This window comes from Porticoccus litoralis (assembly GCF_030676955.1).
In the GTDB taxonomy this organism is placed as follows: Bacteria; Pseudomonadota; Gammaproteobacteria; order Pseudomonadales; family Porticoccaceae; genus Porticoccus; species Porticoccus litoralis.
On sequence record NZ_JAUUUU010000001.1, the window covers coordinates 1 to 230,686 of the forward strand.

Consider the following 230,686-nt stretch of genomic DNA (forward strand, 5'->3'; position numbering starts at 1 on the left):
GGGTTCTACCCCGTTTTTACGGACGGTTTAATAAAGATTGAATCCTTAAATCTTGCTTAGCCACTCGGCGTCGCATCCTCGGATTATGAAACAATTCTATGTAATTAAAAACATCTGCCTTAGCAGCATCTCGAGTTGGATAACGTGTATGATTTAATCGTTCACGTTTGATCATTCCAAAAAAGCCCTCACAAGCCGCATTATCACCACAATGTCCAACTGCGCTCATTGAACTGACTATATTCTTCTCCTTCAAGAATCGTTGATAGACGTAGCTTCTAAACTGACTTCCACGATCTGAATGCAATATGACTTTATCGCTGGACTGTCTCTGCCAATGCGCCATCTCAACAGCCTTGAGTACCATGTGACGGTCCTGCCTATGGTGCATAGACCAACCAACAATTATCTTGTGATATAAATCCATGACGACACATAAGTACAATTTGCCCTCATCCGTTTTCATCTCAGTAATGTCAGTGACCCATTTGGTCTCTGGTTCTAGTGCTGAAAAATCACGGTTAAGATGATTTGCAACTGCAGGGGAGTACATCTGCACCTTGCCACGCATGCTGCGCTTCTTTCTTCTAGGCCAGCCTTGCAGTCCATTTGTGGCCATGATTCTAGCCACTCGATTTAAGCTAACAGACTCTCCATCATCCAATAAATCTTCATGCATTCTAGGCGCACCAATAATGCCTCGACTATCTTCATGAATATCTTCGATCTTGCTTAGTAGGCGCTTATTTTCAAGCTTAGTCTTACACAAGGGTCTTTTAGACCAGTCGTAATATCCACTAGGTGAAACACCTAAACAGCGGCACATAAGCCTGACAGGATATTGTCCGCAGCAACGTCGAATCGCCTGATACTTCAGCTCGATTCCCTGGCAAAGTACGTCGCCGCTTCGCGTAAAAAATCCCGCTCCTTTTTAACGCGAGATAGCTCTCTCTTGAGAGCTGCCATTTCTTGATCTCGAGGACTACCAGTTCCACTGAAAGCTTCTGAACCAGCTTCTTCTATCTGACTACGCCATCTAGAAAGCATGTTTTGGGCTATACCCAGTTCTCTAGCCACCTGAGCGCAAGTGACACCAGGTTGATTTAGCTGCTCGACTGCGCCCCGCTTAAACTCAGGGCTATATTTTCTACGTTTAGACATAACAAACACTCCTTAGCCATGATTATGGCCTTCTTTAAAGTGTCCGTAAATTCGGGGTAGAACCCAACTGTATGAAAAAAGACTAAGGAAATCAAAGATTGATTTCTAACTGTGAAAGTAATGTGTAAGTCATTAATGCAATAGATTCAATGACTTACACTATAAAAACTACTCCCACTCAGTAGCAACGTTGATAATTTCCTGTTTATTATCAATTATTTACTACCTCACAATAGTTAGTGTGTAAGTAATGTGTAACTCCAACACTACTTTGCACGCTTTATTTACGCTTGTGCAACTATTGCAATTCAATAGTTTACGCAATCCCTTGTTGCACATTGTAAGACGAAGAACGTGCTTTAACCAAACACGTTCTTCTGTTCGTTTTGTTCACTTGTTCTTTTGTGTCACTCGTCTGCCAAACTGCGCTTGCTTCTCTATCAGCGCATCTAACTCACCATTCTCTGCAGCTTCACGCAGCTTAGCTAGCACATCAGCAACTTCTGCTTCAGTAGCTAGTTCGATAGCATTCTTGCCTTTAGCAAACTCTAAAGGCTTGCTTCCATAGCGCACTACAAGATTTATCTTTCCATCAACACTAGCAGTCCACCAACGCTTAACTCGCCTAGCAACTTCAACTTTGCGTTGGTTACCATGTTCGTCAGTAACCCACTTGTGTTGCGTAGGTGTGTAGTCTTTATTTGCTGCAAGTTGGATTTGTTCATCTATCTTTGCAATCAGCTTGCGACGACGAACTGCGATAGGGTTGTTGTTTTGAAGTGGATTAAAAGCAACGAAATTCAGTGTATCAAGTACAGTCATATCAGCCTCCTTATTAGCTAAAAGCATTGTGCTTTCAGAGTTCGAAGGCTGTCATCCGAAGATTAGTCGTCTGCGTTCAGAAACTTATCTAGCTTTGAAGCTGTTGGCTTAGATGCTGGCGCTGCGTCTCTACCAATGTTGTGCATTGCACGTTCAATCACAGCTAACTTAACACTCTGCTTGCTTGTAAGTCTGCTGTCATCACTCAGCTTTTCATTGCTGCGCGAGGTAACCAAGCGTGGAAGGGATACAATATCTGCGCTCAAGTCACTACCCACTTCAAAGCTAATATCTCTATCAAACCAAACGCGAAGGCTACTGTCATAGTGCAGAATTTCTTGCAGCATCGCTAACGCATCTTCACAAAGACTTTCACTCTTGTCGTAGAACTTCTTAGCAGTAGAGTGCTTACCTTTACTGCTGTAGCCTTCTGCACGATTGTAGTAGAAGGTAGCTTGTTTCAGCTTCTCTTCGTATCGCTTTAAGTCACTTGGTTTGTCTTTAAGCTCGTTACGCAGTTCAAGCTGTTCTTTCCACTCACACTCTAGTTGTTCGTATTCTTCTTCGCGTAACCACGTTTGAAGCTGACGGTTTTGCACGTTTTCGCCACGTCTAAGTTTGTCAGCTATCCCTTCTAACTTGCTAAGGCGCTTAGTTTCTTCACTTGTAAGCTTACGACGTGGATTAGTTTTTTCAATTCTCTTTTGCAGCAGCTTATGATGGTTACCATTTGGTTTCTTTTGATTGTCTAGCCACTCACTCATCAGTATCAAACAGACTATCGAAATTCAATTTTCGTTCAGCAATGTGTATTTTACCAATCGCCTTTTCCAATAACTCAATTTGCTTATTATTCAAAACAACAGATGAGTTACACTTTGTACATTTACCTCTGTATCTTACCTTTTCTTTTTCAAGGTGCTTGAGCTCAGCATCGAGCACTTCAAACTGTAGACATTCTCTGCAATCAACCAAATCGCAATTAAGTTTTTTCTTGATGGTTTCAAGTTTTTTGCTTTCAGATGCGTTCATCAAACTGCTTCCTTGTATAACTCTCTTTGGAATTCCACAAAAGTGCGCTGAATATCTTGTACGCTTCCCAACTCTTGTTGTGCAGCATGTATGCTTCCGTATTTGGCTGTAAGCACCGTACTCAACTTCCCTACATCCAATTCGTCTACACCAATGTTTACGTAGTTTCGTAAGACGTACTCAACGAACTCTCTTTGCTTCGAATTAAGCAAGTTATAGATATTGTCTTTGTTCGTTTCCACACGTGCTGCACGTGTTACTGGCGATTTTGCATATGCGATATATTCAAGTACATCGAACAAGTCGCTGTCTTTAGCGTTAATTAATTCTTGCAGCTTTTCTAAGTCGTCTTTGTGACATCCAGCATTTTCGAGTTTCTTAAGCAACTCCCTTCGCGTCATTGGATTTGCCCATAGACTGCGAAGCTTTTCTTCACTTCCTAACAGTTCTGGCAACTTAAGTGTATCGAATAGACGCTTAAGGAATTCTTCTGCGCTGATAGGTTTGCCATCAACGTAGAAATACGTGCTACTCATACTTTGTAATTCACGCACTTTTCCGTCACTTAGCTTAATGCGTAGCTTTGGCTTAGAAGGTGTATCTTCGCCATCGTCGCCACCATTACCACCGCTATTCCCTTCTTCGCCTTTGCCACCTTTTGAGCCAGTATTACCGCCTTCTGGTTCTACTGGTTCACCGTCCCATTCAGCATCATTGAACAAGTGATATGCGTTGACAAAGTCTACGATAGTGAAGAAGTGCTTGCCTTCAAACAGACGTGTGCCTCTACCAATAATCTGCTTGAATTCAATCATGCTGTTTACTGGACGTAGCAGAACAATATTGCGTACGTTACGTGCGTCAACGCCAGTGGTTAGCTTTTGGCTTGTGGTAAGTATGGTGGGAATTGATTTATCGTTGTCTTGAAACTGCTTTAGATAGGTATCGCCTAGCGCACCATCATTTGCCGTAACACGTACACAGTAATCTACACTTTTACTGCTTGCTTCTTGATTTACTAAATCGCGTACAAGTCCAGCATGTGCTTGGTTAGCACAGAATACGATTGTTTTTTCAGTTTCATTGATGGCAGCAAGCATGTCTTGCACACGCTTTCTTTCACGTTGTTCAATGACAATACGTTTGTTGAAATCACTCTCTTTGTATACGTGTCCTTCGTCTACTTCACCTTCAATAACTTCATCATCAGATGTGTAAACGTACTCATCAATCGTTGTTTGTATACGCTTTACTTTGAAGGGGGTAAGGAAACCATCTTGTATGCCTTCTTTCAGACTATACGTAAACACTGGTTCACCGAAATAATCGTACGTGTCAGCGTTGTCTGTGCGCTTTGGCGTTGCTGTTAAGCCTAAGTGTACAGCACTGTCGAAGTAATCAAGTATGCCTCGCCAACTACTTTCATCGTTAGCACCACCTCTATGACACTCGTCAATGATTACTAAATCGAAGAAATCTCTTTCGTAGTCGCCAAAGTAAGGCTTTCCTTCTTCGCCACTCATAAAGGTTTGGAAGATTGTAAAGAACACGCTTCCGTTCTTTGGTACTTCGCCGCGTTTAGCGATGTCGTTTGGATTGATGCGAACAAGTGCTGCTGCGTCAAAAGCACCAAAGTCTAAGTATGCTTGATTAGCTAGTATGTTTCTGTCAGCAAGAAAAAGGATACGAGGTTGACGTTTAGCATCCTTCTGCTGTGTCCAACGACTTTTGAATAGCTTCCAAGCTATTTGAAACGCTATAAATGTTTTTCCAGTGCCAGTAGCAAGCGTTAGCAATACTCTCTGCTTATCTTTTGCTACAGCTTCAACAGCACGATTTACAGCTAGTTCTTGATAGTAACGTGCTTGTTTCATTCCGTTCATATCTTCAAACGGAATAGCGTTAAAGCGTTCTAACCACTCATTGCTTTCACCGAAAGTACGTTCCCATAATTGCTGTGGTGTAGGAAACCTTTCAACTTTGCCTTCGGTACTGTCTTTGTGGTTAATCTCGTAGATTTCTTTGCCGTTAGTTGCAAAGCCAGTCTGTAAACGAAGTTTCTGTGCGTATAACTTAGCTTGTGCAACACCTTCGCTTACATCTAGTTCGTTACTCTTAGCTTCTACAACAGCAAGTTTAATATTCTTGTACTCAAGCACGTAGTCAGCCTTCAGCTGTCCAGTACGCATCCCACTGGCACGAATTTCGCCAGCGTTAATGTTGAACTCACGCCTTACACGTACGCCAGTGTCTAAACTAGTTTTCCAACCACTAGCCTCTAACTGCTTGTCGATTAACTCTGCTCGTGTATCAGCTTCGTTCATGCTGCCTCACTTGAATTGAGTTCTTGTGCAAGTATTATTGATTTAAGTGCTATGTAGTTTTCTTTAGCTAAGGCGGTTGTTGCAAACACAGTATCTATTTCTGCAAATGCGTCATTTAACTTTGCGACAATGCATTGTTGTTCTGCGAGTGGAGGAAGCAGTAATTCAACGTTCGCCAGAGTTTTTCCAGATATTTCCTTAAATGTTGTTCCAGTTCCTAAGTCGTTTAATAGCTGTTTAGATGAAAACAGAAAGTAGTACAGATACTCTGTAATTATTTCTGCAGTTGGAACTAACCCTTTGCAACCTTGGTTGAAAGACATATCGATAGTGTTTATGAACACATGTCCTATAGGCGCACGACAAGAAAGAATAACTGAATTTTCTGGGACTAATTTAGCTGACGAATTATTTAATCCATCCTTTGTAATTTGACGTTCCGTTAAATCTACGTACTTGCCATCTATCTTTCCCATATCCTTTGGCGTAAGCCATTGGATATCCCCTTCCCAGTACATTTTGACATTTGACTTGGGAGTGCCGCCATTCACAATCTTACATACATCACCAAGCTTTACTGTTTTGCACAAAGCATCATTGCTTGTAAGCGATGCGGCTAATAACGATGCTTTCAGTTTTTCAGCGTTAGCTTGCTTCGCTTCAACTAGCTTAATAGCACTATCAATCTTAGCAAACGCTGCATCAAGCTTAGCAACGATGCGTTGTTGTTTTGCGAGTGGGGGCAGTGTTACCAAAACCTCGCCAAGATTTTTTCGTGATATTCGCTGTCTAGTTGCCCCAGTAACCTTTTCTTGCACGGCAGAAAAGTATTGAGGGGACTGCATGTAGTAGTTGAGGTAAGTGGGTAAAACACTTTCTTTTGTTCGAATTACAGTACAGTCAACGGCTGTGATAGCTTTCTCTTTTAGCTTAGGTATTACGCACGCTCTGCCAACTGGTTCTGGCAAACGTGACACGAGGATGTCACCCTCTTTTACCTCCGTACAATTCAGTCGCATAAATGTTTTCTCTGAGATGTAACGAGCTTTGTCTTTTCTTTCTGCAAAAGCTCCAGTCTTCACGTTTCCAGTTTGAATTAGTCGTATGCCCTCACTAGATTGATCCTTTGTCTCAATCCAATCACCATCAGTGAACACACTGCAGACATCTCCAAGCTTCACTGTGTTCCACATCACAACAACTCCTTTATTGCTTGCAGTGCGTCTGCAGCTTGTGCATCTAGCAGTTCAATCTCAGCAATGATTTCTTGTGGAGTTCGGTTATCCACTTCTTCAACACGATTAGGATTGTTTACAGTCAAATCCCAAGTATCTTTATTGATGTCGTCTAAGCTTACTAGCCAACTGTTGTCACTTAGCTTTTGTGACTTCGCCATATCAACGAACTCAGCCAAGTCACGTTCGTTTAGTGGATTTGTTTTACCCATGTTTCTACCAACATTCAGTTGGTAGTACCACACGTTTTCTGTTGGCTTACCTTTTTCAAAGAACAGTACAACTGTCTTTACGCCAGTGCCTAAGAACGCACCGCCAGGCAAATCAAGTACAGCAAACAAATTACATTCTTCAAGTAGTTGCTTTCTAAGTGCAACGCTTGCGTTGTCTGTGTTACTTAGAAATGTATTCTTAATGACTACGCCACAACGTCCGCGTGTCTTAAGTATTTTGATAAAGTGCTGTAGGAATAGGTACGCTGTTTCGCTTGTTTTGATTGGAAAGTTTTGTTGTATCTCAGCACGTTCTTTGCCGCCAAAAGGTGGGTTAGCAAGTACTACATCAACCCTATCTTTCTGCTGTATGTCCGCAATGTTTTCAGCAAGCGTATTACTGTGGATGATGTTAGGCGCTTCAACACCATGCAGTATCATGTTCATAATACCGATGACGTAGGCTAGGCTTTTCTTCTCTTTTCCGAAGAACGTATTTGTTTGAAGTGTTTCATATTCAGCAGCACTTAACTCTTTGCTGTTTCGCATCCAATCGTATGCTTCACACAAGAATCCAGCACTACCAACAGCACCATCGTAAACAGTTTCACCAATTTGTGGATTTACTACTTTAACGATGCTTTTGATAAGAGGACGCGGAGTGTAGTACTCGCCTCCGTTACGTCCAGCGTTACCCATGTTCTTAATTTTATCTTCATACAAGCTGCTTAACTCGTGCTTGTCTGCGTTACTTAAGAACTTAAGTTCGTCTACTTTATTGATAACATCACGCAGTGCGTAACCACTTTGCAGCTTGTTACGTAACTCACTGAATATTTCACCAATCTTGTAGTTGATGCTGCGAGGGTTATCCGTAGTTTGTTTGAAGCTAGCAAGATAAGGAAACAGCTTATGATTGACGAAATCGCGCAAGTCATCGCCAGTAAGTGCTGCGTTGTAATCTAGTGTTCCGTCAGAACGACGTGGTGCTGCCCATTCTTGCCAACGAAACTCGCCATCAATTATGCGTGTATATGCCTCGCCATTAAGAATAGCTGCTGTTTCTTTATCCGCTTCAAAGTCGTCTAAGTATTTAAGGAAAAGCACCCAACTTGTCTGTTCAATGTAGTCAAGTTCGCTGCTGCAACCAGCGTCTTTCCAAAGTGTATCGTCAATGTTTCTAAACGCTGCTTCGTACATAGGTGCTTATCCTCGTGCCTATTAAGATTTGGGTTTTCTGCCTTCTGCAAGCGAGCCTTTCAGCATGCCAGCAGTAAAGCCAAACTCTTTGCAAAGACGCTTTACTTCCTTCAGTGCGTTAGCACGTTCGTTCTTCTTAGCTTCAACCATCTGCTGCTGAATTGTTTCCATTTCAGCTTTCAATTCGTCATAAGATTTCATCTCACACCTCCATTAGTTAAGTGTCAGTCTTATCTTATAGATTAGTTCATCAGTTGAAAAGCACGTTTTTTCTACGTCTGCTGTATAGCAATGATTTTAAGGGAAAGTATTTGCACAGCGTCTCACTATGCCAGTCAGTCATAGTGTCAACCACGCAGTCAAATAGCTACAAACCATGCACTTATGACTGGTTTTCTAACGTTTGTCTCTGTCGTCTTGTTGATTTGGTAACGGTGGTTGTGGACGAATAGGTGTGAAGTCTGTTCGTTCTATGTCTTTTGGCGTCGTCTGCTGTGGTGGTTCTTGTTTGATTATCTTTGTCTTTGGAGCAGCGACAGTACGTGTAACAGTCTTTGTTTCTGGTTTTGCCATCTTCTTAGCAAGCGCCACAACACTGCTGCTTGTGCCTAGCATTAACTCAAGTGCTGCCCACTTTGTCTCATCGTCTACACGTTCAATTTCGCTGCGTATAGCGTTCAATGCTTGCTGTATGTCTTGTAATGCACTTTTGTTCATACTGTTATTTAGCAACTAGCAGAATGGGGTAATGTAAAATCACCACCTCACTTCTGTAAGTACTCCACCGCAGAAAACCGCAGCACGAAAATTTATTGCTTAAAACCCAATTTCGGATGACGAGGTTGTTGGATTGAAGCTACAGTGCTATTTGTCAAACCCTCGCCTCGTCTTTCCACCACCCCACAGCATCACTATTAATCTGCTTGTGGCACTGTTCGCTGAGTTCGATAAATCGCTTACCAAGTTGCGTATGGCGTTCTGTCGCCGTCATACAGCGTCCGTAGTGCTGTAATTTGCTTGCGCATATAGCCAATGTACCCACGCTTGGTTTAACACGCTTAAAACGCAGCGTACGCATGTAACACTCGCTTCTGCATAACCAATCTTTACTGAATTCGCTTTCGCTGCTGACAGCACCAATCTGCTGCAATAACTCAAATACTTCGTTTAGAACCGTTTTCTGCATCAATCATTCCTCCGTTGATAAATAACTACATGCACAGCTAGCTACTGTGTATTTACCAATAGAAGATTAAGGATTGGAAAAACGTGCAATATGTAGAAAGACTAAAACTAGAAGGCGCAGAGTGGGTACGTAGTCAGAACTTTTGGCTATTTGGTACTGCTACGTTCAAAGATGGTAGTCGTTTAACAGACAGCGATGCTACGAATGACGCTAAGCACTTCTTCAACATACTTGATAGACAAATTCTTAAACGCAAAGAAACAATGCAAGGCAAACGACTTGATAGACTTGTTTTCTTAGAACATGGACGATTAGGCGCAAATACTCACATTCACTTTTTCATCAAAGGCACACATCTAAGTCAATACAAGGCAATTGCAAAATATGCACCAATAATTTGGCAAGAACGCATTTCAAAGGCACACAACCTACTACTTAAAGACAACATTGGACTTGATGACACTCGTAGCGAATACTGTTGGAAGGAGATTAAATCTTATCAACGTGACGTTCTGCTGACTGAGTGCTGTCACTTATCTAATTCTTAGCAATACTCAAACCTAACAAAGGCGATGCTTATACTTGGTTTGTCTGCTTGGATGTAACTGCTGCACGTTTGGACGAGGTGGCTTGTTATCGTTATGACTAAACAAACAACTCAAACTAATCACACTAGAAACAACACAAATTAAAAGTAAGAAAACAAACATTATCTTACATTTCTACGTAAGTCTTTGATGTATGGAAGGAATTATATGAGCACTTATTGGTTGCTCAAATAGAACCTCAGAAAATACGCTATATGCACGAAAACATTACATTTAGGTGGTGACATATGGCGCAAGCAAAGACACTTAACAAAACAGAATTAAAGCAGCTGCTAGACGTAACAAATTCGTGCAGTCGTTATCCACTGCGTGACAGCACCATGCTGCTGTTTACGCATTTGTGTGGTTTACGTGTTGGAGAAGTTGCTGCACTGCGCTTCGATGATGTATTAGATGCAAACGACACAGTACGAGACGAAATGACACTAGATGCAGCACGTACCAAGTCAAAACGAGCACGTAAGATATTTCTACCAAAGCAAATGCAGCGTCAGCTACAATCCTACGTTAGAAGCGTTGATAAGCGTCCACAGCATGGTTATTTGTTCTCTACGCAAAAGAGTGCGCGATTTAGTGCAAACACTGCCACACAGCATCTACAACGCTTGTATGCACGTGCTGGAATTGCTGGCGCTACGTCACACAGTGGCAGACGTACTTGGTTAACAACGCTTAGTCAGAAAGGTGTGAGTGTATTTGTGCTAGCTGATATGGCTGGACATAGAAGCATTCAAACGACACAGCGTTACGTAACAGTTAATGATGAGATGAAGCGTAACGCTGCTGAGTTAATCTAGCTCAACCTTTTTCAAGTCATCAATGATGCAGTTAATTATCTGATTTCTCACCACAGTATCATCAATTATTTCAACTGAAGGTATTGCAAATGTAACGCCTTCTATGAATGCTTCAATTTCTCTGACGAAGTCTTTGGCATTTTCACTAAATCGCTTGGCATTCGCATAGCGAATATCTTCTTCAATATAGTTAGTAACAATAGATATAGCCATGCGAGATGCTGCTTCATCGTTTCCAGTAGTCATCATAAATTCATCAAACATCATCTCATCCTTTCATCTGTGCGTATGCTTCATTAATGTTTTTTCCTACATCGTTTCTAATTTCTTGTAGCTTGCTTTTCATCTTATACTTTTTCTTTTGGATGTTAATAAGCGCAGCATCATACATGCCATCTAATTCCCTCAAATCGGTATAACCATATTCACCATTTTTCTGACGCAAAAAGGGTAACATTTTCTCACCCTCATCTAGCGATATGGGCTGAAATTCAACTACAAGTACAATCGAATAGTTAACATCTTCATCATGTCTTCTTGTGTAAATATTCATCTTTTCTCCTTTCTAAAGCACTTCAATAGTGCCATCTTCTCTACGTCTGTAGTCAGCTACAGCGTTGGTTAAACGTATTTCGTCATTCAAGTGGTAATACGTCTTTTCAATCTGTGCCACGCTAGTGCCACACATATCTGCTATCTGCCTAAACGTTAATCCACTCATAATACGCTGCGTAATCATAAAGTGACGCAAGCTGTAGGGTACTAAGTCACGCACTTCCCTATCTGCAATATCTGCTAACTCAATCATCTTATGGAAGTGGTATAGCAGCGTTCGCTTGCTTAGTTCGTTTTCGTTATCAACTGTAAAGATTAACTCGTCAGCTGTTTTAGGATTAGATATTTCACGTAAACGTTCAAAGTATTGTCCATTACGACACAAGAAGGTGCGACTTGTACGCACTTTACTTGTCTCTGCGCGAACATGGATACGTGCTAGCTTTTGTTCTTCGCCATTCACTTTGTGACGTTCAATCTGCACATCACTCCAACGTAGCTGTCGCTGCTCACCAACACGCAACCCACTGTTAGCTGCGATAAGAACGTAGTGCTGCACGATTTTTCGCACTCTTAGTTCTACATCATCTAGCTTGTTGTGTTTGGCAGTGTAGGTGCGCATAGCACGATACAGTGCTTCGTATTCATCGTTAGTCAGTGTTGCACGACGAATAGCTTCATTGCCTTTGTCTAAGCGTGGCAGCTTCTTAAAGTCAAAGCCATCTATGTGTGTTTCGCCATTCTTATGTAGCCATTTCATAAGCGCATTAATTGTGCTTTGTTCGTTTTGAACTGTGACTTGTTTGACGTTGCCGTTGGTAGCTTTGTGACGATGGTAGAAGTAGTTTTCGCAGTCAGTGCGTTCTAGTTCTTTCAGCTTAGTGTCTTTGCCAATGAAGCTAAGAAAGTGCTGTAGATGAGTTGCGATTGTTGTGTGTCGTCCTTTGACTATGTGTCCAAGTTCAACATCTCGCTGACGAAAGCTAAGATACTTCTCCACACCTTCTTTTGTGGTTATAGAGAAGTAGGTTTTGCCTTGCTGTAGATTAGCGTAAATCTCTAAGTACGCAGCTTTTCCCTTTTCGATTGCAGTAGCTTCACTGCGTGTACGAAGGCTTTTACGTGCGTACTTGTTTTCTTTTGGCAACCACATACGAAACTGCCAATAGTCACCTCGCTTGTAGATACAAGCCTCGTCAAATATTGGTATTTCGCCTTCAGCAAAGTGCTGTTTCTTCAGTGCCAAATCTTAGTCTCTGAGTTACTACGAGTTTCAGTAGTCACACGTTTGTGCAACATTTTGTGTAACTGTATGAAAAAAGACTAAGGAAATCAACGATTGATTTCTAAGTGTGAAAGTAATGTGTAAGTAATAAAGTTAATTAAATCAAGTACTTACACTTAAATATCTACTCCCACTCAATCGTTGCCGGCGGCTTACTGGAAACATCATAGGCAACCCGGGAGATACCGGAAATCTCATTGATGATGCGATTGGAGACTTTTTCCAGCAGCTCGTAAGGCAGATGAGCCCAGCGGGCGGTCATAAAGTCCACCGTTTCGACAGCTCGCAGCGACACGACATATTCGTAGCGACGGGCATCCCCCACTACGCCGACGGATTTCACCGGCAGAAATACAACGAACGCCTGGCTGGTTTTGTGGTACCAATCGGCTTTGTGAAGTTCCTCGATAAAGATGGCATCAGCCTCGCGCAGCAGATCCGCATAATCCTTTTTAACCTCGCCGAGAATACGCACGCCAAGGCCAGGGCCCGGGAACGGGTGGCGGTAGACCATGTCATAGGGCAGCCCCAGTTCAAGGCCGATTTTGCGCACTTCATCCTTGAACAGCTCGCGCAGCGGTTCCACCAATTCCATTTTCATATCGTCCGGCAGGCCGCCAACGTTATGGTGTGACTTGATCACGTGGGCCTTGCCAGTCTTGGCCGCAGCGGATTCGATCACATCCGGATAGATGGTACCCTGGGCCAGCCACTTGATATCAGAAAGCTTGGCGGATTCCTCGTCAAAGACTTCGATAAAGGTATTGCCGATGATCTTGCGTTTCTTTTCAGGGTCATCCACCCCGGCAAGCTTGCTGAGGAAGCGTTCCTCGGCATCGACGCGAATCAGCTTGACGCCCATATTCTTGGCGAACATTTCCATCACCTGGTCACCTTCGTTCTTGCGCAGCAGTCCATTGTCCACAAATACACAGGTGAGGTGATCACCAATAGCCTTGTGAAGCAGAGCCGCAACCACAGAGGAATCAACGCCGCCGGAAAGGCCTAGCAAGACGGGATCATTCCCCACCTGGCAACGAATGCGGGCGATACTGTCTTCAATAATATGCGCGGGGGTCCAAAGAGCCTCACACTCACAAATGGTCAACACAAAGTGCTCAAAAATACGCATGCCCTGCAGTGTGTGGGTCACCTCGGGGTGGAACTGCACACCGTAGAAATCCCGCTGAGGGCAATACATACCTGCAATCGGACAAGACTCGGTAGAGGCCATCACTTCGAATCTTTCAGGCAAGGTGGTCACCTTGTCCCCGTGACTCATCCAGACATCGAGTAACGGGCCGCCTTCTTGGTCCACGTGATCGACAACATCCCGTAACAGGCGGCTGCTACCGTGCACCTTGACCTGGGCATAACCAAACTCCTGTAGATTGGAGCCCTGCACAGCACCACCCAGCTGTTCCGCCATGGTCTGCATCCCGTAGCAGATGCCCAGAACGGGAATGCCCATTTCAAACACTATCTGAGGAGCTCGCGGCGAAAATCCGGCCGTGACAGACTCGGGGCCCCCGGCAAGAATAATGCCCTTGGGATTGAATTCGCGAATGGCCGTTTCATCCATATCCCATGGATGAATTTCCGAATACACACCAATTTCCCTGACCCTGCGCGCAATCAACTGCGTATATTGGGAGCCAAAATCGAGAATCAGGATCCTGTGTGAATGAATGTCTGTCATAACCCTGCCATTGCCAGTTAAAAGCCAATTTAAAAGGGCTGCACCATGCAGCCCTGTTTGTTCTGTTTAACCCATTCGCACCCGTTAACGGGGGTAATTGGGCGCTTCCTTGGTAATCGCCACATCATGCACGTGGCTTTCTCCCATGCCAGCGGATGTCACCCGGACAAAATTGGGCTTACTACGCAGCGTCTCAATATCGATGCTGCCGGTGTAGCCCATAGCCGAGCGTACACCGCCCATCATCTGATGAATGATGCCAGCAACCGGTCCTTTATAGGGAACACGCCCTTCAATACCCTCGGGCACCAGCTTTTCAACGCCCTGGCTGGCATCCTGGAAGTAACGATCACTGGAACCCACTGTCTGCGCCATAGCTCCCATGGAACCCATACCACGATAGGATTTGTAGGTGCGGCCCTGATACAGCTCAATTTCACCCGGCGCCTCTTCGGTGCCGGCAAACATGGAACCCATCATCACCGAATGTGCTCCTGCCGCGAGCGCCTTGGCCACGTCACCTGAAAAGCGAATGCCGCCATCGGCAATAACGGGAATATTGTGCTTGCTCAGTGCAGCCACCACATTGGCTACCGCAGATATCTGCGGAACACCGATACCAGTGACAATGCGGGTGGTACAGATGGAACCGGGGCCAATGCCTACCTTGATACCATCGGCACCGGCTTCGGCGAGTGCCAGGGCTGCTTCAGCCGTAGCAATATTACCGCCGATCACATCAACGTCGGGGTACATTTCCTTGATGCGGCGTACCCTGCTGATCACGTTGAGAGAGTGACCGTGAGCCGTGTCCACGACTAGCACATCCACGCCTTCGCGAATTAGCGCCTCGACACGGTCATCGGTATCAAGGCTGGTACCCACGGAAGCGCCGACCCGGAGACGACCCTGATCGTCTTTACAAGCACTGGGGTATTTCTCGGCCTTGTCGATATCTTTTACCGTGATCAGGCCACGCAATTCAAAATCGTCATTGACCACCAACACTTTTTCGATACGGTGCTTGTGCAGTAGCGACTTCACTTCATCGGCACTGGCCCCTTCCTTGACCGTTACCAATCGCTCTTTCGGGGTCATGATCGCCGATACTGGCAGATCCAGGCTGGGTTCAAAGCGCACATCTCGCCGGGTGACAATACCCACCAGTTCACCGTTACTGATCACAGGAACGCCAGAAATATTGTTTTCTCTGGTGAGGGCCAGCAACGCGCTGACCGATTCGTCCGCATTGATGGTAATAGGGTCTTTAACGACACCACTCTCGAATTTTTTCACTGCCCTCACTTCCAGGGCCTGTTTTTCAATAGTCATGCTCTTGTGAACAATACCAACACCGCCTTCCTGGGCGAGAGCTATGGCCAGGCGAGCTTCTGTAACTGTGTCCATGGCCGCAGACAACAGTGGGATATTCATTTCGATTCGGCGGGTAAGGCGGGTTTTTAGCGACACATCTTTGGCTGTGATCTCGGAATAACCGGGCACCAACAACACGTCATCAAAGGTGAGTGCTTCTTCTGCGATTCGCAACATCGGGATGGCTTACCTCATTGATAATGGATGATGGAAACCACTGCCAACCTGCTGGCTTGGCATCAAGTGTTCCATAAAAAGTAAGCACGGCATTATAAGCCGTTACCCTTGAAAACACACCTCTTTTCACCGCCGTTAATAGACCTGAAAAAGGTGGATTCACGTTGACTCTAAACGCCACCGGTGGACAATAGCTGCATGGAAACATCAGTTGTGACATACACGGTTTCGCAGCTCAATCGCCGAGTCCGGCAATTACTGGAGACCCAGTTCCCGCTGGTCTGGGTCGAGGGTGAAATCTCCAACCTGGCGCGCCCGGCATCCGGTCATTGGTACTTTACCCTCAAAGATGATCAGGCTCAGGTTCGCTGTGCCATGTTCCGCAACCGCAACAGCCTGACCCGCTTCCGCCCCGAAAATGGGCATCAGGTACTGGCCCGCTGCCGACTCAGTCTTTATGAAGGACGAGGCGAATACCAGCTGATCGTCGAACATCTTGAAGAGGCCGGTCACGGTGCCCTGCAGCGCCAGTATGAAGCGTTGAAACAGCGGCTGGCGGAAGAAGGGTTATTTGACAACAGCCATAAAAAATCCCTGCCCACCCTCCCCAAACGGATCGGGGTAATCACCTCCCCCAGCGGGGCTGCCTTGCACGACATCCTGTCGGTGATGTCTCGACGCTTCCCCGCCATTCCGGTGCGCATATACCCCACCACGGTTCAGGGAGATACAGCCGCTGCAGCCATTGTCGATGCCATTGCCCTCGCCAATGAAGACAACCAGTGTGATGCCCTGATCGTTGGTCGTGGAGGCGGCTCACTGGAAGATCTCTGGCCCTTTAATGAGGAAATTGTCGCAAGAGCCATTTTTGCGAGCCGAATTCCTGTGGTCAGTGCCGTGGGGCATGAAGTGGATTTCAGCATTGCAGATTTTGTTGCCGACTACCGGGCCCCCACGCCTTCTGCAGCCGCTGAAGTGCTAACCCCCGACGGCAGCAAACTATTGAGCAGCTTTGTTGATCGGGAACGACTGTTAAAAGAAAGTGCCTATCGCCGCCTGCGCGCCTTAGAACAACGTATTGATGGGCTGCAGCGACGACTGCGCCATCCTGGCGAGCAGCTAAAACACCAACACCACAGACTGGAGTCTCTCTCCCATCGTCTTGTGAAACAGCTGGCACTTCAGCTCGAACGCCAGAAAACCAGGGTGCAACACCTAGGCGCCCGACTCCAGCAACGCCACCCTGGGGCCGCCCTTAAACAACTGCAACAGCGACACATGCAGTTGTCTGACCGGTTACACCGCATCATGGAAAAACAGCTGGAACTCAAGCGCCAGCAATGGGTCAATGCTTCAACCCTGCTACAGGCTGTCAGTCCCCTGCAAACACTGGACAGAGGGTATGCTATCGTCATAGACGAACAGCAGCATATTCTGCGCCGCGCCTCGGACACCGTCCCAGGAAACACTATTACCGCAAAGCTATCTAACGGATCCCTGCAATGCACTGTCAAAAAAATTATTCCACAAACGCCCTGACAAGTTTTCTTTCTCTCTTTATCGTCCTGTTTTTCTGCGCCAGCAGCCAAGCCGCCGATGTTAACGACAAGGGCTCCAGCGATCCTCTTGCCACCGATACAGTCTGGGACCTGGGAGACTTGTACCCGGACATTGCCAGCTGGGATAAAGACCGAGAAAACATTGCCGCTCGAATCGAAACCCTGACAGAGTGCAAGGGTAAGCTTGGTGACAGTGCTGACAAACTCGCCAGCTGCCTCAACGACATCAGTGAGACCTACAAAGACCTACTACACCTGTATGTGTATTCATTTCTTGCCAGAGACACCGATTTCAGCAATGCCCAGTACCTTGAACGTGCCTCGGTTGCCCAGATGCTCGTTACGCAAATGATCGAAGCCACCAGCTTCGTCAGCCCCGAATTAATCGCCATTGGCGAGGAAAAACTCAGTCGCTTCCAGAAGCAAACCGACAAGCTGGCAGACCACGATTTTTTTATCCGAAAAACCCTGCACATGGCACCCTACACACTCAGTGATGCAGAAGAAAAAATTCTGGCCGCAACCTTCGACACCATGCAGACACCTTCCAGTGTCTACGATGTGTTGACCAATGCTGAAATGCCGATGCCAACGGTGACACTTTCCGATGGCAATGAAGTGGTGCTGACTCCGGCGGGTTACTCACAATACCGGGCGGTGGATAACCGCGATGATCGCAAACTGGTGTTCGATCAATTCTGGGAGACCTACCAGAAGTACCGGCAGACACTGGGATTAACCCTTGAGGGACAAGTTAAAAACGATGTATTGATGGCCCGCCTGAGGGGTTTTGACTCGGCCCTGCAACGCGCACAGGCAGAGGACAATATCCCCCAGACCGTCTACCACGCCCTAGTAGATACGGTGAATGAACACCTCGACAGCCTGCATCGACTGGTGAAATTGCGTCAGCGGGTACTTGGGCTTAAAGAATCCCACTACTACGATATTTATCCCGCGGTAGTTCCTCTGGATCGCACCTACAGCCTGGAAGAAACCAAGGCGTTGACCATCGCAGCCCTGCAACCCCTAGGTGAAGACTACATAAAAACCTTTACAGATGCCGTCAACCAGAACTGGATGCATGTTTATCCCAGCCCTGGCAAACGCAGTGGCGCCTACGTGATGGGAGCCGCCTATGACGCTCACCCCTATATGCTGCTGAACTTTGATGACACCATCGAATCTGTCAGCACCTTTGCCCACGAATGGGGCCATGCCATGCACTCTCTGCTGGCAAATCGCAACCAGCCGTTTACCAAGGCGGATTACGCCACGTTCACCGCAGAAATCGCGTCAACAGCCAACGAAGTCCTGCTGTTTGAATATCTGCGCAACAACGCAAAAACCGACCAGGAGCGCCTTCACTACCTGTTTAAGGAGCTGAATCAATTGCGAGGCACCTTCTTCCGCCAGACTCAATTTGCAGAGTTTGAGCTCGCCATTCATGAACATGTGGAAAACGGCGGCGCACTTTCCGGCGACAAACTGAACACGATGTATGGCGACCTGCTGAAACGTTATTTTGGCCATGACAAAGGCGTCATGATTATTGACGATGCCTATACCGCCGAGTGGGCCTATATTCCGCATTTTTACCGCAACTTTTATGTGTACCAATACGCCACGTCCATTTCCGCCGCCTACTACCTGATGGACCGTGTACTCAATGATGGTGAAGAGGCACAGCAACAATACCTCGATATTCTCCGTGCAGGTGGGTCTGATTACCCTTACGAAATTCTTCTTGCGGCGGGTGTCGATATGGCGTCTAAGGATGTCTACCTCGCAGTTATAGAGCGTATGAACCGCCTCATGGATGAAGCCGAGAGAATCCTCGACAAATAGACCTCGGCTCACACCAACAGAAACTTTTTTCAGACGCGCGTCAACCAATTGACTGGGCGCGCGTTATACAGGTGACGCAATCATCACAGAAGAGGATTTCTTATGCGCAAATACCTGTTATTTACCCTGTGCGCCCTGCTCGCTTCCTATACTGCTCTCGCCGAGTCGCCATCCCAACCGAAGGCCAAAGGCGAACACCACCGGGGCCATTTCATGTTTGATCGTATGGATACGGATAACGATGGCAACATCACTATGGAAGAGCATGAACAGGGGCTGGAACGGATGCTGGCGAAACGTCGCGCCCACTTTGCCACGATGGATAAAGATGGCAATGGCCTGGTAAGCAAAGCGGAAGCCATGGCCGCAAAGGCTGAAATGAAAGAGCGGGTCCAGGAAAAACGCCAGCAAAAAGAGAACTGCCCCAATCAGTAACCCAATGACCAACGGCATACCTTTGCGGTATGTCGTTGTTACTTTTTTTATTGCGCAAACGAAAAAAAGTTACTGACTCAACTCTATTATTTCGTGCCCTAAAATAATTCTTTAACTGTTTTTTGCGCACTATTCTAAGTCAATTCCGAAAACTTTTGACCCCAAAAAAACAATTAAACTTTTAATAATCAAAAGGTTATTGATTTGGCACATTTTGTGCTATTTGGGAATTGACATTGTATTCTGTTGGGCAACGAAGCCCGCACGCCTCCATCCGGCGTGCGGGCTTTTTGTTTTTTTAGTTTGGGGATTTTTTAACTCGAGGACTTGTTATGAAGCAGCAATTTTTAAAATATTCTGCATTGGCTGTTTTGCTGGGCGCGCATCCTTTTGTAGCTGCGACCGCGGATGAAGCGACAAGCTTTACCGAAATGTTTACCAAAGGCGATGCGAAGTTTAGCTTCCGCTATCGCTATGAGTATGTAGATCAAGATAACCCGCAAGAGATTGCCAAGGCATCGACTTTGAAATCCAGGGTCACCCTGTCTACTGCTGCTTATGAAGGTTTTTCCGCTCTTCTCGAGGTGGATGACGTCAGCCAGATTGGCAATGAGCGATATGGCACACCATCCAATGGCAAAGGTGGTCAGTACTCGATTGTCGCTGACCCTGATGGGACCACCATCAACCAGGCTTTGCTGAAATACACCAACAAGTACTTCACCGGCACCGCTGGTCGCCAGCGTATTCTGCACTCCGGACAACGTTTTGTCGGCGGCGTTGGCTGGCGCCAGAATGAGCAGACCTACGACTCATTCCGCGTCGAGCTGCCAATTGGGCCAGTTAACGTAGACTACAGCTATATCTGGGACGTAGACCGCATCTTTGGTCCAGACACCAACGGACACGCCCAACCTCGCCGTTTTGATTCAGACTCACATGCTTTATACGTTTCTTATTCACCCGCAGAAGGGCATAAGCTGGGGGCATACGCCTACCTCCTCGACTTTGATAACGCCCACTCTATGGAAACTATAGATAACGCGCTTTCATCGCAAACCTATGGTGTGGAATATAGCGGTAAATTTGGCCCAATCACGGTTGCCGCTGCGGCAGCATCTCAAACCGACTATGGTGACAACGCGGTTGACTACGACACCGAATACTACATGTTAGAACTCGGCACCACCGTCAAGGGTGTAGGGCTGGGCGTGGGCTACGAAGAGCTGGGCAGTGATGACGGCGTCAAGGGTTTTGTCACCCCGCTTGCCACTCTTCACAAGTTCCAGGGCTGGGCAGATATGTTCCTGGCTACCCCTGCCGGTGGTATTGAAGACATGTACTTCAAGGTTACAGGTAAAGTGGCCGGCGTTGCATTGGCAGCCTTCTATCACGATTTTGAGGCAGATGAGAGCGGCCCCAACGACGACTACGGTGAAGAATTTGATGCCGTGGCCACCTATGCGGTTAACAAAAACCTTTCCGTCCAACTCAAATATGCTAACTACAACGCTGATCAGCTATTTGTTGATACAGAGAAAGTCTGGTTCAGCGTTATGCTGAACTTCTGATCGGCTGTCAGTCTGAGCAGTATGCCGCACTGGAGCATGACCCAGGGTCGGAGTATGATTTACGATCCTGGGTTATCTCTGTGTAGTTATGTTTCCCATGTCAAATTCCTTTTACAGCTGGCGTACCTGATCATGACGACCAGCAAAGACCCCATTCGTATCATGCTGGTGGACGATCATCCCGAACGTTCTGCCAGTGTTGAAGAAAAACTCAAAGCCTCGGGTTTTGAGGTGATCTCACGCTTACCTTCCGCTGCCGGCCTGTTGTTTCAGATTGAACAATTACAGCCTGATCTTGTATTGATTGATCTGCAGTCCCCCGGTCGGGACGTGCTGGAAAGCCTCTCCGTAGTGAACAGTTACAACCCCAAGCCGGTAGTCATGTTTTCCAGTGAAGACGACCCGGATTTTATCGAGGAAGCGGTGGATGCCGGGGTAACCGCCTACATGATGGAAGAGCTCAATCCACAACGGGTCAAACCCGTGATTGACCTGGCCATCGCTCAGTTCAAATCCTATCAGTCCCTGCGCCAAGCCCTGGACGACGCAAGGACCAAGTTGGCAAGCCACTCCGTTATTGAAGAGGCCAAACAACTTCTGATGGCCCAGCACGGCATCAACGAAGACAAAGCCCATAAGACCTTGCGCACCCTGTCGATGGATTCAAATATGAGTCTTCCCGAAGCAGCGCGCTCGGTGATAAAAATTCTCGGGGGAACCCGTGGCAAGGGTAAGGACAATGCAGAAGATTAATCCCAAATCGCTTCCGGTGGCGGAAAAACAGCATCTGAACCTGGGTTATATGCGGCTCAGTGACAGCGCACCGCTGATAGTAGCTCAGGAACTCGGCCTCTTTGCCAAATACGGTCTTGATGTCACCCTGCACCGCGAGGTTTCCTGGGCAAACATCCGTGACAAGCTTATCGCCCGAACTTTTGACGCTGCACAGATGCTGGCGCCAATGCCTTTGGTTATTACTCTGGGCGCCACCGGCATCCGTGCGCCCATTGTAACCGGGCTGGTGCTGTCCCTGAACGGTAATGGCATTACTCTGGCTCCCCCACTCTGGGAGCGCATGAACGAGCTGTCTGACCAACCCCTGCAAACCCGTGATGCACAGGCCACCGCCAGTGCATTTGCCATGGCGCAGCGTGAACGCGGTGAAAAACAGCCACTGACACTGGCCACGGTCCACCTGTTCTCCACCCATACGATCCAGCTGCGCATGTGGCTGAAGGCCGGAGGTCTGGACCCGGATCACGATGTACGCATTATTGTTCTACCGCCAGAACAGATGGTAGATAGCCTTGCACAGGGCGTTATCGATGGTTTCTGTGTCGGCGAACCCTGGAACAGCATTGCCGTCGCCTATGGTGTTGGCGTACTCAGCAGCACCGGCTTTGATGTCTGGAACAATGCACCAGAAAAAGTCCTGGGCGTGCTGGAAGACTGGCACACCCACAATCCCGGCACACACCTCCGACTCCGGCTTGCCCTGATGGAGGCATGTCAATGGCTGGCTGACATGAACAATCGGGAGCCGATTATCGAGCTGCTTTCCCGGCCGGAATATCTGGACCTGCCAGCTCATTACCTGCGCCCATCCCTGACCGGCCATATCCCCCAGGACCGCACAGATACACCACGGCAGCAACAGAACTTTCATGTATTTTCACGCTATAACGCCGGTTTCCCTTGGCGTTCACAGGCCGAGCTGATTCTGCATCAATGCGAGCCCATGTTGGGCAAGATCTTTGATGCCAACCGTATCGCCTCCATCACACAACAGTGCTTCCGTACTGACCTTTACCGCGAATCAGCACGCCTGCTGGATATGCCGGCACCGGATAAAGACTACAAATCTGAAGGCACCCATGATCAACCCTATTTCTTCAGCGAGGGAATCGAGGTTGGCAGCGACCTGATGCTCTCGTCCTGACAATCACCCCTCGCTGTCGCACCACCTTGGTGCGCGACGCGCACATACTATGCACTGCTCCATGGCAATTTTGAGCGAATAACTCTCGACCCGGCCCGAAGCCCTTTATTTTCGGTGCACCGTTAATTGGCATGTTATTTGTATAATTAAAAGACAACAGAGCAACGTCATCGTCGTGTTAGCTGTCAAAGCTGACTTTACGGGTAAAGAAGCCCCCTACACACTGTAGGTGGGCTTTTTTTATGCATCATGGTTAACAAAGAGGAAGCAGTTCTTATGAAAGTCGACAAGGGATACTCTACCGGCCGTAAAAAGCCATCACTTGTGAAACATTTATTGGCGATCTGCGGTATAGCGGCTGCCGCCATGACACATGCCGAGGTTGGCGAACCCGAAAAGGATGAGCTGAGATTCGGGTTTATCAAACTGACCGATATGGCACCCATCGCCGTAGCCTATGAAAAAGGCTACTTTGAAGATGAAGGCCTATACGTCACTGTCGAGGCCCAGGCCAACTGGAAAGTTCTACTGGACGGTGTCATTGACGGCAAGCTCGATGGCGCACACATGCTGGCTGGCCAGCCCCTGGCTGCCACCATTGGTTTCGGTACCGAAGCCCATATCGTGACCCCCTTCAGCATGGACCTGAACGGTAACGGCATCACCGTCTCCAATGAAATCTGGGAAATGATGAAAGAACACATTCCCATGGAAGGTGGAAAACCTGTTCACCCAATCAAGGCCGACTATCTGAAACCCGTCGTCGACAAATTCCGCTCTGAGGGCAAGCCCTTCAAGATGGGTATGGTATTCCCTGTTTCCACACACAACTATGAACTGCGTTACTGGCTGGCAGCAGGCGGTATTCACCCGGGCTACTACGCACCGCACAAGGGTCATACCAGCGGCCTGATCGATGCCGAAGCACAGCTTTCTGTAACGCCCCCACCCCAAATGCCCGCCACACTTGAAGCCGGTACCATCTACGGTTACTGCGTGGGTGAACCCTGGAACCAGCAGGCAGTGTTTAAGGGTATAGGTGTTCCCGTGATTACCGACTACGAAATCTGGAAAAACAACCCGGAAAAAGTATTCGGCATGACCAAGGGGTTCACCGAAAAATACCCGAATACCACCATTCGCGTGGTTAAGGCACTGCTGCGTGCCGCCAAGTGGCTCGATGAGAACAACAACGCCAACCGTCCGGAAGCCGTAAAAATTCTCTCACAGCCTGAATATGTAGGCGGCGACTACGACGTCATCGCCAACAGCATGACCGGCACCTTCGAATACGAAAAAGGTGACAAGCGTGAAGTCCCCGATTTCAACGTGTTCTTCCGTTACTTTGCCACCTACCCCTACTACTCGGATGCCGTCTGGTACCTGACGCAAATGCGTCGCTGGGGTCAGATCTCCGAGAAAAAATCCGATGACTGGTATTTTGAAACGGCGAAAAAAGTCTATCGCCCCGACATTTACGCCACTGCAGCGAAAGAATTGATCGCTGACGGCATCATGGATGCGTCGGACTTCCCCGACTTCACCTCCGAGAGCGGCTTCCGCCCACCACAAACCGAGTTCCTCGATGATGTGACCTACGACGGAAAGCAACCCAATGCTTATCTGGAAAAACTGACCATCGGCTTAAAAGACGAAACCCTGTAATGGCGTAATAGTTGCAGGATATCCATTAAAGCCATACATCCGGCAGGGAAACCTGCCGGATACAACACCCCAGGATTAATGTCATGACTGAAATAGCGGCCATATTCAGAAATGAACAAGGGAGTTTTTCAATCTCTCCAGGCAAACTGCTACTTCTACTTCGCCACATGGGAAAATCCCTCATTCTTCCCTTGGCTGGTATCGTTATCTTTCTCATGCTGTGGCAAGGCGTTGCCAACAGCATCATCACCTCGCTGGGACACTTTCCCGGCCCGGTCCAGGTTTGGGAGCAATCCAAAAACCTCGTGGATGAACACAATCGCGCCCGTCAGAAAGAAGCTGATTTCTACAAACGTCAGGAAGAACGCAATGCCAAAAAGCTGGCAAAAAACCCCGATGCAGAAGTAAAAATCCGTGACTACCCCGGAAAAGCGACCTTCTTCGACCAGATCATCACCAGCCTTTATACCGTCTCGTTCGGCTTTTTTATCGCATCCATCATTGCGATTCCCCTAGGTATCGTTTGCGGTCTCAGCGAAAAGGTCTACCAAGCGGTAAACCCGATTATCCAGACATTCAAACCAGTCTCACCACTGGCCTGGCTGCCATTAGTCACTATGGTGGTATCGGCCCTCTACGTGACAGAAGAGCCCATGTTTGAAAAGGCTTTCCTGACCTCTGCCTTTACCGTAACCCTGTGCTGTCTGTGGCCCACCGTGATCAACACCACCGTTGGTGTTACCAGTATCGACCGCGATCTGGTGAATGTCAGCCGGGTATTACAGTTACCGCCATTGGTGCATGTGCGCACCATTGTGATCCCTTCCGCCATTCCAATGATTTTCACCGGCCTGAGGTTATCCCTGGCCACCGGCTGGATGGTGCTGATTGCCGCCGAAATGCTGGCGCAAAACCCGGGATTGGGAAAATTTATCTGGGATGAATTCCAGAACGGTTCTTCGGAATCACTGGGTCGCATCATGGTGGCCGTACTCACCATCGGCCTTATCGGTTTTATTCTTGACCGCCTGATGCTGGCAATTCAGCGCCGCATTAGCTGGGACAAACAAGCCATTCTTCGTTAACCCCAAGGCATTTCGTCAAGGAGCAGGTAATGAAAAACAGTTATCTTGAAATCAGCCATGTGGGCATTGAATTCCCCACCGATGACAAACCGTTCAGAGCGTTGCAGGGAGTTGATCTCAGCATTGACCAAGGTGAATTTATTTCCCTGATCGGGCACTCCGGCTGTGGCAAATCAACCGTCTTGAACATAGTCGCCGGACTTTACGAAGCAACCGAAGGCGGCGTCATTCTCGAAGGCAAGGAAGTGGACAAACCCGGTCCCGACCGCGCCGTGGTTTTCCAGAACCACGCTTTACTGCCCTGGCTCAGCGTTTACCAGAATGTTGAGCTGGCGGTAAAACGGGTGTTCAGGAAAACCAAAACCAAGGCAGAAATGCACGACTGGATTGAACACAACCTCCAGCTGGTGCACATGGAGCACGCCATGCACAAATTGCCGGGAGAAATCTCCGGTGGCATGAAACAACGTGTCGGTATTGCCCGCTGCCTGGCCATGCAACCCAAGGTTCTTCTTATGGACGAACCCTTTGGCGCGCTGGATGCCCTGACCCGTGCGCACCTGCAGGATTCACTCATGGAAATCCAGTCCCGACTGGGCAACACCGTGATCATGATCACCCACGATGTGGACGAGGCGGTATTGCTCTCTGACCGCATCGTCATGATGACCAACGGCCCCGCCGCCACCATCGGTGAAATTCTCGACGTCAAACTGGCGCGTCCCAGAGATCGCCTGGCACTGGCAGAAGACGCTGAATTTATTCATTACCGGCAACAGGTGCTGCGCTTCCTGTACGAAAAACAGAAAAACCCTGCGGTCAAAACCGAGGAAAAATCTGCAGAGGCGGCACCGGCAACCCCTGAAGCCGCCACCGATGCGCACAATGACAGCGAGAAACCCGAGGCTGCCTGAACATGACACATCGCCTCGCCATCATTGGCACCGGTATGGCCGGTGCCCGGATAGTTGAAGCCCTGATTAACGAAGGTTACCAGGGTGACATCACCATGCTGGGCGAGGAGCGCATTAAACCCTACAACCGTATTCAGTTATCCACTGTGCTCGCCGGAGACAAAGCTATCGATGGCCTGCCCCTGCTGGATGACAACTGGTATCAGTTACACAACATACAGCTGCGCAGCGGTGATCCGGTCATGCGTCTGGACGGCGAAAGCCGGACGATAACCACCGCGTCCGGCTGGCAGCAAACCTTCGACAGCATTGTCATTGCCACCGGCTCACGCCCCTTTATCCCACACATTCCCGGCAACAATCTGCCCGGGGTCATGGCCTTCCGCACCCTGGACGATATCGCCATCATGCAGAGCTTTGCCGAACAGGGGGAGAAGGTTCTGGTGGTCGGGGGCGGCCTGTTGGGCCTTGAAGCAGCCTATGGCCTGAACAAACTCGGACTGGATGTCACGGTGCTACACCACAGCGATACCCTGATGAACCGGCAGCTGGACCAACACTCCGCCAACATGCTTAAAGCAAGTATGGAAGGCAGCGGCGTAAATATTTTGACCAATGCCAGAACGGCAACCGTGACCGGCACCGAGCAGGTCACCGGCATTACTCTGGAAGATGGCCGCCACCTCGAAGCCGAACTGGTGGTGTTTGCCGCCGGGATCACACCCAATGTGGAAGTCTTTCAAAGCAGCGGCATGGCCATAAAACATGGCATTGTTGTTGATGACCAGATGCGCACCAGTCTTCCCAATATCTATGCGCTCGGCGAATGCGCCGAACACAACGGCGTCACCGTCGGCATTGTTGCCCCCATCTGGGACCAGGCCAAGGTCCTCACCGAAACACTGCTCGGCAGGTCCGCCCGATACGAGCCCCGGGAACACTCCACGCAATTGAAGGTGTCGGGAATTGATGTGTTTTCAGCTGGCAACCTCACCGCAGGTGAAGACAGTCGCGATATTGTTATCAATGATCCCAAGGCCGGAATTTATCGGCGTCTGGTCATTCGAGATAACCGGCTGCAGGCCGCCTTGCTGTTTGGCGACAAAAGCCTTTGCAGCGATTACGAAGCCCTTATTTCCTCCCACAAGACACTGGGAGACCACGAACAACAATTAATGTTTACCGCGCCCCCTTGAACAGTCGCGCGAGTATTTACCATAACAACGTTTCACCAGACCGGACTGTGAATGGCCCTGTCTGTAAGACATCGATGGAATGACATGACCGAGCGAACAAACACAAAGGATACAACCTGCCCCTACTGTGGTGTTGGCTGTGGTGTGTCCGCCAAGGTGCGTGATGATCAGATTATCGCCGTGTCCGGCTCAGAAACCCATCCGGCCAACCTTGGTGCTCTCTGTGTCAAAGGCTCTGCCCTGCACGAAACCATGGGCAGCCATGGACGCCTGTTACACCCGAGTATTAACGGACAACAGACAGACTGGGAGACTGCCCTCGATACGGTGGCAGATCGCCTGAGGACCATACGGGAAACCCACGGCCCTGAAGCCATCGCCTTCTACCTGTCCGGGCAACTGCTTACCGAAGACTATTACGTCGCCAACAAACTGGCCAAGGGCTTTATCGGCACCGGACATGTCGATACCAATTCCCGGCTCTGTATGTCGTCGGCAGTGGCCAGCTACAAACGCGCCTTTGGCGGCGATGCCGTACCCTGCAGCTATGAAGACCTGGAAAGCTGCGATCTGCTGGTACTGGTCGGCTCTAATGCCGCCTGGACTCACCCGGTGCTGTATCGTCGCATGGTGGCAGCCAAAAACAACAACCCCGATATGCGGGTGGTGGTGATTGATCCCCGCCGAACCGCCACCTGCGACATTGCAGACGTACACCTCGCCATCACACCTGGTTCTGACAGTTTCCTGTTTATGGGCTTGCTTGCCTGGCTGCACCAGCACAGAGCCACCGACCTCGATTACATAGAAGCCCACACCGAGGGTTTTGCCGAAACACTGGCTATCGCGCAGCAATATTCCATGGATGAAATTGCTTCCCGGGCGGGTCTAGAACAGGACACCCTGACAACGTTCTACCAATGGTTTGCCGATACGGAGAAAACCATCACCTTCTACTCCCAGGGCATCAACCAGTCCTCTTCGGGCACGGATAAGGGCAACGCCATCATCAACTGCCACCTGGCAACCGGTCGAATCGGCAAAGTAGGTGCGGGCCCCTTCTCTATCACCGGACAGCCTAATGCCATGGGCGGTCGCGAAGTGGGTGGCCTAGCCAATCAGCTGGCCGCACATATGGATTACACGCCGGAGGCTTTAGAGACGGTCGCCGCGTTCTGGCAAACCGACAACCTGTGTCAGCAGCCGGGGCTGAAAGCCGTGGATCTGTTTGATGCCGTGGCTGAAGGTAAAATCAAGGCTATCTGGATCATGGGCACCAACCCGGTGGTGAGCCTGCCCAACGCGGACAAGGTCAAGGCGGCACTGCAGGCTTGCGACACGGTGATCGTCTCGGACTGTATTGCCGAAACCGACACCACCGCCACGGCCAACATTCTGCTGCCGGCCACCAGCTGGGGCGAAAAATCCGGCACGGTGACCAACTCGGAACGGCGAATATCACGCCAACGCTCCCTCACAACGCCACCGGGAGAAGCCCGTCACGACTGGTGGATACTCACCCTGGTAGCGCACAAACTCGGCTTTACCCACGCCTTCGCTTATGAATCCCCCCGGGATGTATTTGTCGAGCACGCAGCTCTCAGTGGTTTCCGCAACGGGGGCAAGCGGGCCTTCGATATCAGCGCCTTGAGTACCCTCACCCAGCAACAATACGATGATCTGAAACCCGTGCAATGGCCCGTGAATGCCACCAATCCTGAGGGCACCAAGCGCCTGTTCGGTGATGGTCGCTTCGTCACGTCCAGCGGCAGAGCGCAATTTATCCCGTTGCAGCCACAGGGCCCGCGGCAGGAGCCATCCGCCACCTATCCACTCATTCTCAACACCGGTCGCATTCGCGACCAGTGGCACACCATGACCCGAACCGGACGTTCCCAACGGCTGCTCAATCACATTGATGCGCCGTTTGTACTGATCAACCCCAGCACCGCTGCTGATAACAACCTGGCCGAAGGTGACCTGGCTGAAATTTCCACCCGCTACGGTTGCATACAGGTACAGGTCACCCTGGATGAAGGCTTGGCAGAACGTCAAATCTTCGTGCCCATTCACTGGAACGATCAGTACGCCAGCAGAGCCCGGGTCGACAGCCTGGTGGCACCGCTAACCGACCCGGTATCGGGCCAGCCTGAATTCAAATACAACCCGGCTGCCATTAAAAAAGTGGAAACACCACAGTGGGCTGCGCTGATTTGCGCCGAGCCCCTGGATTGCAGCGATTTCATCTACTGGAGCATGGCCCCCGTGGCCGACGGCCAGGGCTACTGCTACCGAGTCGCCACGGCAGAAAATTTTGACTGGCAGAGCTACCTGAACCGGGTTCAGGAAAGCGACGGATGCGCCCACTACAGCGATCCGGCAATGGGAGATGAACGCTTTATCTGTTACCGGCAATCGCAATTGACCCTGGGTATTTTCACCCACAGGGATCAGAAAGCCTTGCCTTCCCCCGACTGGTTAAAAGACATCATCAACAAACCCATTGAAGGCTCACCCTGGCTACTTTTAGCAGGCCGGGACATGGCCAAGAGTGATAAGGGCAGACTGATCTGCTCCTGTTTCGAAGTGGGTGAAAAACAGATTATTCAAGCCATCGTCGATGGCGCCTGCTCGGTAAAACATCTGGGCGAACAACTGAAATGCGGCACCAACTGCGGCTCCTGTCTACCGGAACTTAACCACTTGGTAAACCAGACCCTGAAAATCGACGCCGCATAACAGTCTTTTGAACGATGCAGAAGCCACACAGATAGTTTTTCAATGGGCTTCGCGACAACAGGGTTAAAGAACAAGAACCTGTGGCACTTGTCGTACCCAAGTGCAACCTGGCCATGGCCGCTTCTCCCTATGGTCAGGTTGCACGAGGGTTTTTTTGTGCATTTCTGAGTCCGCTCACGCAGCCCCGAACAAACAAGTTTACTCGGCATAAGCACAGCCGATGGCATACAAGCGCGCGTATCACTCAGGGGAAAAAGGGTTGGGAATCTGGTGGCTTCCCCTGCCAGCCACACCCCGGCACACGATGTCACTGCTACCGTTGCTCCCTTCCGGGCCTGGCGGGGTTCGCAGCTGATCGTTGCGAGGGGACCAACAGGGGTCACCATAAAGAATGGCTTTAACAGCCGTGCTGGTCTAACCAGCGAGGGTGGGCATTATGGTCGCTTCAATGATGCATTTCAACCGCAATCCGGGCTAGTATCAGGTGCTGTCCTTCCCTAACATAGGGAGCTTCTTTACTAAACTGGCCCGTGCATGATCGCGACTTTTAACGCCACTGTGAAAGCCTCTGTGAAAGCCACTACGAAAGCCACTGGCAAAGCAATTGGGAATGCCGTCACCCTCGCCCTGCTCTGTTGCCTGTTGTTGGCCTGCAGCGGTGGAGAAAGCAATGTCGCCACCGGCAACCGGGAGGGCATCTTACATCTGGGCAACGGCACCGATCCCCAGGAGCTGGACCCCCACATCGTCACCGGCATCCCCGAACACAATATTCTCACTGCCCTGCTGGAAGGGCTGGTCGCTAAAGACCCCGCCACACTGGAACCCATCCCCGCTGTCGCCGAACGTTGGGACGTGAGTGAGGACGGCAAAAACTACCGCTTCCACCTGCGCCACAATGCCCGCTGGTCCAACGGCGACCCGTTGACCGCCAATGACTTTGCCTGGTCCTGGTGGCGAGCCCTGCAACCGGCGCTGGGCAACCAGTACGCCTACATGCTGTTTGCCATTAAGGGCGCCGAGGCCTACTACAAGGGCGAACTGACAGACTTCGACCAGGTGGGCGTGAAAATCATTGATGACTACACCCTGGATGTCACCCTGACCAACCCCACGCCCTATTTCCTGCAACTGCTGGATCACTACAGTTACTACCCGGTACACCGCGCCACCATCGAAAAATTTGGCGCCCCCGACGAGCGCGGCAGCCAGTGGACCCGCCCCGGCAACTTTGTCGGCAACGGCCCCTACAATCTCAGTGAATGGCGGCTATTCAAACGGGTGGTTGTGAGCAAAAACCCCTATTACTGGGATGCCGACACCGTCAGCATCAACGCCATCCACTTTCACCCCACGGAAAACGTCACCACCGAAGAGCGCATGTTCCGCTCCGGGCAGTTGCACCGTACCGGCAGCATCCCCATCGACAAAGTGGCCACCTACCGCAAAAATCACCCGGAACTGCTCTACACCCAGGCCTATCTGGGCAACTATTTCTACCGTTTTAACACCAAGGTGCCACAACTCAGCGACAAGCGTGTGCGCCAGGCCCTGGCCATGACCATCGACCGCGATGCCATCGTTAAACAGGTCACCAAGGGCGATGAGCTGCCCGCCTACACCTTCACCCCGCCGGACACCCTCGGCTATACCGCCCCGGATGCCTTCCGCTACGACCCGGAAAAAGCCCGGGAGCTAATGGCAGAAGCGGGCTATCCCGGTGGTGAGGGCTTCCCCGTTACCGAACTGCTCTACAACACCTCCGAGGGCCATCGCAAAATCGCCGTGGCCATCCAGCAAATGTGGAACAAGGAGCTGGGCATCAAGATCGTGCTCAACAACCAGGACTGGAAGGTTTATCTGAACTCCGTCGACACCGGCGACTACGCCATCGCACGGGCTGGCTGGATTGGCGACTACGTGGACCCCAACACCTTTCTCGATATGTGGCTCACCGATGGCGGCAATAACCGCACCGGCTGGTCCAACCCCCGCTACGACGAGCTGATCATCAAGCTGGCGCCCGAGGCCAGCGACCGCGAAGAACGCTATCGGCTGATGCGAGAAGCGGAAGCCCTGCTGTTAAAGGATATGCCGGTGATCCCCATTTACATCTACACCAGCAAGAGCCTGGTGCACCCCAGTCTCAAGGGCCTCAAACCCAACCTGCTGAATTACACCCTGTACAAACAACTGTCACTGGACGCCAGCGTCCCCGCCGAGGTCATGCACTGATGGGCCGCTTTATTCTCAGCCGTCTGTTACAGGCCATCCCGGTGCTGCTGGTGGTGATTACCGCCACCTTCTTTCTGGTGCGCACCGCCCCCGGTGGTCCGTTCAGCGCCGAAAAAGCTGTACCGCCGGAGGTGGTCAAGGCACTGGAGGCCCGCTACAAGCTGGACCAGCCCATGTGGCAGCAATACCTCAGCTACCTGGACGATCTGGTGCACGGGGAGTTTGGCCCCTCGTTCCGCTATCCCGGCCGCTCCGTCAATGAATTGATTCTCGGCGGCCTGCCCACCACCGCCGAACTGGCTTTCTACGCCATGCTGGTGGCGATCTTCATCGGTGTCTGCGCCGGGGTGATGGCAGCGCTAAAGCCCAACACGCCACAGGACTACGTCCCCATGTCCGCCGCCATGCTCGGTATCTGTATGCCGTCATTCCTGATGGGGCCGTTATTGGTACTGATCTTTGGCATCTGGTTTGAGTGGCTGCCGGTATCCGGCTGGGGCGACCTGCCCGGCGACAAAATTCTGCCCGCCATCACCCTCGGCACTGGCTATGCTGCGTACATTGCTCGCCTAAGTCGCGGCGGCATGCTGGAGGTGATGTCCCAGGACTACATTCGCACTGCCCGCGCCAAGGGCCTGCCGGAATGGGTGGTGGTGCTGAAACACGGCCTGCGCGGTGGACTGATTCCGGTGGTAGCGTTTCTCGGCCCCGCCTTCGCCGGGCTGTTGAGTGGCTCCTTCGTGGTGGAAACCATCTTCCAGATTCCCGGCCTCGGCCGCTTTTACGTACAGGCGGCGTTTAACCGCGACTACACCATGATTCTCGGCACCACGGTGTTCTTTGCCGCGCTGATCGTGCTGTTTAACCTGCTGTCAGACATCATCGCGGTGTGGATCAACCCGAAGTTGCGCCACCAGTTGCGGGAGGGCCGCTAAATGGCACCTCTAAAAATGCACTTTTTCCGCGATTACAGCGTCATCGCCGTGCTCGAAGCCTCATGTATGAGATATACACTTCAGTTCTCCGCGCGGCGCTTCCTTGTACTCACGAAAAAATCACTATTTTTAATGGCACCATGATGAGCGATTCAACGGTGATTACCGATCTGAATGAAGCCGAGGAAGGCACCTCCCTGTGGAAAGACGCCTGGATACGGCTGCGCAAGAATCACCTGGCACTGTTCGGCCTCGGCGTGATGCTGTTTCTCTGCACCATCGCCCTGCTGACCCCCTGGATCGCTCCCTATGGCTACGAAACCCAGAACCTGCAATTGGGCGCCGCGCCGCCTTCCTGGGAGCACTGGCTCGGCACCGACATCTTTGGCCGCGACATGCTCACCCGCATCATGTACGGCAGCCGGGTATCGCTGGCGGTGGGCTTTATCGCCACCGGTGTGGCGCTGCTGATCGGCGTGCTCTACGGCACCGTGGCCGGCTACGCCGGCGGCCGGGTGGACGCGGTGATGATGCGCCTCGTCGACATTCTCTACGCCCTGCCCTTTATGATCTTTATCGTGCTGCTGATGGTGGTGTTCGGCCGCAATATCCTGCTGCTGTTTCTGGCCATCGGCGCGGTGGAATGGCTGACCATGGCGCGCATCGTGCGCGGTCAGGTACAGTCCCTGCGCCGCCAGGAATTTGTCGAGGCGGCCATTTCACTGGGACTGTCCCGCTGGACCATTATCCGCCGCCACCTGATCCCCAACACCTTGGGGCCGGTAATCGTCTACACCACCCTCACCATCCCCAGCGTGATGCTGCTGGAGGCCTTTCTCAGCTTTCTGGGACTCGGCATCCAGCCGCCCCAGAGCTCCTGGGGACTGCTGATTTCCTACGGGGTGGAAACCATGGAGGAATACCCCTGGCTATTGATCTTCCCGGGGCTGGCCCTGTCCATCACATTATTTGCTCTGAATTTCCTCGGGGATGGTTTAAGGGATGCACTGGACCCCAAGGCTTCGAAGGATTGAGCAAATCAAATGGATTATTTATAAAAGCCAACCTCTGATTAGGAAATGGCTTATTCGCAAGATACAGATCTAGTTGCCCAATAAAATGGCCAGAAAGGATGCCAAAATGGAAAAAAATCGGACTTATAGAATCTTACTTGATGGTGAGTGGACTCTTGAAGATTTGACAAATTTTTCAAGAGTTTATTTTCAAAACTATTCGTTTCTCTACTGCCTTGAAACGGAAGCCGTCGGAGTTGCAGCTAGCAGAATAGAGTCTGTATTAAATCAATCCGAGCTAAGGGATGGTTTAAGTTACGTAAATATCTATGACAGATTTAGATCTTCAGTACCTAAGCAAGATCGGCCCGCAATAAAATCAATTCAATATGCTTCTCCAGGTTGGATAGACCTAGCCCTCAACCCTGAAGCTGCAGTCCAGTTCGCCAAGGTTATGGGTACGTTTCTAGCTTCTATAGCCGGCACTGCAGCTACGTATAAAAAATTACATGATATCTACTTAGATCTTGGCAGAAAAAGGAAGAAACAAAGGAATGAACTTCTCAAGCTTGAAGCTGAGGAAGCCATCATTGTGCAAAAGTTAAATAACGAACTAGCGAAGGGGTTAGGTTTTGAATCTCTCCCAGAGCTGGACAAACATACGAGAGACACAGAAGAAACTTCAAAATTACTGCTTGCTCACTATAGAAGAATGAAAAAAACTGCGGAATTCATCAAGAAAGGTAAGGCTAAGTTCCCTGAAAAGTTACACGAAACAACTGACGAGCAAAGTGAAGATGACTCCTAATCATAGTGTCACTTTGAGTATGTGCTAAAACGATCTCAAACTTCCCTTGGAAAACAAAATGCCTCTACTGACCGTCGACAACCTCACCACCCACTTCCATACCCGCGCCGGTGTGGTGAAGGCCGTGGACGGCGTCAGTTTTTCCGTGGATCAGGGGCAGACCCTGGCCATTGTCGGCGAGTCCGGTTCCGGCAAATCAGTGGCCTGTTACAGCCTGCTGAAGCTGATTCCGCAGCCGCCCGGCAAGATTGAGTCCGGCACGGCGCTGTTCGACGGCCGCGATCTGCTGAGCCTCAGCGAGAAGCAGCTGCGCAAGGTGCGCGGCAACGATATCGCCATTATTTTTCAGGACCCGATGACGTCCCTAAACCCTTACCTCACCGTGGGCGAACAGTTAATCGAACCCCTGCTCTACCACCGGGATATGGACCGCAAAAAAGCATTGCAGCGCGCGGTGGAAATACTCGGCGAAGTGGGCATTGTCGAGCCGGAGAAGCGCGTCGACAGTTACCCCCACGAATTTTCCGGCGGCATGCGCCAGCGGGTAATGATCGCCATGGCATTGATCGCCGAGCCGAAGCTGCTGATCTGCGACGAGCCAACCACGGCGCTGGATGTCACCATTCAGGCGCAAATTCTGAAACTGATTCGCGAGTTACAACAGCGCCGCAATATCGCGGTGATTTTCATCACCCACGATCTGGCGGTGGTGGCGGATATCGCCGACAGCGTGGCGGTGATGAAGGCAGGCAGGATTGTCGAACAGGGCTCGGTGGATGCCATCTTCAATCACACCCAACACGATTACACCAAAAAACTGCTGGCCTCCATTCCCAAGGGCGCCAAGCCCATCCCCGCCCGTATTGAAAACCAGCCACTGCTCAGTATTCACGGCCTCACCACCACCTTCCGGGATCACAGCGGCGGTTTCTGGCAAAAACAACCAAAGCTGGTGCGGGCGGTGGATGATGTCTCACTGGACATACAGCACGGGGAAATTCTCGGGCTGGTGGGGGAATCCGGCTCCGGCAAGTCCACTCTGGGCCGCTCCATTCTGGGACTGGTGCCCACCTCCGGTGGCAGCGTGGTGTTTGACAGCGTTGACCTGACAAAATTATCTGCCAAGCAGATGACGCCCATGCGCCGCCGCATGCAGATGATCTTCCAGGACCCCTACGCCTCCCTGAATCCACGTATGACGGTATTTGATACCCTGGCGGAACCGCTGCTCTACCACAAACTTGCCACTCGCAAGACGGTGACCAAGGAAGTGCTGGCACTGATGGACGATGTGGGGCTAGCCCGCGCCGCTATTCGCAAGTATCTCCACGAATTCTCCGGCGGCCAGCGCCAGCGCATTGCCGTGGGCCGCGCCATCGCCACCAAGCCGGAACTGGTGATCGCTGACGAGCCGGTATCAGCCCTGGACGTGACCATTCAGGCGCAGATACTAAAGCTGATTCTGGAGTTGGTGGACAAGCACAACCTGACCATGCTGTTTATTTCCCACGACCTGTCGGTGGTGCGCTATATGTCAGATCGCATCGCCGTAATGCACCACGGCAAGCTGGTGGAAACCGGGGAAACCGAACCCCTGTTCGCCCAACCCCACCACGACTACACCCGCCGCCTGCTCAGTGCGATTCCTCTATTAGATGGACCGACACCGGCACCGGCACCAGCCAACTGAACCCGTCGACATTCAATTCGCCTGTCAGTCGGCCAGGTAGTATTCAACCGTAGAAACCACCCGCACCTTCATACGGTGAGGGTTGTTGGCATCCCGGGGGCTGATACTGAACTGCCCCTGTGAAGCGCGCTTGATCTTACCCAGACGGCTCTCGGAATCCTCGGCAAATTTCTCCGCCACCTCACGGGCCTTGCGGGTCGCTTCCTCAATCATGTCCGGCTTGACCTCGTTGAGGCGGGTAAACAGGTATTGGGGCTGACTCTGGTAACTGTTGCCGGTGAGTACGATGCCCTGTTTGCCCAGTTGCGATAGCGAACCCATCACCCCGCGCACCTCGTCCACCCGCGGAGAATACACGGTGACGGTCTGCTGGGCGGTATAGCGAAACTGGGCGCGCACACCGTTATCGAAATCTCGGGCAGACTTGTCGGTAATGGCGGGCATGGAGGTGGAAATTTCATCGGCACTCAAACCCTGGGCCAGCAGGAACTGGCGTATCTTATCCGTGCCCTGGTCAATGCTGCCGTAGAGTTCTTCCAGGTTATTACTCGCCACCGCGAACTGGATAGGCCAGATCACCACGTCGGCGGGGTATTCCCGTTCCGAGAGGCCCTTCACATTCACCGTGCGCTCATATTCCTTGAAGCGGATGGTGGCATCCGCCAGTTGGTGTCCCAGCAGCGCCAGACCCAGCAGAATTCCCAGACTGAGAATGAGTGAGTTCATGCCGTTCTTACCCGACATCAGCAATCTCCTTTTCGATGTAAACGTGGCAGCAATGTTGAGACAGCAAAACCGCGGATTCGATCAATGACTGTCTTTATCCCGCTCTTTATCGCGAACGACAGCCAGCAACTCGCGCTGGTATCGGGGTCGGTAGACATTGATGAGGTTGCCCCCCAGCATCAACAGGGCTCCCGCCAGCAGCGCCATTTCAAACGGTTCCTGGTAAAACACAATGCCCACCAGACCGATCAACGGCAGGCGCAGAAAATCCAGAGTGACCACAATGCCCGCTTCAGCGCGTTTCATGGCATTGGTAATGCAGAAGTGCGCGCTCAGGGCAGTGACACCGACGATCACCAGCCAGAACCACAGCCGTGGTTCTTCGGGCAACTGCCAGTGGGGCAGCGCCAGCACCAGGCTGACCGGCATCTGCACCAGGCACATATAAAACAACACGGTGAGCGGATCTTCGGTATGAGCCAGGGACTTGGTACCCACGTAGGCACAGGAAAAGCTCAGCGCCGCCGCCAGCACGATAAGTGACGCAGGCTCGAGGATTTCCACGCCGGGCCTGAGAATGACCAGCACACCGGCCACGCCCAGCGCGATTGCCAGGGATTTTCGAATCGTAAGTCGCTCCCCGAGACAGAGCGCGGCAATCAGGGCGACCCAGAACGGCACGGTGAATTCCAGAGCAAACACCTCTGCCAGCGGCAACAGGCCAATGCCCACAAACCAGCCGTACTGACCGCCGAAGTGAAACAGGTTTCGAATAATGTGCATGCCGGGCCGGGAGGTAGCGAACAGCGAGCGACCACCTACCCTGGCAATAAGCGCCGAGATGATCAGCAGGCCAATCACACTGCGAATAAACAGCGTCTGGAAGGTATTGATCTCCCCGGCCAGCTCACGCGCGCCCACCGCCATCAGCGACAAGGACAGCAGCGCGCCGAGCATCCACAGCACTACACCCATGATATCCCCTTAAAAAAGGCCACCGGACCCGACTTATTCTGTTCGTGCCGAGTCTGGCGCCTCGGATGGGACCGTCTCGTCCTGTATATGCTCGTCCGGGTGCATTTCCAGTGCCGTGGGCGTGGTGCGAACCATGGCCACAAACTGGGTCGGATTTTCGGCCTCGTCTACCACTTTTACCGCCAGTTTGCGCCAGGTAAACAGCGCCAACGCCAGCAACATGGTGAAAAAATACAATGGCAGCGCCTGTGGCCCCAGCATCTCCATGAGAAAGCCCGCCAATGCAGGACCAATAGCGGCACCGGTACCATGTATTAATAACAGTGTGCTGCCGCCCGGCAGAATTTCATCCCCTTCCAGGTGATCCACAAGGTGAGCAACCGCCACGGGATAAATGGCAAAGGCCAGTCCGCCAAACAGTAGCCCCGCCACCAGCAGCCAGCCACCGGCAAAGGACATGGCCGCCAACAGCATCGCAGCCACGGCGCCCGCCGCACTGATCGCCAGTAATACCTTGCGCCGATCGTGACTGTCAGAATAACGCCCGAATGGATACTGGAAGACCGCACCACCCAGAATAGCTACCGTGATGAAGGTTGCCACACCCGTACTGTCCAGGCCGACACGACTGGCAAACACGGCACTCAAACCCCAGAACGCTCCCATCGCCAGGCCAGAAAAAATGCCCCCAGCCACCGCGACAGGCGCAAGTTGCCAGAGACGGGAAAGTTTCATGCGCGCAACATTGTTCACCTCTGGCTGCAGCATGCGTGTCCAGGTGACAGACGCCACGCTGGTACTGATAAAAATGGCCGCTAACGCGAACAGAAGGAACGAATCCGCACCGGCCAGCCTCAGAAACTGCTGGGTAGCGGCCAACGCCACCAGATTGACGATCATATACACGGCAAACACCTTGCCCCGCTGGGAAGCAGCGGTCTGGCCATTGAGCCAGCTCTCCACCACTGTGTAGAGAATCACCAGCGTCGTACCAGTTGCCACCCGCAGCAGAAACCACATGACCGGGTGGATGTATACCAGATGCAATAACGCAAAACAGGAGGTAAACGCCGCACAGAATGCAAAGGCGCGAATGTGGCCAATGCGCTTGATCAGGGGCAACGCCAAAAAGGTACCCACGATAAAACCGACAAAATAGCCGGACATGATCAAGCCCATCACGCTATCGCTGTAGCCTTCCAGCCCACCGCGCAACGCCAGCAAGGTATTCAACAGGCCGGTGCCAAGCAGCAGCAGACCAATACCGATTAACAGGGCACAAATAGGAACGATCAATGTCAGCATGAAAAATCCGTTAAAACACTCGAGAAAACACAGGGTATGGATGGCAGGCGTAACTTGCAAATTTCTGTGCGGGATAAATCACCTGTCACAGAAGACTGTTATATTTCCCCTATTGAGTGCTACCGGGATTTCCAGGAGTAAGGCATGACATACCCCCTTCTTAAGGCAGAAGATCTACAACCTCTACTTGAATCCGGGTCCGCGGTCATTTTTGATTGCCGGTTTTCTCTGGCGGATTTTACCCAGGGCAGGAACCAGTACCTGCAGGGCCATATTCCCGGTGCCTACCACCTTGATATGGAATCTGACCTTTCTGGCTCCAAGGGGAGCTACGGGGGTCGTCACCCGCTGCCTAACCCGGTGCTGTTCACTACCCGAATGCGTGAGTGTGGCGTTAATACCGATACCCTGGTGATTGCCTATGACGATAACCGCATGGCGGGAGCATCACGCCTTTGGTGGCTGATGAATTATTTTGGCCACAGCAGTGTTCAGGTGCTTAACGGTGGCATCAAGGCATGGGTTCAGCAAGGCGGAAATCTCAACACCGATATTCCTGAGACACAGCACGGCAATTTTTCCGCTTCGCCCAACCCGGCCATGGTAGCGGAAATGGAAGAGCTGAAACGAAATGGCGACAGGCTGACACTGATAGATGCACGGGAAAAAGCCCGCTACCTGGGCCAGGAAGAACCCATTGATCCGGTCGCCGGACATATTCCCGGGGCAATCAATATGCCGTGGCAGAGTCTCACCAGCGACCAGGGCCGTTTTCTCGCCCCGGAACAGCAACAGCAACAGTGGGCAACCCTCGGCCCGCTTGACAGCCCGGTGGTTTACTGTGGCTCCGGGGTCACCGCCTGTGTGGATTTGTTGTCCCTAACACTGACGGGGGTGCCCGATGCCCGCCTTTACAGCGGCAGCTGGAGCGACTGGTGCAGTTACCCGGATAACCCTGTTGCCACCGGACTGATTGCCTGATGGGAGTCACTTTCCTGGTCTTAGCGATCACGGGCTGTATGGCCTGGTTTATCAGTACCGTGGCCGCCGGTGGTGCTGCTCTACTGATGATTCCGGTGCTTACCTGGCTGGTGGGTCCACAAGTGGTTGCCCCTGCCATCAGTGTCGGCGCCTTTGTCGCCAACCCATCCAGAGTATGGCTGTTTCGCAAGGATGTGAACTGGCAGGTATGTGCCTGGCTGGTGCCAGGCAGTGTCTGCGGTGCCATTCTGGGCGCCTGGGCCTTCAGCCAGTTTCCGGTATTCTGGATTCAGCTGTTGCTGGGCAGCTTTCTGGTTTCCACGGTATTTCAGTTCCGTTTCGGTAAGTCCACCCGCTCTTTTCCCATGCGGCTTCGCTGGTTTTTCCCCCTGGGACTGGTTATTGCTGGATTGTCTGCTCTGGTTGGGGGAACCGGGCCGGTACAAAACCCGTTCATGCTCAATTACGGGCTAGAAAAAGAACAGCTCATCGCCACCAAGGCCATCAATTCGCTGGTGCTACAACTCACCAAACTGCTTGCTTACACCGGTTTCGGGGTGATGAGCCAGGAAATTCTCACACTTGGCCTGTGTCTAGGCCTTGGCGGTGCCGTGGGCGCGTTGCTTGCTCACCGCCACCTGCTGGCGATCAATGTTGCCCGTTTCCGGACCTATACCCTCATCCTGATGCCCCTGTGTGGTGTTCTGATGCTTGTCGAAGCCTTTACCTAGCAGCCTGTTGGCCGCGATTTGTTCCCTCTACTATCCTGAAAAGGAACCCTTGGCGCCCGTGTTCAAGGGCATGATAGAGAGGAGACATGGCCATGAAAAATCAGGAAAAGATTATTGCACTGCTCAACAACATTATGGAGTTCGAACTGGCTGGGGTGGTCCGTTACAACCACTATGCACTGATGGTGTTCGGCTACGGCCGTATTCCCATCGTCAGCTGGCTGCGCTCAGAGGCGAACAACAGTCTGACCCACGCGCAGGAAGCCGGTGAATTGATTACCGCAATGGGCGGGCACCCCTCGCTGGGTATCGGCCCCCTGCTGGAAACCCACAAACACGATATAGGCGATATTTTGCGGGAATCCCTGGATCACGAGGGCAAGGCCAGAAAACTGTATTACGAACTGCTCGATATGGTGAAGGATGACTCCGTACTACTGGAAGAGTATGCCCGCCGCATGATTGCCGCAGAGGAAATGCACGCGGCAGAAGTCGACAAGATGTTGCGCAAACCGGGGGATATTGAACCTTTTAAAAGCTGACGATAGCCAATGGGAATGGCGATTCAGTGGCCAAGTTACAGCTCACAGCTAACCCCGGTGCCGCGCAGACCGCAGTAGCCATTGGGGTTTCTGGCTAGGTATTGCTGGTGGTAATCCTCGGCATAGTAAAACTGATCCAGTAGTTTAACCTCCGTTGTTACAGCATCATATCCTTTATTAATCAGCAGGTTGTCATATTTATCTCTTGTTGATTCTACATTTTCAAGCTGCTCTGTATCGCTACAGTAGATCGCCGAACGGTACTGGGTGCCAACGTCGTTACCCTGGCGCATACCCTGAGTAGGATCGTGGGACTCCCAGAACACTTTCAGCAGAGTATCGAGGCTGACCTGCTGTGGCTGGTAAACCACCAGCACCACTTCGGTGTGGCCAGTAAGCCCTGTGCAGACTTCTTCGTAGGTGGGATTCTTGGTGTAGCCGCCGGCATACCCCGCGGCTGTAACAATCACACCCGACTGGGTCCAGAAACGCCGTTCTGCACCCCAGAAACAACCGAGCCCTAACACGAGCTGTTCGGAATCTTCAGGGAATGGCGGCATCATGCTGTGACCGTTAACCAGGTGACGGCCACTGATCTCGATAGCCTCATCCCGCCCCGGCAGAGCCAGTTCCGGTGTAATCATCTGGGTTTTCTGGGCATAGCCAAACATCGGGACTCTCCTATTCTTGACCGAACATTCTACTTGCCAACTGCAAGTCTCAACCCTACTCTTTGTTGACCACTATTGGGAGGTAATGTTTCGTGATTGATTTATATACAGCCGCCACACCCAACGGCCACAAGGTAAGCATTGCACTGGAGGAGCTCGATCTTCCTTACCAGATGCATCATCTCAGCCTCAGCGATAATGAACAAAAAGAACCCTGGTACGTGAAACTCAATCCCAACGGCAGAATTCCCACCATTGTCGACAGGGCAAATGATGATTTTGTCGTGTTTGAATCCGGCGCTATCCTGATTTACCTGGCGGAAAAAACCGGGCAATTACTCCCAAAAGACCCGAAAGAACGTTCCCGCGCCCTGCAATGGTTGATGTTCCAGATGGGCGGCATCGGACCGATGATGGGGCAAGCCAATGTCTGGTACCGCTACTGGGAAGAAACCTACCAACCGGCCATTGACCGCTACCAAAACGAGGTCAAACGACTTTTCGGCGTGATGAACGGTCATCTGGAAGGCCGTGAATACCTCACTAATGAGTTGAGTATTGCCGATATCGCCAACTGGGCCTGGGTACGTATCCATAACTGGTCCGGGGTGGATATTGAGCCTTTCCCCCATCTGCAGGCCTGGATTGAAAGACTGAACGAGCGACCCGCTTTCCAAAAAGGTATCAACATGCCAGCTGCCGACTATGAGCAGGACAACAAGGCGAAAAACTTTGTGAAAGGCGCGCGCAATATGCTCACCAAGTAGCCAGCGCTATTTTGCCCTACGCAGGGCCCGCAGCTTCTCCTCAAGCAGTATGTCTTGTGGTGTCTCGCCGCCGTAACGCATGGATTCAAACTGTTCGCAGAATGATCTGAGCAACTCAGCCATTTCTGGCCGCAAGGAGGCAGCACGTTGGGTGAAGGCCCTGACACCCTCCCCCGGTTTGCGCTCAATGCCCTGTTTTTCCAGATGTTCACAGAGAAAAATAAACTGGCGGTCGATGGGGTTGGTTGTCGATCTTCTTGATGGAATCCACTGCCACAAAGCAATCAGCAACAGAACTGCTCCGCCAGTTCCAAGCAGCGCAATCGCAATTCGCCACACGGAAATCTTTCCCAGTAACCGCGTCAGCACCGACGACTGCATTTGGTCGTAACCCAACACCCACAGCGCCCAGTGATAGTTGAGTGCTTCCATTTCAAGCCTCAGGCGATTAATCCAGCCGATATGGCGAAACCGCACCAGAGAGGCAGGAGAATCCGCCAGAAAACCCTCCTCACTACCCAATAGGGACTGCACATCCCCCTCAATACGCTCCGGCGCCACGGAAGCTGTGGGATCTATACTGACCCAACCTTCATTCTCCAACCAGACTTCCGTCCAAGCATGTGCATCGTACTGCCTGACCAGCAAATAACCATCCGGATGGCGCTCCCCGCCCTGATACCCCGCCAACACCCTGGCGGGAATACCCGCAGCGCGCATCAGGAACACGAAACTGCCGGCAAAGTGTTCGCAGAAACCCTGTTTTGACTCAAACAGAAATTCGTCCACGCTGTGTTGGCCCAAAAGCGGCGGCTGTAACGTGTAGATAAATTCACTGTTGAAGAGACCCAGCACTCTCTGGATGAAAGCTCTGTCACTGGATGCTTTGTCGCGCCATTCACGAGCCAGATCCAACGTTCTGGGGTTGTATCCTTCGGGCAATTGCAATTCGATAGCACGACGGTCACGGGAAAGCCCTCCAACTTCAATACTGTGATCCAGCCAGCTTTGCACCTGATACTGGCGCTTACTGCTCAATGGCTGGTTTGCCAGCAGGCGGTAATCCCGAGTTAACGCCACCCCACGACTGCGAGGCAACGGCGTATCCAGGGCATATAACCAAAGTTGCTGTGTTGGTTCGATCACCACGGAATAGTTCAGAGGCTGACCTCGACGGTCGATCAATTGATCCCAGCTCTTATCCGACTGGCCATACCACTGCAGTAGTGCGCCATCGTCCATACTGGTGCGGCGAGTACGCTTCCACGTGCGACCACCAAAATCAGATAGCACTAACCCACGCCAGTACAACACCCGCTGTGGAGGAATGGGTCCATCAAAACTGACCCGGAAGGCGAGTTCAGCCGAGCGACCCAATTGGCTGAAATCACCCGGTGACATACTGTCGGTCACACCGGTTTTTGCTTTATGGGTAGGAATCGGCACGGACCAAAGTGCGCCGATTCGCGGCATCAGCAGAAACAACACCACCATCAAGGGCAATGCCTGACACAGGAGGGAAATAGCCACTTTCAACGGGCGCAAAGTGCCTCCAGGCTGATCCCCATGGTGCAGTCCTACCAGTGCCGCCAACACCAGCAGCAGACAGCCCAGAAGATAGCCTGCAGATACCATCGATTGATCAAACAGTGCCGTCAACGCGGCCACAAAAAATGCCAGCAGCACCACGAGATAGGCATCTCTGCGGTGGGACATCTCCAGCAGTTTCAGCATGTAGGCTGTCACCAGCAATGCAAGCATAGGTTCAAGGCCAATGGGCTGGCCGTATTCCAGCAGCAGGCCCCCGACGCAAACGGCCAGCAAGGTCATTTTCAGCCATCGGCCAGGAACCGACCATGCGCCTCGGTAACATTGGATACGCCATACGACGGCTACTACCGAGGCCGCCAACACCCAACGAGGCAGGTGATCGGCGTGCATCATAATTACGGCAACAAATGCCAACAGCAGCCAGAACAGCCCTTGCCGACTGATTTGCCAGACTGGAATCATTGCTGGCGCTCCCGTTGAGGGACATCAAACAGGGCCAACTCGGCCAGCAGGTATTGACGGTGCGACTCACCTAGATCTGGTTCAATCACGATACCCGGCAATCGCAAGCCGTAGGGTTGATCGGTGGTGGCGACGCGTAACAGCATGCCACACAGACGGGAGAGCCGGGCCTCGCGATCAAGGCCGGGGAATTGATCCCAGTCCAGCCACAACTGTTGGTCGAAGTTGTCACCATAGTGCTTGGTATGTAATCCCTGCTCCCGGGCATAGTGTTTCCAGGCCACATGTTTGAGGGAATCACCGGGGCGGTAGGTCTTTAGAGCCAGGAAATCGTCCCCACCTTCAGCACCTTGCATGGCACCATCATCACTGGAGCGCACACCCACCGGCACCTGCTCCGTAAATATTGGTGCCGGATAGACCAGTGCCGATATATTCAGATCAACGTGGCTCCAGGCCCTGAGCAAACCCACCGGATAAACGCTTTCAATCCTCAGGCGCCCTGGGTTGTATAGGCCACGGTGTCCAGCCGGGACGGTTAGCTTGAAACGGCACTGGCTGCTATCTCCCAGGGATACCGTCGTCATCTCACCTTTGGGAAAGCGACACTGGATGGCACCACGGTAGCGATTGCCCCGTTGCCGCAACAATAATTCCAGGGTAATGCCCTGCCCGGCAAAACCCGGTGTCACCTTCAGGCAACTGATGGTAATTTCCGAAAGGTTGGCAAAGCACTGCAGAATGGAGACCACAAATAGAGACACCAGCAAGCAGGTGACTGCAAATACCAGATTATTTTCGTAGTTGGTGGCCGCCAGCCAGCAAAGAATGATGAGTAGGAAGAAGGCGAACCCGGTAGACGAAGGAAAAATAAACAGGCTGCGGCGGTTTAGCGTCACTTCCGGTGCCGCCGGCAAACGCCGTTCAAGCCACCGGGAAAAACGCTGTTGGTAGAGATTACGGATCACTGTTTTCATAACCCTTTTGTCTCTATGGGGTCGTGCCGTAAGTGCGGGACTTACAAAATATCTACCGCGTTAAGCACCCGTTGCACCAGCAGACCACTGTCATGCCCCGAAAATTCACCGGCACCGCGTAAACGGTGCCCAGCAACAGTCGGGAATACTGCCTGCACATCCTCCGGAATCACGTACTGACGTGCCTGAATCAGCGCCCAGGCGCGTGCACATTGCAGTGTTGCCAGGGTTCCCCGCGGGGAAAGCCCGCTCTGAAACACGGCTTCATCACGAGTGTATTGCGCCAACCGCTGAAGATAATCCACCAGACTTTCGGAGGCTTTAACGAGATTGACCTGCTGCTGGATCTTCAGCAGCTGATCGGGATTAAGTAAGGGCTTCATATCCACCAGCCGCAGACGTGGATCTGTCCCGCTCAGCAACAGCCTTTCTGAGGCCGGGTCCGGGTAACCCAGCTCAATACGCATTAAAAATCGGTCCAGTTGCGACTCGGGTAACGGATAGGTACCCGACTGGCTTACCGGGTTCTGGGTAGCGATCACGAAAAAAGGTGTCGGCAACGGCCTGGTCTCGCCTTCGACGGTAACCTGCCCTTCCGCCATAGCCTCAAGTAGCGCGCTCTGGGTTTTAGGCGTGGTGCGATTGATCTCATCCGCCAGCAATAACTGGTTAAACACCGGGCCCGGGTGGAATTCAAACAAGCTGCGCTCGCGATCATAGACCGACACACCGAGAATATCCGCCGGCAACAGATCGCTGGTGAATTGAATGCGGTTGTAGGAGAGGCCAAGAACTCTGGCTAAAGCCTGTGCCAGGGTGGTTTTACCCATTCCCGGCAGGTCTTCGATCAGTAGATGGCCCCGGGCAAACAGGCAGGCCAGAGCCAGTCTGATCTGTTCTTCCTTGCCGATCAGCACGGTACCAATATCCGCGACGAGTCTGTCTACTACCTTTTGCATAGAGGCCTCATCCCCTGTGAAAATCACTGCGGGCCGTTTGTTAGCCTCTCTTGTTCAGAGAGAATCTAGGCCGCGCTTCAAGTCGGCTTTAATATCCTCTATATCCTCGAGACCGACTGCGATACGGATCAGATTTTCAGTAATTCCCGACGCTGCTTTCTGCTCGTCGCTAAGGCGACCGTGGGTGGTCGTCGCAGGGTGAACGATAGTGGTCTTGGCATCACCTAGGTTGGCGGTAAGTGACAGAATTCTTGTGCTGTCGATCACCCGCCAAGCCTGCTCACGACCACCTTTAACTCGAAATGACAGTACACCGCCAAAACTGCGCTGTTGTTCTGTAGCAAGCTCATGACCCGGGTGATCAGGCAGTCCGGCATAAAATACCTTTTCTACTGCCGGCTGTTGTTGTAGCCAGAGCGCCAGAGACATGGCATTCGCTGAATGGGCATCCATACGCAAGCGCAGTGTTTCCAGGCCTTTTAGAAATACCCAGGCATTGAAGGCGCTCATGGTGGGACCAGCGCTACGAATAAATGCCAGCACTTCATTGACCAGTTCACTGCGGCCACACACCACACCACCCAGACAGCGGCCCTGGCCGTCGAGATATTTGGTGGCAGAGTGGACCACCAGGTCGGCACCCAGCGCCAATGGCTGTTGCAACGCCGGGGTACATAAACAGTTATCTACCACCAGCAGCGCACCATGCTCATGAGCCAGCGCCGCCAGCTTTTTGATATCGGCAATTTCACACAGGGGGTTTGACGGGGTTTCCAGAAACAGCAATTTTGTTTCCGGGCGCAATGCCTCTCGCCATTGCTCAAGATCGGTGACAGGGAGAAACGAGCTCTGCACGCCGAATTTACCCAAATACTTTTCCATCAATACCGTTGTGGTACCAAACACATCTCTGGAACACAGTACGTGGTCCCCGGCTTTTAGCAGGGCAATACAGGTACTGAGAATGGCGGCCATACCGGATGATGTAGCCACTGCCTGTTCCGCCCCTTCCAGGGCGGCGATACGAACCTCAAAATTACGCACCGTCGGGTTGGTGTAACGTGAATAGACGTTGCCACTTTGCTCGCCGGAAAACCGAGCCGCCGCCTCGGCTGCATTGGCGAAGACATAACTCGAGGTGAGGAACAGTGGTTCGCCGTGTTCACCTTCGGCTGTGCGCAAATGTCCCGCCCTGATAGCCAGCGTATCCAGCGCTGCACCAAAAAGTGGGTCGTCATCGTATTGTTCTGTCATTGCCGGTACTCTGCCTCACCACCGGGGTTGTGTAACCCAATCACTTCACCATTGCCGGGACTGGTAGAGCGTTTATTATTACTTTTCGCCTGGTCATTACGCTGCGCATCGAGCTTGGTGAGATAGAGGCCATCGACATCGCCTGTCACATAATTACCATCAAATACCGCGCAGTCGAACTTCTCGATGCTGGCGTTACCCTCGGAGGCACTGGCCACAAGATCTTCTAGATCCTGGTAAATCAGGCAATCGGCACCGATCAGCTCAGCAATCTCTTTCTCGGTGCGGTTGTGGGCAATGAGCTCGCCAGCAGACGGCATATCGATGCCGTAAACATTCGGGTAGCGCACCGCTGGAGCGGCAGACGCCATATACACTTTGCTCGCACCAGCGTCTCTGGCCATCTGAATAATTTCCCGGGATGTGGTGCCTCTGACAATGGAATCATCCACCAGCAGCACGTTTTTGCCCTTGAATTCCAACTTCACCGCGTTCAGTTTCTGGCGCACAGATTTCTTGCGTTCTTTCTGGCCAGGCATAATAAAAGTCCGCCCGATATAGCGGTTCTTCATAAAGCCTTCCCGGAATTTGACGTTCAGATGTTCCGCAATCGACTGGGCCGCCACACGACTGGTATCGGGAATGGGGATCACCACATCAATGTCGTGGTCCGGGTAACATCTCAGGATTTTTTCAGCCAGGTGCTCACCCATGCGCAACCGGCATTTGTAAACCGAGATACTATCGATAATTGAATCCGGGCGTGCAAAGTACACATGCTCAAAAATGCACGGGGTCAGGCGGGGGTTTTCCACACACTGATGCAAGTGCAGCTCACCGCTCTCATCCACGTATAACGCCTCTCCCGGAGCAAGATCGCGCTCCACCTGAAAGCCCAGCACATCCAGCGCAACACTTTCAGACGCAACCATGTATTCAGTACCGTTGTCTGTCTGGCGCTTGCCAAAAACCAGCGGGCGAATACCGAAGGGATCACGGAATGCAACTATACCGTAATTGGCAATCATACCCACCACAGCGTAGGCGCCTCGACAGCGGCGATGCACGCGCCTAACGGACTCGAAAATATCGTCCGGGGTCGGCTTAAGTTTGCCCAGCAAATGCAACTCGTGGGCAAACACATTGAGCAGTGCCTCTGAGTCGGAATCCGTATTGATGTGGCGCAAGTCCGACTTGAACAAGTGCTCCAGCAACTCTTCTGTATTGGTCAGGTTGCCGTTGTGGGCCATGCAGATTCCGTAGGGAGAATTCACATAAAAAGGCTGCGCCAAAGCCGGGCCCGAACTCCCTGCCGTCGGGTAACGCACATGCCCGATGCCCATATTGCCTTCCAACTCGGCCATATGGCGCGTGTGAAACACATCCTTAACAAGTCCAACGCCTTTACGCTGGTTAAGGCGTCCACCCACACAAGTCATGATGCCTGCGGCATCCTGTCCACGATGTTGCAACATGGTCAATGCATCATAGAGCTGCAGTTTGACATCACTTCTACCAAAAATTCCGACTACACCACACATGGGTCAGGCAACCTCTATAACCGTCGTTTACCAAGCTGTTTTTATTGCGTTCAGAGCAAATTCTTTAAAAAGTTCAGTACCGCCGCGCCGGTATCCCTGGCCCAGTCTTCAAATTGCATAAAAAACGAAATCATCACGGACTGTTGCCACCACAAATCCTGTTTGACCGGCAACATTTCCGTCAGAATAATCAACACCGCCATGACAATGACGACTCCGCGGGTCACACCAAACAACAATCCCATCAGGCGGTCTGTGCCGCTGAGTCCTGTCGCTTCTACAAGTTTGCCCAGCAGATAATTACAGATACCACCGACAATCAACACGGCAATAAACAGCGTTACCCAGGCAGCCAGCATACGCAAAGATGGCGTGGTAATGAGCTGTTCCATCCAACTGGCGAGTTCATCATGAAAAATCGATGCGATCACCGCCGCCGCTAACCAGATCAGTAGCGACATGGCCTCTTTCACAAATCCGCGCACCAAACTGATGATCGCCGATAAACTCAGGATTGCGATGATGGCCCAGTCAGCCCAATTCATGATCAAACCTCACGAAAACAGCGACAAAGTGTAACAGAGCTCCACTTTGAGGTCAGGGTTCAAAATGCACCAGCAGCGCATTGAGGCTGTATTTTTTATCAATCACAGCCTTTTCCTGCAGGAGTTTTTCTTTCAATACGTTGGGGCCAACAAAAACCCTGTTTAGCTGACTGTCGTTATGACGCTGCTGCTGGACAAACGCGTCATAGCCATCGGCTTGCAACTGCTTGACAAGAGTCTGTGCCCGATCGGAATCACGGAAACTTCCCACTTGTAAAACCCATGATTCGGGCAGACCTTTCTCTGTCAGAGTGGGGGGTGAAATAGTGATGGGCTCGGCCTGTTCGGCACTCTCCACGCCCAGCTGAAAGGCCTCTTCGGGAGCGGGAGCTGGATCAATATCAACCGGGCGCTGGGGTTCTGGAACGGTAACTGGCGCGATCGCCGGCTTGGGTGGAATACGGCTGGTGGTGTCGACTTGGGGCGAATCGGAGAAGTCGAACAGCACGGCAAATAAAATAAGCAGCAATGCCAACAGGACAAAACCACCGACAATTCTCTGTTTTACATTTTCTGTCAGCACAAGCCATTCCTTCTCAGGAAGATTGTATGTGTTCCAGTATCGGGCCCACAGTAAAAAAGGAGCCAAACACCACTACCCTGTCACCTTCTCCAGCGTGCTGCAACGCCTTTTCAAACGCAGACAGCGGCGAAGAACAACAGTATACCTCGCCATTGGCAGCAGCTCCGGCATTGTACAACAATGCTTCTATGTTTCCCTCCGTGGCGGCTCGTAACTGTTCAGGGATGCTGCAGGGAAACCATGCTCTGACCAGTGGAATCATCGGCTGCAGTGTCCCAATAATATCCTTGTCGGCCATCATGCCAACCACAGCGAGCAGGCGCCCCTTCTGGGGCACTAATCGCTCAGCAAGCAACCCGGCAGCCTGAGGGTTGTGTGCCACATCGAGAATAACCGGCACCCCTGCAACACTTGCTTCCTGAAAACGGCCCGGGACCTGCACCAGGGACAAAGGCTGGGTGCTGATATCACTCGCCGGCAATCCGGTAATCATATGGGTGGCCTGCAGGGCACAGGCCACACTGTTGGCGGGCAAGCGATGATCGGGGACCGATTGAAATTGGCCGAGTGAAAAATCGCGGTCATTGACGAGAAGTGTCGCACCAATATCAGCGGCTGTGCGAACGATACCTTCAACCGGAAAGTCATCCCCACACAACAAGGGGCGTCCGGGTCGGGCAATGGCGGCCTTCTCTGCCCCTATCCTATCAAGGTCATCGCCCAGCCAGTCCTGATGGTCGAGAGCAATACTGGTCACAATCGCGATGCCGGCATCAACAATATTGACCGCATCAAGCCTGCCACCCAGCCCCACTTCAAGAATGGCCACATCCAGCTCGGCTTCGGACATCAGTATCAGCGCCGCGAGAGTACCGAATTCAAAGTAGGTTAGGCTTGTGTCACCACGCGCCTCTTCTATACGCTGAAAAGCCTGACAGATTGCCTCATCCGAAGCCTGTTCACCTTGAATGACTATGCGTTCGTTGTAATCAATAAGGTGGGGAGAGGTGTAACAACCCACTCGATAGCCCTGATCCATCAACAGGGCCTGTAACGCAGCGACACAGGAGCCCTTGCCATTGGTACCGGTGATGGTCACGGTGTTTTTTGCAGGGGACAGACACTGTAAATCACGGGCAACTCGCCCGACACGCGACAACCCAAGCTCTATTTCAGTGGGGTGTCGCTGTTGCAGCAAGCCCAGCCATTCACTCAGTGAACGAGGGAGCATCTATGCTGACGGGTTCCGGGGTATTGGTAAATTTGGACAATAACGAGGCGATGGTATCGCGCATTTGCGGACGCGGAATAATCAGGTCGATGGCACCATGCTCCAATAGGAACTCGGCACGCTGAAACCCTTTTGGCAAGCGCTGGCGGATTGTCTGTTCGATAATATTAGGCCCGGCGAAACCGGCACGCGAACCAGGTTCGGCCGCATTAATGTCACCCAGTAAAGCAAGGCTGGCAGACACGCCACCATAAACGGGGTCAGTCATTACCGAGATGTAAGGTGTTCCCTGAGCTTTCAGCTTTTCGATGATGGCACTGGTTTTGGCCATTTGCATCAGAGAAATCAGCGCTTCCTGCATACGTGCACCACCGGTTGCAGAGAAACATACCAGCGGGGCATTTTCCTCCAGGGCAACCTGAGCTGCGCGGGTAAAACGCTCACCCACCACGTACCCCATGGAGCCGCCATGGAAGGCGAATTCAAAGGCCACCGCAACAACCGGCATCCCCTTGAGGGTCCCTTTCATGGCAACCAGCGCGTCGTCTTCACCAGTCGCTTTCTGGGCATCGGCGAGTCGATCCTTATACTTGCGGACATCCTTGAACTTCAGACGATCAATGGGTTTTACCTCTGTTGCCAGCTCCTCGCGACCGTCTTCATCGAGAAAAAAGTCGAGACGGCGGCGGGCACCAATACGCAGATGGTGATCACACTTAGGGCAGACATCGAGGTTTTTTTCCAGCTCAGGGCGATAGAGTGGCGCACTGCACTTTGGACATTTTTTCCACAGCCCTTCAGGAACACTCTGGGTGCGATCTTTCTTCTGGGTTGCAGGTCCTTTCGGACGAATTTTTTCCAACCAGCTCATAGTCAATTCCGTTAGTTATCCAGAGCCTGACGCATCTCTGCAATCAACGCTGATACCCCTTTAGCATAAACTAACGGGTCAACTTCGCCAGACTCAGCAAGTTCAGCCATTCGGTTAACCAGCACACTGCCGACCACAGCTCCATCGGAGAGGTCCGCAACAGCACGTGCCGAAGCGCCGTCTTTGATGCCAAATCCTACACATACCGGCAGCTCAGTCAATGAACGGATATGGTCGACGTGCTCCTGCACCGAAACCACATCCAGATGTCCGGCCCCCGTCACTCCTTTCAGTGACACATAATAGATAAACCCGCCCGCCATCGAGGTCACCATTTTCTGACGTTCGTGACTGCTGGTAGGTGCCAACAAAAAGATATTCTCAATACCGGCTTCACTGAGATGCTGATTGAACTCCTGAGCTTCTTCTGGCGGCAGGTCCACCGTCAGCACCCCGTCCACACCTGCATCAAGTGCAGCAGCGATAAAGGTTTCGTAGCCCATACGCTCAATGGGATTCGCATAGCCCATCAGCAACACCGGGGTTTCTGTGTCAGTTTCGCGGAATTGTTTAACCTGGGCCAGCGCATCACGAAGGCTGCTGCCGTGGGCCAGGGCACGTTCGTGTGCCCTCTGAATTACCGGGCCTTCAGCATTGGGGTCAGAAAACGGCACGCCAAGCTCAATGATGTCCGCCCCGCTCTCCACCAGTGCATGCATTACCGGCAACGTAACTCCTTTTGCCGGATCACCCGAAACCACATAGGGTACCAGTGCCTTGCGGCCCTGTTTTCTAAGACTCTCAAAGCGTTTACTTATTCTGTTCACTCAGTTACTTCCAATAATTCTTGTGATTGCCGCGAGTATCAAACCGTGATGCCATCGATTTCTGCCACGGTGAGGATATCCTTGTCACCGCGACCGGACAGGTTAACCACGATCATCTGGTCAGGATCCATCTGGCGGGCCAGCTTTTCTGCATAGGCCACGGCATGACTGGATTCCAGGGCAGGCATGATGCCCTCCACCTTGGTCAGGCGACGGAACGCATCCATGGCTTCATCGTCATCAATGGCAACGTAATTAACCCGGCCAATATCTTTTAGCCAGGCATGCTCTGGACCCACGCCAGGGTAATCCAACCCGGCGGAGATGGAATGGGTTTCAATAATCTGACCATTCTCATCTTCCATCAGATACGTACGGTTACCGTGTAGTACGCCCGGTATGCCATCATTTAACGGTGCAGCATGCTTACCTGTCGCCACGCCAAAGCCGCCCGCCTCGACGCCGTACATTCTGACCGACTCGTCCTCAAGGAAGGGGTGGAACAGACCAATCGCATTGGAGCCGCCACCAACACAAGCCACCAGGGCATCGGGCAACTTCCCTGCCTGATCCAGCGACTGCTGACGCGCTTCCCGACCGATGACGGACTGGAAGTTACGAACCAGTTCGGGGTATGGATGAGGGCCCGCACAGGTGCCAATAATGTAGAAGGTGTTGTCCACATTGGTTACCCAATCGCGCATGGCCTCGTTCATCGCATCTTTCAGCGTTTTTGAACCGGATGTCACGGGAATAACCGTCGCACCCAGCAGCTTCATACGGTAAACGTTCAGGGACTGGCGGTGAACATCCTCTTCGCCCATAAAAACGTGGCACTCAAGGCCCAGCCGAGCCGCAACAGTTGCCGTGGCAACTCCGTGCTGGCCGGCACCAGTTTCCGCGATCACACGTTTTTTTCCTGTGTGCTTGGCCAACAGCGCCTGACCAATGGTGTTATTTATCTTGTGGGCTCCAGTGTGATTTAGATCTTCTCGCTTCAGGTACAGCTGCGCCCCACCCGTCTCACGGGTCCAGCGTTCAGCGAGATACAGAGGTGAGGGCCTGCCAACATAGTGCGCCAAATCGTAATCAAACTGCGCTTGGAACTCGGGGTCATCCTTGAGGTTGCGATAAATTTTTTCCAGCTCATCCAGAGCATAAATCAGCGTCTCGGAGACAAAACGCCCACCATAGGGGCCAAAGTGCCCCCGGGCGTCTGGCATATGATTAAAATCCACTTTGATTTTCTCGTTCACTGGGCTCTCCCAAACTCACCCGGCATTAGCCCGGGCAATAAACTGTTGAATACGTTGTGAGGATTTCACCCCAGGTGCATCTTCCACACCTCCGCTGACATCCACACCATAAGGGTTAACCTGCGCCACGGCATCAGCAACATTCTCCGGTCCCAGGCCGCCAGCCAGAATCAGTGGAAAGTGCACCGTTTTGGGCAACCTTTGCCATTCAAAACGTTCACCGGTACCGCCATATTTATCTTTGTGCCAGGCATCTACCAGAAAGCCGCACGCACCGGGAAAACTAGCCACGATTGCCGGCAAGTCAATTCCCGGCGCCATGCGGATTGCCTTGATATAAGGCCTGCCAAACTGGCGGCAATAGGCATCATCCTCATCCCCGTGAAACTGCAACAATTGCAGGTCAACAGCACGTATCGCCCTATCAACCTCTTCAGCCGCAGCATTGACAAATAGACCCACCGTCGTCACAAACGGACCCACTGCGCTGGCAATCAACGCCGCTCTTGTATAGTCCACAAAACGGGGGCTTTTTGAATAGAACACCAGGCCAATGGCATCAGCACCGGCCTCTGCAGCTACAATGGCATCCTCATGCCTTGTAATACCGCAGATTTTTACGCGTGTTCGTTTCACAGCAGCTTCCAGTAGCGAGGGTGCGGATTGTAGCAAAAAGGGGTCATTCCGCCTATTGCCTTACCCGCCTATTCTTGATTGATAAACTGAGGCCCAGGCTTAAATACTGGTACGTCAAATTCATCTGGATAGTTCACACCAACCAGATATAAACCATTGGGAGCGGCTGTTGGTGGTGCCTCGGTGCGATCGCAGAGAGCCAATAGCTCTCCAGGCCATGTATATGCGTAATCGCCTCTCCCTACACAAAGTAGTGCCCCAACAATATTTCTGACCATGTGATGTAGAAAAGCGTTTGCCGTAATTTCCAGAATAACCAGGTCACCTTGACGCCAGACCTTTGCGGCGTGGACATTCCGGTTTGGCGTATTGGACTGGCAACCCGCGGCCCTGAATGAGCTGAAGTCTCGCTCACCCAGTAAGAGTTGGGCTGCACGATGCATCTGCACTTCATCGAGTGGTCGCTTTTCCCAAGTCAACCAGTGGTAAAAAAGCGCTGAACGCTGTGGTTGGTTAACAATCAGGTAGCGATAGGTTCTGGCTCTGGCTGCAAAGCGGGCGTGGAACAGTGGAGATCTCTCCTCTGCCCAGTGCAAACGAATACCAAACGGAAGATTGGCATTGACGCCCAACACCCAGTTTCTTGGATTACGATCAGCCCGGGTATCAAAATGAATCACTTGGTTAGTCGCGTGCACACCCGTATCTGTTCGGCCGGCGCAAGCCACAGTGATACGTTCGTTGGCCACCTGGGTCAACGCCGCCTCAACATGAAACTGAACACTGGGACTATGGGTCTGACGTTGCCAGCCACAAAAAGCGCTGCCGTCGTATTCGACGGCAGCAGCGATGCGTTTTACACCTTCTGGAAGTACTTCACCCTCAGGCACCAGGCCGTTGGGCAAATACTCCCAGGGTTTCCCCTGGGTCATAATTGTCAGGTCACTGTTTCAAGCAGATTGCGAGCCTTTTGTATCTGCTCATCAGTACCCTCTGCAATCACTTCATTTAGCAGATCACGAGCGTTTTCAGGGTCACCCATGTCCATATAAGTCTCTGCCAGAACCAGCTTGGTGTCGCACTCATCTTCGTCACCAAACGCTTTGAGCTCATCATCCAGACTCTGGGCGTTCTCCTCATCATCAGCGCCAGATAAAATAGAATCTTCCAGCTCTTCGAGTGTTTGTTCTTCCAGTACATCTGGTGCTACAAAGCTTTCTTCAGCTGCAACCACAGGCGCTTCGGGTTCAGCTTCCACTTCACCCAAATCGACATCAAGCATCTCCTCGTCGATTTCAGTGGACAGTGAATCCAGGTCGACGTCTTCCAGATCAAGGTCGAGATCAAAGTCCGAATCTGCGGTTTCTTCAAGCGCTTCGGGGGCTTCCTCGAGGATCTCTTCACGGCTTTCTTCGAGTGTTTCTGCTCCGAGGTCAAATTCTTCCGGCATCTCCAGTTTAGGTTCTTCTCCCGACGCTACGGCTGGCTCAGCTTCTGCCGCTGGCTCTTCCAGAGCTTCAGGGATGGAATCCGGTGACACATCGCCCAGATCGAAGTCCAGGGATGGCTCTACAAAATCACTCTCTTCTTCCTGAACGGCAGAAAGTTCAGCCACTTCGGGGGATTCGGAAACGTTCTCGGGTTCTTCAAAGCTTGTTTCGGGGATCAACTCAGCCCTTAAAGCTACCGCCTTGGCTTCAGCCTCAGGGTCATTCAGTGCCAGCAACTGCTGGTACTGTTCAGCAAAGGCATCAGGATCATTAGCATTGACGTGGACTTCCAGCAATTTCAAGCGCAAGGCCGTGTCCTGTGGATCCTGCTCAATGGCACCCTTGAGAATATTCTCTGCCTGGGTGTAATTGCCTAGTGACATGTAGATGTCGGCTTCACCTTTGGGATCGACGCCTTCGCCATCCTCCAGCCACAGCTCATCGAGTTCTTCAATGTCTTCCAGATCCTGCAGACCTTCTTCATCAAGGTCTTCAGCTAACTCTGCAATGTACTCTTTATCGCTATCGCTGAGCTGCGTCTCATCATCTATTTCTTCCGCAACCAACGGCTCGTCTTTATTAGCCAGCGTTTGCAGGGATAGCTCGTCAGTAGTTTCGTCGTCCGACTTACGGTTTCTGAACAACATCAACACAGCTAGCAGCAACGCTAATAGAGCAATCGCGGGATAGAGCAGGTAGTCCATCCACGCAGAAATATCGAAGCCTTTATCCTGTTTTGCTGGTTTGCTCTTCTCAGCTTCTGCAGCAACCTCTTCACTGGAAGCAGTATCAGCTTTTGCCGCAACAGCAGATGCAGGTGTTTCTTCTTCGGTAGCTTCAGAAGCGGTGGCCTGCTCGGCTGTGTCACTCTCGGGCTCTATCCCATCAGGCTCAACCAGCGTTGCCACCTGACTTGCCCGCATGGAATCGTCCTGAATTTCCAGCAGGCGCTCATTGGTGGAAAGCTGCTCTTCGAGCATGGCAATGCGTTCTCTCAGCTCCGCATTTTCACGAGTCGCTCTATCAAGCTCTTCACGAGCAACGTCCAGATCAGCTCCTGCACCAACAGAGGTGCCTTCCGAGCCATCCTCCGCATCTTCTCCGGCACTTGCGGCAGATAATGCTTCGTCTGCACCCAAGGCAGCCAGTTTCAGGCGTCCTTCACCGGAGGTTTCGTCTACATCTCTGCTCTGAGTAGAAGGGGTTGCGTCCAGCACCGGTGCCTGTGTAGCTTCAGCTGCAGATTCAACAGTCGCTAGCTCAGTAGCGCTGTCTGCTGCGGATAACGCCTGAATATCACTGCCTTCAGGAAGGCGAAGTACTGCGCCTTTTTTCAGCAGATTGATATTGCCACCGATAAACGCATCGGGATTTGCTTGTTTGATTGCAGCCATGGTTTGCGACATGGTCGCACCCTGAGGCCGGATTTTTGAGGCTATAGCCCATACCGTGTCGCCACTGGCAACCTGGTATTCATCGTCACTAATGGCCAGTGCCGGGGAGGCCGTCGCACTAGCAGGTACCGGGGTACTGGGCCCGGCAGGTGATGTTGCCGTAGGCTGCGCGCCTGAGCTCGCAGCCTCAATCTTTTTTGCTACAGGCTTCTCCGTCGCGTATAGCGGCATATCCAGTAACAGTGTGTACTCTCGCAACAAGCGTCCTGCCGGCCAATCCAGCTCCACCAGGAAGTCCAGATAGGGCTCACGGATAGGCCTTTTTGATGACACCTGAATGACCGGGTTGCCCTTGTCAGAGATATTGACCTCAAAACGCAAATCAGTCAGAAGGAAAAGTCGTTCAACACCGGCAGAGTCAAAGTCCGTCTGTGAGCCGAGACCTGCAAGCATTTCCAGTTCGGTCAACTCACCGATATTGAGAAGCTCAATTTCTGCATCCAGCGGCTCATTGAGGGCGGAGTTAAGGGTAATTTCTCCCAACCCCACTGCGAACGCATGATTGGTGATAACCGCACCGAGAAATCCGGCAGCCAAGGTCAAGTGACGAAACTTCATACGATATTCCCTGTTTTGCTGTGAACTAATGACCTGCAGTCAGCATCATCGCCACACAAAAAACCATTTACATGATCTGAGGTTGTTGCTGCAAGTATTTATGAGTCAACAGAATTGTTCAACCGCTAGTATCGTTAAAAACAAACAAAATGACCGGACCTTCATAAGGATTTATGACCAGTCGCACAAAAATGCCACGACTACGCATAACGTGAAGTGGCATTTTTGATGGAAATCGGGCCCGCTAGCTTTCCAGGAGTATTCTCAGCATCCGCCGCAAAGGTTCCGCCGCACCCCACAGCAGTTGATCACCCACGGTGAAAGCAGACAGATATTGATTTCCCATGTTCATCTTGCGCAAGCGACCTATCGGCACATGCAGATGACCGGTCACTGCCGCGGGGGTCAACTCCTTGAGGGTAACGGCGCGGTCATTGGGAACCACCCTTACCCAGTCGTTGGACTCAGCAAGCATGCACTCGATTTCATCCAGGGGAACATCCTGCGTCAGTTTGACGGTCAACGCCTGGCTGTGACAGCGCATGGCGCCAATGCGCACACAGATACCGTCCACGGGAATCAGCGTATCACCGCTTCGACCAAGGATCTTGTTGGTCTCGGCCTGCCCTTTCCATTCTTCCTTGCTCTGGCCGCTTTCCAGCTGCACATCAATCCAGGGCAAGAGGCTGCCACCCAAGGGCGCGCCAAAGTTCTCGGTGGGGAAACTGTCACCACGCATGGCTGCAACCACCTTGCGATCGATGTCCAGTATCGCAGAGGCGGGGTCGGCCAATTCGGCAGCCACGGATTTTTCAATAGCTCCCATCTGGGCAATCAGTTCGCGCATATTCTGTGCACCCGCACCCGATGCCGCCTGATAGGTCATAGCGGAGGTCCACTCCACCAACCCCTTATTAAAAAGGCCGCCCATGGCCATCAACATCAGGCTGACCGTGCAGTTACCGCCGATATAATTTTTAACCCCGCTGGCTATGCCATCTTTGATGACATTGAGATTCACCGGGTCGAGCACGATCAGAGCATCATCGGCCATACGCAAAGCCGAAGCCGCATCTATCCAGTAGCCATCCCAGCCAGAGTTTCTCAATTCCGGGTAAACCGCCTTGGTGTAGTCGCCACCCTGACAAGTAACAATAATGTCCATTTGAGACAGAGATGCGATATCCCTGGCATCCAGCAACGGCGGAACTTCAACACCCACATCCGGGCCTGGCTGCCCCATCTGCGAGGTAGTGAAAAAGATGGGCTCGATATCTGCAAAGTCCTTTTCCTGCTGCATGCGCTCCATCAAGACAGAGCCAACCATACCGCGCCAACCGACAAAACCTACTTTTTTCATGAAATTTGACCTATTAAAAACCTGTTTAAAGACTATCTTGTATTGCGATCAAAGCGCAGCCAACACGGCATCGCCCATTTCAGAAGTACTGACCTTGCGGGTTCCCTCTGTATGGATATCCGGGGTACGCAGTCCCTGATCCAGCACCCGGCTCACAGCCTCCTCAATGGCAACTGCCGCATCCGGTGCATTCAGGGAATAGCGTAGCATCATCGCCGCTGACAGGATCGTCGCCAGCGGGTTCGCGAGACCCTGGCCGGAAATGTCCGGGGCAGAGCCATGGCAGGGTTCGTAAAGCCCCTTGCCATTCTTGTCCAGCGCCGCTGAAGGCAGCATGCCGATAGACCCAGTGAGCATGGCAGCGGCATCTGACAGGATGTCACCAAACATATTACCGGTGACCATCACATCAAATTGCTTCGGCGCTTTCACAAGCTGCATAGCGGCGTTGTCCACATACATGTGGCTCAGCTCGACCTCGGGGTAATCTTTGGCCACCTCTTCCATGATCTCCCGCCACAATACGGTGGCTTCCAGCACATTGGCCTTGTCAACCGAGCAGACCCGGCGGTCCCGCACCATGGCGGCCTCAAAAGCCACCTTGCCTATGCGACGAATTTCCGATTCGGAATACTTGTAGGTGTTATAGCCCTCGCGCTCACCATTCTCCAGAACGCGAATACCCCGAGGCTCACCAAAATAGATGCCACCGGTCAATTCACGCACGATCAGAATGTCCAGGCCGGCAACAATCTCGGGCTTAAGAGACGATGCCTCAGCCAACTGCGGGTAAAGAATGGCTGGACGCAGGTTGCCGAATAATTCCAACCCGGAGCGCAGCTTCAACAACCCTTTTTCCGGACGAAGGTGGCGTTCCAGGCCGTCCCACTCGGGTCCACCCACGGAACCCATCAGAATCGCATCGCTGCGACGGGCTTTTTCCAGAGTTTCATCGGGACAAGGTTCACCCACAGCATCACAGGCAGCGCCGCCCAGCAGGCCCTCTTCAAAGACCAGCTCCAGACCAAACTGCTCATCCACTTTACGTAGTACCTTGAGCGACTCATCGACAATTTCCGGCCCAATGTGATCGCCTTTAAGTATCAGTACTTGCTTACTCATAATTTTTTATTCCCTACTTAATGGCATGGTAAAGCCAGGGGTTGGCTTTACCGTGACCCGCTTCAAAAGCGCGAATGGCATCAGCTTCCTTAAGGGTCAGGCCGATTTCATCCAGACCTTCCAGCAGGCAGTGCTTGCGGAACGCATCAACTTCAAAGGGGAGTTCTTCTCCATCCGGCTTGACGACCACCTGACGAGGCAGATCGACAGTCAGCTCATAACCCTCAGCAGCCTCTGCCTCTTCAAACAACTTGTCGACTATTTTTTCTTCAAAAACAATAGGAAGCAACCCATTCTTAAAGCAGTTATTAAAGAAAATGTCGGCAAAGCTGGGAGCGATCACGGCGCGGAAGCCGTAGTCATCCAGGGCCCAGGGAGCATGCTCGCGGCTGGAACCACAACCGAAATTTTCCCTCGCCAGCAGCACCGAAGCGCCAGCATAGCGAGGCCAGTTGAGTGGAAAATCCGGGTTCAACGGGCGCGCAGTGCAATCCTGACCGGGGCTACCTTCATCCAGGTAACGCAGCTCATCAAACAGATTCGGGCCGAAACCGCTGCGCTTAATGGACTTAAGGAACTGCTTGGGAATGATCATATCGGTGTCGACATTGGCGCGATCCATGGGCGCCACCAGCCCTTTGTGTACGGTAAATGCTTTCACGGTAATCTCCTCAATCCAGCGCGCGTACGTCGGTAATATGACCGGCAATCGCCGCAGCAGCAGCCATGGCAGGACTCACCAGATGGGTACGACCACCATTGCCCTGACGACCTTCAAAGTTGCGGTTGGAGGTAGAGGCACAATGCTCCCCCGCCCCCAGGCGGTCTGCATTCATTGCCAGACACATAGAACAGCCTGGCTCACGCCAGTCCATTCCAGCCTCAATGAATATCTTGTCCAACCCTTCAGATTCCGCTTGGGCTTTGACCATCTGGGAACCGGGCACCACCAGTACCTGCTTGACTGTACTGGCGACTTTGCGGCCACGAGCCACATCGGCCGCAGCACGCAGGTCCTCAATACGTGAATTGGTGCAGGAGCCGATAAACACTCGATCCACGGGGATATCACTAATGGCGGAACCACCCTGGAGGCCCATGTATTTCAGTGCTCTTTCAATACCCTGCCGCTTCACTGGGTCAGACTCATTCTCGGGACTGGGAATGGTGCCACTAACTGGAGCAACCATTTCCGGGGATGTTCCCCAGCTCACTTGCGGCTCGATGGCACTGCCATCCAGTTCGACAACGGTATCGAATTCCGCATTATCGTCACTGTGCAGGGTTCGCCAGTATGCCGCCGCCTGATCCCACAGTTCTCCTGTCGGTGCAAAACGGCGGCCCTTGAAGTATTCAATGGTTTTCTCATCCACGGCGACCATGCCCACCCGGGCACCGGCCTCAATAGCCATATTGCAAACCGTCATGCGGCCCTCAATGGACATTTCACGGAATACTTGGCCGGCAAACTCGATGGCATAGCCTGTACCACCAGCGGTACCGATTTTGCCGATAATGGCCAGCACCACGTCCTTGGCGGTGACGCCGGGACCCAGGGTTCCATCTACGCGGATCAGCATATTCTTCATCTTCTTGGTCACTAGGCACTGGGTGGCCAGCACGTGCTCCACTTCTGACGTACCAATACCGTGGGCCAGACAGGCAAAGGCGCCGTGGGTGGCGGTATGGGAATCACCGCAGACCACGGTCATACCTGGAAGAGAAGCTCCCAGCTCCGGGCCCATCACGTGAACGATGCCCTGCCCCATTTCATTCATCTTGAATTCACGGATGCCGAAATATTCACAGTTCTCGTCCAACGTTTTCACCTGAATTCGGGAAGTTTCGTCGGGTATAGCATCCACACCGGCAGCACGTTCAACCGGATCAGTGGAAATATTATGGTCCGGGGTCGCCACATTCACATCCAGACGCCAGGGCTTACGTCCAGCGATACGCAGCCCCTCAAAAGCCTGAGGTGAGGTTACTTCGTGCAAAATGTGCCGATCAATGTAGATCAATGCGGAACCATCATCACGCTGCTTCACCAGGTGTGCGTCCCACAGTTTGTCGTAAAGGGTTTTTCCAGCCATTATCAATTCCAGCCATTTCTGATGGTGTTATTTTAATCGGCACATCAAATAACACAAATTCATATTTTTCATCGTTTCGATTCTTATTTGGAATTGATATCCTCCCCCCATGGACACGCAATTATTGGAAGCCTTTATCGCCGTGGCAGATAGCGGTTCTTTTTCGTTGGCCGCTGAACGCATCCATGTCACCCAACCCGCAGTCAGCAAGCGGATTGCACTACTGGAAGACATTCTGGACTGCCGGCTGTTTGATCGTATCGCCCGCACCGTCACCCTGACCGAGGCAGGAGAAGCACTCCTGCCCCGCGCACACCGCATTCTTCAGGAGTTTGCAGATACCCGGCAGGCCATCAGCGACCTGTCAGGCGACATCAGTGGCCACCTACGTTTGGCGATCAGCCACCATATCGGCCTGCACCGGTTGCCCCCAATCCTCAAACAATTTGCACAGCGGCATCCGTCGGTGAAAATTGATGTGGACTTTATGGATTCAGAAAAGGCTTACGAGGGCATCCTGCAGGGGCGTTTTGAAGTAGCCGTTATTACCTTGGCACCGCAACCACACCCAAAAGTTGAAACACAGGTCATCTGGCCGGACCCGCTAGTGTTTATGGTCGCCGATGATCACGCATTGTGTTCTGAACCCCAGCCAACCCTGCAAATACTCTGCGAATTTCCGGCCATTCTTCCCGGGTTGGGCACCTACACCGGACGCATGGCCCGGACCGTGTTTGAGGAGCAGAGGGTTCCACTACCCGCCACCATGGCCACCAATTATCTCGAAACCATCAAGATGATGGTCAGCATCGGTCTCGGCTGGAGCCTACTGCCAGAAAGTATGTTGGATGACGGCTTACAGATTATCTGTATTCCCGATATACATATTGAACGACAGCTGGGCTACATCCATCACCGGGAAAAAAGTCTTTCCAATGCCGCACGCGCGTTTATTCAATTGCTCAACAGCGAAAACCCATAAAAAAACGCCGCAGTTGCGGCGTTTTTTCCCTATAGCATTCGTATTCCAGAAAACCTAGAACGCCTCAATATCCAGCGCCATCACAGACGCCGAACCCGCTTTAATAGTAGCCAGGTAGGCCTGATTGCGGGGCATGATCTGCTCCGCAAAGAACCGTGTCGTGGTAATTTTACTATTGTTAAACACGCCATTACCCTCACCCGAGGCATTCAAGCTCACAGCCACAATAGCGCTCTTTGCCATCAGGGCACCGGCCACGGTAGTTCCCATCAACATCATCAGGTTGTAGGCAGCAGAACCGGGGGCTGCCCAGTCACCTGTCGCCTGTGCAAACAGGGATTCCACTGCCTGCTGGCATGCAGCCAACGAATATTCGAGTGCATCTGCCATCTCCACCAAGCCAGCAGTGCGAGCCTCGGCCACCACCGGCAGCAGAACTTTCATCAACTCACCCGCAGCCACACCCTTGTCGCGGGCAATTTTGCGTCCCACCAAGTCCATGGACTGGATACCATTGGTACCTTCGTAGATAGGCAGAATGCGGGCATCGCGCATATGTTGGGCTGCACCTGTCTCTTCTACAAACCCCATACCCCCGTGCACCTGGACGCCGAGGGATGTCACCTCCATGCCAATCTCCGTGCACCAACCTTTCACCAGGGGCGTGAGTAGATCTACGCGACGCTGATGGTAAGCACTCTCTGCCTCATCTGTTTCTTTGAAGGCATGATCTTCATGAGCCAGTGCACTGTAGGCCAATGCGCGAGCACCTTCTGTCAAGGCACGCATCTGCATGAGCATGCGACGCACGTCCGGATGGTGAATAATGGTTGCTTTCGACACCCCCGGCGCACTGCCCTGAACCCGATCCTTGGCGTAGGCCACGGCCTGCTGGTATGCGCGCTCACTGATGGACACCCCTTGCAAGCCAACTGCCAGGCGGGCTTCGTTCATCATGGCGAACATATACACCAGCCCCTGGTTCTCTTCGCCCACCAGATAGCCAACAGCACCATCGTTATCGCCAAAGGACAGAGAACAGGTAGGACTCGCGTGAATACCCATTTTGTGTTCCAGCCCTACACAATAAACATCATTGCGTTCCCCGCGACTGCCATCCTCATTAATTAGGAATTTCGGCACCACAAACAGGGAAATACCCTTCACCCCTTCCGGAGCATCCGGGGTACGAGCCAGCACCAGATGGATGATGTTATCGGTGTACTCGTGGTCGCCCCAGGTAATAAAGATCTTCTGACCGGAAAGTCGGTAATGATCACCTTCGGGCACCGCCTTGGTACGCACTGCGGCGAGATCGGAGCCCGCTTGAGGCTCTGTGAGGTTCATGGTGCCAGCCCACTCGCCGGATACCAGCTTTGGCAGATACAGCGCTTTCTGTTCATCGCTGCCGTACATATCCAGGGCGGTAACTACCCCCTTGGTGAGCATTGGACAAAGACCAAAGGACATATTGGCCGACTGGCTCATTTCATCCACGGCAACAGATAGCAACATCGGTAAACCCTGACCACCGTATTCCACATCACCCGTCAGGCTTGTCCAGCCTGACTCGGTCAATTGCTGATAAATGCCATCCAGTACCGGCGCGGTAATGACGGTGGTGCCATCCAGATGGGATCCCTGCTGATCAGCGGCTTGATTGGTAGGCGCGACCACTTCACCAAAAAAGCGGGCGGCCTCACTAAGAATGGCATCCACCATATCCGGGGTCGCCTCTTCATAGCCCGGCAATTGAGCGATTTTGTCCATGCCGAGAACCTGGTTTATCAGGAAACTCATCTCATCAACGGGAGCCTTGTATACGGTCATTCTCCACCCCTCTATCGGTGTCATTTAATCTGTTTGTTTTGATATAAAGATAGCGGCTAGCGGAAAGGATTCTATGTCTTTATCGCCAAAAACCCATGACGTTCTGTGACTCACGGGTTTCAGGAAAAATACCGGAAGAGGCTGCGACTACAATGCTGGATCGAGCCGAGTGAGCTGGGAAAAAACCTGGGGTTCGAGCAGATGGCCGGTGTCATCCAGAGGGGGATAGGGCAAATTTCGCTGTCGGCAATATTTGGCGATGATAGGCTGACACCATTCGAAAAGCACCTCGCGGTACTCTTCCTGATCAATGCGACACTGATCGTACAAACCAGCGACCTGTCGTTGCCGCTGGGCCTCAGCCAGAATAATGGCGCAGGCAACCGACACATTGAAGGATTCAGCCATCCCCTTCATTGGAACAATGACACAACCGTCAACCATGGCTGACGCCTCGGCACTGACACCAATCTTTTCCGCACCCAGCAACAAGGCGGTAGGCCGGGTGTAATCCACCTCCCGGTAATCCACGGCACGGTCGTCAAAGTGCGCCGCGAGCACCTGAAACCCCTTGCTCTGGAGCTCGCTGATCGGGTCTTCTATATCTCGGTGGACTTGCGTTTTCACCCACTTATGGGACCCCATCGCGGTACCCGTGTGGGCACGAAATCCGCCTTTATCGTAAACCGCGTGTACGCGGTGAATGCCCACGGCATCACAGGTACGAATAATGGCTGACAGATTTTGGCCCTTGTGGACCTGGTCGGTGATCACCGTCAGGTCGGGTTGACGACGATTGAGGACATCGACAATTTTCTGGTAACGATCGGGAGTCATCGCGCCATTATAGGCCAAAGTGGGTTCGAGACAGCCACCTGCAATGTGTCAACCTATGGAGGCAGGGTCGTTTTAGGAGGGATCAAGAATATCATCCGCCCAACTCAGGGCAGCCATCACAGAAGGAAAGCCTATCGTACTGACCAGCAATAATAATGCATGGTGAATTTCAGCAGGGCTGGCACCGGCCGCCAGGGCTCGACGGGTATGGCTGTGAACCGCCCCCTCGGAGCGAATACTTGCCGCTGCTGCCAACTGGATCAGTTGTGCCGTTTTCTCGCCCAGCGGACCCAGTTCCTTAGCCGTGCTGCCCATAGCTTCAACGGCTTGTGCAAACTCCGGATACTGTTCCGAGAGACTGGCATAACGACCAGGTAGTTTCCTGTTGTCCATTGCGCTCTCCTGCCACAAGGTATTTCTCACTGAGTATAGTGTTTGAAATCACGGACAACACCCTTGCAGCCACCTGAAGAGAAACGCAGAATCTGAGCATCACCGACAATGAAAGCACTGGGGGCAGGATTGGAGTATTTAAGCGGCAAACAGCTTTGGGATAGCGTTATCCACGCCAGTTCATCCGCCTACGCTAGCGGGGCGTTGCATTCCATTCCCACCGACAGCCATATCAAAACAGAGTTGGTTGAGGGCGTGCCGGTTAACTTCCAGATACGCGTGGTGAAAAATCTGGCGAGAAAATCCGCAGAAATGAAACGTCGCGCTAACCAGGCACCACAGGCAAAAGACTTTAATCCGTTTTTACCCTACGACCCACAGTTGTATGTCGGTGAACTTACCGCGCACTACCGCTGCCTGCTTAACAAGTTCAATGTCATGGATCACCACATACTGATGGTGACCACGGAGTTTGTCCCGCAACTCGAACCCTTGAGCCGGGAAGACTTTCTGGCGGCCCAACTGTGCCTTGAAGCTCGGGATGGGCTGGTATTTTATAACGGAGGCACCGAGGCAGGAGCGAGCATTACCCACAAACACCTTCAGATGGTGCCGCTACCACTTTGCCCGGAGTCATTTCCGTTCCAGCCGCTTTTCGATACAACGTCGACAGAGACCGGGAAAGCAGTTCAATCGAAACTGCCCTTTACCCACCTTGTGGCTGCGGCCAGCCAGCATGTCGACATCGAAACACGCGCCACACACAATTGGGCGTGTTACCGGCAAATGGCATCACAGCTGGGCCTGGGTTCGGAGGAAGGCGAATACCCTCTACCCCACAACCTGCTGATGACCCGCCGTCATCTCTGGGTAGTTCCAAGGTGCCGTGAGCGCCACACCGGGCTTGCAGTGAACGCTCTGGGTTACGCCGGCACACTGCTCGTCAAGGATCAACAGCAGCTCGAGACATTGCAGAGCACAGGCTGCCTACCTCTGTTACAGGCTGTAGCTGGACTGCCCAGCCAGAGCGAGTAAACCAACGGGGAACTTTTACCCGTATACCCCCTCTGTTATGATCGCCCACTTGAATTTTAGGGCCTTACCCCAAATAACGAGAATGACAGTAAGTTACATGCCGAAATGCACTACCGGCAGAAGAATAAAAGAACGTCAGGCCATGTTAAAAAAGATTGACTTGCAGTTACGATCTCGTAAGGCTCGCCCTCCTCCCAGAGTCTGAAACGCATCATTTGCACCTCAATAAAAGCGGACAAGAATTAACCCATAGCAGGAGAACATCATGCTGGAAGTCAGCCAGTTAACTCGTTTTTATGATGAGTTCAAAGCCGTTGACAATGTCAGTTTCAACATTGCTCAGGGCGAGATTGTCGGCCTGTTAGGTCACAATGGCGCAGGCAAAACAACCATCATGAAAATGATCAGCGGCTACCTGGAGCCCAATGAAGGTTCCATTAAAATTGACGGGATTGATTTGCAGCTGGAGCTGAAGCGCGCCCAGCGCTGTATTGGTTATCTGCCTGAAAACCTTCCCATCTACCCAGAAATGACGGTTGCCGAATACCTGGACTATGTAGGAGACATCAAAGGACTCGCCAGCCAGGAAAAAATTGACGAAATCAAACGCGTGATTCACGAAACGGACCTGATGGACAAGTTGCTGTCACCCATCTCCACCCTGTCCCGAGGTTATAAACAGCGAGTGGGCGTTGCGCAGGCCATTCTCGGCAAACCCGGACTGCTCATTCTTGACGAGCCCACCAATGGACTCGATCCAACGCAGACCGAACAAATGCGCAAGTTGATTCGCGAGCTATCCAGCAGTGCCACGGTAATTCTATCCACACACATCATGCAGGAAGTGGAAGCCATCTGTGACAGGGCGCTGATTGTGCGCCACGGGCAGCTGGCCGTGGACGCAAGCCTCAACGAATTGCGCAGAAGTAACCACCTGCTGCTCACCACGTCCATGAATGCTGACGAACTGGCACAACAGATTGCCAATACTGCCGGCATTGTCACGATTGATTCGATACAGGCGGAAGAAAACAACCCGTCCATCTGTCGCTACCGCATAACGGTTGCAGAAGATACAGATCACCTGGCGCTCGGCGCGCATATCAATAAAGAACTTATTTCTCAAGGGGCGGAGGTTTACGGTATTGGCGAAGAACGTCGCAATCTGGAAACCCTGTTCCGTGAAGTCAACTCAGCCCCACTGAGTGGTGCCGCAGAGGAGGCCAAAAATGCAGCCTGATAACAAACACATACCACATATTCGCCGCATTGCCGCAAAAGAGGTCTCACTGTTTTTTGCCTCGCCAATTGCCTATCTGTTTTTGGCCACTTTTGCGGGCATCAGCCTGTTTATCTTCTTCTGGGGCGAGTCCTATTTTTCGCGCAACATTGCCGATGTGCGCCCGCTGTTTGAATGGATGCCGGTACTGCTAATCTTCCTCACCAGCACGCTGACCATGAGGCTGTGGAGTGAGGAACGTCGTACTGGGACCCTTGAGCATGTCCTGACACAGCCCCTACCCCTATGGCATTTTGTGATCGGCAAGTTCCTGGGCTGTCTGGTGCTGCTGGCCATTGCTCTGGTGATCACCCTGCCACTGCCTCTAACAGTCTCACAAATTGGCAGACTGGACTGGGGCCCCGTCTGGGCCGGCTACCTGGCCACATTCCTGTTAGGTGCTGCTTATCTGTCCATTGGTCTTTTTGTCTCCGCCCGCAGTGACAATCAGATCATCAGCCTTATCTGTGCCGTGGCACTGTCCGGTATTTTTTATCTGGTGGGCACACCCGCCATCACGGATTTCTTTGGCAATGTGACCGGGGAATGGTTGCGAACCCTGGGCACTGGCTCCCGCTTTGATTCCATTACCCGAGGTGTGGTAGACGTTCGTGATCTGTATTACTACCTGAGCATCATGATCGCTTTCCTGACCCTGAACACTTTTGTTCTGGAAAAGGAACGTTGGGCAACCCGCAAAAATACACCGCGCCATCAGTCCTGGAGGGCCGTTACTGGTCTGCTTTTGGCCAATGCCATCTGTGCCAACCTGTGGCTGGGCCAGGTCACCATGCTGCGTATCGATACCACCGAGGGCAATCAGTACTCTATCTCTGAGGCGACGTTGAATTACCTGGGTCAGTTACAGGAGCCCCTGCTGATACGCGGCTATTTCAGTAGCAAAACCCACCCGCTGCTGGCGCCACTGGTTCCCCAGATGAAAGACATGATTCGCGAATACGAAATTGCCGGGCGCGGAAAAGTCAGGGTTGAATTCATTGACCCGGTCACAGACCCGGAAGTGGAAGAGGAAGCCAACAAGAAATACGGTATTCGCCCCACTCCGTTACAGGTGGCTGACCGTTACCAGACGGCTATTGTTAACTCCTACTTCAGCATCCTGATTAACTATGGGAACGAATTCCAGGCACTGGGTTTCCAGGACCTCATTGAGGTGAAATCACAGGGCGATAACAGCCTAGAAATTCAGTTGCGCAACCCCGAATACGACCTCACAAGAAGCATCAAGAAAGTTCTCAACAGCTACCGCGGGGGCAGCGACATCTTTGAGCTTATCGACGGCCCCATTACCTTCAATGCCTACGTCTCAAAAGATGAGTTACTGCCCGAACAGCTGGTGTCATACCGCCAGGGAGTAGAGGAAGTGATTGACGGCCTCAAACAGGAGGCCGTGGACCGCTTAAGTGTTCATTATTATGATCCCGATGCCAACAAGGGCGCTATCGCTCGCATGATTGGCCAGAAATACGGTTTCCAACCCATGGCCAGCAGCATGTGGTCCGAGGATCATTTCTATTTCTACATGACGCTGGAACAAGGCGACCAGGTTGTACAGGTTCCGATCGAGGATGCCTCCAAAGAAACCTTTGAGCGCAACCTGAAAAGCAGTATCAAACGTTTTGCTTCCGGCATCACCAAAACCATCGCCCTGGTAACACCCAAAGTTGACCCCAAAATGGAACAGTACGGCATCACGGTGCCTCGCTTTACACTGCTTGGAGACACACTGGCAGCCGACATGAACGTGGTCGATGAAGACCTCAGCGACGGCAGTGTTTCCCCCGAGGCCGATATCCTCATCGTGGCGGCTCCCAATAACCTGAAAGACAAGGAGCTGTTTGCCATTGACCAGTTCCTCATGAAAGGCGGCACCGTTATCGCATCAGCCTCGCCGTTCACGACCACGCTGAGTCAGCAGGGACTGGGGCTGGCAAGCCTACAGGGATCATTTCAGGACTGGCTCAGCCATCACGGCCTGACCGTCGACAAGAAACTGGTACTGGATACGCAGAATACCGCGTTCCCCATGCCGGTGGTGCGCAATGTCGGGGGTTATCAAATGCAGGAAATCCGTGTTATCGAATACCCCTATTTTGTGGATGTTCGAGAAAGCGGCCTCAATCAGGATAACCCCATCTCTGCCAATGTTCCCCAGGTCACCATGGCGTGGGCATCTCCCATCCAGCTTGACCCAGAGAAACAGGGTGAACGAAAAATTACCCAGCTCATCAGGAGCTCGGATAACGCCTGGGTATCCGATGACATGGAAATCATGCCAGACATCGATGCCAACGGCATGGCGGCTTTCCCTGCCGCCACGGAGAGTGGATCACAACTGCTAGGAGTCATGAGTGAAGGCCGCTTTACCTCCTACTTCGCCGGCAAGGAATCGCCGCTGCTGTCAGTGAAAAAGGCTGAAACCCCGGAGGCCGGCGATACGGCTGAAGATGCTGACACAGAGAGTGAAGCTACAAGCAATAGTCAGCCGGCGGTCACCAGTGTCATTGAACACTCTCCGCAATCGGCTCGCATCGTGTTGTACAGCTCAAATGATTTTCTGCGCGATCAGACCATGACAATGGCCAACTCTGCTGCGGGCAGTGAGTACCTAAACCCCATGCAGCTAATGGCGAATACGGTGGACTTTGCCCTGGAAGATGCTGGCCTGCTGAGCATTCGTTCCCGTGGCCATTTCAACCGCACACTTCCGCCCATGGAACGCGATAGCCAGGTGTTCTGGGAATATCTCAATTACGCCCTGGCGGTTCTGGCACTGGCAATCATTGCTGGCGTACAGAAAAGACGGAAAAAATCCCGTCATCAACACTACCTGAACGTTTTGGCCAATTAATCCCGGGAGCGACTGATGACTAAGATGAAAACCTGGTTAAGCGCCCTGCTTGTGGCACAACTGGCACTCGCAATTGGCTTTTACTGGAATACCCAACAGGAACTGCAAAAAAGCCTGCCAAAGCCATTGGTAGATATCAGCTGGAAAAAAGTTGACCGCTTTGTAGTTGGCGATGGCAACCAGCAGGTGGCCCTTAGTTACGCCAAAGACAGCTGGCTGCTCAGCGACCTGGGCATGTTGCCAACGGTAGATGGCAACGCCGAGCAACTGCTTGAAAAGCTACAAGCATTGCAAACCAGCTGGCCAGTGGCATCGACCCAGGCAAGCCATGCGCGCTTTGATGTCACCGAAGACAAACTCCAGCGATTTGTCGCTTTTTACCATGGCGATGAGTTGCTGGGTAAACTGATTGTCGGTTCATCCCCCGGGCTGAAAAAACTGCATGTACGTATGGACGGCCAGGATAACGTCTACTCTGTGGACCTGGAACTGGTGGACATGATCACCGCCAGCCAGGCTTGGCTCGACAACTCCCTGCTTAAGCTGGACGAACTGGTGTCCATCCAGGGCGCCGATTACCGATTGCAAAAACAGGGTGAGGATTGGGTACTGCAGGGCCAGAACAATGTACAAGGCCTGGAACTCGACAGCGGCAAGGTGGGCGACATGCTCTACGCTTTGAAAGACCTGAGAGTGCGCAAGCTGGTTACTGATATGCCCGATCTGGCTGGCAGTGGTTACGCTCAGCTGAGTGTAGAGACTGATCAGAGTGAAAAACCGCTCATCTATCAGTTCTACATGACCAAGGAAAACTGCTACGTCACCCGTAACGATTACGACGCCATGTTTACCATCGATTGGGGAGATTATGAAAAGATCGCCGCCATGGATGCAGCAAAGTTAACGGTGCAACCTGCCGCCAACCAAGAAAGCTCGCAAGAAGATAACAGTAACGAGCAAAGCTGATAATAAAGGCCGTTCAGTCATCCTGAACGGCCTTTATACATTCAAGGCAAAAACAGTCGCTGGAAGTTGGCGGTTGTCACCTCTGCAACCTGCTGCCACCCAACACCTTTAATCTCGGCCACGGCCTTAGCCACCTCAACCACGTACTTGGGCTCATTCTGCTTGCCCCGGTAAGGAACCGGCGCCAGCCATGGCGCATCGGTTTCCACCAACATGTTCTCAAGAGGGACTTTTTTCACCACTTCGCGCAATGCTGAGGCGTTGCGAAACGTAATAATTCCAGAGAATGAGATCATAAAGTTCAGGTCCATGGCGGCCTTCGCCATGTCCCAGTTTTCTGTGAAGCAGTGGATAACACCACCCGACGAGGTGCTGGCATAATCACGCAAAATGGCCATGGTCTGCGCTCTGGCCTCACGGGTATGGACGATTACCGGTTTTCTGAGCTGAGCGCCTGCCTGCAGGTGACTGATAAAACTTTGCTCCTGCCACTCCGCATTATCTTTATCGTAATAATTATCGAGCCCGGTTTCACCGATGGCCACAACACCCGGCTGACTGCCCAGCGACAGCAACTCGGTAACCTCTGGCAACGGCGGCGACTCCCTTTGTAAAGGGTGAACTCCAACGGAGACCAGCATATCGTCACGGGTTTGTGCGAGCTCTACCAGGCGAGATGAACTTGGCAAGTCGACACCTACGGAAAGAAATTGTGTTACACCACGCTGCCTGGCGGTATCAAGTAACCGGTCCAGAGAGTTCTGATAATCGGAAAGATCGAGATGATCCAGATGACAATGGGAGTCAACGAGCACAGCAGGACAGCAATTTAAGTCGTATTACATGGTATTGGTGGGTTTACCTGACTCAAGCAGCCCCGCCAGATAGGTCTCGAATTTATCGATAATCGCGCTATGGCGCTCATTCAGTTGGATGCCAACACCTTCCTTACGACTCGCGCCCATACCTTTTGGTGTTATCCAAACCACCCGCCCGGCCAAAGGAATACGTTCCGGCTCATCCATCAGGTCCAGCAGAATAAAAACCTCATCACCCAATGAATAGTTTTTCCGAGTTGAAATAAACAGACCGCCATTTTTGACAAATGGCATATAACACGAGTAAAGAGCATGTTCATCTTTGATGGCTAAATTCAGAATACCATTTCTGACACTGCCGCCAAATGCTTCCATATTCATAACAGACCCGAGCCGAATTTTGCTTAGTGTACTATATGCTGAACCGGGCGTTCCAGTTTGTTAAAAACGTCGCAAGTTCAAAACATGTGGATATTCAACACCATTATCTGGAAAGATGCTGCCAATCGAGCATTAACTCCTCCCAGAGTAGATTGATATTGGGGTTGGCCGTGCTGAAAAGTCGCTTTTTGACCTGTACCAGCTTATCGAGAAAGCGAAAGGACATCACCTGCTCTGACCCCAGCTGACCTGACTTGATGGCCATCGAGACCCGGTTATATAGCCAGTCCACAGCCATCACTGACGGAGTGTTCACGCATTGCTCTGCCGCTGACAGAGGCTTAATAGCTCCGGAGCTAACCTTGTCGAGCAGCTGCTCAAATGCCTGGCGTTGCTGGAGCAGGTCCGACTCCAGAAACCGCAACGCTAAAAGTGGTCGGTCGGCCGCATACTCCATCAACTCAGCAAGCCCTTCTGATTTGGCCGTCACCTGTGCTAACCAGCGGCTTGATTCATCATGGGAAGGCAGGGGAAAAGTCACTTTGCGACAGCGACTTCTCACCGTAGCCGGCAACCGGGACAGTTCATGGCTGACGAGAAGAATATAGGTATCGCGGGCTGGCTCTTCCAGATTCTTGAGCAAGGCATTTGCCGCACTCTGATTCATGGCTTCAGCAGGGTTGATGACCACCACCTTGCGGCCACCCTGCATCGCTGTTTTACCCAGAAACTGACCAAGCTCCCTCACCGGATCAATACGGATGGCCTTGCCAGAGTCCTCAGGCTCTACCCGCAAAAAATCCGGGTGACTCCCCGCCTTGAACAACAGGCATTGTTTGCAATTGCCACAGGCAAATCCCGCCAGGGGGAAATCACAGATCAGTCTCGCCGATAACGCAGTGGCAAACTGCTGTTTGCCCACAAACTCCGGGCCGGCCAGAAGCAGCGCATGTGGTAACCGCTCGCGCTCTGCCAGATCGTCCAGCATCTGCCATTGAGCTTTCTGCCAGGGATAGTGCATTAACGATGGAGTTATCGCGTTGTCAGTCATGAATAGCGTCTACAAATGCTTCCAGTGCTTCCCCAATCGCGCTCTGAACCTGAGACAACGGTTGGGAGGCATCAATAATTCGGTACCGGCGCGGCTCTGCAGCTGCTCTGGCAAGATAGCAATCCCTGACCGCATGAAAAAATGCCAGCTTCTCCTGCTCAAAACGATCTGGCGCTCCCCTCTCACTGGCTCTGGCCATGCCCTGCTCAACGCCGATATCCAGCAACAAGGTCAAATCTGGTCGCAGACTGCCCTGTACCAGGGTTTCCAGCTGCGCAATTTTTTCTACGGCCATTCCACGCCCGCCACCCTGATAGGCGTACGTCGCATCGGTAAAACGGTCGCAAAGTACCCACTTCCCAGCATTCATGGCTGGTCTGATGACCTGGGATAGGTGCTGTGCACGCGCAGCAAACATCAGCAGCAACTCCGTATTTTCATCAACGACTTCTTCCCGAGGATTAACCAGTAAACCACGAATTTCCTCTGCCAGTGGCGTACCACCCGGTTCTCGTGTCGCGACGTAATCGAGGCCCTGCTGTTCCAGCCATTTCCGAATAAACGCAATATTGGTGGTTTTACCGACACCCTCACCACCCTCTACGGTGATAAATTGTGGTTTTAGAGCACGCATACGGAGGCCGCAGTTTCCTTATTTGGGTTGTGAACGATAGTCTGAGCGACGCTGTAACTGGTACTCGCGCACCGCTTCCTGATGTTCCTTGAGGGTAGCAGAAAAATAATGGCTGCCATCACCCTTGGCCACAAAAAACAGGCTATCGCCATCTTCGGGATGCAGGGCCGCGTGAATTGCCCCACGGCCCGGCATGGCAATGGGCGTTGGTGGCAGCCCCTTAATCAGGTAAGTGTTATAGTCGCTGTGCTGACGCAGGTGTTTGCGACGGATATTCCCTTTGTAGGCATCACCCAGTCCGTAAATCACAGTCGGATCTGTTTGCAGGCGCATGCCTTTCTGCAAACGTCGCGTAAATACCCCCGCAATTTGGCCCCGTTCTTCAGGCACACCCGTTTCTTTTTCGATAATGGATGCCATTATCAGCGCTTCATAGGGGGCATCGTAAGGAAGATCAGGCGATCGATTGTTCCACTCCTCTGCCAACACGTCCTGCATACGCCGGTATGCCCGCAGCAGGATATCCCGGTCGGTCTCTCCCTCGCTGTAACTGTAGGTATCCGGAAAGAACCATCCTTCCGGGTGACTGATCTCCAGGCCCAGCTGTTCCAGTATTTGCTGCTGATTACCTGGTGTGAGCACATGATCCAGCTTTTCGATATTGCCCAGCAATGACAGCCAGTCAGAAAACTTTAACCCTTCAGGAAAGGTAAGACTGTACTGTATGACGTCCCCAGCAACCCACTTTGCCAGCAGATCGCGGGGAGTGACTCCGGGCTGTAAGAGGTATTCCCCCGCCTTGATTCCCGTCTGACCACTGAGGCGCCCGTAGAGTGTTAACACCTCGGGCCATTTAAGCAGCCCCTCTTTTTCCATCTGTTTCGCCTGCACCGTCAACGACGTTCCTGCAGGGACTTTGATGGACAACGAGCGGTTGAGCTTGAGTGGGCTTTCCAGATAATCCGTCAGCCACCAGTTGGCTGCTAACAGAATAGCCGCCGAGACACAGAAAAAAACAACGAGGACCTTACTTAAGCGCTGAAACATGCAAAGTTCTCTGATAAAGCACTGGAAACGGCTTTGGTAGCCTTACCCGGCTTCCATTGACCCACATCAGCGATATGCCGTACTGGCCAGATACCGGCTATAGAGTTACAGACAAACAACTCTTCCATACCAGAAAGACTTTCCAGGCTTAACTGTGATTCGCGTACAGGACAATTCATGGCTGGCATCAGCTTATCCATAAGGTACTGACGCATCACCCCTGCCACACCGCAGCTTTTCAGACTTGGGGTTAACCAGCCACCATCACGAAAACAGAACAGGTTGGTCATTGTTCCCTCGATAATATGGCCCTCATTATCCCGCATCAGACCCTCCTGAAACTGATCCTGCCACTCCATGCGGGCCAGCACCTGTTCCAGGCGGTTGAGGTGTTTAATACCTGCTAACCTCGGGAAACTGGCCAGGCGCTGTTCGCAGACCATCGCTGAAATCCCTTCCGTAACCCAATGATTGGGATAGTCGGGCGGAGGCCCCCAGTGCACAATGAAATTTGGTGGGGTTTGGGGATACGTTCGGTAGCCTCTCGCTCCCTCGCCTGCGGTGCATATCACTTTCACCACGCCATGATCTGGGCAGCGACTGAGCAGCATCTCGAGGTAGGACTGGACTATGGTTGAATCAACCGGTATGGAAAGTCGTTCTGCACCACGTTTTAGGCGTTCGAGATGCAATTCTGACATCAGCAGCTTACCGTCACTGAGTCGAATGGTCTCAAAAATGCCATGGCCGTAGGCCAGCCCACGATCCCTTGCCGGAATAACATCCGACCATTGACCGTTAACCAGGCAAAAGCCTTCAACTGCACTCATGGTATGAATCAGTTCGACCAGTCAAAAAATATTAGAAATAAAAAAGCCGCTCGCGATGGAGCGGCTTTTATCAGTCAACAACCCAGCAGCATTAGCCAAGGTTGGCGTTGATGTAATCAATCGCGTTTTGGACTGTGGCAATCTTCTCAGCTTCTTCATCGGGAATTTCAGTATCGAATTCCTCTTCCAAAGCCATGATCAGTTCAACGGTATCCAAAGAGTCCGCGCCCAAATCTTCAACAAAAGAAGACTCCGGCTTAACGTCTTCTTCTTTAACGCCCAGTTGTTCTGCAACCATTTTGGCTACGCGTTCTTCAATGCTGCTCATGATATTTATTCTCTCCTGTATTAAGAAAGTATTCTGTTGCCCGGCCCTTTAAAAACCACCCCACAACAAGAAATCTGTTATTGACGGCATGTCAGGCGCGCATTTTACCTCAAATACTGCACGCTGTAACCGCTTTCAATAAAATCCTGATATTCACTGCAAATACAGTGAATTAGGCCATATACAACCCACCATTGACGTGGATATTCTCGCCGGTGACATAGGCCCCACCCTCTCCCACCAGAAAGTCCACCACGGCCGCAATTTCTTCCGGCTCGCCCAGGCGATTCAGGGGTACCTGGGAGAGGATGGCCTCCCGTTGAGCTTCTGCGAGCTCTTTGGTCATATCCGTGTCAATAAACCCCGGGGATACGGCATTTACAGTAATGTTGCGTGGCCCCAGCTCCTTGGCCAGAGAGCGGGTAAATCCGCCCACACCGGCTTTGGTGGCACAGTAATTGGTTTGACCCACATTGCCCATCGCGCCCACCACAGAGCTGATATTGACTATTCGACCCCAGCGGGCCTTGGTCATACCCCTCAGACAGGCCTTGCTCAAGCGATAGATGGAGTTGAGGTTTGTGTCGATGACATCAAACCACTCATCATCTTTCATGCGCATCAGCAGATTATCCTTGGTGATACCGGCATTGTTCACTAGAATCAACGGCGCACCGTAAGTCTCGGTAATCGTGTTGATCAGGTTATCTACCGACTCCTGACTGGCCACGTCAAGCACCATACCGGCACCTTTAATACCTTTCTCCGCAAAGCGCGCCGAAATCTTTTCTGCGCCCGATTCGGAGGTTGCTGTTCCTATCACAATAGCCCCCTGGGCTCCCAGACTGTCGGAAATTGCTGCCCCGATACCACGACTGGCCCCTGTGACCAACGCAATTTTGTCCTGCAAACTCATCTTCCTCTCCTTTTTCTAAACACCACCGCAGTTAAACTGCGGCCAATGCCTCTTCGAGACAACCACAGTCTTCTGTAGCATAGCTGTTTAATGAACGTTCAATCCTTTTAGCAAGGCCACTGAGAACCTTGCCGGCCCCACATTCCACCAGGGTATCAATACCACTTGCAGTGAGGGTGTTGACACAGTCCACCCAGAGCACTGGGGCGGTAATTTGCTCAATCATCAGCTGCTTAATCTTTTCCGGGTCGCTCTCTGTTTGGGCGTGGACATTGTGTACAACCAGCACCTGCGGAGCAGAAAACTCGGTGGCAAGAATTTCACTGGCCAGACGATCTGCAGCAGGCTTCATCAGATTGGTATGGAAAGGTGCACTAACCGGCAAAGGCATCGCCCTTTTGGCTCCCGCCGATTTACAGCCTTCGATGGCGCGCTCAACAGCCGCAGCATTCCCCGCAATCACGACCTGACCGGGAGAGTTAAAGTTGACTGCAGCAACTTCTTCTCCCTGGCAGGCCTCCTCGCAGACCGCTTTGATCTTGTCATCGTCCAGACCAATGATGGCTGCCATCGCACCTTCACCTGGTGCCACGGCATCCTGCATATAAGCACCACGATTGCGCACCAGACGTACAGCGTCTGGGAAAGCCACTACGCCGGAGCAAACCAGCGCAGACCACTCACCAAGGCTGTGGCCGGCCATCAGGGCGGGCTGGGCTCCCTTCTCCTGTTGCCAGATACGCCATACCGCAACACTGGCGGTCAGCAACAGTGGCTGGGTGCGCTCGGTCAGGGTTATCTCTTCCTGGGTGCCGTTTTGCACCAGGTCCCAGAGATCGTAGCCAAGCACTTCAGATGCTTCGGCAAAGGTTTCACCGACAACGGGGTATTTGTCGGCAAGCTCTGCCAACATGCCCAGTTTTTGGGATCCCTGTCCGGGAAAGACAAATGCGAGATTATTTTTCATCGAATACCTCTGATTGATTACTCTTATCAGCCAACCGACTCTCAATCAGAATCGGCAGGTCTTTTTCAACTTCGACTACAGCCACTTCCACAGCCTTGGCAAAGCCCTCAACAGAAGCCCCGCCATGACTTTTAACCACCACTCCGCGCAAGCCCAACAGACTTGCACCATTATATTGGGCTGGGTCCACCTGATTAATCAGGCGTTTCAGTGCCGGTTTCATCAGCAGAGCCCCCAGTCTAGCCAGCAGGCTCTCAGACAGTGTCTGACGCAACAGACCCTGTATCATTTTCGCCACACCTTCACCGGTTTTTAGTGCCACATTGCCACTGAAGCCGTCACAGACCACGATATCTGCAACACCGGAGAACAAGGCATCACCTTCAACAAAACCGATGTAGTTGATACTGGGGTCCGCCTGCAACAATTCGGCAGCATCGAGTATTTCCTGCCGACCTTTTATGGCTTCAACACCGATGTTCAATAAACCCACCGAGGGAGCGTTTGTTGAAGGCGAGATCGCAGCCAGAGACGACATCAACGCAAATTCGTACAATTGGCGGGAGGTACACTCAAGATTAGCCCCCAGGTCGAGCAAATAGGTATAACCACGGCTGGTCGGCACCCGTGTACAGATTGCTGGACGACTGATGCCAGACAAGGTTCCCAGTTGAAACAGCGAGATTGCCATCAGCGCACCGGTATTTCCGGCGCTCACACAGGCCTGAGCCGTGCCATCTTTGACCAACGCTACCGCTTTCCACATGGAGGATTCGCGTTTATTGCGCAGGGCGCTGCCCGGCTTTTCATCCATGGCAACAGACTGTTCGCAATGGAGCACACTCAGTCGCCCGGCAAAACTTTCTTTGTCGGCGTTTAAAAAGGGCTGGATGTGTTTTTGATCGCCACAGAGAACAACCTTCAGATAAGGGTGCTGGCGAAGTATATCGAGAGATGCGGGGACCGTGATGCGGGGACCGAAATCCCCGCCCATGGCGTCAATGGCGAGACAGCGAGAGTCAGCCAAAAAAATACGTTCAGGTCAGCGGGGATTAGTCTTCGGCAGAAGCTACGACTTTCTTACCGCGGTAGAAACCATCAGCTGAAACGTGGTGACGACGGTGCTTTTCACCACTGACCGGATCAACGGACAAAGTGGGTCCAGTCAACGCATCATGTGAACGACGCATGCCACGCTTGGAACGGGTTTTACGGTTCTGTTGAACGGCCATTTTATACTCCTGATAAAAACTGTCTGTTATCTGTTATCTGTTAATTGTCGGGGCCACTGTTCTTCAGTTGCTCCAGAATACTAAAAGGGTTTTCTTTCTCGGAAGCCCCCGGTTCTTCCATAGCTGAAACATGTGTTTCAGCCTGGCAGGTATCTTGTGGATGGTACGTTACAAAGGGCAATGCCAGTAACAGCTCATCCTCAACCATCGCGGACAAATCCGCAGTCTCTTGCTCTACCACCCACGGGTCCAGATCCTTGGGAAGTGATTTCGCTTCCTCTTCGGACCACACAATACCGAGCCGGAAATCGACAGTAAGAGGAAGCGTCATCGGCTGTAGGCAGCGCTGACAAGCCACTTCTACTGTCGCATCCACATGCCCTGCTACCACTTTTCGTCCCTGCTCAGCCAGCTCAAACACGAGCTCAGCTTGAATGGGAACGTTGATAGCCAGCACGGCATCCCGTAATCTTTCACAATGCGCGGCAGATACCTGCCCCGACAAGACTTCGCCCTGATTGGCCAAGCGTCTGGGATCCAGAATCCTAGGCAATTGACTTCTCTGAGGGGGTGTCGTCATAGGCGCGCCATAATAGTGATATCACTTTGATCTGTCAAAGAAAAATTCCTTCAGATCAGGGGTGTCAGAGATCATTTATAGAACCCGGCAAAAACCTTCAAAAAGCATCCCTAAGGGAATGCCAAAAAAGTTACCACTAGAGACAGGAGCCCCCTTGCAACAACTAATTCTTGCGTCCTCTTCAAGCTACCGTAAAAGCCTGCTTGACCGCCTGTGCCTACCCTATACTGCACATGCTCCGGATATCGACGAACGACGGCTACCCGGAGAAACACCTGACACCATGGTGCGCAGACTGTCGGAGAGCAAGGCGCGCGCTATCAGCACCCTATATCCAGACAACCTGATTATTGGCTCCGACCAAGTTGCCATCATTGATGACTACATACTTACCAAGCCCGGAAACTTCGCCGCTGCTCAACAACAACTGCGGAGACAATCCGGACAAAAGGTACGTTTCCTTACCGGTCTGGCACTGCTTAATAGTGCCAACGGTAGCAGCCAAGTCGACATCATCACCACCGATGTGGTGTTCAGGATGCTTAAAGAGGAAGAAATCTGTGCCTATCTGGAACGTGATGAGCCTTACAGCTGCGCTGGCAGTTTTCGCAGTGAGGGGCTGGGGATCACCCTTTTTGACGCAATCCATAGCAGCGACCCCACCGCTTTAATTGGGCTACCGCTGATTCGGCTCTGCCAGATGCTACGCAACGAAAACTATAAATTACTTTAGATTTATATTTTATAAATTTGTTTTTTATATATATTTACAACATCATCGATTAGCGAAAACTGGTCAATACAGGCCAACGGCTGGTATTTCTGCAACCGATCAGGGTGATGAGCACCGTAGCTCACAGCAATCCGCGGCACACCGGCACTGACAGCCATAGCAAGGTCAAACTCCGTATCACCAACCATGATCGTTTGCTCGGGCGGAGTCTGGAATTCACTCATCAGCTCCAGCAACATCTTTGGGTCGGGCTTGCCGGCAGTTTCGTCAGCACAGCGACTGCCATGAAAAAAGTCATTCAATCCTCTGGCCTTCAACACGCGGTCCAGTCCCCGGCGACTCTTCCCGGTAGCCACAGTGAGTACGTAACCCTGCTCGAGCAATAACTCCAGCGTCTCCATCACCCCATCAAAAAAGGGAGATGGCTCTCTGTCCTGTTCAGCAAAATGGCGAGAATAGCTGTCTCTCATAGTAAGAATATGTTCACGGTCAATCCCTGGAAAAAGCGTTTCCAAAGCATCCACCAGACCGAGGCCGACAATGTCCCGTGCCGCATCATGGTGCGGAGCCGGCAAACCTGTCTCTTCAGCGGCGAGACAGATACAAGTCACAATTCGAGACAGGGAGTCACACAGCGTTCCATCCCAGTCAAATACCAGCAATTTCGCCATGAACTACCTCAACCGCACCAACACATGACTAAGCTCTTCCGGTAGTGGAGCCTCGATACTGAGCTTTTGTCCATCCGGGCCCTTAAACTGCAATTTCACGGCGTGTAAAAACATGCGTTTCAGGCCCGACTGTCGCAGCTGCCGGTTACACTCCTCATCACCATACTTGTCATCCCCGGCCAGCGGACAACCGGCAAATTGGCTGTGAACCCTGATCTGATGGGTTCTACCGGTCTCCAGCGTCGCCTCCATCAGAGTGTGGCGATCAAATCGCTCCAACACCGCAAAGTGCGTTACAGACGCTTTGCCTTCACCATCGACTCTGACGACCCGCTCACCAGATTTAAGCTCATTTTTTCGAAGAGGAACGTCAACGCGCTTCATACCTTTGGGCCAGCGGCCACATACCAGCGCCTGATACACCTTTTTGACACGCCCATCCCGCATTTCATCCTGCAAGTGTCGAAGCGCCGAGCGTTTTTTGGCAACCATCAGACAACCGGAGGTTTCTCTGTCGAGACGATGCACCAATTCCAGAAATGGCTGATCAGGCCGTGCGGCTCGCAATGACTCGATGAGGCCAAGACTGACCCCACTACCACCGTGAACAGCCAGTCCCGCGGGCTTATTAATGACCAGCATGCTGTCATCTTCAAAAAGGATACTGCCCTCCAACAATTGCTGTAACCGAGGGCTTGGCCCGGGTGGAGCCTCGCGTTCTGCAACCCGGATTGGCGGAATTCGTACCTGATCACCCACCTGAAGGCGATAATCCGCCTTGATCCTGGAGCGATTAACTCGCACCTCCCCTTTGCGCAAAATACGGTATACCCTGGATTTCGGAACCCCTTTGAGATAAGTCAGCAAGAAATTGTCGACACGCTGCCCCGCATGATGCTCGGTGATTTCAAGCATTTGTACGGCAACAGGTTTGCTATTAACTTCAGGCATAAGAGGGCGGCATTAACATAAGACCCGCTATTCTATCAGCACAGCTTATTGGGTACACCAACATCGGATAAAACCTGAAAACATACCCAGAATCATAAGATTATGTTCACATTTCATGGACATAAATTGATGACACTACGCATACCTGTTATATTCGCCCTTCGTTAATTTCGGTATCACCGGGCACGCTAGGAAACAAGTGGCCTCACCCGGTTGGGAAAGGTTTTATTACCCCCCGATTTAACGCGGCGAAAGCCCCCTACTTATTAATTGGATTAATTCCGACGGCTGCTGACAGATGATTGCAGCTGTCACTGAGAAACCCGCGCTGATAGCGCAGCAGTAACCGAACAAAGAAACTTGAACGAAAGTTCTGTTCAAATGGTAGCGCAAGACAAGCTGTCGCATCCCAGCCCAACACACAAAAGAGGCACGGATAAGTAGAACGACAGCTCTAGACTTGATTGGATATAGTCTTGCCTTCCCTGGACACTTGGCGACAAAACGATCAGAACCAACCCTTGAAGGCAACCCCGGACAGATTTAGTGACTGATAAAGGCAATACTTTTAGAATCAATAAGTTATACAACTAAATTAATTAGTTATTTAACTAATTTCGATACCTTTTGCCTAGCTTTTGTACGTGTGCTGTTCATGTTTCAGCGGTACTCCTGTTGCTTGTGATGCGCAAGACATTAGGAAAACTGAATGAAACGTATGCTGATAAACGCCTCCCAGCCTGAAGAGCTGAGGGTGGCACTGGTCGACGGACAACGCCTCTACGACCTCGATCTGGAAAACCGCACCAGAGAACAACGCAAGGCCAATATCTACAAAGGTAAAATCACCCGAGTAGAACCCAGCCTCGAAGCCGCTTTTGTCGATTACGGCGCTGAACGCCACGGCTTCCTTCCCCTGAAAGAAATCTCCCGCGAATACTTCACCAAAAAGCCGTCCGACGTAGAAGGCCGCATCAAAATTCAGGATGTGGTCAAGGAAGGCACTGAAGTTGTGGTTCAGGTCGACAAGGAAGAGCGTGGTAACAAAGGGGCCGCCTTAACAACCTTTATCAGCCTGGCCGGTCGATACATGGTGCTAATGCCAAACAACCCCCGTGCTGGCGGTATCTCACGCCGTATTGAGGGTGATGAGCGTTCAGAATTGAAAGCCGCCATGCGAGACCTGAAAACACCACAGGGCATGGGTGTTATTGTACGCACTGCCGGTATCGGTCGCTCTTCTGAAGAACTGCAATGGGATCTCGATTACCTGTTGCAACTGTGGGGAACCATCTATGAAGAAGCCAACAATGCCAAAGCGCCCCATTTTCTGTTTCAGGAAAGCAATGTCATCATTCGCGCGGTTCGGGACTACCTGCGCCAGGATGTCGGCGAGGTCATCGTCGACAACCGCGAAGCCTTCGAGCTTGCATCGGCCTTTATCAAACAGGTGATGCCCAACTTTGAAAGCCGGGTCAAATTTTACGAAGACTCCCTGCCCCTGTTTAACCGCTATCAGATTGAAAACCAAATCGAGACGGCTTTTGAGCGGGAAGTGAAGCTGCCATCTGGCGGTTCCATTGTGATCGATGTAACTGAGGCACTGGTATCCATTGATATCAACTCTTCCAGGGCAACCCGTGGTGGTGATATTGAAGAAACTGCCCTGAGAACCAACCTGGAAGCCGCCGATGAAGTTGCCAGGCAACTACGCCTGAGAGACATGGGCGGACTGGTCGTGATTGATTTTATCGACATGACTTCCACCAAAAATCAGCGGGAAGTGGAAAATCGCATGCGCGATGCCCTGGAACTAGACCGCGCACGGGTTCAGGTAGGTCGTATTTCCCGTTTTGGCCTGCTGGAAATGTCCCGCCAACGCCTTAGGCCCTCTCTGGAAGAAACAACTTCCAAACTCTGCCCCCGGTGTCTTGGTCAGGGTACCATCCGAGGTACACGCTCACTGGCACTATCGATCCTGCGCCTGGTGGAAGAAGAGGCACAAAAGGAATTCAGTGCAGAGATACGTGCCATAACGCCAGTTTCAGTAGCGACGTTTCTGCTTAATGAGAAGCGCAAGGAAATCTTCGAGATTGAAAAACGCCATAGCGCAAAAATTGTAGTACTCCCCAGCGAGCAGCTGGAAACACCCCACTTTGAAGTTCAGCGTATTCGCGAACAGGATGGCGTAACTACTGAGTATAGCTACCGTCTGGCCAGCGCTCACAACGAAGAACTACACAGCCACGAGCAAGAGCTCGTGCAACCTGTCCCACCGGCTCTGCAACCGGCAGTCAAGACGCCAACGCCGTCTCAACCAGCGCCCATGCCAACAGAAAAACCGGTTGCCAAGCGCAAACCACAGAACAAGGAAAAACCGGGACTTCTGAAGCGTCTGATTGCCCTATTGTTTGGCAGTGAAGAGCAAAAAGCTCCAGCGAAGAAGACCGACCAATCCCGCCGTGGTCGTGATGGTGGCCGGGACGATAGAAGACCCCAGGGCCGCAGCCGTCGGCAGGATGACCGCCGCAACGGACGCAGCCGCAATCGCTCTAATGCGAAAGGGGACCAACGTGACAGCCAGCAAAACCGTGAAGAGCAAAAAAATCGCCGCGAGCAACAACCACGGAAACCTCGTCCCGAACAGGAAGCAGTTCCCGAGACTATCGAGACTTCAGCCGCTGAAACTACCACGGACAATCGCCCTCCTCGCCGCGAAGGTGACAAACGCCGCAACCCGCGCCAACGTAGGCCCAGACGGGAAGTGCCTGCTGAACTGCTGAGCGCAGCCGGAATCGATAACCAGGCTACAGAAGCAGATCCAGCGGCCGTTGAGGCAGTTTCGCCCAGGAAGCAGGCTGAAACTGAATCTCCCAAGCCCCAGGAAACCCAGACAGAAGTTTTCACCATTGCCAATGTTGATACTGACGCTGACGTGGTAGAAACGGACAAAGCCAAAGCTACAAAGCCTGCGACATCTGAAGAGTCATCGGCGCAAGAAGCTCTTTCCTCGAAGGTGGAGCCTTCAGCAAATAAGGCACCTTCAGCGAATGTGGAGCTATCAACAGAAAAAGAGCCTTCAAGCATTGCCGAAGAGCCTGTAGTCGTTGCTGAGGACGCGCCCTCAACGGCGGAAGAAACTCCTGAGACAACACCGGTGTCACAGGAATTACAGCCAACGCCTGCAACTGAAGAAGCAACTGCTTCTGAACAACCTTCCACAAGTGCACAGACATCAGCCGAGATAGTCCCAGCCATAGAAGCAGAGGCCATAACGGACGAATCAGAAGTAGAAACCAATACTGTCGACAGCCCTGTATCAGAAGAAGATATCGCCTCCGAACATGCGCTGGAAACAACTGAATCTGCAAATGTTCAATTGGAAACAGAGACGCAAGCAGAAGAAACGCCTATTGTTGATGTAGAGGAAAGGCCCATAGCGGAATCAGTAGCTGCGGTTGGAGTACAAGACAATCTAGCCGAGACTACTGAGCCCTCAGATGAAGCTAAAACCGACACCACTGTGGCGACAAACGAACCTGAGCCCCAACCAGCATCGGGATTGAAACGTGCTGGCAATGACCCAAGAATTCGTCCGCAACCAGTGCAAGCTGTCAAGATTGTCACCGACATCAGCACCAAGCCATCGTCACAGCCTTTGGATACGTCAAAACCGTCCCCAGTTGCGCTACCTGTCAGCCAGCACCCGAGAGCTGCCAACGACCCTAGAGCCAAATCTGCACCGGCTCAATCAAGGGAGCCAGCTGAGACTGATAATACTAATGGGGATGACCTATCCCAAAGCGGCAGCCAGGGCGCCTAACATCAGAAATGTCAGTGGATTCACCCTTGAACAGAGGGTAATCCACTGTATAATCTGCCGCACTTTTCGGGGCGGATCCATTGCGGATAAACCGAACGTGAACTTCGCTATTTCCTGAATACGAAGCCACATTAAAAAAAGTTACAGGAGGGGTGGCTGAGTGGTCGAAAGCACCGGTCTTGAAAACCGGCGTATCGAGAGGTACCCAGGGTTCGAATCCCTGCCCCTCCGCCATATTTTAAAAACCCTTGTCATGCAGGGGTTTTTTTTTGAGTATAAATAACGACAGGCAGTGAAACTGCCGACGATGAAAAAGAGGTTTGAACAATGGATAGACCACATGTAGAACGTGGAGACTGGATCATGCTGAAGGCATGTGAAGAGCAAGAAAGTGTGGAAGCCCGTGTCTACAATGTCCACGAAGACGGCACCCTGTTCGTGGGTTACCACATGGGCAGCTTTAAAACCATGAAGGCCAAGGCTATCTGGGCTGACACCTTTTGGAAAGTGATTGACTAGGCCTTAGCCGCCCGGCAACCCGCCTTCAGGCTGGTGTGCACCCAAACAAAAAAACACCGCGATAAACGCGGTGTTTTTTGTTTGGGTTGAAGCCAAAGCTAATAAGCTGTTTTACAGTGACGATTTCGGGCTTTCGGTATTATCGTTAGGCATCATGACTATCAGGGGACTACCTTCAGTTGCAGCCCAGGAGAAGCCTATATCATTCAGGCGTTGCATTTTATCCTGCGAGAGAAAATTGAAATGCAGGTCAGCACGCTGTTTTACGACCCAGGCACCCAAGTCCAGATCACCATCAACCATATACTTTTCCGGAACCAGGCAATCGCCATTTTCGGCTTTGTAGGCTTCGAGTTGGCCAAAAGCCCTTTCCCACTCATACTCACGAATGTTCCATACAAAGTTGATAGCATCCAGGCGGTGAAACTTATCGCGTGGGTATACACCATCGTAATCACGCTGCGTTGCAACCCAAAGCCATAAAGGGAACTTTTTATCTTTACCTCGATAGCCCTTTGGAACGATGCAATGACCGTGCTCGTCATGAAAATTCTGCAATTCAGAGAACCCAGTTTCCCAACGCAGGTCCTCCATATCCCAGATAAAATGCAGCTTATCCAGACGCTGGAATTGTTCCTCGGAAACTTTCCCTTCTGCATAATCCCGGCGAACTTTTTCCACCCAATGCCAGAGAGAGTGGCCGTTTGAAGTCTTGTAACCATGGGGAACCAGGCAGTTGTTGTGTTCCTCACGGAAAGCCGCCATTTCGGCGAACCATTCTTCCCAAGGCACAGCATTCGTTTCTTCTAATTTGGTATCGTAGTCTTTCAGTTTTACATCATTCATAGCAGTATTTTTATCGCATGGTGAAGAGGAGCAACAGTAATACATAACCACCAGCACACTCAAACGAGAAATGAGCCTATTTACTCAATTTCCTGGATTTGGGACCTTTGTTCGACTCAAATGTAACAAAGGGTACCCAACCCCCCCCCATATGCGGCCGATGCATATCGGCGGCAGTCTTTATAATAAAAGTGCAGTGGCCAGAAACAACATTAACCCCATGCCCAGAATATCGGTAAATGTGGTGAGAAAAATACTGCTGGCCATCGCTGGATCCGCACCAAAGCGCCGTAAAGTAAGGGGCACTAGCACCCCGAAAATACCGCTCCCCGTACAGGCGCCTATCATGGCAATGAGAATGACAAGTGCCAGCATCATCGGCTGTTCTGCACCGCTGACGCCTGCATAAAGCCACATAGCAATAGCTGCCACCACACCGACAAACAGACCATTCATCGCACCTAACACAATTTCCTTGCGCAGCAGCTTGCTTACCGGATAGCCGCCTAACTCTCCTAGGGTAATCCCCCTCAGAGTAATGGCAAGCGCCTGACAACCGGTGTTACCACTCTGCCCGGCTAATACCGGCAGGAACACTGCCAGTGCGACGATACGAGCGATAGTATCCTCAAACATGCCTACCACAAATGCAGCGGCAAATACCGTGATCAGGTTTACTTGAAGCCAGGGATGTCGCATCCGGAAAGCCTCTAGAATATTCGTGGTCACCCGTTCTTCCTTATCCAAGCCCACCATGGATCCCGACTGGGCACTGATCTCTGTCGCTATGTATTCAAACAGTTTCCAGCTGAAAACCAGGCCAATCAGGCGATTATTGTCGCCAACCACCGGGTAGAGCCGATAATGGCGTTTCAAGGCCTCGTTGACAGCCTGCGACATATCCGTATCGGCAGAGAATGCAAAGGGGTTTTCCGTCATGATCTCGCCTAGGGTTTGCGCTGGGCTGGCCAGTAACAGATCACGCATCGCAACCACACCCATCAGGTGAGAACTGTCATCTACCACGTAGATATAGGTGATGCTCGAGACTTCATGAAGATGAACGATGTAGTCTAGTGCGCCGGCCACAGTAGTCGTCTGGGGTAAAACCCCGATCGGGGCTGACATCAGGGTTTCAACCGTGCCTTTGATACCGCTAACGAGTTCAGAGGTTTCTGCAATGCTCTGGGAAGCCGTACCCGGTAAATGAGAAGCAATCAGCAATGCTTTTTCGGATGGAAGTTCTGTTAATACCTGATGGATCGTGTGCTGAGGCTGACCACCGAGTACAGCTGCAGCACTGATAGGCTCCAAGCTGGCCACTTTTGTAAACAATTTTGAATGGGGGCTACTATCCATTGCCTACCACCTTTTAACCTGGTTAATGATTATGCCTTTCAGCTTAGCAGAGCACTCTTGGCTGTGAATGATTCCCAATATCGCTGATTCGGAATCGGGATGATAGTCCTATCACCTGGGGTGACAGGACAATAACCACTTTTTCACCACGAGACTAAGAGGCGGCAATGGCAAAGTCCCCACAGAATACACCCTTATTTTTAGCACCTAATGCTGGTTTCGGCAGGAGATTATCGCGAGACGGAGGGCTTTTAGGGTTTATTGAGTATCAACGCTGTTCGAATCGGGTTTCGCCCAAATCGTGACATTTTCAAAAAATCTTCATTGGCAATTGGCAGGTGCTGATTATCAATGCCACTGGCACTCTGCTCGTCCGGGTTTGGATCGGGGTCATGGACATAGATACAATCTTCATCAAAACCACTCATGGTCACCCAGTGTGGGGCCTTGCGCCCGTCCATGCGGTAGGTGCTGATGAGGATAATTGGGATATTGCCCTTCCTGAATTCATTGATCAGGTCAGTATGGCGGAAATCCCGGTAGCGGATCTTGATGGACTGCTTTTTTGCCTGGGACACAAACTCTTGGTGTACCAGTTCAATCACCCGCTTTTTGTTTTCATCCCGGACACTGTCCACAAACAGTGTGGTATCACGATTGAGCCACACCTTTACACCGTAACCCCGCTGCTTGGCTGCCAGAGCAAGGCCCACCGGATGACAGCCTCCATGCCCGGACGTCATAAATATCGTGGTTGCTTCACGCCAGATCTGTAACTCCTCATGCTGATTCGGGCTATAGGATTTGGACAGGCCTCGCATGGCCATCATCAATGCTGCAGGGCCACAGGTAAAATTGGTTGTCTGGGGTATCCAGGGTATCGCCCGGTTTTCTGCTACGGGCGGCACCGTGCGTATGCACTTCTGCATGCGAAGCGCATCATGGCTGTCCTCGTAATAGTTGCGGTAAATACCAAAGGGCTGATAACCCAGGGAATTATAAAGAGCGATGGCCGCAGCATTGTCGACATTCACTTCCAGTCGCAAAAATACTCTGCCTGCTGCTTTGCTCAGCTTTTCGCCCTCCTCCATCAGTTTTCTGCCAATGCCAAAGCTCCTGAACGACGGGTCAATGGCGATGGAATACAGCCGGGCCAGCGCTGTACCTCGAAAGAAAATGATCAGGCTGTACCCCACCAGCTGGGAATCGGCTTCCGCCACGATGAACGCGCAGTGATCCACCTGAATCCAGTGCCGAAAGCTGCGTCGACTGAGTCGATCGCTGGTAAAGCAGATTTTTTCCAGACGCAACAAGGCAGCCAGATCCGACCCTGCTGCAGGCCGGAACTTTACATCTGAATTCATTTCGCTGCTCCCGAGTTTCCCGAAAGACCCTGAAAGGCCTGCTGTATGACCTGTCGTGCTCTGAAAATCACAGCCTCACGCCAGCCAATATCCTGAGGATTAAAATGAGCCTCCATTCGCGCCCCGGCTTCATCTTTGGACAAGGCATCTGGAACTCCTCCGCGCCAGGCACAAGCCTCATCATGTAACACGGCAAATAGTGAATCTGTGCCCAAGGTGCCAAATTCCAGTGTTACAAAACAGCTCTCGCTCCCCATCACCTTATGCCATCCGTAATCCAACAAACCGAGCTTGGGGACCGAGCAGGATGTTCCCCGATCCGGTAGCCCACAACCCGGACCAAACCATTGCCTGGCGGTGCGAACGGAACCGCTATCCGCGGGATGATCACAGATCACCTCACCGTATCCATAAGGTCCCAGACCCGTATGAACGTCAATGACCGCCAACTGCCTTTCTGACAGTCTGAACCCATTGATCAAACCCTCAATCACTTCGCGACTGAAGCTGGGGCCTGAACCACCATAAAACGGTCCATCGGGGTCGGCGTACTGACCGCCACTATAGGCAATTTCATACTCCCGCTGCCCCACTCTATTACGAAAGCTGTGGATAGCACGTTCCCGTACTGCGCTATCAACAATCCCCAACAAGGGTTGAAGCTCCAGGTACCCAGGGTTCTCGGGTAGAGGTTGGGTGAAATCGATAAAGTTTCTGTTAACGTCAATACCCTGGTCGTCACAGCGGCGGTAATTGGCGTAACCCCAGGGATTAAGTGCATGAATCAGTAGCAGAGCCGTATCGGGGGGCAAATGCAACAGACCGGTATCCAGCTGGCGAAGACAATCCAGCTCCACGGCACTGCCCGCATACCCCTCCACACCATGTGTACCACTGATCAGCACCAGAACTTTGGGAGCAGCGTCAGGGCCAACCCAAGCCGTTTGGCATCGCAGCTCCTGAACATGGTCCAGGGTGAAATCATTCTGGTGGTGAGTGGCGGATAGTCTGTGGAGGGCTTCTTGCCATAAATCACAGGCCTGGCGGTAATCCTTCGGGAAAATATCCTCGGAGAACGCCTGCAACAAACTGATGTACGACATACCAGCACCCTGAACGATATCGCGATCATAGCGGCAAAACGGTTAACCCGTAAGTGGTCAAATGCCTTTAGCACCCAGCGAAGCCGTTGAACCCTGTTCCTCGATTCGGGTCAAACAGACTTACAGATCATCAACATCCATGGTTAGGAATTATGCGCGTTCGTGCCGTACTCATATTAGCTATTATCGTCCACTCTTCTCTGGCCTTTTCAGCCACCGAAAAAGCCATCTTTGCCGGTGGTTGTTTCTGGTGCATGGAGCCGCCTTTTGACAAGCTGGAGGGTGTCATTACCACGGTCTCCGGATATACCGGTGGCAGCAAGGAAAACCCCACCTACCGTGAAGTATCCTCCGGTCAAAGCGGCCATTTTGAAGCAGTAGAAGTCACTTACGATCCAGAAATGATCACTTACCAGCAGTTATTGGTAACCTTCTGGACGAATATTGATCCGCTGAATAGCAAAGGTCAGTTCTGTGACCGCGGCAGCCAGTATTTAAGCGCTATCTTTTATCTCAACGAAGCGCAAGAAAAGGCCGCAAGAGCATCCAAACAGGCACTGACCGATAGCTACCTGTTCAACAAGGACATCGTTACCCGAATACTACCCGTGAAAACGTTTTTCCCTGCGGAAAGTTACCATCAGGATTACTACATGAAGAACCCGCTGAAATACCACTACTACAGGAATGGCTGTGGTCGCGATGTTCGTCTTAAGCAATTATGGAAAGGAGCAACGCTTCCATTTTCATCCAATTAATGACGCTTTGCCTATTTCCCTGAAGACAGGCTTGTATAAAAAACTGGCACCTGCCGAATTAGCCAGGGCTGAAATTCCACACCGGTTTGACGCATATCAACTGTCAATCCGCGAGCTGGGGTTAGTGTTACCCAATCCCCGCAGAAACATCACGGGCAAGGGAACATGTACAGCAATGAAAACTCAACTGGCGCCTTCCACGCTCACTCGCCAATGGAAGCAGAGGTATTTAAGCCATTGCTTACCTGCGCCCAAGGAAAGTTGTTTGATGACCACCCCTTTGCCAGCCCTATTGCCCTGAATCTATTTTTCCCCAATGAGCCCTATCCTGACTATGTCGACTTGCTCACTCGTGAGATTGGTTTTTACGCAAAACATTTCCAGCATCGACGTCTGACAAAAATATGGTTTCGCGGCAAACCGCTGTTGACCATGAAAGCTGGCGAACTAGCCGAACTGGCTTTTTATACTCACCAGCTTTTTTCCAGAGAGCCAGGCGGCTCAGAAGAATATGGGTTTGAGTGCCAGCCAAGCGATATTACTCCGGGCAATCTTGCCTTGATGAAGGGTCTGCGTTTCAACCATCTGACCTTTTCCCTGAATACATCCCTGCCACCCAAAAAGCAGAAAATCTCACAGATTCTGTCACTCATCGATGAATATGATTTCCAGGAGTGTCGTTACCGAATCGATATCGCAAATACTGACCCGGATACTCTCATCTGCTGGCTCGATACGCTGATAACCCATCTTCCACGCATGATTGAAATACAGGGCCTCGATGAGATGGACGGTTCTGTAACACTGGCATCACTTGCAGATCATTTCAGTGTTCAGGGATATCACCTATTGGGGGACCGTTTTTTTGTTCCTGCTGATCACATGCTGTTATCGCTTAAGAAACAATCAGACCTGCAATATACACCTTGGGGTTTATGCCAACGTCAATTGGGCGACTGGCTGGGTGTCGGGGTTGATGCTTTAGGAAAACTGGGTAGTGGTTATTATCAGAACCACTTGTCATCACACCAATACCGCGATGCCATTCGCAACAATCAGCTCCCCATCAGTTTCAGCGCCTCCTACGCTGAAGGCCATGAAAAGACCCTAGCTTGGAAACTGGTTGACCAGCTCCTTTGCTATCACTGTCTGCCCGAACAATCCATCACGGCTACAGCCAGGATTTCTGAAAACATCCACGAGGTAATAGCAAAAGCGGAGAAACTGGCTTGGTTAAACCGGCATAAAAATGCCCTGATACTGGCGGAAAACGGCCTGAACCATCTGACACAATTCTGCCAGGAACTACAGAGCCTCTGAGACAACCCCTCAAACTTTCATCCAGATGACCTATAGGGTAATCAGCTATATAATCCCTGGCTAATACCACACGTGATCATTTCCATGGATGCAAAGTGCCCACACAATAGTGAAGTAAATTGTGGCGATTGCCGCATGAATGCTCTCTGTTTGCCATTAGCCCTTCAAGCAAAGGAAGTAGAGCGCCTCGATGAAATTGTTCAGCGCGGCCGTCCACTTCAACGCGACAATCACATATACAGGGCTGGCGAAGAGTTCCGCTCTGTTTATGCAGTGCGCAGCGGCTCTATCAAAAGCTATACCGTTAGCAATGATGGTGTTGAACAAGTCACCGGCTTCCATCTTCCTGGTGAAATTTTCGGTATGGACGGCATCGGTCAAAATCGCTATACCAACTCTGCCACCGCCATGGAAACATCATCTGTCTGTGAGATTCCCTTTAATCGGCTGCAAGAGTTGAGTATCGCCATTCCTACCCTGCAACGACATTTTTTCCAACTAATGAGCATGGAAATCACCAACGACCAGCACCTGATCACCCTGCTCAGCAAAAACAGCGCCGAAGAGCGTGTGGCAACGCTGTTGATTAGTATTTCCAACCGCAATCTGCGTCGCAAGCTATCCCCTACACGCTTCCGTCTCCCTATGTCGCGAGCGGACATCGGTAACTACCTTGGCCTGACCGTCGAAACGGTTAGCCGGGTGTTTGGCCGTTTCCAGAAACAGGACATGCTACTGGTGGACAAGAAAGAAATTGAAGTACTTGATCTGGAAAAACTGAGGCAGCTTGCCAACTGAATACTTCAACAAAAAAGCCGGGCATCTGCCCGGCTTTTTTTGTCTACAAGACTGACTTAAAATTTGTAACCAACACCAATCATATAAACCCAAGGATCGATATCCACCTCGGTCTTAACTACACCAGCAGCAGTATCGATTTTGGCATCAGTATCGATATCAAGATACCAAACACTGGCGTTAATCAACCAATGTTCATTAATCATATAATCCATACCTGCTTGGAAAGCTAACCCCCAGGAAGCATCCAATTCCATGCTTCCGTGGCCCAAAAGAGTTTCGAGTTCACTATCCACTTCTTCATCAAAGAAATTGGTGTAGTTGATACCGGCACCGATGTAGGGCTGGAATTTAGAATCAGACGCCATCGGGAAGTACTGCAGGGTCAATGTTGGTGGCAGGTGCTTAGTTGAGCCCGCATCCACTTTGCCGGCACCTATGCCTGTGAGGTCAGCTTTGATGTCGTGCTCAAAGGGGGTAGCCGCCAAGAGGCCAAGACCCAAATGATCGGTAAGCATATAAGTGAAGGTAATACCCAGCTGAGTATCATCATCAACTTCAACCTCTGTGCCAGGTAATGTTGCACCGTCAAGCTTGAGAGCATCGCTATCATCATTTGGATCAACGTTAGCTGCACCAGCACGCACAATAAAATCGCCCGGCTCATAAGCCATGGCCGCTGTTGCTCCCATCAACAAAGAGCCCGCCAAAACTGTATTAATGGCCAGTGATAATACTTTTTGCTTTTTCATTTACTTTCTCCCGTGGGGTAACACCTAAAACATGGGAGTAGTAAATCAGCTTGGGTACTTACCGAACTTGATCTGGATTAAGTAAATGAGGCCACCCAATTGAGCTAGATCAATTGACAGTGATTGTCACCAGTTCCGACAACACTGGGGGGTTGTGGGGGATATGGTGATGGTCTCCAAGAAGCAGCTGCAGTGTATGTTTACCCGGAGCCAACTCAATAGTCACCTCGGTCTGCCCACCCCCAAAATGCTTGTGATGATCATCGGCCGGTATCGGGCTATCCATTGCCGGCAGCTCTGCCACATCAATCAATAGGTGGTGGTGACCGGTTTTAGCTTTTTCAACGCCCGCTGGTGCCACACCAATGCCACTGAGACCAAATTGCACGGTAACCGGACTGGTGACCGTTGCCCCGTCGGCTGGTGAAATAATATAAGCCTTGGCAGCCTCAGGCGCGGGAGTTTCACCGGCCATCAGCAGCGGAGATACGGCAATTGCCGCAGTTATCATGAGTGTTTTGACAAATTTCATGGTTTTCCTCAGATTGTTGTATTGATTATTGCTCACTACTTTACACAAGAATTTTCGCCTGATCAGCTTGTCAGGGAAAAGGCATATCAGCCTGACTTGCCACCCCCCAGGCACTGGGGTGAATCAGGCGCCTGGGCACGTGCAGCCCATTCACCAGGTAAGTAAGTATGCAATGCCAGAGCGTGAACCCCCGCGTCCAACTCATCACCCAGCAGGCGATAGACCTGTTGGTGACGCTGCACTTGTCTCTGTCCCTCAAAAGCACTGGTGACAATCACCAGCTTGAAATGGGTTTCGGAATTGGGTGGCACGGAATGCATATGGCTCTCATTGATCACCTCAAGATGATCCGGGCTAAGTGCCCGCTGTATTTTGTCTTCAATCGTTTGCTTAACGCTCATCGTTACCTCTTTTGTACAACCTTAACCGCCTACTAGCGTGATCATAACACCGGCGGCTACTGCAGAGCCGATAACCCCTGCCACATTAGGACCCATGGCATGCATCAGCAGGTAATTGTGCGGATCTGATTGCAATCCCATTTTATTGGAAACCCGCGCAGCCATGGGTACGGCTGACACACCTGCTGAACCGATCAGGGGGTTGATGGGATGTTTGCTCAACAGATTCATCACCTTGGCCATAAGCACACCCGCTGCCGTACCAATGGCAAAAGCAACAATTCCCAACAGCAGAATCCCCAGGGTTTCCGCATTGAGGAATTTTTCAGCACTCATCTTCGAGCCTACCCCCAACCCCAGAAAGATCGTCACCGTGTTGATCAGGGCATTCTGGGCAGTATCACTGAGGCGTGCCACCACACCACACTCCCGCATCAGGTTCCCCAGACAGAACATACCCAACAGCGGCGCGGCGCTGGGTAGCAGCAGGGCTACCAGGATCAGTAGGATCAGCGGAAAAATGATTTTTTCACGCTGGGAAACGGGACGGAGCTGCTCCATGCGGATGGCGCGTTCTTTTTTCGTAGTGAGCAGTTTCATAATGGGCGGTTGAATGATGGGTACCAGCGCCATGTAGGAATAGGCCGCCACAGCGATGGCTCCCAATAAATCTGGCGATAACAGGCTCGTTACGTAAATGGCCGTCGGTCCGTCCGCCCCGCCGATAATGCCGATGGATGCCGCATCCCTCAGGCTAAACTCGAGAACCCCAAAGTGACTGAGGCCGATGGCACCCAATACCGTGGCAAAAATACCAACCTGGGCTGCCGCCCCCAAAAACAACGTTTTTGGGTTAGCCAACATGGGACCGAAGTCCGTCATCGCCCCCACGCCCATGAAAATCAGTAATGGAAAAATACCGGTGGCAATACCCGCTTCGTAGATGTAGTACAACAATCCACCGGGTTGTTGCATATGCCCGAGGGCATCATAAACAGGCGCTGTATCAAAGCCCGCTCCGGGAATATTGACCAGCACTGTACCAAAACCGATTGGCACCAGTAACAGTGGCTCAAACCCCCGCCGAATGGCCAAGTAAAGCAATAACAGCCCCACCAGTATCATGATGCCCTGCCCCGGGGACAGTTGGCCAACCCCAGAATCCAGCCACAAGTTGTTTAATCGTTCCATCTCAATGTTTCCCGGAAACCAGAGGTTGCAACTCAACAACGCTTAACACGCAACACCATTCACGCGAGGGTAACAAGACAGTCACCGACAGCCACGGAGTCACCAGCTTTTACCAACACTTCGGCAACCACGCCATCCCGGGTGGCACTGACCGTAGTCTCCATTTTCATTGCTTCCAGCACCAGTAATGCTTCCCCGCTCGCAACCTGCTGCCCCGGAGAAACCAGTACCCGAATGATGGCACCAGCCAATGGAGCCTTGACCAGATCGGCGGTCTGTCCACCACCAGACATATCGCCAGCATGGCCGACAGGTACAATGCCCGATATATCGCCACCCTCAGCAACAACCACGGTATAACTCACACCTTCCAGAGTGACGGTATAGGTGGCTTCGCCCTCACAGGCTTTTTGCTTTCCGGTAGCTTCGGTCAGCTCTAGTTCAAAGGCTTCGGGATCCCCCCTGTTTTGTAAAAACCGCAGGCCTGCCTGGGGAAACAGGGCATAGATCAGCACATCTTCCACCCGGCGTTCACCCTCAACAATCTCTGTGTTGCTCTCTTCTACTGCAACTAGTAACTCACTGGTCAGATTGTCTAGCTCTGGAGATAGCAGATCTGCCGGGCGGCAGGTGATCGGGTCATCGCCATCCAGAACGCGTGCCTGTAACTCCACATTCACGGCTGCTGGCGTGGCCCCGTATTCACCCCGCAATACACCACAGGTTTCCTTGGATATGGTTTTGTAACGTTCACCACTGAGGACGTTAATCACTGCCTGACTGCCGACAATCTGCGACGTAGGCGTTACCAGTGGGATATATCCCAAGTCCTCCCTGACACGGGGGATTTCCTGTAAAACCTCATCAAATCGATCCTCTGCACCCTGTTCGCGCAGCTGGCTCTCCATATTGGTGAGCATGCCGCCAGGTACCTGGGCCAGCAGGATGCGTGAATCCACCCCACGCAGGGATCCTTCAAAAGACGCATATTTCTTTCGCACCTGCCTGAAATAAGCTGCGATTTCTTCCAGCTCCCGAATATCGATGCCCGTCTGCCTCATGGTGCCGTTAAAAATTTCAACAATAGATTCTGTGGGTGAATGCCCATAGGTCATCGACATCGAGGAAATGGCTGTGTCGACATTATCTACCCCAGCTTCCACGCATTTAACAATGGTCGCCGTGGACAGGCCGGTGGTGGCATGACAGTGCAGGTGGATAGGGATATCGCAACTTTGCTTGAGTCGGGTGACCAACTGAAGCCCCACATAGGGCTTCAACAAGCCGGCCATATCCTTGATACAGATAGAATCTGCACCCATATCTTCAATCGCCCGCCCCATATCGACCCAGTGATCTAGTGTATGCACCGGACTGACCGTGTAGGAAATAGTCCCCTGGGCGTGTTTGCCCTGTTGCTTCACAGCACCGACAGCGGTTGTCAGGTTGCGCAAGTCGTTCATGGCATCAAACACACGGAACACATCTATTCCGTTGAACGCTGCCCTCTCAACAAATTTTTCCACCACATCATCAGCATAATGGCGATAACCGAGAATATTCTGACCACGAAGTAGCATCTGTTGAGGGGTATTGGGCATCGCCCGTTTCAGCTCTCGAAGTCGATCCCAGGGATCTTCCCCCAAGTAGCGTATACAGGCATCAAAGGTAGCCCCACCCCAGGTCTCCAGTGACCAGAAGCCAACTCGATCAAGCTTTTCAGCAATAGGCAGCATATCGTCAATACGCAGACGCGTAGCAAATAACGACTGATGTGCATCCCTTAATACCAGTTCTGTGATGCCCAACGGCTTCGATTGCTCTGACATGAAAACCGGCCCTCAGTAATACTGTTTTTCAGATGTTGACATGGTGTCAGTGTCGACGATGCTGATTAATGGCCTGCTGAATGATGGCCAGCACCCGTTCATCCACTGCGCTGACATTCTGTTGTGTTAAAGCCTGTGGCTCGTCAACGGTTGGAGAAAAGTGTTTGATCAGCGTCGACATTAAGACCGTGACAGCAACCAGCAAGGTCAAAAAAACAATGACTGTTCCCATCCCGTAGAGCAACAGGCTCAACCCTTCTTGCAAAAGTGGCTCATTCATCCATTACCCCTGATCCTGGCGGCAGTTTCCCACAACTGAAATGCCGGGAATGCCAATCAACTGACTATACTGGCGGCGCCCTGTTGCATCAATAATAGCAACTGCACTGGCATTTTACGTTTGGGAGACTACAATCGCGCTTTCCCTTTCGATATCACGTCTGTTCTGCTTATGACTATCAAAGCCCTGCTTGAACAACGGGTCCTGGCTGCTATGTCTGCAGCCGGAATTCCGAGCACCTGCCCCGCTAACATCACTGTCAGCACACGCCCTGAATTCGGTGACTTTCAGGCCAACGGCGCCATGGCGGCGGCCAAGCAGCTTAAATCCAATCCCCGAGAACTGGCCTCACAGATTATTGAACACCTCGACCTGTCAGGGATTGCCGGTAACGTGGAAATCGCGGGCCCGGGATTTATCAACATCCACCTCTCCAATGAATTTGTATCGGCACAGCTTCAACAGCTGCGTAACGATCAATACTTGGGGGTAGAAATTCCACCAGCCCAGACCATTGTCGTCGATTACTCTTCCCCCAACCTCGCCAAGGAAATGCATGTGGGGCACCTGCGTAGCACCATCATCGGTGATGCTGTGGCCCGCACACTGGAGTTTCTTGGCCACCAGGTAATCCGCCAGAACCACATGGGCGATTGGGGTACACAGTTTGGCATGCTGATCGCTGAGCTTGAGGAGCACCTCGGTGAAGGTGAAAGGCCCGAACTGGCACTGGGTGACCTGGAAGTATTTTATCAGCAGGCCAAAAAACACTTTGACGACGACCCGGCCTTCGCGGAAAAAGCTCGTAACTACGTGGTGAAACTACAGTCGGGAGACGAGCACTGCCGTGCGTTATGGCAGCAGTTTATCGATATTTCTGTGGCCCACAGCGAAGCTGTTTACGAGTGCCTGAATGTCACCCTGAAGCATACGGATATTCGCCCGGAAAGCGCCTATAACGACGACCTGGCCAATGTTGTCGCCGATTTGCAGAGACTACAACTGGCGGTAGAAGACCAGGGAGCCCAAGTGGTTTTTCTGGAAGAGCTGGCGGATAAAAAAGGCAACCCCAGCCCAGTGATTATTCAGAAGTCTGGTGGCGGCTACCTCTATGCCACGACGGACCTGGCCGCCCTGCGCTTTCGCAGTCGTCAATTGCACGCCGATCGTATCCTCTACTTTATTGATGCCCGGCAATCCCTGCACATGAAGCAGGTCTTCACACTGGCCAAAAAAGCCGGCTTCGTCGCTGATGAGGTATCGCTGGAACACCACCCTTTTGGCACCATGATGGGCAAGGACGGCAAACCGTTTAAAACCCGCAGCGGCGGCACGGTAAAGCTCACCGACCTGTTACAGGAAGCCGTGGAGCGGGCGTGCAAGCTGGTGAAAGAAAAGAATCCGCAGCTGTCCGACGTGGAAATCGCGCCAATTGGCCGCAAAGTCGGCATCGGTGCAGTGAAATATGCTGATCTCAGCAAAACCCGCACCAATGATTATATTTTTGACTGGGATGCGATGCTGAGCTTTGAGGGCAATACCGCCCCCTACCTGCAGTATGCCTATACCCGAATACGCAGTATTTTCCGTCGTGCCGGACTGGAACAGGCCGCCATCAACAGCCAAATCAGCATCGCGGCACCCCATGAAAAGTTGCTCTCCATGCAGCTGTTGCAGTTTGGCCAGGTGCTCGATCAATTGGCCCGCGAAGCACACCCCCATGTGTTATGTAACTACCTGTATGAACTGGCCAGCCATTTTATGGCGTTCTACGAACACTGCCCGATCCTCAAAGAGGATGTCGCTGAAGCTACCCGTGAAAGCCGTTTGGCTATTGCTCACCTGACCGCTGACATCATGTGCAGAGGACTGGATTTACTGGGCATTGAGGTCATGGAGCAGATGTAGACCTGACCAGGCTGCGGGCAATTGTTCGCCAAAGGGTTTTGACTCTTTCCGGTACATGACTAATCCTGTAGCCATGAACATCAAAACAGGCACATCACTAAAAAAGGTCGGCGCCAAACACCACTACTCAGGAACAGATTTCTGGATCAAGCTGAAGCATGCTGCCAAAGCAGCAGGTAAAGAGCTGGTAGAAAAGAGCCTTTGGCTTTACTACGCTTCACACCGACCTGAGACACCCACCTGGGCGAAAGCCGCTGTTTACAGTGCGCTGGCGTATTTTATTCTTCCCACCGACACTATTCCGGATTTTATCCCAGGCACCGGTTATACCGATGATTTGGCAGCCATTCTGGCAGCCGTCTCAACCATCAGTAACTACATTGATGAGGATGTTAAGGTGCGGGCCAGAGAAAAAGTGAATCACTGGTTTGGTCAAAACGAAGCCAGAAAAGAAGCCAGAAAAGAAGCCAGAAAAGAAGCCAGCCAATAACATCCGGTCACCCCTAGCCCACCAACACATGCTGTTTGATTAAGCGGTCGAACTCTTCGCCACTAAGAATTTTCTGCTCCTCAAGGACTTGTCGAATGGTGAGATTGTTTGCCTGCGCATACTTGGCAATTTCCGCTGCCTTGTCATAACCCAGTGTCGGCGTCAGTGCCGTGACAATCATCAGTGAATATTCGACATTATTAGCCAGCTGTTGCTCATGGCAGGTCAAGCCATCCAGGCAGTGACGAACAAAATGTCCGGAACTGGCCGCCAGCAACTCAATCGCTTGCAGAACATTGTGAATGATCAGCGGCTTGAACACATTCAACTGCAGATGACCTTGGGTACAGGCCAGGTTCACGGCACTGTCGAGGCCCATCACTTGAACGGCGACCATGGTGATTGACTCGATTTGGGTTGGGTTGACCTTACCCGGCATAATCGAACTGCCCGGCTCATTGGCGGGTAGCTGGAGTTCTCCCAGCCCGGCTCTTGGGCCGCTGGCCAACATTCTCAAATTGTTACCAATGACCAGTAATTCAGAGGCAAACAGGCGCAACGCTGAACTTAACGTCAACAGAGGACCGTGACTGGACAGAGCAGCAAATTTGTTGTCCCCCGATGTCACCGTCAGGCCTGAGAGCTGTCTTAACTGCCCTATGACGGCTTCCTGCCAACCCTCTGGGGTGTTCAGTCCGGTACCAACCGCAGTGCCTCCAATCGCCAGCGAATACAACCCATCTCGGGCTCGTTCTAGCTGGGCGATGACTCCCTCAATCTGGGCGACATAACCACCGAACTCCTGTCCCAGTGTCATCGGTGCTGCATCCATCAGGTGTGTGCGACCCACTTTCCAGAGGCCCTCAAACTCGACAGCTTTACCTTGTAAAGCATCCCGTAGGTTCACCAGCGATGGAAGTAGTATTCGCTCCACCGCCCATAGTGCCGACAGGTGCATAGCAGTGGGGAACACGTCGTTCGAAGATTGGGAACAGTTCACATGATCATTGGGGTGCACAGGGCTTTTGCTGCCACGACTTCCCCCTGCCAATTCGTTGGCACGATTGGCAATCACCTCGTTCATGTTCATGTTGCCCTGTGTACCGCTGCCACTCTGCCAGATAGACAGGGGAAACTGCCCATCGTGCTCTCGTGCCAACACTTCATCACAGGCTTTAACGATCAGCGCTTTCTGCTGACCATCCAGTTGGTCAAGCTGTTCATTGGCAATGGCAGCCGCTTTTTTGATAACAGCCAATGCTTCTATGACCAGCCATGGCATGGCACCACCATGGTGAGGAAAGTTTTCCTTGGCACGTTGGGTTTGTGCGCCCCACAAGGCAGCTTCCGGGACCCTGACCGAGCCCAGAGAATCGTTTTCGTCGCGATATTTCATTGTCTGCACCACCTGATTTGTACCCGTTGAAATATTGCGGAGTTGGCAATCGTCGTGTCTGTTAGGAAAATCACAACGATAAAAAAGGGAAGAAGGATGTCTGCCCTCTTCCCTTTTCTGCTCAGCGGTTTTTCAGGTAATTCAACATGGTGTCCGCATCGGAAACCTCAAAGGGATCGGTCTGGCAGTTATCTTCGAAGCCTGGCTCGCAGAACATCTGCTTGATCTCACCGTCTTCCACATACATGGAGTAACGCCAGCTCCGCTGGCCAAAGCCGAGGTTATTTTTATCCACGAGCATGCCCATTTTTCTCGTAAATTCACCATTACCATCGGGCAACAGGAACACATTCTTGGCATTCTGGCTTTTACCCCACTGGAACATCACAAAAGCATCGTTCACTGAGACACAGACCACAGCGTCGACACCCAGCGCTTTAAACTCATCATACAGTTCCTCATATCGAGGCAGGTGTGAGGTAGAACAGGTGGGTGTGAATGCACCGGGCAGAGAAAATACGATGACATTTTTGCCCTTGAAAATATCGTCAGTGTGCAGGTCCTTCCACTCAAAGGGGTTGGGCCCACCCAATGCTTCATTGCGCACACGGGTTTTGAAAACGACGTTTGGAACTCTGCTTTGCATAGTGTTTCTCCGTTTGTGACACCAAGGTCTGTTGATCATCAAGGAACATCATTCGACGTCCTGTTATTTATATCTTAGTAAAAGCAGGTTAATTGCAAAAATTAATTATTGATATTGTCTTAATAGCTTCTGGTTAACTACACAAATTATCGATATCAAGCAAGCAAAGGCCGGTAATACCCTGCTATCACCTCATCAAAGCAACAAAAGATGACGTGCTGCAGCGACGAGCCCTGATCGAGTTGCTTCTGTACTTCAAACACCGCTAAAGGAGCGGCCAACTCCGAGGGATAACCATAGACACCACAACTGATGGCAGGAAAAGCAATACTGGATACTCCGAGTTCATTCGCCAAGACCATAGCCTGGCGATAGCAACTGGCCAACAGGGCTTGTTCTCCGCTACCCCCTCCACGCCAGATAGGTCCTACTGCATGAAATATATATCGGGCAGAAAGATTGAAGGCCGGCGTCACAACAACCTGCCCTGTGGGGCAGCCCCCTAGCTTCCGGCAGGCCTGCTGCAATTGCTCATAACCTGCCGCGCGGTGAATGGCCCCATCTACGCCACCACCGCCGGCGAGTTGCTGATTGGCGGCATTAACCACAACCTCAACCTTGAGACGGGTAATATCGCCAACAACCACCTCCATACCCACGGTTTAAACCTCTACAGCTATCAGAGCTGGGGAGTGCCCCCTTTGATATGGACATCCCGCTGCGGGAACGGAATGGTGATGCCCTCGCGGTCGAAGGCCAGTTTCAGGTCTTCCATGGTCCCAAAATAGACTTCAAAATAATCCTTGGAAACGCACCAGGGGCGCACCAGCAAGTTGATTGAGCTGTCGGCATGGGCGCTGACAAAAACATCCGGGGCAGGTGTTTTCAGCACTTTGGGGTTGGCCTCAAGCACCTGTCTGATCACCTGCTTGGCCTTGAGAATGTCATCCTGGTAACTGATACCAAAGGTCATATCGACCCTGCGTGTCGGTTCACAGAAGATGTTCTTCAGGCAGCCGTTAGAAAGAATCCCGTTGGGAATGACCACCACTTCGTTATCCCGTGTTTTCAAGATCGTGTTAAAGATCTGGATCTCTTCAACCAGTCCCCGGTAACCCTGAGCTTCAATCTCATCCCCGGCTTTGAACGGCTTGAAAAACAGGATCAGCACACCGCCAGCAAAGTTAGCCAGGCTACCCTGCAATGCCAACCCCACTGCCAAACCGGCCGCACCCAGCAAGGCGATCAGCGATGCCGTCTCTACCCCCACCATGGAAGCCACAATGACCAACAGCACCCCTTTCAAAAGAATATTGGTAAAACTGTGAAAAAACGTTCGCAGGGTTTTTTCCGCATCACTTTTCATTAGTGCGCGATCCAGGAAATAGAGAATTCGGCCAATAAGCCACCAGCCAACGCCCAGCACAACCAGGGCCAGTAACAATTTGCCACCGTACGCCACCATCAAAGTGGATAATGTCTCACTGAATGTCTGATTTTTTTCCATTAAAATACCCTCTTACCTATAAGTACGGTGAAACCTGGAGCCAGTCTGGCCGATTATTCCTGTTTATTGAGCATCTGCGACATTTCAAGAAAGCCTTGTTTAACCATATTTTCCGGTGCGGGAGTCAGCATGCTGGTAACAAGAATTGCCGCCAGGGATACAAAAAATGCGGGCACCAGTTCGTAGACCTCAAAAATGCCACCGGATAACTGCTTCCAGACCACCACCGTCACCCCTCCGGAAATAACACCGGCCAGAGCGCCCTGCCAATTCATGCGCGGCCAATACAGGCTCAGCAAGGTCACAGGCCCCAATGTGGCACCGAGCCCTCCCCAGGCATAGGCCACCACATCAAGTACCTTGCTGTCGGGGTCCATTGCTACGCCTGTCGCCACTGTCGCAATCACCGCAACGGCCCAGCGCCCCGCAGTGATGCGGCCCTTTTCGGATAACTGATGACCACTGAGCATGGGATAGAGATCTTCGGCCAGCGCAGAAGAACTCGCCAGCAACTGGGAATCAACGGTACTCATGATCGCGGCCAGAATGGCTGCCAGAAGAAAACCGGCCACCAGAGGATGAAACAGTATCTGGACCATCGCCATAAACACGTGTTCGGCATCTGACAGTGGTGCTGATAACAGCGCCAATCCCGTAATACCAACAGCTATGGACATTGCATACACCAGTAGTGACCAGCTGATACCGATTGCCGAAGCGGTACGTAATTGGACATGCGAGTGGATGGCCTTGAAACGTGCCAGGATGTGCGGTTGACCAAAATAGGCCAGCCCCCACCCCATCAGGCTGATGATGGCCAGCGCATCCAGCGGATTACCCTCACGGTCGGTGGCCATAGACAACAAGGCGGGATTGTTTGCCTCAGTCGTACCCACAAGCTGGCTGTAACCACCCAGATTGGCCATGGCCATCCACGGCACCAGCACCAGGGCTAGTGTCATGAGGATTGCCTGAAATACGTCGGTCCAGGAAACCGCAAGAAACCCCCCGAACAGGGTGTAGAAAATGATAATCACGGCCCCCAGCAATACTGACAGTTGGTATTCGAACCCAAAAACCGCAACAAATAATTTCCCGGCCCCGATTAATCCGGAGCTGACATAGAACAAAAAGAACAGCAGGATGAACAGGCCTGAAGAAAGCTTAAGCCATGGTACCGGGCATTGAAAACGACGGTGCAAATACGCTGGAAGTGTGACGGCATCATCCAGCTGATAACTGTAGACACGCAGGCGCTTGGCAGACAGCAGCCAATTGAGCGCGACACCGATACAGAGGCCGAGAGCAATCCAGCTTGCCTCCATGCCCGCCAAATAAGCATATCCCGGCAACCCGAGCAAAACCCAACCACTCATGTCGGAAGCCCCGGCACTGAGAGCAGCAACACCTGCAGACAATCGGCGCCCACCCAGAAAATAATCCGAAGCGGAACGGGTTTTCGTCCAGGCGAGAATCCCTATACCCAGCACAACCACCAAATAGACACAGAACGTCAGTGCTATCGACAAGCTAAACGTGGCCAACCACCCGCTCCCGGTTTTTCTTATGGATCCATTATTTATCAGTTTGATCGCCACTGCATCACTGAACCCTGTATTCCCAAATAAATTTGGTCAAATAATAGTCAATATTGGAGCAGAAAATAACTTAAGTTAGCTATAATTTATAATTTTAAATTGAGTTATTTAATATAACATGCTAATAATGAACAAAATTATAAGATCATGAAGACAATGTGAACCCGACTGCATCAATAAGAGCACAGGAGCCAAGTCATGATTTTTACTGCTGGGGATTTACGTCATCTCGTTATTCGGGAGACACTGAACTATCTGAACGACTGGTCACAAGCTGCGGAAAATCTACTTTTGGGGACGGCGGCACATGAATCTGGCCTGGGAGGCTGGCACGAAGGGCGTCGAGTGGGCCTCTACCGCATAACGCCAAGCATGCACAGGACGGTCTGGGACAATTACCTGATACAGCATCCCGAACTGGCCAGTGATATCCGCGGCATAGCCGGACAGCACAGTTTTCTCAAGGATCCTCACGGCGAACTGGCCACCAACCTCAAATATGCCACAGCCATAGCCTGGATGATTTATCGGCGGGCTGAACAGGCGTTGCCCGATCCAGCTAATATCGGTGCCCTGGGCACATACTGGCACCGTCACTTTCGCTCTCGACCGGAAGGGTCTGCCAAGGACTTTGTCACCAGTTATCAGTTGCTGATCAGAGATGAAACCCTCGCCGCGGCCTGATAGGCCAAAACACTTATTTCTTTTTAACGTGTTTCATTAAGCGCCGCTTTTTCGCGACCTGACGTGCGGTGAGTTTATTCTTTTTCCCTGCATAGGGATTCTCACTGGAGCGGTACTCAATTCTTACCGGGGTGCCATGCAGATCCAGCGCCTTGCGAAAAAGCTTTTCCAGGTAACGCGTGTAATGACTGGGCACCTCTTCCGTCTGGTTGCCGTGAATAACAATCACCGGAGGGTTTTGCCCCCCTGCGTGGGCATAGCGCAGCTTGATACGACGCCCCCTGACCATAGGTGGCTGATGCTCAGTCACCGCATCCTGCAGGATACGAGTCAGCCGGTTGGTTCCCAGTTTGTCGGTGGCGGCGGCAAAGGCTTTTTCAATGGACTCGTATAGGTGACCTACTCCCGTGCCATGCAGTGCAGAGATGAAGTGTACATCGGCGAAGTCCACAAATCGCAGGCGCCTTTCCAGCTCCGTCTTGATCCAGGCTTTGTTGTCCGCCTCAAGCCCATCCCATTTATTCACTGCCAGCACCAATGCTCGTCCGGACTCAATGGTTGTACCCATCAGGTGTAAATCCTGATCAACCAGGCCTTCCCGAGCATCAATCAGCAATACCACCACATTGGCATCTTCAATGGCCTGCAGGGTTTTTACGATGGAGAATTTTTCCACCGCTAACTTAATGTTCTTGCGACGCCGTATTCCGGCGGTATCGATCAGTGTGTAGTTCTTGCCATCTCGCTCGTAATCAATGTAGACACTGTCTCTGGTCGTTCCCGGCATATCAAAAACAACCACCCGCTCTTCACCCAGTAAACGGTTAACCAGCGTGGACTTACCGACATTTGGCCGTCCAATCACCGCAATTTTAATACCGCGCTCTGCTTCTTCTTCAGACTCCACCAATTCTTCTTCTGGGAAGGGGCTCAGTACCGCTTCCATGAGCTGGCGTACGCCGCGACCATGGGTTGCTGTAGTGGGATAGACTTCGGGAATACCCAGTTCAAAGAACTCGGCCATGGCGACATCGGGATTTATGCCATCAATTTTATTGGCCACCAGATATACCTTTCGGCCGTTACTACGCATCTCTTCCGCCAGACGCCTGTCGACAGGCGTGAGGCCATCCCGGCTGTCGACTACCAGCAGAACCGCATCAGCCTCTTCAATAGCCTGCATCGACTGCATTGCCATAGCTGAATCAATGCCCTCTTCCTCACCGGTAATGCCGCCGGTATCAATCAGCATGTAACGACGACCCTGAAATTCACCCTCGCCGTATTTCCTGTCACGGGTCAGCCCTGGATAGTTTGCCACCAGCGCATCGTGACTTTTGGTCAAGCGATTAAATAAGGTCGATTTGCCGACATTGGGTCGGCCAACTAAAGCGATTACTGGGACCATTTCACCGTACTCAAAAAATCTCCGGGTATCACACCCGATTTCCCAATCTCTGGGGATGTTGTACTGAGTTTTTTCTTTCCCTGTAAATATAAAATGCCGCCCTTCAGGCAAAGGGCGGCATCCACATTCTCTACAGCCATTTACTCAATACTGAAAGCAGACAATTTACCACTGTTATCCAGGATATAGAGTGTTTCGTCATCGACCAGCATGGGTGCTGTGACACCACTCCCCACTTTGGCACGAGCGACAAAATGGCCATCCGTCTGAGACAGCGCATGCAGGAATCCCTCTGCATCACCGACCACCACGTAACCATTGAACACCACCGGACTGCTCAGCTTGCGGTAAGTCAATTGAGCGTTAAGCCACAATTGTTGCCCGCTGCTGGCCCGCATGGCCTCAATGGCATCATTCTTTTGAACCAGGTAAATCTGTTCCAGACCGAAGGCGAGATCGCGCGTGGTTGACGCATCCTGATACCAGATACCCCGGCCTGTGGATCGGGCGATAGCGCCAATGCGACCCTGGTAGCTGGCCACATAGAGTATTTCACCTGACTGCACAGGCTGACCATCGATGTCCACCATACGCTCAAGTTCTGTACGCCCCTGGGGCACCGCGACCCGATTTTCCCAGATCTCCTCACCGGAATTCGGGTTCAGGGCGTGCACTTTGCCGTTGGCAAAGGTGACGATAACTGCGTCGTAGCCAACCTGGGGCGATGTTGTGCCCCGCAGGGTTAGCACTGGAACATCTGCTTCAAAAACCCAGAGTTTTTTGCCATCGTCGGCATCCAAGCCAACCACACGGCCATCCTGCGATTGCACAGCCACGACGATGCCATTGGTACCAGGCGCTGCCAATATTTCGCTGGTCACATAAGTATGCCAACGCTGCTCACCAGTGTTGGCATCCAGGGCGAACACATCACCCAGGGTACTGCCCACGAGGACGAGATCATTGCCCACGCCTACACCACCGCCGAGATCAACATCCAGCTCCACTTTCCAGCGTTTTTCGCCGGAAGCAGCATCAATGGCAGCCACCTCACCCTGACTATCCGCCACGTAGATCATTCCATTCGAAATGGCCGGGCGAATGCCACCATTAACTGAGCGATATTTGCCCACAGCATTAGTGGACCAACGCTTTGTAAACTTGGCTTCCTGCATGAATTCCTGCAGGGCAGCAGGGGCAATCTTTTCGCCGGCATCGTCAACTTTAGGTGTGCCCAGCTTATCCTTGATAGAGGAAATGCTACACCCTGAGATCAATAGGCAAGCTGCCAATAGCCAGGTTAAATGTCTCATCAGGCATCTCCCTCGGAGGCTGGATCAACCGGATCAGTTGTTTCAACCTCGGGTGCCACATGATTGAGCTTCAGCTCTATAATGGTACGTGTCTGGTTGTCATTGAGCACAAGCTTTTGCAGGGCATCACGATAGGCAGTATAGGCAGCCGCTTTATCACCTTTAATTACCTGAAAATCACCAATTGCTTCAGCGTAAGCCGAACCCATGGCCCCGGCATCAACACCTTTCAGCATATCAATGGCTTTGTCCAGATTACCTGATGCGGCTTCCAGTCGGGCCAGGCGCAACTTAATAATCAGTAACAATCCATCATCTGCACCTTTCTCCGCCCACTGCAGCTGGCTTTTGGCAACCTCCAGGTCATCAGCTTCCACAGCCAGGCGCGCCAGCAACATCGCCGCGTAGCGGGCATACTGACTACTGGCATGCTCGCTTTTCAGCTGCTCTGCCAATGCTACCGCCTGCTCCCGCTTCTCAGCTTCAAGTGCCTGTCCGGGCTGTACCTGCGAGACTTCCATCATCTGCTGATAGACAATGGCTGCCGCTTCCGTCTGCGCCTGACGGTGACCTTTCCATAAGTCCCAACCGAAATACCCGCCCACGGCGAGCACAACCACAATCACCGTGGACAGACCGTTCTCTTTCCACCAGCGTTTGAGACTTTCCAGCTGTTCCTCTTCGCTGAGATGTTCTGCCACTGTTAGACCTCACCTTTTTCAAAATCGTATTCATTCAGCATTGCCAGTGTCTCGGTAATGCTCATTGTTTGTTGGGGTTTATCTTCACGCAAAAATTTCACGGACACTTTGCCACTGGCAGCTTCATCTTCGCCGAGAATCAGCGCTATCTGTGCACCACAGCGGTCTGCTTTTTTCATCTGGCTCTTGAAACTGCCACCACCACAGTGGTTTAGAACGCGCAATTGCGGACACTGACTTCGCAAGGTTTCACCCAGCTGCAAAGCCTGAACCTGAACATCACCCGCTGCCAGCAGGTAGACGTCAACTTGCCGGGCGATACTATCCGGTACCACACCAGCGGCGTCAAGCAGCAATACCAAACGCTCAACGCCCATGGCAAAACCGACCGCCGGTGTATGTTTTCCACCCAGCTGCTCTACCAGACCATCATAACGTCCACCTGCACAGACTGTACCCTGAGCTCCCAGCGCATTGGTTACCCATTCGAAGACCGTCTTACCGTAATAGTCCAGTCCTCTGACCAGTCTCGGGTTCACCCGGTAGGGAACACCGGCCCCATCCAGTAGGCACAGCAGCTGCTCAAAATGTTGACGCGATTCGTCCTCGAGAAAATCCGCCAACTGTGGAGCACCATCCAGCAGTTTTTGAGTCTCGGGATTTTTGCTATCGAGGATTCTCATGGGGTTACTATACAAGCGCCTCTGACTGTCTTCATCGAGCAGCTCTTTGCGAGATTCCAGAAACTCTACCAACGCATCCCGATAGCGACCGCGGGATTCCACGGTGCCAAGTGAATTCACTTCCAACGTCACCACCTGATCAATACCGAGCTGCTGCCACAACCGCCAGATCATGACCAATTGCTCGGCGTCGATATCCGGACCTTCCAGCCCGAATACCTCAATACCAATTTGATGGAACTGACGCAGGCGACCTTTTTGCGGGCGCTCATATCGGAACATGGGTCCCTGATACCAAAGTCTTTGTACTTGATTGAAGGTCAGCCCATGCTGTTCACAGGCGCGGACACAACCTGCTGTACCCTCCGGTCGCAGGGTAACGCTGTCGCCGTTGCGGTCGTCAAAGGTATACATTTCTTTTTCAACGATATCGGTTACTTCACCGATAGAGCGTTTGAACAACTCAGTGGGCTCGAGAATGGGAAAACGGATTTCCCGGTAGCCATACCTGGCTAACAATTCCGAAACGGTTTTTTCCAGATACTGCCAAACGGGCGACTCATCGGGCAGAAGATCATTCATCCCCCGGATGGATTGAATTTTTTTCATCAGGACTTCGCTATCAGATTTTCTTGTTGTGCTGCTTTCTGGCTGGCTTTGGTGCGAATCAATTGCTCGAGTTCATCCACCAGGTTTTCCTGCCCCAGCTTCTGGCTGGGCTGACCATCGATATACACCAGATTGTTTGGTGTGCCACCAGTGAGGCCCAGATCCACTTCCTTGGCTTCCCCAGGACCATTGACGATACAGCCAATGACAGCAACATCTATCGGCGTGGTGATATCTTCCAACCTGGTTTCCAGCTCGTTCATGGTTTTAATGACATCAAAATTCTGCCTGGAACAACTGGGACAAGCGATAAAATTGACTCCCTTGCTGCGCAGCTTGAGGCTCTTCAGCATATCCCAGCCGACTTTAACCTCTTCCACGGGATCAGCGGCAAGGGAAACGCGAATTGTGTCCCCAATGCCATCCATCAACAGTAAACCGAGACCGATGGAAGATTTTACCGTACCACCTCGCAAGCCCCCAGCTTCGGTTATCCCCAAGTGCAACGGGTTGTCTATCTGGGTGGCTATTTTGCGGTAGGCTGCGACGGCCATAAAAATATCCGACGCTTTTAAACTCAATTTAAAGTTGTTGAAATTCAGGCTGTCGAGAATCTCCACATGTCGCATGGCGGATTCCACCAGAGCGTCCGGGGTTGGCTCACCGTATTTCTTTTGTAGATCTTTCTCCAGTGACCCGGCATTCACCCCGATACGTATCGGAATATTGAGGTCACGGGCCTTATCAACCACGGCCTGGATACGCTTTTCCCTGCCGATATTTCCCGGGTTGATGCGCAGACAATCAACGCCCAGATCCGCGACCCGCAAAGCAATTCGATAGTCAAAATGAATGTCTGCCACCAGGGGCACTGACACCTGCTGACGAATCAGGCCAAACGCTTCGGCGGCCTCCATACTGGGTACAGAAACGCGCACAATATCCGCACCTGCAGCTTCGAGGCGTAAAATCTGTGCGACGGTCGCGGCCACATCGGTCGTTTCCGTATTGGTCATGCTCTGTATGGAAATGGGCGCATCGCCACCCACAGGAACGTTGCCTACCATGATCTGGCGGGACTGCCTGCGGACTATCGGGGATTCAAAATGCATGGACTGTCTACTACTCCGAGGTCAAATCATCACCGATCTTTAGTGTTGTCGTATTATCGTTGGCAATGGTGGCAACGGTGATCGGCTCACCGGCATACATAATTTCTATACCTGGGGCATAGCCCAATATTACGGTAAACGGCGCCAGGCCATTCACATCCAGTTCGGTACCCGAAGATTTCAAATCGGCAACCAGCATGCCACCTTCGGCATCAAAGACTTCAACCCAGCTTTGCTGAACCACACGGATATAAAGATTGCGAATACCATCATCACCACCCTCCTCTGCCACCGCCCGGACCGTAGGATTCGGCTCCTCATAGGTTTGCACATTGTTACTGCTGAGATTCGGCAACTGCTTCATTTCAAGTTGTGGTTGTATGGTGACAGCAGATTTTTCCACTTGTGGAAGGTTGATGGTTTCATCGGTCTGCATCGCCCACACAAATACAGCGGCAACCACCAACAAAATCAGAATCAACGGTACCACCAAGAAACTCAGACGAAATTTAAACTTCTTTCTCGGGGCAGCCGGAAGTATAAGTGAGGGTGAATGATCCTTGATGCCCCGGGCGGCCAACTGCTGCTCAACGGCTTGTAGCGCCGGTTCTTCCGGTAGTTCAAGCAATGCACAGTAACGACGCACATAACCCCTGACATACACCGGCCCGGGCAGGCGCTCGTAGTCGTCCGTTTCAATGGCGTTCAAAACTCTGGCCGGCAACCCCAACTGGGGTACAAGATCATCAATTCCTAGGCCTTTTTCCTTTCTGGCTCTACGGAGCTGCTCGCCCGGAGACACCTCCATTGCCGGGGCTGTGTCTGTCTGCTTTTTTGCTTCAGTCTTGTTTGTCATTTTGTAGCCAGTTCAGGTATTCCTGGTTTTCCCGAGAATCGGGAAACAGATTTTTCAGTGCCAGTCCCTGACTCGCTTCCGCATCTCGATTTCCAAGTCGATTTTCCAGTTTTACTCCCAACCACAAACCCCTGGGCGTCGGTCTCCGCCGAGCATCATTATATTTTTCCAACAGTTGCTTGGCGCGTTGATAATCCGCGCGCGTATAAGCGATCTCTGCCAACTCCAGATAGGGTTGGGACATCTGCGGCGCCAGCACGACGGCCTTTTGCAGAGCTTCTTCCCCTTCCGTTAGTTTGTTGAGCTTGATTGCCGTGACACCAGCCTTATAGAAAATTTCACCGCGTTTAGGGTAGGCCAGATCTTCAGAGCCTTTAACAAACTGTTGGTATGCTTCCTCATAACGCTCTTGGCGCAGCAGGAACATGCCGTAATTGTTGCGGCTACGGGTAAAGCCTGGGTCGTAACTTAGAGCTTTTTTATAGTGGGATTCCGCCTCAGCCAGCTCCATTTCCTGCTGATACAACAGGGCCCATACGTCATGCACCTCGGGTGAACGACTGTTGATTCGCATCGCTTTCTCAAGATGCTCTCGGGCGCGTTCCCGATCACCCTGGGTCATGTATCCCAGGGCCAGTTGCAAGCGTGTCTCTAAGGCCTTTTCAGTATCGGGGCTCACACTCGGTGCACCGTTCACCGTCGTGGACGATGTGGTGCAGCCCTGTATCATTGCCATCGAAAATACGGCCACGATGACTGTGACTATGGTTCTGAGCTTCATGCGTCCTTCACCCCTGGATTGCATTGTTATCCATTACCCCACAAACCTGACTGGCGACTCCACCACCTGGTTCTGGTAACGCTCGCTGCGACGTGTCTTGTCATTCACTGTACCCGCCAATTGACCACAGGCTGCCGCGATGTCATCACCACGGGTTGTTCTCACGGTGACGATATGCCCTTCCTTGTAGAGGATGTCCCGAAAGCGATTCAGGGCAGTGTTTGTAACTTTTTTGTAATCAGACTGTGCAAACGGGTTGAATGGAATCAGGTTGATCTTACAAGGTAAATCCTTGAGCAGTTTGGCCAACTGTTTTGCGTGCTCATCACGATCATTAACATGGTCAATCAACGTGTACTCCACCGTAATTTTACGGTGGGTATCAGGCATTTTTTCCAGATACCGACGCGCCGAATCCAGCAGCATGGCTATGGGGTATTTGCGATTGATAGGCACCAGCTCGTTGCGCAACTCGTCATTTGGCGCATGCAGCGAAATGGCCAGAGAAACGTCTGAAACCTCACCCAGCCGGTCAATGGCGGGGACAACCCCCGACGTGCTCAAGGTCACCCGGCGCTTGGAAAGACCATAGGCACAGTCGTGGAGCATCAGGGACATGGCGTCCACCACATTATCAAAGTTCAGTAGAGGCTCACCCATGCCCATCATCACTACATTGCTGACTACGCGGTCAGCTCCGACGGTCAGAGAGTCAAAGGATTTTGCTGCAATCCAAACCTGGCCAATGATCTCCGCCGCGGTCAGGTCACGATTAAACCCTTGCTTCCCCGTGGCGCAGAAGCTGCAGTCGAGGGAGCAGCCAACCTGCGAGGAAACACACAATGTGCCGCGATCTTTTTCCGGAATAAATACTGTTTCAATACAGCTACCACCCGCCACACGAATCAGCCATTTCCGTGTTCCATCCGCTGAATCATGCTGGGAGACCACCTCTGGTGCGCGGATTTCAGCCACAATTTTCAAGCGTTCACGAAGGGCCTTTGAAAGATTTGTCATCTGCTCAAAGTCATCAACACCAAGCTGGTGAATCCACTTCAAAACCTGTGTGGCACGAAAAGGTTTTTCGCCCAGAGAGGCAAAAAATTCCACCAGTTTTTCAGCAGAAAGCCCCAGCAGGTTTATTTTCTCCTCCTGGGGCTCTACTGTCTGGTTGATGTCAGTGTTCAATGCTGTCATCAATTATCCTGCCTTTCGGCATAGGGTTGGGCATCAATTATCTGGGACAAATTTCATCTTCTGCAAAGAAGTAAGCCACTTCACGAGCAGCGGAAGTTGTCGAGTCAGAACCATGGACAGCGTTGGCGTCAATGGATTCCGCAAAATCTGCACGAATAGTGCCAGCATCGGCTTCCTTGGGGTTGGTTGCACCCATCAATTCACGATTCAGGGCAACAGCATTTTCACCTTCCAGTACCTGAACGACTACCGGGCCGGATGTCATGAAGCCAACCAGGTCGGCAAAGAAAGGACGTTCTTTGTGTTCAGCATAAAAACCGCCCGCTTTCTCCTTGGAGAGGTGCAGCATTTTTGCTGCGACGATTTTCAAACCCGCATTTTCAAAACGGCTGTAGATTTGGCCGATTACATTCTTTGCCACTGCATCGGGTTTGATAATAGAAAGGGTACGTTCAATAGCCATTAATGGTCTCCAGGGGGGATATTTGTAAAACCTGGCGAGCCCTGCTGCACCCAGCTCGGCCCGCCGCTTCAAAAGGGGGGCATTTTACTCTTCGATACAAGGGGTTACAAGGAATTCTCAAGGCCGTTTCCTGACCACTCATGTTCAGGCAGCTAACAATTTTGTAAAGCGATCACAGGGCACGGGCATACTGAAATGCGAGCCCTGATAGGAATGACAACCCAGCTCACGCAGGATGTCCAAGGCTTCCTGACTTTCCACACCTTCTGCTGTGACCTTTAGCCCATATTGTTTGGAAACTGCCATGATCGCTTCCACGATGCCACGGCTTTCCGAATCGCGATGGATATTGCGGATAAACTCACGATCAATCTTGAGCTGGTCGAAGGGCAGTCGCTTCAGGTAGATCATCGATGAATACCCGATACCAAAATCGTCGATGGAAAACATCGCTCCCAAGGCCTTGATGGCTTCCATTTTTTTAATGGCATCATCGACGTCTTCGATCACCAGGCTTTCAGTCACCTCGAAGTTCAGGAAGCTCGGGTCGATGTTGTAGCTCTTCATACTGTGCTGGACAATATCGAGCAACTGGGGATCACGGAACTGGCGCGGGCTGATATTGATACCAAGACGCATATGATCCTGCCAGATACCCATGTCGATAAAATTACGCAAATATTCACAGGACGTTCGAATCACCCAGCGCCCGACATCGACGATCAGCCCCGATGACTCCAGCACCGGAATAAACTCCGAAGGCATATTGGTCACTTTGTCTGCGTTCATCCAGCGCAGCAATGCCTCACCACCCAACAATTCACCGGTTTCAACAGATATTTGTGGCTGGATGTACAGGACAAACTCATGGTTATCCATGGCTTTTCGTAACCGCGTGTTCATACCAATCTGGCGCTGGGCTTTTTGAGTAATGCTGGGGTCAAAAAACGCAATACTGTTGCGGCCTTTTCGCTTCGCCTCATACATGGCGGTATCCGCATACTGCAACACACGGTCTGCTCTCAGGTCAGCATCGGTCAATAAGGCAATACCAATACTCGCGGTGAGAATAACCTCGTGACCATCGAGAAATATCGGACTGGCTACGGCCTCGCCCAGTTTTTCTGCAATCGCCTGGGCACTCCAGGCTGCTTTCGAGGGGTCGTCCGCCAGTTCGGGAATGAAAAGGACGAACTCATCGCCACTCATCCTGGCAAGCATGTTGTCCCCGGACACCAGGCTGACGAGTGCCTGGCCAATTTTCTTGATGACCTGGTCTCCAACGTTGTGCCCCCAGGAATCATTGATATCCTTGAAGTGGTCGAGATCCAGCATCATGACAGCGGCGCAAACTGGACCGCCTTGATGGATTTCCAGAAAATCTGCCAGCGATTCGGCCAACATTTGGCGATTCGGGAGACTGGTCAAGCCGTCAAAATAGTGCTTTTGCCCATCATCAGCACGTCGCTCGGCGACTCGGCGCTCAGAAACCACTCTGCCACTGTCATCAACAATCAGCTCGGGATTACCCACACTAGTGACAGCCGACTCGTCCATTGGCTCCCAGCTATCTGACAATGCGTCAAGGCCAGATTGACCACTATTTGTAGGTTTGCTGTGATAGCCCTCAGCTCCGGAAGCGGCCGCCTTGTCCTGCTCGCTTTTCAGCATGACGACCATTTCTTTGCCGTCTTCTGTTACGTACACGACTTCAACATGAATGGGGGCTCCCTGACCGGGACAGGTCCAGGATAGCGTTTTCTGTTTGCCCATTTGGGCTTTTTTGAGTTGTAACTTCAGGTCAACCAGTGCAGAAGATTCATCACCGTTGATTTTATCAACGGAGGCACCGATCAGTTGCTTGAGCTCACACTCCAACAACCTCAGGGCATTCTGATTGGCGTCGACACAGACGCCGTAGGCAAAGAAAAGGGTGCCATAGGGTACCGATTCAACCAGTACTTTATAAAGCTCTTCTTTAGAGCTCATCTATACCCCTTAACCAACATCAAATTCTGCGGACCATTCTAATCGAGTTCATCAATCCATGCCATCTGGATCGCCTCTAGCACCTTTTCGCCACAACGCTGAGGATCATCATCAAAATCTTCCAGGGAGAGAACCCAGTTTCTCAAATCCACAAAATTGACATACCGCGGATCAACATCCGGGTGTGATTCCGACAACTCGATTGCCAGATCCATTACATCGGTCCACTTCAGTGTCATGACCAATACTCCGACTAGTGCTTTTCGGACACCATATTGATGGTGTATTTAGGTATTTCGACAATTAAATCCTGATCTTTAACAACCGCCTGGCAACTGAGCCGCGAATCCGGATCCACACCCCAGGCCTTGTCGAGGTAATCCTCTTCCAGCTCGTCCGCTTCCTCAAGGGAATCAAAGCCCTCCCGTACATAGACATGACAGGTTGTACAGGCACAGGACATTTCACAGGCATGTTCTATCTCAATATCATTGCGCAGTGCCGCTTCACAGATGCTTTCGCCAGGCTCGACCTCAATCACCGCCCCTTCCGGGCAGATGGTTTCGTGTGGGAGAAATACAACCTTGGTCATTTCAAAGGCCCTTATCAATCTCGTCGAGGCTGTGACCGGCCAACGCCTTTTTAATACTGGCATCCATGCGACGTGCCGCGAAATCCTCACTGGTTTTCGACACTGTCTCAATATGGCGGGCAATTTCACGGTGGTTGCTGCTCTCCCTGACGTTACGCAAATCGTCCAACGCCACTTCAAGGCAATGGTATTCCTTCTCATTAAGCAGGACTTTGCCATCCTGCGCCAATGCGGCACTGAGGTCTTCGTAGAGACGATCTGCTTCGACCTGCTGCTCTCTCAGGGCCCTCAACTGCATATCATCCCGGGCATGGGTGTAGGACTCCCTCAACATCCGGGTCACTTCTTTGTCATTCAGGCCATAGGAGGGTTTGACCTCAACATGCGCCTCAACACCACTGGTTAATTCCTTGGCGGACACATTCAGTAAGCCATCCGCGTCTACCTGGAATTTGACGCGAATCTTTGCTGCACCGGCCACCATAGGCGGGATGCCTCGCAGTTCAAAACGTGCCAAGGAACGACAATCGCTGACCAGCTCCCGCTCCCCCTGCAGCACGTGGATAGCCATGGCTGTTTGCCCATCCTTAAAGGTGGTGAAATCCTGAGCCTTGGCAACCGGTATGGTGGTATTGCGATGGATGATTTTTTCCATCAGACCACCCATGGTTTCGAGACCCAGCGACAATGGAATTACATCCAGCAACAACATTTCATCGCCGGGCTTATTGCCGACCAGCACATCAGCCTGAAGTGCGGCGCCGATGGCCACCACGCGGTCGGGGTCGATATTGACCAGGGGCTCGCGTTTGAATGTCTCTTCAACCCGCTCGCGAACCCTCAACATACGTGTCGACCCACCGACCATAACGACAGCATCGATTTCATCACTATCAAGCTCTGCATCCCTCAGGCTTCTCCGACAGGCTCGCAATGTTTTATCGATCAGGGGATCAACAAGGGTGTTCAGGGTGTGTCTGTCCAATGAACCTTGCCAGCCAAGCACATCCATCGCCACGCTTTCCTGCTCAGCCAAAGCTTCCTTGGCTTGGCGCGCAGCAGACATCAATTGTCTTTGTTGCTGCGGATCGAGATCGGAACCCAGCCCGGCCTGTTCGCAGCACCATTGGGCGATGGCACGATCAAAGTCATCACCACCGAGGGCTGAATCACCACCAGTGGCCAGAACTTCAAAGACACCGCGAGACAACCTCAGCAGGGAAATATCGAAGGTTCCACCGCCAAGGTCATAAACGGCTATTACCCCCTCCCCTCCCTGGTCGAGTCCGTAGGCAACGGCGGCAGCCGTGGGCTCACTCAACAGGCGCAGCACCTTGACTCCTGCCAGGGTTGCAGCATCTTTCGTGGCCTGACGCTGTGCTTCATCGAAATAAGCGGGAACAGTTATCACCGCACCATCCAGAGGACCATCCAGGGCTGATTCCGCACGCTCTACAAGGGCTCGCAGAATTTCGGCAGAAGCCGCCACAGGGCTAATATCTCCAGCAGATGTTCTAAAGCTGGGCATGCCACTTTCACCTGACACAAACTGATAGGGCAACTGGTCTCCCAGGGTTTTGATATCTGTTGTACCACGACCCATAAAGCGCTTAACGGAAATGAGAGTGTTGAGCGCATCACGACCCGCCCACTCGAGGGCCTCGTAACCAATAGAGATATTCTGGTCCGCCTCGTAATGGACCACTGAAGGCAGCAGGTGGCGGTCTTCGTTGTCAGGCAACGTTTCCGGCGTACCACTGCGAACAGTTGCCACCAGCGAGTTCGTAGTGCCCAGGTCAATGCCCACTGCTCTCCGGCGCTGATGCGGTTCCGGGGACTGACCGGGCTCAGATATCTGTAACAAAACCACTTGATGTAACCGCCTATTCTTCGTCTAGTTCGTGTTCAAGCTCATGAATTTCACTGATGAGCTTGCTGAAAAACTGCATCTTGGCCACCGCTTCAGCAGCATGATCCATATCTGCTGCACCCAGGCACTCGCTGAAGAGTTTCTGCAGTGAGCGATACTCGCCAATGGCATGTTCATTAATCTCCGCAAGCGACGCGTGAGAATCGTTGGCATCCCGAACCTCTGACAAGGCTTCGCGCAGCGTCATTTGCTCCATTAGAAAGTCAGGATCACGGGTGATGGCAGTCTCATTAGCCCCATCCACTCCGTGTAACGACAACAGGTACTGTGCACGCAGCAGTGGTGATTTCAGTTCGTTGTAGGCCTGATTCACAACAGCCGCATACTGCTCCGCCAACCGCTGTTCGCGGGCGGGCTTGCCGGCATATTTGTCTGGGTGAAATTGCCGCTGCATGGTGCGGTAGCGTTCTGAGAGCTGGCTGATGTCGATATCATAACTGACAGGCAGTCCGAAAATTTCGAAAAAATTGTCTGAAATTTCCACGAGAACAGCTCCGACCGAGATATCAAAAAAGGCTCTTATACCCTATCGGGCTCTCTACCACCTAGATGTGGAAACTCTCACCACAACCGCACTCTTCCTTGACATTGGGGTTGTTGAACTGAAAACCTTCATTGAGCCCTTCCTTTACGAAATCCAACTCTGTGCCGTCCAGATAGGCGAGACTTTTAGGATCCACAAACAACTTTGCATCACCACAGTCAAAAACCGTGTCCTCGGGCTGCTGGTCATCGACAAATTCAAGGACATAGGACAACCCGGAACAACCCGTGGTCTTAACACCGAGGCGAATACCAATACCGTGTCCCCGGTGAGCAAGGTGCCTGGTGATGTGCTGCTCAGCTGCCTGGGTCATGGTAATTGCCATTATTTCTCTCCTGCTATCTCAAGTTGTCTGTCAGTTCAGTCGGTCTGTTCGCCACGCTTATGGCGAACATCTCTGACGGCGGCCTTAATCGCGTCTTCCGCCAACACAGAACAGTGGATTTTCACCGGTGGCAATGCCAGCTCTTCTGCTATCTGGGTGTTCTTGATCTCTGCGGCCTGCTCAAGGGTTTTACCCTTGACCCACTCAGTCAGCAAAGAGCTCGAGGCAATCGCAGATCCGCAGCCATAGGTTTTAAATTTGGCGTCCTCAATAACACCGTCCTCATTCACCTGAATCTGAAGGCGCATGACATCGCCACAGGCCGGGGCACCAACCATTCCCGTGCCAACGTTGCTGGCTTTATCATCCAACTTGCCAACGTTGCGGGGACTTTCGTAGTGATCCAGTACTTTGTCACTGTAAGACATAATTTAACTCCTCAACGTTAGTGGGCGGCCCACTCGACCTGACTCAGATCGATGCCGTCTTTGTACATATCCCAGAGCGGAGATAGCTCCCGTAATTTATTAACGGCTTCCCGCACTCGCTCAATGGCGTAATCAATTTCTTCAGCAGTTGTAAAGCGACCTATGGAGAAACGAATGGAGCTGTGTGCCAGCTCATCATCCAGACCCAACGCACGTAGCACATAGGAAGGTTCCAGGCTGGCCGAGGTACAGGCTGAGCCGGATGAGACCGCGAGATCCTTGAGCGCCATGATCAGAGACTCACCTTCTACATAGGCAAAACTGACATTCAGATTTCCCGAAACACGCTGCTCTAAAGAGCCGTTCAGGTGGACAGCCTCCATATCGGAAATACCGTGCCAAAGCCGATTACGCAGCGCCAATACACGCTGGTTTTCATCGGACATCTCTTCTCTGGCAATACGGAAAGCTTCACCCATACCGACAATTTGATGAGTGGCCAGCGTTCCGGAGCGCATGCCGCGCTCATGGCCACCGCCATGCATCTGTGCTTCGATGCGAACCCGTGGTTTGCGACGCACATACAGAGCGCCAATGCCCTTGGGACCATATATTTTGTGGGCTGACAAAGACATCATGTCAACTTTCATGGTTTCCATGTCTATTTCCACCTTGCCAGCACTCTGTGCGGCATCCACGTGGAAATAAACCTTGTGCTCACGACAAACTTCGCCAATCGCCGCGATGTCATTAATGGTTCCGATCTCGTTATTCACGTGCATCAGCGACACCAGCGTAGTGTCTTCACGAATCGCCTCGGAAACAGCGCTCGGCTGAATCAAGCCGTCGGCGTCCGGGACAAGATAAGTAACCTCATAGCCCTCTCGCTCCAACTGGCGGCAGGTGTCGAGCACCGCTTTGTGCTCGATTTTGGAGGTAATAATGTGCTTGCCTTTTTTCTGATTGAAGTGGGCACAGCCCTTGATCGCCAAGTTATTGGCTTCCGTGGCACCTGAAGTCCAGACAATTTCCCTGGGATCGGCATTCAACAGTGACGCCACCTGTTCTCTCGCATCTTCAACAGCCGCCTCCGCTTGCCAACCAAAGGCATGCGAACGGGAGGCCGGATTACCGAAGTTGCCCTCTGTAGTCAGACATTCCGCCATCTTCGCGGCTACCCGAGGGTCAACCGGCGTGGTTGCAGAATAGTCCAGATAGATCGGCAGTTTCATTCAGTCACTCCTAATAGATTTTCACAATTGACGGCGCTTGCTTTACTCTGCGCCACTCAACATCACCGGACGCACTTCCTGTTGCTGCACCAGACTGTCCAGTGTAATTCCACTAAGAAAGCGGTGAATCTGCTGGCTGAGGTCATCCCAAAGATAGTGGGTCAGGCAGACTCCGCCATTTTGGCAGTTACCCTTACCGTTACAACTAGTTGCATCGATAGACTCATTGACAGCATCAATGATCTCGGCAACGTTGATAGCTGTGCAGTCCCGTGAGAGGCGATAGCCGCCACCGGGGCCCCTGACGCTGCTAACCAGATCCTTCTGGCGCAACTTGGCAAATAATTGTTCCAGGTAAGACAGTGAAATCTCCTGACGCTGCGATATATCCGCCAGGCTTATGGGACCTTTATCACCATGCAGCGCCAAATCCAGCATGGCAGTCACAGCATAACGACCTCGAGTTGTCAGGCGCATAGAGATGCTCTCACTCGTTCAGTTCATGAAACACATGCCGGAATTATCCAATAACCCACTATTTTAGTCAAGTAAATAACATAGTTTTTTAGTCGGAATTACGTCCGGGTGTCGCTCTGCTTGTCCCCTGTAAGCTGCCGCATTTTGTGTGCGAGATTCTGCATAGCAGTCAACACACCGCGCAAAATCGACAGCTCCATTTCATCTAGTCGGATCCTGCTGTAAAGCCTGCGAAGTCGTGGCATGGTCTGGCGCGGGTTATCGCGGCTGTGGAAGCCTATATCCACCAACGCTTGCTCCAGATGTTGAAAATACATTTCCAAATCTTCCGCCCGGGCTGGGGGTACATCCCACTCGCACAGCGATGGCAACTTACCATCTGCGTTTGCAAGAGAAGCCATTCGTACCTCATAACAAAGCACCTGCACCGCTGCGGCAAGATTCAGCGAGCTGTATTCAGGATTTGAGGGTATGTGCACATGGTAGGTACATTTATGCAACTCTTCATTGGTTAGTCCCCGGTCTTCCCGGCCAAATACGATCGCCACTTCATGCTCAGAGGACTCTTGCCAGACCCGTTCACCACACTCCCGAGGATTGAGGAGCGGCCAGGGAATGCGGCGCTCACGGGCGCTAGTACCCACAACAAGGCCACAACTGCCAACGGCTTCATCCAGCGTGTCTACCACAACCGCATTATCCAGCACATCCAGTGCATTTGCGGCGCGCCAAACGGCTCGATCAGCGGGATATTCTTTTGGGGAAACGAGATACAGGCGGGACAGACCCATATTCTTCATGGCCCTGGCGGCACCACCAATGTTGCCAGGATGTGTGGTATTCACCAGCACTATACGAACATTTTCAAACACACTAGGCCTGCATTAATGGTTAGTCTCAGGGATCGCCTGTGCTCTCAAGAAAACAGCGACGCACAACCGCCTTTTTGAAGGGCGCAAATTCTATCAGGAAGCAAAGGTGAAATCATGGATTTCCACTCCCCTCAAACTCTAGCTCTCTGCTACAATGCCGCGCTTTCGCCACAGTGGAATAGCAGTAATGGAACCGATGGTTAATATCGCACTTCGTGCCGCCCGCAAAGCCGGGGATATGATTGCTCGCGCCACTGAACGCAGCGATTTGATCAAGATCGATGAAAAAGGCCGCAACGATTACGTCACAGAAATCGACCGCGCCGCTGAAAAGGAAATTATTTACCATCTGCGTAAAGCCTATCCCGATCACAGCATCATCGGCGAAGAGTCAGGCCACCTCCAGGGCGAAAACGATGACTATCAATGGATAATCGACCCTCTGGATGGCACCACAAATTTTATTCATGGTATCCCCCACTTTGCAGTGTCCATTGGCTGTCGCTATAAGGGCAAACTGGAACATGCCGTGGTGTTTGACCCCATGCGCCGGGAAGAATATACAGCCAGCCGCGGTCGCGGTGCTTTTCTGAACGGCAAGCGAATTCGCGTGTCAGGCAGAGTTGGACTCGCCGGATCTCTGGTCGCCACTGGCATCCCCTTTAACAGTCCCTCCATTGACCACATGGAGCCTTATCTGTCCTGCCTTACAGAACTGGCGACACAATCGTCTGGTATACGTCGGCTCGGTGTTGCTTCACTGGACCTCGCTTATCTATCGGCGGGACGTGTCGATGCATTCTGGGAAATGAACCTGAAGCCCTGGGACATTGCAGCCGGTGTGCTATTGGTGAAAGAGGCCGGTGGCCTGGTCAGCGACTTCAGTGGCGGTGAAAACTATATGGATAGCGGGAATATTGTCTGCGCCACACCAAAACTGTTTAAACCTACTCTCAAAGTGGTGCAAAAACATCTGGGGCATATTGAGACTTCAAACTGACAGAAGATCAGTTTTCATCAAACAAGGTATGTCCATCCAAGCCCTGCTTGTTCACGATTGACCGCAGGCGGCGTAAAGCTTCCACCTGAATTTGTCGGACTCGTTCTCGGGTCAACCCTATTTCGTGGCCGACTTCTTCTAGGGTGCACACATCGTGTCCGTGTAAGCCGAAGCGACGCACAATCACTTCCTGCTGCTTATCCGTCAGCTCTGACAACCAAAGCTCAACCGCGTCATTCATATCCTGATCTTCGACCAGCTCTTCAGGATCACTGGGGTGCTCGTCTGCCAGGGTTTCAACCAGCATGCGATCACCATCTTTGCCCATGGGCACATCAACGGAAGTTACGCGTTCGTTGAGACGCAACATCCGTGAAACATCATCAACGGTTTTGTCCAGAGACTGTGCGATTTCTTCAGCGGTCGGGTCGTGATCCAGCTCTTGCGCAAGACGACGGGATGCCTTGAGGTAGACATTGAGTTCCTTTACCACATGAATGGGCAGACGAATGGTTCGCGTCTGATTCATCAGGGCTCGCTCAACTGATTGGCGAATCCACCAGGTGGCGTAAGTGGAAAAACGGTATCCAAGCTCTGGGTCAAATTTTTCTACCGCCCTCATCAGACCGAGGTTGCCCTCTTCGATCAGGTCCAAAAGAGACAGGCCACGATTGACATAACGCCTCGCAATTTTAACTACCAGACGTAGATTGCTCTCAATCATGCGCTTGCGAGCGGCCTCGTCGCCCTTGGCAATCTTGCGAGCGAAAAAAACCTCTTCTTCGGCAGAAAGCAACGGAGCATAACCAATCTCTTTCAGATAAAGACTGGCCGCATCCAACACCTTTTCCTCTTTCGATGACTCGAAGGACTGCTGAGCATCCTCTTCGCTAGCGTCATCGCTCAGCTCAAAGCCACCCTCTTTTTCGTTATCATCGTCGGACACAAAAACTATTTCCTAGCAATCATCAAAACATCTAAAGTCAAAGGCCCAAAAACAGAGCACAAGACAGGTCAGCACCCAAACTCTGTCAGGAATGTATCACCAAACTCCGTCGTATGACAGCTTCATCGTTTCGGTAAGTAAGCTAGCGGATTCACGGGCTTGCCATCTTTTCGTATCTCGAAATAGAGTCGTTTATTGTTGGCGGGATCACCCCCCACTTCCGCAATTTTCTGTCCCGTTTTCAGAACCTGTCCCTCCTGCACCAGAAGAGTCCGGCAATGAGCATAGGCACTCAGGTAAACCTCACTGTGTTTGACAATCACCAGTCGGCCATAGCCCCGCAGCCCTTCCCCGGAGTAAACCACGATACCGGGCGCTGCTGCCATAACGGCCTGCCCTGGAAGGCTTTGAATATCAATCCCTTTGAACAACGGGTCGCTGTTGTAGGTTTTAGTTACTCGCCCCTCTGTGGGCCATTGCCAGTTCCAGTTTGAAGGTAACGAGGCCGTGGATTTTGGTGGTGGCCGGGTGACTTTTACGGGGGTTTTCGGAGGGACTTCCACCACCTTTGTTTTGGTGGATGTTTTGCTGGAACTAACTGGTGCAGGTTTAGGTGCCACAGAAGTATATCTAGGTGGCGGTATGCGTGTCGTGTCCAGGGTCAACCGCTGTCCACGGTAAATGGTATACGGAGGTCTCAACCCGTTGGCACGGGCCAGTTTGTCCACATCTTTTTCATAACGCCAGGCAATAGCAAACAGGGTTTCACCCTGCGAGACCAGGTGGTAGTCAATTTTTTCACTGGGCGGTGGGGGTCTTTGGCTAATAGGTGCCGGGGGCGGGCTATGGCAAGCAGAGAGCAGAAAAACACCGGCACACAGGGCAAGCGCTCGCAAGACGAATTTCCGGCACTTCTGCACTGACAAAAATCATTCCCCCTAGCGCGTTACCCCTATTTTCAGAGTTTGCTGCGTCGCCCACCAAGATATTCCAGTCCCAGCACCAGAATCAAGCCAAAGACCATGCACCCTGTCGCAAGAATTGTCTTTGGATCCAGGCCAGTAAGGCGCGCAAACTCAGCTGGCGTTAACAGCCGCGAGGAAAGTACTACTTCCCGACCATGGTTATCCATCATGACTTCCAGGGTTTCACGCCAGGGCCAGACAATCATCAGCGAACCCACCAGGAAGCCGGTGAGAATGGCGATCGTGACGGAGTGATAGCGGTGCAACAACCATGACAGCACCCGGGCAAAGGCCATCAGTCCACACACACAGCCCAGCAGGAATGTAAGGAGTATCTGCCCGTTGAACTCACTCACGGCACCAATCACTACCGGATACATACCTAGCAACAGGAGAATGAAACTACCGGAGACCCCCGGCAATATCATGGCACAGATGGCAAGAGCACCCGAGAAGAACACCACCAGCAAGCCATCGTTACCCTGCACGGGTGGCGCGAATGAGATGGCTGTGGCAATCAGTGACCCGATAATCAGTGCCACCCACTCCTGAAGCCTCAGGTGGGGCAACTGCCGGAAAATATAGATAATGGACGCCACAATCAAACCGAAAAAGAAAGACCAAATCAAAATGGGCTGTGTCAGTAGCAGGTGACTCACGAGTTTCGCCAGCGATGCAATACTTAACAGGACACCGGAAAAAAGCACCAACAGGAAGTTACCATTGATGCTGAGCCAGAAAGCTTTTGGTCCGTCCTTGATAAGTGTTCTAAGCGCGCTTAAGTTGACGCTGCGAATGGAATCCAGAAGCTCTTCGTAAATGCCGCTGATAAAGGCAATGGTCCCGCCTGAAACACCGGGCACCACATCTGCGGCCCCCATGGCCATGCCTTTCAGGAATAGCAATATCCAACGCTTCGCAAACTGCACAGCAATATCAGCCTGATTACCGGGTGGTGCCGCCGAGCAAGGGCACAAAACGCACCTTCTCTACGACACGTTCTTCGAAATTGTTGCTATCCCCTAACCGGGTGATAACGAGAAGTTCCTGCACATCGCCTGGGCCCACGGGGATAACCAGAATCCCGTCTGGCCCTAGCTGATGCAATAATTCTTCTGGCACTACATTGGGCGCAGCAGCACTGAGAATAGCATCATAGGGGGCATATTCCGGCAGTCCGAAACCACCATCACTGTGGGAAAAACGCACATTGCGAAGACCCAAAAGCCTCAACCGCTCCCGGGCTTTATCAATCAACGGTTTGATACGCTCAACACTGTAGACCTGATCCACCAGTTGAGCCAGAACCACAGACTGGTAACCTGACCCCGAACCAATTTCCAGGACTTTCTTCCGCGGCCCCAGGGATAAAAGAATTTCGGTCATGAGGGCCACGATATATGGCTGCGACAGAGTCTGCCCGTAACCAATGGGCAACGCAGTATCTTCGTAGGCACGGTGAGAAAGGGCTTCATCCAGAAACAGGTGACGGGGTGTCATACGCATGACATCCAGTACTCGCTGATTGGTTATACCCTGTTCTTTTAGGCGTTGGATGAGACGTTCACGGGTTCGCTGGGAGGTCATGCCAATACCACCAAGCTCAATCGAATTCACTCCTGCAAACCCCTAATGTCAATCGAAAAACGAACTATACCACAGCGCCCTTATTCCGCCACAGAGCAAGACTGCTGCAGGTTTGCCACTTCTCGCAACACGGAAGTGGCAAAACAACCCGGGGGCAGAAAGAAGGCCAGTTCAAGATCAACATCATCACCCTGTACACTACTTTGCCAACACCATTCAAAGCCCTCGGCATGTAAAACCAATGGACGCCGTTCCTGGGATAACCCACTGAATTCCAGCCCGTGACACCAGTCCTGCCACTCCTCGAGGACCTGGGACTCCAGCTGACGCACATCGCCTGGAACCTGGGTTCTTCCCCGCCCCCACAAGGGGCCACTGGGGATCGTTTCATCCGGCATGGGGATATTCCAGTTGTGTCGAGCGACACGCTCCGCAAGAACCAGGTTAAACAGGTAGGACCTTGCCGCAGACAGGTAAAGCCCCCCCATCCCCGCCCCTTTTCTGGTTTTCTTCCTTCGCTGTGACCGCTCGGCAGAGCGCTGCTGCAGGAGCTTGTCGGCCTCGTGCAGGTTTCCGGCTTCCCGGCCAAAGCGCTGCTCGCCGAAATAGTTCGGTACGCCTTCGCGCGCAATGGTTTCCAGGCGGGATGCCAGCACCTGTCTGTCACCCATCAGCTGACGCAAACGAATACGGAAGTGATTACCTGCGTGCATACCACGGCGCAACTTTTTATGGTGACGCGCCATTTTCAGAATCTGACATCCATCCAGCTGGGGAAGCCGTGACAATTGCTGATCCTGCCCTGCCGGTAAATGCACACTGAACCATTGGCGGGTAACAGCCCCACGGTCCTTCAGTCCACAATAACCTACCGCAACATCCTCTACCTCAAAGGCCTCGGCCAGCAAATGGGCAACCCAACGGGTATTCTGCCCCTCCTTTTCTATATAAAGACACAGGTGCTCGCCATCTCCTGAAAGGTCAAAATCCAAAGCCTCCACCACTTGAAAGTCTTCGGGGCTTTCCCGAAAGCGGGCAGTGATATCCGGGCTACCAAAGGCATAGGGAAACGTGAGTGAAAATTGCCTAGTGTTCATAAAATCCTTAGCATTAGCATGCTGTGCAAGTGTACGAGCAGCTACGCCGCTCTCAAAGCCTTAGCTTGGGCATTTCTTTCCGACAGGACTTCCAAATGCGAATTCACTACCTGCAACATGTTGCCTTTGAAGGACTGGGCAGCATGCAGCAATGGTTTATAGACCATGACTTTCAGATCAGTGCCTCACAGCTCTATGCAGGGGAGCCGTTGCCTGAGCTGAGCGATATCGACTGGCTGATCGTCATGGGCGGGCCCATGGGGGTTAATGATGAGCACCTTTACCCTTGGCTGGCAGATGAAAAAACATTCATAAAAAAAGCCATCACATCTGGAAAAATCGTCCTTGGCATCTGCCTCGGCGCTCAATTAATTGCTCAGGTTCTTGGTGCAAAAATAGCGAAAAACCCATACCGCGAAATTGGCTGGTTTCCCCTACAGATTCACGAGGAAGCTGGGCGAACAGTGATCGGCAGAATTCTTCAGACTCATCCCCTGGCATTTCACTGGCACGGCGACAGATTTGATATCCCCAGCGGGGCCATACCCTTAGCGGGAAGCAACGCCTGTGACAATCAGGGGTTTATCTATCAAGAACGAGTCATCGGCCTGCAATTTCACCTGGAGACAACCGCAAAGTCAGCCAGCGACCTCATCGAGCACTGTGGTGACGAACTGGATGGTAGTCATTACGTTCAGGGGGCAGATGACATGCTTTCGCAACCGGAACGGTTTCACACCATTAACCAGTTGATGACTGAAATTCTGGAGGCGTTAAGCCGGGCCTGACCGCTTTGGACTAGGCAACCTTATCCAGCAGCACCACTACCTGTGCAGCAATGCCTTCACCACGACCTTCAAATCCCAGTTTTTCCGTGGTGGTCGCTTTGATATTCAGCTGCTCCGTCCCGCAATTCAGGTCAGCACTGAGATTTTCGCGCATGGCCAATATGTGGGGAGACATTTTCGGGGCCTGGGCGATCAGCGTCATGTCAGCATTGACCAGCGTGAACCCTTGGTCGGCAATCAGGGCTTGGACATGCCGCAGCAGCTCACGGCTATCTATGCCACGATAGGCCGAATCTGTATCAGGAAAATGCTGACCAATATCACCCAGGGCAGCGGCACCCAGCAAGGCATCACACAGCGCATGAATCAGCACGTCTCCATCGGAATGAGCCACCAGTCCGCGGGAAAAAGGTATGGTCACGCCACCAATAACAATGGCGTCGCCTTCGCCGAAGGCGTGAACATCATAACCCTGGCCTATTCTCATTGTTCGGTCCTCTGCTCAGCAGTCAGCTCAGTTGCCTATTAGTCGCACTGCACCACTTCGGTCTTCTGCTGATATTTCAGAATAGCCTCAGCAATTTCAAGATCTTCCTGCCGGGTAATTTTGATATTGTCACGGCTACCTTCGACCACCATGGGGGTGTGACCCAGGCGCTCAACAGCAGCAGACTCATCCGTCGGTTGCCACCCTTGGCGAACCGCTGTATTCAAGCTCCAGCTTAGCATCCCGTATCGAAACATCTGCGGCGTCTGCGCCAACCAAAGTTTGTTACGATCTTCGGTACCCGCAATATCATCACCCTGCTCGACCCGCTTGACAGTGTCGCTCACAGGTACGGCCAGAACACCGCCTACCCGATGATCCTCCAGAGACTGCATCAGGTGCTGGACTTCCGCGACACGAACACAAGGTCTTGCCACATCGTGAACCAGTATCCAGTCATCAGTGTGTGCTTCCCGGGTCAGGCACTCCAGTGCAAGACGCACAGAATCTGCTCGCTCTTTACCACCGTGGACAGTACGAATACGAGGGTGATCGAATACAGCCAGTTGTTGCCAATAGGTATCATTGGGATGAACCGCCACCACGACAATCGCGTCGTTTACTGCCAACAAACGCTCCAGAGTGTGTTCAACGACGGTCTTTCCCGCCAGAGACTGGTACTGCTTTGGAACTGGAGCTCCAAAACGACTGCCGACACCCGCAGCGGGCACGATGATCCATCTGGCGGTCATATCATAAGCTCCAGCAAGTTACGGTAGGCATTCTGTAGAGGGGCATAACACGGCCAGTTGGTTCATTGATCCTCAGGCTCCACCACCATAAAAAATGTTTCTCCTTCCTTGATCATGCCCAAATCGGTCCTTGCACGCTCTTCGATACTTTCAACGCCTTCCTTGAGATCGACCACCTCACTGACCAGCGTCTGGTTGCGTTGCCGCAGTGTTTCGTTCTGCGCTTCCTGCTCGGCCACTTCTCGCTCCAAGGTCAACTTTTTGGCAAGCCCACCCTCTCCCAGCCACAGTTGGTACTGAAAGAAAAGCAACAGCAGCAAAAGACCAATCATCAACCAGCGCATGGGGCGATTTTACCGAAGTCACCTACTAACGTCAGCGGACAAAACAATGCTCTAGCCAAAACCATCGGGGGCGGCCAATGGCCGCCCCCGCTGAAAATTTGTCTGATCAGGACTTGAACTCCGCCCTGCCCCGGTAGGGTGCCAGCCCCCCCAGTTCAGCTTCAATGCGCAGCAGGCGGTTGTACTTGGCAACCCGGTCTGAACGGCACAGCGACCCGGTTTTGATCTGGCCTGCTGCAGTCGCCACGGCCAGGTCTGCAATGGTGGTATCTTCGGTTTCTCCGGATCGGTGTGAAATCACCGCGGTGTAACCGGCGTCCTTGGCCATTTTAATCGCATCAAGGGTCTCAGAGAGCGAGCCAATCTGATTGAACTTGATCAAAATGGAGTTGGCCACGCCCATCTCAATACCCTTCTTGAGAATCTTTGTGTTGGTGACAAACAGGTCGTCACCCACCAATTGAACTCTGTGACCTAATTTTTCTGTCTGGTATTTCCAACCATCCCAATCAGATTCGTCCTGGCCATCCTCAATGGAAATAATCGGATACTGGTCGCAAAGCTCCGCCAGAAAATCACTGAAGCCCTCGGACGAGTAGACCTTGCCTTCGCCTGCCAGATCGTACTGGCCATCCTTGTAAAACTCGGAAGATGCGCAATCCAGAGCCAGGGTAATATCCTCTCCCAGCTTATAACCTGCAGCTTCAACTGCTTTCTGAATCACTGCCAGCGCCTCGGCATTAGAAGAAAGATTAGGAGCAAAACCACCTTCATCACCCACTGCTGTATTCAGGCCTTGACTACTCAGCACCTTTTTCAGTGAGTGGAAGATTTCCGCCCCCATACGCAGAGCCTCGGCGAAAGATTTAGCCGATACCGGCTGCACCATGAACTCCTGGATATCGACGTTGTTATCAGCGTGCTCACCACCATTGAGAATATTCATCATGGGAACGGGCATGCTGTAATTTCCCGAAGTGCCATTGATATCGGCAATATGGGCATAGAGGGGAACGCCCCGGGATTTTGCTGCAGCTTTAGCGGTCGCCAGAGAAACCGCCAGAATCGCGTTGGCCCCATATTTTGATTTGTTTTCAGTCGCATCCGCAGCAATCATGGCGTTATCGATATCACGCTGTTCAAGGGCATTTTTTCCCAACAACAATGAACGTATTTCGGTATTGATATTCTCAACGGCTTTTAGCACGCCTTTACCCAGATACCGTGACTTATCGCCATCACGCAACTCCAGAGCTTCCCGGGACCCGGTAGATGCGCCGGATGGGGCACAGGCAGTACCCACACTGCCATCTTCCAGTATCACGTCTGCTTCTACGGTCGGGTTACCCCTGGAATCCAGCACTTCATAAGCGCGGATGTCGATAATGTTGGACATTTAGTTCTCCCTCAAATACCGGCAGCGGCCGAGAGTAAAGGCCACTGCCATTCTAAAATTTCGACCACTACTCAGCAGATAGACAACTCTGGCTGAGACTTAATCAGTTCATCAATCGCCTTCATTTGTGACAGGAACGGTTCCAGCACATCCAAAGGCAAGGCACTGGGACCATCACATCTTGCCTGATCCGGTTGCGGGTGGGCCTCAAGGAAAAGACCGGCCAAACCTACGGCCATTCCGGCCCGGGCCAGCTCCGCCACCTGGTGACGACGCCCTCCGGACGCAGCGCCCATCGGGTCACGACACTGTAGCGCATGTGTCACATCGAAAATCAGGGGCAAGCCGCCACTGATCTCTTTCATGGTTCTGAAACCCAGCATATCCACGATCAGATTGTCGTAACCGAAATTCGCACCACGCTCGCACAGCATGACCTGGTCATTTCCACACTCACGGAACTTGTCGACAATATTCCCCATCTGGGACGGGCTGAGAAACTGGGGTTTTTTGACATTGATCACCGCGCCGGTTTCCGCCATCGCCTTGACCAGGTCTGTCTGGCGGGCCAGAAAAGCCGGCAACTGAAGCACGTCACAGATTTCAGCAACCGGTTGAGCCTGTTCGATCTCATGCACATCCGTGATCACTGGAATGGCAAATGTCTTTTTGATTTCTTCGAAGATTTTTAATCCGGCTTCCATCCCGGGGCCACGGTAGGAATGAATTGAGGAGCGATTGGCCTTGTCAAAGGAAGCCTTGAAAACATAGGGAATACCCAGACGCGAGGTAACTTCAACATAATGCTCTGCCACACGCATCGCCATATCGCGGGATTCGAGTACATTCATCCCACCAAAAAGGACAAAAGGCCGGTCATTGGCGACAGCAATGCCGCTGACATCAATAGCAACGCTGGGGGTGGTCACGGATCAGTCCTCCGCTGTATGTTTCAGGGCTGCCTTGACGAAACTGCTGAACAGCGGGTGTCCATTACGCGGAGTCGACGTGAATTCCGGGTGGAACTGACAGGCAAAAAACCAGGGGTGCCCAGGTATTTCAATGGTCTCGACCAGCGTCTTGCTTTCGGACCAGCCACCGACTCTCATACCACCCTGTTCCAGTTGGGGAACATATTTATTATTGACTTCATAACGATGACGGTGACGCTCCAGGATGACATCAGAACCATAGATGTCATGGGCCATGGTGCCTTCCACAAGATAGCTGTTCTGTGCACCCAGACGCATGGTGCCCCCGAGGTCAGATTCCTCTGTGCGGGTTTCAACGCTGCCATCGATATCAACCCACTCGGTAATCAGTCCGATCACCGGGTACGGGGTCTTCTGGTCAAACTCGGTGCTGTTGGCAGCTTCCATACCGCAGACATTGCGGGCAAATTCAATCATCGCCACCTGCATACCCAAACAGATACCCAGGTAAGGGATGTTGTTAACACGAGCATGCTTGACTGCTTTGATTTTCCCCTCAACGCCGCGTACACCGAAGCCTCCGGGTACCAGAATGCCATCAACACCCGAAAGCAGTGACATATCCGCTTCGAGATCCTCGGAATCAATGTAGCGCACATTAACTTTAGTCTGATGGCGAATACCGGCATGCATCAGCGCTTCATTGAGCGATTTGTAGGCGTCCAGCAGCTCCATGTACTTGCCAACCATAGCAATGGTGACCTGGTGTTGCGGGTTCAGCTGGTTCTCCACTACCCAGTCCCAGGCACTGAGATCAGCCTCTCTGTACTCCAGGTGCAGCTTTTCCATCACGATCCGGTCGAGGCCACGTTTCTGCAGGTCACGGGGGATAGCGTAGATGGTTCGAGCATCGAGCAAGGGCACGACGGCGCGCTCCTCGACATTGGTAAAGAGGGCAATTTTCTTGCGCTGACCTTCATCCAGCTCCACTTCAGAGCGGCAAAGCAGAATGTCAGGCAACAGACCGATGGATCTTAATTCTTTGACCGAGTGTTGAGTCGGTTTTGTCTTGGTTTCCCCGGCAGTGGCAATGTAGGGAATAAGCGTCAGGTGAATCAGCAAAGACCGTGATGACCCAAGTTCCAGCTTTAACTGCCGGATAGCCTCAAGAAAAGGCTGGGACTCAATATCACCCACTGTACCGCCAACTTCGACAATGGCCACATCGTAACCTTTTCCGCCAGCCAGTACCCGACGCTTAATTTCGTCGGTCACATGGGGGATCACCTGTACGGTACCGCCCAGATAATCACCGCGGCGCTCACGACGCAGAATGGTTTCGTAAACTTTGCCACTGGTGAAGTTGTTGAGCTTTCTCATCTTGGAAGAGAGGAAGCGCTCATAGTGACCCAGATCCAGATCTGTTTCAGCACCGTCTTCGGTGACAAAAACCTCACCGTGCTGGAAAGGACTCATGGTCCCCGGATCAACGTTCAGATATGGATCGAGCTTGAGAATGGTGACACTCAAACCGTGGGCTTCAAGAATGGAGCCAAGTGACGCCGAGGCGATGCCTTTACCCAGTGAAGATACAACACCGCCCGTAACGAAAATATAACGTGTCATCTAGACCCTTCCGAACACTTTGAATACTACTTTTTAAAATGCCGAACCCACGCCTTAAATCAAGGCATGTTACTGATAAATCATGAAAAATTGGCTACGGGTAAGGAATACTTAAGACCGGCGCCCATCCGCTTCAAGATGGGATGCCAGACTACCAGAAAGGGGCTCCCCGCTCAATGCGAATTACTCGGGATAAGACCAATTTATCGTCACACCTTCCTGCCCGGGCGTTGCCGAAAACCCCTCACAAACCCAAAGATCTGCCACCGCCACCAGTTCACCATGGAGATAAATCAGTGGCACACGATCCCGCAGCCACGGCTCAAGACCATACTCCTGAAACAGAATTTTTAAGTTGTTCGAGCCCTGGCGACCTTGTGGCCGGCATCGTTCCCCGCCCCGACGAAAGCGTACTTCCAGCAAAGCATCGTCCGGGTGAGATAACCCCTCCCCCGTCGCTACTCTACTGAAAAGAGCGCTCTTATCTGGCAGAACCAGCGGCTCACTCACATCCCAGAAGAATGGCTCATCAGTTTCCGGTAACCCAGGCTGAATAGGTAACAGATAGAGCCTGTGTTGATAGCGACGCAGTTGCGCACCTCCCCAGGTGATCTGAGGAGAGCCATCATTTCTGGCAGGTAACAATTCTTCTCGTAGCGCCGTCATCACCTGGTGACCTGGCCGCGGAATATCGTGTTGTGCCAACCAGTACCGCAACAGGTTTCCCTGTCGCAGGCTATCAAACCCCTGAAACGAGTCGATACAAATGCTCCAACCTAACCGCTCGGACCGCTCACCCACAGTCATCAGATCCTGAGAGGCCAATTCATCCACTAGCTGCTCATTGTCTCGACACAGAGCTGCACTTGTCGCAATACGGGACGTATAGTCAGGCCAGCGGTCAGCCAGGTTTGGAATCACCTGGTGACGAATGTAATTGCGGTCATATTCAAGCTGCTCATTGCTCTCATCCTCAATCCAAGAAAGGCCTGTTGAGAGCGCATAATCCTGTAATTCCTGACGGGTAAACCTCAATAACGGGCGCAGTAATTCCCCATGGCCCAGAGGCCGACTAATCGGAATACCGCTCAGCCCCAAAGGCCCACTCCCACGCAGCAAACGATAGAGGACAGTTTCCGCCTGATCATCGGCATGGTGGGCCAACAGGATCAACCCACCATCATCCAGGTAGCGTTCAAACACCTGGTAGCGGGCATCACGGGCGGCGGCTTCCAGCCCCTGACCCGCCGTTTCAACCTGCACCGTTTCAGATATCAGTGTGACACCCTGCTCACGACAGACCTGTTGGCAATGTTGCTGCCAGGCGTCAGCGTTTGGCGATAGCTGATGGTTAACATGGATCGCGATGACGTTCTCTTCACCCAGTATTTCCACCACACTGTGAAGCAATACATGGGAGTCGAGGCCCCCGCTGTAGCCAACATAGCAATGACTTGCCTGTTGCAGTCGAGGCAGAAAGGTAATGATCTGATCCGGGGTATAGGCCATGGGCTCAAAAACCAATAAGAGGCCGTAAAGTATAACTTGCACACATCAAGAACAAACAATGTTTGCGAAGCTACATCACCTCAAACAGAGCACTAAAATCATCAGTACAAGCCACTTGGAATATGAGTGGTCCTAAGGCCCGACAAACTGGCTATTTTTGTGACGTTATTGACATTTAGGTGTCTATACTTTTAGGTAACGGACGTAGCGGGAGAATGATCGGTCAATTAATACTAACAAGTAGTTGCCGATAGATTACATCATGGTAGTCATACCGGGAGGTATCGATGCCTATCAACAAATCCGGTGGAGCCGACAACAAAGTCCCGAAAAAAGGGGCTTTAACTCTGGAGGCACTCCAGGAGGAAAATGACTTCTACCGGGGTAGAGGCGGGATCAGTGAAGAAAACCGTTCCTATGGTTACAAACCCGCTTTTTACGATATGGAAAGTGGCGTGGTTTACCCGTCAAAATTTGCCAATGGCCACGAAGCCCCCATGCATGTACTGGACGGACTTCCGGACGATGTGGTCGCGACCCGCCTCAACGATGGCAAGGTGACAGCGGTCCGCCCGGGAGTTATTTCCGGCTTCATGCAACGAGGACATTTCTATACTCGCGAACAGGCCGCTCTGGCCACCAGCCAATTGCGCGACCGTACCCAGATGCTCAGTGATCCCCAGCAACATAACCAACTGCTGGATGCCTGGGAAAAATTTCTTGTTGATGAGGACTATCCCGGGGATTTGATCCGCCCGGTGGTGGGTGACTCCTGGCGGCGCTGTTACCAGTCCCAGACAGACCCTGAGTTACAGTATGCGCCGATCATCTCTGACACAGAACAGTTAAACCAGCGTCGCACGCTTCAGGCAGACCTGATGAAGGCTGCCAATCCCATCTTGCAGCGGGCATCGCAGGTACTGTTCCGCACAGACAGTCTAATTCTACTGGCAGATGCCGACGGACTGATTCTTGACGCAAAAGCGGATGATGCCGTACTGAGCCAAGCCAGAGATATCAACCTGATCCAAGGTGGTGTCTGGAACGAAACAACTGCGGGCACCAACGCCATTGGCACAGCACTGGCTGCTGCGGAACCGGTTCAGCTTTATGGAGCTGAGCACTTCTGTGCAGGGATCAAACACTGGACCTGCTCTGCCGATGTCATCCGCGACCCCCACGATGGAAAGGTTCTGGGTGCAGTGGATTTATCAGGTCTCACGGACACCTACCAGAGCAATGCCCTGGATTTTGCCATCATGGCAGCACGGTTGATTGAATCTAATCTGGCAAAGGATTACTTCTATTCCAGACAACAGGTGATTGAAGCAACGCGTTCCATGTTCGTGGGATGGAAAACCGAGGGGCTCCTGGCATTTGACCGCCGAGGCCGACTGGTTAGAGCCAATCAACATGCCCATCAAACGCTGAAGCAATTGGGAGCCGATCTAGTGGTGAGCCCCCAGTGTCGCCTGCCGGCACTGGACGTCGACTTACCCTTGGCGTCAGCCAACGCCCCCGCATGGCTTCAGCAACAGCTTACTCTGCCAATTGAGTTAAAAAACCAGCGCGTAGGAACATTGGTCGTGTTATCCGCCCAGCATTAGCGGGCGGCATGGGGAAATTAATCTAGGCGTTGCCGTAATTTATCAAGCGCTGATATCGCTTTTCCAGCAGCTCATCAATCGGTACAGCCTGCAACTGCTCCAATTGGGCTGAGAGCCGCTCCCTCAAAGTGGCAGACATTGCTTCAATATCGCGATGGGCACCGCCCAAAGGTTCAGGAATAGTTTCGTCAACAATACCCAGATCCTGCAGCACGGAAGACGTCACACCCATTGCTTCGGCAGCATCTGGTGCCTTTTCAGTGGTTTTCCAGATAATGTTTGCGCAACCTTCCGGGGATATCACGAAATACGTCGCATATTGGAGCATGTTCAGATAGTCGCCGACGCCGATAGCCAGCGCGCCACCAGAACTGCCTTCGCCGATAACGGTGCATATAATGGGCGTTTTCAACCGCGACATGACCGCCAGGTTTTGTGCGATGGCTTCGCTGATACCTCGCTCTTCGGAGTCGATGCCGGGGTAGGCTCCGGGGGTGTCGATTAGTGTCAACACCGGCATTTTGAAGCGTTCCGCCATTTCCATCAGGCGCATGGCTTTACGGTAGCCTTCCGGCTTGGGCATGCCAAAGTTGCGGTAGACCTTATCGGTGACACCGCGGCCTTTTTCCTCGCAGATAACCATCACGGGTTTGCCATTGAGGCGAGCCACACCGCCGACAATGGCCTTGTCATCACCAAAATGGCGATCACCGTGCAGCTCCTCAAAATCGGTAAATACCCGCTCGATGTAATCCATCGAGTAGGGGCGCTGAGGATGACGGGCTACCTGTACGATTTGCCAGGATGACAGGTCAGCATAAATCTTTTGTGTCAGCTTCTGGCTTTTATCCCGCAGCTTGGCCACCTCATCGGTAATGTTGACTTCATTGTCGTTACCGACCAGTTGCAGCTCTTCAATTTTCGCTTCAAGTTCTGCAATGGGTTGCTCAAAATCGAGATAATTCAGATTCATAGGGCCACATATCCACAGTGTTATAGAAACATCTCACCTCCACTTGGAGGGAAGGCCAATTGTACTGACAGCGCTGACGAATTCCTACCCGCAATCGGGCCTGTTAACAGGCACTAAAACCTTAACTGGACACCTGAGCTGCCAAACAACTCGCGCAGTTTGTGCAGCAAATCATCATCCGGGGCTACGGACCACTGCTCTCCCAGTGCGATTTCACCTTTGGCACTGTCGGTATGATAGAGAATCCGCACCGGGCAACTGCCCTGCTGATAGGGCAACATAATATCTGCCATCTGCTCGAGCCAACTGCCACTGAGCTTATCCCGATGAATTTTGATAGCAATACTCTTCAGGTAATTAGCTCTGGCTTCGAAGAGGCTGCGCACAGAATCTGCGCGCATTTTCAGGCCGCCGGTATAGTCATCCTCTGATATCTGACCCTCCACCACCAGCAAGGCATCCTTCTCTATCTTGTCCCGGTGTTCGCGGAAAATATCTGCAAACACGGCAACTTCAATACGTGCACTGCGATCGTCGAGAGTCATCACCGCCATGTTATCGCCGCGTTTGGTTTTAATGACGCGCATTCCAACCACGAGACCTGCCACCAACTGCGCTTTTTTATCCGGTTTCAAGTCGACGATGCGAGCGCCGACAAAATGTTTTAACTCTTCCAGGTACTCATCGACTGGGTGTCCTGTGAGGTACAGGCCCAATGTATCCTTCTCACCCCTGAGACGTTCCTTGGCGGTCAGGCTGCGCTGCCGTTGAAAAGACTGATAACCGATTTCGGGGGCGCTTTCCTGAGGCGTCGATCCAAACAGATCCGACATGCCGCAATCAGTATTTCGCGTGTGCTGCTCTGCCATTTTGACCGCCTCCTCCATGGCCGCCAGCATCACCGCCCGTCGATATCCAATTTCTCCGTCCGGGCCGATGGTATCCAGCGCTCCAGAGCGAATCAGCGCCTCCAGGGCGCGCTTGTTGACCCGATGGGCATCAACCCTGGCGCAAAAATCAAACAGATCTGAGAATCCCCCCCCCGTTTCCCGGGCAGCAATAATACTGTTCACCGGACCCTCGCCGAGGCCCTTGATGGCACCCAGGCCATAAATCACCTCGCCCTCTGGGGACACAGTAAACATAAACTGACCGCGATTGACGTCAGGTGGTAACAGCGCCAGGTTCATGGAGCGGCATTCTTCAGTCAGGGTGACCACCTTGTCGGTATTCTGCATATCCGCCGACAACACTGCGGCCATAAATTCTGCAGGATAATGTTGCTTTAACCAGGCCGTCTGGTAGGCCAGCAATGCATAGGCCGCCGAATGCGATTTGTTAAAACCGTAGCCGGCAAATTTTTCTACCAGATCAAAAATTTTAATAGCCAGATCTGGATCTACACCCTGTTCTTTTGCACCATCTTCAAAGATTTCACGCTGCTTCGCCATTTCCTCGGGTTTTTTCTTACCCATCGCCCGGCGCAACATATCTGCACCACCGAGGGTATACCCCGCCAGCACCTGAGCGATCTGCATGACCTGTTCCTGATAGACGATGACACCGTAGGTGGGCTCCAGGACTGGCTTGAGACTCCCATGTTGAAATTTGGAGTCCGGGTACGCCACTTCAGCACGCCCGTGTTTGCGGTTGATAAAGTCATCCACCATGCCGGATTGCAGGGGACCCGGTCGAAACAACGCCACCAGCGCCACAATATCCTCAAAGCAGCTTGGCTCAACGCGCTTGATCAAATCCTTCATGCCACGGGATTCCAACTGGAACACCGCGGTGGTTTCAGCTCGCTGCATCAGACCATAGGTGGCAGGATCATCGAGCGGAATAGCCTCTAGCTCGATTTTTTCCTCTGCATCCTCACCCACACGATCATTCACCATCTTTACTGCCCAGTCGATGATGGTCAGCGTGCGCAAGCCGAGAAAATCGAACTTCACCAGGCCCGCCTGTTCAACATCATCCTTGTCAAACTGAGTGACGAGGCCCTCACCCGTCTCATCACAATACAGCGGCGCGAAATCCGTCAGCGTGGTCGGAGCGATGACCACACCACCCGCATGTTTGCCGACGTTTCGGGTAATGCCCTCAAGTTGCAGGGCCATTTCCCAAATCTCCTGAGCTTCTTCATCCGTGTCCAGGAATTCTTTCAGCACTTCTTCCTGGGCAACGGCTTTCTCGAGAGTCATGCCAATATCCGGCGGAATCATTTTCGAAAGCTTGTCCGCCAGACCATAGGATTTACCCTGTACCCTGGCAACATCACGCACCACCGCTTTGGCCGCCATGGTGCCGAAGGTAATAATCTGGGAAACAGCATCACGGCCGTAACGATCAGCCACGTAAGCAATTACCCGATCCCGGTTGTCCATGCAGAAATCAATATCGAAATCGGGCATTGATACCCGCTCCGGGTTGAGAAAGCGCTCAAACAGCAGGTCATATTCCAAAGGGTCCAGATCCGTAATACCCAACGCATAGGCCACCAGAGAGCCAGCCCCCGAACCCCGGCCTGGCCCAACGGGAATATCGTTATTTTTGGCCCAGCGGATAAAGTCCATCACAATCAGGAAGTAACCGGGGAATCCCATCTGGATAATGATATCCAGCTCAAAACGCAATCGATCCAGGTAAACCTGACGTTGCTGCTCGTAGTCTTCGGCAGCGTCATCTAGCAGCGTCAACAATCGCTCTTCCAGTCCTTCCCAGGAGACCTTCTCGAAATAACTGTCAGTTGTCATGCCCTCCGGGATCGGATATTCCGGCAGAAAATATTCACCCAGTTTGAGTTCCAGATTGCAGCGCCGGGCAATTTCGACAGAATTTTCCAGCGCCTCGGGGATATCACTGAACAATTCCAGCATCTCTTCCGGTGAACGCAGATACTGCTGATCGCTATATCTCCGCTCCCGACGGGGATCGTCCAAGACCCGCCCTTCCCCAATGCAAACCCTGGCCTCGTGGGCCTCAAATTGATCAACACTGAGAAAGCGCACATCGTTGGTGGCTACAACGGGGCAATCGGTATCAGCCGCCAGGGAAACTGCCCGGTGGATGTAGCTTTCTTCCCCCATTCTCCCCGTACGTGTTAATTCAAGATAAAAGCGACCGGGAAACTCATCTTGCCATTGCGACAAAAGCTGTTTTGCCTGTGACGTTTTATCACCCAGAAGGGCCTGACCAACATCACTGAATCGCCCGGCAAGCACAATCAGCCCCTTGGCAGCTTCAGTGATCCAGTCACGGCGAATATACGGTTTACCCTGAATCTGCCCTTCCTGGTAGGCCCGGGAGATAAGGTTGGTCAGGTTGCGGTAACCCTGCTGATCCATCACCAGAAAAGTGAGATTAAACGTAGCGTCATCCGGCAGATCACCAGCCACTTCAAGGTCGGCACCGCAGATCGGTTTGATGCCCGCACCCTGTGCCGCCTTGTAAAACTTCACCAGGCCATAAAAGTTACACACATCCGTTAATGCCACCGCTGGCATGGATAACTCGGAGATAGTTTTTACCAGGGGTTTAAGACGCACAATGCCGTCGACCAGTGAATATTCACTGTGCACACGTAAGTGAACAAAAGATGGTTTCATAGAACTCTACAATGCTTGAATGGGAAAGTTGGTCAGTGTCGACTGACCACTCATTGAGGCCATATACACCTTTTCCCCTACGGGTTATCCGGCCTTACGTGGTCTTCCCCGGCTACCGCCCGGAGTTCGCTTTGCCGTTTTTGGGATGCGAACTTTATGGATTACTTCCCCTTCCGCACCTTCACACTGGTTGGCGGCAGCACATTTCAGCTCGGCAAATGAGCGTTCCCAGCAGGCTTCCATGAACTCCGGATCAGGGAGTGCGTCGCGATCAGACTGAAACGAGACGCTGATGCGGCCATTGTAGCTGACTGCGTTAAACATCAGGGTCAAACCCTCGACCAGCGGAGCCAACGCAGAAACATACAGCAACTTGGCACCCCGCATGTACAGGGGCATTTGCGGGCCGGGCACATTGGTGAGCACGCAATTACCTATAGCAGCCAGGGTCTTTCGTGACAGGTGACTATGGGTGGCAACACCAATGCCCAGCGCCAGAGTAAAAGACGGCATATGCTTGGTAATATCCGTCATGTCCTTGGCCCCATGGGCATTTTCCAGTGCCGCACTGGTAGAGGTATCCCATTGAATGGCTTCGAGACGCTCCAGAGGATCTGCAACCTGGCTGTGAATGGGTGGCGTCATCACCGCCATGGTCTCAGCATTCGGCTTGCCTTTTGTGTCCTGGCGAACAGGCACAATTGCCCGCAGGGAATGAAAGGGCAGCTCGTCTTTATCCTGAAGATAGTAATGAAGCGCGCCGCCACACAAAGCCAGCAACACATCATTGATGGTTGCCCCTCTCACCGCGTTTTTAATCAGCTTGAGCTCTTCAAAGTTCCACTCGACACCGCCAAATACCCGGTGGGGTGAGACATGATCGTTATTGAAGCGGGTCTCCGGCCTGACGATAGTCGCTTCTGGCTCCATATCTCTGTTGCGTGCTTTTGCCAGTAATCGTTTGCCAATGGAGGGGATGGCATTAATCATGTCAAACCCGGTTTCAAAGCTGTGTTTGTAATTATTCAGCAACGTATTGACGATCAGGTCCTTAACCGGTGGTTTTGGTTCTGGTGTCCAAGCCTGCTCACCAATACCCACATCCGGTTCCGGCGTTTTATCATGAAAGCGACTAGCCAGATCAATAACTGCAGCACCATCCATTGCACAGTGATGCACCTTGGTAAACACGGCAAAGGAACCCTTAGGTAGCCAGGAGATATTATCCAGCCCCTCAATAACATAGGTTTCCCATAAGGGTTTTGACATATCCAGAGGGCGGGAGTGAAGCCTCGACACCAGGATGGAAAACTGTCGCCAGTCTCCAGGTTTCGGCAAAGCCAGGTGGCGGACGTGGTATTCGAGATCAAAGTTTTCATCATCGACCCAGTAGGGATGGTCAATATCGAAAGGCATGCGCATCAGCTTGGAGCGAAAGACGTGGGAAATATGCAGTCTTTCCCGAATATGGCCGAGAATACTTTTAAAGCGGACTTGCTTACCGGGTGCAGTCGATTGATCGTAGATATAGAGCAGCCCTAAGTGGCCAGGTGTAGAAGGGGTTTCGGCATAAAGGTAGACAGCGTCTTGGCCATTAAGCTGTTTCATAAGCATTCCTACAGTGAGCGTAGAGACCTTGCGCCACCAGACACTACTGAAATGGCCACACAGGTTCCTGATGATGTTTATGATCCCTTCTGTTTGGCCCTGAAAAGTCTCTGGCCAACCATCTCGAACAAGGGGAATTTAATAGTCCCTAGCATAGCAAACTCTATCCTAGATGATAGTCGTCGGCTGTCACGAAAAAATATTCTTAAAAATAACTGCTAACGGGAAGTATCAGCCAACATACTTTTGACAGGCTCGAAGGAACGGCGGTGGATAGCACAGGGGCCATGGCGCTCTAATGCTGCCCGATGCTGCTTGGTGCCATAGCCTTTGTGTGCCGAAAACCCATATTCGGGATATAACTCGTCAAACTGGCACATTTCACTGTCACGGCACACCTTGGCCAGAATGGATGCGGCACTGATTGCCGGGACCAAAGCATCGCCCTTGATCACGGTTTCGCCCGTGTATTGCCATTTCGGCATGCGATTGCCGTCAACGGCCACGTATTCCGGAGCCACAGCCAACCCCTCGACAGCTCTAGCCATCGCAATCATGGTGGCTTGCAGGATATTGTGTGTATCGATCTCCTCAACGCTAGCTCTGGCAATATGCCAATAGAGAGCTTTTTCCTTAATCTCTTCGCTCAGTGCCTGCCGACGTATTTCGGAGAGTTTTTTTGAGTCAGCCAAACCAGAAATCGGACGTGATGGGTCGAGAATGACGGCTGCTGTTACCACATCGCCGGCGAGCGGGCCGCGACCTACCTCGTCGACACCCGCCAGAAGTACACCTTCATAAGACAGAGCGTAAGATTTCATGCCAGCGGTGACTCCAGCAGGTCACTAAGCGCTTTCGCAGCAGCCTCGCTTCCTCCATGGCATAGGGACTCATGGAGCTCAGTAAAGCGTTGCTTCAGAAAGTGCGCGCGTTTTTGATTCTGGAACAGAGCTGTGACTTCATCGCTCAAATGCTCCACAGTGGCCTGGTCCTGCAACAGCTCCGGCACGAGAGATTCTTTTGCGAGCAAGTTGGGCAATGATACCCAGTCGACTTTCAGCATGCGTGATATCAGCGCGTACGTCCATTTACCAATGCGATAACTGACCACCATGGGCTTTTTGAACAGCATGGCTTCCAGCGCCGAGGTGCCAGAGGAAAGTAAAACCACGTCGGCAGCACACATGGCCACGTGGGACTGACCATTCAACAGATGACAGGGTAGCTCGGGGTAAAGCATCAGAATGTCTTTCAGCTGCGCCAGCCGTTCATCGCTGGCTGCCGGGATCAGCACCTGCAAGTCAGGTATCTGCTGCTTGCAAACAACGGCTGTATCCAGAAACAACCTGGCCAGAAACTCCACTTCCGAGGCTCGACTACCAGGCATCAAAGTCAGCACCTGGGCCCCTTCATCAATGCCCAACTGCTTTCTGGCTGCTTTGGTATCCGGTTGCAGAGGGATGTCGTCGGCCAAGGGGTGTCCCACACAGGCAACGGGCACACCGTGTTGGCGGTAGAAATCCGCCTCAAATGGAAACAGCGTAATCATCAGGTCAACGGCCTGGGCAATTTTTTTAATTCGCCCCTGACGCCAGGCCCAGACCGAGGGACTCACGTAGTGGGCTGTCCTGACCCCCTGCCTGCGAAGTTTAAGCTCCAGCCCCAAATTAAAGTCGGGAGAATCAATACCGATCACCAAGGAAAACTTCTGCTTGAGGAAGTGTTGGTAGAGGGCTCTGCGTATACCCAGCAGCTCAGGCAAGCGCTTTAACGGTTCCACCAGCCCCATCACTGACAGGCGATCCATAGGAAACAGGCTGTGGAAGCCCTCTGACTGCATTTTTGGGCCGCCAATGCCTTCAAACAGCGCATCGGTATACCGACTACGCAGAGCCTTAACCAATCCGGCACCAAGCTGATCGCCCGAGGACTCCCCAGCGATAATGCCTATTCGAATGGGTGTAGACATTTAAAGCACTTAACGCTGCAAACCACGTTTTGATGCACGCACAGAGTCCACCAGCACTTGAACGACTGGCTGCTCTGCAGCAAGAGCCTGGATTTGCTCGAGAGCTTCCTCCAGAGGCAAACCCTGGCGGTAAATTATTTTGTAGGCTTTTTTGATGGCGGCAATCTGGTCTTTGTCAAAGCCCCGACGACGAAGCCCTTCGCTGTTGATTGTCTTGGGAACCGTAGGTGTTCCAGCCGCCATAACATACGCGGGGATATCCTGGGTCAGGTATGCACCAGCCCCGATAAAACTGTGGGCGCCAACAGACACAAACTGGTGAATAAGCGCGTAGCCGGAAATAATTGCCCAGTCGCCCACATGAACATGCCCGGCCAGAGAGGCATTGTTGACCAGGATGCAGTTGTTGCCGACAACACTGTCATGACCAATGTGGACATACGCCATCAGCAGGTTGTCACTGCCAATGGATGTCAGCCCTTGATCTTGAACGGTACCGCGGTGAATGGTGACACCCTCACGAATGGTATTGCTGTCACCAATAATCAGGCGAGTCGGTTCGCCTTTGTACTTGAGGTCTGGGGTATCTTCACCGATCGTGGAAAACTGGAAGATCCGGTTATTCTTGCCAATATCGGTAAGCGCCCTGACCACAACGTGTGAGTGAATGACGGTTCCATCACCGATTTTCACATCCGGTCCGATCAGGGTCCACGGACCGATGACGACGTCATCGCCAATGACAGCGCTGGGGTCAATAATTGCTCTGGGATCGATCTGAGACATGCAATCAGGAAGTTTTCAAAGCACAGAGAATGGTCGCTTCGCAGGCCAGCTCACCCTCAACCGTTGCGCGGCATTTGAAGCGCCAGATAGTTCGTTTCACAGAGTCGATCTCCGCCTCAAGCATCAGGCGATCACCGGGAATGACCTGCTTTTTGAAGCGCACACCATCTACGCCTGCAAACAAATACAGTGCATTTTCATCAGCAAATTTGTTTTCCGTGACAAAGCCGAGAATGCCCGCGGCCTGTGCCATCGCCTCGATAATCATGACACCCGGAAATATCGGGGTATTGGGAAAATGGCCATTAAAAACATCTTCGTTGGAGGTGATGTTTTTGTAAGCGAGAATCCGTTTACCCTCTTCCAGCTCAACCACCCGGTCGACCAATAAAAAGGGGTAACGATGCGGCAAGCGCTGTTTTATCTCATTAATATCCATCAGCTTTTCTCAAATCTCAGCAAAGTTAGAAAACCCGTCAAGGCAGTTTTTTTTCTAATTCCCTGATGCGGTTAGCCAACTGATCCAGTTGGTTAAAACGAACAGCACTTTTTTTCCAATCCCTGAACTTGCTAAACATGGTGCCGGAAGAATAGGCGCCCGGCTCCTTCAGTGATTTTGTGATGACGGCAGCCGCTGTCAAATGGACTCCGTCGCAGAGTGTCACATGTCCGACTGAGCCGGACCTGGCAGCAAAAATACAATTCTTGCCAACCACCGTACTACCCGCCACACCTGCGTAACAGGCCATGGCGGTATTTTCTCCAATCTGGACGTTATGCGCGACTTGCACATGATTATCCAGAATCACCCCATCTTCGATAATGGTGTTTCCAAGTGCACCCCGATCAATGGTGGTACAAGCTCCGATTTCCACATGATTCCCGATGACAACTGACCCAAGTTGGTGAATCTTGACCCAACGACCCTGGTTTGGCGCAAAGCCGAAACCATCCGCACCGATAACCGCACCACTATGAATGGTCACGTGGCTGCCAATCTGCACAGCATGGTAAATACTGACATTGGCAGCTATCCGGCAGTCGCTACCGATGACCGAATCATCACCCACATGGGTTCCAGAGCCTATGCGGGTATTCGCACCAACTCTAACTCCTTCACCAATCACGGCAAAGGGACCAACCGAAGCGCTGGGATCAACGTTGGCGGATTCAGCAATCACTGCCTGTGGGTGGATGCCGACTTCAGGCAATGGAGCATCATCGAACAGAGCCGTGGCCAGTGCATACCCAAGATACGGGTTGGCCATAATGAGCGCATTTCCGCTGTAATCTTCTGCCGCGTCAGAATCCAGAATGACTGCCGCTGCGGCTGTGCTGTCCAGGTAGTGCCGGTAAGCAGGGTTAGCGAGAAAGCTTAACTCCTGCGAACAAGCTTCACGCAATGTGTTGAGCCCCTCCACACGCGCAGTGGTGTCACCACGTACCTCCGCGCCGATCTTCTCAGCGATTTCTGCCAGTGAAAAACCGGACACGGCTATCTACCTGAATATAGCTTATTGTGTTTTCTTGTTGAGACGATCAGTCAACTTTGCAGTGACGTCAAGGCTTGGCGCTGCAGTGACGACAGCTTCCGAGCTCAACAACAGAACGATACCTTCTTCTTCAATCAGCTCCTGCAGAGCTTCTCCCGCTTTGGGGCGAAGCTCCTGAACAATACTGTTTTGCAGGGCTTGCTGATCACCTTGAATTTTACGAGTGATCAGCTCCAGATCTGCACGGAGATATTCCATCTTCTTCTGAGCATCGGCCACCTGCTCTTGAGACCAAGTCATTCCCTGGGTATCGATTTCCTTTTTTAGTGCCTTCATTTCTGACACGGTAGACTCATACTTGCCCTGCAGAGTCGCAAACTCAGACTCGCCTTTCTTCTGTTTCATTCTGGCCTTGGCCACCTCAGTGCCAAAAATGGCCTTACCGAAATCCACCACTGCAATATTGCCGCCCGCTGACTGGCCCTCTGCAGCAAACAAGGAAGAGGTGAAACCCACAACCACGGCCATTACCAAAATCTTTGCTATACGCACACTAGCTCTCCGTTGAAATTAACTGATGTTCTTAAAATGTTTGTCCCAAGGAAAACTGGAACACTTCCTTCTCATCTTCCCCACCCGGATTTAACGGGAACGCCAGACTGGCAGTAATGGGACCAAAACCGCTGATCCAGGTTCCGCCAATACCCAGGGAGTAGCGTAAATCACCGAGATCGGGCTCCTGACAGAAATCGTCATCCTTGTCACCACAATCAGTGTCAAAAACATTACCCGCATCAAGGAAAGCCGCGGCCTGGATACTACGCTGGTCTTTAATAAATGGCACCGGGAATAGAACTTCCACACTACCTACGACAAGCATGTTACCCCCAAATGGGTCATCATCATTGTCGAAGGGGTTATCGGGATCCGGCGTTTCACGGGGCCCAAGAGTATTCTTCTTATAGCCGCGGACAGATCCCCAGCCTCCACCAAAGTAGTTTTTGAAAAACGGCAGGCGATCCCCTGAACCATAACTGTCACCGTAGCCCAAGTCCGTGCGCATACGTAGCGTCAGACTCTCTGACAGGGGACGAAAGTACTGGCCGGCATAGGAGGTTTTGTAATATTCAAGGTCGCTGCCAGGAACTGAAAATTCGACCGCTACCCGGTGCGAAATACCCGCAGTGCTCAAGTTGGCACGGTTGAGTGTGGAATAGCCCCAGTTGAAACTGGTGGTAAAGGTGGTGAAGTCTTCGCCATTCTCATCGATAAATTCCAGAATTTCCTCTGAGGGGAAAGACCCAGGCTTCAGCTCCAGAACCTCCAGCCCCAGGCCAAAACCGATACTGGAGACATCCGAGATCGGGTATGAGAATGTTAGTGACCCACCCATACTGTCCGTGCTGTAGTTGGAAACGTTTACCTCTTCGTAGTCTGTCTCACGCATAAACACGGAAAACCCCGCGCCAATACCGTCACGGGTGAAATAGGGGTTGCTGGCACTGAAACCATAGTTGGTGGTGTAGGCACTCTGATTAAGGTTGATTGACACATTGTTACCAGTACCCAAGAAGTTTCTCTCGGAAATATTGGCACCCAGTACCAGACCATAGGTCTGGGCAAAACCGACACTCGCACCAATACTTCCTGAGGGCTGCTCTTCAACCGTGTAGATCACATCCACCTGGTCATTGGTACCGGGAACTTGTTGAGTATCCACCTGCACCTCTTTGAAATACCCCAGGCGGTTAAGGCGTACTTTTGAGTGCTCGATCTTAGCAGTCGAGGCCGACGCCCCTTCCATCTGGCGCATTTCCCGTCTTAACACTTCATCCATGGTTTTGGTATTACCGCGAAACTCAATGCGGCGAACATAAGCGCGCTTACCTGGGTTGACGAAGAAGGTCACTTTGGCCGTTTTGTTGTCTTCATTGACCTCCGGGATTCCTTTGACTTCAGCAAAGGTATACCCCTCATTGCCCAGGCGATCCTTGATTATTTCTGAAGTGTTGGTCATCTCCAGTTGGGAAAAGGTCTGTTCCTTTTTCAGGCGTACCAGGCTTCTGATTTCCCCTTCAGAAATCACCAGATCACCCGCCAGAGCGATTTCGTCTACGGTATAAACGTCCCCCTCATTCAGGTTGACCGTCACAAATACCGACTGCCTATCAGGGCTGATGGCCACCTGCGTGGTTTCAATGGAAAACTTCAGGTACCCACGATTCAGATAAAAAGACTCAATACGCTCCAGGTCGCCTGACAGCTTCTCCTTGGAATATTTATCATCGTTGAAAACCCAGGACAGGATATTGCTAGTCTTCAGTTCAAAGAGGGAAAGTATTTCATCGGCATCGAAGGCCCGGGCACCCACCACATTGATGTGCTTGATGGACGCCACTTCACCTTCATCCACCTTAATATGAACCCCAACGCGATTACGTGGCAGCTCTTCAATATCGGCAGTCACTGTGGCCCCATAGCGTCCCTGGCCAACATACTGGCGCTCCAGCTCTCTGGACATACCCTCCAGCACCGCCTGACGGAAAATCTGCCCTTCCGCCAAACCATTGTCCCGCAGCGCTTTCAGCAAATCTTCTTCTGGAATCGCTTTGTTACCCGACAGCTTGATCTCTGCCATTGCCGGCCGCTCCTTCACGGTGACAATCAGAATGCCACCATCGCGGGAGATGCGAATATCATCAAAATAGCCAGTTCGAAACAGTGACCGGGTGGCCCGTCGTACGGTATTTTCATCAATCAGATCGCCAACGCTCAGGGGCATGGAGGCAAATACAGTGCCTGATGAGACCCGTTGAAGGCCATCGATACGAATATCCTCGACCTGAAACACTTCCGCGCGAACAGCTAAAGCGAACAAACAAAGGGAGAGCAACAGATAAAAGCGTTTCATGAAGACCGGAATTCTCTTGATTCTTGTTCGTTTTAACAGCTACAGCCGCATTAGGTCATTGTATAGGGCAAGCAACATCAGCCCAATCACCAAAAACATGCCCACCCGAAAGCCCATCATCTGGATTTTCTCGGGAACCGGTGAGCCTTTTACTGCTTCGATGATGTAATACATCAGATGACCCCCATCCAGAACCGGGATGGGCAGCAAATTCAATACACCCAAGCTGACACTCAAAAAAGCCAAAAAGCCGAGATAAGCGGTCAGACCATATTGGGCAGAAGCGCCCGCCACTTTAGCAATGGTGATGGGTCCACTCAAGTGTTTTGCGGAAATCAGTCCCATCAACATCTTTTTGACTGAGTCGAGGATTAATACCGAGGTATTCCAGGTTTGCTCCACCCCTCTGCCGAAGGCTTCTAACAGGCTGTAATTCGTTTTCCGAACCAAGTGATCTGGCCATTCGGGGATACGCACGCTCATGCCGACTTGACCAATTTCCGTACCGTCTTCAGCCGCCGTCGCTTTGGGAACAACCGTTGTTTCAAAGCGCTGCTCTCCCCTCTGTACCTGCAACAGAATTTCCTCCCCGGGGCGGGCTCGCACGTAAGCAACCCAGGCTGACCAGTCTGGCATGGCTTCGCCACCGGCGCTGATCACCTGATCACCTGACTGTAAACCCGCAAGATCCGCAGGATCACCCGGCACCACTTCATCTGCCACAGGTAATATCTGTGGCGTGTAGAGCACGATACCAAGACTAGAAACGGGGTCGGGTTCATCCGCCCTGGACAGCCACTCCTGAAGCTCCCCTTCATAATCAGAGGGGAGAGAATCGCCGGGCTGTTTCACGGTGAAAGTGATCTTGCCGGTCTCGCCTATGCGCCCCACCAGTTTTTCATTCAATGCCTGCCAGGTAGGTGTCGACCGGCCATCGACAGCGATGATTTCCTGACCGGCTTGTAATCCCGCCGATTCAGCAACAGAGCCAGGTGAAACGCCACTGATAACAGGAGCAATCCCAGTCACGCCCACGGCGTAAAAGATCCAGTATATAAGTACGGCAAGAATAAAATTGGCTATTGGGCCCGCAGCCACCACCGCCATCCGCTGCCAGACGGGTTTACGGGTAAACGCATATGGCAGGTCGCTCTCAGCTACATCCCCCTCGCGCTCATCCACCATGCGCACATAGCCGCCCAGCGGTAGGGCTGCCACGACAAATTCTGTGCCCAGCTTGTCCTTCCAACGCAAAAGCGGACTTCCAAATCCGACGGAAAAGCGCAGAACTTTAATACCACAGCGCCGAGCAACCCAAAAATGGCCGAATTCATGGAAAGTTACCAAAACACCTAGTGCTAGCAGGGTAAAAAAAATCGTCTGAATCAGTTCCATCAATGTTTTCCGGATCGCTCTCTAATGATGTCTCTCGCGGCCTGCCTGGCCGCCAGATCGCATGCTTGGACCACATCCAGAGACGCGGGTTCAGGCAGCTCAGCGTGCTGAAGCACTTCTTCAACAACTTGAGCAATCCCAGTAAATTCAAGCTCACCTGCCAGAAAGGCCTCAACAGCCACTTCGTTGGCCGCATTGAGTACTGCAGGCCCGCTGGCACCGATCCTGGCAGCGTCCATAGCCAACCTCAAACAGGGAAATCGCTCCAGATCGGGAGCTTCAAAATCCAGCCGCGCGGTTTGAATCATGTCCAGACTTGCGACCCCGGAAAAAATTCTCTCCGGCCACGCAAGGGCGTGAGCAATTGGTGTTCTCATGTCCGGATTACCCAGCTGGGCCAAAATGGAGCCGTCGATATACTCCACCATGGAATGAATCACACTCTGAGGATGGATAACCACTTCAATATCGTCCGGAGTCAGGCCAAACAACCAGCAGGCCTCAATCAACTCAAGCCCCTTGTTCATCATGGTTGCCGAATCAACAGAAATTTTTCTGCCCATCTGCCAGTTTGGGTGTGCACAGGCCTGCTCAGGTGTCATCGCCGACAGTTCTGCGAGGGGAGTTTGCCGGAATGGACCACCAGATGCTGTCAACAGAACTTTCTTCACACCCATGCGAGTGTGCGTCTGATAACCCTCGGGCAGGCACTGAAAGATCGCGTTGTGTTCACTGTCGATAGGCAACAGGGTAGCACCGGCCTGGTGAACGGCATCCATGAACAAGTCGCCAGCCATGACCAACGCTTCTTTATTCGCCAGCAATACTTTTTTTCCCGCTTCTGCAGCAGCAATCGTCGGTCGCAATCCAACGGCACCGACAATGGCAGCCATCACCATATCCACCTCGGGATGACTGGCCACCTGACAAAGTCCCTCTTCACCAAAAAGCACTTCTGTATCAGGACTGACTGTTTGCAGCTGCTCTGCCAGCACAAGGGATGACGGCTTATCCGCCACGACCGCATATCGAGGTTTAAAAGTCTCACAAAGAGATGCCAGCTTTGCTATCTGGGTGTGGGCTGTCAGTGCAAAAACGGAGAATCGCTCGGGATGCCGTGACACCACATCGAGGGTACTGTCACCAATGGAGCCTGTCGCACCTAATACCGTCAGATACTGCATGATTAAAACTGTATACCACTGGAGAGAAAAATCAGGGTAAACAGCGGCAGCGCCGCTGTGATGCTATCCACGCGATCCAGCACGCCACCGTGACCCGGAAGAATCTTGCCACTATCTTTAACACCCCTGTGACGCTTGACCATACTCTCCAGTAAATCCCCCAGTACAGATGCAAGGGTTGTCACCATAACGATGGCAAACAGAATCAGCCAATCCTGAGAGGACAATTCGAACCAAAGCCCAAGAACCACCACCAATAGCACATTCGCCAAAACGCCCCCCAAAAGCCCCTCGAGGGTTTTTTTCGGGCTAACGTTGAATGCCAGACTATGACGACCAAATTTGCGGCCAGAGAAAAAGGCGCCAATATCTGCAAGAGCAACAATCATCACCACCAGCAGAATCAACCAGGGACCGTGTTCACTGTAGCTCAAGAGCACAACAGCGACCCATGTTGGCACCAGCACAAAAGCACCCATGATAGCCCGCACGGGTTTATGTCCCCATAACAGCGCACTTGATGGGTAACCCTGCACCCACAGCAGCGCCAACGCCCACCAGGGGGTCATCGCCACCAGCAGACTATGGCCCACTGACAATCCGGGAGGCGCATCCACTCTCAGCCCCATCTGATAGGCTGCAGCAGCCAGCAAGACTGCCATTAACATTACGTATACGATCCGCCATGCCGGCGATTCCAGCCCGGCCAAATCCGACCATTCCCAGGCGGCATAAACCACCACAACGGCCACCATCAAGGAGAAACCCAAGGGGCTGAGCAGAAACAGCGCTGCCAGAAACAGTGCCGCCAACACTAATGCCGTTATTACCCGCTGCTTAAGCATGCTTGCTTGCCTCGGCACCGGTATCCCTCATACCGAATCGACGTTGACGCTGTTTGTAGTTATCAATCGCCAGATCAAAAGCCGCCCCATCGAAGTCCGGCCAATAGCAATCGGCAAAATACAGCTCTGAATACGCTAAATGCCATAGCAAGAAGTTACTGATACGCTGCTCCCCTGCCGTACGAATACAAAGATCTGGAGGAGGCAGATCAACCAGGGACATTTGCTGCTCCAGTCGTTGTTCGGTGATGCCCTCCGGACGCAGACGCCCCAGCTGTACCTGACGAGCCAGTTTGCGGGCAGCTTCGGTAATTTCCCATCGGCCACCATAATCCACTGCCAGAACCAGTGTTCGCGAGCCTCCTGCAGTGGCCCGCTCACTGTCATCCAGGAGTTTCTTGAGCTTGTCACTGAAATTGTCACGACGACCGATAAATTTGAGACGGACACCCCGTTCGAGCAACTGTGGGACTTCTTTGCGCAAATAGCTGCCTAAAAGGGACATTAAGGCTTTGACTTCCAGCTCAGGGCGCTGCCAGTTTTCGCTGCTGAACGCAAACAGGGTCACAACATCAATATTGTGGCGCTGGCAACCATCGAGCACATCACGTACCCGCTCGACTCCGACCTCGTGACCCACGGTGCCTGATAGACCCCGTTCAGCGGCCCAACGGTTATTGCCATCCATAATGATCGCCACATGGCGCAATGGATGAGCAGACGGTTCACCGGCTTTTTGACTCATGCTGTTCAGTTCCGGCCAGCGGAATCAGATTTCCATCAAGTCTACTTCTTTCACCGACAGCAACTGGTCGACCTGCTGAATGTACTTGTCAGTAATTTTCTGAATGTTGTCCTGAGCCTTGCGCTCATCATCTTCACTGATTTCCTTTTCCTTCAGCAGTTCTTTGACATCCGACAGTACATCGCGGCGAATATTGCGAATGGCGATGCGGGCATTTTCCGCCTCGGTCTTGGCCTGCTTGATAAAGCCCTTTCTGGTTTCCTCGGTGAGCGGGGGCATCGGCACCCGAATTAACTCCCCAGTGGTTACCGGGTTAAGGCCCAGGTCCGATTTCATGATCGCCTTTTCCACCTCCGGTACGAGATTCTTCTCCCACACAGAAATAGACAGGGTACGGGCGTCCAGCACATTGACATTACCCACCTGGTTCAGGGGAGTGTCGACGCCATAATAGGAGACGGTTACACCGTCCAGCAGGCTGGGGTGGGCTCGGCCAGTACGAATTTTGTTAAAAGCACCACCCAAAGACTCGACACTCTTGGTCATGCGCACTTCAGCATCTTTTTTCAGGTCTTCAATCATCAAAACTTTCCTCAATCAACGTCCCTTCATCGCCACCAACCACAATGCTAAGCAAGGCACCGGGTTTAGACATGCGGAATACCCGCAGCGGCATATCGTGCTCGCGACACAGACAAATGGCCGTGAGATCCATAACCCCGAGTTTTTGTTGTAGCGCATCATCGTAGGTGAGGCGTGTATACATGGTTGCGGAGGGGTCTTTCATCGGATCGGCAGAGTATACACCGTCCACCTTGGTCGCCTTCAAAACGATCTCGGCACCGATCTCAATACCCCGCAGGCAGGCAGCAGAGTCGGTAGTAAAGAATGGGTTGCCGGTTCCGGCAGAGAAAATAACAACATCACCACTGGCGAGATACCGAACGGCTGTTCTGCGATCATAATGCTCAACCACACCGCTCATGGGTATTGCCGACATGACTCTCGCAGAAATATTGTTGCGGTCCAGAGCATCACGCATGGCAAGGCCATTCATCATGGTTGCCAACATGCCCATGTGGTCACCGGTCACACGCTCCATACCAGCTTCATGCAACGCAGCACCGCGAAACAGATTGCCCCCACCTATGACAAGTCCCACCTGAACACCTATACCAACTAACTGGCCGATCTCAAGCGCCATGCGGTCTAGGACCTTAGGGTCAATACCAAACCCCTCCTCGCCCATCAGTTCTTCACCGCTCAACTTGAGCAGAATACGCTTGTACTTCTTGTCTTTTGTACCAGGCATGCAGTGTGTTCTCCGCAAGGGGATTTAATCGGGCGTATATAATAACGGGGGCCGCAGCCCCCGTCTTCAGATCATTTGGCTGCGCCGACCTGAGCCGCCACCTCAGCGGCAAAATCCACTTCCTCTTTCTCGATACCCTCGCCCACTTCAAAGCGAACAAAGGACTCGATGTCAGCACCGGCGTCTTTAACCAGCTTGCCTACTTTGATTTCTGGGTCTTTAACAAAAGGCTGCGCCACCAGGCTGGACTCTGCCAGGAACTTGCTGATGCGGCCCTCGATCATTTTGGCAATGATTTCTTCCGGTTTGCCACTTTCACGCGCCTGTGCAGAGAAGATTTCGCGTTCTTTTTCCACCAGCTCTGCCGGCATGTCTTCGGGTTTAACAACCTGTGGGTTCACGGCGGCAACGTGCATGGCCACATCTTTCGCGAGCTCGGCATCACCACCTGTCAAACCGGTCAGCACCGCGATACGGTTGTTGCTGTGAACATAGGTACCAACCATCGGCGCCTCGACCAGAACCACACGACGTACAGCGATGTTTTCACCAATTTTCTGAACCAGCGCCTGGCGGGTTTCTTCCATATCGGCTGCCAGCGCGGCGGCATCGGTTTGCTTTTCGTTGAACGCCTTTTCAACTACCGTGTTCACAAAGGACAGGAAGTTGTCGTCGCGGGCCACAAAGTCTGTTTCGCTGTTGACTTCAACCAGCACAGCATAGCTGTTGTCATCGGCCACCTTCACAGCCACAACACCTTCAGCGGCGGTGCGACCTGCTTTTTTGGCGGCCTTCATACCACTGGATTTGCGCAGATCATCGATCGCTTTTTCGATGTCGCCATCCGCTTCAACCAACGCTTTTTTACATTCCATCATGCCGAGGCCTGTGCGCTCGCGCAGTTCTTTTACCAGAGATGCAGAAATTGCTGCCATCTGTAAATTCCTCTCAATCGTTTTGTTTAACTGGAAAAAAGGGGGCTATGCCCCCTTTTGATTTCAGTGACATCACAGCTTCTGGCTGTGATGTTTATTCAGCTGCCGCTTCGGTATCGTCGCCAGCGCTTTCTTCTTCAACCACTTCAACAAATTCGTCTTTGCTGGTAGCGGTGCTTGATTGAGCCTTGCCTTCAAGAATTGCGTCGGCAATGGCTGTGGTGTAAAGCTTGATGGCACGAATCGCATCATCATTGCCCGGAATCACATAATCCACACCGTCGGGATCACTGTTGGTATCCACAACACCGATCACCGGAATACCCAGCTTATTGGCTTCCTGAATGGCAATACGCTCATGATCCACATCGATCACGAACAGCATATCGGGCAATCCGCCCATTTCCTTGATACCACCAATGGAGCGCTCAAGCTTCTCCATCAGGCGGGTTCTCATCAGGGCTTCTTTCTTGGTCAGCTTGTCGAAAGTACCGTCCTGGCTCTGCGTTTCCAGTTCACGGAAACGGCGGATCGACGCACGGATGGTTTTGTAGTTGGTCAGCATACCACCCAGCCAGCGGTGGCTGACGTAGGGCATACCGGCACGCTGTGCCTGTTCGACAATAGACTTCTGGGCAGCACGCTTGGTGCCTACCATCAGTACCTTGTTGCCATTGGCTGCAACCTGACGAACTACCTCCAGCGCGTCATTAAACGCAGGTACGGTATATTCCAGGTTGAGAATATGAATCTTGTTACGGGCCCCGAAAATGTATTGATCCATCTTGGGGTTCCAGAAGCGGGTCTGGTGTCCGAAGTGAACGCCAGCCTGCAACATGTCGCGCATGCTTACACTTGCCATAAAAATTCCTCGTTAGGGTTAAACCTCCACATACCCCACCAATCAACCCCCTTCGGGGGCACCCAGACTGATGTGCCGGTACGTGTGTGTCGTTAAGTTAATGAAGCCTCGGGACACACTGCCCAAAAGCGGTGCGCTTTATACCACATCCATTATAGTTATTGAAGTAAAAACCACCCTTATCCGACGTATGCCGCTATATGCCACTACCTGCAACAATCCGTTACAATGTGCCGCTTAAATTTGCTTAGCCGCACCTCTGGAACCTGATATTTATGGCAGATTGCATCCAAACCGCCGAAGAACTGGAAAAAATGCGTATAGCCGGAAGGCTGGCGGCCGAAGTTCTGGAAATGATCGAGCCCTACGTGGTTCCTGGAGTCACCACCGGCGAGCTTGATCGGATCTGTCATGACTACATGGTGAATGAACAGAAAGTCATTCCTGCGCCCCTCAATTACCGTGGGTTTCCAAAATCTATCTGCACCTCAATCAACCAGGTGGTCTGCCACGGCATTCCCTCGGAAAAGAAAAAACTCAAGGATGGCGATATCGTCAACCTAGACATTACCGTCATCAAGGATGGCTACTACGGCGACACCAGCAAAATGTTTTGTGTGGGCAATGTCGCTGACCATGCTCGCCGCCTGGTTCAGGTAGCCCAGGAATGTCTCTATAAGGGGATCAGTGTGGTTCGACCCGGCGTCCGCCTGGGTGATATTGGACACGTCATCCAGCAACATGCCGAAAGCCACTTCTACAGTGTTGTGCGTGATTATTGCGGCCACGGCATTGGCACCGAATTTCACATGGAACCGCAGGTTCTACATTTTGGCCGCCCCAATACGGGTATGCTGATCAAGGAAGGCATGACCTTCACGATTGAGCCAATGGTGAATGCAGGGCGGCACCATACCAAAGTCAAAAAGGACGGCTGGACCGTTGAAACCCGGGACGGACGACTATCCGCCCAGTGGGAACATACTCTCGCGGTCACTGTTGATGGCGTCGAGGTACTCACCGCCCGCAAAGACGAGAAGTTCTAATGGACGAACAGTCAAAAACCCTGCTTTTTTTTGATGAACGTCGCTTCCTTGAAGACGTCGCCACACGAAACCCTATCGAAGTTTTCAAGAACGCGCTTGAGGCTGCCAACCTTCATTTCAACGCCCGTTTTCACGAAGGGGAACAGACCGCCACACTGATCCATGAACGCGCCATTTTTATGGACACCATATTGCGCCATGCCTGGAACCGCTTCAGCTGGAGCAAAAATATCTGCCTGCTGGCCGTCGGCGGCTATGGTCGGGGCGAGCTTCACCCCCAGTCCGATATTGACATTATGATACTGATTCGCTGGGGCAACCCCCGGCGCCACCAAAAAAACATCGAGGGGTTTCTGACCTTCCTGTGGGATATCCAGCTGAAAATTGGCCACAGTGTACGCACCATGTCCCAATGTGTCGCAGAAGCTAAAGGCGATATCACTGTAGCCACCAACCTGATGGAAACCCGAACCATTGCCGGCAATGAATCGCTCCGGCAGTTGATGACCAAGAAAACCGGGCCAAAAAAAATCTGGTCAGACAAGGCATTTTTCCGAGCCAAACTGCTGGAGCAAAAGGAGCGGCACGAGAAGCACGGCAATACCGAATACAATCTGGAGCCAAATGTTAAAGAGGCCCCTGGCGGGTTGCGTGATATCCAGATGATCAACTGGGTGGCCAAGCGTCACTTCAATGTTGAATCCATTGACCAGCTGATCGGCAAGGAATTTCTCAACGCAGAAGAGTTCCTGCAACTGAAGCGTGGCGAAGCATTCCTGTGGAAAGTTCGCTACGGACTTCACTTACTGGCGGATCGGCCGGAAGAACGCCTGATGTTTGATTATCAGCGCAAACTGGCCGCCATGTTCGGTTATCACGACAGTGAAGAGCGCCTCGGTGTAGAAAAATTCATGCAGCACTACTACCAGGTCGTTTTGTCCATGCGCGAGATGAACGATGTCATGCTGCAGTACCTCGATGAAGTGATTCTCAGAAAGGACAAGGCGAAAAACATCTATGCCCTGAATGAGCGCTTTCAAGTGCGCGACAAGCATATCGAGACGGTCGGCGATTACGTATTTGCCAAATACCCCTCCGCCTTGCTGGAGATATTCTGCCTGCTTGGGGAAAACGAGAACATTGTGGGCATTCGTGCGGCCACCATCCGGCAGATTCGTCAGCATCGTAAATTAATTGACGACAGCTTCCGTCATGAGCCGCAAAACAAGAAGCTATTCCTGCGCCTGCTGCGCTGCCCCCATAGAATGAGCACCCAGCTGCAACGCATGACCCGCTACGGCATACTGGGCCGCTACCTGCCAGAATTTGGTCGCATTATTGGCCAAACCCAACACGACATGTTTCACCGATACCCGGTAGACGCTCACACCCTGCAGCTCATCAAAAACATGCGTGTGCTGGAACGGCCGGAGATGGCGGAACGCTACCCCCTCTGTTCACATATCTACAAGAACCTGCCCAAACCGGAGTTGGTGTTTGTGGCAGGCCTATATCATGACATCGCCAAAGGGCGCGGTGGTGATCACTCGGCACTGGGTGCCCATGATGCCGAGGAATTCTGTCGCCGCCACGGTTACAGCGCTGAAGAAACCCGCCTGATTTCCTGGCTGGTGGCTCACCACCTGATCATGTCCAACACATCTCAGCGCGCCGACATATCGGACCCGGATATTATCTACAAATTCGCCCGACTTATGGGTAACCAGTTGCATCTGGACTATCTGTTTGTGCTGACCGTAGCAGATATTACCGCCACCAACCCAACGCTCTGGAATACCTGGAAAGCCTCGCTGATGCGTCAACTCTATTCAGAGACCAAACGCGCCCTGCAACGAGGCCTGGAAAACCCCTTTGACCGGGATGCCTGGGTGGAGAGCACCAAACAGGCTGCCTTGGACACACTGGCCGAACTCGGCATCACCCAGCCACAGGCCATAGAAATCTGGGGCAACGTGGACGATGAATTTTTCCTGCGAGAAAAAGCGGATGATATCGCCACTTATACCGCTGCGATTGCCGCCCGGGGTGACAGCAATGACCCGGTGATTCTCATCCAAAATGCCGGGGTGGAAATACCCATTGCAACGCAAATTTTCATCCACACCAAAGGCATGGACAATGTTTTCCCAACAACGGCGGCAGCACTCGACCACCTGCAACTGAATATTATGGATGCGCGGCTGCACCGGGACACCGAGGGGCACACCTTTGATACCTTCTACGTGCTGGATGAAAACAACCAGCCCTTCGGCGACAACACTGAGATGCTCGAAAAAACCCAGCGCACCCTGTCACACGCGCTGAAAAACCCTGATCCTTCAGCGTTCAATCTGAATCGGCGCACACCTCGCCACCTCAAACAGCTCGCCATGCGTACCGTTGCCAGCATCAGCAACGATATTGAAAAGAGCGCAACCATTCTGGAAGTTATTACGCCGGACCGTCCCGGCCTGCTGGCCCATCTGGGCCGGATCTTTGTACGCTTCGAGCTGCGCTTACTGAGCGCCAAAATTGCCACGCTGGGCGAGCGGGTTGAAGACGTGTTTTATCTGGTGAACATGGACTATAGCCCTCTCAGCAATGCCGAATTCTGCGAAGAGCTGCGGGACACGATATGCAAGGAGCTGGATGCTCGCAATGAGGAAGACGTGGAAGGTGAAACACTGCCCCGCATGCGGCTATGGCGGTAACTCCGGAAACAACACAAAACCTTCTGTTTCTGAATCAATAACGGCGATCATGAACAAAGACCTAGACAAGCTCCACCCGTACCCTTTTGAAAAGCTCAACGCGCTGAAAGCCGGTCTGACCCCACCTGACAACCTTCAGCATATCGCGCTATCCATCGGTGAGCCCAAGCACCCGGCGCCTGCATTTGTGAAACAGGTATTGGCCGATTCTCTGGAAAAGCTCTCTGCCTACCCGCTAACCAAAGGTATTCCTGAATTGAGGGAAGCCATTAGCACCTGGTTGTGTCGCCGCTTTCAGCTGGACGCCGTTGATGCCGAGACGCAGGTACTGCCGGTGAATGGCACACGGGAGGCGCTGTTCGCCTTCGCTCAGGCTGTGGTCGACCGTGCTGGTACCCCCCTGATTCTCAGCCCCAACCCTTTCTACCAGATCTACGAGGGCGCAGGGTTTCTGGCAGGGGCGGAACTGAAATTTCTTAACTGCACCGCTGATAACAATTATCTGCCGAATTTTGATGCAGTGGATGAAGAAACCTGGCGACACTGTCAGCTTCTTTACCTGTGCAGCCCGGGTAATCCCACCGGCGCGGTGATGGACATCCCTCTTTTGCAGCAACTGATTCAGCTGGCTGATCGCCACGATTTCATCATCGCCAGCGACGAATGCTATTCGGAAATCTACCCGGACGAAAACAACCCGCCACCTGGCCTGCTCCAAGCCTGTGCCCAGATGGATCGCCTCGACTACAGCCGCTGCGTGGTATTCCACAGCCTGTCGAAACGCTCCAACCTGCCGGGCTTACGCTCCGGTTTTGTGGCCGGCGACGCAAAGGTGTTGCAGTCATTCCTGCGTTATCGAACCTACCATGGCTGCGCCATGCCCGTGCCCACCCAGCTGGCGAGCATTGCAGCCTGGAATGACGAGCAACATGTGATCGAAAACCGTGAACAATACCGACAGAAGTTTGATGTGTTCAAAGAAATACTCGACGACACATTACCCCTGAGCCTTCCCGATGCCGGCTTCTACTTCTGGGCAGACACCAGTGCTGCAAAAGTGGGTAGCGATGAGAATTTTGCCCGGGAACTGTTTGCCAATGAACACATTACCGTACTCCCCGGTCGCTACTTGGCCCGCCACGCCGAGGGAGTCAATCCGGGGGAAAATCGGGTCAGAATGGCGTTGGTAGCACCCCTGGACGAATGCCGTGAAGCGGCACTGCGCATACGTCGTTTTGTCATCAACGCCAGAAAAAATCCGGCCTGACCCGATGTTAAAGAAAGAACGCGCCGAATTTATTCGCCAGCGATTATCAGAGCTATACCCTAACCCACCCATCCCACTGGCTCACCAGGATGCCTATACGCTCTTGGTCGCCGTACTGTTGTCAGCACAATGCACCGATGAACGGGTCAATCAGGTCACACCGGAACTATTTACCCTGGCTGACAATGCCCGAGACATGAGCCAGGTGCCCCTCGAGCAGGTCTACGACATTATCCGCCCCTGCGGGCTGGCTCCCCAGAAATCAAAAGCCATCGTGAAATTGTCGCAAATCCTGACCGCAGACTACGGCGGCGAGGTGCCCGAGGATATGGCGGCACTGGAAACCCTTCCTGGCGTCGGACATAAAACAGCCAGCGTGGTCATGTCACAGGCCTTTGGTCATTCCGCATTTCCGGTAGATACCCACATTCATCGCCTTGCACAGCGCTGGGGACTGAGCAATGGAAAGAGCGTGGCGCAAACAGAAAAAGATTTGAAGAGGTTGTTTCCAAAAGAGAGTTGGAATGCACTACACCTTCAGATCATCTACTACGGTCGTGAATTCTGCCCGGCCCGCAGCTGCAATGGTCTGACCTGCGATATCTGTAAAACCTGCTTTCCAAACCGCAAACATCCCGTCAAAAATCGAAAAGCCTGAAGAATCAACTGGGCGTAGACTCTTATGCCACGCCTAGGGATATTGTCTTTCCCGTGACACTCTTTGGAAAGTCGAAGTAGGCCAACTCAGCCATACCTGCCCCCAGGTCTCCCCAGTGATTGAGGTCGATGTTTAACAGGACGACACCACAAGTGGGTATTTTCTGTATTTTCATGAGGGTGAGAAAATTGACCAGGTCTGTCATAGCCGGGTTGTGGCAGATCACCGCAAATTTATCGACATCTGCATCGAGGCCACGCATCCAGCTAAGAACATCCTCATAGTTAAAGGTATAAAGTTCAGGTACCACCTCCAAACTCATCGCACCCAGCCCCAGACACGGCATCAACCACCCTGCCGTTTCCACCGACCTGACTGCCGGGCTGGTATAAAACCGTTTCAGAGAGACCGGTTGCATCTGCAAACGTCGACCCATTTCCGGGGCACTGACACGACCCCGCCGATTAAGGGGCCGGTCAAGGTCGGGCAACGTGCTGTCTTTCCAGCACGACTTGGCATGTCGAATCAAGGCAATGGTTTTCATGGCAGTCTCCCGTGATTGCATCTCCCAAGTTTGCTATCCTTCGCGGCGGCTTTAAGGCGACGGGCCTATTGGTAGTTAATAGCAACAATTCATGACAACTGCGTGACGACCTATGACTGACACTGTTCTCTACGGCATCAAAAACTGCGATACAGTCAAGAAAGCCCGGCGCTGGCTGGACGAACACGAAATTGCCTACCGCTTTCACGATGTCCGCGCCGATGGACTCGATCTGTCAATGATCGATTCCTGGATCGCTGCTGTCGGTTGGCAAAAGGTACTCAACAAAGCGGGAACCACCTGGCGAAAACTCGACCCCGAGGTCCAACAACAGGTGTCAGCAGACAACGTTGCGACTTTGCTTCTGGAATACCCTGCCATGATCAAACGTCCGGTTCTGGTTACCAATGGCAACATCACCATCGGTTTCAAACCCGACATTTACGCAACCTGCTTTAACAAGTAATAACACGTAATTTTGGAGACTGAACAAAAAATGACTGCACTTTACAGCTTCGGATTGGGCATCGGCACCCAGAACAACCATGGTGACTGGCTGGAAGTTTATTACCCCAGGCCTCTGCTCAACCCCAGCAAGGAAGTCAGCGACATTCTGCAATCTGTGCTGGACTACCAGGGCGGCAATCAGGCCATGGGCCTGTCCACCGAACAGTTGTCCAAACTAGCCGGCGCATTTGCCAGCAGTGGTCATGCAGATCAGGCTACCATTGCAAAACAGTTACAGGAAAGTTCACGCCCGGCCGTAGCCACCGTTCTAGCTAATGACGATGCGCCGGGTTCTGTCCCCGAGGGTTATCTGAAGCTGCACCTTCTCTCCCATCGCCTGGTCAAACCCAACTCGACCAACCTCACCGGCCTGTTTGGTGTGTTGCGCAACGTGGCATGGACCAGCGAGGGCGCTATTGATCTTGAGGAACTCCCTGCACGGCAACTGCAAGCACGACTCACCGGCAACAGCCTGTCTGTCGACAGCATCGACAAGTTCCCGAAAATGGTCGATTACGTAGTCCCCGCGGGTGTTCGTATTGCCGACACAGCCCGAGTACGTCTTGGTGCCTATATTGGTGAAGGCACAACCATCATGCACGAAGGTTTTGTCAATTTTAATGCTGGAACTGAAAGCACCAGCATGGTGGAAGGGCGTATTTCCCAAGGCGTATTTGTTAAATCGGGGTCTGACCTCGGCGGCGGCAGCTCAACCATGGGCACATTGTCCGGAGGCGGCAATATCATTATCACCATTGGTGAAAAATGCCTACTGGGCGCCAACTCCGGTCTTGGCATCCCGCTCGGCGACCGCTGCACCATCGAAGCTGGCCTTTACATCACATCAGGAACCAAAGTTACTCTGCTGGATGACCAGAACAAGGTGGTCGACCAGGTAAAAGCACGTGATCTGGCCGGCAAGGACGATCTGCTGTTCCGTCGCAACTCGAGTACCGGTGCTGTGGAATGCCTGACCAACAAATCTGCTGTGGAACTCAATGAAGCCTTACACGCTTCTAACTAGCTTCTATGAGGGGAAAAACCCGGCCCATTTGCCGGGTTTTTTGTTTCCAGAAAATCCTCACCATGCCAATGTCACAGAAATTTCTGTTTAAGATAATGCTTCATTCTGGTTAATTTATTGCCAGAAAAAAGCAGGAGATTCCATGGATTATTCAGAATACGGCCCTTTGGCCAACCTCATCGGCATCTGGAAAGGTGACACTGGTATGGACGTGGCTCCTGAATCGGATGGTACCGAGCAGAACCCCTACTACGAAACGCTGGTTTGTGAAGCCGCCGGAGAGGTAAAAAATGCTGAATCACAGCAACTCTGGATCGTGGGATACCATCAGGTGGTTTGTCGCAAATCCAATGATGAGGTCTTCCACGATCAGGTGGGCTATTGGTTGTGGGATCCTGCTGAAAAACAGGTCATCCAGTCTTTGACCATTCCACGTGCGCTCTGTGTACTTGCTGCCGGCAAAGCCCTGACAACAACCGAAGGCGCAACCCAAATCGACGTCAGTGCCAGCCACGATGATCCCCACTGGAACATCCTGCAATCTCCCTTTATGGCGAAAAACGCCAAAACGCTGAGTTACCGTCATTCCATTACAGTCAAAGATGACAGCCTGTCCTACAAGGAATCCACCCTTTTGGATATCTACGGCCGTGAATTCGACCATACCGATGGCAATACCCTTCACCGGGTCACCTGATGCTGACAGGCTGCCGCTGAACGGTAGCCTATCCCAGTTCAGCCCGCTAAACTTACGCCCTCGATTTGAGAGCATTTTGTGATGACCACTGAATCCCCCACGCTAGACCTGACCTGCGAACTGATTCGCCGCCGATCCGTCACACCCTTTGATGATGGCTGCCAGCAGTTAATGATTGAACGGCTTGAAGCACTGGGATTCTGTGTCGTCAGGTTACCTTTCGGAGATGTTGAAAACTTCTGGGCGGTACACGGTAAAAATGGTCCAACCCTGTGCTTTGCCGGGCACACAGATGTTGTTCCTACGGGCCCAGAAAATGACTGGCAACGGCCACCTTTTGAGCCAAAAATAGAGTCCGGCATCCTCTACGGGCGTGGCGCCGCTGATATGAAAGGTTCTCTGGCGGCCATGATTACCAGTGTGGAGCGCTTCCTTGCCGACCACCAGGACCATCGGGGACAAATTGCCTTTCTCATTACCAGCGACGAGGAAGGCATCGCTGTGGACGGCACCGTGAAAGTAGTGGAATGGCTGCGAGAACAGAATGCCATTCCCGAGTGGTGTATCGTCGGCGAGCCCTCCAGCTCAAAACAGGTAGGTGATGTCGTCAAGAATGGGCGACGGGGTTCACTCGGTGCCGAACTGACGGTTAAAGGCATTCAGGGACATGTCGCCTACCCCCACCTGGCAGACAATCCCATCCACAGGATAGCTCCGGCGCTTGCAGAACTGGCCGCGGAAAGCTGGGACAATGGCAATGATTTTTTCCCTGCCACCAGTTTCCAGGTATCCAATATTCAGGGCGGTACCGGTGCCACCAACGTGATTCCCGGCAAAGTCCACGTCGTCTTCAATTTCCGTTTTTCCACTGAAGTCACGGCGGAACAACTCCGCGAACGTACCGGGGCCATCCTGGACAAACACAACCTTGATTACGACATCCAGTGGCATCTGAGCGGACAACCCTTTCTGACAGCAGAAGGCGAACTGGTCGAGGCAACGGTTGCCAGCATCCGCGAAGTCACCGGTCTCAGCACTGAGTTGTCTACCGCGGGAGGCACCTCTGACGGACGATTTATAGCTCCATTTGGCACGCAGGTCGTTGAGCTTGGTCCTGTCAACGCCACCATTCATAAAGTAGACGAGTGCGCCAGCGTGGCGGACATCGATCAACTGAGCATTATTTACCAGCGAATCCTGGAAAAGCTGCTGGGCTAACAACTACCCTTTCCTGCTTGTTAACAACAACCCATCCAAGCGAAGAAAATTTTCGTAGGCAGTTATTTTGATCATTTTAAGGATCACCCTTTACAAGGAGTCACTTATGCGCTTTCTCACGGCTTTGGCCGCTAGAGCTCTGATCTTTCTATCCTTTACCAGCCAGGTTGCCATGGCTGGGACCATCACCCTGAATAATGGCGATGTTATCCACGGCGAGTTGCAGGCTGTAGATAAAAAACAGGTGATATGGAAGTCAGACAACCTGGGCAAACTCAGCATTCCCAAAGAAAAAGTGGCTCACTTCACCTCAACTGCAGTCATTCCCGAAGTCAGAACCCCGGATGGCATTGCCCATAACTGCGCCCTCAACCTCGAAGAAAGCGTTAAAGCCAGTTGTGCTGATGGGCTTGTTGAGACTCAGCCCCTGGCGACGCTGGTAGCTATTGAACCTCCACCTGCCTTCAGTGGCGACTCACGCCTCAGCTTTAACCGAAAAGACGGCAATACCGACTCGTCGGACCTGAACTTCATTGTCAACGCCCAGTGGCTACAGGATCAGTTCCGTCACCAGGTGGAACTGCTGGCGGAGTCAGAGACCAGCGATGGTGACGTGGTGGATGAACGCTACGAAGGAAACTACCAGCTTAACTACGACTTTAACCAACGCTGGTTCAGCTACACACGGCTCGGCTATGAAAAAGATCGGTTTAATGCTATCGACGAGCAATACGAGCTCGGTGCCGGTTTTGGGCAACGCTTTAACCTGGACAATCAGATGAACTTTGATATGCAGTTGGGTGCGGCGTATTTGATTTCACACCATCCGGAGGATGGTTCCGATAACGATCTGGCAGGACGTTGGGGCTTCAAAATGAACTGGCCGGTGCCCGGTAGTAGACTGACCCTGTTCCACCACCATGAACTGCTGTGGGCAATGGATGACGTCAACAACAATCAAACGGAAAGCAGCACAGGGGTCAAACTCCCCCTGATGGGCAACCTGTTCAGTGAGCTACGCTACGATTATGACTATGTCAGCGAACCCTCCGATGAACAGAAACATGCCGACGAAGAGTGGGTGATCGCGATTGGTTACGAATGGTAGAAGGCTGATCAGGATGAACAGCTTACTCTAAGGGAGTTTTTTCAAAGGATAGATATCAAAGCGGGTGGACTTCCCCTTGAGCGAATAGCCCGGCTCACGACCGTTGAGAAAAGGCGCGTGGGCGGGTCGCTTAACCACCACCCGATAGTTGGCCTGCTGCAGTGACAAGGACAAAAGCCTGTCACTATCTTCTGCCGCCATACCCACCAACTGATGAAATAGCTGCATCTCTTTTTTCACCTTGCCGGACTTATCCCTGGGTGGAAACATCGGATCGAGATAAATCACATCTGGAGACTGGTCCGCAGTTAAATTCTGTAAGAATTCAGAGGACTCACTGTGCACGGCGTGAATTCGATCCAGAATGCCCAGTAACTCCCCGTCTGCTTCATATTCCGCACTTTCACGGGCACGGGACAACCCGTCAGTCAACAAAGCAAACACGATGGGATGTCTCTCTACCATTGTGACCTGGGCTCCAAGGCTGGCGAGAACAAATCCATCCCGTCCCAGGCCGGCAGTCAGATCCAGCACCCTCGGTTTAAATCCTTTATGGGACAGGCCTATTGCCTTGGCAATGTCCTGCCCCTTACCCCCACCATAAAGACGGCGGTGTCGAGCCGTCCCGCTACTGAAGTCGCAACGCACCGGACCCGGAGCTTTCGGACCCAGCTGTTGCAGGGCAAGCCCTGCTTCATCGACTACCAGCGCCATGCCCGACATGGAAGCGCTTGCTGTAATGGCAAAGCACTGCAGTCCAAGAGTATCGGAAAGTAAACCGGCCCGGCTTTCAAAGCCGGGCCGGTATAGGATGGAAAGACTGTTTGTCATCTTACTGAATGGGAACCAACTCCAACTCCACCCGGCGGTTAGCCTGACGGCCATATTCGGTACTATTATCAGCAATGGCGTAACGTTCACCATACCCAGTGGTCCAAACCCGACCACTGGCAATGCCCTGGCTGATCAACAGCTGTCCCACACTGGCGGCTCGACGTTCACTGAGTGTCTGATTGTACTCGGAACTGCCGGTTGAATCGGTATGACCGGCAATCCGAATATTGGTCTTGTTAAATTCTTTCAGCACCAGCGCAACAGACTCCAGCGTGTTATAGAACTCGGGACGCACCTCGTAACGGTCAACACCAAAGGTAATATTGCTGGGCATGACCAAACGGATAGAGTCTCCCTCCCGAACAACTCTAACACCCGTACCTTCCAGCTTTGCTCTGAGAGCAGCCTCCTGTCGGTCCATGTAATAGCCAACACCACCGCCCACCGCGGCTCCTGCTACAGCTCCGGTAATAACTCCTTTCTTGCGGTCATCATCACTGGACGTTGCGGCGCCGATAATTGCACCCGTCACAGCACCAATACCTGCACCTTTTGCAGTATTACTGGTTTTTTGCTGACCGGTATAGGGATCCGTAGACATACAGGCCGTCAATGCTCCCACCAGCGCTATTAACAGAAGTTTTTTCATGGTTATTCCTCGTTCATGAATAAAAAGTTAAAGGCTTTGACACCTTCCTTTCAAATTTGCTTTATCCTTATTGTGATAGAAGCAAAAACCTTTTCAAGTGATTTGCCGCCCTTCGGCATTAACTGGTTCGCAGCCTTATGAAAAACATCGCCATTCTTCTCAACCTCTTTTCCATCCTCGTACTGACCGGCTGCGAAAACTACATCTATACCTTCAATGAACAACCAGTCTTTGAGCAACCCGATTTGTTTACTGACTACAAAATCACTGACCAGAGTCTCTCTAACTGTGTCAAACAGGCCATTTTTGACGAGAAGGCCCATAAAGCCGGTACCCTTCGGCAACTCAATTGCTCCAATGCGGGTATTCGCACATTGGCCGGGTTGGAAATCTTTACCGGTCTCACTCATGTCAACCTCGACAACAACTTATTGACCGAGATTAAACCACTGCTATTTCTTGGCCAGCTCAAAACTGTTCTGCTCGCAGGCAATGACAAACTCAACTGTGTGGATGCCAGATTGCTTGCCGAGCAAACTGATGGCCAAGTCAGCCTGCCAACCCATTGCACTCAATAAACGTTCCAATCTGAATTTGGTTGACAGATTTTGCGACTTTCTTCAAAAAAGTTACCCACAAAATCTGTGGATAACTTTGTGCATTACTTTCGTAAAACCCAGCCAAATCCCCATGAACAGGGATACAGACACAAACTGGTTATTTTTTGATCAGTTTAATTTTTATTTATATTTCAATAGGTTATGATTTCCAAAATCAGGAATCAATAACTTAGGAGAGGTTCTGAAGATTCCCCTAAAGTTATTAATGTAATTGTGGACAACAACCATCGAGAAAACCTTGATAGCTGTGCAAATGCTCGGCACCGCTGATCAAAAAATGACGTCAAACTGACCGAAACACCTCAAGAAGCTTTCAATTCCAGCCAGCCAAAGCCCTCTTCCTGGCAGGCGTAGTGAACAGAAGGTAGCTTTGAATCAACCTCTTGCATCAATCCCTTCACAATTTCCAACGCATTGTTCTGTAAGCTGACGTGGCCAACAACAAGATGTTGCATTCGCTGCAGGTCAATACTTTCCAGTAGAGCCAGTGACTGGTCATTACTCAGGTGTCCCCAGGGACTGGAAATTCGCTGTTTCAACGCCATAGGGTATGGGCCGTTTTGCAACATCTGCAGATCATGATTGCATTCAAGCAACAGGCCGTCACAACCAGAGTACTCATCGACCACATGGGGAGTAATACTGCCAATATCGGTCAGCACCCCCAACCTCAAGCCACGACAGCTGAAAATGTACTGTACGGGCTCTCTGGCGTCGTGTGGCACAGATACCGGAGTGATAGTTACATCACCGAATACAAAGGGAGAATGGCTGTCTATCAACGTGAGGGGTACTGAGGGAGCTTTGGCAGCCTTACTGGTGCCGGCAGTCATAATAACCGGGATATTGTATTTCTTCGCTAGAGGGAATACGCCGCGAAGATGGTCTGTATGCTCGTGTGTAACCAGTACAGCGCCAATATCGGCAGGCGTTAACTCTAAACGCAGTAGTCGACGTTCCGTTTCCCGGATCGAGAAACCACAATCCACTAGGAACCTTGAAGAGCCACAGTCCACAACTGTGGCGTTACCCTTACTGCCGCTGCCCAATGAGGCAAAGCGCATCCGTACTTAACTTAGATTGCCGCGGATCACTTTAAGGAGCTTCATCGCCGAGGGGCGATCAAGCTGGTTACGTGCCTCATCCAGCACGCGAACTTCCACAATCTGCTGGTTCTCGGAGAGAGTGACCTGGTATTTTACCGGTGGCAGCTCCTCATCTTTCTGACCAAAGTTGAGCACCAGATCCATTAGTGTTGTTCCACCTTCCTCAACCAGGATAATTTCCTTGTATTCGACGCTGACTCGTCCTGCAGAGCGATCCTGATCCAGAACCGTGAACCCCCCTTTGGAGAGAGAGTTAATTACTGAATTCCAGGCCCTGTCGTAACCGAGTCTGATCTGGAGATAGGGGTCGACAGCTTCATCAGCGATGACCTTCACACGATCGTCGCCACCGATATTCTGGGCCAGAAGAGAGACACTGCCACTGTTGATTTCATGGGCCAACGCATCGGAAGTAATCTGCAGAAACTCCTGCTCGCGGGCATCGCTCATGGAGCTTTGCGGCCATTCTGAAACGTCTGATTCTTTACCCAGCGGCGCAGACATTTCCAGAATGCTGACTTCGGTGCTGTTAACTCCAACACCGGGCCTGATCGTAAAACGGAAACGGTGACTGTTTACATCGTCGTCCTTGAACTCAAGCCAGGCCGTTTCAATTTCACCAGCGGTGGCGTCCACCCGAGTTGTGGGAACCTGGCTACGCGAAAGAATATTGCGTATTCTCGGCCAGACTTCAGCTGGCGGTTTATTGATGGCGATCCAGCGCTTGTCGCCGAAAGTATCAATCTTGACGATCTCTTCGAACGTGGTTTCCGACAAGGGCTGGGGTCTTGGCAGCCTGAAACGTTGAGGAGCTGCTGACGTATCAGCAATTACCGGAATATCGTAGAGCTCGCCGATGGCTGAGCTGCTCTGATCTTCGGGCACCGACATGGGCGGTACTTCCACAGCCTGCAGGTAGTCATTACTGCGGTCCCTCACTGGACTTTTGCCACAACCTGCCACGGCCAATGTCAGCACCGTCACACAGAAAAGTCTCAGACTTGGTTTCATTCAGGGCTCCGCTTTCTCTTAGTTGCCGTTCAATACGCCGGCTTGTTTCAGGGCAGTCAACACCGTTTCATGGTGTTCGGCTGACAAATCCGTCAACGGCAGACGGATGGCATGTTCCATCAGCCCCATTTCTGCAACTGCCCACTTGACGGGGATAGGGTTCGACTCCACAAACAAGTGTTTGTGAAGGGGTAGCAATACCTGATTAATAGCACGCGCTTCTTCCGCCTGTCCTGCCAGCGCAAGCCGGCACATCTCAGACATTAACTGGGGTGCAACGTTCGCGGTCACCGAAATATCGCCGTGACCCCCCATCAGAATCAATTCCAGGGCCGTGGCATCGTCCCCTGAATAAATCGCAAAATCCGACGGACAGTTTTCTATCAGTTGTCGCGCGCGCCCCAGATCTCCGGTGGCTTCCTTGATACCGACAATATTGGGAATATCTGCAAGCCGGATCACTGTTTCCGGCAACATGTCACAGGCGGTTCTGCCCGGCACGTTGTAGAGAATCTGAGGAATATCCACAGCTTCTGCAATGGCCTTGTGATGAAGATAAAGGCCCTGCTGGGTCGGCTTGTTGTAATAAGGCGTCACCAGAAGACAGGCATCAGCACCCGCCTGTTGGGCGCGCTGGGTCCACTCTATAGCTTCCCGGGTTGAATTCGCTCCTGTTCCGGCAATCACGGGAATACGACCGGCTGCGTCTTCAACAATGGCAGCAATCGTCGCCATATGCTCCTGTACGTCCAGGGTGGGAGACTCTCCCGTAGTGCCCACTGCCACAATGGCATGGGTACCCTGTTCAATGTGCCACTCCACCAGACGCTTCAGCCGGTCCCAGTCCACTTCCAGGTTTTCACGCAGCATGGGAGTGACCAGAGCAACAATACTTCCGGTGATCATCAAGGGCCTCAAAAAGTCAGGAGAAAAATCAAAGGCGTAATGGTACTGACCCGCTCAAGACCACACAAGCACTTACACAAGATTTAAGGGCTTATCTGCCAGCAGCGCGTATCTTTATTTACTTTTGGTTTTACTTTTTGGAATTACTTTTTGGATAGGGGCGTACTTCGCCCTCGGGACGGGTTTTGAAACGACGGTGAATCCACATGTACTGGTCAGGCTGTTGCAGTATGAATTCCTCCACCTTGCGGTTCACCGTTTCGGCATCTACCACATCGTCACCAACGGGAAAATTTTCCAGTGGCGGATGAATGGTGACACGGTAACCCCGGCTACCCGGCAGACGGACATGGGAAAATGGCAATACGGCAGCATTCCCGGTTTTTGCAAATCGTGCAGTTGCCGTCACACTGGCGGCCTGTACACCAAAGAACGACGCAAAAACACTTTGCTTGCGACCGTAATCCTGGTCCGGGGCATACCAGATAATCCGCCCCTGGCGTAGGGCCTTGAACATACCCCTGACATCCTCCCTGGGATACACCACCCCGACAGGATCGCGTGCCCTGCGACCACGGCTTTGCACATAATCGTAGACGGGATTCTTGTGTGCCCTGTACATCCCATCAATGGAGTGCCGGGAGGACAAAGCGGAGGCGCCGATCTCCAGTGTGGTGTAGTGGATGGCCATGAGCAAAGCACCCCTACCGTTGAGCTGCTCAATGTGCTCCATGCCTTCCAATTGCACCAAACGATTAAAACGCCCAGTGGGCCACCACCAGGCAATCCCAATCTCAAAGAACGCGATGCCATAGCTGGTAAAATTATCCCGCAACAATTTTCGGCGCTGGGCTTCGTCCATATCCGGAAAGCAGAGCTTAAGGTTGATTTCAGCGATCTCGCGCCGGTAGCCGCCAATCCAGTACATGACCGCCCCCACCTGGGTTCCCAACCAGACAATTAGCGGATAAGGCAGCATAACCAGCAACCACCAGCAGCCGATGCCCAGCCAGGTCAGCCAGTATCGCGGATGTAAAAAGTGCCATTGGAACTGCTGATTTTCGTACATCTGACGTCCGTATTCTGCGGGGCTGGCATTATACGGGCAAAGCAGGCGAGCAGCGAGAGTCTCAACTTGTCATATCAGGAGTCTCAACCTCTCATATCAGGAGTCTCAACCTCTCATATCAGGGGCCTCACTCTGTCGGGTCAGGAGCGTAGCAGCGCGTCAAGTTGGTCGACCTGTTCTGCCCAGTCGGAGTCGTTGGTGATCGCCTCTGCGATAAAGGCACGCTGGGCACAATTCCAAAAAGGCGCTGCGGCCAGATAGACATCACTCGGCAGAGGCTTGTGAGCCGCCACGAACCCCTCTATCTCCTGCTGGCTGGAGGGCAGGCCCAGTTGATCAAATAGGCCTGACAGTGTGTGAATATCAGTATCCATTTCTTCTGTATAGAAGGCGCAGACAGGGTTCGCAACAGGAATAAAGGATATTTGTTACGGCAACAGTACCCAGCGCTCTTCTCCAAAGGCCCAGTGCTGAGCAATCTTCTTCTGTGCTACGCCGTCTTCTTCCAGCTTGAGCAAATGTGCCCACAGGGACAATTTCGCCATGGGTAAGAGATCGGTACTGACATCGCTGTAGACATGTTTCAGTAGTGTATCCATCCCGGATTCACCCAAATGTCGAAGCGCCTCAATAACCCTCTGCTCCCGCTGAAGCCGGTGGTTAACTATCTGCTCCAGAACACCCGCCGGATTATTCAGCAGATCGCCATGGCCAGGCGCAATGGTGTTAATGGAATAATTCATCAAATGCCGGGTAGATCGAATGTAGGCCGCCATATTGCCGCTGGGGGGAATAATCACCACGGAGGAGCCCTGCATAATGTGATCCCCGGAAAAGAGCATGCCCTCTTCCTGCAGCAGGAAGCAGAACTGGTTGGCTACATGGCCCGGTGTATGGATTGCCTCAAGAATAAATTCCGGGGATTCCAGCAATTGTCCGTGGTTGAGGTTTTCCTCCACCTCGAAGGTGCGGTCCTGATGACCATCATCAGCCATGACACAACCAATCATCTTTGCGCCGGTGACATTCGAGATCTGTTTGGCTGCTGGTGAATGATCTGGGTGGGTATGGGTCACCAGAATCCAGCGCAAACGGTCACCGCAGAAGGTAAGCAATTGATCTATGTGCGAGGGAATGGCAGGCCCCGGATCAATCAGTGCCAGCTCTCGGTTACCCACCAAATAGCTGTTGGTCCCGGGACCAGTCATGAGGTTGCTGTTCGGCGCGGTCACCCGCCTAACCAGAGGAGACAGTCGGTACAACGTCATTGCATCCTGTTTTTGCAGCCCCCTCTTTGTTCAGCCCCCTAAACCAGGTTTTTGATGGGTACGACGGGGTCCACATCCGCGTCGTAATCAACGCCCTCAATATCAAAACCAAATAGCTTGAGGAACTCGTGCTTGTAACCCTTGAAGTCGGTCAGTTCCGGAATATTCTCGGTGGTAATGCGGGACCAATCTTCAGACACCCGCTGCTGAATTTCTGGACGCAGTTCCAGTTCATCCACACGTATCCGGCCTTCACTATCCATTCTCGGGTCATCACTATAGAGGCACTCGGTATACAAGCGATATAACTGCTCAATACACCCCTCGTGGGTGCCCGCGTCCTTCATGGCCTTGAACAGCAGGGCAAGATAGAGCGGCATAATGGGAATGGCCGAACTAGCCTGTGTTACCACAGCCTTCAGTACCGCCACCCGAGCATCACCACCAATTGCTGCTAGTTGCTCACGAATACCGAGCACCTTCTTGTCGAGGTCTTTTTTCGCCTGACCAATGGTGCCATCCCAGTAGAGATCCCAGGTCACTTTCTCGCCCACGTAGGTAAATGCTGCGGTCTTGGCGCCTTCTGACAGCACCCCGGCTGAATCCAGAGCTTCCATCCACATCTGCCAGTCTTCACCACCCATCACCGCAACAGTGTTGGCAATTTCTTCATCACTGGCCGCTTCCAGAGAAAACTCCTGAATTTCTTCCTTATCGGTGTTAATGCCCCGCAAGGTCACATCCTTACCAATGGGCTTAAGTGTGGAGTTAAACAGTTCACCGGTTTTTGGGTGCTGGCGGCGAGGTGAAGCCAGGCTGTAGATCACCAGGTCCACCTGTCCTAGGTCAGCCTTGATCGTCTCAATGGCTTTCTGTTTGATCTCATCGGAGAAGGCATCACCGTTGATGCTTTTTGCATACAGGCCCTCTGCCTCCGCGAATTTGTGGAAAGCTGCCGAGTTGTACCAGCCGGCTGTACCCGGTTTCTTGTCAGCACCCTCTTTCTCAAAAAAGATGCCCAGCGTAGACGCTCCACAGCCAAAGGCAGCAGTAATTCTTGCGGCCAGCCCGTACCCCGTGGAAGCTCCGATCACCAGCACTCTCTTGGGCCCATCAAAAGATCCCTGACTTTTGATGTAGTCAATCTGCTGTTTGACATTGGCCTCACAGCCCACCGGATGGGTGGTAATGCACATAAAGCCACGGACTCTCGGTTTGATAATCATTGCCAGTCTCCACTAGTTACTCTGACGGGTATCGCTGCCCAATACGGGCGCCATCATACCTTGAAGGCCGAAGCTGACCAAGAAACTCACCGCCGTGAATAGGAAAGATTGCTGTGCGCTGCTAATATCACCGAAATACCCCGGTTATTTCCAGCATAGTGCAGGAGTCAGGCAACCATGAATTACTACCAATCACTGGCAACATTTCTATTGAGACTCGGTCTTGGCATCATGATTCTGTTGCACGGGGTAGCGAAAATTATCAACCCGGGTACCCTAGACTTTATCAGCGGTAAGCTAAGCAATTTTGGCTTGCCCAGCGAGCTGGCCTACCTGGTATATCTCGGTGAAGTGCTTGCGCCCCTGATGGTCATTCTTGGTTACTTCAACCGCCTGGGTGCCATTTTAATTGCTGGCAACATGCTGGCCGCCATCATCCTGGTTCACGGCGGTGATGTCTTTTCCCTCACAAACCATGGTGGCTGGGGTATTGAACTGCAGGGCATGTTCCTGCTAGCTGCCATAGCCGTGGCCCTTCAGGGAACCGGCAAGTACGCCCTGCGACCCGACTAAATCATCAACAAGAATGACGCGCGGCATCTGGTGCCGCGTTCACGTTCTGGTAGAATTTCCCGCCTTCACTGGTCGGGTTTACTAAACCCGAAATGCACACTGGCAGCGGAGACAGGCTGAGCAATAACGTAATTATCTCCGCCGATGACAGGACACAACACAATGAACCTCGCCGATAAAGTACTGGCCGTCAACGACGACCTGCCCATTCGCACCCACGACCCTATCCATAGCGGCAAAGTTCGCTCTGTCTACTGGCTGACAGAATCAGATAGTCGCCGTCTAATTAAAGAACGCGGCTACGATGTGGCGGCAGACGCCCCTCTGGCTATCATGGTAATCAGCGACAGAATTTCTGCCTTTGATTGTATCTGGCACGGCGAAGGTGGCATGAATGGGGTGCCTGGCAAAGGCGCCGCCCTCAACGCCATCTCCAATCACTGGTTCAAGCTGTTCAGAGAGAAAGGCCTAGCGGATAGCCATATTTTGGAAATCCCCCACCCGCTGGTGTGGATTGTGCAAAAAGCAGAGCCCGTAATGATTGAGGCCATTTGCCGACAGTACATTACCGGTTCCATGTGGCGCTCCTACCTCAAGGGTGAAAGGGAATTCTGTGGAATCCAATTGCCTGACGATCTGCAAAAAGACCAGAAGCTTCCCGAACTGCTGATCACACCATCCACCAAAGGCATCATGACCGGACTGCCGGGTATTCCCGAAGCAGATGATGTGAATATTTCACGGGCCGATATCGAAAACAATTATCAGGCTTTTAACTTCCGCAGCCTCGGTGATATCGATCGCTACGAAGTGCTGTTGAAAGAAGGCTTTGACGTGATCAGCAATGCCCTTGCGTCGATTGACCAGATTTTCGTGGATACCAAATTCGAGTTCGGCTACGTCACCGACAGCCATGGCCAGCGCAAACTGATCTACATGGATGAAGTAGGCACCCCTGACTCATCCAGAATCTGGGACGGCCCCAGCTACCGAAATGGTGAGGTGGTTGAAAACTCCAAGGAAAGCTTCAGACAGCTGCTGCTTAACCACTTCCCCGACCCAGACATTCTGCTCAACAAGGATCGGATGGATGAGCGCAAGGCATTGGCACAACACAATGCACTGCCGGAATCCGTACTGATGGAAGTATCAAAAACCTATGTATCCATCGCTGAGCGAATCACTGGCGAAACACTGCATTTACCAGAAAACCCCAAAGCCGAAATTATTCAGATTCTGCGTGACGAATACGCACTGATCGATTGACCTCTTCGCCGGACAGCAGCGGGTTTTCTGAGCCCGCTGCTGCTCCCTTTTCCGCCGGGGTAGAAGAGCGGTCCAGCGTGCCGATATCCAGGATTGGCGAGGCATCAATGTGTTGGGCATCCATCATTTCAGCAATCCGCTGCAGGGACGAAAGAATCATGTTCTGCTCCCAGTTATGCAGCTCGTCAAATTGCCTGGCAAAGTGCTCCTGCAATGGCATGGGCGCATCCTGAAGCACCTGTTCAGCTTTATCCGTGAGAAAAGCATGAACCTTCCGCTTGTCCTCTGTTGACCGCTGTCGGTATACCAGACCGCGTTTCTCCAGCCGATCAATAATCGTCGTTACCGTCGCCTGACTGAGACTGATCTCCTCCGCCAGCTCACCAATCGTTACCTGCCCACGGTCCCTTATCGCCTGTAAAAGGAGGATCTGGGGTGCGGTAAGTCCGCTGGTCTTGGCCAGATGCTTGGAATATAAATCCGTCGCCCGGATAACCCGCCGCAGGGCGATCAATACCTGTTCTATCGATTCCAACGTCACTTCCCCCAATCAGCTTCAGGCACAGTATATGCCGAACACTCTCCTCCTATGGATAGCTGTCCGTTTGGATCGCTTGCCTGTTTTCTGTATAATACTTCGAACTCTAAACAATATTTAATCCCTGACTTGAAAATTATCTATGAAAACCCCATAGAAATCTGCGAATACTAAAAATCGAACAAACAAATATTATTTGAACTATACATATTTACCCGAGAATTTTTACCCAATGAATCACGCCACTTCATTTCGTCCACCGCTGCCGGAAGATGGTGCACAGGTACATCAACTGGTATCTGAGTGCCCGCCTCTAGACCAGAACTCCGTCTACTGCAATCTGCTGCAATGCTCGCATTTTCGAGACACGTCGGTTGCTGTAGACATGGGCGATCGACTGGTTGGCTTTATTTCTGGCTACCTGATACCCGATCGACCAGACACGCTGTTCATCTGGCAAGTTGCCGTCCACGAACAGGCCCGTGGTCTTGGCCTGGCTAGCCGAATGCTGCTCGAGATACTCAGGCGACCGCAGTGCGCCAAGGTTTCCTACCTGGAAACCTCCATAACGGCTGACAACCAGGCTTCCTGGGGGCTGTTCAAACGCCTTGCAGACCGCCTGGGCACCAACACACAAGATTCAACCCTATTTGACCGGGACAGGCACTTTCGGGGTCAACACGACACCGAATGCCTCGTCAAAATTGGGCCATTTAATAATGCACAGGTCATTGAGGCCTCATAACTCACTCAGGAAGAGGACACTCCATTATGAAAATTTTTGAAGAGATCGAATCAGAAGTTCAGAGCTACGCCCGTTCTTTCCCGCGCGTCTTCAACAAAGCGCAGGGCGAATTCCTTTACGACGAGGAAGGCAACCAGTACCTGGACTTTCTCGCCGGAGCCGGCACCCTCAATTACGGACACAACAACCCGGTATTCAAAGAGAAACTACTTGAGTATATCCACCAGGATGGCATCACCCACGGCCTGGATCTGCACACCAAGGCAAAAGGTGAATTCCTGGAAAGTTTTAACGAGAAGATCCTCAAGCCCCGCAACCTCGAATATGTCATGCAGTTTACCGGCCCCACCGGCACCAACGCCGTGGAAGCGGCGCTTAAGCTGACCCGCAACATCAAGGGCCGGGAAAATATCATCGCATTTACCAATGGCTTCCACGGGGTCAGCCTCGGTTCCCTGTCGGCCACCGGCAATTCACACCACCGCGGTGCTGCCGGGGTAAGCCTCAGCGGCACCAGCCGTATGCCCTATGACGGCTACCTGGGAGATCACATCGACACCACCATCTACCTGGACAAGGTACTGACCGACTCCAGCAGCGGCATCGACAAACCCGCGGCGGTGATCGTGGAAACGGTTCAGGGCGAAGGTGGCATCAATGCCGCCAGCTTCGAATGGCTACGCAACCTGGAAAAAATCTGCCGCAAGCACGATGTGTTGTTGATTGTCGATGATATTCAGGCAGGCTGTGGTCGCACCGGAACCTATTTCAGTTTCGAAGAAGCGGGCATCTATCCCGACATCATCACCATGTCGAAATCACTGGGCGGCTACGGCCTGCCCTTTGCCGTGGTGCTGATTCGTCCGGAGCTGGACCACTGGAAGCCCGGTGAGCACAACGGGACTTTCAGGGGCAACAACTTTGCCTTTGTCACTGCCAAGGCGGCTATCGACCATTACTGGGCTGACAACCAGTTCTCCAAACAAGTTAAGAAAAAAGGCGAATACGTGTCACAGCGCCTCAATACCATCGTCGACCAATATGGTGATGGCAACTTTACTACTCGCGGTCGGGGAATGTTTCAGGGCATCAACTGTGTCAATGGTGAACTAGCAGAAAAAATTACCCGCAGCGCATTTAAGCAGGGCCTCATTATCGAAACCAGTGGCGCCGATGATCAAGTCGTAAAACTGCTTTGCCCGCTGATTATCAGTGAGGAAAATCTCACCCGCGGTATCGATATCATCGAAAACACCATTCGCGAAGTTTGCGCAAAAGAAGACAGCATCCCTGCCCAGAAAAAATACTTCAACGTTAAACGGCTGGCCAGCTGAACCAGCGTCCCGATGTGATAGCGCCCTTCAAAGTATCGAAGGGCGTCATTTACCCTTTTATTCAAGCGCCGAGGACAACATGATCGTCAGACAACTGCAACAAGCCGAACAAACTAACCGCCGTATTGTTTCCCCTGATGGCAACTGGGAAAGTACACGCATGCTGCTGAAAGATGACAGCATGGGGTTTTCCTTCCATATCACCACCATCTACGCCGGTGCCGATTTCCACATGCACTACCAGAACCACCTGGAATCGGTTTACTGCATGTCCGGCGAGGGTGAAGTGGAGACGCTCGACGACGGCAAAAAATACCCGATAACACCGGGCACGCTATACATTCTGGACAAACACGACCGTCACATACTCAGGGCATTCAAGGAAATGAAAATGGCCTGTGTCTTCAACCCTCCTCTGAATGGCAAGGAAGTTCACAACGCAGAAGGCGCCTATGAGCTGAACGCCGACAGCGTCGAAGCCTGATCGCACCCCTTAACAACGCATTTCACTAACCCCAATGACAGGAGTGATTTTTTAATGGGTTTTCACAGCGTGGAAAAAATTGGCGGAACTTCCATGAACGATTACGCTGCTGTGCGGGATAACATTATCCATCGTCCAGCGGGTGATACGCTTTACCAGCGTGTCTTTGTCGTCTCGGCTTACGGAGGCGTTACCGATCAGCTGCTTGAACATAAAAAAACCGGACAACCAGGTATCTTTGCCTCGTTTGCCAATGGTGTTAAGGATGACAGCTGGCAGGACTTACTGATAGAACTGAAAAGACGCTTATTTGCCATTAACGAAGCACTCTTTCCCGAAAGGGATCTGCTCACCCGTGCCAATGAATTCATCGGCAGCCGCCTCAACGAAGCAGAACGCTGTCTTACCGACCTGAAGAAGCTCTGCCAACACGGCCATTTTGCACTGGACGTCCACCTGGCCACGGTCAGGGAGATGCTTGCCAGCATCGGAGAGGCCCATAGCGCATGGAATACTGCTCAACTTCTACAAAGGGATGGGGTCAATGCCTGCTTTGTCGATCTCACAGGCTGGAAAACCAACCGTCACATTTCCCTGGACGAACGCATTCAATCCGCGTTCAAGGATCTGGACCTCGACACCCAACTGCCTATTGTTACAGGTTATGCACACACAGATAGCGGGCTGATGTCCTCGTTTGACCGTGGGTACAGTGAAATGACCTTTTCGCGCCTAGCCGTGATAACCGGCGCCAGGGAAGCCATCATCCATAAGGAATTTCACCTCAGCAGCGCTGATCCCCGGGTTGTGGGCAATGAAAATGCCGTCCCCATTGGCCGGACAAATTACGATGTGGCCGACCAGCTGGCTAACCTGGGCATGGAGGCCATCCACCCCAAGGCGGCCAAAGGCCTGCGTCAGAACCAGATTCCATTGCGGGTAAAAAATACCTTTGAACCGGAACATAGCGGCACCCTTATCACCAGCGACTACGTCAGTGATAAACCCTGTGTAGAGATTATCGCCGGCTGCCGTGGCATCTTTGCCATTGAACTGTTCAATCAGGATATGGCGGGGAATTATGCGCAGAGCGACAGCGCCATTCTCGGCATCATCGAGCGTTTTCGGGGGCACGTGGTGTCCAAGGACATCAATGCCAACACCATTACCCACTACCTGTCCACGAACCTGAAAACCGTCAAACGTATTTGTCGTGAACTGGAAAATCTGTTTCCGGAAGCTGAAATCAACCAGCAAAAGGTCGCCATTGTCTCTGCCATTGGTAGTGACATGCAGGTACCCGGCCTCTTGGCGAAAACGGTCGCCGCGCTGGCGGAGCAAGACATCAGCGTACTGGCCATGCACCAGTCCATGCGACAGGTGGATATGCAGTTTGTAATCAGTGAAGACGACTGGGAGAGCGCCATCCAGAGCCTCCACCGCCATCTGGTAGAGGTCCACGACCATGGTCGCGCCATATGCCTTGCCTCATGATGGAAAAGGCATCTGACATGCCCGGCTACTGGTGATGAATGACGCCAGCGTACAAACAGAATCCCTGCGAAGCAGTGAGAGTCAGTTTTATGTCCACGGCATAAAGGCGCTGAAACCAAATCACCCGGAAGTGGCCAATTTGATTGAAGAGGGCTTTCAACCCAGTGATTTTGGTTCCCGCATCTGGCGCTCCAGCTATTTGCTGATCGAATATCTTTCCCGTCACTCCCTGAGTGGGACGCGACAGGCCATGGAACTCGGATGTGGCTGGGGACTGGCAGGCACGTACCTGCAAAAAACCTTCGATGTAGAAGTTATTGCCACAGACAGGGATGCCGACGTCTTCCCTTTCCAGCAGCTGGTGTGCCGACACAATGATATCGACATGCAGACCCAACATTGCAGCCTGTCCGGTCTGCGCGAACATGATCTCAGGGATATTGACCTGATGATTGGTGCCGATATCTGTTACTCCGACGACAACGCCCGCGACATTGAACGTCTCTGCCTCCACATGACCCGTCAACAGGGCGTCGAACTGATTTTGGCCGATAGTGGCAGAGCACCCTTCGTGAACCTTGTCGAGAGACTTGGGCTCCGCTATTCCGTGAAAATGACGCCACTGACATTGGAATTGCCGACTGCGGTCAGCGGCCATATTCTGCACGCTGTCATCTCACCGTGATCATTTCATTTGTTGCCTTCCTGCTCATGTTTACCGTGATCGGCCTGCTATCCGCCAGGAAGAGTCGTGGCACCAAGCACGACTATTACCTGGCCAGCAGCTCGGTATCGCCCTGGCTGGTAGGCCTCTCAGCGGTCGCCACCAACAACAGCGGTTACATGTTCATCGGTGTTATCGGTTACACCTATATGGTTGGTCTCTCGGCCATCTGGCTCATGCTGGGATGGATTACCGGCGACTTCCTCGCCTCACAGTTTGTCCATCACCGTCTGCGCGAACAGGCGCCAAAAACCGCTGAAGTCAGTTATGTGGGCATTCTCAGCAGCTGGTACGGTGATCGTCACCATGGCCAGCAACGCACCATGGGAATTATTTCCCTGATTTTCCTGCTGGCCTATGCCAGTGCCCAGCTGGTGGCCGGCAGCAAGGCACTCCAGGTATTGTTTGAATGGCCGTCCTGGGCTGGAGCCACCCTGTCGGCGACCCTGGTGACTTTGTACTGTTTTGCCGGTGGCATACGCGCCTCCATCTGGACCGACGCGGCGCAATCCTCTGTGATGATTGTCGCCATGGGATTACTGATGCTTGCCGCCATCAGTTCTCTGGGCGGTCTCCAGTCCGTTTATCAGGAAATGTCGCAACTACAGGGATTTCTCGACTGGTACCCCTCAGACCTTGCATTTCCTGGTGTTGCCGGCGGTATCCTCTTTGCTGTCAGCTGGATGTTCGCGGGCCTATCCGTGATTGGGCAACCACACATCATGGTTCGCTTTATGACACTCAAGGACAGCAGACAGATGAACCGCGCTCGCTGCTGGTACTACCTCTGGTACCTGGCGTTTTACGCCATGGCGACAGGCGTCGGTATGCTATCGAGAATCTATCTCAGCGATACCGCCAGCTTTGACGCTGAACTGGCGCTGCCAACCATGGCTCTGGAGCTGTTTCCACCCCTGCTGGTTGGACTGATACTGGCAGGGATCTTCGCCGCCACTATGTCCACGGCAGACTCACTGGTGCTGAGCTGTTCGGCAACCCTTACCCATGACCTGCTACCACAGAGGATCGAGAAAACATGGCTGATGAAAGTCGTCACCGTACTAGTCACTCTCGGCGCATTAATTTGGGCACTGGGCAACAGCCAAAGCGTATTCAGCCTGGTGGTGATGGCTTGGTCGGGTCTGGCAAGTGCGTTTGCCCCGCTCTTGCTGTTTCTCTGTCTTGGAAAGCGACCAACGCCCTCCCTGAGCCTGATAGCCATTGCCGGAGGGCTTGGCTGCGCCATGTTATGGCGCTGGCTGGGCTGGCATCAGGCTGTCTACGAAGGAATGGCAGGGATTCTGGCAGGGCTACTGATCCTCACCCTGGGGTTACAACTGGGCTATCGAACTCAGCTGCCTGAGTCTGCTCCGAGATAAACTCTTGGCACTCTACGGGGCATGCGTGTCAGTAATTCATAACTGATAGTAGCCGCCCTTCTGGCCACCTCATTGACGGGCAACCCACTGCCCCACAGCACCACTTCGTCACCGACAGCGACATCCTGCAGGCTGGTGACATCTACGGTAATCATATCCATGGATACCCGACCCACCATGGGACAGCGCTGGCCTTTGATCAGCACAGGGGTGCCGTCCGGCGCGTGAACGGGATAGCCATCGCCGTAGCCCATGGCAACCGTGGCAATACGGCTCGGTTGGCGGGCGCTCCAGCGGGCGCCATAACCAACGGTCTCACCAGGCGGCACCTCACGAAGCGCTATGACAGAAGATTTTAACGTCATCACTGGCTGCAACTGATCGGCCAATGTATTTGGCTCCTGGAAAGGAGAACTGCCGTACAGCATGATGCCGGGTCGATTCCAGTCGGCCCGACACTCGGGCCAGCCAAGGAGTGCCGCAGAGTTTGCCAGACTCAGCGCGATATTCCCCTCGCCAGACAGACCGGCCATTCCCGCATTGAAGCGGGCCAGCTGTTGCCGGGTAAAATCATTATCCAGCTCATCGGCACAGGCGAAATGGGTAGCCACGACAATACCACTGGCGACATGGTCGCAGGCGTTTAATGCCCCATAGGTGGCCACCAGTTCCTCGGGGCGAATGCCCAGGCGGTGCATACCACTATCCACGCACAGCCAGATCTTTAGTGCGCTGGCAGGCCTGGAAGCCAGCACGGCCTCCAACTGCTCACGGTTTACCACCGAAACCCAGAAGTCATGCCGAGCAGCAACATCAATCTCGTCACGGCTGAACGCGCCCTCCAGCAAGCAGATTGGTTTGACGATTCCCGACTCCCGCAACTCCAGCGCTTCCTCGGTACAGGCAACACCGAACGCGGGCACCAGATCCTCTATCGCACGGGCCACCGCAACTGCGCCATGGCCATAGGCATTGGCCTTGATGATGGCCATGGTGCGGGACTGGGGCGCCAGCTGATTAGCCAGCGTCACGTTGTGGCGTAGAGCATTTAAATCAATCAGGGCTTTTGCGGGTCTGGACATGAATATTGTGTTATCTCAAATAGGCTCGTTGAGCGTTTTAATCAGTAATCAAACTTACCGGCAGAATAAATTTTCTGCGCCTGCAACCAGATATCCCCGACCTCACCATTGCCAACCGGTCGACCATCCACAGCAATAACAGGTACCACCTCTTTAGATGAACTGGTGACCCAGACTTCATCGGCAGCATAGACCTCGGCCTTGGTGACAGTCCGCTCCTGCACAGGAATCTGCCCGTCTTTGCGCAGCAGATCCAGCAGGATGTAACGGGTGATGCCCGGCAGCTTGTACTGGTCCAGGGGCGGGGTAATCACCACCCCATCCTTAACGATATAGGCATTACAGGCGCTGGCCTCGGTCAGTTCTTCCCGCTCGTTGAACAGTAAGGTTTCATCGACTCCCTGCTGGTAGCCATGCTGAAAATGCATGACATTGCCAAGCAGCGCCGTGGATTTGATATGGCAGCGCTCCCAGCGCAAATCGCGGTCAGTGACCACACGGAAAGCCTTGACCCTGCTTTTGTCGGCCACGGGCTCGGCGGGTATTTCAAAGGTGAAGGCAAATACCGTCGGTGAGACATTCTCCGGGTAGGCGTGAAAACGCCGGCTATCCGCACCGCGACTGACATGGAGATAAAGGCCCAGGTTACCGCTGCCATTGCGCTCTATCAGCGTATCGCAAACGGCTTTCCACCGGGTTCTACTCCAATCCAGTTTGATGCCGACTGCAGACAACCCCTGGCTCATACGTTCCATATGCGGGTCAAAGCCCACCATACGGCCAGCATAGGAAGGCAGAACCTCGTAAATACCATCACCGAACAGGAACCCCCTGTCCATGGGCGAAATACGGGCTTCCTCCATGGGTAAATAGTCGCCATTTAAAAATACTGTGCTCATTGTTTTCTCAGCTCTTTACCCAATTGCCAAGGTTATTCCACACCCGAAAAAAGCGACCGATCTTAGCAGTGCCCTTTCACCCTGAAAAGCATAGCGGACACTTAACGGCCGCCCCTGGCTTCATTCACCAGCTGCTGTAGGCCCGCCACCAGCAGCTTGCCACTTTCACAGGGCAAGCCATCTTCGGAGAGCGTGTTTTCTCTGGTCACTCCATCGACACTGCCCCTTTCCGCCAGATATTCGAGTACTTCACGGTTATCCCACTGTGAGAGGTAATCGATATCAGACCAGTAACTGAGCATGGCCACCAGGCCATGGGCCGCCCAATTGGACACATCGGCAATCACCAATTCATCACAGCGGGTGGCAGAGGGCGTAATATCCAGTGATGCTAAAGCTTCGACAAGATTTCCCATGCCAATCTCATTGCCGCCATCGCCGATGGCAATACTGGGGCAGTCGGCCAGGGTCAGAAAATCATCAAAACAGAAGGTGTGCTCACTGATATCCTCGCCACGCATATTGTAGTAACGACCATCCCTGGCCCGTCCCGGCAGCTCAATACTTACCACCAGCTCGGGGCATATGTTCGCCAGCACCTCACGGATACGCTCAGGCAGTTGTGGGGAAATACCCACTGGCATCGCCTCTACCCGAAAATCACCGGTCAAGGACATCGCCAACTGTTCGCTACAGACCAGTATCGGTTCCGCACCCTGACCTTCGAGCGCCCTGTAAAGTGCAATGGCACCGGCTGGCCCATCGGTTTCAAACGTGTCCAGAACCGGAAAACCCGTGCCAATCAAAACCGGACCGCGACACGCTCTTAAACGCTCGGCAGCCCTCAGGCAATAGCCCGGGCGCAGGTGGGCCCGCAGGTCCGCCATACCCCGCATATTTCTCTCCACCAGTAATTGCTCGATGCGCTCGCTGAGTAACTGGTCATGTTCATTTGTCATGGACACCTCATTCAACCTAAGGCTCTCTATCCAGCTGAAGGCTCTTTACCCCGCTGAAGGCTCTTTACCCCGCTGAAGGCTCTTTACTTGGACAGACTACCGGCTGTATTTGCTCAAATTGTTTGGTGGCCTGCAGTCTCACCTGCCGAGCCTTGTCGACCGTTATCGGTGCAAAAGATACCCTGCCACCCGCCGGCAACTGTGCCAGTAGCGGCAGGTCTACGGACAGCACCGCGCCCAGTTTGGGATAACCCCCAATCGTCTGGCGATCACTGAGCAGCACGATGGGCTGGCCATCAGGGGGCACCTGAACTGCGCCCAGGCAAATGCCCTCGGAAAGCATATCCGGCATTCGGCAATGCACTGCCGGCCCTTCCAGTCGATATCCCATCCTGTCGCTCTGGCTGGACACCTGGTATTCCCCCGCATAAAAGCGCTCCCGCTCAGACGGAGCAAAGGCATCATGCTGGTAACCCATCACCATCCTCAACAACACTCGCCGGTTATAGACCGGGCGATAGCCCGTGGGCACTTTCAAGCAGTCCCCGCTATCAACTTGAGGACATGGCAGGCGATCCCCTCCCACCAGTTTACGACCCTCCATACCCCCTATGCCCTCTCGTAATACTGTAGCAGTGCTCCCCAGAACCGCTGGCACCATCAACCCACCAGCGGTGGCCAGATAGGCTCGCACTCCGGCTCTGGCAAAGCCCACCGAAATTTTGTCCCCGGGATAAACAGAGTGACTGCGCCAACCTTCAATAGGTCTGCCATTGATGGCCAGTGGCATATCGGCACCGCAGACGGCAATTCGGGTGGTTACCTCAGCGACAAGCTCCAGGCCACCTACGGTAATTTCAAGAGATGATGCACCCGAGGGGTTTCCGCATAGCCGGTTTGCCCAGGCAAACGCTAGGGAGTCTGCGGGGCCTCCAGTGGTCAACCCCAAGCGGTGATAGCCAATGCGTCCACCATCCTGAATCAGGGTCATGACTCCAGGCTTGATAACCTGGAAGCCGACTGCGCTCACAGCTCACCTCCCATCGAGATGAATTCGCTGCGATCAATGGCAAAAAAACGTACCCGATCCCCAACTTCCACCGGCATCGGTGGGTCTGCCTGCAGGTCAAACATCAACAACGGGCAGCGGCCAATCAAATTCCAGCCACCGGGGGAAATGGAGGGATACACCGCAGTCTGTCGCCCGGCAATGCCCACACTACCCTGTCGCACCCGAGGTCTCGGTGTTGCCAGGCGAGGATGAGCAATACGCTCGTCCACCTCTCCCAGGTAAGCAAACCCGGGGGCAAAGCCGATGGCGTAAACCCGGTACTCCCGGGCCTGGTGCAAGTCCACGATGTCGGAGATAGAGAGGCCTGTCTGACTGGCCATGACTCGCAAGTCAGGTCCGGATTCCTCGCTGTAATAAACCGGCAGTTCCACCAGCTTGGCACGGCGCTCAGATGCTCTACCCTTGGCCTCCGCCAACAGCGCGGGGATCTGTGAACACAAGCGGCCGTAATCGGTTTTGTACAGGTCATAAATCAACAGCAGGGAGGCATAGGAGGGCACCAGATCCACCAGCAAATCTCCGAGCGCCTGTTCCAACACTTGAACGGCCCGCTGTACCTGATCGGAGACCTCCGGGCTGAGGTGATCGGAAAGATAAATGATCAGGGCATTTTCACCTGCAACGGCGATTTTCACGATACTGGCTCCACGCTCAAGACACGAGTTGCCTGAGTTCGCGGATCACGCGGATACTTTCCGGGTTATCCCCGTGCACGCAGAGCGTATCTGCCGCCAGCGGCAAACGCAGCCCACCGGCGGCGATGATCTCACCCGTCTCAACCAGTGACGCCACCTGTGCCAGAGTCTGTTCCCGGCTGAGTACCGCACCCGAGCAGGACCGGGGCACCAGCAATCCGCTGTCGTCATAACACCGATCCGCAAATGCTTCCAGCCACAATGGAACACCCAACGCCGCTGCTTCGCGACGATGCGCTTCAGCCTCGGGGGTCGCCTGGATCATCAGGTGCAGAGGTTGGTAAAAGCTTGCCACGGCCTCCATCACCGCCCGCCGCAACTGGGCATCTTTCATCATATCGTTGTAAAGCGCACCATGGGGTTTGACATAGGCCAGGGTTAACCCCATGGAGCGAGCCATCCCGTCCAGTGCGGCAATCTGATAATGCAAAAGCGCCGCGATTTCCTCCGGCGTATGGGCCATTGACCTGCGCCCGAATCCCTCCAGATCCCGATAACCGGGGTGAGCCCCGATCATGACCCCATGCCGCCCTGCCAATTGCAGTGTTTTGAGCATCGACATCTGATCCCCCGCATGAAAACCACAGGCAATATTGGCCTGATGGATATGAGGCATCACAGCAGCATCGACATCCAGGTCGATGCCGCCAGCACCTTCACCCAGATCAGCGTTTAACAACAGGGGCATGTTGCAATCCTCTGACCGCTGCTCATAACACCGCCAGCTTGCTATTGGGCAAGTCGGTGACCAGCATGCAACCCGGACTATGGGTAATACACAAAGGTGGCCGGGCTGTTTCCAGGGCCACTTGCGGGGTTACCCCACAGGCCCAGAACACGGGCAGCTCTCCCTCGTGGATGCTCACAGCATCGCCAAAATCAGGACTGGATATATCGTGGATACCGATCAGGGAAGGATCACCAATATGAACTGGCGCACCATGCACTGATGGAAAGCGCGTGCAGATCTGAACGGCGCGAATCGCGTCAGCCGCCAGCATCGGTCGCATACTCACCACCATGTCACTGCTGAAACGGCCCGCCTTGCGGCAGGGAATATTGGTACGGTACATCGGGACGTTGACGCCTTCGGTGATATTGCGTATCTCCAGCCCATCCGCCAGCAAGGCTTCCTCGAAGGAAAAAGAACAGCCCAGGACAAATGTCACCAGATCATCCCGCCAGTGGTTGACGATATCCATGACCTCCTGCATCAACTCTCCACCGTGAAAGATCCGGTAGCGAGGAATATCCGTGCGGATATCCAGTTCGTCACCTAGCTCCGGCAACAATGGATCACCAACCTGAGACATGGCAATCAATGGACATGGCCGGGGGTTCAGCTGGCAGAAGCGCAAAAAGTCCGCAGCCCAATCCTCGGGCAGGATCACCACATTACCCTGCACAAACCCCTGACATTGACCCGAGGTATTGGTCTGGTATTCGCCATAGCGTATGCGTGCCCGCAATTGTTTAGGGGTATAGGCGACCTGCATGGAATGCTCCGTATACTGGGCTTTTAGTGTCATTCAACCATTTCTGCGCCCGGCATGACCATACCCTACCTGAATAAAGCCACAAATCCGTGACTGCTATGGGATAGAGCTCAAACAGATAATGACCTGAACATTCTGGAGGCATAAAAAACGGGAGAATGGGAATGGGGGACCATCCTCCCGCGTGGCAAGTGAGCAGAACGGTAATTACCCGTCTTCGGGCGGAGCCCAAAGATAGGATTTATCGCCCTGCCCACCGCGCAGGCAACTGATCGGGGCTGGCCAGGCATTGGACATCAGCCGCGAAAAATCCTTGTGACTGAGGTGAAGTAAATGGTGGTGGTCACCCCCTTCAATGTAGACATCCATGCCCGCTTCAAGCAGTGCATTGTCCACAATCACATCCATATGAAAGGCATCTCCCAGGCAGGGAATCGCCCCTTCATCGCAGTCTGGAAACAGCTGGCGCAACTCGGATTCCTCGGCAATCTCGTATCCGTGCTGACGACCGTACTCCAGCCATTCCACCACCAGTTCGTTGGCAGCAGGAATAACGCACATGGCATAGCGGTCGTCCTGGCGAACAATCACCGCTTTTGCCAGCTTGGCAGGCGGCACATGTGCCTCGCGGGCAGTCGCCATGGAAGTACTCGTATGTTCATGTCGTAACACTTCATAATTGACGTGGTGTTTGCTGAGATAATCAGCCAAAACAGGAGAGACGCCCATAAGCTAGTACCTCGTGTTAACTTACATCAACTCACTGTTTAGTATAGTTCGCCCAACCTCCGTTCCCAGCACCGCTAAATAATGGTTTGCTCTATCAGAAATGACTGTATATGACGGTCTCTGCTAGACGCTTTTCTCTTGATCAAAAAAAAGGCTGGCAACCTCCCTCCGGTAAGAGGTGTTGCCAGCCCCGAATAAACCGTATGCAGGCTTGGTTAGCGCGCCAGGCCCTCTACGTAGAGGTAGTCATAACCCAACCAGATAAAGACTGAGCAAAGAGCGAGTGTCAGCAACATTGCCGGAGTGCCCTTGCGAAACCAGAGACCGGGGGTAATCGCCAGGGCAGGATTACCCGTCTCCCTAGCCAGCCGCTCAGAGATGGTCACGATATAGACGTTGGCGGTGGAACCAATGTGGGAACCGTTGCCTCCCATGCCGACACCCATGGCCAGCGCCCACCACATGACACTGACATTCACTCCCTGAAGCTGCAGTCCCGCCAGTACGGGAATCATGGCAGCGGTAAAGGGAATATTATCGATCAATGCGGACAAAATGGCGGCAACCCAGAGGAGCAGCAGCGCCGCACCCAGAGGGTGTTCCAATATGATCGGTTTGAACTGCTCGCCGATCAGCTCCAGCAACCCACTTTTTTCAACACCGCCAATCAGAATAAACAGCGCGATAAAGAACATTAGCAGGGGTGTTTCCAAATGCCCGGTGACTTTGTCCAGGTCCACCTTACGGGACAGAAACACCAGAATAGTCAGGGCAATCGCCGCCACCATCCAGGGCTCCCATCCCAGCTTGGTGTGGTAGATAAACAGCACCACCATGAACGCCATGACCAGCAGAGACTTTTGCCACAGGCGCTTATTTTTATACTGGGCTACTGATTCAAAGTTTCCGCAGGGAATCGACAACTCACTGGGGAACAGGAAGCGCATGGCGATCAGAATACTCAACCAGGCCAGAGCCACCGGCGGGCCCATGTGGATAAAGAAAGTATTGAAGTCGATACCTGCAGCAGAACCGATCATCAGGTTGGGCGGGTCACCAACCAGTGTTGCCACACCACCGGTATCCGATAACAGTGCAGCGGCCAGCAGGTAGGGAATGGGCGATATGCCCATGGTCTGACAGATCAGGATAATCAGCGGCCCGAAGATAATGACCGTGGTCACGTTATCCAGCAACAGCGATATCACTGTCACAGCAGTACCCAAAAACACCATCAGCCGGACCTGTGAGCCACCACTGTGATTCGCCAGATATTCGGCCATATGCTCAAAGCCACCCGTGCTGATCATGATGGAAACCACAATCATCATGATTGCCAGCAGGAACACCACATTCCAGTCGATGGCGTGAAGCGCCAGTTCGGGCGAATAGAAGCCATAAATCTGGCCCGCGATAATAATGGCACCGGCCCCTGCCATGGCAAATTTAGCGCGGTTATAGCCGTGTAGATGCTCGGTAAAGATACCAAGGAAAGTCAAAATCAATATTGCCCCGGATACGATCATCGGGGTGGTGAGTTCATGCATAACACAATCTCCATTGTGAACTTAGGGGGGTAGACGCAATGCCAAGCGGGCAAGCCCGATGGCAAAAAACAACAGATAAGAGAGGAACAATGCCGTGTCGACTTCGTTCAGGCTAAATGCGATGTGGCAGAAACCGCCTGAATACTCGTCTAGTCAGAAGCCGGAAAAACAGAAAAAACCCGGCTTTAGCACTGCCTTAGAGAGAATGGGGGTGCCCGAATACCGTGAACCTGATACGTCCCACGATATGTGGCTGGTTGAACATGACAGATACTGTCAACTGTTTCAGCTTCATGCACAACAGGAAAACTGTGCGCCAGAAAAGCAAAAGGCTTATCCGTGTCATCAAGGTCGCCACCGCCGACAACCACATGACATTCCCCCGGGGTAGCCTGATTGCCATGAAACCAATCAGAAAAAACCTCGGCGCTGGCCATTGAGATGACCGCAAACAGAAGAGCGGAAATCAGCGTATTGATCAACAGGGTGTCCCGTGTAGCACATACCGACCTATGCATGCCGGCGAGGTGGACCTGGGGTGGTCCGCAGAGCGCGGATTATAGCAACTTCCCGGCACTGGAACGTAGCTCTGAAAAAAACATTTTCACCTTTTTTAACGTTAAGGGTTTCTTAAGTATTGCCAACTAATCTGACAGGCAATACACCGGAATAGGGTTTGGAAATGGCTCTTATCACGACATCAGACAACACTGCCGTCCCGGTCAGTGAAAAGCCCTCCCGCAGCCTCAGTCAATTGTTGGGGCCGGGACCACAGCTCTCATTGCACGGTCGTCAATCTGCAGACCGGCAACGGGTAGAAACTTATGTTGCCAGACAATTTCAATCCGTCTACGGCGCCAGTATCAACGAATTCATGCCGCTGTTTCTAAGCCTTGGCTGTAATGAGCAGTTAAGCGCGGTAACCGGCATCAGACCGGTCGAGGAGCAGCCCCTGTTTCTGGAGCAGTACCTCGACCAACCCATCGAGCAGGAAGTGGTGCGGGTGTTTGAAACGCCCGCCAACCGACTCAGTGTCGTTGAAATCGGCAACCTCGCCGCCACCCACCGCGGTTCAAGCCAGTTACTGTTCGTGCTACTGGCCGCAACGTTGCACCGTGCCGGATTCCGCTGGATTACCTTTACCGCTACTCCCCAGGTCAGAAAAACCATTAATCGACTGGGTTTTGAGCTGCGCATTATCGATGAAGCCAAGCCGGAGCGTCTGGAGCAAAACGTCCTGAAGCAATGGGGCAGCTATTACCACACCAATCCGCTGGTGGTCGCCGGTGATCTCAACCACGCCATGCAGGTTATCGGTGCAAAACGCACCTTAGGCGGCATCCTGGCCCTGTACTGCAACCAGGTTGACACCCTCGCTGCCCAGATCAAATACGGAGTCCACCATGGTCAATATCGTTACGCAGCTTGAACACCTGTATGACGAAACTCAGGTTGTCGTTCGTGATACGGCGAGAAGCCTGACACGGGGACAGCTCACAGCGACCTGCCAACAGCTGGCGAAACAACTTGAACGACGGAATATTCGCACGTTGGCATTGCACGCGGACAATGGTCTTGACTGGATTGTGATCGATCTGGCCTGTCAACTGGCCAACATCTGCATCTTGCCCCTGCCCACGTTTTTTTCGATCTCGCAATTGCAGCATGCATTAAGTGAGACGCCAGTGGATGCCGTTATCAGCGACAACCCCGCCGTGCCGGATCTGTTTCCCCAGGTGAAACACCGTGAGACTCTCAGCGAAATCCTTCCCGGCAGCAACCACCTGCAACTGCTGTTGATGGAAATGAGTGATACCCCTGCCCTGCTGCCCCAGCAAACCGGCAAGATAACTTATACCTCGGGATCAACCGGCTCCCCCAAGGGTGTCTGCCTGAGTAATTACCAGCTGCTGGAACAGGCCTCCGTGCTGGCTAATGCAGTAGCCCTAAAACACCCGAGACACCTCTGCCTGTTGCCACTGAGCACCCTGTTGGAAAACGTCGCCGGTGTGTATACACCCATCATGGCCAGCGGCGAAGTGATCGCCCCTTCCTTGCGGGAATTGGGCTTCTGTGGCAGTTCCTCGGTAGATGCCTCAATCATGACATCCGTAATCAGCCGCTATCAGCCCGACAGCCTGATTCTTACCCCACAGTTGCTGTTACTGCTGGTCAACGCTGCCAGCAAAGGCTGGCAAGCTCCGTCATCCCTGCGTTTTGTCGCTGTGGGTGGCAGTCGTGTCTCACCGGCACTGCTGAGTCAAGCATGGCAAGCGGGCATACCCGCTTATGAAGGCTATGGACTGTCCGAATGTGCCTCTGTGGTCAGTCTGAATGCCACTCGCCAGCACCGGCCCGGTAGCTGTGGCAAACCCTTACCCCACCTTGGGGTAAGAATTATTGATGATGAAGTGGTCGTCACAGGCAATCCGATGCTTGGCTACGTGAACGAACCCTCAAGCTGGGGCAACCAGGCTATTTATACAGGCGATCTCGGGTATCTGGATAATGACGGCTATTTGTTCATTAATGGCAGACGCAAAAACCTGCTGATTTCCAGCTACGGTCGCAACATCAACCCGGAATGGATCGAATCCGAATTTCTGGCCCATCCGGTATTTGCAGAGTTTGTCGTATTTGGCGATGCCGAGCCCTACTGTGTTGCCCTGCTTACACCCCGGCAGCCCGGAATAAGTCGACGCCAGCTGCAAGCGATTATTGATGATATCAACCGCTCCCTACCGGACTATGCCCGCATTTGTCAGTGGGCCATTCTGCCTGCTCCGCTGACAACAGATCGCTCACTGATCACCGATAACGGCCGGCCCAAGCGAAGCGCCATTCAGGAACACTATCGCTCCCTGCTGGATAGCCTGTATCACTCAGGGGTGGAGGAGCTCAGCGCATGACTACATCCGCCGCATACCTCGACAGGACCACTTCCCGGGCGGCGACCAACGACGTACCCCCGTCCCTGGCATTTTCCGAGAAATACGACCGGGTTCATGCTCAGCAATATTTCGACAAACACCACGAGTCCCTGTCACGCCGTTTATCCAACTGGCGGGAACAGCGTCTTGCCCGTCAATGCCTCGAAGATGCGGGCAACCCGGACACAGTGCTGGACCTTCCCTGCGGAGCGGGCAGGTTCTGGCCCATGCTGGCGGAAAACATTCACCGGCAGATTTATGCCGCTGACAACTCAGGGGATATGCTACAGGTGGCCCTGGCTCACCAGCCGGAACACCTGGCAGAGCGGGTCATCCCCTTCAGAACCTCTGCCTTTGCCATTGATATGCCCGATGCTTCCGTAGACAACATTTTCTGTATGCGACTACTGCATCATGTCGCCTCGCCAGAGCATCGACTGGCTATTCTCAGGGAATTTCACCGCGTCACCCGGGATACGGTGGTAGTGTCGCTCTGGGTGGATGGCAACTACAAATCATGGCGGCGCAAAAAGCTGGAAGCAAAGCGCGGCAAATTGTCAGGAGATCACGCTAACCAGAACCGGTTTATCGTTGCCAGAAAGGAAATCGAATCAGAATTTGATGCCGCCGGCTTTGAGATTATCAACCACCGCGATTTCCTCATGGGTTATGCTATGTGGCGCATGTACATAATAAGAAAGGCAAATAATAATGAAAACCCTTTCCCCTGCTCCTCACAGCAACCCGGCCACCAACAACTTTGACGACTGGTGGCACATGAACGGAACCTGGGTTGAAGAACCAAATAAACGTCGCGGCGGCGAAAGCGGCGTCATGCGCTGCGAAGTGAACGGCGATACCTTTTTTGTCAAAAAACAGGTGGGACATATCTGCCGCACTCTGCGCTACCCGTTTGGCTGCCCCACGATTGTTCGCGAAGCCCACCGCCTAGGTATCTGCGAACAGCTGGGAGTCGTGACCCCGGAAGTGATCTACTGCGATAACCGCATGGAAAATGGCGAAGCACAGGCTGTTCTGGTTACACGGGACCTGGCTGGTTACGAATGTGTCCAGGACTGGTACAACAATGAGCCAGATGGACCCATCAAGGACCGTGTGCTGGATGCCGTCTATCGATGGCTGGCGGAAACCCTGGCCAAACTACACAACCAACGCTGGCAGCATGGCTGCCTGTACGACAAACACGTGTTCTTCCGGATCAAGCCCGGTGAAAACACTGATGTGGATATCGCCCTCATCGATCTCGAAAAGTGCCGTCGCCGACTTTCGGTGGCCCGTGCTTCTGAACGGGATGTTCGGCAAATGTGTAGACACATGCCGGGATTGGATGGCCCTCACTGGCACTCCTTTGTGGAGGCCTATACACAACATATCAACCTCAAGTCAGGTACAGACAAAAAATGGCTTTCTTTAACACACTGAACGAACAAACTCTGTCAGCGCGACAGCATCTGCTAAGCGCGCCTATCATTCAAAAGGCATTGGCGGGAAATATCACCCTGGACGAATACATTGGTTTTCTCGAGCAGGCATACCACCATGTCAAACACACCACTCCATTGCTCATGGCAGTGGGGTCGCGCTTGCCAGAAGACAAGGAGTGGCTGAGAGATGCCGTGGCGGAATACATCGAGGAGGAAGTCGGCCACCAGGAATGGATTCTCAATGATATTGCTGCCTGTGGTTACGACAAGGAAGCGGCCCGACACAGCACGCCACACCCGGAAACCGAGCTGATGGTCGCCTACGCCTACGACACGGTGACGCGCATCAATCCCCTCGGCTTTTTTGGCATGGTTCAGGTACTGGAAGGCACCAGTGTCAGCATCGCTGAAAATGCTGCAGATAAGATCAGGGAAACGCTGAACCTTCCCAAGAAAGCATTCTCGTACCTTTATTCCCACGGCTCTCTGGATCAGGATCATGTGAAGTTTTTTGAGAACCTGATGAACCGTATCGAATCTCCAGAAGAACAGGCGCAGATCATTCATTCCGCCAACATGTTCTACCGACTATATGGCGATATTTTCCGTTCGCTCTCCGATGGGCACGGAATTCCCCTGGCCGCCTGAGGTCTTCATCTCTATGAAACTACAGAATAAAACCGTGCTGCTCACCGGAGCTTCAGGCGGTATCGGTCGTACAGTGGCTAAAACTCTGGCACGCCAGGGCGCGCATCTCTTACTGGTGGGGCGCCGTACGGACAGTCTGAACACCCTGTTGGAAGAACTACCAGGGCAACACCGGGCCATCACAGCAGACATTTCCAGTGATGAGGGCCGACAGCTGATTGCCACCCACTGCCAGGAATCCGGGGGTATCAACCTGCTTATTAATCTGGCAGGCACGCTGGATTTCAGCTTTTTTGAATACCAGTCAGACGCCACCATTGAGCAGATCATCACCACCAATCTGCTGTCACCCATGCTGCTGACACGCCGCCTGATACCGCTGCTGAAAACCCGTGAAGAAGCCGCCATCATCAATGTCGGCTCCACATTCGGCAGTATCGGCCACCCAGGTTTTGCCAGTTACTGTGCCAGCAAATTTGGCCTGAGGGGTTTTTCCGAAGCGCTGTGCCGGGAACTGGCGGATACGCCCATAAAGGTGTTTTACCTGGCCCCCAGGGCCACCGATACCAGTCTGAACTCGACGGCTGTCAACGACCTGAATCAGGCCCTCGGCAATAAAACCGACTCACCCCAGCGGGTGGCCGATGCACTGGTGGAACTGGTGACATCAAACCGCCAGCAACACTACATGGGATGGCCGGAAAAGCTGTTTGTGCGAATCAATGCCCTGTTTCCCGGCATCGTCCACAGCGCTCTGGTCAAAAAAATTCCCGTAATCAGAAAGTACACAGAGCACCAGCTCGAGACAAAATGAATACCAGATGGAGAGCCTTACCATGAAGTCACGTTTTTCAACTCTGATGGCAGCTGCTGTGACCCTGCTTACCCTGTCTGCCACCCCGGCCTGGGCGGGTATCACCGAGGATATTTCCAACCTGCAACACCGTTGGGCAAAGGTGAATTACGAAATGAACGGCAAAGCTCAGTTATCCGCCTTTGAAACACTGACCAGTGATGCTGACAAGGTGGTAGCCAGTTACCCGGATCAAGCCGAACCATTGATCTGGCGCGGCATTATCAAGTCCACCCACGCAGGAGCCAAAGGCGGTCTCGGCGCGCTGGGTCTGGCCAAGTCTTCCAAGGCTGACCTGGAAGCGGCCATGAAAATCAACGCGGATGCTCTGGATGGTTCTGCCTACACCAGTCTCGGCACCCTGTATTTCAATGTACCCGGCTGGCCTATCGGTTTTGGCGACGACAAGAAGGCCGAAGAGTTGCTGCAAAAAGCGTTGTCCATCAACCCCAACGGTATTGATAGCAACTACTTTTTCGGTGACTATCTGATCTCGAAGAAACGGTACTCTGAAGCCAAAACCTATCTTCTCAACGCCAAAAATGCTCCTCCCCGCCCCAACCGCCCTCTGGCCGACAAGGGGCGTCAACTGGAGATCGATGCAGCCCTGGCCACCGTAGAGAAAAAACTCAAGGACTAATCCTGGCTAATGCAAGTTCTGCTGGTTGAAGATGACAGGCCCCTGGCCCAGGGGCTGCAAACTGCACTCCGCAAGCAGGGCTATTCCGTCAATCATGTGGAGACCGGCGATGCCTGTCTTCATGTGATTGTCACCGAACCCCCGGATATCATCATCCTCGACCTGGGTCTTCCTGATATGGATGGCCTGAAGGTACTACAGAAGATTCGAGACAAGCTGCAGACCCTGCCGGTATTGCTGCTGACAGCCCGGGACTCCGTCGATGACAAGGTCGCCGGGCTTGACAGTGGCGCCGACGATTACCTGGCCAAGCCTTTCGAAATGACCGAGTTACTGGCTCGGCTCAGAGTATTGGAACGCCGCCTCGGCACGGTCAAATCCAATCTTATCCAGATTGGCGAAGTAGCGCTCGATACCAGCAATCAGGAAGTATTTTTTCGCGAGCAACCCCAGGAGCTTTCCCGCAAGGAATACATGTTGCTAAAAAGCCTGATGGAGAATGCCGGTAAAGTACTCACCCGGAGTACCCTGGAAACCCGACTCTACAGCTGGGGGGAAGAGGTTTGCAGCAATGCCCTGGAAGTTCATATCCATCACCTGAGAAAAAAACTGGGTTCTGACTTCATCAAAACAGTTCGCGGTGTCGGTTATAAGGTCGCACCGCCGTGAGCTCCATCAGGCTGTTCCTGATTGCCTCTATATTGGCAATCCTTACCCTGTTCAATTTTGTCGCTGCCCTGCAGGGTTACCAGGCCAGCCTGAGGGAAGCGGAGCAACTGTTTGACAACCAGCTCTATCAGACCGCCAAACTGATTGCCAACCTGCATACTGAGCAGATACAGACACCTCCCAGCCCTCAAAACAACCTGGCCTACCAGGTGTGGCATAACAACCAGCTGATTGCCACCTCATCACCCAGCCTGCGCAAACCGATTATCGAGTTGCTGCCCGGATTTGATCACGCAAATTTCAACGGCTATCGCTGGCGAACATTGGTTTTCTACGACGACAACCACAACAACTGGATCATCGTCGCAGAGCGCAGTGACTTGCGCTACATGCTCGCGGAAAGCGTGATCACTCAGGCCGTGCTACCCATCCTGCTGGGCATTCCTTTGGCCGGCCTGCTGATCTGGCTGATTGTGAGCCGGGGCCTGAAGCCGTTGCGGGATCTTTCCGAACAACTGAAAAACAAGCAAGCCAATGACCTCACCCCCATAGCCATACCGGATCTGAAAAGCGAGCTTAAACAGGTCAACCACTCCATTAATGCCCTGATGCGCCGCCTCGGCAGTGCACTGGACCGGGAAAAGCGTTTCACCGCCGATGCTGCACACGAGTTGCGCACCCCCATCAGTGCCCTCAAGGTACAGCTGCACAACCTGCGGGAGGAAGTCCCTCAGGGTAATGAAGCCTTTGCCCAGTTGGAGGCCGGCGTTGAACGGATGCAGCACTTGGTGGAGCAACTCCTATCCCTGTATCGTTCGACGCCGGAAGAGTTTTCCCATCAAATGACTCGCCTCAACCTTTACGAACTGGCACAGGAAGTCATTGCCAACCAGCACCATGATTTTGAAAAATGCAATCAACTACTGGAACTGGAAGGTGATAACTGTTTTGTAGAGGGAGACCCGTTTGCCCTCACCACGCTGTTGCAAAACCTGCTCAGCAATGCCAACAAATACACCCCACCTGGCGGGCAGATTCGGGTCACGACAGAGGCTGTCGGTGGCCACATTTGCCTGAAAGTTGAAGATTCCGGTCCGGGTATTTCACCCACGGATTACAGCAAGGTGTTCGAGCGCTTTCAGCGCCTAAGTCATATTAAGGACGTGGCTGCTGTTCAGGGTTGTGGCCTCGGGCTTACCATTGTCAAACACATTGCAGACCTGCACAACGCACGCACCAGCATCGCACCATCCAGTTTTGACACAGGAACGGCGTTCATTATTCTGTTTCCCCGGACACCAGACAGCCATGACTAGAATCATCAGGTACTACTTACGCTTCGCACTGGCAACCCTGTGTATCCTGCTGGCCCAAACTTCCATGGCAGGTACACCAGTGATCGAGCTGAGGATCAAAGATCATCTATTTTTCCCCGAGACTCTGGAAATTCCCGCAGATACCAAGGTCAAGCTGCTGGTGATCAATGAAGACCCTACACCGGAAGAATTCGAGAGCTATGAACTGAACCGGGAAAAAGTCATTCCCGGTAACCGCAAGACCGTCATCTTTATTGGCCCATTGCCTCAAGGGGAATACCCATTTTTCGGGGAGTTTTACCCTAAAACCGCACAGGGAAAAGTGGTGGTGACCCCATGAATATTGAGGCAGATATTCCATGTTCTTGAATTCGGTAGTTCTGATACTCCAGGAAATTCTCGAAGCGGCGCTGCTGGTAAGTGTGCTGATGGTCTTCAGTCGCCTAGATGAAAGGAGGCCTTACTGGCTGCTCACAGCACTCAGCGCTGGCTTTGCTGGATCACTGCTGCTCTCCCTAAACATGGCCAACGTGTCCGAATGGTTTGATTACGTGGGCCAGGAAGTCGTCAACGCCAGTATGCAGTACGCAATCACACTGCTACTGGCCCTATTTGCATTTTCCATGTCCGGCGATCGGTCACCGGGGCGACAACGGTTAGTAACCATCTGCATGGTGGCCAGTGTGGCATTTTCCCTGACACGGGAAGGTGCGGAGGTATTTATCTATATCGAAGGAGTGTTAAGCCAGCCATCGCACCTACAGCCGACCTTGACGGGTGCGGGCATTGGCGCGGGCATTGGCATCAGCGTGGGCATACTCCTCTATTACAGCCTGTTCTGGCTGCCACGGTGCTGGATAACGTCCTGTTGTCTGCTACTACTGGCCCTGATTGCCGGGAATATGTCTTCTCAGGCGACACTGCTGCTCACACAGGCCGACTGGCTGCCTCCTACTGCAATCCTTTGGGACAGTGGCCACTGGTTGCCGGAAAACTCCATACCCGGTCATTTGCTATATGCACTTGTCGGTTATGAAGCAACGCCTTCCGTACTTCAGGGCGTAGCTTATGCTGCAGGCATCATTCTTGTGGCTTTGATGGCCTGGCTTGGCAGCCGACAGCGACATCTCAAACGCCAGCCCCTGCTGGCAGACAGAAAGGAGGATTGACTGCCAATGATATTTCCTGCCATTCGCCTCCCGAGTTCAGGTTATGCACCCTTTGTCCTTCTGGTGTTCTCCGGTCTGGCAATTGCTGACGGCAACTCCGTTGACAAAATTTACCACCCCTATGTAGATGCCCTCGAGCAGGAATTGGAGTGGCGGGCCATCTACCAGGATGACCAGCCTGGACAGGAAGATAACCTGCAACTACACCGCTTTTCTTACGGGCGCGCCTTTGGTGATCGCTGGTTTGGTGAAATCTACCTGACCGGGGAACAGTCAGAAGACACTGGTTTCAAGCTGGAAGCCTATGAGCTCGAAGCTAAATGGCAGCTCACTGAACAGGGTGAATTCTGGGCGGACTGGGGCCTGCTATTTGAGCTTGAAAAGGAATCCAACGAAAGTATCTGGGAGTTCTCTACCGGCGTACTGGTGGAAAAGGAATGGGGGCGCTGGAGCGGTACCGCCAACTTCCTGGTCAGCCAGGAGTGGGGCTCGGATATCGACGATGAAATCGAAACCTCCCTGGGCTTACAAACCCGCTATCGGCTATCCCGATGGCTGGAACCCGCCGTTGAGTTTTATGCCGGACAGGACACGAAGGCACTTGGACCAGTGCTTATGGGTGACCTGAAGGCTGGCATCCGCCGCAACCTGCACTGGGAAATAGGCTTGATTTTCGGGCTCGATGAAGACAGCGCCAACAACACCTTCCGGGCGCTGCTGGAATACGAATTCTGATCAGTCTTCAGACAACAGCTCAACCTTGTAGCCGTCCGGGTCTTCCACGAAGGCCAGCACTGTGGAACCGTGCTTCATCGGACCCGGTTCGCGCACCACTTTGCCACCGGATGCACGGATTCGCTCACAAGCTGCATAGACATCATCGACGCCAATGGCAATATGCCCATAGCCATTACCCAGGTCATAGTGTTCGGTATCCCAGTTATGGGTCAACTCCAGCACGGTATTCTCTGCTTCCCCACCGTAACCCAGGAAAGCCAGAGTAAATCTCCCTTCGGGGTAGTCATTGCGACGCAGTAACTGCATACCCAGCACATCCCGGTAGAAAGCGATTGATTTTTCCAGATCACCCACTCGCAACATGGTGTGTAATAAACGCATTTTCAGTCTCCCAAGCACTGTTACCGCTATGCCTTCACTCTAACCAATGGCCACACCACAATACAAACACCCGGCAACAAAAAAGCCGGGCGATTGCCCGGCTTCTTCACAGTTCATCATCAATGTTAGTTAGTAAACACCGGCGCGGCGACATATTCCCACAGCAGTACGGTGGCTACCAGCACCACCACTACATAGACCAGCGCCATGGCAAAGATGGCACTGGCGTACAGGAAGCCCTGATCTTCCGGAACATGCATGACATCGGGAATACCCAGGTACATGAGCCTAATGGCGTAACTGCAGGCCGCTGTAGCCAGAAGCAGGTCAAACCACCAGATAGGATAAACCGCAAAGATGCCGGCCAGGAACACCGGGCTGCAACACAGCCCCATGAACACAAATCCTTTGAAAGAATTGGTTTCAGCGTTATAGGTCTTTGACATCCAGCCAATCATCCAGCCGATAAAGATCAAAGCCCCCATCAGGGCAAAGTAGAACAGGACCACCAATGGAATGGCGCTGGCTTCGGTAATTCGCACCGGTTCATCGCCGATAATGGTCCAGCCGAACTGTGTGGTGCCAATATAAAAACCAATGGCCGGCACCATACCCAAAAAAATGAAGTAGATACTCATGCGCTTGAGGGTTTCCTCAGGCAGAGCACCGATTTTTTTCCATTCAGTCTGCGGATCGTAAAGCAATCCAACAATGTGTCCTAACATAATATCCCCGTGTTTGTATTTTTGCTGTTGGTTAATAACAGGTTATGGGAACTACTTTTTACCCTTGAAGTACCCACTCTTATACTCCCGAAGTCAAACCCATGAATTGATCAAAGTCAACTAACCCACAGGCAATTATGGTATTCGAGTTTTAGTGGTGCATATGCTGATGATTAGCATTAGAAATGCCTTTCTCGGATGCTGCCTCTACTGGCTGATGGTGCGCATGGGCCACCGCGCTCCACACTATCCACGCACCAAAGAGAATCAGCACCAGGGCCATTAGTGACCGTAGCACTCTACCTTGTAACCACTGCTGAAGCTGGGCGGAGAAGAAACCCCCGGCCAACATGGCCGGCAGGGTCCCCACCCCAAAAGCGGCCATCGCCAACGCCCCGGATAGCGGTTCAGCAGTAGCGGCGGCAAAGGCCAATGCCGAATAAACCAGGCCGCAGGGCAACCATCCCCAGAGCATACCGAACAAAAATCCCCTACCGACGCCAGTGACCCGAAACAGGCCATTACCAAGAGGCTGCAAATAACGCCAGATATACTGTCCGCCTCGCTCTAACCAGGATAGCACTCGCCACCAGTCCGCCAGATACAAGCCCATCAGGATTAACAACACACCGGATAAACCCCGCAGCCAGGGCCCGAGAAACAGATATTCCCTACCAAATAAACCCAGTAGCCCCACCAGACCTCCTGCCACACTGTAGGACAGGATTCTTCCCAGGTTATAGCTCAACAGAATTGGCCAGCGCCGCCCCTTGCCCTCAGTGGCAAAACCGAGCGCAGCAACGATGCCACCGCACATGCCAACACAGTGGCCGGCCCCCATAAGTCCGATCACAAACATGGCAAGGACAGACATATCACCGATATCGGACATCAGGGTGCGTCTCCTTTTTTGTCAGTCTCGGAGTTTGGAACGGTCTCTTCACCCTCATTATTTTCGGGTTGCACATCGCTTTCCTCGAACAGAATACGATCTGCCTCGCCCTCGAGATCATCGTACTGTCCACTGTTAACTGCCCAGAAGTATAACCAGACCGCCAGCGCACAAAAGATCAAAGAAACAGGTATGAGAAGATATAAACTTTCCATATAACAATAGATTACTTCATTTTTATAAAATTAATATTAAGTGTATTGTGGCATTTCAGCCGACACCACAGACTCTGATTTAGCCGTGCGACTTAGTCGCAAGGCATTGACCACCACAATCAAAGAGCTCAACGACATACCAATAGCTGCCGCCCACGGTGGAATATACCCACAAGCCGCCAATGGCAGTGCCAACAGATTATAGATTAACGCCCATCCAAGATTCTGACGTATCACGCCACGGGTTCGCCGTGCCAGTCGAATGGCCAACGGCATAGTCTCAAGGTTACCTGAAAGCAGAATACTGTCTGCATGGATGCGCGCAAAATCACTGGCGTCTCCCAGAGCAACCGATGCATCAGCGCCACTTAGTACCGGAACATCATTAATACCGTCCCCCACCATCAACACTCGGTGTCCCTGCTGCTGACACTCATTCACCCAGGCCAGTTTTTGTTGGGGCTGCATTTCGCCCCGATAGGCATTCACCGACAAATTTTTTGCCATCTCCGAAACGGCCTGTTGGCGATCACCACTGAGCAGCGTTACCCCAACTTTTAACTGCTGTAATTGCGAGATAGCTTCTCGCGCCCCGTTACGCATCTGATCCTGCAAGAGGATCCAGCCCAGTGGGCGACCCTCTTCACCCAACAACAGTGGAATCTGACCAGAGCATGTTTCAGTCAGCTTCGGGACAGCAAACCCCATCTTTTCAGCGACAAATTGCGGCTGTCCAATGGCGTAACTGACCCCCTGAATGGCAGCGGCAACCCCCGCACCCACCTGCTGGGAGACCTTGCTGACGTCAGGAATGGTATCAATGCCAGTAAAAGCCCTGGCAATCGGGTGCCTGGAGCCCTGCTCTAGCGTGGCTGCCAGGCTCAGTATTTTGGATTCGGGTTGATCCGCCAGTGTTACAACCCCTGCGATACTCATATTGCCCAGCGTCAATGTACCCGTTTTATCAAACACCAGTTCATCGGCTGTTGAGAGCACTTCTAACACTTGTCCTCGACTCACCAGAAAGCCTTGGCGGCGCAACTCACCCGTGGCAACAGCAATAGCGGCGGGGGTCGCCAGGGACAACGCACAGGGGCAAGTCACAACCAGCACAGAGAGGACAACCCACAAAGCCTGCTCAGGCTGATGCTGCCACCACCAGGCACCAACGCCCACCGCAATCAGCAATACAGCACCGACAAAGTAACCGGCCACCCGGTCTGCCAACGCCACCTGCACCGGCTTTTCACTGCGAGCCTTCTCTACCAGTCTGAGAATGGCAGACAAACGCGTGCGATGGCCAACTGCCGCCACCCGCACTACCAGTGGATTTTCACTGTTGATGGTGCCTGCACTAACGCTATCGCCAACAGCCTTGTAAACAGGCATTTGTTCCCCGGTCAGTACCGCTTCAACAACACTGCTGACACCGGTCTCAATGTCGCCATCACAGGGGATAGTGTCCCCAGCAGCCACTCGAATAAGGTCACCAACCTGTAGCGCCTTAACCGGAACCACGCTATCCGAACCATCAGGGTCTATGCGACAGGTCGTCACCGGTAGCAGCTGGCCCAGTGCCTCTGCCTGCATATCGTTGCGATGCCTTACCCGCATCTCCAGGTATCTGCCCAGCAACAGAAAAAACGTAAACATGGCCACCGAGTCAAAATACACTTCGCCGCTGCGACTGATGGTAGCCCAGCAACTGGCGCTGAAAGCCAGCACAATTGCCAGTGAAACCGGCACATCCATGGTGAGATGCCATTGGCGGATACTGCGCCAGGCCGCTTGGTAAAATGGAACCGCTGAAAACCCGGCGACAGGCAGGGTAATGATGAGACTGACCCAGCGCAGGTAATTTTCCCAGACTGGATCCATATCCTGAAAAGCGCCGGCATAAAGCCCCACGGCAATCATACCTACCTGCATCATGGCCAGACCGGCAATACCCAACCGTTGCAGAAAACGCCGATTTTCCTGTTGGCGCAAAGCCTTGACCGCCTCATCGGTCACTGGGCGCGGGTCGTAGCCAATATCCACCAGCGCTCCCAGCAACTGACTCAGCTTCAACTGCGCAGGGTCCCAACTCACCATGGCGCGGTGACTGGTGACATTCACCTGAACATCAGAGATACCAGAAAGTTTCTTGAGGTGCTTTTCAATCAACCATGCGCAAGCGCTGCAACTAATACCGCCCACCAGCAACTGTATTTGGCGATCGCCATTTTCCAGGTTTTCCAGATAGTCGCACTGCACATCAGGTAGGTCGTAAGCAGCCAGCAAATCTGTGCGGACTTCTTCAGGACGGCTGACGTTACTGGTTCTGTATTGATAAAACCGCGCCAGCCCACCATCGCAGATGGCCGTCGCCACAGCCAGACAACCAGGACAACACATTGGGCGTGCCTGGCCCTGAATCTCCAGAGTGAAATCTGTCCCCTCGGGGACGGGCAGACCGCAGTGATAACAGGGTATTGCCGTCATTGAGCCTTCAATGTCAGCTGATGGGATGCAGAAAAATCGAGCTCGCCCGCCAGCCGCCATTCCCGCCCGGGTTCCGGAAGCAAGCGGATGTAGTAACGGTGCAGCAGTTGTTGATCCAAATCTGTTCGGTACTGACCAGTAGTAATCGCCGACATCAACAACTCGCGATCATTATCCTCACTGGTTGGGTGAAGCAGCAGCAGGGTCAGCTCCTTTGGCGGCGTCTCGGCACCCAGCAGCTTGATAAACAACTCACCACTTTCGGGGTCCAGACGCACTTCGGCTGTGAGTCCCAACTGGGCCGCCAACCGGTCTTGCTCAAGGACCTGGTTGATAGCCAGGCCTTTGCGGTAATAGCTGTCGACGACCAACGGATCCTGATGCTTGAAGGCAATGTAAACCGTGATCAGACTTGCAACCACCACGGTAGCGGGCAGTGCTATTAGAAACCAGGGCCAAAACTGGCGGTACCAAGGTTGCTTGTCCAGGCCGTCGTTCTGGGAAAGAGGAGAATGGCGCAAAGTATTACCTCATCAGGTGAATTCAGTTCGGCAGGCATTTGATGCCCGACAGGAGCGGCTCAGAGAATACACCTTTTGCAATGGGAAACAACGCTGACCACATGGTCAAAAACCATCTCTTTGGCTCAAGCCTGGCCAAACAGACTGCCGATCAACGTCGTAGTCGCGGTCCGATAAAGCGGTTTTCCTCTATCGCATGAATGGCGGGGTTATCCACCGATTCAACAATAAAGGTGACGTCAGCATTAGGATTTTTCATCACCCCGGGATCGAGCTCAACCCTCACCGGCATGCTCAGCACTTCGCCTTCCGCCACGGAAACCTCCGTAGCACCAAGGTAATTAAAGGGATATTCACCCTCGACACGAATACTGTAGCGGTGGCCCTGCGTATCCATATTGTTGATCTTCAGGGTATAGATGTTTTCCGCCAGGCCCTGTGTATTTTCCCGGTAGAGAACATTTCGATCACGAATAACATCCACACCCAGAGGCATACGGGTGAGAATGGTGTAACCGAACGCACTGATCATGATGGTTAGTGCCAGGGCATAACCAATAAATCGAGGTCGTAAGATATGTGTTTCACCATGCTCCATGGCATGTTCAGTGGTAAATCGGATCAGGCCCGGGTCATAGCCCATTTTGTCCATCACTGTGTTACAGGCATCAATGCACAAGCCACAATCGATACATTCGTATTGCAAACCATTACGGATATCAATGCCTGTGGGGCACACCTGTACACATAACGAACAGTCGACGCAATCACCCTTGCCGTCGGCACGGTGGTCCACACCCTTTTTACGTGCACCGCGAGGTTCACCGCGCTCCGCATCGTAGGAGACAATCAGGGTGTCCCTATCGAACATGACAGACTGAAAACGGGCATAGGGGCACATGTATTTACACACCTGCTCCCGCAGAAATCCCGCATTCATGAATGTCATAACCGTGAAGAAAAGTGTCCAGAACACCGCCGCCGGATGGGCGGTAAAGGTGAACATTTCCGGCACCAGATCGCGAATCGGGTTGTAGTAACCGACGAACGTGAGGCCAGTGACAAATCCCACCAACCCCCACAGCAGAAACTTGCCGCCGCGGCGCAGGATCTTGTTGCCGTCCCAGGGAGATTTATCGAGCTTGATACGCTGGTTACGGTCGCCCTCACACCAGTCCTCGATATACATGAAGATCATGGTCCAGACGGTTTGCGGGCAGGAAAAGCCGCACCAGACGCGACCGACAAGCACCGTCACAGTAAATAGAGCGAAGGCAGAAATGATCAGCGCCCAGGCCAGCAACATAAAATCCTGGGGCCAGAAAGTGATCCAAAAGATGTGGAATTTTCGGGCTGGCAGATCAAACCAGACTGCCTGCCGCCCATCCATATTGATCCAGGGCACCAGGAAATAAGCAGCGATCATGGGCATCCATGTCCAGCGCTGCAAACTCCTGAAAAAACCGGGAAGCTGACGGGTCTGGATTTTTTCCCGTGTCTGGTAAAGATCCAGAACCTTGATGACTTCTTCGTGAGACTCATCCGGGGAATCCATCCCGGGCCTGTTTTGCTCAGTCATGTCAGCTTCTCACTCCTCTAAGAGAAAACCTCGTCAATTACTGGTTTTTGGACAGGTTGTACACGTAGGCGGTCAGCAGATGAATTTTCTCCGCTTTCAGCTTGTCAGCCTGAGCCGGCATATTGCCATTTCTTCCGTTGCGAATGGAATGACGAACCAGTGAAGGTGAACCGCCATACAACCAGACACCATCAGTCAAGTTCGGTGCTCCCATTGCCGCCACGCCTTTGCCCTCTGCTCCGTGACAGGCCGCGCAGTAGGTGGCATAGGTCTGTGCACCGACATTCGCCTTGGCTTCATCGTGTTCTCGACCACTGAGCTTGAAAACATACTCAGCAACCTGGTCAACACCCTCTTCGCCGATGACAGCGCCCCAGGCAGGCATCATACCCTTACGCCCCTGAGTGATGGATGTCTTGATATTGTCGGCACTGCCGCCATACAGCCAATCGCTATCCGCCAGGTTGGGAAAACCATAGCTTCCACGACCATCAGAACCATGACAAACCGAGCAATTGTTATTAAACAGACGACGGCTCATTTTCATGGCGTCCGGGTTGGCAATCAGCTCTTCTACGGGCATATCCGCGTACTGTGCATACACCGGGGCGTATTTGGCTTCAGCTTCAGCCACCTCTTCCTGCCACTGCCCCACTTGGGTCCAGCCCAAGACTCCGGCGTAACTACCCAATCCGGGATACAGAATCAGATAGCCGATACCAAAGATAACCGTGCCCACAAACATTTTGAACCACCAGCCAGGAAGCGGATTGTCATACTCTTCAATCCCATCGTAAACATGGCCGGTTTTTGGCGCCTCGCCTTCCTTGAGGTCCTCGCGAACTTCTACTTTGCGGTTGGCAAACAGCAGCCACGTACAGCCCGCGATCGTGATCAGGGTGATGACGATAATCCAGATACTCCAGAAGGTACTCATATCAGGTCCTACCTCTCGTTGTCTTTTGTCTGAGAGTCTTCACGTTCGTTTTGCTCATCGGCAAACGGTAGTTGAGACGCCTCATCAAAGTCTTTCTTTTTACGGCCGCTATATGCCCACCAGCAAATACCCAGGAAGGCGATCATGGTCAGGATGGTACCGATACCCTGTAATGTGCCCTGATCCATTAGCGTTTCTGTGTCAAAAGTGTGCCCAGCTGTTGCAGATAAACCACCAGCGCATCAATTTCTTTGACTTCGCCACTGGCAAATGGCTTGGCCGCATTGGCAATATCTTCATCGGTGTAGGGTACGCCAACCATCCGCAGTGCTTTCATCTTCGCCGCGGTATCCTTGCCGGTTACCGTATTCTCAAACAACCAGGGGAACGCTGGCATATTGGATTCGGGCACTACATCGCGAGGGTTATAAAGGTGAGCACGGTGCCAGTCATCACTGTAACGCGCCCCAACCCTAGCGAGGTCTGGGCCGGTACGCTTGGAGCCCCAAAGGAAGGGATGCTCGTAGACGTGTTCACCGGCAACCGAGTAGTGACCGTAACGCTCGGTTTCCGCGCGGAATGGACGAACCATTTGGGTATGGCAGACATTACAACCTTCCCGGATGTAGATATCGCGACCTTCCAAAGCCATGGCTCCGAGAGGCTTGAGTCCATCAAGAGGTTCCGTGGTATCCGCCTGCCAGAACAGGGGGATAATCTGGGCCAGGCCACCAAAGCTGATCGCAACCACGATCAGCACGATCATCAGGCCAATATTCTTTTCAACAATTTCGTGTTTCACTGTCGCTCTCCCCTATCACGCAGTCTGTACTTGAGCAGCAACATCTTCCTGCTCCTGCTCGTCACCGCGAATCGTCCGCCACACGTTGTATGCCATGATCAGCATACCGCCGAGGAAGATGACACCACCTAGCAGTCGCACGTAGTAACCCGGATAGCTGGCCTCAATCGCTTCGGCAAAGCTGTAGGTCAACGTGCCGTCGGTGTTGAATGCGCGCCACATCAGACCCTGTGCAATACCGTTCACCCACATGGAAGCGATATAAAGTACAGTGCCAATGGTAGACATCCAGAAGTGCAGGTTGATCAGGCTGACGCTGTACATCCGGTTGCGCTTGTAGAGCACTGGAATCAAGTTGTAAAGCATACCAATGGACACCATCGCTACCCAGCCCAGAGCACCAGAGTGCACGTGACCGATCGTCCAGTCGGTGTTATGGGAAAGTGCATTCACTGTCTTGATAGACATCATCGGGCCTTCAAAAGTGGACATACCGTAGAAGGACAGAGAAACCACCAGGAAGCGGAGTGTCGGGTCGTTGCGCAGTTTGTGCCAAGCACCGGACAGGGTCATCATGCCGTTGATCATGCCACCCCATGAAGGTGCCAACAGAATCAGAGACATCACCATACCCAGGCTCTGAGCCCAGTCGGGCAGTGCGGAGTACATCAGGTGGTGGGGACCCGCCCAGATGTAGACAGCAATCAGCGCCCAGAAGTGAACAATGGACAAACGGTAGGAATAAACCGGACGACCTGCCTGCTTCGGTACAAAGTAGTACATCATGCCCAGGAAGCCAGCGGTCAGGAAGAAGCCCACCGCGTTGTGCCCGTACCACCACTGCACCATCGCATCAATGGTACCGGCGTAGGCAGAGTAGGATTTGGTAGCAGTCACCGGGATCGCAGCACTGTTGCCCAGGTGCAATACGGCAATGGTGAGGATAAAGGCACCAAAGAACCAGTTCGCCACATAGATGTGCTTGGTTGTGCGCTTCATGATGGTGCCAAAGAACACCACTGCAAACGCCACCCATACCACCGTAATGGCAATATCAATCGGCCATTCCAGTTCCGCATATTCCTTGGAGGATGTCATCCCCAAGGGCAGAGTAATCGCCGCAGCAACAATAATGGCCTGCCAACCCCAGAAAGTGAACGCCGCCAGTGGGCCACCAAACAAGGTGGTCTGACAGGTTCTCTGCACCACGTGGTACACAGAAGTAAACAGAGCGCAGCCGCCAAAGGCAAAAATCACTGCGTTGGTGTGAAGTGGTCTCAAGCGCCCAAAGTGAAACCAGGGCAGATTGAAGTTAATGTCGGGCCAAACCAGTTCAGCGGCGATAATGACGCCCACCAGCATACCGACAATACCCCAAACCACAGTCATGATGGCAAATTGCTTCACCACCTTGGTGTTGTAGACCGGCTGATCACCGGCAGTCGTGACATTGCTACTCATTGGATTTTCTCGTAGTTCGTCCATTTAAAAGGAACTGCGGAGTAAAGATGTTCTCCCCACTTCTACTCCACGCATATTATTCCCCAAGTGTCAGTTGCCGGTATTGATTTGCGTCAAGTCTGACTGGCCAGCACTAACCCAACTTACGGTTTTTGTTGGCGGCAATTCTCAGGCGCAATGCATTGAGCTTGATAAAGCCCTCCGCATCTTTCTGATCATAGGCTCCTGCATCATCTTCAAAGGTGGCGATCTTTTCGTCAAACAAACTGTCATCAGATTGACGGCCCGCAACAATGACATTGCCTTTGTACAACTTCACCCGCACCTTGCCATTTACGACCTCTTGCGACTCATCAATCATGGTCTGCATCATCTTACGCTCGGGTGACCACCAGTAACCGTTATAGACCATTTCTGCATATTTTGGCATTAATGAATCTTTCAGGTGGGCGACTTCCCGGTCCAGAGTCAAAGACTCAATGGCACGGTGGGCTTTCAACATGATGGTGCCGCCGGGCGTTTCATAGCAACCACGGGACTTCATGCCTACATAGCGGTTTTCCACCAGGTCGAGGCGGCCGATACCGTTTTCACCACCGACTTTATTCAGATGCGCCAGCACTGTTGCCGGCGACATGGCCTGACCATCGATAGCGACGATATCGCCTTTCTCATAAGTCAGTTCAATATAGGTGGGCTGATCAGGTGCTGCTTCAGGAGAGACACTCCAGCGCCACATGTCCTCTTCCGCCTCCCACCATGGGTCTTCAAGATTTCCGCCTTCATAGGAGATATGAAGCAGGTTGGCGTCCATGGAATAAGGGGATTTTTTCTTCTTGTTGGAAAAATCCACAGGGATATTGTGCTCTTCACAATAGGCCATCAGTTTTTCTCGGGAGTTGAGATCCCACTCACGCCAGGGAGCAATCACCTTGATGCCCGGCTTCAGCGCGTAAGCGCCCAGCTCGAAGCGCACCTGATCATTACCCTTACCGGTGGCGCCGTGGGAAATGGCATCAGCACCGGTTTCGTTGGCGATCTCAATCAGGCGCTTGGCAATCAGCGGCCGGGCGATGGATGTGCCCAGCAGGTATTCGCCTTCGTAAACAGTGTTGGCTCGGAACATCGGGAACACAAAGTCACGCACGAACTCTTCGCGCAGATCGTCCACGTAAATTTCCTTAACACCGAGTCCGGCAGCCTTGGCCCGCGCCGGTTCCACTTCCTCACCCTGGCCAATATCTGCGGTAAAGGTCACCACTTCACACTGATAGGTTTCCTGCAGCCAGCGAACAATCACTGAGGTATCAAGCCCTCCGGAATAGGCGAGCACTACTTTTTTGATGTCGGACACCACTTGTCTCCTGATTGGAAAAATTGAGGTAAAAACTGGGCGGATATTCTAATGGCTCGGGCGCCAGTTTCACAGTAAACCGCCTCCACGAATATCTGTTATAGATCTCGAACCCAGCCGCGACTATCAAGCGAGCAGTGTTTCCGGTAGCATTTACCTACCAATTGATGCCGATAGTTCCCCATGATCCAACTCACCATAACCCGCCCTGACGACTGGCATGTGCACCTGCGTGACGGCGATGCCCTGCCATTTACAGTTCCCGATGCCGCCCGCTATTTTGGTCGCGCTATTGTGATGCCCAACCTGGTTCCCCCGGTGCTCAACACACAGCAGGCCCTGGACTACCGGGAGCGCATTATTCAACATCGTCCCGCACAGAGCACATGGGAGCCCCTCATGGCGCTCTACCTGACGGACAACACAACATCCGAAGAGATTGTCCAAGCCAGAGACTCCGGCATGGTATTCGCCTGCAAGTACTACCCGGCCGGCGCGACCACCAATTCGGACTCTGGCGTAACGGATCTCAACAACATTTATCCGGTGCTGGAAACCATGGAAAAAGTGGGGCTTCCCCTGCTACTGCACGGTGAGGTCACCGACGGCGATGTGGACATCTTCGACCGTGAGGCGGTGTTTATTGATCGTCACCTCGGCAAACTGACAACGGCCTTTCCCGGCCTGAAAATTGTGCTGGAGCACATTACCACCAGCGAAGGTGCCCAGTTTGTCGGTGAGGCCTCCGCCAATGTGGCAGCCACCATCACCCCGCAACACCTGCTGTTTAATCGTAACCAGATGCTGGCTGGCGGTATTAAGCCTCACTATTACTGCCTGCCGATCCTAAAACGCCAGCAACACCAGCAATCGTTGCTGGCCGCAGCAACCAGCGGCAGCTCCAAGTTCTTTCTGGGCACAGACTCAGCACCCCACGCCACCCACCGCAAGGAAAACGCCTGTGGTTGTGCCGGTTGCTACTCCAATCACGCCGCGCTGGAGTTGTACGCTGAAGCTTTTGAGCAGGCGGGAGCGCTGGACAAGCTGGAAGCCTTTGCCAGCCATTTCGGGGCTGACTTCTACGGACTGCCCCGCAATACCGACACCATCACGCTGGAAAAATCTCCCTGGCAAAGCCCCGCCTATCTTCCTTTTGGCGGCGACACACTGACACCGCTTGGCGGTGGCGAATATCGCCAGTGGCGAGTTATCTAATGGACCATCCACCCATTTCCTACCGCTTTCGCGGATTCCTACCCGTGGTCATTGACGTGGAGACTGGCGGCTTCAACTCAGGTACAGATGCATTGCTTGAAGTTGCCGCCGTGACTCTCACCATGGACGATGATGGTCAACTCATGCCCTTTGAAACAATCTGCCATTCGGTACTGCCCTTTGAAGGAGCCAATATCGAGCAGGCTGCATTGGATATTACCGGGATAGATCTCAATAATCCCTACAGAATGGCACTAGAGGAAGACGAAGCGTTGCGACAAATATTTTTGCCCATTCGCAACGCGGTCAAGGAATCTCACTGCAGCCGGGCCGTGATGGTGGCCCACAACGCCCATTTTGACCTTGGCTTTATTAATGCCGCCGTAGAACGCACCGGCATTAAACGCAACCCATTCCATCCATTCTCCTGTTTTGACACTGCCACCCTTGGCGGACTGGCTTATGGGCAGACCGTGCTAGCCAAAGCCTGTGAAGCGGCAGAGATCGAGTTTTCCAACAGCCAGGCCCACTCGGCAGCCTATGATGCTGAAAAGACGGCAGAATTATTCTGTGGTATCGTCAATCGATGGAAAGACTTGGGCGGCTGGCGCTGACACAACCAGGCAACCCACCAGCTGCCCGAGCAACACCTACATAGCAATAGGAGAAGCAGCATGAGCGGCAAAGGTAAGGCGATTCTCGCCCACATTACCCTGATCGGCTGGATTATCGCGTTAATTCTGAACCTGCAAAAACGTGACAGTTTTGCCTCCTACTACATTCGACAGTACCTTGGCATCATGGTGGTCGGATTTATCGGTAACATTCTCTTCATGGCCATCCACAATGCGCTCGCCAGCGTCTGGATGATTATTATCCTGGTCGCCTGGCTCATCAGCCTCGTTGGGGCCTGTACCGACAAGAAAAACGAAGTGCCCTATATAGGGCGATATTTTCAGGAATGGTTTAAGGGGCTCTAGAACAAGAGGTTCAGATTTAAGAGATTTTAAATAAGAGCTTCAGGATTAAGGAGCTGGCTAATAGCCAGCTCGAGACACTCTACAAATTGCAGAGCAACACCCATCAATATTGAGAAACTGGTAACCTGACGACTAGGCCATCCAACTCGTCCGTCACTTTTATCTGGCAGCTCAAGCGGCTGGTCGGTTCAGGTGCAACGACCATTTCCAGCATCATTTTTTCAGCGCCTTCGGGTTCTCCGACTTTGTCGTACCAGGCTTCATCCACATAACAATGGCAGGTGGCGCAACTGCACACCCCTCCACACTCTGCAAGAATACCGTCGATCATGTTGTCCACAGCACCCTGCATCACGGTATTACCGACGGGCACATCAACTTCGTACTCGCCTCCGTTAGCTTCCACGTAATGAATAATTGGCATTGAAAAACCCTTATGACTACCTGTAATAATTTTTTAACTGATCAGGCCTTTTAGATCGAAGTTTTCATCCGCCAAATGTGCGGGATCGATGCCTATACCACTGACCAGCAACTGCCTAGCCACCATAAACTCTTTGGGACGATTGATGCAATCTGCAGCCAACAACTGATTGCCGCGAAGATACCAGGCAACAAAACTTCTGCCCTGCTCGGGATTACCGCGTAACACCAGGTTATCGAAGCCATCATGAAGCCCGGCGATCTGTAACTTTAAGTCGTATTGGTCAGACCAGAACCACGGGTAACCGTCGTAACAGAGCCGATTTCCACAAATGCTTGCGGCCGCCGACTTTGCCTGCTCCATCGCATTGGGAACGGACTCCAGTCGCAGACGCCTGCCCAGTAGCCTACTGGGGTGATTGGCACAATCTCCCGCCGCAAAAATTCTGGAATCTTCCGTGGCTGCATATCCATCCACCCAAATGCCATTATCCACTTTCAAACCGCAGCCTGAAGCCAGCTCCGTATTGGGGATCACACCAATACCGACAATCACCAAATCTGCGGGTAGTCTTCGCCCGTCGGTACTGACTACACCGGCGACTTGACCATCCCCTTCAATAGCGGCAACTGCCCAGTCAGTGAGAACAACCACTCCCTCTTCCGTGTGGACCCGTCGGTAAAAAGCAGACACTTCCGGCGCAGTGACCCTGGCGAGCAGCCGTGGCTGCACCTCAAGCACGGTCACACTGACGCCCAGTCTTCGCAATGCCGCTGCCGATTCCAGGCCGATGTAACCACCACCCACAATGACCACCCGAGTAGCTGACTGCAGCTGCCCCCGTATGCCATCGACATCATCCAAGGTTCTCAGGTAATGAACTCCCTGTAGGTTGGCACCAGGAACCTGAAGCTGCCTGACCCTGGCACCTGTGCAAAGCGCCAGCTTGTCGTAACCATAACGCTCGCCATTTTCAAGTAAGACAGAACGGGAAGCTCGATCGATCGACACAACTCGACCCTTCAGCAATTTGATGCCATGTTTTTCATACACAGCCGGTGGGCGGATTTGCAGAGACTCCCTGCCCCGTTCACCGGACAGATAATCTTTGGACAACGGCGGACGCTGGTACGGGACGGCGGAATCATCACCGATAATCCAAATATCGCCAGTCCAGCCCTCCTGCCGCAGGCTCGGAGCAAGCTGGGCCGCCGCATGGCTCGCCCCGACAATAATCACCCGCCCAGTCATTAACTGCACCTGCTCCACAAAAGGGCACATTATCAGGACAGCCGTTGAAGGAAGGCAAGCCGCGGTCTCCGCAGCATCGCCATCCCACTCACAATCAACGTCGAAAACATGCTTAATTGTAGAAAAACTAGCTAAGACTTCAGTTGGCGATAATTATTTTACTTTATGTAATATATAGAGAAATTATTTTATCCAGGAAGCGGCGTCACTAAAACCAACAAAGAATACCACTTGAAATATCTAGAAATTGTAACTAGACTACAGCGCCCTCAAACCGAGCGTTGCAACCTCATACACATGGAATTCGCCACATCATTGGCGTTAGAATAGCCGCCCTGCCCTGCAGGCCAGCAAACCAATTAACCGAGATAACAATGGCTGATTCATTTAAAGAAAGTGCCCTCCACTACCATACCCATCCAGTTCCCGGAAAACTTGAGATCCGTCCGACAAAACCACTGGCCAACAAGCGCGACCTGTCACAGGCGTACTCGCCTGGCGTAGCCTATGCCTGCGGCGCCATTGTCAAAAACCCAACGGAAGTTGCCAACGTAACTGCCCGGGGCAATCTGGTAGCTGTTATCTCAAACGGCACAGCAGTACTTGGCTTGGGTGATATCGGCCCACTGGCTGCCAAACCTGTCATGGAAGGCAAGGCAGTTCTGTTTAAAAAGTTTGCGAATATCGATGTTTTTGATATTGAAATCGACGAGACCGATGTGGACAAACTCGTCGACACCATTGCCTCCCTGGAACCGACCTTTGGCGGCATTAACCTGGAAGACATCAAGGCGCCGGAATGTTTTCTGGTAGAGCGCAAACTGCGCGAAAGAATGAATATTCCCGTGTTCCATGACGACCAACATGGGACGGCCATTGTCTCGGCAGCAGCTGTCTATAACGGCCTACGCATCGTCGACAAGAAAATTGAAGATATCAAACTGGTGGTGACCGGTGCCGGTGCCGCCAGTATTGCCTGCGTGGATCTGCTGGTCAGCATGGGTCTGAAGAAAGCTAACGTCCGCATGATCGACCGCAATGGCGTTATATATAAAGGCAGAGAAGCCGGGATGAACCCCTGGAAAGAAAGTTATGCGGTGGAAACTGAAGACCGCACCCTGGACGATGCCATTGTCGATGCCGACCTGTTCCTTGGACTGTCAGGACCCGGAATTCTCAAAGATCACATGGTCAAGAAGATGGCTGACAAGCCTCTCATTCTCGCCATGTCGAACCCAACACCGGAAATTATGCCGGAAGTTGCCAAGGCCGCGCGTCCTGACGCCATCCTCGCCACCGGCCGCTCCGACTACCCGAACCAGGTCAACAACGTACTCTGTTTCCCGTTTATTTTCCGCGGCGCCCTGGACTGTGGCGCAACCGTGATCAACGACGCCATGAAACAGGCTTGCGTGAAAGCCATCGCCGACCTGGTTCATCGCGAAGCTTCCGAAGCCGTCGCCGAAGCCTATGCCGGTGAAGTCCTGAAATTTGGCCCCGAATACCTGATCCCGAAACCCTTCGATCCCAGGCTGATTGAGGAAGTCCCAGTTGCGGTTGTTAAAGCTGCCATGGAAAGTGGTGTTGCCACTCGACCCATTGAAGACCTGGAGGCCTACAGACAAAAACTGCACTCCTACGTCAGCCGCAGCCGGCTGTTTATGCAGCCGATGATTGAACAGGCACGTCGCAATCCATCCCGCATCGCCTATGCCGAAGGTGAAAACGATGATGTTCTGCGAGCCATGCAAGGCGTGGTTGATGAGAAAGTTGCTCACCCGATCCTGATTGGTCGCCCAGCGGTGATTAACCGTAAGATTGCCGAGATGGGCCTGCGAATTCAGCCTGGCATCGACATCGAGATCATCAACCCCGAGGAAGGGGATCACCACGAGAATTACTGGCAGTTCTATCACCAGCATGTGGGACGGTCCGGTGTATCGGTTGAAGCCGCTCAGAACGCCATTCACACCAACAACACCGTACTGGCAGCCATTATGGTCGCGCTGGGTGACGCCGACGGCCTGATCTGCGGAAAGGTCGGTCGCTTCGACAACCATCTCCGCGATATCCAGAGCATCCTCCCCCAGAGCGACACCACACAAATGTCTTCCGTGTGCGTACTGTTGATGGAAGATGGGCCACTGTTCCTCGCCGACCCATTCGTCAACGTAGACCCCACAGAAGAACAGGTAGTGGCAACGGCGCTCAACACCATTGGCTTTGTAAAAAGTTTTGGCATTGAACCGAAAGTGGCGCTGCTATCCCACTCCAATTTTGGCACCTACGATGACCCATCTGCCCACAAAATGAAACGGGCGGCAGAGCAGCTGCGCAATCAGTTCCCCGACCTTCAGATTGAAGGAGAAATGCATGCTATGTCAGCGATGAACGAAACCCTGAGAGAGCGTATTTATCAGAATGCCAATCTCAAGGGACGTGCCAATGTGCTAATCATGCCGAACATGGATGCTGCCAGCATTACACTTGGCCTGCTGAGATCCCTCACCAATGCACGACTTGTAGGGCCATTCCTGTTTGGCTGCGACAAACCTGCACACATTCTGATCCCGTCGGTATCCGGTCGCGGCATTCTCAATATGACTGCACTCATCGGTGCTGACATCACATCGAAATCTGATCAGTAATCAATTTTTCTTGAGCAAAAAAAACGCGGCATTAGCCGCGTTTTTTTGTATTGAAAATCAGCCCCGGTCAATAGTGCGGGGGCTTCTCATTACCACCCATCTCGTCAGGCAACTTCTCTGCCAGCTCGGTCACTTTTGTGCCCAACAGATCACAGCGCGCCACAAGGCGGTCGAGCAGCTCCTGTTGACGATAGAGCACATCACTCAAACGCTCAATGGCGTCTTCCTGGAAGGCCAACCGCGTCTCGATATCGATCAATCGATCTTCATCCATCCCCTATCTCCCAAAGAAAAAACTACTGACACAAAAAAACCGCAGGGCAAGCCCTGCGGTTTTTACGCGAACACCCAATATTTACAGCTTATCAGCGTTCTCGGAGAGGTAAGAAGCAACACCATTCGGAGATGCGTCCATACCTTTATCACCTTCTTTCCAGCCAGCCGGGCACACTTCACCGTGGGACTGGTGGAAGCTCAGGGCATCAACCATACGCAGCATTTCATCAATGTTACGGCCAAGAGGCAGGTCATTGACCACTTGGTGACGAACAACACCATCTTCGTCGATCAGGAATGAGCCGCGGAAAGCAACACCAGCGGCGTCGAACTCCACATCATAGGCCTGACAGATTTCGTGTTTCACATCAGCAACAAGGGGGTACTTAACTTGGCCAATACCGCCATCATTGATGGACGTGTTACGCCAGGCGTTGTGGGTGAAAACTGAATCGATGGAAACACCGATCACTTCGACACCACGCTTTTGGAATTCTTCATAGCGGTGATCAAATGCGATCAGCTCAGAAGGACATACAAAAGTAAAATCCAGCGGATAGAAGAAAATGACCGCTTTTTTACCTTTGATGGCATCGGACAGAGTGAACGCGTCAACAATGTCACCATTGCCCATTACCGCCCCAGCAGTAAAGTCTGGTGCTGGCTTACCAACTAAAACTCCCATGGTCTAACTCCTCTTTTTAATTAAGTTATTAATCGTGTTGGGGCTACCGGCAGCAGCCCTTTACCAAAACATTAGAAGTCATCTTACACAATGAACCAACTATGTCTCATTGTTATTCTCTATAACCACAATAAGTCAACTTAAAACAAATCCCGTTAAAGGAGGCATCACTCGGCTTTCGGTGCCGCAGCCTTAACCAGCTCGGCGAGTTCACCGTTTTCGTGCATTTCAGTGATGATGTCGCAGCCACCGACCAGCTCACCATTCACCCACAATTGGGGAAACGTAGGCCAGTTCGCGTACTTTGGCAAGTTCGCACGAATCTCGGGGTTACTCAGAACATCCACATAGGCAAAACGCTCGCCACACGCCATAAGTGCTTCTACGGTGCGTGCTGAAAAACCACATTGGGGAGCATTCGGAGAGCCCTTCATATAGAGAATGACCGGGTTACCTTCTACCTGCTCACGAATGGTTTCCATAATATCCATTGATATGTACCTCTAAATATTTAACCACGTAATAGTCGACTATTAAGGTCAACTATTCTACTCCACTCACCGGCATCTGACACTACATCGGTCA

229 protein-coding genes, 1 tRNA gene, 1 other RNA gene and 1 pseudogene are annotated in these 230,686 nt (G+C 52.4%); 73 read left to right on the top strand and 159 right to left on the bottom strand.

The annotated features are described in order from the left end of the window. Positions 1–5: 5 nt before the first annotated feature. From Q8A57_RS00005 to Q8A57_RS00050, 10 genes and pseudogenes are all read right to left on the bottom strand, one after another. Positions 6–1,161 (bottom strand): annotated as a pseudogene (locus Q8A57_RS00005) (IS3 family transposase). Between the two features lie 390 nt (positions 1,162–1,551). Next, a complete protein-coding gene (locus Q8A57_RS00010; protein ID WP_369427749.1) occupies positions 1,552–2,010 on the bottom strand; it encodes a DUF6641 family protein in 459 nt (152 codons plus the stop codon). A gap of 35 nt (positions 2,011–2,045) precedes the next feature. Then, entirely contained in the window at positions 2,046–2,747 is a 702-nt protein-coding gene (locus tag Q8A57_RS00015) for a hypothetical protein (protein WP_305168868.1), read from the bottom strand. Continuing rightward, positions 2,740–3,015 (bottom strand): hypothetical protein, encoded by a 276-nt coding sequence (locus Q8A57_RS00020; protein WP_305168869.1) that lies wholly within the window; start codon positions 3,013–3,015, stop codon positions 2,740–2,742. Before Q8A57_RS00020 ends, Q8A57_RS00015 begins: the two co-directional genes overlap by 8 nt. Further along, positions 3,015–5,339 (bottom strand): EcoAI/FtnUII family type I restriction enzme subunit R, encoded by a 2,325-nt coding sequence (gene hsdR / locus Q8A57_RS00025; protein WP_305168870.1) that lies wholly within the window; start codon positions 5,337–5,339, stop codon positions 3,015–3,017. Before hsdR ends, Q8A57_RS00020 begins: the two co-directional genes overlap by 1 nt. Beyond that, on the bottom strand, positions 5,336–6,532 hold the full coding sequence (locus Q8A57_RS00030) for a restriction endonuclease subunit S (protein ID WP_305168871.1): 1,197 nt from the start codon (positions 6,530–6,532) through the stop codon (positions 5,336–5,338). The genes hsdR and Q8A57_RS00030 overlap by 4 nt, the downstream gene beginning before the upstream one ends. Further along, positions 6,532–7,986 carry a class I SAM-dependent DNA methyltransferase gene (locus Q8A57_RS00035; RefSeq protein WP_305168872.1) on the bottom strand — a complete coding sequence of 485 codons (1,455 nt, stop codon included), beginning with the start codon at positions 7,984–7,986 and terminating at the stop codon, positions 6,532–6,534. The genes Q8A57_RS00030 and Q8A57_RS00035 overlap by 1 nt, the downstream gene beginning before the upstream one ends. A gap of 21 nt (positions 7,987–8,007) precedes the next feature. Then, the gene (locus tag Q8A57_RS00040) at positions 8,008–8,187 is read right to left on the bottom strand and encodes an H-NS family nucleoid-associated regulatory protein (protein WP_305168873.1); all 180 of its coding nucleotides are present in this window, start codon (positions 8,185–8,187) and stop codon (positions 8,008–8,010) included. A 195-nt stretch (positions 8,188–8,382) separates the two neighbouring features. Further along, entirely contained in the window at positions 8,383–8,703 is a 321-nt protein-coding gene (locus tag Q8A57_RS00045; RefSeq protein WP_305168874.1) for a hypothetical protein, read from the bottom strand. A 154-nt stretch (positions 8,704–8,857) separates the two neighbouring features. Further along, positions 8,858–9,172 (bottom strand): DUF6626 family protein, encoded by a 315-nt coding sequence (locus Q8A57_RS00050; RefSeq protein ID WP_305168875.1) that lies wholly within the window; start codon positions 9,170–9,172, stop codon positions 8,858–8,860. Between the two features lie 83 nt (positions 9,173–9,255). Between Q8A57_RS00050 and Q8A57_RS00055 the strand changes: the two genes are divergently transcribed. Further along, complete coding sequence (locus tag Q8A57_RS00055; protein ID WP_305168876.1) at positions 9,256–9,720, top strand: hypothetical protein; 465 nt, start codon at positions 9,256–9,258, stop codon at positions 9,718–9,720. A gap of 287 nt (positions 9,721–10,007) precedes the next feature. Next, positions 10,008–10,577 carry a tyrosine-type recombinase/integrase gene (locus tag Q8A57_RS00060; protein WP_305168877.1) on the top strand — a complete coding sequence of 190 codons (570 nt, stop codon included), beginning with the start codon at positions 10,008–10,010 and terminating at the stop codon, positions 10,575–10,577. Here Q8A57_RS00060 and Q8A57_RS00065 read toward each other — a convergent pair. The 5 genes from Q8A57_RS00065 to guaB all read right to left on the bottom strand — a co-directional run bounded on the left by Q8A57_RS00065 (position 10,569) and on the right by guaB (position 15,667). Then, entirely contained in the window at positions 10,569–10,844 is a 276-nt protein-coding gene (locus tag Q8A57_RS00065; protein ID WP_305168878.1) for a hypothetical protein, read from the bottom strand. The genes Q8A57_RS00060 and Q8A57_RS00065 overlap by 9 nt on opposite strands. A gap of 1 nt (position 10,845) precedes the next feature. After that, positions 10,846–11,130 (bottom strand): hypothetical protein, encoded by a 285-nt coding sequence (locus Q8A57_RS00070; RefSeq protein WP_305168879.1) that lies wholly within the window; start codon positions 11,128–11,130, stop codon positions 10,846–10,848. Positions 11,131–11,142: 12 nt separating this feature from the next. Continuing rightward, on the bottom strand, positions 11,143–12,378 hold the full coding sequence (locus Q8A57_RS00075) for a tyrosine-type recombinase/integrase (RefSeq protein ID WP_305168880.1): 1,236 nt from the start codon (positions 12,376–12,378) through the stop codon (positions 11,143–11,145). A gap of 163 nt (positions 12,379–12,541) precedes the next feature. Further along, the gene (gene guaA / locus Q8A57_RS00080; protein WP_305168881.1) at positions 12,542–14,116 is read right to left on the bottom strand and encodes a glutamine-hydrolyzing GMP synthase; all 1,575 of its coding nucleotides are present in this window, start codon (positions 14,114–14,116) and stop codon (positions 12,542–12,544) included. A gap of 84 nt (positions 14,117–14,200) precedes the next feature. Then, positions 14,201–15,667 (bottom strand): IMP dehydrogenase, encoded by a 1,467-nt coding sequence (guaB, locus tag Q8A57_RS00085; RefSeq protein WP_305168882.1) that lies wholly within the window; start codon positions 15,665–15,667, stop codon positions 14,201–14,203. Positions 15,668–15,880: 213 nt separating this feature from the next. Here guaB and xseA point away from each other — a divergent pair, with 213 nt between their 5' ends. The 11 genes from xseA (at position 15,881) to Q8A57_RS00140 (ending at position 30,618) form a co-directional block, all read left to right on the top strand. Further along, on the top strand, positions 15,881–17,206 hold the full coding sequence (gene xseA / locus Q8A57_RS00090) for an exodeoxyribonuclease VII large subunit (RefSeq protein ID WP_305168883.1): 1,326 nt from the start codon (positions 15,881–15,883) through the stop codon (positions 17,204–17,206). Then, positions 17,170–19,074 (top strand): oligoendopeptidase F, encoded by a 1,905-nt coding sequence (pepF, locus tag Q8A57_RS00095; protein WP_305168884.1) that lies wholly within the window; start codon positions 17,170–17,172, stop codon positions 19,072–19,074. The genes xseA and pepF overlap by 37 nt, the downstream gene beginning before the upstream one ends. Before the next feature lie 102 nt (positions 19,075–19,176). Next, positions 19,177–19,509, top strand: coding sequence for an EF-hand domain-containing protein (locus Q8A57_RS00100; RefSeq protein WP_305168885.1), 333 nt, complete (start codon positions 19,177–19,179; stop codon positions 19,507–19,509). Between the two features lie 332 nt (positions 19,510–19,841). Continuing rightward, the gene (locus Q8A57_RS00105; RefSeq protein WP_305168886.1) at positions 19,842–21,080 is read left to right on the top strand and encodes an alginate export family protein; all 1,239 of its coding nucleotides are present in this window, start codon (positions 19,842–19,844) and stop codon (positions 21,078–21,080) included. Positions 21,081–21,134: 54 nt separating this feature from the next. Further along, positions 21,135–21,833, top strand: a complete 699-nt coding sequence (locus Q8A57_RS00110; RefSeq protein WP_305168887.1) for an ANTAR domain-containing response regulator — start codon at positions 21,135–21,137, stop codon at positions 21,831–21,833. Beyond that, complete coding sequence (locus tag Q8A57_RS00115) at positions 21,820–23,019, top strand: CmpA/NrtA family ABC transporter substrate-binding protein (protein ID WP_305168888.1); 1,200 nt, start codon at positions 21,820–21,822, stop codon at positions 23,017–23,019. The genes Q8A57_RS00110 and Q8A57_RS00115 overlap by 14 nt, the downstream gene beginning before the upstream one ends. 366 nt (positions 23,020–23,385) lie before the next feature. After that, a complete protein-coding gene (locus Q8A57_RS00120; RefSeq protein ID WP_305169696.1) occupies positions 23,386–24,684 on the top strand; it encodes a CmpA/NrtA family ABC transporter substrate-binding protein in 1,299 nt (432 codons plus the stop codon). A gap of 167 nt (positions 24,685–24,851) precedes the next feature. Beyond that, a complete protein-coding gene (locus Q8A57_RS00125; RefSeq protein WP_305169697.1) occupies positions 24,852–25,769 on the top strand; it encodes an ABC transporter permease in 918 nt (305 codons plus the stop codon). Positions 25,770–25,798: 29 nt separating this feature from the next. Beyond that, entirely contained in the window at positions 25,799–26,683 is an 885-nt protein-coding gene (locus Q8A57_RS00130; RefSeq protein WP_305168889.1) for an ABC transporter ATP-binding protein, read from the top strand. 2 nt (positions 26,684–26,685) lie between these two features. Further along, complete coding sequence (locus tag Q8A57_RS00135) at positions 26,686–27,879, top strand: NAD(P)/FAD-dependent oxidoreductase (RefSeq protein WP_305168890.1); 1,194 nt, start codon at positions 26,686–26,688, stop codon at positions 27,877–27,879. Positions 27,880–27,963: 84 nt separating this feature from the next. Further along, positions 27,964–30,618 (top strand): nitrate reductase, encoded by a 2,655-nt coding sequence (locus Q8A57_RS00140; protein WP_305168891.1) that lies wholly within the window; start codon positions 27,964–27,966, stop codon positions 30,616–30,618. A gap of 278 nt (positions 30,619–30,896) precedes the next feature. On the opposite strand, the gene ffs is transcribed toward Q8A57_RS00140, so the two are convergent. Continuing rightward, positions 30,897–30,993: signal recognition particle sRNA small type (ffs, locus tag Q8A57_RS00145), an RNA gene on the bottom strand. 159 nt (positions 30,994–31,152) lie between these two features. On the opposite strand from ffs, the gene Q8A57_RS00150 reads away from it, so the two are divergent. The 5 genes from Q8A57_RS00150 (at position 31,153) to Q8A57_RS00170 (ending at position 37,299) form a co-directional block, all read left to right on the top strand. Then, complete coding sequence (locus Q8A57_RS00150) at positions 31,153–32,853, top strand: peptide ABC transporter substrate-binding protein (protein WP_305168892.1); 1,701 nt, start codon at positions 31,153–31,155, stop codon at positions 32,851–32,853. Next, positions 32,853–33,788: an ABC transporter permease gene (locus tag Q8A57_RS00155; protein ID WP_305168893.1), complete on the top strand. Its 936-nt coding sequence runs from the start codon at positions 32,853–32,855 to the stop codon at positions 33,786–33,788. The genes Q8A57_RS00150 and Q8A57_RS00155 overlap by 1 nt, the downstream gene beginning before the upstream one ends. Positions 33,789–33,931: 143 nt before the next feature. Beyond that, positions 33,932–34,822, top strand: a complete 891-nt coding sequence (locus Q8A57_RS00160; RefSeq protein ID WP_439651634.1) for an ABC transporter permease — start codon at positions 33,932–33,934, stop codon at positions 34,820–34,822. A 106-nt stretch (positions 34,823–34,928) separates the two neighbouring features. Next, on the top strand, positions 34,929–35,609 hold the full coding sequence (locus Q8A57_RS00165; RefSeq protein ID WP_305168895.1) for a hypothetical protein: 681 nt from the start codon (positions 34,929–34,931) through the stop codon (positions 35,607–35,609). A 58-nt stretch (positions 35,610–35,667) separates the two neighbouring features. Next, positions 35,668–37,299: an ABC transporter ATP-binding protein gene (locus tag Q8A57_RS00170; RefSeq protein ID WP_305168896.1), complete on the top strand. Its 1,632-nt coding sequence runs from the start codon at positions 35,668–35,670 to the stop codon at positions 37,297–37,299. A gap of 24 nt (positions 37,300–37,323) precedes the next feature. Here the strand turns inward: Q8A57_RS00170 and Q8A57_RS00175 are convergent, their stop codons facing one another. The 3 genes from Q8A57_RS00175 to Q8A57_RS00185 all read right to left on the bottom strand — a co-directional run bounded on the left by Q8A57_RS00175 (position 37,324) and on the right by Q8A57_RS00185 (position 40,305). Further along, positions 37,324–38,043 (bottom strand): SIMPL domain-containing protein, encoded by a 720-nt coding sequence (locus Q8A57_RS00175; RefSeq protein ID WP_305168897.1) that lies wholly within the window; start codon positions 38,041–38,043, stop codon positions 37,324–37,326. A gap of 63 nt (positions 38,044–38,106) precedes the next feature. Further along, on the bottom strand, positions 38,107–39,000 hold the full coding sequence (locus tag Q8A57_RS00180; RefSeq protein WP_305168898.1) for a DMT family transporter: 894 nt from the start codon (positions 38,998–39,000) through the stop codon (positions 38,107–38,109). Between the two features lie 33 nt (positions 39,001–39,033). After that, positions 39,034–40,305, bottom strand: a complete 1,272-nt coding sequence (locus tag Q8A57_RS00185) for an MFS transporter (RefSeq protein WP_305168899.1) — start codon at positions 40,303–40,305, stop codon at positions 39,034–39,036. Positions 40,306–40,449: 144 nt separating this feature from the next. On the opposite strand from Q8A57_RS00185, the gene Q8A57_RS00190 reads away from it, so the two are divergent. The 3 genes from Q8A57_RS00190 (at position 40,450) to Q8A57_RS00200 (ending at position 42,559) form a co-directional block, all read left to right on the top strand. After that, positions 40,450–41,286 carry a sulfurtransferase gene (locus Q8A57_RS00190; RefSeq protein ID WP_305168900.1) on the top strand — a complete coding sequence of 279 codons (837 nt, stop codon included), beginning with the start codon at positions 40,450–40,452 and terminating at the stop codon, positions 41,284–41,286. Beyond that, positions 41,286–42,017 carry a sulfite exporter TauE/SafE family protein gene (locus Q8A57_RS00195; RefSeq protein WP_305168901.1) on the top strand — a complete coding sequence of 244 codons (732 nt, stop codon included), beginning with the start codon at positions 41,286–41,288 and terminating at the stop codon, positions 42,015–42,017. The genes Q8A57_RS00190 and Q8A57_RS00195 overlap by 1 nt, the downstream gene beginning before the upstream one ends. A gap of 92 nt (positions 42,018–42,109) precedes the next feature. Further along, positions 42,110–42,559, top strand: a complete 450-nt coding sequence (locus Q8A57_RS00200; protein ID WP_305168902.1) for a ferritin-like domain-containing protein — start codon at positions 42,110–42,112, stop codon at positions 42,557–42,559. A 35-nt stretch (positions 42,560–42,594) separates the two neighbouring features. Here the strand turns inward: Q8A57_RS00200 and msrA (Q8A57_RS00205) are convergent, their stop codons facing one another. After that, positions 42,595–43,230, bottom strand: a complete 636-nt coding sequence (gene msrA / locus Q8A57_RS00205; protein ID WP_305168903.1) for a peptide-methionine (S)-S-oxide reductase MsrA — start codon at positions 43,228–43,230, stop codon at positions 42,595–42,597. Between the two features lie 92 nt (positions 43,231–43,322). Between msrA (Q8A57_RS00205) and Q8A57_RS00210 the strand changes: the two genes are divergently transcribed. Beyond that, a complete protein-coding gene (locus Q8A57_RS00210; RefSeq protein WP_305168904.1) occupies positions 43,323–43,997 on the top strand; it encodes a glutathione S-transferase family protein in 675 nt (224 codons plus the stop codon). A 6-nt stretch (positions 43,998–44,003) separates the two neighbouring features. Here Q8A57_RS00210 and Q8A57_RS00215 read toward each other — a convergent pair whose 3' ends face one another. The 18 genes from Q8A57_RS00215 to leuC all read right to left on the bottom strand — a co-directional run bounded on the left by Q8A57_RS00215 (position 44,004) and on the right by leuC (position 64,767). Then, on the bottom strand, positions 44,004–46,010 hold the full coding sequence (locus Q8A57_RS00215) for a transglutaminase TgpA family protein (protein WP_305168905.1): 2,007 nt from the start codon (positions 46,008–46,010) through the stop codon (positions 44,004–44,006). Then, positions 46,007–46,987 (bottom strand): DUF58 domain-containing protein, encoded by a 981-nt coding sequence (locus Q8A57_RS00220; RefSeq protein WP_305168906.1) that lies wholly within the window; start codon positions 46,985–46,987, stop codon positions 46,007–46,009. The genes Q8A57_RS00215 and Q8A57_RS00220 overlap by 4 nt, the downstream gene beginning before the upstream one ends. 41 nt (positions 46,988–47,028) lie before the next feature. Continuing rightward, a complete protein-coding gene (locus Q8A57_RS00225; RefSeq protein ID WP_305168907.1) occupies positions 47,029–47,946 on the bottom strand; it encodes an AAA family ATPase in 918 nt (305 codons plus the stop codon). 54 nt (positions 47,947–48,000) lie between these two features. Beyond that, positions 48,001–49,200: an O-succinylhomoserine sulfhydrylase gene (locus Q8A57_RS00230; protein ID WP_305168908.1), complete on the bottom strand. Its 1,200-nt coding sequence runs from the start codon at positions 49,198–49,200 to the stop codon at positions 48,001–48,003. Next, positions 49,197–50,741 (bottom strand): amidophosphoribosyltransferase, encoded by a 1,545-nt coding sequence (purF, locus tag Q8A57_RS00235; RefSeq protein WP_305168909.1) that lies wholly within the window; start codon positions 50,739–50,741, stop codon positions 49,197–49,199. Before purF ends, Q8A57_RS00230 begins: the two co-directional genes overlap by 4 nt. 50 nt (positions 50,742–50,791) lie before the next feature. Further along, positions 50,792–51,286 carry a CvpA family protein gene (locus tag Q8A57_RS00240; RefSeq protein ID WP_305168910.1) on the bottom strand — a complete coding sequence of 165 codons (495 nt, stop codon included), beginning with the start codon at positions 51,284–51,286 and terminating at the stop codon, positions 50,792–50,794. Positions 51,287–51,338: 52 nt separating this feature from the next. Further along, the gene (locus Q8A57_RS00245) at positions 51,339–51,869 is read right to left on the bottom strand and encodes an SPOR domain-containing protein (protein ID WP_305168911.1); all 531 of its coding nucleotides are present in this window, start codon (positions 51,867–51,869) and stop codon (positions 51,339–51,341) included. 13 nt (positions 51,870–51,882) lie between these two features. Next, positions 51,883–53,100, bottom strand: a complete 1,218-nt coding sequence (gene folC, locus Q8A57_RS00250; RefSeq protein ID WP_305168912.1) for a bifunctional tetrahydrofolate synthase/dihydrofolate synthase — start codon at positions 53,098–53,100, stop codon at positions 51,883–51,885. After that, positions 53,078–53,971, bottom strand: a complete 894-nt coding sequence (accD, locus tag Q8A57_RS00255) for an acetyl-CoA carboxylase, carboxyltransferase subunit beta (protein WP_305168913.1) — start codon at positions 53,969–53,971, stop codon at positions 53,078–53,080. The genes folC and accD overlap by 23 nt, the downstream gene beginning before the upstream one ends. An 11-nt stretch (positions 53,972–53,982) precedes the next feature. Beyond that, positions 53,983–54,798, bottom strand: coding sequence for a tryptophan synthase subunit alpha (gene trpA / locus Q8A57_RS00260; protein ID WP_305168914.1), 816 nt, complete (start codon positions 54,796–54,798; stop codon positions 53,983–53,985). A gap of 38 nt (positions 54,799–54,836) precedes the next feature. Beyond that, positions 54,837–56,054 carry a tryptophan synthase subunit beta gene (gene trpB, locus Q8A57_RS00265; protein WP_305168915.1) on the bottom strand — a complete coding sequence of 406 codons (1,218 nt, stop codon included), beginning with the start codon at positions 56,052–56,054 and terminating at the stop codon, positions 54,837–54,839. A 15-nt stretch (positions 56,055–56,069) separates the two neighbouring features. After that, positions 56,070–56,690, bottom strand: a complete 621-nt coding sequence (locus Q8A57_RS00270; RefSeq protein ID WP_305168916.1) for a phosphoribosylanthranilate isomerase — start codon at positions 56,688–56,690, stop codon at positions 56,070–56,072. Between the two features lie 68 nt (positions 56,691–56,758). Further along, the gene (gene truA / locus Q8A57_RS00275) at positions 56,759–57,622 is read right to left on the bottom strand and encodes a tRNA pseudouridine(38-40) synthase TruA (protein ID WP_305168917.1); all 864 of its coding nucleotides are present in this window, start codon (positions 57,620–57,622) and stop codon (positions 56,759–56,761) included. Between the two features lie 5 nt (positions 57,623–57,627). Beyond that, positions 57,628–60,192: a FimV/HubP family polar landmark protein gene (locus Q8A57_RS00280; RefSeq protein ID WP_305168918.1), complete on the bottom strand. Its 2,565-nt coding sequence runs from the start codon at positions 60,190–60,192 to the stop codon at positions 57,628–57,630. A 244-nt stretch (positions 60,193–60,436) separates the two neighbouring features. After that, on the bottom strand, positions 60,437–61,552 hold the full coding sequence (asd, locus tag Q8A57_RS00285) for an aspartate-semialdehyde dehydrogenase (RefSeq protein WP_305168919.1): 1,116 nt from the start codon (positions 61,550–61,552) through the stop codon (positions 60,437–60,439). Positions 61,553–61,600: 48 nt separating this feature from the next. Continuing rightward, positions 61,601–62,674 (bottom strand): 3-isopropylmalate dehydrogenase, encoded by a 1,074-nt coding sequence (gene leuB / locus Q8A57_RS00290; RefSeq protein WP_305168920.1) that lies wholly within the window; start codon positions 62,672–62,674, stop codon positions 61,601–61,603. A gap of 13 nt (positions 62,675–62,687) precedes the next feature. Then, complete coding sequence (gene leuD / locus Q8A57_RS00295; RefSeq protein ID WP_305168921.1) at positions 62,688–63,335, bottom strand: 3-isopropylmalate dehydratase small subunit; 648 nt, start codon at positions 63,333–63,335, stop codon at positions 62,688–62,690. A gap of 10 nt (positions 63,336–63,345) precedes the next feature. Continuing rightward, complete coding sequence (gene leuC, locus Q8A57_RS00300) at positions 63,346–64,767, bottom strand: 3-isopropylmalate dehydratase large subunit (RefSeq protein ID WP_305168922.1); 1,422 nt, start codon at positions 64,765–64,767, stop codon at positions 63,346–63,348. A gap of 109 nt (positions 64,768–64,876) precedes the next feature. Here leuC and Q8A57_RS00305 point away from each other — a divergent pair, with 109 nt between their 5' ends. Continuing rightward, entirely contained in the window at positions 64,877–65,749 is an 873-nt protein-coding gene (locus Q8A57_RS00305; RefSeq protein ID WP_305168923.1) for a LysR family transcriptional regulator, read from the top strand. 54 nt (positions 65,750–65,803) lie between these two features. Here the strand turns inward: Q8A57_RS00305 and Q8A57_RS00310 are convergent, their stop codons facing one another. The 3 genes from Q8A57_RS00310 to Q8A57_RS00320 all read right to left on the bottom strand — a co-directional run bounded on the left by Q8A57_RS00310 (position 65,804) and on the right by Q8A57_RS00320 (position 68,809). Further along, the gene (locus Q8A57_RS00310) at positions 65,804–67,579 is read right to left on the bottom strand and encodes an acyl-CoA dehydrogenase (RefSeq protein WP_305168924.1); all 1,776 of its coding nucleotides are present in this window, start codon (positions 67,577–67,579) and stop codon (positions 65,804–65,806) included. 147 nt (positions 67,580–67,726) lie between these two features. Beyond that, entirely contained in the window at positions 67,727–68,416 is a 690-nt protein-coding gene (trmH, locus tag Q8A57_RS00315; RefSeq protein WP_305168925.1) for a tRNA (guanosine(18)-2'-O)-methyltransferase TrmH, read from the bottom strand. Between the two features lie 72 nt (positions 68,417–68,488). After that, a complete protein-coding gene (locus Q8A57_RS00320; RefSeq protein ID WP_305168926.1) occupies positions 68,489–68,809 on the bottom strand; it encodes a carboxymuconolactone decarboxylase family protein in 321 nt (106 codons plus the stop codon). Between the two features lie 108 nt (positions 68,810–68,917). On the opposite strand from Q8A57_RS00320, the gene Q8A57_RS00325 reads away from it, so the two are divergent. The 4 genes from Q8A57_RS00325 (at position 68,918) to Q8A57_RS00340 (ending at position 74,961) form a co-directional block, all read left to right on the top strand. Next, positions 68,918–69,844, top strand: a complete 927-nt coding sequence (locus Q8A57_RS00325) for a DUF4922 domain-containing protein (RefSeq protein ID WP_305168927.1) — start codon at positions 68,918–68,920, stop codon at positions 69,842–69,844. A 265-nt stretch (positions 69,845–70,109) separates the two neighbouring features. Beyond that, positions 70,110–71,084, top strand: a complete 975-nt coding sequence (locus Q8A57_RS00330) for an ABC transporter ATP-binding protein (RefSeq protein WP_305168928.1) — start codon at positions 70,110–70,112, stop codon at positions 71,082–71,084. Beyond that, complete coding sequence (locus Q8A57_RS00335; protein ID WP_305168929.1) at positions 71,074–73,995, top strand: Gldg family protein; 2,922 nt, start codon at positions 71,074–71,076, stop codon at positions 73,993–73,995. Before Q8A57_RS00330 ends, Q8A57_RS00335 begins: the two co-directional genes overlap by 11 nt. A gap of 15 nt (positions 73,996–74,010) precedes the next feature. Then, positions 74,011–74,961, top strand: a complete 951-nt coding sequence (locus Q8A57_RS00340) for a DUF4340 domain-containing protein (protein ID WP_305168930.1) — start codon at positions 74,011–74,013, stop codon at positions 74,959–74,961. A gap of 41 nt (positions 74,962–75,002) precedes the next feature. Here the strand turns inward: Q8A57_RS00340 and Q8A57_RS00345 are convergent, their stop codons facing one another. From Q8A57_RS00345 to Q8A57_RS00400, 12 genes are all read right to left on the bottom strand, one after another. Beyond that, the gene (locus Q8A57_RS00345) at positions 75,003–75,776 is read right to left on the bottom strand and encodes a TatD family hydrolase (RefSeq protein ID WP_305168931.1); all 774 of its coding nucleotides are present in this window, start codon (positions 75,774–75,776) and stop codon (positions 75,003–75,005) included. 24 nt (positions 75,777–75,800) lie between these two features. Next, the gene (locus Q8A57_RS00350; RefSeq protein WP_305169698.1) at positions 75,801–76,154 is read right to left on the bottom strand and encodes a PilZ domain-containing protein; all 354 of its coding nucleotides are present in this window, start codon (positions 76,152–76,154) and stop codon (positions 75,801–75,803) included. 109 nt (positions 76,155–76,263) lie between these two features. Continuing rightward, positions 76,264–77,211: a DNA polymerase III subunit delta' gene (locus Q8A57_RS00355; protein WP_305168932.1), complete on the bottom strand. Its 948-nt coding sequence runs from the start codon at positions 77,209–77,211 to the stop codon at positions 76,264–76,266. After that, complete coding sequence (tmk, locus tag Q8A57_RS00360) at positions 77,204–77,845, bottom strand: dTMP kinase (RefSeq protein WP_305168933.1); 642 nt, start codon at positions 77,843–77,845, stop codon at positions 77,204–77,206. The genes Q8A57_RS00355 and tmk overlap by 8 nt, the downstream gene beginning before the upstream one ends. An 18-nt stretch (positions 77,846–77,863) precedes the next feature. After that, complete coding sequence (gene mltG, locus Q8A57_RS00365; protein ID WP_305168934.1) at positions 77,864–78,892, bottom strand: endolytic transglycosylase MltG; 1,029 nt, start codon at positions 78,890–78,892, stop codon at positions 77,864–77,866. Next, positions 78,877–79,722 carry an aminodeoxychorismate lyase gene (pabC, locus tag Q8A57_RS00370; RefSeq protein WP_305168935.1) on the bottom strand — a complete coding sequence of 282 codons (846 nt, stop codon included), beginning with the start codon at positions 79,720–79,722 and terminating at the stop codon, positions 78,877–78,879. Before pabC ends, mltG begins: the two co-directional genes overlap by 16 nt. Positions 79,723–79,813: 91 nt before the next feature. Then, positions 79,814–80,050 carry an acyl carrier protein gene (gene acpP / locus Q8A57_RS00375; RefSeq protein WP_305168936.1) on the bottom strand — a complete coding sequence of 79 codons (237 nt, stop codon included), beginning with the start codon at positions 80,048–80,050 and terminating at the stop codon, positions 79,814–79,816. A gap of 172 nt (positions 80,051–80,222) precedes the next feature. After that, positions 80,223–80,966 (bottom strand): 3-oxoacyl-ACP reductase FabG, encoded by a 744-nt coding sequence (gene fabG / locus Q8A57_RS00380; RefSeq protein ID WP_305168937.1) that lies wholly within the window; start codon positions 80,964–80,966, stop codon positions 80,223–80,225. A 31-nt stretch (positions 80,967–80,997) separates the two neighbouring features. Next, positions 80,998–81,933, bottom strand: a complete 936-nt coding sequence (gene fabD / locus Q8A57_RS00385) for an ACP S-malonyltransferase (protein ID WP_305168938.1) — start codon at positions 81,931–81,933, stop codon at positions 80,998–81,000. Beyond that, positions 81,923–82,960, bottom strand: a complete 1,038-nt coding sequence (gene plsX, locus Q8A57_RS00390) for a phosphate acyltransferase PlsX (protein ID WP_305168939.1) — start codon at positions 82,958–82,960, stop codon at positions 81,923–81,925. Before plsX ends, fabD begins: the two co-directional genes overlap by 11 nt. A 25-nt stretch (positions 82,961–82,985) precedes the next feature. After that, a complete protein-coding gene (rpmF, locus tag Q8A57_RS00395) occupies positions 82,986–83,165 on the bottom strand; it encodes a 50S ribosomal protein L32 (protein ID WP_305168940.1) in 180 nt (59 codons plus the stop codon). A gap of 40 nt (positions 83,166–83,205) precedes the next feature. Beyond that, on the bottom strand, positions 83,206–83,745 hold the full coding sequence (locus Q8A57_RS00400) for a YceD family protein (RefSeq protein WP_305168941.1): 540 nt from the start codon (positions 83,743–83,745) through the stop codon (positions 83,206–83,208). Between the two features lie 154 nt (positions 83,746–83,899). On the opposite strand from Q8A57_RS00400, the gene Q8A57_RS00405 reads away from it, so the two are divergent. Beyond that, positions 83,900–84,478: a Maf family protein gene (locus tag Q8A57_RS00405; protein ID WP_305168942.1), complete on the top strand. Its 579-nt coding sequence runs from the start codon at positions 83,900–83,902 to the stop codon at positions 84,476–84,478. 2 nt (positions 84,479–84,480) lie between these two features. On the opposite strand, the gene Q8A57_RS00410 is transcribed toward Q8A57_RS00405, so the two are convergent. Together Q8A57_RS00410 and rluC are read right to left on the bottom strand one after the other, a co-directional pair. Beyond that, on the bottom strand, positions 84,481–85,149 hold the full coding sequence (locus Q8A57_RS00410) for an HAD family hydrolase (protein ID WP_305168943.1): 669 nt from the start codon (positions 85,147–85,149) through the stop codon (positions 84,481–84,483). A gap of 3 nt (positions 85,150–85,152) precedes the next feature. Next, positions 85,153–86,100 carry a 23S rRNA pseudouridine(955/2504/2580) synthase RluC gene (gene rluC, locus Q8A57_RS00415; protein ID WP_305168944.1) on the bottom strand — a complete coding sequence of 316 codons (948 nt, stop codon included), beginning with the start codon at positions 86,098–86,100 and terminating at the stop codon, positions 85,153–85,155. A 709-nt stretch (positions 86,101–86,809) separates the two neighbouring features. Here rluC and rne point away from each other — a divergent pair. The 3 genes from rne (at position 86,810) to Q8A57_RS00430 (ending at position 90,442) form a co-directional block, all read left to right on the top strand. Then, a complete protein-coding gene (gene rne / locus Q8A57_RS00420) occupies positions 86,810–89,923 on the top strand; it encodes a ribonuclease E (RefSeq protein ID WP_305168945.1) in 3,114 nt (1,037 codons plus the stop codon). A gap of 146 nt (positions 89,924–90,069) precedes the next feature. Next, positions 90,070–90,157 (top strand) — tRNA-Ser (locus tag Q8A57_RS00425). A 93-nt stretch (positions 90,158–90,250) separates the two neighbouring features. Then, positions 90,251–90,442 (top strand): hypothetical protein, encoded by a 192-nt coding sequence (locus Q8A57_RS00430; RefSeq protein WP_305168946.1) that lies wholly within the window; start codon positions 90,251–90,253, stop codon positions 90,440–90,442. A 111-nt stretch (positions 90,443–90,553) separates the two neighbouring features. On the opposite strand, the gene Q8A57_RS00435 is transcribed toward Q8A57_RS00430, so the two are convergent. The 4 genes from Q8A57_RS00435 to Q8A57_RS00450 form a co-directional block, all read right to left on the bottom strand. Continuing rightward, complete coding sequence (locus Q8A57_RS00435; RefSeq protein WP_305168947.1) at positions 90,554–91,288, bottom strand: helicase associated domain-containing protein; 735 nt, start codon at positions 91,286–91,288, stop codon at positions 90,554–90,556. 180 nt (positions 91,289–91,468) lie between these two features. Further along, the gene (locus tag Q8A57_RS00440; protein ID WP_305168948.1) at positions 91,469–92,647 is read right to left on the bottom strand and encodes a magnesium transporter; all 1,179 of its coding nucleotides are present in this window, start codon (positions 92,645–92,647) and stop codon (positions 91,469–91,471) included. A gap of 251 nt (positions 92,648–92,898) precedes the next feature. Further along, positions 92,899–94,011 (bottom strand): peptidase C39 family protein, encoded by a 1,113-nt coding sequence (locus Q8A57_RS00445; RefSeq protein ID WP_305168949.1) that lies wholly within the window; start codon positions 94,009–94,011, stop codon positions 92,899–92,901. Beyond that, a complete protein-coding gene (locus Q8A57_RS00450) occupies positions 94,008–95,114 on the bottom strand; it encodes a DUF2817 domain-containing protein (RefSeq protein ID WP_305168950.1) in 1,107 nt (368 codons plus the stop codon). Before Q8A57_RS00450 ends, Q8A57_RS00445 begins: the two co-directional genes overlap by 4 nt. Before the next feature lie 152 nt (positions 95,115–95,266). Between Q8A57_RS00450 and msrA (Q8A57_RS00455) the strand changes: the two genes are divergently transcribed. The 3 genes from msrA (Q8A57_RS00455) (at position 95,267) to fnr (ending at position 97,990) form a co-directional block, all read left to right on the top strand. Further along, positions 95,267–95,872, top strand: a complete 606-nt coding sequence (msrA, locus tag Q8A57_RS00455) for a peptide-methionine (S)-S-oxide reductase MsrA (RefSeq protein ID WP_305168951.1) — start codon at positions 95,267–95,269, stop codon at positions 95,870–95,872. Between the two features lie 165 nt (positions 95,873–96,037). Further along, positions 96,038–97,192: a hypothetical protein gene (locus tag Q8A57_RS00460; protein ID WP_305168952.1), complete on the top strand. Its 1,155-nt coding sequence runs from the start codon at positions 96,038–96,040 to the stop codon at positions 97,190–97,192. 84 nt (positions 97,193–97,276) lie between these two features. Next, positions 97,277–97,990 (top strand): fumarate/nitrate reduction transcriptional regulator Fnr, encoded by a 714-nt coding sequence (gene fnr / locus Q8A57_RS00465; protein WP_305168953.1) that lies wholly within the window; start codon positions 97,277–97,279, stop codon positions 97,988–97,990. 56 nt (positions 97,991–98,046) lie between these two features. Here fnr and Q8A57_RS00470 read toward each other — a convergent pair whose 3' ends face one another. From Q8A57_RS00470 to Q8A57_RS00495, 6 genes are all read right to left on the bottom strand, one after another. Next, on the bottom strand, positions 98,047–98,742 hold the full coding sequence (locus Q8A57_RS00470) for an OmpW/AlkL family protein (RefSeq protein WP_305168954.1): 696 nt from the start codon (positions 98,740–98,742) through the stop codon (positions 98,047–98,049). A gap of 109 nt (positions 98,743–98,851) precedes the next feature. Next, the gene (locus tag Q8A57_RS00475; protein WP_305168955.1) at positions 98,852–99,274 is read right to left on the bottom strand and encodes a DUF4399 domain-containing protein; all 423 of its coding nucleotides are present in this window, start codon (positions 99,272–99,274) and stop codon (positions 98,852–98,854) included. An 86-nt stretch (positions 99,275–99,360) separates the two neighbouring features. Then, entirely contained in the window at positions 99,361–99,675 is a 315-nt protein-coding gene (locus Q8A57_RS00480) for a BolA family protein (protein ID WP_305168956.1), read from the bottom strand. Between the two features lie 21 nt (positions 99,676–99,696). Then, on the bottom strand, positions 99,697–100,866 hold the full coding sequence (locus tag Q8A57_RS00485) for a sodium ion-translocating decarboxylase subunit beta (RefSeq protein WP_305168957.1): 1,170 nt from the start codon (positions 100,864–100,866) through the stop codon (positions 99,697–99,699). Positions 100,867–100,925: 59 nt separating this feature from the next. After that, positions 100,926–102,695 (bottom strand): sodium-extruding oxaloacetate decarboxylase subunit alpha, encoded by a 1,770-nt coding sequence (gene oadA / locus Q8A57_RS00490; protein ID WP_305168958.1) that lies wholly within the window; start codon positions 102,693–102,695, stop codon positions 100,926–100,928. A gap of 46 nt (positions 102,696–102,741) precedes the next feature. Then, on the bottom strand, positions 102,742–102,975 hold the full coding sequence (locus Q8A57_RS00495) for an OadG family protein (protein WP_305168959.1): 234 nt from the start codon (positions 102,973–102,975) through the stop codon (positions 102,742–102,744). Between the two features lie 171 nt (positions 102,976–103,146). Between Q8A57_RS00495 and argS the strand changes: the two genes are divergently transcribed. After that, the gene (gene argS, locus Q8A57_RS00500; RefSeq protein ID WP_305168960.1) at positions 103,147–104,883 is read left to right on the top strand and encodes an arginine--tRNA ligase; all 1,737 of its coding nucleotides are present in this window, start codon (positions 103,147–103,149) and stop codon (positions 104,881–104,883) included. Between the two features lie 55 nt (positions 104,884–104,938). Then, positions 104,939–105,373 (top strand): YkvA family protein, encoded by a 435-nt coding sequence (locus Q8A57_RS00505; protein ID WP_305168961.1) that lies wholly within the window; start codon positions 104,939–104,941, stop codon positions 105,371–105,373. Between the two features lie 13 nt (positions 105,374–105,386). Here the strand turns inward: Q8A57_RS00505 and Q8A57_RS00510 are convergent, their stop codons facing one another. The 5 genes from Q8A57_RS00510 to putP form a co-directional block, all read right to left on the bottom strand. Continuing rightward, positions 105,387–106,769, bottom strand: a complete 1,383-nt coding sequence (locus Q8A57_RS00510) for a class II fumarate hydratase (RefSeq protein WP_305168962.1) — start codon at positions 106,767–106,769, stop codon at positions 105,387–105,389. Positions 106,770–106,890: 121 nt separating this feature from the next. Continuing rightward, positions 106,891–107,415, bottom strand: a complete 525-nt coding sequence (locus Q8A57_RS00515) for a peroxiredoxin (RefSeq protein WP_305168963.1) — start codon at positions 107,413–107,415, stop codon at positions 106,891–106,893. Between the two features lie 155 nt (positions 107,416–107,570). Beyond that, positions 107,571–108,068: an O-acetyl-ADP-ribose deacetylase gene (locus Q8A57_RS00520; RefSeq protein ID WP_305169700.1), complete on the bottom strand. Its 498-nt coding sequence runs from the start codon at positions 108,066–108,068 to the stop codon at positions 107,571–107,573. A gap of 26 nt (positions 108,069–108,094) precedes the next feature. Next, positions 108,095–108,922: a mechanosensitive ion channel family protein gene (locus tag Q8A57_RS00525; RefSeq protein ID WP_305168964.1), complete on the bottom strand. Its 828-nt coding sequence runs from the start codon at positions 108,920–108,922 to the stop codon at positions 108,095–108,097. A 53-nt stretch (positions 108,923–108,975) separates the two neighbouring features. Then, the gene (gene putP / locus Q8A57_RS00530) at positions 108,976–110,466 is read right to left on the bottom strand and encodes a sodium/proline symporter PutP (RefSeq protein WP_305168965.1); all 1,491 of its coding nucleotides are present in this window, start codon (positions 110,464–110,466) and stop codon (positions 108,976–108,978) included. Positions 110,467–110,718: 252 nt separating this feature from the next. On the opposite strand from putP, the gene Q8A57_RS00535 reads away from it, so the two are divergent. Next, on the top strand, positions 110,719–111,204 hold the full coding sequence (locus Q8A57_RS00535) for a hypothetical protein (RefSeq protein WP_305168966.1): 486 nt from the start codon (positions 110,719–110,721) through the stop codon (positions 111,202–111,204). Between the two features lie 13 nt (positions 111,205–111,217). On the opposite strand, the gene der is transcribed toward Q8A57_RS00535, so the two are convergent. The 19 genes from der to trmJ all read right to left on the bottom strand — a co-directional run bounded on the left by der (position 111,218) and on the right by trmJ (position 128,716). Beyond that, positions 111,218–112,612, bottom strand: coding sequence for a ribosome biogenesis GTPase Der (der, locus tag Q8A57_RS00540; protein ID WP_305168967.1), 1,395 nt, complete (start codon positions 112,610–112,612; stop codon positions 111,218–111,220). Positions 112,613–112,752: 140 nt separating this feature from the next. Next, a complete protein-coding gene (bamB, locus tag Q8A57_RS00545; protein WP_305168968.1) occupies positions 112,753–113,925 on the bottom strand; it encodes an outer membrane protein assembly factor BamB in 1,173 nt (390 codons plus the stop codon). Further along, positions 113,925–114,626 carry a YfgM family protein gene (locus tag Q8A57_RS00550; RefSeq protein ID WP_305168969.1) on the bottom strand — a complete coding sequence of 234 codons (702 nt, stop codon included), beginning with the start codon at positions 114,624–114,626 and terminating at the stop codon, positions 113,925–113,927. The genes bamB and Q8A57_RS00550 overlap by 1 nt, the downstream gene beginning before the upstream one ends. A 2-nt stretch (positions 114,627–114,628) precedes the next feature. After that, positions 114,629–115,918, bottom strand: a complete 1,290-nt coding sequence (gene hisS / locus Q8A57_RS00555) for a histidine--tRNA ligase (protein WP_305168971.1) — start codon at positions 115,916–115,918, stop codon at positions 114,629–114,631. Then, on the bottom strand, positions 115,918–117,030 hold the full coding sequence (gene ispG / locus Q8A57_RS00560; RefSeq protein ID WP_305168972.1) for a flavodoxin-dependent (E)-4-hydroxy-3-methylbut-2-enyl-diphosphate synthase: 1,113 nt from the start codon (positions 117,028–117,030) through the stop codon (positions 115,918–115,920). Before ispG ends, hisS begins: the two co-directional genes overlap by 1 nt. Before the next feature lie 10 nt (positions 117,031–117,040). Continuing rightward, entirely contained in the window at positions 117,041–117,886 is an 846-nt protein-coding gene (locus Q8A57_RS00565; RefSeq protein WP_305168973.1) for a helix-turn-helix domain-containing protein, read from the bottom strand. Beyond that, a complete protein-coding gene (pilW, locus tag Q8A57_RS00570) occupies positions 117,870–118,667 on the bottom strand; it encodes a type IV pilus biogenesis/stability protein PilW (RefSeq protein WP_305168974.1) in 798 nt (265 codons plus the stop codon). Before pilW ends, Q8A57_RS00565 begins: the two co-directional genes overlap by 17 nt. A gap of 33 nt (positions 118,668–118,700) precedes the next feature. Then, positions 118,701–119,864 carry a dual-specificity RNA methyltransferase RlmN gene (gene rlmN / locus Q8A57_RS00575; RefSeq protein WP_305168975.1) on the bottom strand — a complete coding sequence of 388 codons (1,164 nt, stop codon included), beginning with the start codon at positions 119,862–119,864 and terminating at the stop codon, positions 118,701–118,703. Positions 119,865–119,901: 37 nt separating this feature from the next. Continuing rightward, a complete protein-coding gene (gene ndk / locus Q8A57_RS00580; protein WP_305168976.1) occupies positions 119,902–120,327 on the bottom strand; it encodes a nucleoside-diphosphate kinase in 426 nt (141 codons plus the stop codon). A gap of 144 nt (positions 120,328–120,471) precedes the next feature. Then, positions 120,472–122,316 (bottom strand): putative bifunctional diguanylate cyclase/phosphodiesterase, encoded by a 1,845-nt coding sequence (locus tag Q8A57_RS00585; RefSeq protein WP_305168977.1) that lies wholly within the window; start codon positions 122,314–122,316, stop codon positions 120,472–120,474. A gap of 38 nt (positions 122,317–122,354) precedes the next feature. Then, positions 122,355–122,555 (bottom strand): Fe-S cluster assembly protein IscX, encoded by a 201-nt coding sequence (gene iscX / locus Q8A57_RS00590; protein ID WP_305168978.1) that lies wholly within the window; start codon positions 122,553–122,555, stop codon positions 122,355–122,357. A gap of 14 nt (positions 122,556–122,569) precedes the next feature. Further along, on the bottom strand, positions 122,570–122,908 hold the full coding sequence (gene fdx, locus Q8A57_RS00595; protein WP_305168979.1) for an ISC system 2Fe-2S type ferredoxin: 339 nt from the start codon (positions 122,906–122,908) through the stop codon (positions 122,570–122,572). Between the two features lies 1 nt (position 122,909). Then, positions 122,910–124,778 (bottom strand): Fe-S protein assembly chaperone HscA, encoded by a 1,869-nt coding sequence (gene hscA, locus Q8A57_RS00600; protein WP_305168980.1) that lies wholly within the window; start codon positions 124,776–124,778, stop codon positions 122,910–122,912. Between the two features lie 13 nt (positions 124,779–124,791). Then, entirely contained in the window at positions 124,792–125,322 is a 531-nt protein-coding gene (gene hscB, locus Q8A57_RS00605) for a Fe-S protein assembly co-chaperone HscB (protein WP_305168981.1), read from the bottom strand. Positions 125,323–125,383: 61 nt separating this feature from the next. After that, a complete protein-coding gene (gene iscA, locus Q8A57_RS00610) occupies positions 125,384–125,707 on the bottom strand; it encodes an iron-sulfur cluster assembly protein IscA (RefSeq protein WP_305168982.1) in 324 nt (107 codons plus the stop codon). 35 nt (positions 125,708–125,742) lie between these two features. Continuing rightward, the gene (gene iscU / locus Q8A57_RS00615; RefSeq protein WP_305168984.1) at positions 125,743–126,135 is read right to left on the bottom strand and encodes a Fe-S cluster assembly scaffold IscU; all 393 of its coding nucleotides are present in this window, start codon (positions 126,133–126,135) and stop codon (positions 125,743–125,745) included. A gap of 17 nt (positions 126,136–126,152) precedes the next feature. Further along, positions 126,153–127,367, bottom strand: a complete 1,215-nt coding sequence (locus tag Q8A57_RS00620; RefSeq protein ID WP_305168985.1) for an IscS subfamily cysteine desulfurase — start codon at positions 127,365–127,367, stop codon at positions 126,153–126,155. A 42-nt stretch (positions 127,368–127,409) separates the two neighbouring features. Next, complete coding sequence (gene iscR, locus Q8A57_RS00625) at positions 127,410–127,844, bottom strand: Fe-S cluster assembly transcriptional regulator IscR (protein WP_305168986.1); 435 nt, start codon at positions 127,842–127,844, stop codon at positions 127,410–127,412. A 98-nt stretch (positions 127,845–127,942) separates the two neighbouring features. Continuing rightward, entirely contained in the window at positions 127,943–128,716 is a 774-nt protein-coding gene (gene trmJ, locus Q8A57_RS00630) for a tRNA (cytosine(32)/uridine(32)-2'-O)-methyltransferase TrmJ (RefSeq protein WP_305168987.1), read from the bottom strand. Positions 128,717–128,903: 187 nt separating this feature from the next. On the opposite strand from trmJ, the gene Q8A57_RS00635 reads away from it, so the two are divergent. Further along, positions 128,904–129,716 carry an inositol monophosphatase family protein gene (locus Q8A57_RS00635; protein WP_305168988.1) on the top strand — a complete coding sequence of 271 codons (813 nt, stop codon included), beginning with the start codon at positions 128,904–128,906 and terminating at the stop codon, positions 129,714–129,716. A 7-nt stretch (positions 129,717–129,723) separates the two neighbouring features. Here Q8A57_RS00635 and rpoS read toward each other — a convergent pair whose 3' ends face one another. The 5 genes from rpoS to truD all read right to left on the bottom strand — a co-directional run bounded on the left by rpoS (position 129,724) and on the right by truD (position 134,311). After that, positions 129,724–130,662: an RNA polymerase sigma factor RpoS gene (gene rpoS / locus Q8A57_RS00640; RefSeq protein WP_305168989.1), complete on the bottom strand. Its 939-nt coding sequence runs from the start codon at positions 130,660–130,662 to the stop codon at positions 129,724–129,726. 122 nt (positions 130,663–130,784) lie between these two features. Beyond that, positions 130,785–131,582 (bottom strand): peptidoglycan DD-metalloendopeptidase family protein, encoded by a 798-nt coding sequence (locus Q8A57_RS00645; RefSeq protein ID WP_305169701.1) that lies wholly within the window; start codon positions 131,580–131,582, stop codon positions 130,785–130,787. A 38-nt stretch (positions 131,583–131,620) separates the two neighbouring features. Beyond that, complete coding sequence (locus Q8A57_RS00650) at positions 131,621–132,556, bottom strand: DUF368 domain-containing protein (RefSeq protein ID WP_305168990.1); 936 nt, start codon at positions 132,554–132,556, stop codon at positions 131,621–131,623. A 16-nt stretch (positions 132,557–132,572) separates the two neighbouring features. Beyond that, positions 132,573–133,214: a protein-L-isoaspartate(D-aspartate) O-methyltransferase gene (locus Q8A57_RS00655; RefSeq protein WP_305169703.1), complete on the bottom strand. Its 642-nt coding sequence runs from the start codon at positions 133,212–133,214 to the stop codon at positions 132,573–132,575. Between the two features lie 80 nt (positions 133,215–133,294). Then, entirely contained in the window at positions 133,295–134,311 is a 1,017-nt protein-coding gene (truD, locus tag Q8A57_RS00660) for a tRNA pseudouridine(13) synthase TruD (protein WP_305168991.1), read from the bottom strand. 95 nt (positions 134,312–134,406) lie between these two features. On the opposite strand from truD, the gene Q8A57_RS00665 reads away from it, so the two are divergent. Next, a complete protein-coding gene (locus Q8A57_RS00665; protein WP_305168992.1) occupies positions 134,407–135,099 on the top strand; it encodes a type 1 glutamine amidotransferase in 693 nt (230 codons plus the stop codon). Positions 135,100–135,109: 10 nt separating this feature from the next. Here Q8A57_RS00665 and ispF read toward each other — a convergent pair whose 3' ends face one another. The 7 genes from ispF to tilS all read right to left on the bottom strand — a co-directional run bounded on the left by ispF (position 135,110) and on the right by tilS (position 142,187). Next, positions 135,110–135,586 carry a 2-C-methyl-D-erythritol 2,4-cyclodiphosphate synthase gene (gene ispF, locus Q8A57_RS00670; protein ID WP_305168993.1) on the bottom strand — a complete coding sequence of 159 codons (477 nt, stop codon included), beginning with the start codon at positions 135,584–135,586 and terminating at the stop codon, positions 135,110–135,112. 38 nt (positions 135,587–135,624) lie between these two features. Beyond that, positions 135,625–136,338, bottom strand: coding sequence for a 2-C-methyl-D-erythritol 4-phosphate cytidylyltransferase (gene ispD / locus Q8A57_RS00675; protein ID WP_305168994.1), 714 nt, complete (start codon positions 136,336–136,338; stop codon positions 135,625–135,627). A gap of 62 nt (positions 136,339–136,400) precedes the next feature. Beyond that, positions 136,401–136,682, bottom strand: coding sequence for a cell division protein FtsB (gene ftsB / locus Q8A57_RS00680; protein WP_305168995.1), 282 nt, complete (start codon positions 136,680–136,682; stop codon positions 136,401–136,403). Between the two features lie 106 nt (positions 136,683–136,788). Then, positions 136,789–138,078, bottom strand: coding sequence for a phosphopyruvate hydratase (gene eno, locus Q8A57_RS00685; protein WP_305168996.1), 1,290 nt, complete (start codon positions 138,076–138,078; stop codon positions 136,789–136,791). Positions 138,079–138,149: 71 nt separating this feature from the next. Continuing rightward, entirely contained in the window at positions 138,150–139,007 is an 858-nt protein-coding gene (gene kdsA, locus Q8A57_RS00690; protein ID WP_305168997.1) for a 3-deoxy-8-phosphooctulonate synthase, read from the bottom strand. Positions 139,008–139,010: 3 nt separating this feature from the next. Next, positions 139,011–140,636, bottom strand: coding sequence for a CTP synthase (locus Q8A57_RS00695; protein ID WP_305168998.1), 1,626 nt, complete (start codon positions 140,634–140,636; stop codon positions 139,011–139,013). A 183-nt stretch (positions 140,637–140,819) separates the two neighbouring features. After that, positions 140,820–142,187 (bottom strand): tRNA lysidine(34) synthetase TilS, encoded by a 1,368-nt coding sequence (tilS, locus tag Q8A57_RS00700; RefSeq protein WP_305168999.1) that lies wholly within the window; start codon positions 142,185–142,187, stop codon positions 140,820–140,822. Between the two features lie 245 nt (positions 142,188–142,432). Between tilS and Q8A57_RS00705 the strand changes: the two genes are divergently transcribed. Continuing rightward, positions 142,433–143,752 (top strand): sigma-54-dependent Fis family transcriptional regulator, encoded by a 1,320-nt coding sequence (locus tag Q8A57_RS00705; protein WP_305169000.1) that lies wholly within the window; start codon positions 142,433–142,435, stop codon positions 143,750–143,752. A gap of 22 nt (positions 143,753–143,774) precedes the next feature. On the opposite strand, the gene Q8A57_RS00710 is transcribed toward Q8A57_RS00705, so the two are convergent. The 18 genes from Q8A57_RS00710 to rpsB form a co-directional block, all read right to left on the bottom strand. After that, positions 143,775–144,725, bottom strand: a complete 951-nt coding sequence (locus Q8A57_RS00710; protein ID WP_305169001.1) for an acetyl-CoA carboxylase carboxyltransferase subunit alpha — start codon at positions 144,723–144,725, stop codon at positions 143,775–143,777. A gap of 113 nt (positions 144,726–144,838) precedes the next feature. Next, on the bottom strand, positions 144,839–148,333 hold the full coding sequence (dnaE, locus tag Q8A57_RS00715) for a DNA polymerase III subunit alpha (protein WP_305169002.1): 3,495 nt from the start codon (positions 148,331–148,333) through the stop codon (positions 144,839–144,841). Between the two features lie 84 nt (positions 148,334–148,417). After that, entirely contained in the window at positions 148,418–149,941 is a 1,524-nt protein-coding gene (locus Q8A57_RS00720; protein ID WP_305169003.1) for a wax ester/triacylglycerol synthase family O-acyltransferase, read from the bottom strand. A 218-nt stretch (positions 149,942–150,159) separates the two neighbouring features. After that, a complete protein-coding gene (rnhB, locus tag Q8A57_RS00725) occupies positions 150,160–150,762 on the bottom strand; it encodes a ribonuclease HII (RefSeq protein WP_305169004.1) in 603 nt (200 codons plus the stop codon). Next, the gene (gene lpxB / locus Q8A57_RS00730) at positions 150,759–151,910 is read right to left on the bottom strand and encodes a lipid-A-disaccharide synthase (protein WP_305169005.1); all 1,152 of its coding nucleotides are present in this window, start codon (positions 151,908–151,910) and stop codon (positions 150,759–150,761) included. Before lpxB ends, rnhB begins: the two co-directional genes overlap by 4 nt. A 9-nt stretch (positions 151,911–151,919) precedes the next feature. Further along, complete coding sequence (gene lpxA, locus Q8A57_RS00735; protein WP_305169006.1) at positions 151,920–152,696, bottom strand: acyl-ACP--UDP-N-acetylglucosamine O-acyltransferase; 777 nt, start codon at positions 152,694–152,696, stop codon at positions 151,920–151,922. 4 nt (positions 152,697–152,700) lie between these two features. After that, a complete protein-coding gene (fabZ, locus tag Q8A57_RS00740; protein WP_305169704.1) occupies positions 152,701–153,138 on the bottom strand; it encodes a 3-hydroxyacyl-ACP dehydratase FabZ in 438 nt (145 codons plus the stop codon). A 34-nt stretch (positions 153,139–153,172) separates the two neighbouring features. Continuing rightward, a complete protein-coding gene (gene lpxD / locus Q8A57_RS00745; RefSeq protein ID WP_305169007.1) occupies positions 153,173–154,189 on the bottom strand; it encodes a UDP-3-O-(3-hydroxymyristoyl)glucosamine N-acyltransferase in 1,017 nt (338 codons plus the stop codon). 21 nt (positions 154,190–154,210) lie between these two features. Beyond that, positions 154,211–154,741: an OmpH/Skp family outer membrane protein gene (locus Q8A57_RS00750; protein ID WP_305169008.1), complete on the bottom strand. Its 531-nt coding sequence runs from the start codon at positions 154,739–154,741 to the stop codon at positions 154,211–154,213. Between the two features lie 31 nt (positions 154,742–154,772). Next, positions 154,773–157,100 (bottom strand): outer membrane protein assembly factor BamA, encoded by a 2,328-nt coding sequence (gene bamA / locus Q8A57_RS00755; protein WP_305169009.1) that lies wholly within the window; start codon positions 157,098–157,100, stop codon positions 154,773–154,775. Between the two features lie 39 nt (positions 157,101–157,139). Next, a complete protein-coding gene (rseP, locus tag Q8A57_RS00760; protein ID WP_305169010.1) occupies positions 157,140–158,495 on the bottom strand; it encodes an RIP metalloprotease RseP in 1,356 nt (451 codons plus the stop codon). After that, entirely contained in the window at positions 158,495–159,679 is a 1,185-nt protein-coding gene (ispC, locus tag Q8A57_RS00765; RefSeq protein ID WP_305169011.1) for a 1-deoxy-D-xylulose-5-phosphate reductoisomerase, read from the bottom strand. The genes rseP and ispC overlap by 1 nt, the downstream gene beginning before the upstream one ends. Before the next feature lie 2 nt (positions 159,680–159,681). Beyond that, positions 159,682–160,524 carry a phosphatidate cytidylyltransferase gene (locus Q8A57_RS00770; protein WP_305169012.1) on the bottom strand — a complete coding sequence of 281 codons (843 nt, stop codon included), beginning with the start codon at positions 160,522–160,524 and terminating at the stop codon, positions 159,682–159,684. After that, complete coding sequence (gene uppS, locus Q8A57_RS00775) at positions 160,517–161,269, bottom strand: polyprenyl diphosphate synthase (RefSeq protein WP_305169013.1); 753 nt, start codon at positions 161,267–161,269, stop codon at positions 160,517–160,519. The genes Q8A57_RS00770 and uppS overlap by 8 nt, the downstream gene beginning before the upstream one ends. A gap of 24 nt (positions 161,270–161,293) precedes the next feature. Continuing rightward, on the bottom strand, positions 161,294–161,851 hold the full coding sequence (frr, locus tag Q8A57_RS00780) for a ribosome recycling factor (RefSeq protein WP_305169014.1): 558 nt from the start codon (positions 161,849–161,851) through the stop codon (positions 161,294–161,296). Next, positions 161,844–162,581, bottom strand: coding sequence for a UMP kinase (pyrH, locus tag Q8A57_RS00785; RefSeq protein ID WP_305169015.1), 738 nt, complete (start codon positions 162,579–162,581; stop codon positions 161,844–161,846). Before pyrH ends, frr begins: the two co-directional genes overlap by 8 nt. Before the next feature lie 71 nt (positions 162,582–162,652). Next, positions 162,653–163,516 (bottom strand): translation elongation factor Ts, encoded by an 864-nt coding sequence (gene tsf, locus Q8A57_RS00790; RefSeq protein WP_305169016.1) that lies wholly within the window; start codon positions 163,514–163,516, stop codon positions 162,653–162,655. Between the two features lie 94 nt (positions 163,517–163,610). Further along, positions 163,611–164,378 carry a 30S ribosomal protein S2 gene (gene rpsB, locus Q8A57_RS00795; RefSeq protein WP_305169017.1) on the bottom strand — a complete coding sequence of 256 codons (768 nt, stop codon included), beginning with the start codon at positions 164,376–164,378 and terminating at the stop codon, positions 163,611–163,613. 275 nt (positions 164,379–164,653) lie between these two features. Here rpsB and map point away from each other — a divergent pair, with 275 nt between their 5' ends. From map to nth, 4 genes are read left to right on the top strand one after another with little or no spacing between them, the layout of a single operon-like run. Beyond that, positions 164,654–165,424 (top strand): type I methionyl aminopeptidase, encoded by a 771-nt coding sequence (map, locus tag Q8A57_RS00800; protein ID WP_305169018.1) that lies wholly within the window; start codon positions 164,654–164,656, stop codon positions 165,422–165,424. Continuing rightward, positions 165,424–168,135 carry a [protein-PII] uridylyltransferase gene (glnD, locus tag Q8A57_RS00805; RefSeq protein WP_305169019.1) on the top strand — a complete coding sequence of 904 codons (2,712 nt, stop codon included), beginning with the start codon at positions 165,424–165,426 and terminating at the stop codon, positions 168,133–168,135. The genes map and glnD overlap by 1 nt, the downstream gene beginning before the upstream one ends. 49 nt (positions 168,136–168,184) lie before the next feature. Continuing rightward, the gene (dapC, locus tag Q8A57_RS00810) at positions 168,185–169,402 is read left to right on the top strand and encodes a succinyldiaminopimelate transaminase (protein ID WP_305169020.1); all 1,218 of its coding nucleotides are present in this window, start codon (positions 168,185–168,187) and stop codon (positions 169,400–169,402) included. Positions 169,403–169,406: 4 nt separating this feature from the next. Continuing rightward, positions 169,407–170,060: an endonuclease III gene (gene nth / locus Q8A57_RS00815; protein ID WP_305169021.1), complete on the top strand. Its 654-nt coding sequence runs from the start codon at positions 169,407–169,409 to the stop codon at positions 170,058–170,060. Between the two features lie 22 nt (positions 170,061–170,082). On the opposite strand, the gene Q8A57_RS00820 is transcribed toward nth, so the two are convergent. Next, a complete protein-coding gene (locus Q8A57_RS00820) occupies positions 170,083–170,604 on the bottom strand; it encodes a SixA phosphatase family protein (RefSeq protein ID WP_305169022.1) in 522 nt (173 codons plus the stop codon). A gap of 112 nt (positions 170,605–170,716) precedes the next feature. Between Q8A57_RS00820 and Q8A57_RS00825 the strand changes: the two genes are divergently transcribed. The 5 genes from Q8A57_RS00825 (at position 170,717) to Q8A57_RS00845 (ending at position 175,158) form a co-directional block, all read left to right on the top strand. Further along, positions 170,717–171,070, top strand: coding sequence for an ArsC family reductase (locus Q8A57_RS00825; protein WP_305169023.1), 354 nt, complete (start codon positions 170,717–170,719; stop codon positions 171,068–171,070). Positions 171,071–171,100: 30 nt separating this feature from the next. Further along, on the top strand, positions 171,101–172,135 hold the full coding sequence (gene dapD, locus Q8A57_RS00830; protein ID WP_305169024.1) for a 2,3,4,5-tetrahydropyridine-2,6-dicarboxylate N-succinyltransferase: 1,035 nt from the start codon (positions 171,101–171,103) through the stop codon (positions 172,133–172,135). A 142-nt stretch (positions 172,136–172,277) separates the two neighbouring features. Next, the gene (locus tag Q8A57_RS00835) at positions 172,278–172,832 is read left to right on the top strand and encodes a heme-binding beta-barrel domain-containing protein (RefSeq protein ID WP_305169025.1); all 555 of its coding nucleotides are present in this window, start codon (positions 172,278–172,280) and stop codon (positions 172,830–172,832) included. Positions 172,833–172,913: 81 nt separating this feature from the next. After that, entirely contained in the window at positions 172,914–174,050 is a 1,137-nt protein-coding gene (dapE, locus tag Q8A57_RS00840) for a succinyl-diaminopimelate desuccinylase (RefSeq protein ID WP_305169026.1), read from the top strand. 106 nt (positions 174,051–174,156) lie between these two features. After that, positions 174,157–175,158 (top strand): DUF481 domain-containing protein, encoded by a 1,002-nt coding sequence (locus Q8A57_RS00845; RefSeq protein WP_305169027.1) that lies wholly within the window; start codon positions 174,157–174,159, stop codon positions 175,156–175,158. 27 nt (positions 175,159–175,185) lie between these two features. Here the strand turns inward: Q8A57_RS00845 and Q8A57_RS00850 are convergent, their stop codons facing one another. The 11 genes from Q8A57_RS00850 to fabV all read right to left on the bottom strand — a co-directional run bounded on the left by Q8A57_RS00850 (position 175,186) and on the right by fabV (position 183,847). Beyond that, on the bottom strand, positions 175,186–175,989 hold the full coding sequence (locus Q8A57_RS00850) for a class I SAM-dependent methyltransferase (protein WP_305169028.1): 804 nt from the start codon (positions 175,987–175,989) through the stop codon (positions 175,186–175,188). A 1-nt stretch (position 175,990) separates the two neighbouring features. Further along, entirely contained in the window at positions 175,991–176,641 is a 651-nt protein-coding gene (locus tag Q8A57_RS00855) for an OmpA family protein (protein WP_305169029.1), read from the bottom strand. Positions 176,642–176,691: 50 nt separating this feature from the next. Then, the gene (locus Q8A57_RS00860) at positions 176,692–177,051 is read right to left on the bottom strand and encodes a hypothetical protein (RefSeq protein ID WP_305169030.1); all 360 of its coding nucleotides are present in this window, start codon (positions 177,049–177,051) and stop codon (positions 176,692–176,694) included. A 42-nt stretch (positions 177,052–177,093) separates the two neighbouring features. Then, positions 177,094–177,216, bottom strand: a complete 123-nt coding sequence (locus tag Q8A57_RS00865; protein ID WP_305169031.1) for a hypothetical protein — start codon at positions 177,214–177,216, stop codon at positions 177,094–177,096. 347 nt (positions 177,217–177,563) lie between these two features. Next, a complete protein-coding gene (locus tag Q8A57_RS00870) occupies positions 177,564–178,325 on the bottom strand; it encodes an MBL fold metallo-hydrolase (RefSeq protein ID WP_305169032.1) in 762 nt (253 codons plus the stop codon). A 6-nt stretch (positions 178,326–178,331) separates the two neighbouring features. Then, complete coding sequence (bamC, locus tag Q8A57_RS00875) at positions 178,332–179,378, bottom strand: outer membrane protein assembly factor BamC (RefSeq protein ID WP_305169033.1); 1,047 nt, start codon at positions 179,376–179,378, stop codon at positions 178,332–178,334. Between the two features lie 18 nt (positions 179,379–179,396). Further along, positions 179,397–180,284: a 4-hydroxy-tetrahydrodipicolinate synthase gene (gene dapA, locus Q8A57_RS00880; protein ID WP_305169034.1), complete on the bottom strand. Its 888-nt coding sequence runs from the start codon at positions 180,282–180,284 to the stop codon at positions 179,397–179,399. 130 nt (positions 180,285–180,414) lie between these two features. Then, positions 180,415–181,353: an LpxL/LpxP family Kdo(2)-lipid IV(A) lauroyl/palmitoleoyl acyltransferase gene (lpxL, locus tag Q8A57_RS00885; RefSeq protein WP_305169035.1), complete on the bottom strand. Its 939-nt coding sequence runs from the start codon at positions 181,351–181,353 to the stop codon at positions 180,415–180,417. Between the two features lie 140 nt (positions 181,354–181,493). Beyond that, positions 181,494–181,727: a DUF2789 domain-containing protein gene (locus tag Q8A57_RS00890; protein ID WP_305169036.1), complete on the bottom strand. Its 234-nt coding sequence runs from the start codon at positions 181,725–181,727 to the stop codon at positions 181,494–181,496. A gap of 54 nt (positions 181,728–181,781) precedes the next feature. Continuing rightward, positions 181,782–182,621 (bottom strand): MBL fold metallo-hydrolase, encoded by an 840-nt coding sequence (locus tag Q8A57_RS00895; protein ID WP_305169037.1) that lies wholly within the window; start codon positions 182,619–182,621, stop codon positions 181,782–181,784. A gap of 38 nt (positions 182,622–182,659) precedes the next feature. Next, on the bottom strand, positions 182,660–183,847 hold the full coding sequence (gene fabV / locus Q8A57_RS00900) for an enoyl-ACP reductase FabV (RefSeq protein ID WP_305169038.1): 1,188 nt from the start codon (positions 183,845–183,847) through the stop codon (positions 182,660–182,662). A gap of 177 nt (positions 183,848–184,024) precedes the next feature. Between fabV and Q8A57_RS00905 the strand changes: the two genes are divergently transcribed. Continuing rightward, positions 184,025–184,420: a DoxX family protein gene (locus tag Q8A57_RS00905; RefSeq protein ID WP_305169039.1), complete on the top strand. Its 396-nt coding sequence runs from the start codon at positions 184,025–184,027 to the stop codon at positions 184,418–184,420. A gap of 162 nt (positions 184,421–184,582) precedes the next feature. Beyond that, positions 184,583–185,686: a phosphoribosylaminoimidazolesuccinocarboxamide synthase gene (locus tag Q8A57_RS00910; RefSeq protein WP_305169040.1), complete on the top strand. Its 1,104-nt coding sequence runs from the start codon at positions 184,583–184,585 to the stop codon at positions 185,684–185,686. Here the strand turns inward: Q8A57_RS00910 and Q8A57_RS00915 are convergent. Further along, positions 185,646–186,221, bottom strand: coding sequence for a MarR family winged helix-turn-helix transcriptional regulator (locus tag Q8A57_RS00915; protein ID WP_305169041.1), 576 nt, complete (start codon positions 186,219–186,221; stop codon positions 185,646–185,648). The genes Q8A57_RS00910 and Q8A57_RS00915 overlap by 41 nt on opposite strands. Before the next feature lie 235 nt (positions 186,222–186,456). Here Q8A57_RS00915 and ectA point away from each other — a divergent pair, with 235 nt between their 5' ends. From ectA to Q8A57_RS00945, 6 genes are all read left to right on the top strand, one after another. Continuing rightward, complete coding sequence (ectA, locus tag Q8A57_RS00920) at positions 186,457–186,969, top strand: diaminobutyrate acetyltransferase (RefSeq protein WP_305169042.1); 513 nt, start codon at positions 186,457–186,459, stop codon at positions 186,967–186,969. 26 nt (positions 186,970–186,995) lie between these two features. After that, a complete protein-coding gene (gene ectB / locus Q8A57_RS00925; RefSeq protein WP_305169043.1) occupies positions 186,996–188,303 on the top strand; it encodes a diaminobutyrate--2-oxoglutarate transaminase in 1,308 nt (435 codons plus the stop codon). A gap of 79 nt (positions 188,304–188,382) precedes the next feature. After that, positions 188,383–188,787, top strand: a complete 405-nt coding sequence (locus tag Q8A57_RS00930; protein WP_305169044.1) for an ectoine synthase — start codon at positions 188,383–188,385, stop codon at positions 188,785–188,787. A gap of 54 nt (positions 188,788–188,841) precedes the next feature. Beyond that, positions 188,842–190,281, top strand: a complete 1,440-nt coding sequence (locus Q8A57_RS00935; protein WP_305169045.1) for an aspartate kinase — start codon at positions 188,842–188,844, stop codon at positions 190,279–190,281. A gap of 34 nt (positions 190,282–190,315) precedes the next feature. Then, positions 190,316–190,966, top strand: a complete 651-nt coding sequence (locus Q8A57_RS00940; RefSeq protein ID WP_305169046.1) for a class I SAM-dependent methyltransferase — start codon at positions 190,316–190,318, stop codon at positions 190,964–190,966. Next, positions 190,963–192,384 (top strand): sodium/proline symporter, encoded by a 1,422-nt coding sequence (locus Q8A57_RS00945; protein ID WP_305169047.1) that lies wholly within the window; start codon positions 190,963–190,965, stop codon positions 192,382–192,384. Before Q8A57_RS00940 ends, Q8A57_RS00945 begins: the two co-directional genes overlap by 4 nt. On the opposite strand, the gene alr is transcribed toward Q8A57_RS00945, so the two are convergent. From alr to Q8A57_RS00995, 10 genes are all read right to left on the bottom strand, one after another. Continuing rightward, on the bottom strand, positions 192,357–193,466 hold the full coding sequence (alr, locus tag Q8A57_RS00950; RefSeq protein ID WP_305169048.1) for an alanine racemase: 1,110 nt from the start codon (positions 193,464–193,466) through the stop codon (positions 192,357–192,359). The two genes, Q8A57_RS00945 and alr, sit on opposite strands and share 28 nt — an antisense overlap. 41 nt (positions 193,467–193,507) lie before the next feature. After that, a complete protein-coding gene (locus Q8A57_RS00955; RefSeq protein ID WP_305169049.1) occupies positions 193,508–194,365 on the bottom strand; it encodes an aminotransferase class IV in 858 nt (285 codons plus the stop codon). Between the two features lie 101 nt (positions 194,366–194,466). Continuing rightward, positions 194,467–195,324 (bottom strand): DUF4392 domain-containing protein, encoded by an 858-nt coding sequence (locus Q8A57_RS00960; protein WP_305169050.1) that lies wholly within the window; start codon positions 195,322–195,324, stop codon positions 194,467–194,469. Positions 195,325–195,388: 64 nt separating this feature from the next. Further along, a complete protein-coding gene (locus tag Q8A57_RS00965) occupies positions 195,389–196,354 on the bottom strand; it encodes a 5-oxoprolinase subunit C family protein (protein WP_305169051.1) in 966 nt (321 codons plus the stop codon). Further along, positions 196,351–197,031: a 5-oxoprolinase subunit PxpB gene (gene pxpB / locus Q8A57_RS00970; protein WP_305169052.1), complete on the bottom strand. Its 681-nt coding sequence runs from the start codon at positions 197,029–197,031 to the stop codon at positions 196,351–196,353. The genes Q8A57_RS00965 and pxpB overlap by 4 nt, the downstream gene beginning before the upstream one ends. A 16-nt stretch (positions 197,032–197,047) precedes the next feature. Continuing rightward, entirely contained in the window at positions 197,048–197,779 is a 732-nt protein-coding gene (locus tag Q8A57_RS00975) for a 5-oxoprolinase subunit PxpA (protein ID WP_305169053.1), read from the bottom strand. A 22-nt stretch (positions 197,780–197,801) separates the two neighbouring features. Next, a complete protein-coding gene (locus tag Q8A57_RS00980) occupies positions 197,802–198,620 on the bottom strand; it encodes a putative hydro-lyase (protein WP_305169054.1) in 819 nt (272 codons plus the stop codon). A gap of 174 nt (positions 198,621–198,794) precedes the next feature. Then, positions 198,795–199,316 (bottom strand): aminoacyl-tRNA deacylase, encoded by a 522-nt coding sequence (locus Q8A57_RS00985; protein WP_305169055.1) that lies wholly within the window; start codon positions 199,314–199,316, stop codon positions 198,795–198,797. Positions 199,317–199,531: 215 nt separating this feature from the next. Further along, complete coding sequence (locus Q8A57_RS00990) at positions 199,532–200,863, bottom strand: ArsB/NhaD family transporter (RefSeq protein ID WP_305169056.1); 1,332 nt, start codon at positions 200,861–200,863, stop codon at positions 199,532–199,534. 185 nt (positions 200,864–201,048) lie between these two features. After that, positions 201,049–201,345 (bottom strand): hypothetical protein, encoded by a 297-nt coding sequence (locus Q8A57_RS00995; protein WP_305169057.1) that lies wholly within the window; start codon positions 201,343–201,345, stop codon positions 201,049–201,051. A 200-nt stretch (positions 201,346–201,545) separates the two neighbouring features. On the opposite strand from Q8A57_RS00995, the gene Q8A57_RS01000 reads away from it, so the two are divergent. From Q8A57_RS01000 to Q8A57_RS01055, 12 genes are read left to right on the top strand one after another with little or no spacing between them, the layout of a single operon-like run. Next, positions 201,546–202,292: a thermostable hemolysin gene (locus Q8A57_RS01000; RefSeq protein ID WP_305169058.1), complete on the top strand. Its 747-nt coding sequence runs from the start codon at positions 201,546–201,548 to the stop codon at positions 202,290–202,292. Further along, entirely contained in the window at positions 202,267–203,772 is a 1,506-nt protein-coding gene (locus tag Q8A57_RS01005) for an AMP-binding protein (protein WP_305169059.1), read from the top strand. The genes Q8A57_RS01000 and Q8A57_RS01005 overlap by 26 nt, the downstream gene beginning before the upstream one ends. Continuing rightward, on the top strand, positions 203,769–204,557 hold the full coding sequence (locus tag Q8A57_RS01010) for a class I SAM-dependent methyltransferase (RefSeq protein ID WP_305169060.1): 789 nt from the start codon (positions 203,769–203,771) through the stop codon (positions 204,555–204,557). The genes Q8A57_RS01005 and Q8A57_RS01010 overlap by 4 nt, the downstream gene beginning before the upstream one ends. Beyond that, a complete protein-coding gene (locus Q8A57_RS01015; RefSeq protein ID WP_305169061.1) occupies positions 204,505–205,236 on the top strand; it encodes a lipopolysaccharide kinase InaA family protein in 732 nt (243 codons plus the stop codon). The genes Q8A57_RS01010 and Q8A57_RS01015 overlap by 53 nt, the downstream gene beginning before the upstream one ends. Then, positions 205,215–205,886 carry a TenA family transcriptional regulator gene (locus tag Q8A57_RS01020; protein WP_305169062.1) on the top strand — a complete coding sequence of 224 codons (672 nt, stop codon included), beginning with the start codon at positions 205,215–205,217 and terminating at the stop codon, positions 205,884–205,886. Before Q8A57_RS01015 ends, Q8A57_RS01020 begins: the two co-directional genes overlap by 22 nt. A gap of 13 nt (positions 205,887–205,899) precedes the next feature. Continuing rightward, positions 205,900–206,700, top strand: coding sequence for an SDR family oxidoreductase (locus Q8A57_RS01025; RefSeq protein ID WP_305169063.1), 801 nt, complete (start codon positions 205,900–205,902; stop codon positions 206,698–206,700). Between the two features lie 22 nt (positions 206,701–206,722). Then, positions 206,723–207,379 (top strand): tetratricopeptide repeat protein, encoded by a 657-nt coding sequence (locus Q8A57_RS01030; RefSeq protein ID WP_305169064.1) that lies wholly within the window; start codon positions 206,723–206,725, stop codon positions 207,377–207,379. Positions 207,380–207,388: 9 nt separating this feature from the next. Then, a complete protein-coding gene (locus Q8A57_RS01035; protein WP_305169065.1) occupies positions 207,389–208,048 on the top strand; it encodes a response regulator in 660 nt (219 codons plus the stop codon). Beyond that, on the top strand, positions 208,045–209,364 hold the full coding sequence (locus Q8A57_RS01040) for an ATP-binding protein (RefSeq protein WP_305169066.1): 1,320 nt from the start codon (positions 208,045–208,047) through the stop codon (positions 209,362–209,364). The genes Q8A57_RS01035 and Q8A57_RS01040 overlap by 4 nt, the downstream gene beginning before the upstream one ends. Continuing rightward, positions 209,357–209,704, top strand: coding sequence for a cupredoxin domain-containing protein (locus tag Q8A57_RS01045; protein ID WP_305169067.1), 348 nt, complete (start codon positions 209,357–209,359; stop codon positions 209,702–209,704). Before Q8A57_RS01040 ends, Q8A57_RS01045 begins: the two co-directional genes overlap by 8 nt. A 19-nt stretch (positions 209,705–209,723) precedes the next feature. Beyond that, the gene (locus tag Q8A57_RS01050; RefSeq protein ID WP_305169068.1) at positions 209,724–210,533 is read left to right on the top strand and encodes an FTR1 family protein; all 810 of its coding nucleotides are present in this window, start codon (positions 209,724–209,726) and stop codon (positions 210,531–210,533) included. 6 nt (positions 210,534–210,539) lie between these two features. Continuing rightward, positions 210,540–211,268, top strand: coding sequence for a hypothetical protein (locus tag Q8A57_RS01055; protein ID WP_305169069.1), 729 nt, complete (start codon positions 210,540–210,542; stop codon positions 211,266–211,268). On the opposite strand, the gene gloA is transcribed toward Q8A57_RS01055, so the two are convergent. The 12 genes from gloA to Q8A57_RS01115 all read right to left on the bottom strand — a co-directional run bounded on the left by gloA (position 211,269) and on the right by Q8A57_RS01115 (position 222,622). Beyond that, entirely contained in the window at positions 211,269–211,652 is a 384-nt protein-coding gene (gene gloA / locus Q8A57_RS01060) for a lactoylglutathione lyase (protein ID WP_305169070.1), read from the bottom strand. Between the two features lie 125 nt (positions 211,653–211,777). Beyond that, on the bottom strand, positions 211,778–212,377 hold the full coding sequence (locus Q8A57_RS01065) for a Yip1 family protein (protein WP_305169071.1): 600 nt from the start codon (positions 212,375–212,377) through the stop codon (positions 211,778–211,780). A 151-nt stretch (positions 212,378–212,528) separates the two neighbouring features. Next, positions 212,529–213,269 carry a sulfite exporter TauE/SafE family protein gene (locus Q8A57_RS01070; RefSeq protein WP_305169072.1) on the bottom strand — a complete coding sequence of 247 codons (741 nt, stop codon included), beginning with the start codon at positions 213,267–213,269 and terminating at the stop codon, positions 212,529–212,531. Continuing rightward, the gene (gene ccoS, locus Q8A57_RS01075) at positions 213,269–213,484 is read right to left on the bottom strand and encodes a cbb3-type cytochrome oxidase assembly protein CcoS (protein ID WP_305169073.1); all 216 of its coding nucleotides are present in this window, start codon (positions 213,482–213,484) and stop codon (positions 213,269–213,271) included. Before ccoS ends, Q8A57_RS01070 begins: the two co-directional genes overlap by 1 nt. Before the next feature lie 36 nt (positions 213,485–213,520). Next, positions 213,521–215,968 (bottom strand): heavy metal translocating P-type ATPase, encoded by a 2,448-nt coding sequence (locus Q8A57_RS01080; RefSeq protein ID WP_305169074.1) that lies wholly within the window; start codon positions 215,966–215,968, stop codon positions 213,521–213,523. Continuing rightward, positions 215,965–216,489, bottom strand: a complete 525-nt coding sequence (locus Q8A57_RS01085; protein WP_305169075.1) for a FixH family protein — start codon at positions 216,487–216,489, stop codon at positions 215,965–215,967. Before Q8A57_RS01085 ends, Q8A57_RS01080 begins: the two co-directional genes overlap by 4 nt. Positions 216,490–216,640: 151 nt before the next feature. Continuing rightward, positions 216,641–218,068: a cytochrome c oxidase accessory protein CcoG gene (gene ccoG, locus Q8A57_RS01090; protein WP_305169076.1), complete on the bottom strand. Its 1,428-nt coding sequence runs from the start codon at positions 218,066–218,068 to the stop codon at positions 216,641–216,643. A gap of 37 nt (positions 218,069–218,105) precedes the next feature. After that, positions 218,106–219,005, bottom strand: a complete 900-nt coding sequence (ccoP, locus tag Q8A57_RS01095) for a cytochrome-c oxidase, cbb3-type subunit III (protein WP_305169077.1) — start codon at positions 219,003–219,005, stop codon at positions 218,106–218,108. An 8-nt stretch (positions 219,006–219,013) separates the two neighbouring features. Continuing rightward, positions 219,014–219,193, bottom strand: a complete 180-nt coding sequence (locus Q8A57_RS01100; RefSeq protein WP_305169078.1) for a cbb3-type cytochrome oxidase subunit 3 — start codon at positions 219,191–219,193, stop codon at positions 219,014–219,016. Beyond that, the gene (gene ccoO / locus Q8A57_RS01105) at positions 219,193–219,807 is read right to left on the bottom strand and encodes a cytochrome-c oxidase, cbb3-type subunit II (RefSeq protein ID WP_305169079.1); all 615 of its coding nucleotides are present in this window, start codon (positions 219,805–219,807) and stop codon (positions 219,193–219,195) included. Before ccoO ends, Q8A57_RS01100 begins: the two co-directional genes overlap by 1 nt. A 15-nt stretch (positions 219,808–219,822) precedes the next feature. Next, complete coding sequence (gene ccoN, locus Q8A57_RS01110; RefSeq protein WP_305169705.1) at positions 219,823–221,268, bottom strand: cytochrome-c oxidase, cbb3-type subunit I; 1,446 nt, start codon at positions 221,266–221,268, stop codon at positions 219,823–219,825. Between the two features lie 133 nt (positions 221,269–221,401). Next, entirely contained in the window at positions 221,402–222,622 is a 1,221-nt protein-coding gene (locus Q8A57_RS01115; protein ID WP_305169080.1) for an argininosuccinate synthase, read from the bottom strand. A 183-nt stretch (positions 222,623–222,805) separates the two neighbouring features. Between Q8A57_RS01115 and pyrC the strand changes: the two genes are divergently transcribed. The 3 genes from pyrC to Q8A57_RS01130 are packed head-to-tail and all read left to right on the top strand — an operon-like array spanning position 222,806 to position 224,817. Continuing rightward, positions 222,806–223,837: a dihydroorotase gene (gene pyrC, locus Q8A57_RS01120; protein ID WP_305169081.1), complete on the top strand. Its 1,032-nt coding sequence runs from the start codon at positions 222,806–222,808 to the stop codon at positions 223,835–223,837. Then, positions 223,837–224,451 carry a ribonuclease T gene (rnt, locus tag Q8A57_RS01125; protein WP_305169082.1) on the top strand — a complete coding sequence of 205 codons (615 nt, stop codon included), beginning with the start codon at positions 223,837–223,839 and terminating at the stop codon, positions 224,449–224,451. Before pyrC ends, rnt begins: the two co-directional genes overlap by 1 nt. A gap of 60 nt (positions 224,452–224,511) precedes the next feature. Then, complete coding sequence (locus Q8A57_RS01130) at positions 224,512–224,817, top strand: Niemann-Pick C type protein family (protein WP_305169083.1); 306 nt, start codon at positions 224,512–224,514, stop codon at positions 224,815–224,817. 103 nt (positions 224,818–224,920) lie between these two features. On the opposite strand, the gene Q8A57_RS01135 is transcribed toward Q8A57_RS01130, so the two are convergent. Next, a complete protein-coding gene (locus tag Q8A57_RS01135) occupies positions 224,921–225,241 on the bottom strand; it encodes a 2Fe-2S iron-sulfur cluster-binding protein (protein WP_305169084.1) in 321 nt (106 codons plus the stop codon). Between the two features lie 33 nt (positions 225,242–225,274). Next, positions 225,275–226,522 carry an NAD(P)/FAD-dependent oxidoreductase gene (locus Q8A57_RS01140; protein ID WP_305169085.1) on the bottom strand — a complete coding sequence of 416 codons (1,248 nt, stop codon included), beginning with the start codon at positions 226,520–226,522 and terminating at the stop codon, positions 225,275–225,277. Between the two features lie 344 nt (positions 226,523–226,866). Between Q8A57_RS01140 and Q8A57_RS01145 the strand changes: the two genes are divergently transcribed. Continuing rightward, positions 226,867–229,140, top strand: a complete 2,274-nt coding sequence (locus Q8A57_RS01145; protein WP_305169086.1) for an NADP-dependent malic enzyme — start codon at positions 226,867–226,869, stop codon at positions 229,138–229,140. Positions 229,141–229,207: 67 nt separating this feature from the next. Here the strand turns inward: Q8A57_RS01145 and Q8A57_RS01150 are convergent, their stop codons facing one another. The 3 genes from Q8A57_RS01150 to grxD all read right to left on the bottom strand — a co-directional run bounded on the left by Q8A57_RS01150 (position 229,208) and on the right by grxD (position 230,592). Continuing rightward, on the bottom strand, positions 229,208–229,414 hold the full coding sequence (locus Q8A57_RS01150) for a SlyX family protein (RefSeq protein WP_305169087.1): 207 nt from the start codon (positions 229,412–229,414) through the stop codon (positions 229,208–229,210). Positions 229,415–229,495: 81 nt separating this feature from the next. Continuing rightward, the gene (locus Q8A57_RS01155) at positions 229,496–230,101 is read right to left on the bottom strand and encodes a peroxiredoxin (RefSeq protein WP_305169088.1); all 606 of its coding nucleotides are present in this window, start codon (positions 230,099–230,101) and stop codon (positions 229,496–229,498) included. Between the two features lie 167 nt (positions 230,102–230,268). After that, complete coding sequence (gene grxD / locus Q8A57_RS01160) at positions 230,269–230,592, bottom strand: Grx4 family monothiol glutaredoxin (RefSeq protein ID WP_305169089.1); 324 nt, start codon at positions 230,590–230,592, stop codon at positions 230,269–230,271. Between the last annotated feature and the right edge of the window lie 94 nt (positions 230,593–230,686).

Coding starts and splice junctions, on each gene's coding strand:
- Q8A57_RS00010 (WP_369427749.1), bottom strand. CDS start 2,010: ATGCTTTTAGCTAATAAGGAGGCTGATATGACTGTACTTGATACACTG.
- Q8A57_RS00015 (WP_305168868.1), bottom strand. CDS start 2,747: ATGAGTGAGTGGCTAGACAATCAAAAGAAACCAAATGGTAACCATCAT.
- Q8A57_RS00020 (WP_305168869.1), bottom strand. CDS start 3,015: ATGAACGCATCTGAAAGCAAAAAACTTGAAACCATCAAGAAAAAACTT.
- hsdR (WP_305168870.1), bottom strand. CDS start 5,339: ATGAACGAAGCTGATACACGAGCAGAGTTAATCGACAAGCAGTTAGAG.
- Q8A57_RS00030 (WP_305168871.1), bottom strand. CDS start 6,532: ATGTGGAACACAGTGAAGCTTGGAGATGTCTGCAGTGTGTTCACTGAT.
- Q8A57_RS00035 (WP_305168872.1), bottom strand. CDS start 7,986: ATGTACGAAGCAGCGTTTAGAAACATTGACGATACACTTTGGAAAGAC.
- Q8A57_RS00040 (WP_305168873.1), bottom strand. CDS start 8,187: ATGAAATCTTATGACGAATTGAAAGCTGAAATGGAAACAATTCAGCAG.
- Q8A57_RS00045 (WP_305168874.1), bottom strand. CDS start 8,703: ATGAACAAAAGTGCATTACAAGACATACAGCAAGCATTGAACGCTATA.
- Q8A57_RS00050 (WP_305168875.1), bottom strand. CDS start 9,172: ATGCAGAAAACGGTTCTAAACGAAGTATTTGAGTTATTGCAGCAGATT.
- Q8A57_RS00060 (WP_305168877.1), top strand. CDS start 10,008: ATGGCGCAAGCAAAGACACTTAACAAAACAGAATTAAAGCAGCTGCTA.
- Q8A57_RS00065 (WP_305168878.1), bottom strand. CDS start 10,844: ATGATGTTTGATGAATTTATGATGACTACTGGAAACGATGAAGCAGCA.
- Q8A57_RS00070 (WP_305168879.1), bottom strand. CDS start 11,130: ATGAATATTTACACAAGAAGACATGATGAAGATGTTAACTATTCGATT.
- guaA (WP_305168881.1), bottom strand. CDS start 14,116: ATGACAGACATTCATTCACACAGGATCCTGATTCTCGATTTTGGCTCC.
- guaB (WP_305168882.1), bottom strand. CDS start 15,667: ATGTTGCGAATCGCAGAAGAAGCACTCACCTTTGATGACGTGTTGTTG.
- pepF (WP_305168884.1), top strand. CDS start 17,170: ATGCACTGTCAAAAAAATTATTCCACAAACGCCCTGACAAGTTTTCTT.
- Q8A57_RS00100 (WP_305168885.1), top strand. CDS start 19,177: ATGCGCAAATACCTGTTATTTACCCTGTGCGCCCTGCTCGCTTCCTAT.
- Q8A57_RS00105 (WP_305168886.1), top strand. CDS start 19,842: ATGAAGCAGCAATTTTTAAAATATTCTGCATTGGCTGTTTTGCTGGGC.
- Q8A57_RS00110 (WP_305168887.1), top strand. CDS start 21,135: ATGATTTACGATCCTGGGTTATCTCTGTGTAGTTATGTTTCCCATGTC.
- Q8A57_RS00115 (WP_305168888.1), top strand. CDS start 21,820: ATGCAGAAGATTAATCCCAAATCGCTTCCGGTGGCGGAAAAACAGCAT.
- Q8A57_RS00120 (WP_305169696.1), top strand. CDS start 23,386: ATGACACATGCCGAGGTTGGCGAACCCGAAAAGGATGAGCTGAGATTC.
- Q8A57_RS00125 (WP_305169697.1), top strand. CDS start 24,852: ATGGGAAAATCCCTCATTCTTCCCTTGGCTGGTATCGTTATCTTTCTC.
- Q8A57_RS00130 (WP_305168889.1), top strand. CDS start 25,799: ATGAAAAACAGTTATCTTGAAATCAGCCATGTGGGCATTGAATTCCCC.
- Q8A57_RS00135 (WP_305168890.1), top strand. CDS start 26,686: ATGACACATCGCCTCGCCATCATTGGCACCGGTATGGCCGGTGCCCGG.
- Q8A57_RS00140 (WP_305168891.1), top strand. CDS start 27,964: ATGACCGAGCGAACAAACACAAAGGATACAACCTGCCCCTACTGTGGT.
- Q8A57_RS00150 (WP_305168892.1), top strand. CDS start 31,153: ATGATCGCGACTTTTAACGCCACTGTGAAAGCCTCTGTGAAAGCCACT.
- Q8A57_RS00155 (WP_305168893.1), top strand. CDS start 32,853: ATGGGCCGCTTTATTCTCAGCCGTCTGTTACAGGCCATCCCGGTGCTG.
- Q8A57_RS00160 (WP_439651634.1), top strand. CDS start 33,932: ATGAGCGATTCAACGGTGATTACCGATCTGAATGAAGCCGAGGAAGGC.
- Q8A57_RS00165 (WP_305168895.1), top strand. CDS start 34,929: ATGGAAAAAAATCGGACTTATAGAATCTTACTTGATGGTGAGTGGACT.
- Q8A57_RS00170 (WP_305168896.1), top strand. CDS start 35,668: ATGCCTCTACTGACCGTCGACAACCTCACCACCCACTTCCATACCCGC.
- Q8A57_RS00175 (WP_305168897.1), bottom strand. CDS start 38,043: ATGTCGGGTAAGAACGGCATGAACTCACTCATTCTCAGTCTGGGAATT.
- Q8A57_RS00180 (WP_305168898.1), bottom strand. CDS start 39,000: ATGGGTGTAGTGCTGTGGATGCTCGGCGCGCTGCTGTCCTTGTCGCTG.
- Q8A57_RS00185 (WP_305168899.1), bottom strand. CDS start 40,305: ATGCTGACATTGATCGTTCCTATTTGTGCCCTGTTAATCGGTATTGGT.
- Q8A57_RS00190 (WP_305168900.1), top strand. CDS start 40,450: ATGACATACCCCCTTCTTAAGGCAGAAGATCTACAACCTCTACTTGAA.
- Q8A57_RS00195 (WP_305168901.1), top strand. CDS start 41,286: ATGGGAGTCACTTTCCTGGTCTTAGCGATCACGGGCTGTATGGCCTGG.
- Q8A57_RS00200 (WP_305168902.1), top strand. CDS start 42,110: ATGAAAAATCAGGAAAAGATTATTGCACTGCTCAACAACATTATGGAG.
- msrA (WP_305168903.1), bottom strand. CDS start 43,230: ATGTTTGGCTATGCCCAGAAAACCCAGATGATTACACCGGAACTGGCT.
- Q8A57_RS00215 (WP_305168905.1), bottom strand. CDS start 46,010: ATGATTCCAGTCTGGCAAATCAGTCGGCAAGGGCTGTTCTGGCTGCTG.
- Q8A57_RS00220 (WP_305168906.1), bottom strand. CDS start 46,987: ATGAAAACAGTGATCCGTAATCTCTACCAACAGCGTTTTTCCCGGTGG.
- Q8A57_RS00225 (WP_305168907.1), bottom strand. CDS start 47,946: ATGCAAAAGGTAGTAGACAGACTCGTCGCGGATATTGGTACCGTGCTG.
- Q8A57_RS00230 (WP_305168908.1), bottom strand. CDS start 49,200: ATGACAGAACAATACGATGACGACCCACTTTTTGGTGCAGCGCTGGAT.
- purF (WP_305168909.1), bottom strand. CDS start 50,741: ATGTGTGGTGTAGTCGGAATTTTTGGTAGAAGTGATGTCAAACTGCAG.
- Q8A57_RS00240 (WP_305168910.1), bottom strand. CDS start 51,286: ATGAATTGGGCTGACTGGGCCATCATCGCAATCCTGAGTTTATCGGCG.
- folC (WP_305168912.1), bottom strand. CDS start 53,100: ATGCTCCCTCGTTCACTGAGTGAATGGCTGGGCTTGCTGCAACAGCGA.
- accD (WP_305168913.1), bottom strand. CDS start 53,971: ATGAGCTGGTTGGAAAAAATTCGTCCGAAAGGACCTGCAACCCAGAAG.
- truA (WP_305168917.1), bottom strand. CDS start 57,622: ATGACCCAGGGGAAACCCTGGGAGTATTTGCCCAACGGCCTGGTGCCT.
- Q8A57_RS00280 (WP_305168918.1), bottom strand. CDS start 60,192: ATGAAGTTTCGTCACTTGACCTTGGCTGCCGGATTTCTCGGTGCGGTT.
- asd (WP_305168919.1), bottom strand. CDS start 61,552: ATGAAAAAAGTAGGTTTTGTCGGTTGGCGCGGTATGGTTGGCTCTGTC.
- leuB (WP_305168920.1), bottom strand. CDS start 62,674: ATGAGTAAGCAAGTACTGATACTTAAAGGCGATCACATTGGGCCGGAA.
- leuC (WP_305168922.1), bottom strand. CDS start 64,767: ATGGCTGGAAAAACCCTTTACGACAAACTGTGGGACGCACACCTGGTG.
- Q8A57_RS00305 (WP_305168923.1), top strand. CDS start 64,877: ATGGACACGCAATTATTGGAAGCCTTTATCGCCGTGGCAGATAGCGGT.
- Q8A57_RS00310 (WP_305168924.1), bottom strand. CDS start 67,579: ATGACCGTATACAAGGCTCCCGTTGATGAGATGAGTTTCCTGATAAAC.
- trmH (WP_305168925.1), bottom strand. CDS start 68,416: ATGACTCCCGATCGTTACCAGAAAATTGTCGATGTCCTCAATCGTCGT.
- Q8A57_RS00320 (WP_305168926.1), bottom strand. CDS start 68,809: ATGGACAACAGGAAACTACCTGGTCGTTATGCCAGTCTCTCGGAACAG.
- Q8A57_RS00325 (WP_305168927.1), top strand. CDS start 68,918: ATGAAAGCACTGGGGGCAGGATTGGAGTATTTAAGCGGCAAACAGCTT.
- Q8A57_RS00330 (WP_305168928.1), top strand. CDS start 70,110: ATGCTGGAAGTCAGCCAGTTAACTCGTTTTTATGATGAGTTCAAAGCC.
- Q8A57_RS00335 (WP_305168929.1), top strand. CDS start 71,074: ATGCAGCCTGATAACAAACACATACCACATATTCGCCGCATTGCCGCA.
- Q8A57_RS00340 (WP_305168930.1), top strand. CDS start 74,011: ATGACTAAGATGAAAACCTGGTTAAGCGCCCTGCTTGTGGCACAACTG.
- Q8A57_RS00350 (WP_305169698.1), bottom strand. CDS start 76,154: ATGGAAGCATTTGGCGGCAGTGTCAGAAATGGTATTCTGAATTTAGCC.
- Q8A57_RS00355 (WP_305168932.1), bottom strand. CDS start 77,211: ATGACTGACAACGCGATAACTCCATCGTTAATGCACTATCCCTGGCAG.
- tmk (WP_305168933.1), bottom strand. CDS start 77,845: ATGCGTGCTCTAAAACCACAATTTATCACCGTAGAGGGTGGTGAGGGT.
- mltG (WP_305168934.1), bottom strand. CDS start 78,892: ATGTTTCAGCGCTTAAGTAAGGTCCTCGTTGTTTTTTTCTGTGTCTCG.
- pabC (WP_305168935.1), bottom strand. CDS start 79,722: ATGAGTGCAGTTGAAGGCTTTTGCCTGGTTAACGGTCAATGGTCGGAT.
- acpP (WP_305168936.1), bottom strand. CDS start 80,050: ATGAGCAGCATTGAAGAACGCGTAGCCAAAATGGTTGCAGAACAACTG.
- fabG (WP_305168937.1), bottom strand. CDS start 80,966: ATGAGTTTGCAGGACAAAATTGCGTTGGTCACAGGGGCCAGTCGTGGT.
- fabD (WP_305168938.1), bottom strand. CDS start 81,933: ATGAAAAATAATCTCGCATTTGTCTTTCCCGGACAGGGATCCCAAAAA.
- rpmF (WP_305168940.1), bottom strand. CDS start 83,165: ATGGCCGTTCAACAGAACCGTAAAACCCGTTCCAAGCGTGGCATGCGT.
- Q8A57_RS00400 (WP_305168941.1), bottom strand. CDS start 83,745: ATGACGACACCCCCTCAGAGAAGTCAATTGCCTAGGATTCTGGATCCC.
- Q8A57_RS00410 (WP_305168943.1), bottom strand. CDS start 85,149: ATGGCGAAATTGCTGGTATTTGACTGGGATGGAACGCTGTGTGACTCC.
- rluC (WP_305168944.1), bottom strand. CDS start 86,100: ATGCCTGAAGTTAATAGCAAACCTGTTGCCGTACAAATGCTTGAAATC.
- rne (WP_305168945.1), top strand. CDS start 86,810: ATGAAACGTATGCTGATAAACGCCTCCCAGCCTGAAGAGCTGAGGGTG.
- Q8A57_RS00430 (WP_305168946.1), top strand. CDS start 90,251: ATGGATAGACCACATGTAGAACGTGGAGACTGGATCATGCTGAAGGCA.
- Q8A57_RS00435 (WP_305168947.1), bottom strand. CDS start 91,288: ATGAATGATGTAAAACTGAAAGACTACGATACCAAATTAGAAGAAACG.
- Q8A57_RS00440 (WP_305168948.1), bottom strand. CDS start 92,647: ATGGATAGTAGCCCCCATTCAAAATTGTTTACAAAAGTGGCCAGCTTG.
- Q8A57_RS00445 (WP_305168949.1), bottom strand. CDS start 94,011: ATGAATTCAGATGTAAAGTTCCGGCCTGCAGCAGGGTCGGATCTGGCT.
- Q8A57_RS00450 (WP_305168950.1), bottom strand. CDS start 95,114: ATGTCGTACATCAGTTTGTTGCAGGCGTTCTCCGAGGATATTTTCCCG.
- msrA (WP_305168951.1), top strand. CDS start 95,267: ATGCGCGTTCGTGCCGTACTCATATTAGCTATTATCGTCCACTCTTCT.
- Q8A57_RS00460 (WP_305168952.1), top strand. CDS start 96,038: ATGTACAGCAATGAAAACTCAACTGGCGCCTTCCACGCTCACTCGCCA.
- fnr (WP_305168953.1), top strand. CDS start 97,277: ATGGATGCAAAGTGCCCACACAATAGTGAAGTAAATTGTGGCGATTGC.
- Q8A57_RS00470 (WP_305168954.1), bottom strand. CDS start 98,742: ATGAAAAAGCAAAAAGTATTATCACTGGCCATTAATACAGTTTTGGCG.
- Q8A57_RS00475 (WP_305168955.1), bottom strand. CDS start 99,274: ATGAAATTTGTCAAAACACTCATGATAACTGCGGCAATTGCCGTATCT.
- Q8A57_RS00480 (WP_305168956.1), bottom strand. CDS start 99,675: ATGAGCGTTAAGCAAACGATTGAAGACAAAATACAGCGGGCACTTAGC.
- Q8A57_RS00485 (WP_305168957.1), bottom strand. CDS start 100,866: ATGGAACGATTAAACAACTTGTGGCTGGATTCTGGGGTTGGCCAACTG.
- oadA (WP_305168958.1), bottom strand. CDS start 102,695: ATGTCAGAGCAATCGAAGCCGTTGGGCATCACAGAACTGGTATTAAGG.
- Q8A57_RS00495 (WP_305168959.1), bottom strand. CDS start 102,975: ATGAATGAGCCACTTTTGCAAGAAGGGTTGAGCCTGTTGCTCTACGGG.
- argS (WP_305168960.1), top strand. CDS start 103,147: ATGACTATCAAAGCCCTGCTTGAACAACGGGTCCTGGCTGCTATGTCT.
- Q8A57_RS00505 (WP_305168961.1), top strand. CDS start 104,939: ATGACTAATCCTGTAGCCATGAACATCAAAACAGGCACATCACTAAAA.
- Q8A57_RS00510 (WP_305168962.1), bottom strand. CDS start 106,769: ATGAAATATCGCGACGAAAACGATTCTCTGGGCTCGGTCAGGGTCCCG.
- Q8A57_RS00515 (WP_305168963.1), bottom strand. CDS start 107,415: ATGCAAAGCAGAGTTCCAAACGTCGTTTTCAAAACCCGTGTGCGCAAT.
- Q8A57_RS00520 (WP_305169700.1), bottom strand. CDS start 108,068: ATGGAGGTGGTTGTTGGCGATATTACCCGTCTCAAGGTTGAGGTTGTG.
- Q8A57_RS00525 (WP_305168964.1), bottom strand. CDS start 108,922: ATGGAAAAAAATCAGACATTCAGTGAGACATTATCCACTTTGATGGTG.
- Q8A57_RS00535 (WP_305168966.1), top strand. CDS start 110,719: ATGATTTTTACTGCTGGGGATTTACGTCATCTCGTTATTCGGGAGACA.
- der (WP_305168967.1), bottom strand. CDS start 112,612: ATGGTCCCAGTAATCGCTTTAGTTGGCCGACCCAATGTCGGCAAATCG.
- bamB (WP_305168968.1), bottom strand. CDS start 113,925: ATGAGACATTTAACCTGGCTATTGGCAGCTTGCCTATTGATCTCAGGG.
- hisS (WP_305168971.1), bottom strand. CDS start 115,918: ATGAAAAAAATTCAATCCATCCGGGGGATGAATGATCTTCTGCCCGAT.
- ispG (WP_305168972.1), bottom strand. CDS start 117,030: ATGCATTTTGAATCCCCGATAGTCCGCAGGCAGTCCCGCCAGATCATG.
- Q8A57_RS00565 (WP_305168973.1), bottom strand. CDS start 117,886: ATGACAAACAAGACTGAAGCAAAAAAGCAGACAGACACAGCCCCGGCA.
- pilW (WP_305168974.1), bottom strand. CDS start 118,667: ATGAAGCTCAGAACCATAGTCACAGTCATCGTGGCCGTATTTTCGATG.
- rlmN (WP_305168975.1), bottom strand. CDS start 119,864: ATGACAGCATTGAACACTGACATCAACCAGACAGTAGAGCCCCAGGAG.
- ndk (WP_305168976.1), bottom strand. CDS start 120,327: ATGGCTATTGAACGTACCCTTTCTATTATCAAACCCGATGCAGTGGCA.
- Q8A57_RS00585 (WP_305168977.1), bottom strand. CDS start 122,316: ATGAGCTCTAAAGAAGAGCTTTATAAAGTACTGGTTGAATCGGTACCC.
- iscX (WP_305168978.1), bottom strand. CDS start 122,555: ATGACACTGAAGTGGACCGATGTAATGGATCTGGCAATCGAGTTGTCG.
- fdx (WP_305168979.1), bottom strand. CDS start 122,908: ATGACCAAGGTTGTATTTCTCCCACACGAAACCATCTGCCCGGAAGGG.
- iscA (WP_305168982.1), bottom strand. CDS start 125,707: ATGGCAATTACCATGACCCAGGCAGCTGAGCAGCACATCACCAGGCAC.
- iscU (WP_305168984.1), bottom strand. CDS start 126,135: ATGTCTTACAGTGACAAAGTACTGGATCACTACGAAAGTCCCCGCAAC.
- Q8A57_RS00620 (WP_305168985.1), bottom strand. CDS start 127,367: ATGAAACTGCCGATCTATCTGGACTATTCTGCAACCACGCCGGTTGAC.
- iscR (WP_305168986.1), bottom strand. CDS start 127,844: ATGCGCCTGACAACTCGAGGTCGTTATGCTGTGACTGCCATGCTGGAT.
- Q8A57_RS00635 (WP_305168988.1), top strand. CDS start 128,904: ATGGAACCGATGGTTAATATCGCACTTCGTGCCGCCCGCAAAGCCGGG.
- Q8A57_RS00655 (WP_305169703.1), bottom strand. CDS start 133,214: ATGACCTCCCAGCGAACCCGTGAACGTCTCATCCAACGCCTAAAAGAA.
- truD (WP_305168991.1), bottom strand. CDS start 134,311: ATGAACACTAGGCAATTTTCACTCACGTTTCCCTATGCCTTTGGTAGC.
- Q8A57_RS00665 (WP_305168992.1), top strand. CDS start 134,407: ATGCGAATTCACTACCTGCAACATGTTGCCTTTGAAGGACTGGGCAGC.
- ispF (WP_305168993.1), bottom strand. CDS start 135,586: ATGAGAATAGGCCAGGGTTATGATGTTCACGCCTTCGGCGAAGGCGAC.
- ispD (WP_305168994.1), bottom strand. CDS start 136,338: ATGACCGCCAGATGGATCATCGTGCCCGCTGCGGGTGTCGGCAGTCGT.
- ftsB (WP_305168995.1), bottom strand. CDS start 136,682: ATGCGCTGGTTGATGATTGGTCTTTTGCTGCTGTTGCTTTTCTTTCAG.
- eno (WP_305168996.1), bottom strand. CDS start 138,078: ATGTCCAACATTATCGACATCCGCGCTTATGAAGTGCTGGATTCCAGG.
- Q8A57_RS00695 (WP_305168998.1), bottom strand. CDS start 140,636: ATGACACGTTATATTTTCGTTACGGGCGGTGTTGTATCTTCACTGGGT.
- Q8A57_RS00705 (WP_305169000.1), top strand. CDS start 142,433: ATGCCTATCAACAAATCCGGTGGAGCCGACAACAAAGTCCCGAAAAAA.
- Q8A57_RS00710 (WP_305169001.1), bottom strand. CDS start 144,725: ATGAATCTGAATTATCTCGATTTTGAGCAACCCATTGCAGAACTTGAA.
- dnaE (WP_305169002.1), bottom strand. CDS start 148,333: ATGAAACCATCTTTTGTTCACTTACGTGTGCACAGTGAATATTCACTG.
- Q8A57_RS00720 (WP_305169003.1), bottom strand. CDS start 149,941: ATGAAACAGCTTAATGGCCAAGACGCTGTCTACCTTTATGCCGAAACC.
- rnhB (WP_305169004.1), bottom strand. CDS start 150,762: ATGAAATCTTACGCTCTGTCTTATGAAGGTGTACTTCTGGCGGGTGTC.
- lpxB (WP_305169005.1), bottom strand. CDS start 151,910: ATGTCTACACCCATTCGAATAGGCATTATCGCTGGGGAGTCCTCGGGC.
- lpxA (WP_305169006.1), bottom strand. CDS start 152,696: ATGTCTCAGATCGATCCCAGAGCAATTATTGACCCCAGCGCTGTCATT.
- bamA (WP_305169009.1), bottom strand. CDS start 157,100: ATGAAACGCTTTTATCTGTTGCTCTCCCTTTGTTTGTTCGCTTTAGCT.
- rseP (WP_305169010.1), bottom strand. CDS start 158,495: ATGGAACTGATTCAGACGATTTTTTTTACCCTGCTAGCACTAGGTGTT.
- ispC (WP_305169011.1), bottom strand. CDS start 159,679: ATGCAGTATCTGACGGTATTAGGTGCGACAGGCTCCATTGGTGACAGT.
- Q8A57_RS00770 (WP_305169012.1), bottom strand. CDS start 160,524: ATGCTTAAGCAGCGGGTAATAACGGCATTAGTGTTGGCGGCACTGTTT.
- uppS (WP_305169013.1), bottom strand. CDS start 161,269: ATGAGTCAAAAAGCCGGTGAACCGTCTGCTCATCCATTGCGCCATGTG.
- frr (WP_305169014.1), bottom strand. CDS start 161,851: ATGATTGAAGACCTGAAAAAAGATGCTGAAGTGCGCATGACCAAGAGT.
- pyrH (WP_305169015.1), bottom strand. CDS start 162,581: ATGCCTGGTACAAAAGACAAGAAGTACAAGCGTATTCTGCTCAAGTTG.
- tsf (WP_305169016.1), bottom strand. CDS start 163,516: ATGGCAGCAATTTCTGCATCTCTGGTAAAAGAACTGCGCGAGCGCACA.
- rpsB (WP_305169017.1), bottom strand. CDS start 164,378: ATGGCAAGTGTAAGCATGCGCGACATGTTGCAGGCTGGCGTTCACTTC.
- map (WP_305169018.1), top strand. CDS start 164,654: ATGGCAGATTGCATCCAAACCGCCGAAGAACTGGAAAAAATGCGTATA.
- glnD (WP_305169019.1), top strand. CDS start 165,424: ATGGACGAACAGTCAAAAACCCTGCTTTTTTTTGATGAACGTCGCTTC.
- dapC (WP_305169020.1), top strand. CDS start 168,185: ATGAACAAAGACCTAGACAAGCTCCACCCGTACCCTTTTGAAAAGCTC.
- nth (WP_305169021.1), top strand. CDS start 169,407: ATGTTAAAGAAAGAACGCGCCGAATTTATTCGCCAGCGATTATCAGAG.
- Q8A57_RS00820 (WP_305169022.1), bottom strand. CDS start 170,604: ATGAAAACCATTGCCTTGATTCGACATGCCAAGTCGTGCTGGAAAGAC.
- Q8A57_RS00825 (WP_305169023.1), top strand. CDS start 170,717: ATGACTGACACTGTTCTCTACGGCATCAAAAACTGCGATACAGTCAAG.
- dapD (WP_305169024.1), top strand. CDS start 171,101: ATGACTGCACTTTACAGCTTCGGATTGGGCATCGGCACCCAGAACAAC.
- Q8A57_RS00835 (WP_305169025.1), top strand. CDS start 172,278: ATGGATTATTCAGAATACGGCCCTTTGGCCAACCTCATCGGCATCTGG.
- dapE (WP_305169026.1), top strand. CDS start 172,914: ATGACCACTGAATCCCCCACGCTAGACCTGACCTGCGAACTGATTCGC.
- Q8A57_RS00845 (WP_305169027.1), top strand. CDS start 174,157: ATGCGCTTTCTCACGGCTTTGGCCGCTAGAGCTCTGATCTTTCTATCC.
- Q8A57_RS00850 (WP_305169028.1), bottom strand. CDS start 175,989: ATGACAAACAGTCTTTCCATCCTATACCGGCCCGGCTTTGAAAGCCGG.
- Q8A57_RS00855 (WP_305169029.1), bottom strand. CDS start 176,641: ATGAAAAAACTTCTGTTAATAGCGCTGGTGGGAGCATTGACGGCCTGT.
- Q8A57_RS00860 (WP_305169030.1), bottom strand. CDS start 177,051: ATGAGTGAGACCGGTAAAGATTTCCAACCCGGCCAATGTGCGAATACC.
- Q8A57_RS00870 (WP_305169032.1), bottom strand. CDS start 178,325: ATGCGCTTTGCCTCATTGGGCAGCGGCAGTAAGGGTAACGCCACAGTT.
- bamC (WP_305169033.1), bottom strand. CDS start 179,378: ATGAAACCAAGTCTGAGACTTTTCTGTGTGACGGTGCTGACATTGGCC.
- dapA (WP_305169034.1), bottom strand. CDS start 180,284: ATGATCACCGGAAGTATTGTTGCTCTGGTCACTCCCATGCTGCGTGAA.
- lpxL (WP_305169035.1), bottom strand. CDS start 181,353: ATGTACGAAAATCAGCAGTTCCAATGGCACTTTTTACATCCGCGATAC.
- Q8A57_RS00890 (WP_305169036.1), bottom strand. CDS start 181,727: ATGGATACTGATATTCACACACTGTCAGGCCTATTTGATCAACTGGGC.
- Q8A57_RS00895 (WP_305169037.1), bottom strand. CDS start 182,621: ATGACGTTGTACCGACTGTCTCCTCTGGTTAGGCGGGTGACCGCGCCG.
- fabV (WP_305169038.1), bottom strand. CDS start 183,847: ATGATTATCAAACCGAGAGTCCGTGGCTTTATGTGCATTACCACCCAT.
- Q8A57_RS00905 (WP_305169039.1), top strand. CDS start 184,025: ATGAATTACTACCAATCACTGGCAACATTTCTATTGAGACTCGGTCTT.
- Q8A57_RS00910 (WP_305169040.1), top strand. CDS start 184,583: ATGAACCTCGCCGATAAAGTACTGGCCGTCAACGACGACCTGCCCATT.
- ectA (WP_305169042.1), top strand. CDS start 186,457: ATGAATCACGCCACTTCATTTCGTCCACCGCTGCCGGAAGATGGTGCA.
- ectB (WP_305169043.1), top strand. CDS start 186,996: ATGAAAATTTTTGAAGAGATCGAATCAGAAGTTCAGAGCTACGCCCGT.
- Q8A57_RS00930 (WP_305169044.1), top strand. CDS start 188,383: ATGATCGTCAGACAACTGCAACAAGCCGAACAAACTAACCGCCGTATT.
- Q8A57_RS00935 (WP_305169045.1), top strand. CDS start 188,842: ATGGGTTTTCACAGCGTGGAAAAAATTGGCGGAACTTCCATGAACGAT.
- Q8A57_RS00940 (WP_305169046.1), top strand. CDS start 190,316: ATGAATGACGCCAGCGTACAAACAGAATCCCTGCGAAGCAGTGAGAGT.
- alr (WP_305169048.1), bottom strand. CDS start 193,466: ATGTCCAGACCCGCAAAAGCCCTGATTGATTTAAATGCTCTACGCCAC.
- Q8A57_RS00955 (WP_305169049.1), bottom strand. CDS start 194,365: ATGAGCACAGTATTTTTAAATGGCGACTATTTACCCATGGAGGAAGCC.
- Q8A57_RS00960 (WP_305169050.1), bottom strand. CDS start 195,324: ATGACAAATGAACATGACCAGTTACTCAGCGAGCGCATCGAGCAATTA.
- Q8A57_RS00975 (WP_305169053.1), bottom strand. CDS start 197,779: ATGCCCCTGTTGTTAAACGCTGATCTGGGTGAAGGTGCTGGCGGCATC.
- Q8A57_RS00980 (WP_305169054.1), bottom strand. CDS start 198,620: ATGACACTAAAAGCCCAGTATACGGAGCATTCCATGCAGGTCGCCTAT.
- Q8A57_RS00985 (WP_305169055.1), bottom strand. CDS start 199,316: ATGGGCGTCTCTCCTGTTTTGGCTGATTATCTCAGCAAACACCACGTC.
- Q8A57_RS00990 (WP_305169056.1), bottom strand. CDS start 200,863: ATGCATGAACTCACCACCCCGATGATCGTATCCGGGGCAATATTGATT.
- Q8A57_RS01000 (WP_305169058.1), top strand. CDS start 201,546: ATGGCTCTTATCACGACATCAGACAACACTGCCGTCCCGGTCAGTGAA.
- Q8A57_RS01005 (WP_305169059.1), top strand. CDS start 202,267: ATGGTCAATATCGTTACGCAGCTTGAACACCTGTATGACGAAACTCAG.
- Q8A57_RS01010 (WP_305169060.1), top strand. CDS start 203,769: ATGACTACATCCGCCGCATACCTCGACAGGACCACTTCCCGGGCGGCG.
- Q8A57_RS01015 (WP_305169061.1), top strand. CDS start 204,505: ATGAAAACCCTTTCCCCTGCTCCTCACAGCAACCCGGCCACCAACAAC.
- Q8A57_RS01020 (WP_305169062.1), top strand. CDS start 205,215: ATGGCTTTCTTTAACACACTGAACGAACAAACTCTGTCAGCGCGACAG.
- Q8A57_RS01025 (WP_305169063.1), top strand. CDS start 205,900: ATGAAACTACAGAATAAAACCGTGCTGCTCACCGGAGCTTCAGGCGGT.
- Q8A57_RS01030 (WP_305169064.1), top strand. CDS start 206,723: ATGAAGTCACGTTTTTCAACTCTGATGGCAGCTGCTGTGACCCTGCTT.
- Q8A57_RS01035 (WP_305169065.1), top strand. CDS start 207,389: ATGCAAGTTCTGCTGGTTGAAGATGACAGGCCCCTGGCCCAGGGGCTG.
- Q8A57_RS01045 (WP_305169067.1), top strand. CDS start 209,357: ATGACTAGAATCATCAGGTACTACTTACGCTTCGCACTGGCAACCCTG.
- Q8A57_RS01050 (WP_305169068.1), top strand. CDS start 209,724: ATGTTCTTGAATTCGGTAGTTCTGATACTCCAGGAAATTCTCGAAGCG.
- Q8A57_RS01055 (WP_305169069.1), top strand. CDS start 210,540: ATGATATTTCCTGCCATTCGCCTCCCGAGTTCAGGTTATGCACCCTTT.
- gloA (WP_305169070.1), bottom strand. CDS start 211,652: ATGCGTTTATTACACACCATGTTGCGAGTGGGTGATCTGGAAAAATCA.
- Q8A57_RS01065 (WP_305169071.1), bottom strand. CDS start 212,377: ATGTTAGGACACATTGTTGGATTGCTTTACGATCCGCAGACTGAATGG.
- Q8A57_RS01070 (WP_305169072.1), bottom strand. CDS start 213,269: ATGTCCGATATCGGTGATATGTCTGTCCTTGCCATGTTTGTGATCGGA.
- ccoS (WP_305169073.1), bottom strand. CDS start 213,484: ATGGAAAGTTTATATCTTCTCATACCTGTTTCTTTGATCTTTTGTGCG.
- Q8A57_RS01080 (WP_305169074.1), bottom strand. CDS start 215,968: ATGACGGCAATACCCTGTTATCACTGCGGTCTGCCCGTCCCCGAGGGG.
- ccoG (WP_305169076.1), bottom strand. CDS start 218,068: ATGACTGAGCAAAACAGGCCCGGGATGGATTCCCCGGATGAGTCTCAC.
- ccoP (WP_305169077.1), bottom strand. CDS start 219,005: ATGAGTACCTTCTGGAGTATCTGGATTATCGTCATCACCCTGATCACG.
- Q8A57_RS01100 (WP_305169078.1), bottom strand. CDS start 219,193: ATGGATCAGGGCACATTACAGGGTATCGGTACCATCCTGACCATGATC.
- ccoN (WP_305169705.1), bottom strand. CDS start 221,268: ATGAGTAGCAATGTCACGACTGCCGGTGATCAGCCGGTCTACAACACC.
- pyrC (WP_305169081.1), top strand. CDS start 222,806: ATGATCCAACTCACCATAACCCGCCCTGACGACTGGCATGTGCACCTG.
- rnt (WP_305169082.1), top strand. CDS start 223,837: ATGGACCATCCACCCATTTCCTACCGCTTTCGCGGATTCCTACCCGTG.
- Q8A57_RS01130 (WP_305169083.1), top strand. CDS start 224,512: ATGAGCGGCAAAGGTAAGGCGATTCTCGCCCACATTACCCTGATCGGC.
- Q8A57_RS01135 (WP_305169084.1), bottom strand. CDS start 225,241: ATGCCAATTATTCATTACGTGGAAGCTAACGGAGGCGAGTACGAAGTT.
- Q8A57_RS01140 (WP_305169085.1), bottom strand. CDS start 226,522: ATGTGCCCTTTTGTGGAGCAGGTGCAGTTAATGACTGGGCGGGTGATT.
- Q8A57_RS01145 (WP_305169086.1), top strand. CDS start 226,867: ATGGCTGATTCATTTAAAGAAAGTGCCCTCCACTACCATACCCATCCA.
- Q8A57_RS01150 (WP_305169087.1), bottom strand. CDS start 229,414: ATGGATGAAGATCGATTGATCGATATCGAGACGCGGTTGGCCTTCCAG.
- Q8A57_RS01155 (WP_305169088.1), bottom strand. CDS start 230,101: ATGGGAGTTTTAGTTGGTAAGCCAGCACCAGACTTTACTGCTGGGGCG.
- grxD (WP_305169089.1), bottom strand. CDS start 230,592: ATGGATATTATGGAAACCATTCGTGAGCAGGTAGAAGGTAACCCGGTC.